This window comes from Winogradskyella bathintestinalis, from assembly GCF_030407435.1.
Taxonomy (GTDB): domain Bacteria; phylum Bacteroidota; class Bacteroidia; order Flavobacteriales; family Flavobacteriaceae; genus Winogradskyella; species Winogradskyella bathintestinalis.
In genome coordinates this window covers 57,672-288,357 of the sequence record NZ_JASDDK010000004.1, presented here as the reverse complement: position 1 = coordinate 288,357, position 230,686 = coordinate 57,672, and the positions used below count along the sequence as shown (strand labels likewise).

General features: G+C 33.2%; 181 protein-coding genes, 1 tRNA gene, 1 other RNA gene and 1 pseudogene (2 of these 184 only partly in view). 84 read left to right on the top strand and 100 right to left on the bottom strand.

What is annotated here, in order from left to right; translation table 11 throughout:
- The 7 genes from QMA06_RS12480 to QMA06_RS12450 all read left to right on the top strand — a co-directional run.
- A protein-coding gene (locus QMA06_RS12480; protein WP_290207198.1) for a SusC/RagA family TonB-linked outer membrane protein crosses the window boundary here: on the top strand, positions 1-1,919 show its 3' portion. It extends 1,213 nt beyond the left edge of the window; 1,919 of the gene's 3,132 nt are visible here — the last part of the coding sequence; its start codon lies beyond the left edge, outside the window; it ends in the stop codon at positions 1,917-1,919.
- A 19-nt stretch (positions 1,920-1,938) separates the two neighbouring features.
- Entirely contained in the window at positions 1,939-3,426 is a 1,488-nt protein-coding gene (locus QMA06_RS12475; protein WP_290207197.1) for a RagB/SusD family nutrient uptake outer membrane protein, read from the top strand.
- Positions 3,427-3,465: 39 nt separating this feature from the next.
- The gene (locus tag QMA06_RS12470; protein ID WP_290207196.1) at positions 3,466-6,252 is read left to right on the top strand and encodes a GH92 family glycosyl hydrolase; all 2,787 of its coding nucleotides are present in this window, start codon (positions 3,466-3,468) and stop codon (positions 6,250-6,252) included.
- Positions 6,253-6,294: 42 nt separating this feature from the next.
- The gene (locus tag QMA06_RS12465; RefSeq protein ID WP_290207195.1) at positions 6,295-9,753 is read left to right on the top strand and encodes a VCBS repeat-containing protein; all 3,459 of its coding nucleotides are present in this window, start codon (positions 6,295-6,297) and stop codon (positions 9,751-9,753) included.
- A 74-nt stretch (positions 9,754-9,827) separates the two neighbouring features.
- Positions 9,828-12,518 carry an ROK family protein gene (locus QMA06_RS12460; protein WP_290207194.1) on the top strand — a complete coding sequence of 897 codons (2,691 nt, stop codon included), beginning with the start codon at positions 9,828-9,830 and terminating at the stop codon, positions 12,516-12,518.
- 38 nt (positions 12,519-12,556) lie between these two features.
- Positions 12,557-13,900 (top strand): sugar porter family MFS transporter, encoded by a 1,344-nt coding sequence (locus tag QMA06_RS12455; RefSeq protein WP_290207193.1) that lies wholly within the window; start codon positions 12,557-12,559, stop codon positions 13,898-13,900.
- A gap of 11 nt (positions 13,901-13,911) precedes the next feature.
- A complete protein-coding gene (locus QMA06_RS12450; protein WP_290207192.1) occupies positions 13,912-14,916 on the top strand; it encodes a tetratricopeptide repeat protein in 1,005 nt (334 codons plus the stop codon).
- Positions 14,917-15,016: 100 nt separating this feature from the next.
- On the opposite strand, the gene QMA06_RS12445 is transcribed toward QMA06_RS12450, so the two are convergent.
- Both QMA06_RS12445 and QMA06_RS12440 read right to left on the bottom strand, forming a co-directional pair.
- Complete coding sequence (locus tag QMA06_RS12445) at positions 15,017-16,204, bottom strand: DUF4185 domain-containing protein (protein ID WP_290207191.1); 1,188 nt, start codon at positions 16,202-16,204, stop codon at positions 15,017-15,019.
- A 9-nt stretch (positions 16,205-16,213) separates the two neighbouring features.
- Positions 16,214-17,311, bottom strand: a complete 1,098-nt coding sequence (locus tag QMA06_RS12440; RefSeq protein WP_290207190.1) for a DUF5005 domain-containing protein — start codon at positions 17,309-17,311, stop codon at positions 16,214-16,216.
- A gap of 55 nt (positions 17,312-17,366) precedes the next feature.
- Here QMA06_RS12440 and QMA06_RS12435 point away from each other — a divergent pair, with 55 nt between their 5' ends.
- The 4 genes from QMA06_RS12435 (at position 17,367) to QMA06_RS12420 (ending at position 21,151) form a co-directional block, all read left to right on the top strand.
- Positions 17,367-18,431 (top strand): mannonate dehydratase, encoded by a 1,065-nt coding sequence (locus QMA06_RS12435; protein WP_290207189.1) that lies wholly within the window; start codon positions 17,367-17,369, stop codon positions 18,429-18,431.
- Positions 18,428-19,435, top strand: coding sequence for a DUF4432 family protein (locus tag QMA06_RS12430; protein WP_290207188.1), 1,008 nt, complete (start codon positions 18,428-18,430; stop codon positions 19,433-19,435). The genes QMA06_RS12435 and QMA06_RS12430 overlap by 4 nt, the downstream gene beginning before the upstream one ends.
- Before the next feature lie 3 nt (positions 19,436-19,438).
- Entirely contained in the window at positions 19,439-20,311 is an 873-nt protein-coding gene (locus tag QMA06_RS12425) for an SMP-30/gluconolactonase/LRE family protein (RefSeq protein WP_290207187.1), read from the top strand.
- A gap of 93 nt (positions 20,312-20,404) precedes the next feature.
- Positions 20,405-21,151, top strand: coding sequence for an SDR family oxidoreductase (locus QMA06_RS12420; protein WP_290207186.1), 747 nt, complete (start codon positions 20,405-20,407; stop codon positions 21,149-21,151).
- A 35-nt stretch (positions 21,152-21,186) separates the two neighbouring features.
- Here the strand turns inward: QMA06_RS12420 and QMA06_RS12415 are convergent, their stop codons facing one another.
- Genes QMA06_RS12415 through QMA06_RS12405 form a run of 3 tightly spaced genes read right to left on the bottom strand, consistent with a single transcriptional unit; the run spans position 21,187 to position 24,839 of the window.
- Positions 21,187-21,963 (bottom strand): SDR family NAD(P)-dependent oxidoreductase, encoded by a 777-nt coding sequence (locus tag QMA06_RS12415; protein WP_290207185.1) that lies wholly within the window; start codon positions 21,961-21,963, stop codon positions 21,187-21,189.
- A gap of 1 nt (position 21,964) precedes the next feature.
- Positions 21,965-22,810: a fumarylacetoacetate hydrolase family protein gene (locus QMA06_RS12410; RefSeq protein WP_290207184.1), complete on the bottom strand. Its 846-nt coding sequence runs from the start codon at positions 22,808-22,810 to the stop codon at positions 21,965-21,967.
- A gap of 55 nt (positions 22,811-22,865) precedes the next feature.
- On the bottom strand, positions 22,866-24,839 hold the full coding sequence (locus tag QMA06_RS12405; RefSeq protein WP_290207183.1) for a sialate O-acetylesterase: 1,974 nt from the start codon (positions 24,837-24,839) through the stop codon (positions 22,866-22,868).
- A gap of 201 nt (positions 24,840-25,040) precedes the next feature.
- Between QMA06_RS12405 and QMA06_RS12400 the strand changes: the two genes are divergently transcribed.
- Positions 25,041-26,369, top strand: coding sequence for a vanadium-dependent haloperoxidase (locus tag QMA06_RS12400; protein WP_290207182.1), 1,329 nt, complete (start codon positions 25,041-25,043; stop codon positions 26,367-26,369).
- Positions 26,370-26,591: 222 nt separating this feature from the next.
- Positions 26,592-28,787, top strand: a complete 2,196-nt coding sequence (locus QMA06_RS12395; protein ID WP_290207181.1) for a hypothetical protein — start codon at positions 26,592-26,594, stop codon at positions 28,785-28,787.
- A 197-nt stretch (positions 28,788-28,984) separates the two neighbouring features.
- Here the strand turns inward: QMA06_RS12395 and QMA06_RS12390 are convergent.
- A pseudogene (locus QMA06_RS12390) lies at positions 28,985-29,365 on the bottom strand (transposase); the annotation flags it as partial.
- Positions 29,366-29,639: 274 nt separating this feature from the next.
- Here QMA06_RS12390 and QMA06_RS12385 point away from each other — a divergent pair.
- The 18 genes from QMA06_RS12385 to QMA06_RS12300 all read left to right on the top strand — a co-directional run bounded on the left by QMA06_RS12385 (position 29,640) and on the right by QMA06_RS12300 (position 52,805).
- Positions 29,640-29,882 carry a helix-turn-helix domain-containing protein gene (locus QMA06_RS12385; RefSeq protein ID WP_290207180.1) on the top strand — a complete coding sequence of 81 codons (243 nt, stop codon included), beginning with the start codon at positions 29,640-29,642 and terminating at the stop codon, positions 29,880-29,882.
- Positions 29,854-30,171: a HipA N-terminal domain-containing protein gene (locus tag QMA06_RS12380; protein ID WP_290207179.1), complete on the top strand. Its 318-nt coding sequence runs from the start codon at positions 29,854-29,856 to the stop codon at positions 30,169-30,171. The genes QMA06_RS12385 and QMA06_RS12380 overlap by 29 nt, the downstream gene beginning before the upstream one ends.
- Positions 30,164-31,123, top strand: a complete 960-nt coding sequence (locus QMA06_RS12375; RefSeq protein ID WP_290207178.1) for a HipA domain-containing protein — start codon at positions 30,164-30,166, stop codon at positions 31,121-31,123. The genes QMA06_RS12380 and QMA06_RS12375 overlap by 8 nt, the downstream gene beginning before the upstream one ends.
- Positions 31,124-31,135: 12 nt before the next feature.
- Positions 31,136-32,134, top strand: coding sequence for a helix-turn-helix transcriptional regulator (locus QMA06_RS12370; RefSeq protein WP_290207177.1), 999 nt, complete (start codon positions 31,136-31,138; stop codon positions 32,132-32,134).
- Between the two features lie 60 nt (positions 32,135-32,194).
- Complete coding sequence (locus QMA06_RS12365; protein ID WP_290207176.1) at positions 32,195-34,648, top strand: N-6 DNA methylase; 2,454 nt, start codon at positions 32,195-32,197, stop codon at positions 34,646-34,648.
- Positions 34,641-35,798 (top strand): hypothetical protein, encoded by a 1,158-nt coding sequence (locus tag QMA06_RS12360; protein WP_290207174.1) that lies wholly within the window; start codon positions 34,641-34,643, stop codon positions 35,796-35,798. Before QMA06_RS12365 ends, QMA06_RS12360 begins: the two co-directional genes overlap by 8 nt.
- A gap of 4 nt (positions 35,799-35,802) precedes the next feature.
- Positions 35,803-37,323 carry a type I restriction-modification system subunit M gene (locus tag QMA06_RS12355; protein ID WP_290207173.1) on the top strand — a complete coding sequence of 507 codons (1,521 nt, stop codon included), beginning with the start codon at positions 35,803-35,805 and terminating at the stop codon, positions 37,321-37,323.
- The gene (locus tag QMA06_RS12350) at positions 37,323-38,576 is read left to right on the top strand and encodes a restriction endonuclease subunit S (RefSeq protein WP_290207172.1); all 1,254 of its coding nucleotides are present in this window, start codon (positions 37,323-37,325) and stop codon (positions 38,574-38,576) included. Before QMA06_RS12355 ends, QMA06_RS12350 begins: the two co-directional genes overlap by 1 nt.
- A 440-nt stretch (positions 38,577-39,016) precedes the next feature.
- Positions 39,017-40,552: a reverse transcriptase domain-containing protein gene (locus tag QMA06_RS12345; RefSeq protein WP_290207171.1), complete on the top strand. Its 1,536-nt coding sequence runs from the start codon at positions 39,017-39,019 to the stop codon at positions 40,550-40,552.
- The gene (locus QMA06_RS12340; protein ID WP_156125363.1) at positions 40,549-41,130 is read left to right on the top strand and encodes a GIY-YIG nuclease family protein; all 582 of its coding nucleotides are present in this window, start codon (positions 40,549-40,551) and stop codon (positions 41,128-41,130) included. The genes QMA06_RS12345 and QMA06_RS12340 overlap by 4 nt, the downstream gene beginning before the upstream one ends.
- 12 nt (positions 41,131-41,142) lie before the next feature.
- On the top strand, positions 41,143-44,628 hold the full coding sequence (locus QMA06_RS12335) for a DEAD/DEAH box helicase family protein (protein ID WP_290207170.1): 3,486 nt from the start codon (positions 41,143-41,145) through the stop codon (positions 44,626-44,628).
- Positions 44,629-44,715: 87 nt separating this feature from the next.
- A complete protein-coding gene (locus QMA06_RS12330; RefSeq protein ID WP_290207169.1) occupies positions 44,716-46,479 on the top strand; it encodes a hypothetical protein in 1,764 nt (587 codons plus the stop codon).
- Positions 46,480-46,824: 345 nt separating this feature from the next.
- Positions 46,825-47,055 carry a DUF2188 domain-containing protein gene (locus tag QMA06_RS12325; RefSeq protein ID WP_290207168.1) on the top strand — a complete coding sequence of 77 codons (231 nt, stop codon included), beginning with the start codon at positions 46,825-46,827 and terminating at the stop codon, positions 47,053-47,055.
- A 3-nt stretch (positions 47,056-47,058) separates the two neighbouring features.
- A complete protein-coding gene (locus tag QMA06_RS12320) occupies positions 47,059-48,342 on the top strand; it encodes a nucleotidyltransferase domain-containing protein (protein ID WP_290207167.1) in 1,284 nt (427 codons plus the stop codon).
- 31 nt (positions 48,343-48,373) lie between these two features.
- The gene (locus QMA06_RS12315) at positions 48,374-48,805 is read left to right on the top strand and encodes a hypothetical protein (protein ID WP_290207166.1); all 432 of its coding nucleotides are present in this window, start codon (positions 48,374-48,376) and stop codon (positions 48,803-48,805) included.
- Entirely contained in the window at positions 48,798-49,850 is a 1,053-nt protein-coding gene (locus QMA06_RS12310; protein ID WP_290207165.1) for a CBASS cGAMP-activated phospholipase, read from the top strand. Before QMA06_RS12315 ends, QMA06_RS12310 begins: the two co-directional genes overlap by 8 nt.
- Before the next feature lie 11 nt (positions 49,851-49,861).
- Positions 49,862-51,364 (top strand): nucleotidyltransferase domain-containing protein, encoded by a 1,503-nt coding sequence (locus tag QMA06_RS12305; RefSeq protein ID WP_290207164.1) that lies wholly within the window; start codon positions 49,862-49,864, stop codon positions 51,362-51,364.
- 1,030 nt (positions 51,365-52,394) lie between these two features.
- Positions 52,395-52,805 (top strand): BfmA/BtgA family mobilization protein, encoded by a 411-nt coding sequence (locus QMA06_RS12300; protein WP_290207163.1) that lies wholly within the window; start codon positions 52,395-52,397, stop codon positions 52,803-52,805.
- 467 nt (positions 52,806-53,272) lie between these two features.
- Here the strand turns inward: QMA06_RS12300 and QMA06_RS12295 are convergent, their stop codons facing one another.
- The 3 genes from QMA06_RS12295 to QMA06_RS12285 all read right to left on the bottom strand — a co-directional run bounded on the left by QMA06_RS12295 (position 53,273) and on the right by QMA06_RS12285 (position 56,097).
- Positions 53,273-54,511 carry a site-specific integrase gene (locus QMA06_RS12295; protein WP_290207162.1) on the bottom strand — a complete coding sequence of 413 codons (1,239 nt, stop codon included), beginning with the start codon at positions 54,509-54,511 and terminating at the stop codon, positions 53,273-53,275.
- Positions 54,512-54,770: 259 nt separating this feature from the next.
- Positions 54,771-55,166: a transfer-messenger RNA gene (ssrA, locus tag QMA06_RS12290) on the bottom strand.
- Between the two features lie 160 nt (positions 55,167-55,326).
- Positions 55,327-56,097, bottom strand: coding sequence for a DUF1206 domain-containing protein (locus QMA06_RS12285; protein ID WP_290207160.1), 771 nt, complete (start codon positions 56,095-56,097; stop codon positions 55,327-55,329).
- A 144-nt stretch (positions 56,098-56,241) separates the two neighbouring features.
- On the opposite strand from QMA06_RS12285, the gene QMA06_RS12280 reads away from it, so the two are divergent.
- Both QMA06_RS12280 and QMA06_RS12275 read left to right on the top strand, forming a co-directional pair.
- Positions 56,242-56,454, top strand: coding sequence for a hypervirulence associated TUDOR domain-containing protein (locus QMA06_RS12280; protein ID WP_290207159.1), 213 nt, complete (start codon positions 56,242-56,244; stop codon positions 56,452-56,454).
- Positions 56,455-56,541: 87 nt separating this feature from the next.
- The gene (locus QMA06_RS12275) at positions 56,542-57,744 is read left to right on the top strand and encodes an NAD(P)-dependent oxidoreductase (RefSeq protein WP_290207158.1); all 1,203 of its coding nucleotides are present in this window, start codon (positions 56,542-56,544) and stop codon (positions 57,742-57,744) included.
- Positions 57,745-57,815: 71 nt separating this feature from the next.
- On the opposite strand, the gene QMA06_RS12270 is transcribed toward QMA06_RS12275, so the two are convergent.
- From QMA06_RS12270 to QMA06_RS12260, 3 genes are all read right to left on the bottom strand, one after another.
- Positions 57,816-59,723, bottom strand: coding sequence for a TlpA disulfide reductase family protein (locus tag QMA06_RS12270; RefSeq protein ID WP_290207157.1), 1,908 nt, complete (start codon positions 59,721-59,723; stop codon positions 57,816-57,818).
- A 90-nt stretch (positions 59,724-59,813) separates the two neighbouring features.
- Positions 59,814-60,509 (bottom strand): hypothetical protein, encoded by a 696-nt coding sequence (locus tag QMA06_RS12265; RefSeq protein ID WP_290207156.1) that lies wholly within the window; start codon positions 60,507-60,509, stop codon positions 59,814-59,816.
- Between the two features lie 250 nt (positions 60,510-60,759).
- Positions 60,760-60,984 (bottom strand): transcriptional regulator, encoded by a 225-nt coding sequence (locus QMA06_RS12260; protein ID WP_290207155.1) that lies wholly within the window; start codon positions 60,982-60,984, stop codon positions 60,760-60,762.
- 783 nt (positions 60,985-61,767) lie between these two features.
- On the opposite strand from QMA06_RS12260, the gene QMA06_RS12250 reads away from it, so the two are divergent.
- Both QMA06_RS12250 and QMA06_RS12245 read left to right on the top strand, forming a co-directional pair.
- Positions 61,768-62,121, top strand: a complete 354-nt coding sequence (locus QMA06_RS12250; RefSeq protein ID WP_290207154.1) for a hypothetical protein — start codon at positions 61,768-61,770, stop codon at positions 62,119-62,121.
- A 4-nt stretch (positions 62,122-62,125) separates the two neighbouring features.
- Positions 62,126-62,494: a DUF1801 domain-containing protein gene (locus QMA06_RS12245; protein ID WP_290207153.1), complete on the top strand. Its 369-nt coding sequence runs from the start codon at positions 62,126-62,128 to the stop codon at positions 62,492-62,494.
- A 204-nt stretch (positions 62,495-62,698) separates the two neighbouring features.
- Here the strand turns inward: QMA06_RS12245 and crcB are convergent, their stop codons facing one another.
- Together crcB and QMA06_RS12235 are read right to left on the bottom strand one after the other, a co-directional pair.
- Entirely contained in the window at positions 62,699-63,064 is a 366-nt protein-coding gene (gene crcB / locus QMA06_RS12240) for a fluoride efflux transporter CrcB (RefSeq protein WP_290207152.1), read from the bottom strand.
- 242 nt (positions 63,065-63,306) lie between these two features.
- Positions 63,307-64,326 (bottom strand): SRPBCC family protein, encoded by a 1,020-nt coding sequence (locus QMA06_RS12235; RefSeq protein WP_290207151.1) that lies wholly within the window; start codon positions 64,324-64,326, stop codon positions 63,307-63,309.
- A gap of 92 nt (positions 64,327-64,418) precedes the next feature.
- Here QMA06_RS12235 and QMA06_RS12230 point away from each other — a divergent pair, with 92 nt between their 5' ends.
- Positions 64,419-66,458 carry a dipeptidyl-peptidase 3 family protein gene (locus QMA06_RS12230; protein ID WP_290207149.1) on the top strand — a complete coding sequence of 680 codons (2,040 nt, stop codon included), beginning with the start codon at positions 64,419-64,421 and terminating at the stop codon, positions 66,456-66,458.
- 251 nt (positions 66,459-66,709) lie between these two features.
- Here QMA06_RS12230 and QMA06_RS12225 read toward each other — a convergent pair whose 3' ends face one another.
- The 4 genes from QMA06_RS12225 to QMA06_RS12210 all read right to left on the bottom strand — a co-directional run bounded on the left by QMA06_RS12225 (position 66,710) and on the right by QMA06_RS12210 (position 69,545).
- Positions 66,710-67,615 (bottom strand): TIGR01777 family oxidoreductase, encoded by a 906-nt coding sequence (locus QMA06_RS12225; protein ID WP_290207148.1) that lies wholly within the window; start codon positions 67,613-67,615, stop codon positions 66,710-66,712.
- Positions 67,616-67,896: 281 nt separating this feature from the next.
- Positions 67,897-68,598, bottom strand: a complete 702-nt coding sequence (gene mnmD, locus QMA06_RS12220) for a tRNA (5-methylaminomethyl-2-thiouridine)(34)-methyltransferase MnmD (protein ID WP_290207147.1) — start codon at positions 68,596-68,598, stop codon at positions 67,897-67,899.
- Position 68,599: 1 nt separating this feature from the next.
- Positions 68,600-68,935 (bottom strand): hypothetical protein, encoded by a 336-nt coding sequence (locus QMA06_RS12215; protein WP_290207146.1) that lies wholly within the window; start codon positions 68,933-68,935, stop codon positions 68,600-68,602.
- Positions 68,936-69,035: 100 nt separating this feature from the next.
- Positions 69,036-69,545 carry a DUF4920 domain-containing protein gene (locus QMA06_RS12210; RefSeq protein ID WP_290207145.1) on the bottom strand — a complete coding sequence of 170 codons (510 nt, stop codon included), beginning with the start codon at positions 69,543-69,545 and terminating at the stop codon, positions 69,036-69,038.
- A 114-nt stretch (positions 69,546-69,659) separates the two neighbouring features.
- Here QMA06_RS12210 and QMA06_RS12205 point away from each other — a divergent pair, with 114 nt between their 5' ends.
- Positions 69,660-70,739: a branched-chain amino acid aminotransferase gene (locus QMA06_RS12205; RefSeq protein WP_290207144.1), complete on the top strand. Its 1,080-nt coding sequence runs from the start codon at positions 69,660-69,662 to the stop codon at positions 70,737-70,739.
- Between the two features lie 223 nt (positions 70,740-70,962).
- On the opposite strand, the gene QMA06_RS12200 is transcribed toward QMA06_RS12205, so the two are convergent.
- Complete coding sequence (locus QMA06_RS12200) at positions 70,963-71,349, bottom strand: nucleoside triphosphate pyrophosphohydrolase family protein (protein ID WP_290207143.1); 387 nt, start codon at positions 71,347-71,349, stop codon at positions 70,963-70,965.
- A gap of 543 nt (positions 71,350-71,892) precedes the next feature.
- On the opposite strand from QMA06_RS12200, the gene QMA06_RS12190 reads away from it, so the two are divergent.
- A complete protein-coding gene (locus QMA06_RS12190) occupies positions 71,893-73,218 on the top strand; it encodes a DUF5723 family protein (RefSeq protein ID WP_290207141.1) in 1,326 nt (441 codons plus the stop codon).
- A gap of 419 nt (positions 73,219-73,637) precedes the next feature.
- On the opposite strand, the gene QMA06_RS12185 is transcribed toward QMA06_RS12190, so the two are convergent.
- Entirely contained in the window at positions 73,638-74,291 is a 654-nt protein-coding gene (locus tag QMA06_RS12185) for a YceI family protein (protein ID WP_290207140.1), read from the bottom strand.
- A gap of 241 nt (positions 74,292-74,532) precedes the next feature.
- On the opposite strand from QMA06_RS12185, the gene QMA06_RS12180 reads away from it, so the two are divergent.
- The 12 genes from QMA06_RS12180 to QMA06_RS12125 all read left to right on the top strand — a co-directional run bounded on the left by QMA06_RS12180 (position 74,533) and on the right by QMA06_RS12125 (position 86,446).
- Positions 74,533-75,087 carry a nucleotide exchange factor GrpE gene (locus QMA06_RS12180; protein ID WP_290207139.1) on the top strand — a complete coding sequence of 185 codons (555 nt, stop codon included), beginning with the start codon at positions 74,533-74,535 and terminating at the stop codon, positions 75,085-75,087.
- 50 nt (positions 75,088-75,137) lie between these two features.
- A complete protein-coding gene (gene dnaJ, locus QMA06_RS12175) occupies positions 75,138-76,256 on the top strand; it encodes a molecular chaperone DnaJ (RefSeq protein WP_290207138.1) in 1,119 nt (372 codons plus the stop codon).
- 509 nt (positions 76,257-76,765) lie between these two features.
- The gene (locus tag QMA06_RS12170; RefSeq protein WP_290207137.1) at positions 76,766-77,692 is read left to right on the top strand and encodes an ABC transporter ATP-binding protein; all 927 of its coding nucleotides are present in this window, start codon (positions 76,766-76,768) and stop codon (positions 77,690-77,692) included.
- A 2-nt stretch (positions 77,693-77,694) separates the two neighbouring features.
- Complete coding sequence (locus QMA06_RS12165) at positions 77,695-79,008, top strand: ABC transporter permease (protein ID WP_290207136.1); 1,314 nt, start codon at positions 77,695-77,697, stop codon at positions 79,006-79,008.
- Positions 79,009-79,011: 3 nt separating this feature from the next.
- A complete protein-coding gene (locus QMA06_RS12160; protein WP_290207135.1) occupies positions 79,012-79,890 on the top strand; it encodes a mechanosensitive ion channel family protein in 879 nt (292 codons plus the stop codon).
- Between the two features lie 23 nt (positions 79,891-79,913).
- Complete coding sequence (locus QMA06_RS12155) at positions 79,914-80,798, top strand: DUF6268 family outer membrane beta-barrel protein (protein ID WP_290207134.1); 885 nt, start codon at positions 79,914-79,916, stop codon at positions 80,796-80,798.
- Between the two features lie 2 nt (positions 80,799-80,800).
- Positions 80,801-81,964, top strand: a complete 1,164-nt coding sequence (locus QMA06_RS12150; protein ID WP_290207133.1) for a sigma-54-dependent transcriptional regulator — start codon at positions 80,801-80,803, stop codon at positions 81,962-81,964.
- Between the two features lie 12 nt (positions 81,965-81,976).
- Complete coding sequence (locus QMA06_RS12145; protein WP_290207132.1) at positions 81,977-82,858, top strand: PPK2 family polyphosphate kinase; 882 nt, start codon at positions 81,977-81,979, stop codon at positions 82,856-82,858.
- The gene (locus QMA06_RS12140; protein WP_290207131.1) at positions 82,848-84,251 is read left to right on the top strand and encodes a M20/M25/M40 family metallo-hydrolase; all 1,404 of its coding nucleotides are present in this window, start codon (positions 82,848-82,850) and stop codon (positions 84,249-84,251) included. Before QMA06_RS12145 ends, QMA06_RS12140 begins: the two co-directional genes overlap by 11 nt.
- Positions 84,252-84,308: 57 nt before the next feature.
- Positions 84,309-84,875: a hypothetical protein gene (locus QMA06_RS12135; protein ID WP_290207130.1), complete on the top strand. Its 567-nt coding sequence runs from the start codon at positions 84,309-84,311 to the stop codon at positions 84,873-84,875.
- A 32-nt stretch (positions 84,876-84,907) separates the two neighbouring features.
- Positions 84,908-85,093, top strand: coding sequence for a peptidase associated/transthyretin-like domain-containing protein (locus QMA06_RS12130; RefSeq protein WP_290207129.1), 186 nt, complete (start codon positions 84,908-84,910; stop codon positions 85,091-85,093).
- A 117-nt stretch (positions 85,094-85,210) separates the two neighbouring features.
- Positions 85,211-86,446 carry a hypothetical protein gene (locus tag QMA06_RS12125; RefSeq protein WP_290207128.1) on the top strand — a complete coding sequence of 412 codons (1,236 nt, stop codon included), beginning with the start codon at positions 85,211-85,213 and terminating at the stop codon, positions 86,444-86,446.
- A gap of 202 nt (positions 86,447-86,648) precedes the next feature.
- On the opposite strand, the gene QMA06_RS12120 is transcribed toward QMA06_RS12125, so the two are convergent.
- A complete protein-coding gene (locus QMA06_RS12120; protein ID WP_290207127.1) occupies positions 86,649-87,686 on the bottom strand; it encodes an AI-2E family transporter in 1,038 nt (345 codons plus the stop codon).
- Positions 87,687-87,776: 90 nt separating this feature from the next.
- Complete coding sequence (gene lysA, locus QMA06_RS12115) at positions 87,777-89,024, bottom strand: diaminopimelate decarboxylase (RefSeq protein WP_290207239.1); 1,248 nt, start codon at positions 89,022-89,024, stop codon at positions 87,777-87,779.
- A 68-nt stretch (positions 89,025-89,092) separates the two neighbouring features.
- On the opposite strand from lysA, the gene QMA06_RS12110 reads away from it, so the two are divergent.
- Both QMA06_RS12110 and sucC read left to right on the top strand, forming a co-directional pair.
- On the top strand, positions 89,093-89,749 hold the full coding sequence (locus QMA06_RS12110) for a hypothetical protein (protein WP_290207126.1): 657 nt from the start codon (positions 89,093-89,095) through the stop codon (positions 89,747-89,749).
- 104 nt (positions 89,750-89,853) lie between these two features.
- Entirely contained in the window at positions 89,854-91,044 is a 1,191-nt protein-coding gene (gene sucC, locus QMA06_RS12105; protein WP_290207125.1) for an ADP-forming succinate--CoA ligase subunit beta, read from the top strand.
- Positions 91,045-91,321: 277 nt separating this feature from the next.
- Here the strand turns inward: sucC and QMA06_RS12100 are convergent, their stop codons facing one another.
- From QMA06_RS12100 to QMA06_RS12090, 3 genes are all read right to left on the bottom strand, one after another.
- Complete coding sequence (locus QMA06_RS12100) at positions 91,322-91,867, bottom strand: HNH endonuclease signature motif containing protein (protein WP_290207124.1); 546 nt, start codon at positions 91,865-91,867, stop codon at positions 91,322-91,324.
- Positions 91,868-92,791: 924 nt separating this feature from the next.
- A complete protein-coding gene (locus QMA06_RS12095) occupies positions 92,792-93,040 on the bottom strand; it encodes a DUF1456 family protein (protein ID WP_290207123.1) in 249 nt (82 codons plus the stop codon).
- A 16-nt stretch (positions 93,041-93,056) separates the two neighbouring features.
- Positions 93,057-93,866 (bottom strand): alpha/beta hydrolase, encoded by an 810-nt coding sequence (locus QMA06_RS12090; RefSeq protein WP_290207122.1) that lies wholly within the window; start codon positions 93,864-93,866, stop codon positions 93,057-93,059.
- Positions 93,867-94,008: 142 nt separating this feature from the next.
- Here QMA06_RS12090 and QMA06_RS12085 point away from each other — a divergent pair, with 142 nt between their 5' ends.
- Complete coding sequence (locus QMA06_RS12085; protein ID WP_290207121.1) at positions 94,009-94,410, top strand: TerB family tellurite resistance protein; 402 nt, start codon at positions 94,009-94,011, stop codon at positions 94,408-94,410.
- A 361-nt stretch (positions 94,411-94,771) separates the two neighbouring features.
- On the opposite strand, the gene uvrB is transcribed toward QMA06_RS12085, so the two are convergent.
- From uvrB to QMA06_RS11970, 23 genes are all read right to left on the bottom strand, one after another.
- Positions 94,772-96,775, bottom strand: a complete 2,004-nt coding sequence (uvrB, locus tag QMA06_RS12080; RefSeq protein WP_290207119.1) for an excinuclease ABC subunit UvrB — start codon at positions 96,773-96,775, stop codon at positions 94,772-94,774.
- A 240-nt stretch (positions 96,776-97,015) separates the two neighbouring features.
- A complete protein-coding gene (locus tag QMA06_RS12075; RefSeq protein WP_290207118.1) occupies positions 97,016-97,786 on the bottom strand; it encodes a T9SS type A sorting domain-containing protein in 771 nt (256 codons plus the stop codon).
- A 13-nt stretch (positions 97,787-97,799) separates the two neighbouring features.
- Positions 97,800-98,837 (bottom strand): hemagglutinin protein, encoded by a 1,038-nt coding sequence (locus QMA06_RS12070; protein ID WP_290207117.1) that lies wholly within the window; start codon positions 98,835-98,837, stop codon positions 97,800-97,802.
- A 4-nt stretch (positions 98,838-98,841) separates the two neighbouring features.
- A complete protein-coding gene (locus QMA06_RS12065) occupies positions 98,842-100,359 on the bottom strand; it encodes a tail fiber domain-containing protein (RefSeq protein WP_290207116.1) in 1,518 nt (505 codons plus the stop codon).
- 291 nt (positions 100,360-100,650) lie between these two features.
- On the bottom strand, positions 100,651-101,244 hold the full coding sequence (locus QMA06_RS12060) for a hypothetical protein (RefSeq protein WP_290207115.1): 594 nt from the start codon (positions 101,242-101,244) through the stop codon (positions 100,651-100,653).
- A gap of 97 nt (positions 101,245-101,341) precedes the next feature.
- Positions 101,342-102,808: a hypothetical protein gene (locus tag QMA06_RS12055; protein WP_290207114.1), complete on the bottom strand. Its 1,467-nt coding sequence runs from the start codon at positions 102,806-102,808 to the stop codon at positions 101,342-101,344.
- A gap of 12 nt (positions 102,809-102,820) precedes the next feature.
- A complete protein-coding gene (locus QMA06_RS12050) occupies positions 102,821-103,513 on the bottom strand; it encodes a hypothetical protein (protein WP_290207113.1) in 693 nt (230 codons plus the stop codon).
- A 67-nt stretch (positions 103,514-103,580) separates the two neighbouring features.
- The gene (locus tag QMA06_RS12045) at positions 103,581-104,144 is read right to left on the bottom strand and encodes a hypothetical protein (protein WP_290207112.1); all 564 of its coding nucleotides are present in this window, start codon (positions 104,142-104,144) and stop codon (positions 103,581-103,583) included.
- Between the two features lie 368 nt (positions 104,145-104,512).
- Positions 104,513-105,757: a hypothetical protein gene (locus QMA06_RS12040; RefSeq protein WP_290207111.1), complete on the bottom strand. Its 1,245-nt coding sequence runs from the start codon at positions 105,755-105,757 to the stop codon at positions 104,513-104,515.
- Positions 105,758-105,788: 31 nt separating this feature from the next.
- Positions 105,789-107,510 (bottom strand): OmpA family protein, encoded by a 1,722-nt coding sequence (locus QMA06_RS12035; RefSeq protein ID WP_290207110.1) that lies wholly within the window; start codon positions 107,508-107,510, stop codon positions 105,789-105,791.
- Positions 107,511-107,521: 11 nt separating this feature from the next.
- Positions 107,522-108,781 carry a hypothetical protein gene (locus QMA06_RS12030; RefSeq protein ID WP_290207109.1) on the bottom strand — a complete coding sequence of 420 codons (1,260 nt, stop codon included), beginning with the start codon at positions 108,779-108,781 and terminating at the stop codon, positions 107,522-107,524.
- Positions 108,782-108,839: 58 nt separating this feature from the next.
- Positions 108,840-109,463: a hypothetical protein gene (locus tag QMA06_RS12025; RefSeq protein WP_290207108.1), complete on the bottom strand. Its 624-nt coding sequence runs from the start codon at positions 109,461-109,463 to the stop codon at positions 108,840-108,842.
- A gap of 10 nt (positions 109,464-109,473) precedes the next feature.
- Positions 109,474-111,042: a tail fiber domain-containing protein gene (locus QMA06_RS12020; RefSeq protein WP_290207107.1), complete on the bottom strand. Its 1,569-nt coding sequence runs from the start codon at positions 111,040-111,042 to the stop codon at positions 109,474-109,476.
- Between the two features lie 11 nt (positions 111,043-111,053).
- Positions 111,054-112,832, bottom strand: a complete 1,779-nt coding sequence (locus tag QMA06_RS12015) for a tail fiber domain-containing protein (RefSeq protein WP_290207106.1) — start codon at positions 112,830-112,832, stop codon at positions 111,054-111,056.
- Positions 112,833-113,110: 278 nt separating this feature from the next.
- Positions 113,111-116,995: a response regulator gene (locus QMA06_RS12010; protein WP_290207105.1), complete on the bottom strand. Its 3,885-nt coding sequence runs from the start codon at positions 116,993-116,995 to the stop codon at positions 113,111-113,113.
- Between the two features lie 486 nt (positions 116,996-117,481).
- On the bottom strand, positions 117,482-119,821 hold the full coding sequence (locus tag QMA06_RS12005; protein ID WP_290207104.1) for a T9SS type B sorting domain-containing protein: 2,340 nt from the start codon (positions 119,819-119,821) through the stop codon (positions 117,482-117,484).
- A gap of 83 nt (positions 119,822-119,904) precedes the next feature.
- The gene (locus QMA06_RS12000) at positions 119,905-125,595 is read right to left on the bottom strand and encodes a T9SS type B sorting domain-containing protein (RefSeq protein ID WP_290207103.1); all 5,691 of its coding nucleotides are present in this window, start codon (positions 125,593-125,595) and stop codon (positions 119,905-119,907) included.
- Positions 125,596-125,741: 146 nt separating this feature from the next.
- Entirely contained in the window at positions 125,742-130,583 is a 4,842-nt protein-coding gene (locus QMA06_RS11995) for a T9SS type B sorting domain-containing protein (protein ID WP_290207102.1), read from the bottom strand.
- Positions 130,584-131,017: 434 nt separating this feature from the next.
- On the bottom strand, positions 131,018-132,799 hold the full coding sequence (locus QMA06_RS11990) for a T9SS type B sorting domain-containing protein (protein ID WP_290207101.1): 1,782 nt from the start codon (positions 132,797-132,799) through the stop codon (positions 131,018-131,020).
- Positions 132,800-132,840: 41 nt separating this feature from the next.
- A complete protein-coding gene (locus tag QMA06_RS11985; RefSeq protein WP_290207099.1) occupies positions 132,841-135,306 on the bottom strand; it encodes a T9SS type B sorting domain-containing protein in 2,466 nt (821 codons plus the stop codon).
- Positions 135,303-138,743 carry a T9SS type B sorting domain-containing protein gene (locus QMA06_RS11980; protein WP_290207098.1) on the bottom strand — a complete coding sequence of 1,147 codons (3,441 nt, stop codon included), beginning with the start codon at positions 138,741-138,743 and terminating at the stop codon, positions 135,303-135,305. The genes QMA06_RS11985 and QMA06_RS11980 overlap by 4 nt, the downstream gene beginning before the upstream one ends.
- A gap of 107 nt (positions 138,744-138,850) precedes the next feature.
- On the bottom strand, positions 138,851-139,678 hold the full coding sequence (locus QMA06_RS11975; protein ID WP_290207097.1) for an ABC transporter permease: 828 nt from the start codon (positions 139,676-139,678) through the stop codon (positions 138,851-138,853).
- 80 nt (positions 139,679-139,758) lie between these two features.
- Positions 139,759-140,661 carry an ABC transporter ATP-binding protein gene (locus tag QMA06_RS11970; RefSeq protein WP_290207096.1) on the bottom strand — a complete coding sequence of 301 codons (903 nt, stop codon included), beginning with the start codon at positions 140,659-140,661 and terminating at the stop codon, positions 139,759-139,761.
- Between the two features lie 215 nt (positions 140,662-140,876).
- Here QMA06_RS11970 and QMA06_RS11965 point away from each other — a divergent pair, with 215 nt between their 5' ends.
- Positions 140,877-141,938: a hypothetical protein gene (locus QMA06_RS11965; RefSeq protein ID WP_290207095.1), complete on the top strand. Its 1,062-nt coding sequence runs from the start codon at positions 140,877-140,879 to the stop codon at positions 141,936-141,938.
- Here the strand turns inward: QMA06_RS11965 and QMA06_RS11960 are convergent, their stop codons facing one another.
- The 3 genes from QMA06_RS11960 to QMA06_RS11950 form a co-directional block, all read right to left on the bottom strand.
- Positions 141,939-142,445 (bottom strand): IS1096 element passenger TnpR family protein, encoded by a 507-nt coding sequence (locus QMA06_RS11960; protein ID WP_290207094.1) that lies wholly within the window; start codon positions 142,443-142,445, stop codon positions 141,939-141,941.
- A gap of 115 nt (positions 142,446-142,560) precedes the next feature.
- Positions 142,561-143,583: a COX15/CtaA family protein gene (locus QMA06_RS11955; RefSeq protein ID WP_290207093.1), complete on the bottom strand. Its 1,023-nt coding sequence runs from the start codon at positions 143,581-143,583 to the stop codon at positions 142,561-142,563.
- Between the two features lie 71 nt (positions 143,584-143,654).
- Entirely contained in the window at positions 143,655-145,088 is a 1,434-nt protein-coding gene (locus QMA06_RS11950; RefSeq protein ID WP_290207092.1) for a CCA tRNA nucleotidyltransferase, read from the bottom strand.
- A 467-nt stretch (positions 145,089-145,555) separates the two neighbouring features.
- Between QMA06_RS11950 and QMA06_RS11945 the strand changes: the two genes are divergently transcribed.
- On the top strand, positions 145,556-146,311 hold the full coding sequence (locus QMA06_RS11945; RefSeq protein WP_290207091.1) for a lipopolysaccharide kinase InaA family protein: 756 nt from the start codon (positions 145,556-145,558) through the stop codon (positions 146,309-146,311).
- On the opposite strand, the gene QMA06_RS11940 is transcribed toward QMA06_RS11945, so the two are convergent.
- Positions 146,301-147,062 (bottom strand): glycosyltransferase family 2 protein, encoded by a 762-nt coding sequence (locus QMA06_RS11940; RefSeq protein ID WP_290207090.1) that lies wholly within the window; start codon positions 147,060-147,062, stop codon positions 146,301-146,303. The two genes, QMA06_RS11945 and QMA06_RS11940, sit on opposite strands and share 11 nt — an antisense overlap.
- Before the next feature lie 45 nt (positions 147,063-147,107).
- On the opposite strand from QMA06_RS11940, the gene QMA06_RS11935 reads away from it, so the two are divergent.
- Complete coding sequence (locus QMA06_RS11935) at positions 147,108-147,947, top strand: glycosyltransferase family 2 protein (RefSeq protein ID WP_290207089.1); 840 nt, start codon at positions 147,108-147,110, stop codon at positions 147,945-147,947.
- Positions 147,934-148,554, top strand: a complete 621-nt coding sequence (locus tag QMA06_RS11930; protein ID WP_290207088.1) for a YrbL family protein — start codon at positions 147,934-147,936, stop codon at positions 148,552-148,554. The genes QMA06_RS11935 and QMA06_RS11930 overlap by 14 nt, the downstream gene beginning before the upstream one ends.
- Before the next feature lie 86 nt (positions 148,555-148,640).
- Here the strand turns inward: QMA06_RS11930 and QMA06_RS11925 are convergent, their stop codons facing one another.
- From QMA06_RS11925 to QMA06_RS11910, 4 genes are all read right to left on the bottom strand, one after another.
- Positions 148,641-149,582, bottom strand: a complete 942-nt coding sequence (locus QMA06_RS11925) for a stealth family protein (protein WP_290207087.1) — start codon at positions 149,580-149,582, stop codon at positions 148,641-148,643.
- A 46-nt stretch (positions 149,583-149,628) separates the two neighbouring features.
- Positions 149,629-150,543, bottom strand: coding sequence for an ATP-grasp fold amidoligase family protein (locus QMA06_RS11920; protein ID WP_290207086.1), 915 nt, complete (start codon positions 150,541-150,543; stop codon positions 149,629-149,631).
- Between the two features lie 24 nt (positions 150,544-150,567).
- Complete coding sequence (locus QMA06_RS11915; protein WP_290207085.1) at positions 150,568-151,614, bottom strand: sugar-transfer associated ATP-grasp domain-containing protein; 1,047 nt, start codon at positions 151,612-151,614, stop codon at positions 150,568-150,570.
- Between the two features lie 101 nt (positions 151,615-151,715).
- Positions 151,716-152,531, bottom strand: coding sequence for a 2,3,4,5-tetrahydropyridine-2,6-dicarboxylate N-succinyltransferase (locus QMA06_RS11910; RefSeq protein ID WP_290207084.1), 816 nt, complete (start codon positions 152,529-152,531; stop codon positions 151,716-151,718).
- 348 nt (positions 152,532-152,879) lie between these two features.
- On the opposite strand from QMA06_RS11910, the gene ruvX reads away from it, so the two are divergent.
- From ruvX to mazG, 4 genes are all read left to right on the top strand, one after another.
- A complete protein-coding gene (gene ruvX, locus QMA06_RS11905) occupies positions 152,880-153,293 on the top strand; it encodes a Holliday junction resolvase RuvX (RefSeq protein WP_290207083.1) in 414 nt (137 codons plus the stop codon).
- 255 nt (positions 153,294-153,548) lie between these two features.
- Complete coding sequence (gene def / locus QMA06_RS11900; RefSeq protein ID WP_290207082.1) at positions 153,549-154,139, top strand: peptide deformylase; 591 nt, start codon at positions 153,549-153,551, stop codon at positions 154,137-154,139.
- A gap of 10 nt (positions 154,140-154,149) precedes the next feature.
- Positions 154,150-154,590 carry a DUF5606 family protein gene (locus QMA06_RS11895; RefSeq protein ID WP_290207081.1) on the top strand — a complete coding sequence of 147 codons (441 nt, stop codon included), beginning with the start codon at positions 154,150-154,152 and terminating at the stop codon, positions 154,588-154,590.
- A gap of 2 nt (positions 154,591-154,592) precedes the next feature.
- Positions 154,593-155,366, top strand: a complete 774-nt coding sequence (gene mazG / locus QMA06_RS11890; RefSeq protein WP_290207080.1) for a nucleoside triphosphate pyrophosphohydrolase — start codon at positions 154,593-154,595, stop codon at positions 155,364-155,366.
- A gap of 390 nt (positions 155,367-155,756) precedes the next feature.
- Here the strand turns inward: mazG and QMA06_RS11885 are convergent, their stop codons facing one another.
- From QMA06_RS11885 to QMA06_RS11825, 13 genes are all read right to left on the bottom strand, one after another.
- Positions 155,757-157,868: a DUF349 domain-containing protein gene (locus QMA06_RS11885; protein WP_290207079.1), complete on the bottom strand. Its 2,112-nt coding sequence runs from the start codon at positions 157,866-157,868 to the stop codon at positions 155,757-155,759.
- A gap of 131 nt (positions 157,869-157,999) precedes the next feature.
- Positions 158,000-158,773 (bottom strand): shikimate dehydrogenase family protein, encoded by a 774-nt coding sequence (locus tag QMA06_RS11880; RefSeq protein WP_290207078.1) that lies wholly within the window; start codon positions 158,771-158,773, stop codon positions 158,000-158,002.
- Positions 158,742-159,761: a DUF368 domain-containing protein gene (locus tag QMA06_RS11875; protein WP_290207077.1), complete on the bottom strand. Its 1,020-nt coding sequence runs from the start codon at positions 159,759-159,761 to the stop codon at positions 158,742-158,744. The genes QMA06_RS11880 and QMA06_RS11875 overlap by 32 nt, the downstream gene beginning before the upstream one ends.
- A complete protein-coding gene (locus tag QMA06_RS11870; protein WP_290207076.1) occupies positions 159,761-160,729 on the bottom strand; it encodes a DUF368 domain-containing protein in 969 nt (322 codons plus the stop codon). Before QMA06_RS11870 ends, QMA06_RS11875 begins: the two co-directional genes overlap by 1 nt.
- Before the next feature lie 75 nt (positions 160,730-160,804).
- Positions 160,805-162,214: a tetratricopeptide repeat protein gene (locus QMA06_RS11865; RefSeq protein WP_290207075.1), complete on the bottom strand. Its 1,410-nt coding sequence runs from the start codon at positions 162,212-162,214 to the stop codon at positions 160,805-160,807.
- 161 nt (positions 162,215-162,375) lie between these two features.
- Entirely contained in the window at positions 162,376-163,551 is a 1,176-nt protein-coding gene (locus tag QMA06_RS11860) for an aspartate aminotransferase family protein (RefSeq protein WP_290207074.1), read from the bottom strand.
- Positions 163,552-165,363, bottom strand: coding sequence for an OstA-like protein (locus QMA06_RS11855; protein ID WP_290207073.1), 1,812 nt, complete (start codon positions 165,361-165,363; stop codon positions 163,552-163,554).
- A gap of 86 nt (positions 165,364-165,449) precedes the next feature.
- On the bottom strand, positions 165,450-166,730 hold the full coding sequence (locus tag QMA06_RS11850; protein WP_290207072.1) for an adenylosuccinate synthase: 1,281 nt from the start codon (positions 166,728-166,730) through the stop codon (positions 165,450-165,452).
- A gap of 12 nt (positions 166,731-166,742) precedes the next feature.
- Complete coding sequence (locus tag QMA06_RS11845) at positions 166,743-167,195, bottom strand: Fur family transcriptional regulator (protein ID WP_178989181.1); 453 nt, start codon at positions 167,193-167,195, stop codon at positions 166,743-166,745.
- Positions 167,196-167,306: 111 nt separating this feature from the next.
- Positions 167,307-169,514 (bottom strand): RelA/SpoT family protein, encoded by a 2,208-nt coding sequence (locus tag QMA06_RS11840; RefSeq protein WP_290207071.1) that lies wholly within the window; start codon positions 169,512-169,514, stop codon positions 167,307-167,309.
- A gap of 150 nt (positions 169,515-169,664) precedes the next feature.
- Positions 169,665-170,048, bottom strand: coding sequence for a VOC family protein (locus QMA06_RS11835; RefSeq protein ID WP_290207070.1), 384 nt, complete (start codon positions 170,046-170,048; stop codon positions 169,665-169,667).
- 105 nt (positions 170,049-170,153) lie between these two features.
- Positions 170,154-171,386 carry a M48 family metallopeptidase gene (locus QMA06_RS11830; RefSeq protein ID WP_290207069.1) on the bottom strand — a complete coding sequence of 411 codons (1,233 nt, stop codon included), beginning with the start codon at positions 171,384-171,386 and terminating at the stop codon, positions 170,154-170,156.
- 97 nt (positions 171,387-171,483) lie between these two features.
- Complete coding sequence (locus QMA06_RS11825; RefSeq protein WP_290207068.1) at positions 171,484-172,281, bottom strand: TrmH family RNA methyltransferase; 798 nt, start codon at positions 172,279-172,281, stop codon at positions 171,484-171,486.
- A 47-nt stretch (positions 172,282-172,328) separates the two neighbouring features.
- On the opposite strand from QMA06_RS11825, the gene QMA06_RS11820 reads away from it, so the two are divergent.
- The gene (locus tag QMA06_RS11820) at positions 172,329-174,122 is read left to right on the top strand and encodes a T9SS type A sorting domain-containing protein (RefSeq protein ID WP_290207067.1); all 1,794 of its coding nucleotides are present in this window, start codon (positions 172,329-172,331) and stop codon (positions 174,120-174,122) included.
- A gap of 112 nt (positions 174,123-174,234) precedes the next feature.
- On the top strand, positions 174,235-175,059 hold the full coding sequence (locus tag QMA06_RS11815; protein WP_290207066.1) for a DUF6503 family protein: 825 nt from the start codon (positions 174,235-174,237) through the stop codon (positions 175,057-175,059).
- A 264-nt stretch (positions 175,060-175,323) separates the two neighbouring features.
- On the opposite strand, the gene QMA06_RS11810 is transcribed toward QMA06_RS11815, so the two are convergent.
- The 3 genes from QMA06_RS11810 to QMA06_RS11800 all read right to left on the bottom strand — a co-directional run bounded on the left by QMA06_RS11810 (position 175,324) and on the right by QMA06_RS11800 (position 180,909).
- Complete coding sequence (locus QMA06_RS11810) at positions 175,324-176,631, bottom strand: amidohydrolase family protein (RefSeq protein ID WP_290207065.1); 1,308 nt, start codon at positions 176,629-176,631, stop codon at positions 175,324-175,326.
- 81 nt (positions 176,632-176,712) lie between these two features.
- The gene (locus QMA06_RS11805; protein ID WP_290207064.1) at positions 176,713-179,676 is read right to left on the bottom strand and encodes an amidohydrolase family protein; all 2,964 of its coding nucleotides are present in this window, start codon (positions 179,674-179,676) and stop codon (positions 176,713-176,715) included.
- Between the two features lie 165 nt (positions 179,677-179,841).
- On the bottom strand, positions 179,842-180,909 hold the full coding sequence (locus tag QMA06_RS11800; protein ID WP_290207063.1) for a DUF3810 domain-containing protein: 1,068 nt from the start codon (positions 180,907-180,909) through the stop codon (positions 179,842-179,844).
- 288 nt (positions 180,910-181,197) lie between these two features.
- On the opposite strand from QMA06_RS11800, the gene QMA06_RS11795 reads away from it, so the two are divergent.
- Positions 181,198-182,661: an aminoacyl-histidine dipeptidase gene (locus QMA06_RS11795; RefSeq protein WP_290207061.1), complete on the top strand. Its 1,464-nt coding sequence runs from the start codon at positions 181,198-181,200 to the stop codon at positions 182,659-182,661.
- A gap of 160 nt (positions 182,662-182,821) precedes the next feature.
- Here the strand turns inward: QMA06_RS11795 and QMA06_RS11790 are convergent, their stop codons facing one another.
- From QMA06_RS11790 to QMA06_RS11780, 3 genes are read right to left on the bottom strand one after another with little or no spacing between them, the layout of a single operon-like run.
- Positions 182,822-184,042: a peptidylprolyl isomerase gene (locus QMA06_RS11790; RefSeq protein WP_290207060.1), complete on the bottom strand. Its 1,221-nt coding sequence runs from the start codon at positions 184,040-184,042 to the stop codon at positions 182,822-182,824.
- Positions 184,035-184,568 (bottom strand): gliding motility-associated peptidyl-prolyl isomerase GldI, encoded by a 534-nt coding sequence (gldI, locus tag QMA06_RS11785; RefSeq protein ID WP_290207059.1) that lies wholly within the window; start codon positions 184,566-184,568, stop codon positions 184,035-184,037. Before gldI ends, QMA06_RS11790 begins: the two co-directional genes overlap by 8 nt.
- A gap of 18 nt (positions 184,569-184,586) precedes the next feature.
- Positions 184,587-185,612, bottom strand: coding sequence for a DHH family phosphoesterase (locus QMA06_RS11780; RefSeq protein WP_290207058.1), 1,026 nt, complete (start codon positions 185,610-185,612; stop codon positions 184,587-184,589).
- 464 nt (positions 185,613-186,076) lie between these two features.
- On the opposite strand from QMA06_RS11780, the gene QMA06_RS11775 reads away from it, so the two are divergent.
- Entirely contained in the window at positions 186,077-186,496 is a 420-nt protein-coding gene (locus QMA06_RS11775) for a nucleoside-diphosphate kinase (protein WP_179008384.1), read from the top strand.
- On the opposite strand, the gene QMA06_RS11770 is transcribed toward QMA06_RS11775, so the two are convergent.
- Together QMA06_RS11770 and QMA06_RS16510 are read right to left on the bottom strand one after the other, a co-directional pair.
- Entirely contained in the window at positions 186,493-186,837 is a 345-nt protein-coding gene (locus QMA06_RS11770; RefSeq protein ID WP_290207057.1) for a hypothetical protein, read from the bottom strand. The genes QMA06_RS11775 and QMA06_RS11770 overlap by 4 nt on opposite strands.
- A 90-nt stretch (positions 186,838-186,927) precedes the next feature.
- Positions 186,928-187,152 carry a DUF3471 domain-containing protein gene (locus QMA06_RS16510; protein WP_407704312.1) on the bottom strand — a complete coding sequence of 75 codons (225 nt, stop codon included), beginning with the start codon at positions 187,150-187,152 and terminating at the stop codon, positions 186,928-186,930.
- A 196-nt stretch (positions 187,153-187,348) separates the two neighbouring features.
- On the opposite strand from QMA06_RS16510, the gene QMA06_RS11765 reads away from it, so the two are divergent.
- From QMA06_RS11765 to QMA06_RS11740, 6 genes are all read left to right on the top strand, one after another.
- Positions 187,349-188,020 (top strand): hypothetical protein, encoded by a 672-nt coding sequence (locus tag QMA06_RS11765; RefSeq protein ID WP_290207056.1) that lies wholly within the window; start codon positions 187,349-187,351, stop codon positions 188,018-188,020.
- Positions 188,021-188,026: 6 nt separating this feature from the next.
- A complete protein-coding gene (locus tag QMA06_RS11760; RefSeq protein ID WP_407704311.1) occupies positions 188,027-189,376 on the top strand; it encodes a histidine kinase in 1,350 nt (449 codons plus the stop codon).
- Positions 189,377-189,425: 49 nt separating this feature from the next.
- On the top strand, positions 189,426-189,746 hold the full coding sequence (locus QMA06_RS11755) for a 2TM domain-containing protein (RefSeq protein ID WP_290207055.1): 321 nt from the start codon (positions 189,426-189,428) through the stop codon (positions 189,744-189,746).
- 13 nt (positions 189,747-189,759) lie between these two features.
- Positions 189,760-190,098, top strand: a complete 339-nt coding sequence (locus tag QMA06_RS11750) for a 2TM domain-containing protein (RefSeq protein WP_290207054.1) — start codon at positions 189,760-189,762, stop codon at positions 190,096-190,098.
- Positions 190,099-190,267: 169 nt separating this feature from the next.
- Positions 190,268-190,585, top strand: a complete 318-nt coding sequence (locus tag QMA06_RS11745; RefSeq protein ID WP_290207053.1) for a 2TM domain-containing protein — start codon at positions 190,268-190,270, stop codon at positions 190,583-190,585.
- A gap of 140 nt (positions 190,586-190,725) precedes the next feature.
- Positions 190,726-191,481 (top strand): LytR/AlgR family response regulator transcription factor, encoded by a 756-nt coding sequence (locus QMA06_RS11740; RefSeq protein WP_290207052.1) that lies wholly within the window; start codon positions 190,726-190,728, stop codon positions 191,479-191,481.
- A gap of 134 nt (positions 191,482-191,615) precedes the next feature.
- On the opposite strand, the gene QMA06_RS11735 is transcribed toward QMA06_RS11740, so the two are convergent.
- On the bottom strand, positions 191,616-192,209 hold the full coding sequence (locus QMA06_RS11735; RefSeq protein ID WP_290207051.1) for an RNA polymerase sigma factor: 594 nt from the start codon (positions 192,207-192,209) through the stop codon (positions 191,616-191,618).
- A gap of 156 nt (positions 192,210-192,365) precedes the next feature.
- On the opposite strand from QMA06_RS11735, the gene QMA06_RS11730 reads away from it, so the two are divergent.
- The 8 genes from QMA06_RS11730 to QMA06_RS11695 all read left to right on the top strand — a co-directional run bounded on the left by QMA06_RS11730 (position 192,366) and on the right by QMA06_RS11695 (position 208,856).
- Positions 192,366-193,538, top strand: a complete 1,173-nt coding sequence (locus QMA06_RS11730) for a FecR family protein (protein WP_290207050.1) — start codon at positions 192,366-192,368, stop codon at positions 193,536-193,538.
- 168 nt (positions 193,539-193,706) lie between these two features.
- Entirely contained in the window at positions 193,707-197,228 is a 3,522-nt protein-coding gene (locus QMA06_RS11725; protein ID WP_290207049.1) for a SusC/RagA family TonB-linked outer membrane protein, read from the top strand.
- A 12-nt stretch (positions 197,229-197,240) separates the two neighbouring features.
- Positions 197,241-198,557 carry a RagB/SusD family nutrient uptake outer membrane protein gene (locus QMA06_RS11720; protein ID WP_290207048.1) on the top strand — a complete coding sequence of 439 codons (1,317 nt, stop codon included), beginning with the start codon at positions 197,241-197,243 and terminating at the stop codon, positions 198,555-198,557.
- Positions 198,558-198,876: 319 nt separating this feature from the next.
- A complete protein-coding gene (locus QMA06_RS11715; RefSeq protein ID WP_290207047.1) occupies positions 198,877-199,962 on the top strand; it encodes a TlpA disulfide reductase family protein in 1,086 nt (361 codons plus the stop codon).
- A 454-nt stretch (positions 199,963-200,416) separates the two neighbouring features.
- A complete protein-coding gene (locus QMA06_RS11710; RefSeq protein ID WP_290207046.1) occupies positions 200,417-203,221 on the top strand; it encodes a M16 family metallopeptidase in 2,805 nt (934 codons plus the stop codon).
- A gap of 409 nt (positions 203,222-203,630) precedes the next feature.
- Positions 203,631-205,613: a protein-disulfide reductase DsbD family protein gene (locus QMA06_RS11705; protein WP_290207045.1), complete on the top strand. Its 1,983-nt coding sequence runs from the start codon at positions 203,631-203,633 to the stop codon at positions 205,611-205,613.
- A 244-nt stretch (positions 205,614-205,857) separates the two neighbouring features.
- Complete coding sequence (locus tag QMA06_RS11700) at positions 205,858-207,366, top strand: aminotransferase class V-fold PLP-dependent enzyme (protein WP_290207044.1); 1,509 nt, start codon at positions 205,858-205,860, stop codon at positions 207,364-207,366.
- 1,130 nt (positions 207,367-208,496) lie between these two features.
- Positions 208,497-208,856 (top strand): hypothetical protein, encoded by a 360-nt coding sequence (locus QMA06_RS11695; protein WP_290207043.1) that lies wholly within the window; start codon positions 208,497-208,499, stop codon positions 208,854-208,856.
- Positions 208,857-208,932: 76 nt separating this feature from the next.
- Here the strand turns inward: QMA06_RS11695 and QMA06_RS11690 are convergent.
- Positions 208,933-209,006, bottom strand: a tRNA-Met gene (locus QMA06_RS11690).
- A 169-nt stretch (positions 209,007-209,175) separates the two neighbouring features.
- Between QMA06_RS11690 and QMA06_RS11685 the strand changes: the two genes are divergently transcribed.
- Positions 209,176-209,568 carry an START-like domain-containing protein gene (locus tag QMA06_RS11685; RefSeq protein ID WP_290207042.1) on the top strand — a complete coding sequence of 131 codons (393 nt, stop codon included), beginning with the start codon at positions 209,176-209,178 and terminating at the stop codon, positions 209,566-209,568.
- 170 nt (positions 209,569-209,738) lie between these two features.
- Positions 209,739-210,590, top strand: coding sequence for an aminotransferase class IV (locus QMA06_RS11680; RefSeq protein WP_290207237.1), 852 nt, complete (start codon positions 209,739-209,741; stop codon positions 210,588-210,590).
- A gap of 135 nt (positions 210,591-210,725) precedes the next feature.
- Here QMA06_RS11680 and QMA06_RS11675 read toward each other — a convergent pair whose 3' ends face one another.
- The 5 genes from QMA06_RS11675 to QMA06_RS11655 form a co-directional block, all read right to left on the bottom strand.
- Positions 210,726-211,280 (bottom strand): YqgE/AlgH family protein, encoded by a 555-nt coding sequence (locus QMA06_RS11675; protein ID WP_290207041.1) that lies wholly within the window; start codon positions 211,278-211,280, stop codon positions 210,726-210,728.
- 204 nt (positions 211,281-211,484) lie between these two features.
- Entirely contained in the window at positions 211,485-211,757 is a 273-nt protein-coding gene (locus QMA06_RS11670; RefSeq protein ID WP_290207040.1) for an HU family DNA-binding protein, read from the bottom strand.
- A 197-nt stretch (positions 211,758-211,954) separates the two neighbouring features.
- Positions 211,955-212,914 (bottom strand): methionyl-tRNA formyltransferase, encoded by a 960-nt coding sequence (fmt, locus tag QMA06_RS11665; protein ID WP_290207039.1) that lies wholly within the window; start codon positions 212,912-212,914, stop codon positions 211,955-211,957.
- Positions 212,911-214,806 (bottom strand): RecQ family ATP-dependent DNA helicase, encoded by a 1,896-nt coding sequence (locus QMA06_RS11660; RefSeq protein ID WP_290207038.1) that lies wholly within the window; start codon positions 214,804-214,806, stop codon positions 212,911-212,913. Before QMA06_RS11660 ends, fmt begins: the two co-directional genes overlap by 4 nt.
- Positions 214,807-214,970: 164 nt before the next feature.
- Complete coding sequence (locus QMA06_RS11655) at positions 214,971-215,510, bottom strand: ATP-binding protein (protein ID WP_290207037.1); 540 nt, start codon at positions 215,508-215,510, stop codon at positions 214,971-214,973.
- A 211-nt stretch (positions 215,511-215,721) separates the two neighbouring features.
- Here QMA06_RS11655 and QMA06_RS11650 point away from each other — a divergent pair, with 211 nt between their 5' ends.
- From QMA06_RS11650 to murA, 3 genes are all read left to right on the top strand, one after another.
- Positions 215,722-216,015, top strand: coding sequence for a DUF493 family protein (locus QMA06_RS11650; RefSeq protein ID WP_290207036.1), 294 nt, complete (start codon positions 215,722-215,724; stop codon positions 216,013-216,015).
- A 91-nt stretch (positions 216,016-216,106) separates the two neighbouring features.
- A complete protein-coding gene (locus QMA06_RS11645) occupies positions 216,107-216,766 on the top strand; it encodes a DUF4290 domain-containing protein (RefSeq protein WP_290207236.1) in 660 nt (219 codons plus the stop codon).
- A 5-nt stretch (positions 216,767-216,771) separates the two neighbouring features.
- Positions 216,772-218,088, top strand: a complete 1,317-nt coding sequence (gene murA, locus QMA06_RS11640) for a UDP-N-acetylglucosamine 1-carboxyvinyltransferase (protein WP_290207034.1) — start codon at positions 216,772-216,774, stop codon at positions 218,086-218,088.
- Between the two features lie 518 nt (positions 218,089-218,606).
- Here the strand turns inward: murA and QMA06_RS11635 are convergent.
- From QMA06_RS11635 to QMA06_RS11560, 16 genes are all read right to left on the bottom strand, one after another.
- The gene (locus tag QMA06_RS11635; protein ID WP_290207033.1) at positions 218,607-219,911 is read right to left on the bottom strand and encodes a cryptochrome/photolyase family protein; all 1,305 of its coding nucleotides are present in this window, start codon (positions 219,909-219,911) and stop codon (positions 218,607-218,609) included.
- 122 nt (positions 219,912-220,033) lie between these two features.
- Positions 220,034-220,501 (bottom strand): SRPBCC family protein, encoded by a 468-nt coding sequence (locus tag QMA06_RS11630; protein ID WP_290207032.1) that lies wholly within the window; start codon positions 220,499-220,501, stop codon positions 220,034-220,036.
- A 100-nt stretch (positions 220,502-220,601) separates the two neighbouring features.
- Positions 220,602-221,066 carry a TspO/MBR family protein gene (locus tag QMA06_RS11625; RefSeq protein ID WP_290207031.1) on the bottom strand — a complete coding sequence of 155 codons (465 nt, stop codon included), beginning with the start codon at positions 221,064-221,066 and terminating at the stop codon, positions 220,602-220,604.
- 7 nt (positions 221,067-221,073) lie between these two features.
- Entirely contained in the window at positions 221,074-221,238 is a 165-nt protein-coding gene (locus QMA06_RS11620; protein WP_290207030.1) for a Lacal_2735 family protein, read from the bottom strand.
- 6 nt (positions 221,239-221,244) lie between these two features.
- On the bottom strand, positions 221,245-221,733 hold the full coding sequence (locus tag QMA06_RS11615; RefSeq protein ID WP_290207029.1) for a glutathione peroxidase: 489 nt from the start codon (positions 221,731-221,733) through the stop codon (positions 221,245-221,247).
- Between the two features lie 30 nt (positions 221,734-221,763).
- Positions 221,764-222,450: an SDR family NAD(P)-dependent oxidoreductase gene (locus tag QMA06_RS11610; RefSeq protein WP_290207027.1), complete on the bottom strand. Its 687-nt coding sequence runs from the start codon at positions 222,448-222,450 to the stop codon at positions 221,764-221,766.
- A gap of 8 nt (positions 222,451-222,458) precedes the next feature.
- Complete coding sequence (locus QMA06_RS11605; RefSeq protein ID WP_290207026.1) at positions 222,459-222,689, bottom strand: hypothetical protein; 231 nt, start codon at positions 222,687-222,689, stop codon at positions 222,459-222,461.
- Positions 222,690-222,692: 3 nt separating this feature from the next.
- The gene (gene folE, locus QMA06_RS11600) at positions 222,693-223,382 is read right to left on the bottom strand and encodes a GTP cyclohydrolase I FolE (protein WP_290207025.1); all 690 of its coding nucleotides are present in this window, start codon (positions 223,380-223,382) and stop codon (positions 222,693-222,695) included.
- A gap of 139 nt (positions 223,383-223,521) precedes the next feature.
- Positions 223,522-223,794: a TIGR03643 family protein gene (locus QMA06_RS11595; RefSeq protein WP_290207024.1), complete on the bottom strand. Its 273-nt coding sequence runs from the start codon at positions 223,792-223,794 to the stop codon at positions 223,522-223,524.
- Positions 223,791-224,222, bottom strand: a complete 432-nt coding sequence (locus QMA06_RS11590; RefSeq protein WP_290207023.1) for a hypothetical protein — start codon at positions 224,220-224,222, stop codon at positions 223,791-223,793. Before QMA06_RS11590 ends, QMA06_RS11595 begins: the two co-directional genes overlap by 4 nt.
- A gap of 102 nt (positions 224,223-224,324) precedes the next feature.
- Positions 224,325-225,815: a cryptochrome/deoxyribodipyrimidine photo-lyase family protein gene (locus QMA06_RS11585; RefSeq protein WP_290207022.1), complete on the bottom strand. Its 1,491-nt coding sequence runs from the start codon at positions 225,813-225,815 to the stop codon at positions 224,325-224,327.
- A gap of 1 nt (position 225,816) precedes the next feature.
- On the bottom strand, positions 225,817-227,286 hold the full coding sequence (locus QMA06_RS11580) for a cryptochrome/photolyase family protein (protein WP_290207021.1): 1,470 nt from the start codon (positions 227,284-227,286) through the stop codon (positions 225,817-225,819).
- Between the two features lie 117 nt (positions 227,287-227,403).
- A complete protein-coding gene (locus QMA06_RS11575; RefSeq protein ID WP_290207020.1) occupies positions 227,404-228,711 on the bottom strand; it encodes a DASH family cryptochrome in 1,308 nt (435 codons plus the stop codon).
- The gene (locus tag QMA06_RS11570; RefSeq protein ID WP_290207019.1) at positions 228,681-228,830 is read right to left on the bottom strand and encodes a DUF2256 domain-containing protein; all 150 of its coding nucleotides are present in this window, start codon (positions 228,828-228,830) and stop codon (positions 228,681-228,683) included. The genes QMA06_RS11575 and QMA06_RS11570 overlap by 31 nt, the downstream gene beginning before the upstream one ends.
- Positions 228,827-230,245, bottom strand: a complete 1,419-nt coding sequence (locus tag QMA06_RS11565) for an SDR family oxidoreductase (protein WP_290207018.1) — start codon at positions 230,243-230,245, stop codon at positions 228,827-228,829. Before QMA06_RS11565 ends, QMA06_RS11570 begins: the two co-directional genes overlap by 4 nt.
- On the bottom strand, positions 230,245-230,686 hold the 3' portion of the coding sequence (locus QMA06_RS11560; RefSeq protein WP_290207017.1) for a flavin reductase family protein. The gene runs 197 nt beyond the window's last position; the window shows 442 of its 639 coding nt (coding positions 198-639); its start codon lies off the right edge, out of view; the stop codon is at positions 230,245-230,247. Before QMA06_RS11560 ends, QMA06_RS11565 begins: the two co-directional genes overlap by 1 nt.

Below are 230,686 nucleotides of genomic sequence, written 5' to 3'. Positions count from 1 at the left end.
CTATGCTTCCTGTTTTTGATTCGGAAGGTAATTACGTTAAAGGTAATTTTGAAGTTCAAGATGATGGTACGTTTATGAACTCTATTAACGGTTCTCCAGAAATGATTCAAGATTTTGCAAGTCCAGTCGCTTACCAAAATTTATTAAGCAGCAAAGGGAAAACCACTAGAGTTTTAGATAATCTAGCCATTAATTGGGAATTATTAAATAATTTAACTTTAAAAGTTTCGGGTGGTGTGGATATGGTACTTCATGAAGAGTATCTATTTAGAGTAGCTGAATTGGATTTTGGAAATTCTGCAAGTGCTTACGGAGCAAAATCTAAAAGGTTGTCCACAAATCTATTGGCAGAGACCACTTTGACTTATGAAAATACGTTTAATAATAAACATAGATTGAATGCTTTTATCGGTGCTTCGATTCAAGAGTTTACAATTGATGAAATTGGAATTTCTGCTCAAGATTTTTCTACTGAAAATTTTGGGTTTGACAACCTTTCACAATTTAGTTCCATTCCAGGGATTAGTGATGTGCTCGTTAAATCAAAATTGTTATCATACTTTGGAAGACTTAATTATATCTTAAGTGATAAGTATATTTTTACTGTAACAGGTAGAGTGGATGGTTCTTCAAAATTTGGTGATGGAAATAAATATGGGTTCTTCCCGTCTGGAGCATTTGCTTGGAATGTTTCTGATGAAGATTTTATGAAGAACTCTAATATGTACTTAAAGTTGAGATTAGGTTATGGTGTTATTGGAAACGAATCAATTCTTCCGTACTCTTCTCTAGCCTCATTTGGCACCAATTATCAGCCGTTCAATAATATTTTTGTTTCTGGTATCTACCCGACTTCTCCTGGGAATCCAGAATTAAAATGGGAACGGACAGAGCAATATAATGTTGGTTTAGATTTAAGGTTCTTCAATGATAGAGTAGGTATTACTGTAGATACATATATAAAGAACACTAAGGATTTATTGTTAAACTTAGAAATCCCTACACAAACAGGAGCGAGTCAACTTATTGTTAACGCAGGGGAAGTTAGAAATTCTGGAGTTGAATTCTCTTTAAATACGACTAATATAGAAAGTGATGACTTCACATGGGATACCAATATTACGGCTGCTTACAATAAAAATGAAATTACTAACCTAGCAGGTTTAGACAACATTCCGACTGGGAATAGTATTCTTGGCTTAACAGGATGGCAACGATTGGTTGAGGGTGGTGAAATTGGGGCCTTCTACGGTTATGTTTCTGATGGGATTATGCAATTGGATGATACACCAGCAAACACACCCTTGTTTGCTACAGATAACGGTACAATAACGCCTGGAGAACGTAAGTATATGGATCTGAATGGTGATGGTATGGTTGATGCTGATAACGATAGAACCTTTTTAGGAAATCCTGTGCCAGAGTACACTTTCGGAATAACAAATACATTTAGATATAAAGGTTTAGATCTTAATATTTTCTTTCAAGGAGTTGCAGGTAATGAAATTGCTAATTTCAATAGGTTAACGTTAGAGGATCTGAATGGACGGAATAATGTACTGAAAGAAGCCTTTGCAAATAGATGGACACCTCAAAATCCTAGCAATGAATATACGCGTGCTTATGCCGGAGTTAGAACAAACAGGTTTTCGGACGTATATATAGAAGATGGTTCTTATTTAAGATTGAAGTCTATTACGTTAGGGTATTCAATTTCGTCAAAATTTCTTTCGAAAATGGCTATAAATAGACTTCGTGTCTACGTGTCTGGTAAAAATTTATACACTTTTACAAAGTATAGCGGAGTAGATCCTGAAGTGAGTTGGGGAGGACAAAACAATGCATTAAGTGCTGGGGCTGATTTTGGAGGTTATCCAATTTCTAAAACCTATTTGATGGGTATTAACATAAACTTTTAATTCATAAAATATTTATATTATGAAACTATATAACTTAAAAAAACTAGCAATCATCGCGATTCTCGTTCCAATAACTTGGAGCTGTGAAAATGTTTTGGAAGAAGAAGCACCATTTTATACGGTAGGAACTTTCTATAAAACAGCTGAAGATGCACAACTGGCAATTAATGGTATTTATGGTCATTTAGGTGCCAATTTTGATAGTGCGTTGAATTCTAATGGTATTTATTTCGCGAACTATTGGACTGTTAATGCTATTGCTTCTGATGAAGGGGAATCTAGCTTTAATGTAGGCAACGGTTATAATCAAATATCGGATATGGTTCACGGTCCAGATAACGAAATTGCTCTACAAATGTGGTCTAATCTTTATTTAGGAATTAATGCAGCCAATTTAGCAATAGACAACATTCCCAGTATTGAAATGAATGAACAAAAGAAAAATGAATTATTAGGTGAAGCGCGTTTTATGAGAGGTCTCTTATATTTTGAATTGGTTCGTTTCTTTGGTGACGTACCATTACAACTTCATTCTTCTACAAGTTTTGAGTCAGGTTCATACCTGCCACGAGCTTCAATAGAGGATGTGTATTCGCAAATATTTGAGGATTTTACAATTGCGGAAAATAATTTACCATCCGCACAAACAGGTAATGATAACGGTCGACCTACTCTATGGTCTGCAAAAGCTTATATGGCAAAAGCTAAGTTACAAGAGGGTGTCGATATAAATACTGCGAAAGTTAAACTTGAGGAAGTTATGGGCTCTAATATTTTTTCTTTATGGGCAAATTACAGTGATGTATTTTTTATTCCAAATAATAATGGAAAAGAGGAATTGTTTGGTATAAGTTTCTTAGAAGGTACAGATATAAATACAACTCTATGGGAAGGAGGACACTTGGTCTTTAGGGTATTACCAAATATTTACGGTTCACGACCAAATGGTGGAGGTTTAGAACAACCAACGTTAGATCTTTATAATTCATTTGACGATAATGATAGTAGAAAAGCAGTAACTTTTATGACGGAAGATGTAATAAATGGTGAAGTTGTCGATTTTGAAGGACCTAAAGTGGTTAAATATTGGGATCGCATAAATGAACCAAATGTGAACAATACAGCAAACGATTTACAACTTTTACGGTATTCTGATGTTCTTTTAATGTATGCAGAAGTATTAAACGAAATAAATGGTGGTTCAACTACAGCTGCATTAAATGCAATTAATACGGTTCGTGAACGTGCTAGGACTGAAGAAGGTGCTTTACCAAATTTAACGGCAATGGATTACAGCTCCTTTAAAGAAGCCATTCTTTTAGAAAGAAGAAAAGAGTTTGTTTGGGAAGGTCAACGTTGGTTTGATTTGGTGCGTTTTGGTAAGCTTGTTGAAAAAGTAAATATAGCCAAGCCCGATGTTTCTGTTGGTGCAAAACATAATCTATTTCCTGTTCCGCAAAGAGAACGTGACATAAATACCAGTTTAAATCAAAATACTGGTTATTAGATCAGTTTAATCTCATTTTTATCATTTTAAAATAATAGCATGCTTTATTACATAAACAGAAATGCAATTAAAGTACTGTGTGTTTTATTATTAACATTCAGTACAAATTTTTTATTGGCAACACCGCATAATATTGCACCTAAAGCCAAGGTTACCGTATCAACGGCCGAAGCAAATTATCCGGCTTCTAATGTTATTGATGGTGTTATCCGTTTGGATGGTAATGGAGAATGGGCATGCGAAGGCTATAAACGAGCTTGGGGAGAAACAAGATTACCATGGATCCAATTAGATTGGGAGGCTTCACAAGCAATCAATAAAATTGTTTTATATGATCGTCCCAGTTATGATGAGCATACCGCTGGAGGAAAACTAAAATTTAGTGATGGAAGTGAAATTACTATTACTGCTATACCTAATAATGGCGCAGCAAAACTAGTTGAATTTCCTACTAAAAAGGTAACTTGGGTACGTTTTGTGGTTACTGATGGAGAAGGATTTAACCTTGGGCTTTCAGAAATAGAAGTGTTTCCTGCTTTGGAAAGTACAACAGATTTTGTCTCTAAAGTTAATCCATTTATAGAGTCTGCTAAAGGTCGCTATTTCTTTTTTACACCTGCAGCAAGACCAATGGGAATGATGGCAGCGGCACCTGTAACTAGAAATAAAAATCAATATGGAGGTGGTTATAACTATAATTCAACCGAAGTGCTCGGTTTTGGTAATGTTCATGGTTGGTGCTTATCTGGTATTCAAATTATGCCAACAACAGGGAATATAGACCCAACAAAAGGCGCTCAAGCCTGGAAATCTAATTTTAGTCATGATGACGAAATTGCAATGCCAGGATATCAACGTCTCTATCTAGAAGATCATAATGTTTGGACGGAACTTACGAGTACGAAAAGAACAACGATGTATCGATTTAAATATACATCAGATTCAGAAAAAGCAAATATTCTGACCAATTTAGGTGGCTATTTGGGTAATGCAACAATGATTAATGCTGATGTAAAAAAAGTGGGTAATACAGAGCTTGAAGGTTCTTTTGATTCTTCAGGGAGATTTTGGGGAGGTCCAGAGGATGTTAAGATTTTCTTTGTTATCAAATTCGATAAACCATTTAAATCAATGGATGGCTGGAATGAAAAAGAGAATTTGAGAGACATCAAATCTTTAAAAGGTACTCCAAAAATGACACGTCGCGATTCGATTGTATTTCCTGGTGTGACACAAAGTTATTGGGATGCTCCTACTACAGGTGTTTCTGCAAATTATTCAGTAAAAGCTGGTGATCAAATACAAATGAAAATAGCAATTTCATATACTTCGGTAGAAAATGCTAGAGAAAATATGGAAACTGAAGCTCCACATTGGAATTTCGACACGTACAAAAACGAATCATTTGATATTTGGAATAATACACTTTCAAAAATTGAAGTTAAGGGAGGTACTGAAAATCAACAAACCAAATTTTACACAGACCTTTGGCATATCCTTTTAGGAAGACATATTCTTAACGATGTTAATGGTGAGTACCCAGATTATACCCAAGGTGAACGCTATGCTAACTTTACGAAAGCAAAACTTAAAGTGCGTAAGTTACCTATGGATAAAGATGGTAATGCAAAATTTAACATGTATAATTTTGATGCTTTATGGTTAACACAGTGGAATCTAAATATTATTTGGGGACTTGCTTGGCCAGAAATTATGGATGACTTTTCTGCATCGCTAGTTCAGTATGCTGAAAATGGTGGACTTCTACCACGTGGTGCTATTGCTGGTGGTTATTCATATATTATGACTGGTACTCCTGCAAGTAATCTTATAGCGAGTACGATGTTAAAGAATTTAATGACTAAAGTAGATAAAGAAAAGGCGTATCAACTCACCAAACAAAATCATATGCCAGGTGGAATGATGGGAGATAATCCTGAAGAAGTACAATTTTATATTGATAATGGCTACTGTCCAGGTAATGCAGGTAAAACTTTAGAATGGGCTTTTCAAGATTGGTCATTAGCGCAAATGGCAAAGAAACTGAATAAGTCTGAAGATTATAATACGTTTTTGAAGCGTTCTAAAACTTGGACATTATTATTTAATAAGGAATTAAACTTAGTGTTACCAAAGGATGCCAATGGAGAATGGATGCACCACGACCCTTTAAATGGTAGTGGTTGGATAGAATCTAATTCTTGGCAAGGAACTTGGCAGGTTTCTCATGATATTGCAACGCTTTCAAAAGAAATGGGTGGTAATGATAAGCTTTCTGAAATGCTCAATTTTGCATTTCAACAAGCTGAACCAGAAGATTTTGTTTTTGGATATAGTAGTGGATATGTCAGCTATGCTAATCAACCAGGTTGTTCTAATGCACATGTATTCAACCATGTTGGGAAACCTTGGCTAACACAATATTGGGTTAGAAAAGTAAATGAACAGGCTTATGGTGGTGTAACTCCAGATGAAGGTTATGGAGGTCATGATGAAGATCAAGGACAAATGAGTGGAGTGAGTGCCCTAATGTCTATAGGATTATTTAGTTTAACAGGTAATAATGATATAGAACCACGATATGAATTAACAAGTCCTGTGTTTGATGAAGTTAAAATAAAACTAAATAATAACTATTATCAAGGTAAAGAATTTATCATTACTACGAAGAATAATTCTGCTGAGAACATGTACATTCAAAGTGCAACTTTAAATTCAAAATCATTAGATACATATTGGTTTTTACATAAGGATTATCAAAAAGGAGGAGAACTAGAAATTGTTTTGGGGCCTAAGCCTAACAAAGATTGGGGAAAAGAGAAATAACGGAATTGAAGATTTGTTTTAGGAGTAAAAATTAAATGCCTCATGGTAAGATATTCTATCTATATTATTTTAGCTATGCTTTTGTTCACTTGTAGCGAAAAAGAGACAGATAGGCCTTTCTCTATATTGACCTCTAGTACAACTGGAATTGACTTTTCTAATGATTTGCCATTAGATGGCGAGCTTAATATTCTAAATTATATATATTCTTTTAATGGAGGTGGCGTTGCTTCAGGTGATATAAATAATGATGGTTTAGTAGATCTTTATTTTACAGGAAATCAAGTTTCAAATGATTTATTTCTAAACAAAGGCAATTTCGAATTTGAAAACATTACACAATCCTCTAAAACAGCATCAGCAGATTGGTCTTCTGGTGTAACCATGATAGACATTAATGCAGACGGATGGTTAGATATTTATGTCTGTCGCACTGGGCATCCAACGGCAGAGAAAAGGAAGAACCTCTTATTTATAAATCAAAAAGATAATACTTTTAAAGAGATGGCTCAAGAGTATAATTTGGCCGATAACTCTTATTCTACACAAGCGGCTTTTTTTGATTATGATATGGATGGTGATTTAGATATGTATTTATTAAATCACATGCATGAAATGACGGGTCTAAATAACCCTAGAAAAAGAAAACTCAACAGTGAGTCTGAAAGCACCGATAAGCTTTATAGAAATAATGGTATTGGAAGTAATGGCCATCCTGTTTTTGAAGATGTATCCAAAGAGGCGGGAATTACAATTGAAGGGTTTGGCTTAGGAATAGGTATTAGTGATGTTAACCAAGATGGATTTCCAGATATCTATGTGTCAAACGATTTTATTACTAATGATGTTTTATATATCAATCAAGGAGATGGCACTTTTAAGAATGATATTTCTAAAATGATTAAGCATCAAAGTCATAATGGGATGGGAAATGATATTGCGGATATTAACAATGATGGCTTTACCGATATCTTGGTTATGGATATGTTACCTTCAACTAATGAGAAGAGAAAGAGCATGCTTTCTAAACCTAATTTTGATTTGTTTGAGTATAGTAAATACTTTGGTTTTGAACCACAATACATGCGTAATACACTACAGTTAAATAATGGTAATAATGATGGAGGAAATCATTTTAGTGAAATAGGGCAGTTAGCGGGTGTCAGTAGTACAGATTGGAGCTGGGCCGGACTTATGGCAGATTTTGATTTGGATGGTTATAAAGATATTTATGTGTCTAATGGCTATTTAAAGGACATGACAGATCTCGATTTTATTGTTTATAGAAAACGACATACCATGTTTACGTCCAAAGAAAAATCGGATAGTATTTACCTTTCTAGTATTAAAAGGCTTCCTGAAATTAAACAACAAAACTATTTCTATAAGAACAATGGAGATTTAACTTTTAAAGACGTTTCTTCAAGTTGGTTACAAGAATCTCTAACTTTTTCGAATGGTGTAACCTATGCTGATTTAGATAATGATGGTGATCTCGATATTGTGACAAATAATATCAATGAAAAAGCATCAGTATTAAAGAATAATGCAATAAATAAAACTAAAGAAAACACATACTTATCAATCAATTTTAAAGGTGATAAGCTAAACCCAAATGGATTAGGAACTAAAGTTTGGATCTACAAAAACAATATGGTTCAATATGCAGAAAATTATACCTCTAGAGGATTTCAATCTGCAGTGTCACCTTCATTAAATTTTGGGTTTAAAACTAAAACTAATGCTGATAGCTTAAAAGTGATATGGCCAGATGGACATTTGAAAATATACAAGGATGTGACTTTAGGAACAACCCAAATCCTAAGCTATTCTGATGCTAAAGCAGAACCTTTAATTAGTAATATTAAAGACCAACAATTCAAAGAAGTTTCCAACAGTCTTAACATAAAATATCTACATGAAGACCTTATGTTTATCGATTTTAAACGCGAGCCATTAATACCACAAAATTATGCTTTTAATGGACCTGCAATAGCCGTAGGAGATGTGGATGGAGACCAACGTGATGATTTTTTCATAAGTGGTTCTTACAATTTTACGGGTAAGCTTTATAAACAGAACTCAACCGGTACATTTGATACGATTCCTTTTCTAATAGATGAAAATCATGAAGACCTTGGTGCTCTATTTTTTGATGCTGATAACGATGGAGATAATGATCTTTATGTGGTTAGTGGAGGGAGCGAATTGTTTGAAGAAGGTTACTATCAGGATAGGTTATATCTTAACGATGGGAAGGGAAATTTTACAAAATCTAATCAGCTTCCAGAAATCACTTCTAGTGGAAGTTGTGTAGTTGCCGCAGATTATGATAAAGATGGTGACTTAGATCTTTTTGTTGGTGGTAGAGTAGTGCCAGGAAATTATGGTGCATCACCAGAAAGTTATTTATTAAATAATACCAATGGAAGCTTTAAAAATATAACTAAGGCAATTTTAGGTACTGAAAAATTCGGGATGGTGACATCTGCCCTTTGGACGGATTACGATAATGATGGATGGCAAGATCTAATTGTTGTTGGGGAATGGATGCCAATCACAATTTATAAAAACAAGAAAGGAAAATTGACTCAAAAAATTGAGATTGAAAATACGAATGGATGGTGGAATAGCATCAACGGAGGTGATTTTGATAATGATGGAGATATAGATTATATTCTTGGAAATCTTGGTGAAAACTCTGTGTTTAAAGCTTCTGTTGATCGACCAGTCACTTTGGCTTTGGGTGATTTTGACAAAGACGGAAAAATAGATCCTATTATTAGTAGTTTTTCTAAAGATGAAGATGGTGTTTACAGAAGCTACCCGTTTGCATCACGAGACCTGTTGTCTGAACAGATGCTATATATTAATAATAAGTTTCGTACTTATAAACAATATGCAACGGCCACAATTAAAGATATTGCTTTAGAAACCCCTTATTCAACATTAAAAGTAACACAATTAAAGAGCAGTTATTTAGAGAATTTAGGTAATGGTGAGTTCAAATTGCATGCCTTACCTATACCTGCACAGTTTGCTCCAGTATTCGGAACTACTATAAAAGATGTGGACTTAGATGGCAATTTGGACGTAGTGCTAATTGGTAATTTTTATCATGCCGAAGTCGGTTATGGTCAATATGATGCATCTTTAGGATTATGCCTTAAAGGAAACGGTGATGGCACATTTATGCCTCAGAACTATTCTGAATCAGGTTTTTTGGTAAATGGAGATGCGCGAGCACTTGTTCAAATTAATTCTAAAAAAGGAGATTTGCTAATGGCATCCCAAAACAAGGGTAGCCTCAGAATCTTTAGCCAAAAAAATACGACAATTAAAAATATTAGAATACCAGATAAAACCACACATGCTTTTATTACAAATAGAGATGGTGAAAAACGTAAGGTAGAATTTTACTATGGTGAAGGCTATCTGTCCCAATCTTCAAGAACGATTAGTATTCCTGAGGATGCAAGCATTGAATTTATTAAAAACTAAAAAACAAACAGAATTGGATTATCATGAATTAAGCATATAAATCCAACCCAAACCGATAAGAAAATTATTTAGACATGAACAACAAGTTTGCCGTAGGAATTGATATTGGAGGTAGCCATTTGGCTATTGCCATTGTAGATGTACAAAAGAAAGAAATTGTAAAAGACACAAAGCTACATTTTGATATTGATAGTAAACAAGATGCTTTGCCAATTTTGGAGAGTATTGTAGCTGCCGTAAAAGAAACGCTTAATGCATTTAACCAACCTATTTTGGGTATAGGTGTTTCTATTCCTGGACCATTAGACTATGAAAATGGAATTTCAAAAATATTTAATTGCAATAAATACGACAGTCTTTTTGGTGCAGATATTAAAAATTATTTATACACTCATTTAACTGAATACATTGATAATCCATCAAAAATAGTTTTCATGAATGATGCTGCGTGTTTTACGCTAGGTGAAGCTTGGATTAATAATTGGACAACTAATAATGTTACAGCGGTTACACTTGGAACAGGTATTGGCTCTGGTTTTATGTCTGATGGTAAAATTGTAGTCAATGGAGATAATACACCTCCTAATGACGAGGTTTTTAATTTGCCCTTTAAGAATAAGCGAGCAGAAGATTGGTTAGGTAGTGAATGGTTTTTAAATGCCTATCAAGATACATTTAAGGATAGAATTGAAAATGTGAAAGTTATTGCAGATAAAGCTAATACGTCAAATGAAGCAAGGCAAATATTTCAAAGCTTTGGTACAAATCTTGGTGATTTTCTATCACCTATCTTAAGGGGTTTTAAAACAGAATATTTAATTTTAGGAGGAAGCATCGCTAAGAGTTATCCGTTATTTATAGAAACATTGAAGGATAGTATAAATAACACAATGCTTCACATTCATATATCAGAAGAAACTGAAGATTCTGCCATTTTAGGTGCGGTTCAAAAATTAAGTATTGACTATAATGAGCTTGTAACTAACAAAAGACTCTCAAGTCAATTTTTAATGCCAATTAATATTCAAGATGACGAAGTGGATAGCCAAGGTTATGAAATTTACCCATCATTTGAGATTAATGAAGGTGTTATAAATCAAGGTTTTAAAAGTTTAGCTAAGGAGTTGTCAACCTTAAAATCAGTGGTTATTGATGGTTATTTGGGTGTTTATTGGGATGAATTTATGCTAAGCCTTACATCTGAATTAAAATTATTAGGTGTTAACTCTATAGCATTTGCAGCATCTGCAGCATTTAAAGATTCGGAAGAAGTTGATGATATGATTGCTCCTTTTTTAGGAGGAGATGATCCAGTGTTTGGAAAAATGTTTACAGGAGAATTATCTGATTTCTATAATACTGATAAATTGAATAATATTAATGAAGATGATAATGTGTTAAGCATTATTTATGGTTCAGGAGCAAGTTTAAGTAATTGGGACAGTAAGATTGTTTATGTTGATATTCCAAAAAATGAAATTCAATACAGATCACGTTCAGGTGCTCTTTTAAACATAGGTGCTCAAGAAATAGTATCACCAAAGCCTCAGTATAAGCGTATGTTTTTTGTGGATTGGATTGCTTTGAATAAACATAAGGCAGATCTCATCAATAGAATAGACTACATTGTAGATGGGCAATTCTCGGATGATGTATCATGGACAACAGGAAACACATTGCGACATGGTTTAGATGAGATGTCTCAAAATGTTTTTAGACCGAGACCATGGTTTGCTTCAGGTGTTTGGGGAGGTCAATGGATTAAAGATAAAATTGATGGATTGCAGAAAGATATCATAAACTATGCTTGGTCATTTGAATTAATTGCACCTGAAAACGGCATCGTTTTATCTCATAACAAAACGCGTTTAGAGGTCTCATTTGATGTCTTGCAATATCATGATAATAATGCAATTTTAGGAGCAGCAGCTGAAACTTTCGGTTTTGATTTCCCTATTCGATTTAATTTTTTAGATACCTATGATGGTGATAACTTGTCTGTTCAATGTCACCCTACGCCAGAGTATGTTCGTGATAATTTTGGAGATAAGTTTACACAAGATGAAACCTATTATATTTTGGATGCAGAACCTGGCGCAGAAGTCTATTTAGGTTTTAAAGAAGGTGTTAAAAAGGAAGAATTTCATAATGCATTATTGGAAAGCCATGAAAAGGCCAAAAAAATGGATGTGGACAAATACGTTCAGAAATTTATAGCTAAAAAGCATGATCTTTTCTTAATTCCACGAGGAACTATTCATTGTTCGGGTATTGATAACATGGTTCTTGAAATAAGTACCACTAAATACCTTTATACTTTTAAAATGTATGATTGGATGCGCTTGGATCTTGACGGAAGCCCGAGACCTTTAAATATACAGCGTGGTATGGATAATGTCAATTTTGATTGTATAGGTGATAAGGTACAAGAAGAGTACATTTCAAAAGAAACGATTATTGATGAAGGTATTGGTTATAAGACGAAGAGATTGAGTATGCATTCCAAACATTTCTATGAATTGTTTCGATTTGAATTCAATGATGAAATAGAAATTAATACCAATAATCAATGTCATATTCTCAACTTGGTAGAGGGCTCTAAAATTAAAGTCATAACAGGTGAAAAGAGTATGATTATTCAATATGCAGAAACGTTTGTTATACCTGCAAAGACAAAACAATATAAGATGATTAATCTAGGTTCATCTGAGGCAAAAGTCATTCAGTCTAATGTGAAAAATGAATTCTGTTCTACGAGGTTATAAATAAATTCTATATCAAAAACTAACTAATACACTAAAAGATGGGGAAAAAGAAATATTTAATCATGGTGACACTTATTGGTGCACTTGGAGGTCTTTTATTTGGGTATGATACTGCTGTGATTTCTGGAGCCATCGGCTTTTTAGAAACCAAGTTTCAGCTCTCCCCAACAATGAAAGGTTGGGCTGTTTCATCTGCTATTTGGGGCTGTATCCTTGGTGTTGCATTAGCAGGCTATGTTGCAGATAAGATTGGTCGAAAAAAGACATTGCTTATTACTGCCTTTTTGTTTGCTATATCGGCTGTTGGTTCAGCACTTGCCGAGGACTTAACATTTTTTGTTACAGCAAGAATAATTGGAGGAATCGGAGTGGGTGCCGCATCCATGTTGTCTCCACTTTATATTTCTGAAATTGCACCAGCCCACAAACGAGGTATGTTAGTGTCATTATATCAATTAGCTATTGTATTGGGAATTAATATTGTCTTTTTCTTCAACTATAAAGTTGCTCAGTATAGTACAGAAGCTTGGAATGTTGAAACAGGATGGCGCTATATGGTTGGATCTGAAGTAATACCCGCTTTGTTGTTTTTTATTGCATTATTTTTTGTTCCAGAAAGTCCAAGATGGCTTTCAAAAGTGGGTAGAGATGTTGAAGCTTTAGATATATTAAGCCGTATAAATTCAGACGAAGTAGCACAGCAAGTACATAAAGATATTAAAAATGCTTTAGGACAAGAAAAAGGAACTTTAAAGGAATTATTTGAGCCAGGATTAAGAATAGCCATGGTTATTGGTGTTTTTTTAGCACTGTTTTCACAAATTACGGGTATCAATGCAATTATGTATTATGCTCCAGAAATATTGAAAAAAGCTGGATTTGGAGTGGACTCTGCTTTAATGCAAACTGTGATTATTGGCATTGTAAATACCATTTTTACATTTGTAGCCATAAAATATATTGATAAATTAGGAAGAAGAACACTCTTGCTTTGGGGAGTATCTGGTATGATTCTTTGTCTTTTTGGTATTGGACTTTTGTATCAATTTGATATGACATCTGGACCTTGGTTATTAGTTCTTATACTTGGTTTTGTTGGGTGTTTCGCTACGTCATTAGGACCTATTCCTTGGGTATTAATATCAGAAATATTTCCTACAAAAACGAGGGGAATTGCAATGTCATTATCCATTGTGGTTCTTTGGGTTGGTGTGATTTTGATATCACAATTCACACCTGTTTTATTGGAAATGGGAGAAACAATGACATTTTGGATTTTTATGGTAAATGCCATAATCCTTTTGATATTCACATATAAACTAATTCCTGAAACTAAAGGGAAAACTTTAGAAGAGATTGAGCAAAGCTGGAAAATACAATAAAACGATTCGTTATGAAAAAAATTATAATTACTTTATGTTGTGTAACTACTTTATTAACCTGTGAAACAAAGAAGGAATATACTTTAGATAAGGATGTTTTAGCGTCTTTTGGCGCCAAACATAGAGATGATCATCTTACACAGATTAAATACTTTAAAGAACAGGTAGCAAAAGATTCTACAGATGTTAACAGTTATGTTGGTATAGCTGAACGCAATATTATAATTTTTGCTTATGGTTTTATGTCTAGAGCACAAACTATTCCTGAAGCGCATTCAGCACTTAAAAAAGCATACGAGTTAGATTCATTACACTCTCGCGTGCAAGAGATTTCAGGCGTACTCAATTTTATGGATTCTAACTGGGAGGCTTCAGAAAAAGCATTCAAAAAATCGTTAGAAATAGATCCTTCAAATTTATCAGCAAGGCATTGGTACACACTTTATCTGATGGCTACAAAACGTATTGAAGAAGGTGTTGCACAATCTGACAAGGTTTACGAAATGGATGAAAAAGGTGATTTTTTAATTGGTCGCGCCTCTATTTTTTACTTTTTGGAAGAGTATGAAAAAATGAAACCATTAATGTATAAATCACTTGAAAAGGATTCGTTATCACCTTGGACTTTGGATTGGTTAGGAATGGCTTATAATGGGTTAGAAGAACATGATGAATCATTAGAAACCTATTTTAAAGCTTTTGAATTATCCGATGGAACTGTTGAAGTAGGTGGAGGATTAGGTCATGCTTTAGGGGAAGCTGGTGAATATAAGTTGGGTAAAGAAATGGCAGATTATTATGCTGAAGCAGCTAAAACGCATTATCTACCAGCTTGTCAACGTGCTTTTATTCATTTAGGAATTGGTGAAAATGATGAAGCCATGACATTATTGGAGCAAGCATATGAAGAAAAATCTTGGTTTTTACTTTTTATGCAAATAGAACATTGGTATGATCCAATTAGAAATACGGAGCGTTTTAAAGCATTGGAAAAGAAGATGAATTTTCCGAAATAATTAAAACTTTAATGTCTGTATAAATGAATCTATTTAGTTGTATTACTAAATAGATTCATTTATACAATAACTCAAAAAAAGACTTACTTTTCCTTACACTTTATTCATATTTTACTTTAATAAATCTTGGGTGATAAATGGTTGCATCCTTTTTAATGTCTTCCCAAAAATCAAAAGTAATCGTGTTATAACTAATTAGTAACTCACCAGGTTTTGATAAATGATAATGTGCTTTAGCATTATAAGGGAGTAAATTTTTATCTGCGTATTCAGGAGTTGTATAAACTTCATTAAGTTTTCCAAAGGGTCCAACAGGACTTTCTCCTACTTGAATTCCTATTTTATCCGAAATTCCCAATACTTGATATGTTAGTAAATAACGACCATCACCTGTAGGCGTTACACTTAGTTCGTTTGATACTCCATCTGATATTGAGACAATTTGTTGTTTATCCTTTACCCAAGACGAACCATTCCAGAAAGTATACAAATCAAAATTCTCAATATTTTTAGGTAATGTTCTTGCGGCAACTAAAGATTTAGAGCCTTCTATTATTCCATAAATATAAACATACCCATCAGGGTTTGGTGCATTAGCTGCTTTGGTGTTTACAAAAATACCAGAACCAAAAAAGGTTCGTTTTTGAGAGGCTTCATGAATAAATCCTAATGTGGTTGGTACTTGAATTTGTGTCTTAATCCCTTCCTTGGTTGGGTTCTCTATTTTTAATAAACTAATATTGGTCTGCTCAAAATCAAAAACATTCGGACCTGTTTTGTGAACGTGATAAGCAAAAATATATAAAGCATTATTTTTTTCTTGATTAATAAATCCATCCCCTAACCAATAATACTCCTTGTCTTTTGCGAGTGAATTATTTGGTATAAAGTAGGATTTTGGTATGCCGTTATTATCGGTATTAAATTCAAAATCAATTTTAGATTTTATGGGCTCATTTCCTGTCATCCATGCTGTAGTATTGTTTACCATAACATGTCCAGCTTTAGGCACACCATTTTCAACCTCTCCAATATAGGTATCACTAAAAATAAAAAGCGTCTTTTTGTCTTTTACGTTTTGGGTTTCCTTTCCATCTAATGGAATAGAGAAAATACCGTCAGCACCAAACCAACCCGACGTTCGTTCCATTAAAGATGTCCATTCTGGTGCCGCTTCTGCAGTAAAGGTTAGATCACTTTTAGGTTGCGGTGCCTTATTTTTTTCAGAATTTTTACATCCTAAAAATAAGGTGAACAGTGCAATAATAATATAATTTAGATTTTTCATAATAATTGTTTATTTAGTAGTATTCCATCCAGTAACATTTACAAAACGAGGTCTGTAGTTGTCTGCATTAGAGAATACATCTTCAAATTTTAAACTGTTAATATTGTAAGAAATAAGCAAATTGTCTTCTGTAGAAAATTGCTCATGTACAAAAGCGTTGTATGTAATAATATTTCCTTTGGTCTCAGGTGTGCAATACAGGGTTTGTTGATTAGCAAATGGCCCTAATAAATTTGGGCTTGAGTATAAAAATAATTCCGGATCTAAATTATAATTTTGAGTCATTAAAAAGTACTGATCTTTTCTTTTGAAAATGCTGAATTGTTCAGCTACGCTTTCAAATAAAGGTTTGCTATTGTTATAAGAATTGGTCCATTGGTCATCTTTGGAAAGGTATTCCCATGGTTGCGAAATATCCGTACCTTTTACTCTGGCGACATGTAAATATTTAGCATTCACTTCGCGCCTTGCACCATAGATATAAGTATACCCATTTTCTTGTAATAGAAAAGCACCATAATTTGTGCCGGTAAAAGGCAAACGTCTTTGGGTCGAAATAACTTTTAAATCAGGAAGTGACAGTGTTACCAAATCAATGGCTTTATATTCAAATCCAATACCAATGTCTTCATCTGGTTTTCCTAATGCAAACATTACGAGTTGTAAAGTATTATTATAAATCTGACCATGTCCTGGCCAATACCACCAATTATTTTCTTTAGGTTTTAAGAATGATTCCGGATTTTCAGTTGTGCCTCCGTATAGTGTTTCGAAACTGTTATTTTTCTGAATTACAAGGGTATTATTAATCATAGATTCTGTTGAATCCCGACTTTTATCATGATGTACTTTTCCTAAAAAAGTATCTCCAAATATCCATAGGTTTGTGGAGTCATTTAAGGCAATAGAATACGTGGCATCTCCTCCTGTCCAACCATCAGATTTTCTTGTAAAAAGTGAATCAAAATATTTATTCGGAATGCTTTCTATTTGTGGATCTTTACACTGGGATAAATTTTCAGTTTTCTCATTTTTTAAAGTCGAACTATTTTTACAGTTAAGTAGCGTGAACAATGAGAAAAGTAAAATAAAAAACGTATATTTCATGAGGGTTTTATAAGACTCTAAAATACGATTTATTATCAATCTAAACCAATAAAACATGCCCAAATTAGGACTTGGATTATACAAAAGTTTATTAAATAAAGACAACTTTAATTTTGCCAAACAAGCAGGTGCAACTCACCTAGTTGTTCAGTTAGTTGATTACATAAAAGGGGGTTCAAATCCTACACTTTCTGAAAACTATTTGAACGGTTGGGGAACTACAAAAAATCAAGGAAAATTGTGGGAATTAGATGAGCTAAAACGGCTAAAGTCTGAAATAGAATCGCATGGGCTTGCTTGGGAGGCTATCGAAAATTTTGACCCATCTCATTGGTTTGATATTTTATTAAACGGACCGAAACGAGATGCTCAAATGAGTGACCTTAAATATATGGTAGCAAATATTGGTAAAGCAGGAATTCCTCTTATCGGATATTACTTTAGTATTGCTGGAGTTTGGGGTTGGACAAATAAACCATATGGGCGCGGAAATGCTATGACTGTTGGGTTTAATGAAAAAGATATAAATATTCATGAACCCATTAAACAAGGAATGGTGTGGAACATGAATTATGATACTGATGTAGAAAAAACAGATATAAACCCTATTTCAAGAGAAGAAATGTGGGACCGATTTAGTTGGTTTCTAAATGAAATATTACCAGTTGCTGAAGAAAATGGTGTGCGTATGGTTGCACATCCTGATGATCCTCCAGTACCTGAAATGCGAAAATCTGCACGGTTATTTCATAGCATTTCTGAATATGAAAAATTACTAGAAGTTTCTAAAAGTCCTAGCAATGGTTTTGAATTTTGCATGGGTACACTACAAGAAATGAAAGAAGGAAATGTGTTAGAAACTTTAGATAAACATTCTAAGGCAGGAAATATTGGATACATTCATTTTAGAAACGTAAAAGGAAAAGTCCCTAATTACAGAGAAGTTTTTGTAGATGAAGGAGATTTGAATATGGCTGAAGCAATTCGGATCCTGAAAAAGAATAATTACAATGGTGTTTTAATCCCAGATCACAGTCCTGAAATGAGTTGCGGTGCGCCTTGGCATGCAAGTATGGCTTACGCTTTAGGCTATATGAAGGCTTTAATTGATACTGTATGAGTAAGATTTGTACCATAAATGATAAGGGTAATATCAATGGAATGACAACGATTTTCATGGAAAATGAATTTCTAAAAATCGGAATCTTAGCTGGTCGTGGAAGTGATATTTTTCAATTTGAATACAAACCTGTTGGTATTGATTTAATGCTGAGGTTGAATAAGGATATCATTAATCCTAATCAAGTTTTTTCACAAATCAGAAATACAGGGACTCAGTTTGAAGATTATTACTATGGTGGTTGGCAAGAGATTTTACCAAATAGCGCACCCATAAATTACCGAGGAGCAGAATTAGGACAACATGGTGAAGTATCGTTAATTCCTTGGGAGTATGAAATTTTGAATACTTCAGACGATGAAGTTAGTGTAAAACTTTGGACAAGACCACTTCGTTTTCCAATACTTATTGAAAAAATATTAACCCTGAAAAAAGGGAGTTCAGAATTGTTTATTGATGAAACATTGACCAACGAGTCTGAAACGTTTTTGCATCTTATGTGGGGACATCATATAGCATTTGGCTTGCCTTTTTTGTCAGAAGGAGCAACGATTGATACGAGTGCGACTAAGTTTTTTGCTGAAGAAGCAATGCCGGAAAATCGACTTTTTAAGCCAGGAGAAATTCAAGATTGGCCATTGGTAAAAGATCTTCAAAACAATAAAATTGATGCTCAAAATATTTTGAAATCTGATGCCCACAAATTTAGTGATTTGGCCTATTTAAGTCAATTTAAAGACGAGGCGTTTTATACTATAAAAACTGATTTAATGTCTTTTTCTATGAATTGGGATAAAGCGATATTTAAATCATTATGGTATTGGCAAGAGCGTTTTGCCGTGCAAGATTCTCCTTGGTGGGGGAAAACGTACGCTGTAGCATTAGAGCCTTGGACATCAAATTGGATTGCTAATCCTAGTCTAGATCTTATGGAATCGGACTGGTTAAAATTAAAACCGCGTCAAGTTATTAAAACATCATTAACTACAAATTGCTCACATTGAATTATGAATATAGCTAAACCTATTTTTGATATAAAACCAGAACATGGGGAAGGTCCTATTTGGGATCCCATTGAAAAGAAGTTTTATTGTGTTGATTTGCTTAGAGGATCTTACTATAAAGTAGATTGGGAAACGGGAGTTTCTGAAGAATTTTCTGTTGGTCAGGAACTAGGTGTGATGGCATTATGTGAGAATGGAAAAATTGTGGTCGGAGTACGAGATGGTTTTGGTTTTTTTGATGAGCCCTTAAAAAAACTTGAATTAATTGAGAATTCACCAGAAATAGAAGTGAAGGAAAGACGAATGAATGATGGTGCCATCGATCCCAAAGGACGATTTTTTGCAGGTACAATGGAGTATGATGGAGCTAATCCCACAGGTAAACTTTATTGTTTGCATCAAGATATGAGTTGGAATTGTTTAGAAGAAAATATATATATCACCAACGGTATGGGGTGGAGTCCAGATAAAAAAACATATTATATGATTGATACATTTCGAAATCTAATGTATGCCTATGATTATGACATTGAAACGGGTAACATATCCAATAGAAGGCTTCATATTCAATGGGAAAAAGATGAATATCCAGATGGAATGTGTGTGGATGCTGACGGTGGGTTTTGGGTGGCGATGTGGTTGGGTAGTAAAGTCAGTCATTTTGATGCTAACGGAATTTGGGTAAAAGATATTGAGGTGCCAGTATTGCATACCACAAGTTGTTGTTTTGCCGGAGATGATTTAAAAACCTTAGTAATTACAACATCAAATTTGAACCTATCAAAAGAAGAAAAAGAAATAAACCCATTGGCAGGTCGCTGTTTTGCATTTGAAACAGAAATAGCAGGACAAATTGAGCCAAGATTTAAAGCGTAAAGTATGAAACGAGCATGTTCAAGATTTTGTCACTCAAAGGAATGATTAATAGCGAACAGCATGTGACCATAGAAAAATATTAAATATAAACACATGAAAAACATAGTAATTACAGGAGCAGCAAAAGGAATAGGAAAAGCATGCGTTAATTATTTTCTAAACAATGGAGATAATGTTATTGCTTTAGATATAGATAAAACGGCCTTAAGTGAATTGAGTTTAGAGAATGCCCAGTTAAGTATGTTTAATTGTGATGTTTCAAATTCGAAAAACGTAAAAGAAACTATACAAAAAGCAATAGAAAGTGTTGGAGAGATAGATGTATTAATTAATAATGCAGGAATTCAAAGATATTCAACCATTACAGAAACGACTGAAGAGGAATGGGATTTGGTTATGAATGTCAATCTCAAAAGTGCTTTTTTGTGTGCAAAATATACAATTCCATCGATGCTAAAAAAAGGTAAAGGAGTTGTGGTTAATGTGTCAAGTGTTCAGGCGTTTATTACACAGCAAAAAGTGGCTCCCTACACCACATCTAAAACAGCAATGTTGGGTTTAACCCGAAGCATTGCTGTAGATTATGCTCCTAACATAAGATGTGTGGCGGTTTGCCCAGGGACAGTCGATACTCCAATGCTTAGAAACGCTATTAAGGAGAGTGATAATCCAGAAAAAGTATACCAAGAGTGTATTGATATGCATTTAACTAAACGTATTTGTCCTCCGGAAGAAGTTGCGGCACTTATCGGATTTTTAGCAAGTGATAATGCCGGTTCTATAACAGGGCAATCCTTTAGAGTTGACGGTGGGTTAGGTATACATATCGGAGGTAATTAAGGCTACTCGTTTTAAATAAAACCTTTTTGATTTGCTTAGGTATTCAAGGTTAAAAATCCTCCATCAATAGAATAATAACTTCCAGTAATAAAAGCAGCTTCATCAGAACATAGATAAGCAATTAAATTAGCTATTTCGGTTGGTTTACCCATCCTGCCAATTGGCTGTGTTTTTGATAGTTTTTCAAATGTTTCAGCTTCTTGTCCAGGGTAGTTTTGAGATATGTAATTGTCTACAAAAGGGGTGTGAACCCTACCAGGACCAACAGCATTACAGCGTATGTTGTCATTGATGTAATCTTTGGCTATGGAAAAAGTTAATGAGTAAATTGCACCTTTAGTCATTGAATATGCAAAACGATCTGCAAGACCAACCAATGATGCTACCGAAGCCATATTTACTATAGCACCTCCACCAGATTTTTTCATCAAGGGTACTCCAAAATGCAGACAGCTATATACGCTTTTTATATTTACGTTGTATAAGCGATCCATATCTTCAGGTGATGTCGCTTCAACATTTCCAATATGTGCAATCCCGGCATTATTTACCAAGATATCTATGTGACCAGAGACTTTAAAAATCTCTTGAAAAATGATTCCAACGGCATCATGCTTAGTTAAATCGCAATAATGGAAAAAAGCTTTTCTTGATTGTGCATTTATATCTTCTGCAACACGATTACCACTTTCTTTGTCAATTTCTAAAATATGAACTACGGCACCTTGTTTTGATAAAATTTGACTAACACTTTCTCCTATACCTTTACCACCTCCGGTTATAACAGCTACTTTTCCCGTTAAGTCTATCATATTAAATAAATTGTTGTTTTTGAGTTCCAAGTTGATCAATAGATAGAATAACTTCATCACCTCTTTTTAAATAAATAGGTGGTTTAAAGCCTAGGCCAACACCACGAGGTGTTCCTGTAGAAATTAAATCTCCAGCTTCTAATTGCATGAATTGCGATAAATAATAAACAACATAATCAGGCTTAAAAACCATGAATTTTGTGTTTCCATTTTGCATTGATTTTCCATTAACAGACAATTGCATTCCTAAATTTAATACATCATCAATATCTTCTTTTAATACCAAATAAGGACCTACAGGGCTAAATCCTGGACACGACTTGCCTTTTACCCATTGTCCTCCGCGTTCTATTTGAAATTCGCGCTCAGAGACATCATGAACCAAGGTGTAGCCAGCTATATGGTTCTCTCCTTCGGTTTCATTCTTTAAGTGATAGCAATCTTTACTAATAACGATTCCAAGTTCTACTTCCCAATCTGTTTTAGTACTCTTCGGAGGTATTGCAATAGCATCGTTTGGGCCAGAAAGCGTATTTGTAGCTTTCATAAAAAGAATTGGTTCTTCAGGTAAAGGTAATCCTGCTTCAGCAGCATGATCGGAAAAGTTTAACCCAATACACATAATCATTCCTGGTCTCGCAATAGGACTTCCCATACGAGTTGAAATCTCAACTTCAGGAAGCTGATTACCAATCTCAGAATACAGCTTTTTTAATTTTGAAATGCCATTATTTTGAAAAAAATCATGGTTCCAATCCTCAAAATGACCCGAGCAGTCTAATCTTTTGCCATTAATCTCTATGCCTGGCCTTTCAAAACCTTTTTTTCCAAATCTGATAAGTTTCATGTGAATGCGTTTTATGTATTTTTAATTTTTTTTTAGAATATACTATTACAAGTTATTAAAATGAATGTGGATCATATTTATAAACTGCATCTGTTGTGCTTAATTTAAAATTGTCTGTTCTAAACGGCATAAGTGGTAAATTGTCAGTGTTTACTAAATCTAAAGGCCCAGGATTATCGGACCATGCATAGCGTACATACATGGGCTTTTTTACATTTTTAGAATACACTACGATGTTGTTTTCGTCGTTTAAGTAAGCTTTTGCCCATTCAAAATTTCCGTCCTCACCTGCTATAGCAAAGCCTCTTAAATAGCCATATTTGTCTAGAGATTTTAGTTGGCTTCCGTAAGTATTTAAAGTTATAATTATTTTGCCATCTTTAATTCTATTGCTTTTGTAAGTAGGGCTACGTTGTAATTTTCCATTATAATTATCATGTAGAGAAAGTAGCGCTAACCGTTTGCCCACCTCTTTTTTGTTGGTAGGATGAATGTCGTTAGCATTACCGATATCAATGGTAGTAATGATGTCTACATTTTTCATTTTTGAAGCCTTAGTTTGGCTTTCACGAAGTTCTGCCCATTTATTTTCAGATGGCTCGTCTACTTCTTGTCTATAATTAGCTAATTGTACTATGTAGAATGGCATAATTGGGTTTTTCCATTTATTGCGCCAGTCTGTAATCATGGTTTTTAGTAAGTGTTCATATTCAACTGCTCTATGCTCATTAGCTTCTCCTTGGTACCAAATTACACCTTTAATAGGTAGCGTATGTAATGGTGCAATACCACCATTGTAGAGCAGTGTTGGGTAAGAAAAAACACTACCATTAACTACTCTTGGAATTGGAAATTTTGAGGTGTCTATGGCGACTCCTTTTTTGTATTTCCACTCACCATTTCTAATTGGATTCCCCCAAAAAGCACTTGTGTACATGCCTCCTTTGCCTCCAATATCAAAAACGCGAATGGTTATTGTATTTCCTTTTTCTCTTAGAATTTCTTTCGGAATCACATAATTTCTAAAATTACTAACTCCAAAAGTTTCACCAATTTTATGTCCATTAACCCATGTAATATCATAATCATCTATTTGAGTGAGTGGCAAGTTAAAATCTTGATCTAGTTGTTCTTTAGGTACGTCAAAAGTCCGTCTAAACCAAAAACTTCCATCATGATTAGGATACCCAAAGTCTTCCCAAAAGGCAGGAATTGTAACTGTGTTCCAATCAGAATCGTCGTAATCATCTTTATACCACTTTTCATTCATCCCAATACCTTTCAAATAATACTCTTTATCCCAAGTTGTTCTATATAACTCAAGCTCTTTATTGATTGTGGCAAAATCCTTATTTGTTGAAGAGATGTCATTTGTGATTTCATCGAACTGAGGGAACTCTTTTAAAGCATCTAAACTCATCCATGTTTCTATAGTGGTTGCGCCTAAGTTGCTGCTGATTAATCCAATAGGTATATCTTGGTTTTCTACTAAATATCTACCATAGAACCATGCTACAGCACTAAAATTTTGAGCGTTTTCAATAGTGCCTTCTAGCCATAACATTTGGCTCACGTCATCTTGAGGTAAATAATCAAGACCTATACTAACAGCACCTAAACGTAACTTAGGATAATTCATTTTAGAACTATCCAACTCCTTATAATTAATCATGTTTAATGTATACTGCATATTAGACTGCCCAGCACATAACCATAAGTCACCGATAAGTATGTTTTCTAAAGTTTTAGTGTCTTTTCCTTTAAATGATAATGTATAAGGTCCTCCATAAGGTATTGGATCTATTATAACTGTAAAATTCCCTTTTGCATCTGATGTTACTTTGTGCGATTGATTTTTTATGGTAACATGTATAACTTCATTAGGTTGAGAATGTCCAGATATTGGAATGGCTTTATCTCTTGGTACAACCATATTTGATGTAAATATTTTGGGTAATTCAATTTGACCAAGCATTAGATTTGGCAACAAAAATACAATGAGTAGCAATAATTTTGAAAATAATTTCATTTTCTGGACTAATTTTCGGAATTGTGATTAATTCAAGTTTAAGATTCTCAAATAGTTGTATTTTGATATGTTTTATTGAGAATATAATATATTTCAGGCATAAGGTATGAAATATTTTCATATGTTCGTACATATGAAAATAAATTGTCAATTCAGAACATTATTTCCTATTTTTAATCAACTTTTTATTTACTATACGCTATGAAAACTCCTCAATATTTTAGTTTATTACTTGTCTTGTTTTTGTTTTTTAATTCTTGTCAAAAAGATGAATCTATTGTAGTTGAGTCGTTGGAAATGCATAATGTTATCGATAAAATAATTGATATTATGGTAGAGGATATTTTTTCTCCTCCAGTAGCAAGTAGAATAATGGCATACCCCAATATTGCTGCTTACGAAATCATTGCAATTCAAAATCCAAATTATACCTCTTTAAACGGTCAGGTTAGTGATTTAAAGCCTATTCCTGAGCCCATATCTCCTTTAGTTAATTATAAATTATCCGCATTAATAGCACATATAGAAGTGAGTAAGACTTTAGTATACTCTAAAGATCTATTAAATAAATATACTGACAGTCTTTACGATAATTGGTCGTCTATAAATGAAAAAGAATTTGTTGCTTCAAAAGAATATGGACAACGAGTTGCTTCACATATAAACAACTGGAAAGACACAGATGGTTATAAGGAAATTCGTAGTATGACAAATTATAAGGTTGATTATAATGACCCTTCACGTTGGCGAAAAACGCCACCTTCTTTCATAGAAGGTATAGAGCCTCATTGGAATAAATTACGTCCTTTTGTTTTAGATTCTGCTTCCCAATTTATGCCGATTCCACCACCAACATTTTCTATGGATGAAGGTTCAGTCTTCTTTAAACAAGTAAAAGAAATATATGATATAAGCAATGAAATTACGGCACGTGGAGATGATTCAGAAGAAATAAAAATAGCTCAATTTTGGGATTGTAACCCTTTTGTGACGGTAACTAGAGGACATTTAATGTTTTCTGTAAAAAAAATTAGTCCAGGAGCCCATTGGATGGGTATATGTATGATAGCATGTGTAAAAACGGGTGCGAACTTTGATAAAACTGTATTCTCATATGCAAAGACATCAATTGCAATAGCAGATGCATTTATAAGTTGTTGGGATGAAAAATATCGTTCTAATTTAATTCGTCCTGTATCGGTTATAAATCAATATATTGATGAAAGTTGGGTGCCAATTCTACAAACCCCTCCGTTTCCCGAATACACTAGTGGACACTCCGTTATCTCAGGTTCTGCATCTAAGGTTTTAGCATCCATATTTGGTAATGATTTTGAGTTTGATGATACTACAGAGTTAAAGTTTGGACTTCCAATTCGGCATTATGCGTCATTTCAAGAAGCAGCGGATGAAGCTGCTATGAGTAGAATGTATGGTGGGATTCATTACCGTGCAGCCGTCGAAGAAGGGATTAAACAAGGGAGCGATTTAGGTGCCTTTGTAGTGGACAATTTGAAAATGAAAGACTAATAATTAAATCTTCATTTTAAACTTAATTAGGACTGGTTTAATATATGTTCATACATGATTAGTGGTATTTAATTCTCTTTTTAAGCAATGTATAATTATTAAAATCTTATTTCTAAAGAGTTATTTTTAATAAATCAACATTTTTAATTATTTATTAGGAATCTGAGACTTTTTGTTATCTTTATAAATTAATAGTATGTATGTACATATAAAATTTTAAAGATGTCGATAATTAAGTGTTTCAAAAGCGTAATGATATTTGGCTTTATAATAAGTCTTTTTTCATGTCAAAATCAGCAAAGCCAGTATTTTAAAATTAGAGTTATTGATGCCGAAACAAAAAAAGGAGTTCCTATGGTTGGCTTAGTGCCATTAACTCAAGAACGATATTATACCGATAGTAATGGTTTAATTGCTTTTGATGAACCGGGATTAATGGGGAAAGATGTTTATTTTGAGGTAATGAGTGAAGGCTATGAGTATCCCCAAAATTTGGGTGATAAGCGAGCGGTGCAACTATTTACCAAAGCAGGAGACAGTGCGACAGTAGAAATACGAAGAACTAGTGTAGCCGAACGCTTATATAGAAGTACTGGTGTAGGAATCTATAGAGATAGTGAGTTGTTAGGGGAATCATCTCCTATTAATATCCCTATTATTAATGCCGATGTTATAGGACAAGATTCTAACTTAACTACCATATATAAGGGTCAAATATTTTGGATATGGGGAGATACTTTTCTACCTCCGACCTATAAAGGAAGTTTTTCTGTAAATGCTGCAACGAGCTTATTACCAGGAAAAGGAGGACTAGATCCAAATGAGGGTGTGAATTATAACTATTTTGTAAATGAACAAGGTCAAAGTAGACCTATGATTAATTTGGAAAGTCCTGGTTATGTGTGGTTCGATTGGATAATGAATTTTAAAGATGAAAAAGGTGAAGAGCAATTAATTGCAAAATACGCTAATGTTAATTACTATTTTGGAAATTATGAACGCGGAATTGCTGTCTTTAATGATGAAAAGCAAATTTTTGAAGATTATAAATCTATACCTGAGTGGTTGCCTGAAGGTCATACTTGCCATCATCCATTTGTAGGAAGTCATAATGGTCAAGACCTAATGTATTTAACGACTAATTTTAGCTATTTACGTGTACAACCAAAATTAGAATCGTTGGTAAATCCAAGAGTATATGAAGCATTTACGTGTTTGAAACAAGGAACAAAATTTGATGAGAAAAACCCACAATTCGATAGAGATGAGAATGGTAATTTAATATATGCCTGGAAGGTAGATACTGATCCAGTAAATTACGATCAACAAATGCAATTAATTAGTGACGGACTGATGCAGCCAGAAGAGGCTTGGGTTCAACTCACAGACATAAACACAGGTCAGCGCCTACCGATGGTTGGTCGTGGTTCTGTTTATTGGAATGATTACAGACAGAAATGGATTCTAATCACAGGCGCAATGGATACATGGTATTCTGAAGCTGATACGCCTATCGGACCATGGGTATATGCTAGAAAAGTAGCGAATCATAAAAGCTTTCTTTATAACCCAACGCAACAGTCAATATTTGATCAAAAAAATGGAGAAGACATTTTCTTTGAAGGGACATTTACTAAATTTTTAAGTTCAGAAGAGCGCGTGCCTCGTTATGATTACAATCAACTTACTTATAAATTATCATTAAGCAATGAAGATGTATTCTTGCCCGAAGCGGTTTATAAATATAATGATGGTTATGGATTTATAAAAGATATTGAAGCTAAAAATTCAATTACAGATGTTGGTTTTTATGCGTTGCCTAAAGACAGAAAGGTTGATGGAATGGTAGCTGTTTATCAGAATGAAAATAAACAATTAGCATTAAACGGTAAAGAGCCTCTATTTTATGGGTTTCCATTAGATAGAGATGAAAGTCTTAAATATACAGGAACCTGGGAAGTACAAATTATCTTTGCTCCGTTTGAAAATTCTTTTAATCTCAACTTAAAGAAAGAAGGTGGAACGTTTGTTGCCACTACTAATAAGGAAAAATTCAAAATCACTAATCCTAGAGTTGAGAATAATACCTTGTATCTAGCACTTAATCACCCAGAGGGTACGTATGAATTAGAGGCTACAGTATTGAATGGGATAGTAAATGGCACATGGACAAAAGGTGAACATAACGGCACTTGGGCAGCAAATGAACTTACTAAAAAGTGGTGGGGACAATACACAAATACTTTAGTGGATTTATATGAGTTTAAAAATACAACTACGAATGATGTGTATTATAGTACGAATACTATTCCAAAAATGGGCTATATTAAAGCAGATTTACCAATATGTAAAGTATGGAGGAATCCGAGTAATCAATTGTTGGCAGATTTTGAGACTAAAGATGTAGTATTCAATTAATGTGTTATTATTTATTATTGACCGAGTGTCAAGTATAAAAAGTAATATTACGCTATTTTAATAAATGCAAAAATAAAACCTTGTAAGTCATTATTTTATGTGGTTTTTAGTGGTGTCGGAGACAACGACCATATCTTCAATTTTATAGTGTTTATAAGGCTTTCAAAATGTATCAATTTTGATTAATCGCTTTTACATTAGTACTGATGTGTTACTGTTACTACTAATCTATCAAACAGCCTGTTACCAAAATACTGCAGTTTAATTTATAGCAGAATTCATCAAGATAATTTTGCAGATATTCACCAAAAATTTTATGATAGATTCCTAAGAGTGCTCTCTTGGCATTGCTAATGGCAATGTGCACCCATTTTAGTGTTATTTTCTTATTAGTCTTTACACTAACGTGCATCTCAACGTAATCCGAAATACCAATATAACTGGTGCTCTAGTCACTAAAAAGTCTGCACTTATCATCAGGATTACCTCAAACAAGCTCGTTAACCTGTTCTTTTTTATGTGTTTGTAACACTTTTATTTTTGAAATAACGGCAATGGCTTTCCTTCTTTCCTGTTTTTGGATTTTTAAATCTTGCTAAAATAGAAACGTAGAGGCTTTCTTGATTCTATGTGCAATTACATATAGAAATGCTATTTCAATCAATATTATATCTAATTACATATAATTAATTTTAACTTAGACTTTTAATCCAGAAGCTTTGGGGTCATTACTTTAATCACTATATATTTTTATACCTGTTAAGGTATAATTTATTCTACAAATAAAATAATATACCCAAAAAGGTATAGTTTTTAAATATTTTATTAACTTGCACCCATAAGGGTATATTAATGAAAGATTGGAATCGACATAATGCTATAGCTGATTTTGTTAGAACAAACAGAAAAGCAAGTAAAATGACACAGACAGAGTTATCAGACTTGACTGGCGTTGGACTTCGCTTTGTACGCGACCTTGAACAGGGAAAACCAAATTTAATGACCGATAAAGTGAATCAAGTATTACTCTTTTTTGGAAATACATTAACACCAACACCTATAAGCGATGAGACAAGGAGAAATTTGGGTGCATAATCGAAAAGCAGGAATGCTTATTGAAAATGACGAAGGTTATCTATTTCAATATGATAAAGCATATTTGGCATTGAAAAATGCTACACCTGTTTCATTAACATTTCCGTTACAGGAGGCACCCTTTACCTCAGATAATTTATTTCCATTTTTTGACGGACTAATTCCAGAAGGATGGTTGCTAGATATTGCAGAAAAAAACTGGAAACTTAACCCAAGAGATCGTATGGGATTATTACTAACCACCTGTCGTGATTGTATAGGTAACATAAGTATTATAGAAAATGAGTAGTTGCTTAGCCTGTCATAAACCATTAGCATCAGGAGACAATAAGTATCACCCAGCCTGTCTTGTTCGTTTTTGGGAAAGTGATACACCTGTATTTCAATTAGATTATGCCATATCACAGATAAATGAACTTGCTGAAGAAAACGTTGCACAGCGTATTATAGTAACAGGTGTGCAACCTAAATTATCAATGGGCTTTACAAAAACAGCCACTGAAGAACGTTTAACCATAGTTGGTGCTTTAAACGGAAGATATATTTTAAAACCACCTTATTCTGCTTATCCAAAAATGCCAGAACTAGAAGCTTTGTGTATGTTAATGACACAAGCTTGCGGTATTGAAACCGTTCCTTTTTTATTACTGCCTTTAAAAGGTGGAGAGTTGGCTTATATGACGAGACGCATAGATCGTAATGCGCAAGGTGAAAAGTTCGCTATGGAAGATGCGTGTCAATTTAATGAGCGACTAACAGAGCATAAGTACAGAGGATCTTACGAGCAAATTGCCAAAGGGATAATCGCCTACTCTAAAAACCCCATAAAGGATGTTGTTCATTTTTATGAACAAGTGATAGTATCTTTCTTAATAGGAAATAATGATATGCACTTAAAGAATTTTTCGCTAATAGCGAAAGAGTCTAATGCATACGAACTCACACCTGCTTATGATATGATTGCTGCACAATTATTATTGCCAAACGATCTAGAAGATTTAGCATTGAATCTAAATGGAAAGAAGCGAAAGTTAAAACGAAACGATTTTAATGAAGCCATGTTAAAAGCACACATACCAGAAAAAGCAATTGAAAATCTTTGGAATCGTATTGAAAAAGGGATGCAGGAATGGTCAGGATTGATTGATCACAGCTTTCTTTCAGAAGAACGAAAAGAGAGTTTTAAAGAATTGATAAATTATAAAACAGCTCAATTAACGATTGAAGTTGTCAAAAATTAATTTAGAATAAAAATGGCAAATAGCACACACGCACATTTGAGATATAATATTCTAGACCATTGCTTTCGTAATAAGTCTTATAGTTTTGAAGAATTATTAAACGTAGTAAATGAAGGAATTGAGGAGTTATTTCCTGGAGAAAGAATTTCAGAAAGAACATTAAGGGAAGACATCAAAGTTTTCAGAGATAAGAAAGACGGATTTGGCGCACCACTTAAAGAAGGAATGAGAACTTATAAGTACTCAGAAACTAATTTCTCTATTGCACAGCGACCTTTACAGAAATATGAACAATACTTAATTGATGCTGCACAACAACTGTTATCAAGATTTGAGAATCATCCAAAGTATAACAAACTGGCAGAAGCCTTAATTAAGTTTCAAGATGAAGAGGAACAAGAAAACGATGCTAAAAAAATCTTGTTTTACGATCATAATGAAGAATACAAAGGTATAAAACACCTAAAACCATTATATCTAGCTATTAAGAAAAAGCAAGCTTTGCAGATAGTTTATAAAGGCTTTAAAGATAAGGAATCATCAGTTTTTGAATTTCACCCACATATTTTAAAACAATACAATAGACGATGGTTTGTCTTTGGATATAATAAAACAGTTGAAAGGTGGCAACACAGTATTCCATTAGATGAAAGACTTATTAGTTTTGAAACACTTGAGGACGTCAATTATTCAGATTCAGACAAAGATTGGGAAATATTTTTCAGAACAATGGTTGGTGTAACTAGAATAAACGAAAATGTAGAGAGAGTAGTTGTGCGTTTCCATAATGGAAGGGAAAATTATTTTAAAACAAAACCATTTCAACCAGATTACGAAGAGTTTTTTGAAGAAGATAAACAGGATCAAGTTTGGTTTGAGACAATAATAAATAAAGAATTAGTACAACAGTTATTGTCCTATGGTCAAGAATTAGAGGTGCTAGAGCCAGAGCAATTAAAAATACAAATGAGAGAACATTCAAATACAATGCAACAGTTTTACAAAGAATAACTGTGCGGTTACTCTGCATAGTTTAGTTATTGATTTGCATTATTGAATTTAAAGAAGTTTATGAGAGAAGACAATTACAAAGAACATGAAGATGTGAAAATGATTACCAATCAACTTTGGAAATCAATAAGTATTCTACGTGGAGTTTTACCAGTTGAGCAACATCATATATACCTTTTTCTTTTGTCTGCTTATTATGATGGCATAATCGAAAGAGAAATTATAGAAAGAGAGGTTAATTATGAGGGTTTATTCTATGTCTTAGAAGATGACTATAGATACTCTGAACTCTTAAACATATATAGGCCAGTAATAAACAGTCTGCCAGAATGGACTTTAAAAGATATAATTGAGGGTCTTGTTATAATAAATAAAGATATCCCAGAATTTATATTCAACGCAGTTTTCGACAACCTACTGTTTAAGCTAGCAAGTAATCAAGGTAAATATTCTGGGGAATTTCTACTTCCTAACGAGGTTAGTAACTTAGTTATGGAATTAGTTGATATTCCAAATAGAGCTAAAGTCTTTAATCCATTTGCTGGATTAGCTTCATTCGCAACGCATCTTAATAATGCAGAAAGTTATTATGGCCAAGAAATAATTAATTCTACCTGGGCTTTAGGAAAGTTGAGACTACTTCGATTAGAAAAATCCAACAGTATTAATATAGATTATAGAGTTGAAGATTCGATAAAGAATTGGCCAGAATTCAACGATTTTGATTTAGTAATATCTAATCCACCATTTAATTACAAAATTGATTCTCATATAGCACATCAATTTGGTAGGAGAAGAATGAATGCTGAAACCTATGTAATAAATAAAGGTTTAGAATCTATAAATTTTGATGGTAAAGTCGCTTGTGTGATTTCTCAAGGATTACTTTTTAGAGGTGGTGAAGAGCAAAAATTTAGAGAATATTTAGTTGAAGAAGGATTAATAGAAACTATTGTTTCATTACCTGGTGGAATTTTAAAACATACTGGAATTCCTGTATGTATAATGATTTTAACACGAAAGAGAAATTCTAATCGAAATATTAAAATGATAGATGCTTCTTCTTTTGTAAAGAATGAAAATAAAAGCGAGAAACGTCTTGAAGTGGACAGATTACTTAATCACTTATATAAGTTTAGTCGTTCTAAGGCAATTACTGAAGTAAATATTGATCAGATAAGAGAAAATCATTACAACTTAAATATTAAAAGATATTTTGTAGAAGATTTTGATGGTATTCCACTTTTCGAAATAGTAAAGAATATTAGAGGACAACGAGTTGGTAAAGAAATGATAACAACCGGTAAATTTGTTCGTACTAGTAATCTTAAAGATAATGATGTTTCTTATCAATTAGAGTTAAATGAAATAAAGGAAAGAGAACTTCCTTCCCATTCCAGTAAGATAGATTTTGATTGTATTCTTGTTTCCACGAGATGGAAATCTCTAAAACCTACTTTATTTGAATTTAAAGGTGAGCCAATCTATATTGGAATAGACTTACTGGCTCTTAACATATATTCGAATAATTTTGAAGTTGACCCACATTATTTAATAAGTGAATTAAGATCTACTAAAGTTTTGAAACAACTAGCTGCATTTCAAAATCCAGGCGCAATCACATCATTAAATAGAGCTGACTTTTTTGAAATAAAAATTGATGTACCAACTATAGAAGAGCAACGCGCTAAAGTCAAGGGTATATTAGAATTATCTGAAAAATTCAAATTACTTCAAAAAGAAAGAAATGCTTTAGCTCATGGAAATCAAGTTGCTACTTTTGATGAGTTTGCTTCATTAAAACACTCATTGGGCACACCTAGACAAAACATTTTATCCAATGCAAAAAGTCTAATTCGCTTTTTTGAAAATAATAATTCCGAAGCTTTTAATGAAGTAAAAGATTTATACAATAAGCGTTACGATACAAACTTAGTGGATGATTTAATTCAAATAAAAGACGATGTTAATCATATTTCAATCATTCTTGAAAAAGGAGAAAATGGCTTAGTATTAGAAAATTATGAGCTCAAACCTATTTCTATACAGGAAATTAATAAAGCGCTAAGAAGCACTAGGAAAGCTAGAGGAAATTATAAGCCTCAATATGAAGAACCACCAAAAACTGAGATTTCCGGTAAAGCTATTAAAGCAAACATCACCTTGTTTAAGGTGTTGATTAATAATATTTTATCTAATGCTGATAAATATGCATTTAATTCAAACAATAGTACTAATCAATTGGTTATTGAATTAAAAGCGACCGAGGATGTTTTAGAATTTGAGATTAGAAATAATGGAATACCATTCCCAAATAATTTTAATAAAGATAAATTTACAGCAAAATTTTCTACTACCAGCGTGGATAACGGTTCTGGCTTAGGAGGCTATGACATTAACAGAATTGCTAAATATTTTAAAAATCCAGATTGGGAACTAATACTAAATAATGAGGATATATTTCCTGTAGTGTTTAGGTTTAGTTTTCCAATAATACCTATGATAAATGAGTAAGAAATATAATGTACTTTGGATAGACGACCAACACGAATCATTAGATGCGGTGCATAAAACAGCAACAGATTTTGATATAAAATTGTGGACATATAAATCAATGAACGGTGGCTGTGGCGAACTTGAAGCTAATCTTTCAAAGTATGATGCTGTTTTATTAGATGCTAAGTTTTTTGAAAATGAAACGGATGTACCAGGAACTGAAGACACTAAATGGGTTCACAAAACTAAAGACCGAATTAGAGATTTAGATAACACTTTAGCTTATTTTGTATTAACTGGACAAGCTAAAACTTATGCGTCACCAGAATTCAACAATGCCTTTCCTCACGTATTTAATAAAGGGGTTGATAAAGATGAAGATGAACTGTTTAAAATGCTTGTCGATGCATGTCAGAACAGAGAGTTAACGAAGCTAAAGCATAAGTATTTTAATCCTTTTGAAATGTGTACTGATACATACTTAGGAAAAAAACATTTCGATAGGTTACACAATTTGGTTTTGGATATTGAAAATCCAAGTCAAATTAAAATTGCTCAAGATTCTCTAACAGGAATAAGAAAAATTGTAGAAGCTATATTTACTAAGCTAAATGAGATTGGATGTATTCCAGATGACATTATTCAAGACAAAGGTTGGATTAATGGTTCCGGAATATTCTTATCAGGAAGACATAGGGATTATATCCATAAACAAGAAATCTTACATCCAGTCATTGCGTTTAATATATTTAAAATATTAAATGTTACTCAAGATGGATCTCATAATCAAGGTAGTAATTTAGGTGTAGATGCATACATGGCATCTAATACTAATACATTTCTATATCAAAGTACTATTTTACTGCTTCTTGATACTTTAGATTGGATTAAGCCATTTATAGATAATAACAAGGATAAAGCAATAAATTTAGCCAAATGGGATAACATACAAGTAACAGCAGTTTCAACTTCTATTAAAGGCGAAGTATTTAGAATAGCAGATAATGGATGGGGTACTTTTAAACAAGCTGGTAGTACAATAGAGATTAGTATTCCACCTGCAATGGTTACTTCTAATAATTTAGCACTAAATCAAAGTATAGAAATAACAACAGAACCAAGTCCAGACGGAGCAAAAACATTTATTAAAAACATTATAGTTTCATAAAAATATGATCACAGGAGAATTAAAATCACAAATAGACCAAATCTGGAATACCTTCTGGACAGGCGGAATATCCAACACCATAACCATCGTTGAACAGTTAACATACCTAATCTTCATAAAAGATTTAGATGAGACCGAAACGCGTAACGAGCGTATGGCAAAACGACTAAAAAAAGACTTTAGTCCCATTTTTGGTAAAGACCAGCAAGATTTCAGATGGAAGAATTTAAAAGAAATGGACGTTCAAGCGCGTCACAACATTTTTAATAATTCTGTAGATGGTATTTTTCCATTCATTCGCAGCCTAGGAAGCGAAAAAAGTTTGTTTAGCACCTATATGAAAGATGCCTCTTTTGGAATAAACAAAGCTGCAACTTTAGACCTAGTTATTGAAAAACTAGAGCGAGTTGATATGTCCAAACAAGACATAAAAGGAGATATTTACGAATACCTTTTATCCAAACTAGAAGGTGGTGGTACATCTGGCCAGTTTAGAACACCACGTCACATTATTAAGTTAATGACCGAAATGATGCAGCCAACTCTAGAAGACACCATTTGCGATCCATCAGTAGGTACAGCTGGTTTTCTAGTAGCTGCCAAAGAATATATAGACAAGCACTATAGTGTTACAGAACTAGACAAACATAAAGACCACATAAACAAGTACATGTTTAACGGTACCGAATTTGATGCCACCATGCTACGCATTGCTTCTATGAATCTATTTTTACACGGTGTTGAAGAACCTAATATTGTAGATGTAGATGCAGTAAGTAAAGACAATACTGTAAGTGACGCCTATACACTAGTATTAGCAAACCCACCATTTAAAGGAACTATAGATAAAGAAAGTATTGCACCAGGCTTGCGTAATGTAACCGATACTACAAAAACCGAATTACTATTTTTAGCTTTAATGCTGCGCCAACTTAAAAAAGGAGGTCGTGCAGCAGTAATAGTACCAGATGGTGTATTGTTTGGAGCAGGAAAAGCCTTTAAAAGTATTAGAAGTGAAATTGTAAAAAACCATAAGCTAGAAGCTGTAATATCCTTACCTAGTGGTGTGTTTAAACCGTATTCTGGAGTTAGTACAGCTATTATAGTTTTTACAAAAACCGATAATGGTGGTACAGACAATGTTTGGTTTTACGATATGCTAGCCGATGGTAAAAGTTTAGATGATAAACGTAATTTACTAGTAGAACCAGAAGTATTTGAAGCTTTTTCTTTTGATGGCGTGGTTACAGATGATGCAAAAGAATTACATGATAAATTTAACCTACCAGATATTTTAGCACGTTACCCAAAACGTAACCAAGATAAAAGAGCAAGAACAGAACAATCCTTTTTAGTACCATTTGAAGAAATCAAAGAAAACGATTGGGATTTGTCTATTAACCGCTATAAAGAAATTGTGTATGAAGAAGTGGAATATGATGCACCTAAAGTAATAATTGACAGGATAAACGAATTAGAGAACTCTAGAAAAGACTTGATGTCTAATTTAAAACAGGCATTTTAATGAAAGTAGATTTTAATCATATTCCTAAAGGTTGGAAAAAAGTAAAAATTGCTAAAAAACTATTCTTTCAAGAAGGACCAGGTGTTAGAAAATGGCAGTTTACAGATAAAGGAATTAAGCTTTTAAATGTAGGTAATATAAACAATGGTAAAGTAGATTTGGCAGCAACAGATAAACATTTGTCTGTTGAAGAAGCTACAGGGAAATATGCCCATTTTTTAGTAGACGAAGGCGATTTATTAATTGCATGTTCTGGTATTGTTGTTGATAATTTTCATAATAAAATTGCTTTTGCAAAAAAGGAGCATCTACCATTATGCTTGAATACAAGTACTATGCGTTTTAGACCTCTTGAAGACGATGTAGATTTAAATTATTTTAAATACTATTTACAAACCGTTCATTTTACATCTCAGTTACAAAAATTAATAACAGGTTCTGCTCAATTAAATTTTGGTCCAAGTCATATTAAAAAAATAGATTTTTTATTTCCACCCCTAAAAACCCAACAACACATTGCCAGTATCCTAGACGATGCAGCAGCCTTACGCGATAAAACCGCACAACTACTAAAAGAATACGATTTGTTAGCACAATCTATCTTTTTGGATATGTTTGGGGATGTTGTGAATAATCCAAAAAATTGGAAAACGAATACAATAGAACAATTGGTAGTCAATGAAAAAGGTTCTATAAAAAGAGGTCCTTTTGGTGGCGCTTTGAAAAAAGAAATATTTGTAGAACAAGGTTATTTAGTCTATGAGCAATACCATGCGTTAAATAATGATTTCAATTTTGAGAGATATTATATTGATGACAAAAATTTTAAAAGACTGAAAGGATTTGAAGTTAAACCAGGAGATATAATTATTAGTTGTTCAGGTGTGTATTTGGGTAAGCTTGCAATTATACCTAAAGATGCCAAGAAAGGCATTATCAATCAAGCCTTATTAAAAGTAAAATTAGATGAGAAAAAAATAAGAAAAGACTTCTTCGTCTTTCATTTTAGACAACAGAATTTTAGAGATAAATACTTTGGAGCTAATAGAGGAGCAGGAATTCCAAATTTCCCACCAATGGCAAGCTTTAAAAAGTTTCCATTCATTACACCACCTATTAATCTTCAAAATCAATTTGCAGAAAAAATATATTTAATCGAAAAACAGAAAGAGTTAGTGAAACAAGAACTACAAGAAAGCGAAGATTTATTTAATTGCTTGTTGCAAAAAGCGTTTAAAGGGGAGTTGGTGTAGTTGGTGTCATTGAGAAGACGTAAGGGAGCCTGTGCTGAGCGTAGTCGAAGTATGGCAATCTTAATAATAAAAACAATAATTATAATAAAATATAAAAAAAGAATATAAATTTAACAAAACTAGGGTCGAGTGGCCGAGAAGAACGTTTCGCACGATTATTATCGCTTGAGATATACGTCAAGTGAGTACTAAATACCAATGTCAAGAGAAAGTGGATTTATTTCTGCTACAATTGATAAAACAGCGAGCATTGCGCTTGTTAAGTTGTTTAGTTTAATGTTGTTCATGGGTTGATATGTTATGTTAATGACCTCTATCACAATATAAGCAATTATTATACCTGAAAAGTGTAGCGGTAACTGCCCATTGCGCGGTAAGTGCCGACAGAGCATGTTCAATCATAAGCCTGCTACTAGTGAATCTCGACCCTTATTTTTATAATGAAGAAAAAAGAAGAACATCCTTGGATAAAATTTAAAAAGTATCCGCATATAGGTTTTCCATTAGAGCGTAAAGACATCGCTAAATTGGAAGGCTATATTATGGATGACACCAAAATTGAAAAACACAGTTTTCTTCCTTTTTTACACCGCACTATCTTCCAAAGAAAATTTAGAGCAAACACAGATGGCTTTCTAAATAAAAGTAAAAAACGTACAAGAGTAAAAGCAATAAGACCAAAAGCAAGAGAAATATTTTTCGCAAGTCATTTTGATGCTCAAATTTATTCCTATTACAGTTACCTACTTTCCGAAAAATATAAAGAGTTACTTAAAACTAAAAGTTTCGATAAGTCTATTGTAGCCTATCGAAAGCTTGAAATTGAAGGAAAGAAGAACAAAAACAAATGCAATATAGATTTTGCTTTGGAAACCTTTCAATTTATAAAAGATAATCAGGACAAAGAGCTAACTGTTATTGTCGCTGATGTTACTAAATTCTTTGACAGCTTAGATCACAAAATTCTGAAACAAAAATGGGCAGAAGTTTGGGATGGCTCAACAACACTTCCTAAAGATCATTTTAGAGTTTACAAATCTTTAATCGATATGAGATATGTAAACGAGAATTTGCTGTTTAGAAATTATAAAGACCGCATTTGGGTAAAAACAAAAACGGAAAACAATCCTAATAAAACGAGAGTTAAACAAAAACCAATTAAACATAAGAAGTTTTTAAAAGATAACAACGCTATAGCATACTGTGAGAAACCTGAGTTTTTAAAAAACAGTTTGCATTTAATTTCAAAAACTACTGAAACAAAAGGGATACCCCAAGGAACAGCACTTAGTGCAACATTGGCTAATATTTATATGTTAGATTTTGATCAAGAAGTTCAAGATTTTATAGATAGCGATAGCGTAAAAGGATTTTATCAGCGTTATAGTGATGATTTAATCATTGTCGTGCCAAGAGAACATGAAGAGGAAGCTATTAGGCGAATACGATCTTTAGTCGAGGATAAAGCAAAATTAGAAATACAAGCTGATAAAACAAAGGTATATCATTTTCATCAAGCAGCAGGACAGTTTAAGGGAATTGAAGTTGATGAAAATACGGGTGAAGAAAAAAATAAAACACTAGAATATTTAGGGTTTGAGTATGATGGTCAGCGTGCTTTGATAAAAACTGCTGGCTATTCAAAATTTAATCGTTCTATGAAACGAGCTTTTAAAAGAGCAACCTCTTTAACTATAAATGCAGATACTACAGACGATAAAATTCATAAAAGTTCATTATTCAAGCGTTTTACTTACAAAGGTGCTAAAAGAAGACAGATTTATAATGGTAAGACCAAAACAACACGCTACGATTGGGGAAACTACCTAAGTTATGTAGAAAAGGCTAATGTGTCTTTCCAGGCGTTTAATGGAGGTGATAATATTAAAAAGCAATCAAGAAAAAGCTGGGAAAGATTTAATGAGTTGATGGGTAAAACAATCAAAAAAGTGGAAAGAGCCAAAATGGAAAAATGAATTACCGGAAAGAAACATATCCTAGTAACTTAAATTCTTTGTTAGATAAAGCAATGCTAATTGCAAGTGATAGTATTGAAAAGTTAAACTTCAATAATTGTCCAGGCATTAATGATTTGTATTATGAGTTACATAAAACTTGTGGTGTTCAACCGGAGTATTCTGTAGTACGCGACAAAAAAGTATATAATGCCATGGGATATGTTGCAAATATAAAATCAGGAAAGTCAAAATCTTTGAATGAATTTAAAGGCTTGTATGTTTTTGGAGAGGAGATAGATGGTAAAGTAACACCAGTATATGTTGGTATTAGTAGAACTGTATATAGAAGACTGAGACAGCACGGTTTTGGTAAATTGCATAATGAGTCAACCCTTGCTTATTTAATGGCAAAAAACGAAAATAAAGAACTTACTAGAGCAAGTTCTAGTAATAGTATTCTAGAGCCTAAAAAGGAGCTTTTGAGAAATTTTAAGGTGGCACTATATCCAGTATTAAATGACTATGAATTGTATTTTTATGAAGTAGTATTAGCAGGTATTTTAAAAACAAAATGGAATACTTTCCGAACACATTAGTATATTAGAAGTATGAATTCAAATTTCCAGTTTCTTAAAAACGAGTTTGCCACCTTTCACGATAGAGCAGTTAAGGCAGAACAGTTGGTTATTACAGACCCTCGTACATCACTAGTGTATAGTCGTATGGCGTTAGAAGAAGCTATAAATTGGATGTATGCGAATGACGAAGACCTTGAACAACAATATAACACAACCTTACATAACTTATTAGTACAGCCCGAATTTAAAGAACAATTCAATCATAAATTATATAATGAATTATTCATTATTAAGAATGCAGGAAACTTAGCAGCACACAACAAACCCGTAAATGATATAGATTCACACAAGGCTATAGAGGCACTCTTCTATTTTGGCAAGTGGTTTATCAAATCATATGCAAAAGAGCCAGTAAGTGAAATAGGAATTTTCGACTTTGATTATATTCCTAAAGAAGGTGGCAGTACACTTTCACGTAAACAAATAAAACAACTTCAAGAGCAACTTGATAAAGAACTAGACACGTATCAAGAGCAACTAAAAACCAAAGAAGCCGAAAGACAGCAACTAGCTGATGAAAATGAGCTATTTAAAAAGCAAATAGAAGCATTACAAGCACAAATAGAAGCGAATAAAGTTGAAGCTAATATTGAAGATGAAGTTAACCATCCACGTAACGAAGCGGAGACGCGTAAATATCTTATAGATGTTGCACTTCGTGAGGCAGGTTGGGATTTAAAGGGAATAAACGATAAAGAATATAAGGTTGAGTATATGCCCAAATCTACAAACATATCTGAGACAGGATATGTAGATTATGTACTATGGGATGACGATGGTTTACCATTAGCGCTAGTAGAAGCAAAACGAACCTTGGAAAGTGCGAGTAAAGGTGAAAATCAAGCACAACTGTATGCTGATAGTTTAGAAAAAATGCATGGTCGTCGACCAGTAATGTATTACAGTAATGGTTATGAAATTTTCTTGTGGGACGATCAGTTTTATAAACAATCACGTCGAGTTCACGGTTTTTACACAAAAGCAGAACTACAGACTGCAATGTTTCGTCGTACACATCGCATGGATATTCGCACTACACCTATAGATACAGAGATTTCAGGACGTTCGTATCAAATGCGTGCCATAAAAAGTATTGCAGAACATTTTGCAGGTAATGATAAAAGCGATGGTAAATTAATAGGAACTAATCGTGGTGCACTATTAGTATTAGCTACAGGAACAGGTAAAACAAGAACATCTATTGCATTTTCAAAATTAATGCTAGAATGTAATTGGGCAAAGCGTATTCTATTTTTAGCAGACAGAACCAGTTTAGTAGATCAGGCAAAACGAAACTTTGTAAAACATTTGCCAGAGCATACTAGTGTTAATCTATTAGAAGAAAAAGACAATCCAGACGCACGCTTTGCGTTTTCTACCTATCAAACAATGATGGGTTTAATAGATCGAAGTCGTGATGAAGAAGCGCGTTTTTATGGCGTTGGACATTTCGACTTAATTATAATTGATGAGGCACACCGTTCTATCTATAAAAAATACCAAGCCATATTTGAGTATTTCGATGCCTTATTCTTAGGGTTGACGGCAACACCAAAAAATAGTATAGATAAAAACACCTATCACATATTTGGTTTAGCAGATAAATCACCTACTGATGCATATACCTTTCAAGAAGCAGTAGATAATAAACATTTATCACCATATCACACTATTGAAATCCCTACTAAATTTCTTCGTGAAGGGATTAAATACGATGAGTTGTCTGATGAAGAAAAGGAAGAATTTGAAGAAGAAATATTAGATGGTGAAGAAGCAACAGGTAACGAGTGGATTTCCTCTTCAGAATTAAATTCTTGGTTATTTAATAAGCCTACTGCTATAGAAACCTTACGATATGTACTAGAACACGGTATTAAAAAACGAGGTGGTGACGAATTAGGTAAGACCATAATTTTTGCTAAAAACCAAAAGCACGCACAGTTTCTTAAAGATACCTTTATGGAGCTCGATAAAGAACAATTTGGTAATGATTATGTAAAAGTAATAACCCATAACGAGCCTAAAGCCAAAGAGTTTATAAATCGTTTTTGTGACGAAGAAAAGGAACGTTTACCTCAAATAGCGATTTCAGTAGATATGATGGATACAGGGATTGATGCACCTAGTTGTGTTAATCTAGTATTTTATAAGCCAGTAAAATCCTATTCTAAATTTTGGCAAATGATTGGTCGTGGTTCTAGATTACGTCCAGATTTGTTTGGAGCAGGTCAAGACAAAACGCATTTCTTGATTTTTGATTTATGTGGCAATTTTGAATTTTTTAATGAAAATCCAGAGGGTATTGAAACAAGCTCACAAAAGAGTTTGACAGAGATTTTATTTGGTTTGCGATTACGTCTTGCTGAATATTTAAAAAGCAATCAGTTTATAGACGATGATGCACTACAAAGTTTTAGAACGGAGTTGTTAGATGGTTTGCATAAAGATATTACAACACTAGATTTAGAGCGTTTTGATGTAAAAATGAAACTAGAAATTGTGCACGAATTTGGTAACGATAATCGTGAGATCTGGAACCATTTATCCAAACGTGATGTAAAGCATATAGAAGATGAATTAGCACCTTTAGTTAAACCACAAAAAGGAGATACAGACTTAGCGAGATATTATGATAAATTACTTTTCACGCTAATAACTAAAAGACTCGAAACACCAAATAGTGAAGAATATATCAATAGCTTTATGATACCTATTACAAAAGTAGTCGGGACATCAAAAAAGCTATTAAAGAAAACAACTATTCCAGCAGTAAAGTCCAAAGAAGCATTAATCAAATTACCTCTAGAAGAGGATTTTTGGAAAGTAGAAGGTATTGTACATCTTGAGAAACTAAGAAAAGGGGTTCGTGAGTTGGTTAAATATATTGATCCAGAGGATCAACGTTATGTAACAACAGATTTCGCAGACTATATCATTGAAGATAAAATAAAAACAAATAGATTTTCAGACACAGAAACACCTGAATATACATCACCCTTTCAAAACAACATACATCGTCTAGAACAATTAATTCGTGAGAATGAAAATCATATTACTGTAGCCAGAATTAGAAAAGGTGAAACAATAACTAAAAAAGAACTTCAAGTATTAGAGGACATACTATTCAAAGGTGGTATAGATAAAGAAGCTATTGAGAAAGAATTAGGATCACAGTTTAGTTTAGTGAAATTCATTATATCATTAATGGGCTTAAGTCCGGAGAAAGTAGATGCTGCTTTTGCAAAATTCACCAATGATTATCAATTAAACGCTGTACAAATACAGTTTCTTGATACTATTAAAAAATTCCTAACTACTAATGGTAAGATTGAACCTAGTAAACTATATGACGCACCATTTAAGAATTATCATAGCATGGGTATAGATGGCGTATTTACGGAACAACAAGCAGATATGATTTTCAAAATAGTAGAAAACTTTAATCAAGCCAATTAACTTATCACAGATTACTTTAATAAACTATGCAATTACTTCGCATAGTTAGATCGTAGTATTGCAGTATTAATCTTAAATACTGTTCGTATGACTGCATATCAAAACTTTTGGGACGCTGAGATAGAAACGCTTCTTCAGCAATTAGACGCACCACAATCTCTAGAAGAGAATATCGTGGACACCTTAAACAATTCGAGAAGAACCGGAATCTTCCCTAATCAAATTATTAATGCACTTCGTATTGGTTTGTCTTTAAAAGAAGGCAATCAGAATATGGCATTTGTAGCATCTATGCAAAGTGGTAAGTCTGGAACTGTATATTTTTTATGCAATTATGTATTACCTGCAATAGGTTTAATTAAAGAATACGAATCCATCTTATTTGTAACGAGTATGCGTGATACAGATTTATACAATCAGAATTGTCGTGTATTACAACGTGAATATTACGATTGTGTAACAGGAGATATGAAACCTTCGGTATTAAAAGTAATGAAAATGAGTGATTTCTTTAATCATCCAAATCCTCATAAAGTCGTAAACGAATTTGATGTGCAGCTAATTGTTCGTGACGAGGACCAATATGGTTCTGGTGTAGAATCTTCATTTGAGTTAGCCTTTTTTGCAGAACTTCGTTACCGAATGCCAGATATCAAATTACTTGCAGTAAGTGCTACACCTTATGATATTTTGGATGCACAATTTACAGGGGCAACAGATGTAGATGTAATAGTTGGTGTTCGTCCACCAGAATATTATGGTATTTCTGAAATGTTAGCTGATGATATTATTGAAGACATTCCAGAAGGGTTTAGACCAGTACAAGCGCAAGAGGTAGATGGAGAAGTACACTATACAGTGCATCCAAAGACCGAAGAATATGTGAACCATTTAAACTCTTTTGAGAATGGATTAGGAATCATTAGAGAATCCAATACTACTAGAGCGATTGAGCTAAGAAGATTACTCAAAGACCAGTATAAAAAGCAATGCACCACTATCGTAATCGGTTCTGATGTTGCATGTGATTTTAGTATTAATGAAGGTATTAAGGAGATTTCTGATTTGATTCTAAAAAGAGGACAACGCGTAGTACTTATAATTGTTCAAGCACTTACAGCTGGTAAAGATTTAGGTATAATTAAAGAAAAAGTACGTTTCGGTATTGAGCCAAGAGATAGACAGCTAGCAAACGGTGCGCAAGGTATTACAGGTCGTTTTTGTGGTTATCATAAAAATCGTGATTTTAAACTGATGGCCAGCAGAAGTCTATTAGAACATTATGCACAGTTTGAACAAGATTGGGAGATTTTTGCAGACGAAGACTGGCGTAACGATTTATTCAATAGTAATGTTAGAGGGTTGAGCACGCACACAAAGTTTGTAAAAACTCAGTCTGAAGGAGCATTTACACCTATTGAGCATATTGAAGCCCTTAGTTACAATGAGCTATTGAGTGAATCAGGAAGAGAAAGTTTATCATTTATTGATGATGATGCATATCACCGTTTACTAGATTATTTTGAGTCAACTTTTTACAATGTTTCTACAAAAGGGACACGTTTCAAGCAAAAAGGTGTTACTGTACGTATTGCTTCTGGTTACAATCAAGCTAGTAACCGCGTCTATCGCAATTGGAACTGTAATCTGAATGATGATTTTGGGAATATATTTTTTAAAAAGCATCCCTATAATTATGGTATTCTAATCAGCAATTATCCTATAGATGATGAGCGCAATACTTTAGGATTTACTGGTATTAAAATTCTTAAATCATGTAAGCAAGAATGGCGTCACCAAGAAACGAATGTGCAAAATAATTCTATGTACGGAAATAATGATGCAGCCTAATGTCAGTCGTGTCAGTAGTTTATAAATGCGTTCATCGATATAAAAATGTAGTTTAACTAAAAAGTGATGAGAATAAGAGATCCGTAATGACAGCTTGTCAATTTAAGAAAGTCTTAACAGTTTGGAACAATGGTTGCCAAATTTATAAGCATAAAAAAAGTCCCAACATTCGACCGGAAGGACTTTTTAGATTGAAAGTGAGTAGTATAATGTAAAGGATACTACCCTATATTTTGTGGCGCTAATATAGTGTCTTATAATTTATCTGCAAAATATACCGATTTCCTTTCGCGGTTTAGGTCTATCGTCTGTAAACGTTGACCATTTAATTAATTCAGAATACAAATGAAAAATTTTCATTTAGTACACGATGATGGTGTGTACAAACTTAAGAAAGAGAATGCGCAGCGAGCCTCTAAAGTGATTGACGCTAACAAGCCAGAGGCTATAAAGGCAGCAAAAGAATTTATTCAAAATCAAGGTGGAGGTAGCCTCAAAATTCACAATAATAATGGTGGTTTTCAAGAAGAGAGAACATATCCTAAATCAATGGACCCTAGAAAAAGTAAAGGATAAATTATGGAAAATCTATACAAAAACGAAATTAGCAAGATTTTAGAAGAATTAGGTAAAGAACTTGATATTTCTAGAACACAGTATGAAGAGGTGGTAAAAAGTTACGAAACGGTCGGTAGTTGGTTAGCCGATGACACTTCTTCCCTTAAAGAATTTAGTCCTAAAATTGTACCTCAAGGATCTTTTATGTTGGGAACATTGATTAAACCAATTTGTGAGGATGACGACATTGATGTTGACCTAGTATGTAGATTAAACAAAAAACCAGATTCGTGGAGTCAGAGGCATTTAAAACAGGCTATTGGAGACAGACTTAAAGAACATGGCACGTATGACTACATGTTAAAGGAGTATGATGATAGAGACTATTATGAAGAGGGTGGAAGAAGATGCTGGACATTGAAGTATGCTGATGCAGCTGGTTATCATATGGATATTTTACCATCTTTTGCAAATGATGGACTGACCATACTTTTAGAAAAGACTTTCAGTACAGGCAGTGATTTGGATACAGACAATTTGGCTATGCGAATCACTGACAGGGAAAAAGATGGTTATGACACAGATAAAGATGTAGAAAATTGGTTAAAAAGCAATCCTTTCGGGTATGCAAAATGGTTCTTTGAAAAGGCTTTGTTAAGCACCAAACGAATGTTTAGTTTAAATGAGTCGGTAGATCCGATCAGGATTTTTGAATCTGAAAAGTTACCGTTGCAAAGGGTAGTTCAGCTATTGAAAAGGCACAGAGATATTATGTTTTCGTCAGACAAATATGATAGTGAGAATAAACCTATTTCAATCATCATAACAACCTTGGCTAGTAGAGCATATGACAAAAGTGAAAACATCATTGATGCGTACACGAATATTGTTAGGAAAATGAGAGGTCTGATTGAAGAAAGAGAAAATCCAGAAACCGGTAAATTGGAAAAGTGGGTCGCAAACCCAGTTAATATGCCAAATGCAGATTATGTCGGTGAAAATTTTGCAGATAAGTGGAGCTATGTGAAACAAAAAGAGGACTATTTTTATTTATGGTTAGATAAACTTGAAGAAGACTTAAAAACTCTTCGAAATAGCCAGGGAATTGGTTTACAGTTTTTGAATGAGTCCATGACTGATATGTATGGAAAAACGGTAACCAACAAAACTTTTGCTAACTATGCTAAAATAAGTACTATTGAGAGACATGAAGGAACAAGAAAAATGGCTAACAAGACGGGGTTTCTGGGGGCTGTAGGCTCGAATGTGCCAGAACACAATTTTGAAGGGAATAATGGCGAGTAAATTCTTTAAAAGAAAGAACAAAATTTTTGGAATGCCTGCTTATCTGCAATTGCAGATCATCAAGCAGGCTTTTCCAAATACAACGGTCTTAAAAAAGAGCTGGAATAGTTTTGAAATTTTCATAAAATTGCAGCCTACCCCTTTAAGTGACACATATAAATTAAAAATTATTTACAGAAAAAATTTATATACCGAGATATACGTGATAGATAAAATTCTAAAACTAGCGCCAAATAGAAAAAAACTTCCACATGTATATGATTCGGATAAACAAAAATTATGCTTGTATTCACCATCAAAACGGGAATGGAAGCCAAATATGAGAATAGTAAACACAATCATTCCTTGGGCGAGTGAATGGTTGTATTATTACGAGCTTTGGTTGCCAGAAGGGCAATGGTATGGTGGTGGACATGATGAGTATCCAAATGAAAAATTAGATAAAGTTTTAAGAGATGAATAACGAAAAATTTAAAATACTATCCATTGATGGTGGAGGAATTAAAGGAGTCTTTCCTGCATACTATCTGTCATTGATAGAGCAAGAGTTGGCTAAAAGAAATGATGGAAAAACTAAAATTAAAGACCATTTTCATTTAATAACAGGCACATCAACAGGAGGAATTATTGCATTGGCTCTATCTCTTGGAATACCTGCACAGGAAATATATGATCTTTATATAGAAAATGCTGGTAATATATTTAGAAGGACAAAGTACTCTAAACTAGGTAAATTCTCTTCTTTCTTTAAGCAAATTTTCTGGGCTACCCATAAGAGAGAAGTATTAGAAGATTTGGTCAGAAATAAATTTAAAGAATATTTTCAAGGTGACGATGACCCGAGACTAAATGACTGTTTGACACACGTTGCCATTCCAATATATGATTTGATAAAGGGAAATCCAAGTGTTCTTAAATCCCCTTACCATCCAAATTTTAAAAGGGATTTGCATATTCCTGCCTATAAGGCTGCAATGGCAACATCAGCGGCTCCTACATATTTTGACCCATACTCTTCTGAATATTTAGATTTAGATGGTATGAACAGACCATTTAACAATAAAGTGGATGGTGGTATAATGGCGAATAATCCTACTTTAATTGGAGTGATTGAAGCATTGAAAGCATTTGGGAAAGATTTAGAAGATTTGGAGGTTTTATCTATAGGTACTGGTTACAAAAAATTCACTGAAGGAGATTCAGAAAGAAAAAAATGGGGTCTTTATTATTGGATGGTAAAAAACGGTAGAAAAAGATTAATTGATTTATTTATGCAAAGCCAGTCACAGTTAGTAGAAAATTATATTAGTCTCTTATACCAGGGTATTGACAAGACAGAAAGAGATAATCCTAATTTTGTATATGATCGAACTAACATAATTCTATGTGAAGATGATTATATTGATATGGATGAAAAACGACCTAAAAGGATAAAGAATTTTGCAGAATTAGCTATGGCAGAGTTTCATGAGAAGGGTAGTCACATATTAAAAACCCATTTTTATTAAAAACTAACTTTATGGAAGATCAAATTTTACATCAAATCTCACAATATTTAGATATATCACCTTCTGATTTTAAAAAAGCTCAAGAACGGTTTAATAGTTCGAAAGATTGGTTAATAGGCGGAACTTATGAATCTGGGTATAATCCAGATGTATATTTACAAGGTTCATTTAGGCTTGGCACCGTAGTGCGCCCATATAAGGATGATAAAGATGGAGAATTTGATATTGATCAAGTATGTGAACTTACCAAAGTTAATCCGCCAAAATATTCAAAAGTTTTAAAAAACGATATTGGCAATAGATTAAAAGAAAATAACGATTATAAAAGAATGCTCGATGAAGAAGGTAGAAGATGTTGGACTATTAAATATGCTTCGGAAGAGGGGCGTCCTGGTTTTCATATTGATATTTTGCCAGCATTGCCTTCTAATAGTGATGTAGCATACAAAATTGATATTACAAATCAAGAAAATAATATTTATACTTGGTCGACATGTAATCCTAAAGGCTACTACTATTGGTTTAAATCAATGAATGTTTTTTCAACAGAATTTATGCAATCTGCAAAAAGGGAGATATTTGAATCCAATAGAGAGTTGTTTTTAACTAGTGATGATGTACCTAAACAATTAGTCAGAACCTCATTACAACGTGCTATTCAAATAATGAAGCGTCATCGCGATGTCTATTTTTCAAAAAAAGACTATAGGCCAATTTCTATAATAATCACCACAATAACAGCTAAAGTAAATCAAAGCAATAAAATACTTAATACTATACAAGATTTTATTCATTACGTAAAAAAGCGACATAAATTTTTAGTCAGGTATGGGTATTTAGATGTTGATAATATATTGGATTATGAAAATAAGAAATGGCTCATTCCTAATCCTGCAGATATTGCGAAATTCGGAGAGGAACCTGACAATTTTGCTGATAAATGGAACAACGATGAAAATCTTTCTAATGCTTTTTTTGAATGGGTTTATCAATTAGACAGAGATTTAGAAGGATTCAAAAGGAGCAGATTATCCGATGATTTGAATTTGAAAATAAAAACTTTTGGTATTGGAGAAAAATACTCAAATATTGTGATTAAAAATATTCAACAAAGAAACATACAAACACCCAGTTATTTTTCTGGCACTGAAGAACATTTACTTGATTTAATACATTTAGGAATTGAAAAAAAAATAGATTGGGAAACTGTGAAGGATTTTGCACAATCATATTATGACACCGCACCTGATCAAAACCATAAGGATATAGCTGTGGTTAATTTTTATCAAATAGTTAGGCATAGAAATATTACTCTATCTGATAAAGCAGAAGCTCAAATTAAGGATGTTTTAAATAGAAATGGAGATTCGACAGCATTTATATTATGTTGTAATCTATTGTTGGGAAAGGCTAATCAACTAATGATAAGAAACGCTTTCAGGGAGTTTCCTTATGAAAATATTCTTGAATGGCCTATAATGAGGTTATATGAGAAACCATTATGGCTAAAATAAATTACTAATGACTTTTATATTGTGAAAATTGAATCTTATCTTAATTCTCAATATCTAATACAAAATCACCTACAGAAAATTAAATGTAATTATGCAATTCCTATTATAGTATAAAGAGATGCTCTGACTAATTTCGTTGGTCTTTAGTCGCAGGCTTATATAGTTTTAGTCATAAGTGATTTAAATCCATCTACAAAAAGGCTTCTTACTGCAGCATTTCCATTGCATGTGACAAATAAATTATTTCCCCACCTTCAGCACATACTAATTCCTTCATTCCGCAAAAACTACATTCGCTCAATAGTAAGAGCTTCCAGTTCCACGCAATACTAGTTATGTCCATTTCGCGCATGCCTATCGGACATACGCTACATTACCACAACCAGTATTTTTAGCCAACGCGCAAATAGAATTTCTATTGATGTTTTTAAAATAGCATCTCAATAGTTCTCATTAAGCCATTACTTTTCCAATAAAAGATATAAAATTAACACCTAACAAATGGCATAATCAGGCTCATGCTTCGCTCTTTTTATACATTCTTATAGATGTAAATTTTAGGTTATGATGTTGGAAAAGGTAACAGCGGTGGCGCTATGGGAAGTAAATGATGATTGGATAATGCTATGCTATTCATGTCTTGACTTTTCTTATTGTAGCATCCTGCTTAATAACTTTGAAGAAAAGGAAAACGCTCAAGATATAATAAGTAAATGCCATTATTGATATCTTAACTAAATGATGATTTAAGTTGAAATTATTGAAGAATTCTAATTTTCTGGTCTTAAAATTTTAAACACCGAAGTTTTATTTATAGATGAAATTTATATTGAATGGCAGTATGGATTTTTGAAGAAGCATCGAAAAAAATGTATAGCAAGAGGGTAACACGCTGCGCGATGTTACATTTAATTAATTGCCTGATATTTAAGTGTTTGTAATTTATTAAAATTGAGAAAACTATAATTTTTGCGACAAATCCTCTTGAAATCCTTGTATTCAGGCAAAATTTTGCGACAAACTTAAAATTATGGACACATTTTCATCAATTAGAATAAAGACAGAAGTCGTTAAGGATTTTAGGAAATTTTCTAAAACTGTGGCATCCACACATTCGGAAGCATTGGAAGTAATGATGACATTTTTTATTGAAAATAGAATTTCACCACATCAAGATTGTGGTCCTAGCTTCCAGAAATTAGAAAAAAATATTCTGAAAAGAATCAATGCACTTATTGCCATTATAAAGGATATAGAAAAGAACCAAACCAAACCGACAATGGCGATGTTGCAAGCACTTTTCGAAAACGTTGAGCCAAAGCAGAAATTAATGGTTGAGAAAAGTTTTGAGCAATTAGAGAAAGAAAGATTGAATAAAGAATTTATGGCGCGACTCAAAGAAAAAAGTGAATATGACAATAAAAAAGATGGTAAAGATTAAAATAATTGAAAGCAAGCCTAAATTAAATCAATTAGCATCAAATGCTATGAAGTCATATGGGCACTGTAAAATTTTCAATTTTAAGCCCTTTAAAATCGATTTTTAAGGTAAGGGTAAAGGTAGTTTCTCGGAAGGTAGGAATAATTGATTAGCGCTTTTGAAAAGCACCTTAATTTTGATTCTAAATCACATTTCTAAACAAGATAAATAATTTAGGGTTTTTTAAATAATTGAAATAATTTTTATTTTTTAGGTAGCTTAGTTTATATATGTTTTCTATTGTTTAATAATGTTTGTATTATAGACCAGTACTTGTTCACTACATGACCAGAGCTTGTTCAGTACATGATCAGAGCTTGTACCGATTTTGGTCATGTTCCAATCTTATATCAAGATAAATCAATTGATATCAAAATTAATTAGCGCTAAAAACACTATAAATTTTAGATTTAAAATTGATTGTATTATTACTTTTCTTTCCGGGCTTTTCTTTGAGTTTTCAGTTTTTCTTCAAGAATTTTCATATCATCGCTAACTTTACGATCTACTATTTTTGCATAATGTTGTGTAGTTCTTAATGATTTATGACCAAGCATTTTACTTACAGTTTCAATAGGTACACCATTGGTTAAAGTCACAGTAGTTGCAAAAGTATGTCGTGCTAAATGCGTAGTTAATGGTTTTGTTATTCCGCATAGCATCGCTATTTCTTTTAAATATGCATTAGATTTCTGATTGCTAAACACAGGAATTAATCGCTCACTTTTTATAACTTTCGGGTCATAAGCGTAGCGTTCTAAAATTTCTTTCGCAATGGGTAACAACGGAATACTGCTTCGGGTATTCGTTTTGGTCCGTTTGATATTTATCCATTGTTTGCCATCAATTCCGATACTGATATCTGATTTAGAAAGTTTCTCAACATCCGAATAGGCGAGACCTGTGTAACAAGAAAATACAAACATGTCTCTTACGACTTTCAGTCGGTCGAAATGTAATTCTTTTGTATATAACGTATCTATTTCCTCAGCAGTCAGATATTCGCGCTCTACAGCTTCAAATCTTACCTTGTAGTTGTAAAATGGATCTTTATCCATCCATTGATTTGCTAAAGCAATTCTAATTATCTTTTTGAAGTTATTGATATATTTTAAAGCTGAGTTATGATTACATTTCCTTACTGTTTTTAAAAAGAACTCAAACTTTGTGATAAACAGGTAATCAATATTCTTCAATTTGTAATCTTCAAGATTAAACTCTTCCTCAATATATTGTTTCACGTGGTCGTAACATGTCCAATACCGTTTGGCAGTACTGACTGAAATATCCTTACCGGCCAAAAGGTCAGTTCTCTCATTATGCTCTTTGAAAATTTCAAGTACAAATCTTGTCTTTTTACCACCACCTTTTAAAAGGTTCATCATTGAATTGACCGTGATTAATTCGTCGTTGTCAACCATTCTTTGATGTATTTTACGAAGTTTATGTTTCAGGTTATCAATATGATTGTTAATTTCAACTGCTTCACGGTTATTACCAAGTGCACGTTGTGATTTTTGACTCCATCTTTTTGGTTCGAGCCTTCTCGTAATACTATATTCGAGTCTTTTAAGATCAACAGTAAGGCGTAAGTAAATAGGTGCTAAACCTCTGTGGTTTGTCTTTGATTTTAGGAGGTGAAAATAAGTGTGAAAATCTGTTTTCATAATTTCTATGGTTTTAGGTCTCTTTGAGGTTACCTAAAATTAGGAATTATAAATGATATTTCAAAAATTTTAACAGATCCAAAATATTGAAAATCAGTAATTTAAAGGTGCTCTGGTGACCCCTTTATGAATAATTAAATAGGTCACCGTATTGGTCACCTTTTATACCATATTAGATGCAATTAAATGATGTCAAATAAAATGAAAAACCCTGTAAATCATACATTTACAGGGTTTTTGTTGCGGACTGTCGTCCAATAAGTGGAGTCGGAGAGAATCGAACTCTCGTCCAAACAAGTAACCAAAGGGCTTTCTACACGTTTATTCTTTTCTTGGGTTTTAGACTAAAAGCTGGTTAAAGACAACCCACTTTTAGCTTAGCTTCTTAATCTCGAAAGGGCATCAAAGCGCTACCCAATCTTAGTCAATTTTTACGATGCCTCAATTAGAAACGCCACTGACTAGGGCTTTTCGGAGACATTTAGCCTTCCTACCTAGTAGGAATGAGCACGAATCTTACTATAATTCAGATTATGCAGCTAAAGCGTAGTTATTCTCGCCGTTTAAAATTTGGTCTAGCCTTTTACGTGTCTCAATGCCATTACACGACGTGCTTACCATTTAATTAATCTCGCTGTCAAAACCAGTCGACCCCAAGTTTTTTCCACAAGAGTGGAAATTTCATAAATGATAATTATTTTTCGTCTATTTAAAAATCTTAAAATTTATAATAGAGTTTGCAAAGATATTAAATAGTTCTATATCTCTACGATAGTTACATTGCAAATTTTGTTTCAAACATTTAGATTTAGGTTTCACCTCACATTAGTGTCAGGATATTTAGATTTTATCAACATAAACACACCATAAAGTGCGACGCCAATTGCCACTATACCTAAAACAATAGATCCAAATTCATTTTGTAAAAAGCTAAAAGCATCAGCTCTGTTGATGTCTCCATTAGCACTTCCCATGCCAGCCTTAACAAATAAAAAAGACATAATGGCTGCAACAATTCCTCTCGCGGTAAACCCCATTTTTCCGGCTTTAATCACTAAACTTTGGGCGTCACTGTCAATACTCGAATGTTCAATATCTTCCTTAAACTTTCCGGAGTAAGCAACATAAAATTCATAAATAGCCTTACCTAATAATATAAGTGCAATTCCAAAGGCAATAATATTTCCATATTCTGAATTGAGAAATTTTGAACTCGAACCAGAATTACCAGAGGAGCTGCCAAAAGCCATTTTTATGGCTGAATATGCTAAAAAACCATAAATTAATCCACTCACTCCGTAAGCTATACGTTTAAAATATCCTTTAGTATCGTCATCGAGATTTTTAGGATTCGCGAATGCTTGATAAAGTCGGTAAAGCATATAACATAATAAGCCGAGACCTAGTGCTACAAGTAATACCTTGCCATAAGATTGCTCCGCCAAGAACTTGAGAATACCATCCTTTCCACTTTTACTGCCTCCTTGTCCAAAAGCAGCCAATGCCGTAAGAACGCCAATTAGAAGATAAACGATTCCTTTAGCTCCCATACCTAAACGGGATATTGTTTCTTTCTTTGAACTCATGAATTTAGATTTTTTGGTTAATAAAGAAATAATTAACAAAAAAAAATCAAAAATATTTGACGTAAACAATTCATTTTTTATCTTATTTGAAATGTATTAATTTAAAAAGTCACAAAAGAATTTAGTTAGATATATCGAATACTTATGATAAAAGAAGGAACATTAATAAAATGGAATTGGGGTAATGGAACAGCAACTGGAAAGGTGAAAGAAACCTATGCAAAGAAGGTGATCAAAAATATAAAGGGAAATGAAGTCACTAGAAATGGGAAAGCGGGTAATAAGGCGTTATATATTCAACAAGAAGACGGTGATTTCGTTTTAAAAAGTGAAAGTGAAGTAGAGCGGATAGATTAACCTACAAAATTTGTAAAGGTATTTAATTCGGCTTATTTTTGAGCATAACTTAGTTTCTCACTGTAGTGGGAATGAAAATCAATTTTCATGACATTCGCCATCATTAAAGAACGAAAAAATCCACCAGACAGACGTGTGGTATTTTCACCAGAACACTTAGCCGAAGCCCAATTAGCTTTTCCAAATGCGCGATTTATTGTAGAATCTTCTGAAATTAGAATATTCCCAGATGAGGCTTATAAAACTATGGGCTTTGAGGTTTTAGATGATGTCTCTGAGGCCGATGTTATGATCGGTGTAAAAGAAGTGCCAATTAATAACTTAATCCCAAATAAAAAATACTTTTATTTTTCGCATACTATAAAAAAGCAACCCTACAATAGGAAACTTCTTATAGCTATGCTTGAGAAAAATATAGAAATGTTCGACCATGAAACTATCGTAAGAAAAAGTGGTGCTCGTCTTATAGGATTTGGTCGGTATGCTGGCTTAGTTGGCGCATATAATGGGTTTAGAGCTTTAGGTTTAAGAGACGGTTTATTTAATTTACCAAAAGTTGAGACTTTAACAGATCTCAACCAAGTTAAGGCTGAATTGAATAAAATTACAATACCGAATTTAAAAATTCTTTTATCAGGAACAGGAAAAGTAGCTTATGGAGCAAAGGAAATTTTAGATCACTTAGAAATTAAACAAATTAGCGATGCTTTGTATTTAACGAGTCAGTTTACAGAACCAGTTTATGTTATGGCAGATGTAATGGAATATGCCAAACGAAAAGATGGTAAAGTAGGGGATAAGCATAAATTTTATAAAGATCCGTCGGGTTACGAAAGTAATTTTATGCCTTATGCTAAAGAAACCGATTACTTTATAGCTGGTCATTTTTATGGCAATAATGCACCTTACTTATTTACTAGGGAAAACGCCAAACATCCTGAATTTCGAATTAATTTAGTGGCTGATATTTCCTGTGATATTGATGGCCCTGTGGCAAGTACCATTAGGCCTTCGACTATTGAAGAGCCTTTTTATGGCTATAATCCGAGAACAGAAAAAGAAGTCGCGTTTGATGCGGAAAATGCAATAACAGTTATGGCAGTGGATAATTTACCCTGCGAATTGCCTAAAGATGCAAGTGAAGGTTTCGGCGAGACATTTTTAGAACACGTTTTGCCCGCATTTTTCAACAACGATGAAAATGAGGTTTTAAAGCGTGCCAAAATCACTGAACATGGTAAATTGACTAAGCGTTTCAGTTATTTGCAGGATTATGTAGATGGAAAATAGAAATATGAATAAAATAAAGAAAGCCCAAGTTAATTTTTAGCTTGGGCTTTTTGGTTTTAAACTTCTAGGAATTATGATTTCAATATATCAATCATAATATCCATTTCGGAAATCAGCTTATCAATTGAGCCACTATACCCTACGGATTTAAAATTTATTTTACCATTCGGGCCAATAATAACTTTTGTTGGGATACCGTCAACTTCGTATTTTTTTGCCACTTCGAAATCTCTAGAATCTTTAATCTCATTGTCATAAACGACATGGAAATCGTAGTTGTTTTTAGCGATAAAATCTTCAACCAGTTGTTCTCTGTTTTCACCACTTTCAAAAGTATCGACAAACAGTAATTCTACGTTTTCATCATCCTTATATTTAGTCACCACTTTTTGCATGCCTGGAAAAGAGGCTTTACAAGGGCCACACCAAGTAGCCCAAAAATCTAATATTACAACTTTGCCTTTAAGATCGGCCAAGGTAATATCCTGGCCTTCCGTATTTTTTAAAGTGAACTGTGGGGCTTCTTCATCGATTAATTTCGCCTTAATTTCTTCTACGCTTTTGTTATAGCCTTCTTTTTTCAAATCCTCTAATTTCATTTCCACATCGTTAGAATTTGGATTCATTTTTAGATAGGCTGTTTTAAATGCAGATTTTATATCGTCATTACCATTGCCTAATTTTAAAATTTTTTCAGCTTTATCAATAACGGATTCGTATTGGTCATCTGCCATTAAATAACTAATGTATCTGGCATTAGCTTCAGCATCGCTAGACTCAGGATCGTGTGCTTTTTCTTGATAAGTAATGGCCTCTTTTATATTTCCTTGTTTAAAAAGTATGAAAGCATATGTGTCTGCATACATTTTATAAGAGGATCTCAGATTTTTCTCGTATTGTTTTTGTGTGAAATATTCTGGTTTGTCGGTTGGTTCTTTTTGTAAGTCTGTAATTAAATCGAGTGAAGTTTTGGATAATTTTTCGGCTTTATCTAAACTTTCGCCTTTTTCTGCCATTGACCAAGCTAAATTATTTAGCATGGAAGCTCTATTTGTTTTATTATCTATATGAGATGCATATTTTTCAAAATTTTCCATGTTCCCATTATCAAAATGGTAGGTAGCAAGATTGGTAGCCATGTTACTTACCCAATTGCTCATTTTAGAATTAGCTTCGAGATATTTTTCAAAATGCGCTTCTTGCTTATCTATGTCACTCTCATCATAAAATGCTAAAACGGACTCATAACTGGCTGTTTTTCCTTTCGGAAATTTTTCAATAACCATGGTTTTAATAGAATCTGACTTTGATTTTTGACCAATGGTACTGTAGAACTCTATCATATTCACATAATCTTTTTCAAATTTATCTGTTTTCATGTTGATGTCCTCTAAGTAAGAATCAATAAGCTTTTTGCCTTCTACTTTATTATTTTCATACGCCAGTTGCAAGTATATTTTTTCCCAATCTTTTTTTAGATTAGGATCATTGTTTAAATCAGCTTTTAAAATGTCGGCGACCTCATTTTTATCTGCTTTGATGCCTTCATAATTCCCATTTCTAACTGAATATAGTGCAGCTGCCGCGTTACTGCCAGAAATTTGTGCTCCATCAGTATTATACAATGGTATAATATAGCCTTTTTCATTATTGGCCTCATAATCATCACCAGTTTTAAAGACAAAAGCTATGGCTTGTGCTGAATCAGGAATTTTTATGGATCCTGTATGTTCTCTCCCATTGGATTCTAAATCTATATCGGCAGGATAATTTTTAGTATTTACCAAATATTGATAAAACGCTTCGGTAACATTGTCGTTCTTATAAGTGATTTCTATAGTTTCACCAGGCTGAGGTTTCGCTTTAGAAATAGATAGCAATCCAATAGTTTTAGAGGTAGTTTTATCTACTTTGCCCTCGTTTTTACATGCCCAAAAAAGTGAAAAACTCAGGATGGTGTAAATAGCGATTTTTTTCATATTTAGTTTTTTAGATAAGTGTTTGAATTATAAATATACCAAAAATTGAGACGTAAAAGTTGGTTGTACCTCGTTATAAGTAAAATGCACTTAAATGGGTTGGTAAGAAACAACATTCATTACATTATCGTCTAGATCTACAAAATGATAATTGAGATTATCCTTTTTATCAAACTCGCCATCCATGTTAGTGTCTGCAATACTTTTAAAATATAATCGGTTCAGTTGCGGAATAATTTTCCAATCGACTAATTGAGTCAATTCTGGTGATATTTTTTTGAGATTTTCACCATTAATATTACTGATATATAAAGATTCAAAATCTTTTGAATTAATTTTTGCATCGTTGTTCGTATCTAAATCTCTTATTGTATAAACCAAATACTGCCGTCCAGTTTGTATTCTTATATTTTCTAAAAATCGGATAGATGTAATTTCTACAATTTTATCGGTTAAAGCTGTGATTTTTTCTGAATTAAGCTGTTGGAATTTAAGATTACTGAATTCACCAGTAATATTGAAATTATGATAGCGAGAGATATTATATGTTTTTTGATGGCTTTTTTTACTATAACTTGAATATTTTGAATTGTCAGTTATATATCCAATAGGATGGATGAGATAATCCGTACTGTCTATTAAAATGGGCAGATCGGCAATGGCAACTTTTGAACTGTCTCTTTGCACTTGTTTTTCGGCGCTACCGTCAAGTCCAATTTTTCTCGTGCTTTCATTGCAGGCCGTCATGGATAATGCTAATAATAGCATAAAAAATGTTGATTTCATAATTCTAATTTTTTTATAATTGATTTAAATTTTTAATCATCTAATAACCTACTATTAGGAATATACCGAAAACTAAAATAAATAACGAGGCATCATAATATTGAAATGGTGCTAAAATAATGTTCAGTATATCTAAAAATAATGGACAAAAATAGATTCTAGATTAGAAATAAAAAAAAATGATTAAATGATTAAAAAAAAAGAGTTTATTTTTCAATAATATACTTCAAAAAATTGAAGCAAATTTCTATTACGTTTTATTGATTAATTTTTCAAGAGCTTCAATACGCTTTTTAAATTCTGCTTTGCCAAGTTTAGTGGCACTATATCGCGTGTATGGTTTTCGACCAATAAACTGTTTTTCTACAGAAATGTAATTTGCTTTTTCCAGCGCTTTAGTATGACTTGCTAAATTTCCGTCCGTGGAGCCCAATAATTCTTTAAGAATTTTAAAATCGGCATATACATTTGCCATAGGAACAGACACGATGCCAAGTCGTATTCTTTGATCGAAGCGTTTATTTGTTCGTTATTATACTCAAATTTCAGTATTCCGTATTTACTAATTAGTTCAATGCGCTGGTTTTGGTATTTGGGATGCGATAGTTGCTCTGCGCCAATGCTGTATACTACAACTCTTATGCTCATTTAAAATTCATTACCTGTCATATTTAAAAAGTATCCATGTACCATAAATAATATGCATAATTCTAAAGCCAAGAGCCCAAAGCCAAAATCCAGAACCGAGGTAATAACTAGCAATCAAACCTAATATAATTTGAATAAACCATAAATATTTAATGTCTCCAATATTATATTTAGATGCACTAATTAAAGCTAAACCATGGAAAATTAGCATTAAACTACCCGTCTGTCCATATTTTCCTTGACTTAAAATAATAAGTATATAAAAACCTCCAGTGATAAAAGGAGTTAGAAAATTTAATAATAAGCGACCTGATGAGTTGTCCCAGATTTTCTCACCTGTCTCATTTGCTTTTCTTGTGGTGAGTAAAATCCCAGTCTATGCACCAATAATTGCGTATACACCTGCGAGAATTCCAGATAATCCGCTTAAAGAAGTAAATCGAGATGATTTATTCATAAGATTTTATTCTCATTAATACCATTTTAATAATCTTGTTGACTCATATTAAAGTACTTTGAAATATAAAGTGAAATAAAATATTCGATTTGAACAAATATATTTTAGCGATTTGATTAAATTTATAATTCAATTATAAAAGACTAAACAAATATGACTGAATTACTTTTAGCTGTAGCGAATATTTCTGGTGGCATTTTATTAGGATTAACAACCTTAGATAAATGGGATGGTGAACGTAACTTTTTTAATAATATTGCTGGCTTTTTGGCACCGTTTGATACCATTATAGGTCTTGCTCTTATTATTTTAGCCATATTAGAATTTTGGGATGGTCTCTTATTTAATATTGTAAGTATTTTAGGTGGTATTTTACTTTTAACTCATGTATTCGGAAAAGTACCTTCTATAGAAACTAGCCTTAGAAAGTTATCCGACAAATTGATGCCCTTTAAAGCTATAATTGGTATCGGTCTTATTGTAATTGGTATAATGGGATTATTTTAAATTTTTGAATCCAGCTGAAGCACATATCCTAAAACAACCAGAACCTTACAAGTCTATTTACTTGCATCTGCAAATGTTAATTGAGCACACTTTGCCAGAGGCAGATTTATTATACAAATGGCGCATGCCATGTTATTATATAAACAAACGGCCTTTGTGTTATATTAATCAGAGCAAAAATTACGTTGATGTTGGTTTTTGGCACTCTGCACATTTATCTAAAAAATGGGATATATATTTAGTTTCCGAAAAACGTAAAGTAGTAAAATCACTACGTTATGAATTCGTCGATGATATTAATGATTCTATTTTTATTTCAATACTAAAAGAAGTAGAGGGATTAGAAGAAAAAGGGTTTTATAAAAAAGAATAGTTTTTAGGTTTTTCAGAAGGGTGCAGCGATTTTGGTACTAAAGTGAATTACCCTTTAAGAAGTTAATTGGTTTATTATAAGGGTTAACCAAGTCCGATAGTTTATGGAATCGCGAGTTATTAGATAAAGATAATTCTATTTTGTATCACTTCTTGGAATTATTGTATTCCGCCTATTGCAAATTGACATTTAATTCTTTTGAATTTATTTTACCAAAAACATTCCTAAAAAAACAGCCAAAAATCCAATCACAAAACTAGCTACGGTATAGACGGCAAAACTCATAAAATCACCCGATTTCAAAAACACATGGTTTTCATAAGCGAAGGTAGAAAATGTGGTAAACCCACCACAAAACCCAGTTGCTAAAAGTAAGGTTTGACTTTGAGATAAAGTTTCGTTTTTAGCTGCCAAGCCCAATATAACCCCGATTAATAAGCTGCCGATAATATTTGCAGCAAATGTGCCATAAGGAATGCCTGTTTCAGAATTGTTGAGCCATTTTCCGATGATAAAACGAAGTACACTCCCGAACCCCCCGCCTAAAAATACAAGTAATAATTGTTTCAACGTTATTGTTTATTAGTTAGTATTAGATAGTTGTTATTACTTAGTACGATGAGTATAATCATACGTTTTTAATCGTAAAAATTAAATTGTTGATTTTTTTGAAGTAATAGTTATAATCTTATAACGAATCTGTGAGCATCTTTGGTTAAATTTCTTTATATTCTTATAAAGAAACAATGATCAACCATTACCCGTCACACGTTTATGTAAACTTCATTTTAAAAATATTATGAATTAAAAACTTATTCAATCTCTACATAAATCTCAGTAACCCAATTTGCAGGATTTGGTTCGTTCATAGGGTCCGTTAAATACGTTTCGAGCCTTGCTCCACCTTCAACCATTACTAAATTATGATCAGCAATATAATTCATCGTTGTTTCCCAGGCTTCCTTCAAATTAGAATAATCTCCTTTTAAAACAGATTTTACGGCTTTAAATGATTCAAGTTTACCAGTTAATATATTTTCGTCATTAGAAATAATTTTTGAGTTGGTGGGTACACAACAAGAAAATATAACCGCATTATTTTCTTCATCCCATTTGTGATATAAAATAAACGGAGGTCCTGCCATGGTTACATTGTGAGTCATAGCATAAGCTCCTACTTTAGGGAGCATTGTAGTCATATTTTTTTCAAAATCACTAAACTTACTAGATGTTGTATTGTAAAGGTAATAGCCACCACTATGTTGGGTAATGCCTTCATGTTTAATACTATATTTCTTCATGTCATTTTGTATCACACTGTCTAGCATAGACAATCCATTTTCAAAATGAGGTCCAATTTGTTTTTCCATACCACCCATAAAGGCCGAAATCATTTTAAAATCGAAGGGTAAATCCTTGCCAGAAATTGTCCAAGTTACATCGGTGGTTCCATCCTCATTTGATTTAAACTGCCAATTAACATCAGATTTTGGGTAAGTGCCAAACTGCATTTCTTGTGTAATAGAAGCGTTCGGTTTGGTATCAATGGTTTTAATAGTACCTACACCATCATCATCTTTCCAAGAGTATGACCCGCCAATACCTTTAGTTTGTTCTGCTAATGTCACTATCATTTCCGGTTTTTCTTTAATCCAAGAATTCCAGTCCTCCCAATTTTTAAAGTCAATAACATTATTATATATTACTTGTTGCGGTGCATTTATGGTTTTAGATCGTGTAACTTGAAACGAATTTGGTTGCACTGCAATATAAATTGAAAACCCTATTACAAGGATAAGTAGTAGTAATAAGACGTATTTTATAATTTTCATTTTTAGGGATTAAATGTTATTCAATATCAAAGATAGTCATTTTATGATATGTGATATATATATTACATTTGTGTACAACTAAAACTAATAAAATGAATTTGAAATCAATATTAAAAACTTGTCTACTTGCCTTACTAATTGTGGCATGTAAAAATGAAGTAAAAGAAGAACCGACTGAAACCGCACAAGCTGTTGAAACAGAATTCAGTTATAACGTAGAAGAGTTTGCGGACATCAAAATTCTGCGTTATCAAATACCAGGGTGGGAAAATTTAAGTTTAAACGAACAAAAATTAGTGTATTATTTAACAGAAGCTGGTTTGGCCGGTCGTGATATTATGTGGGATCAGAACTACAGACACAACCTTAAAATTAGGAGAGCTTTAGAAAATATATATACGACATATAACGGTGACAAATCAGCTAAATCTTGGAAAAATTTTGAAACCTATTTAAAACGTATATGGTTTAGTAATGGAATTCATCATCATTATTCTAACGACAAAATAAAGCCTGAATTTACCAAAGATGAATTGTATAATTTATTATCTGCCACAAAAACTGAATTGGCAGATGAAGCCTTTGAAATCATCTTTAATGACAAGGATTCTAAAAAAGTAAATCAAGCTAAAGGTGTCGATAACGTGTTAGCTTCCGCAGTTAATTTTTATGGACCAGATGTTACTACAGACGATGTTATTAGCTTTTACAAGAAGAAAAAATCTCCGAACTCTAAAAAACCGTTGTCATATGGATTAAATTCAAAATTGGTTAAAGAAAACGGAGAACTGAAAGAGCGTGTATATTATGTAAATGGCTTATACGGTTCTGCAATAGAAAAAATTATAGAATGGTTAGCTAAAGCTAAAGACGTGGCAGAAAATGAAGATCAAGCTGCTGCATTGGGCCTACTTATAGACTATTATAAAACAGGTGACTTGCAGATTTGGGACGATTATAATGTGGCTTGGACAGCGGCGACAAAAGGTAATATTGATTATATTAACGGCTTTATTGAAGTCTACAATGATCCACTAGGTTACCGAGGGTCTTATGAAACTATAGTACAGATTAATGATTTTGATATGTCTAAAAAAATGGCTGTACTTTCTGATAATGCGCAGTGGTTTGAGGATAATTCACCATTATTAAAAGAGCATAAAAAAGAAAATGTTGTTGGCGTAACTTATAAAGTGGTTAACGTTGCAGGGGAAGCTGGTGATGCATCACCAAGTACTCCAATTGGTGTTAATTTACCAAACGCAAATTGGATTAGAGCGGCCGTTGGTAGTAAATCCGTATCCTTAGGGAATATAATCAATGCTTACAATAATGCCGGTGGTTCTGGACGATTAAAAGAATTTGCGCACGATGAAGAAGAGATTAAATTAGAAGAAGAATATGGACAATTAGCAGATAAATTACACACGGCATTACACGAAGTAATTGGTCATGCTTCCGGACAACTAAATCCTGGTGTTGGTGAAACAAAAGAAACACTTAAAACCTATGCTTCTACATTAGAAGAAGGACGTGCAGATTTAGTCGGTTTATATTATCTGTATGATTCTAAATTACAGGAATTAGGTTTGGTAGAGGATTGGAAAAAAGTTGGAAAGGCAGCTTATGACGGATACATTAGAAATGGTTTAATGACGCAATTAATTCGTTTAGATTTAGGCAATGATGTTGAAGAAGCTCATATGAGAAATAGACAATGGGTGTCGGCTTGGGTATATGAACAAGGAAAAGCAGATAACGTTATTGAAAAAGTGACTAGAGATGGGAAGACCTATTTTAATATTAATGATTACGATAAACTACATGAGCTTTTCGGACAATTACTAAGAGAAACACAACGTATTAAATCTGAAGGAGATTATGCAGCTGTTGAGGCTTTGGTAGAAGATTATGGGGTGAAAGTAGATCAAGAAATTCATTCTGAAATTTTAAAACGTAATGAGCAGTTCCCTTCACCTCCTTATAGTGGTTTTGTAAATCCTGTGCTGGTAAAAGAAACTAATGATGCTGGGGAAATAACCGCGATAAAAGTTACGCAACCAGATGCATTTGCAGATCAAATGTTAAGATATAGTAAGAACTATAATCACCTTTCAGACGAGAATTTATAAGCTGATCGTAATATAATTAAAAAGCACCTGCAGTAATGTAGGTGCTTTTTTTGTGAAATAGCATTAATGATTTTATAAACGCACTATAAACACAACGTTTTAACAAACTTAACATTTAACATCATTGGAATCCTCTAGATTGTGCCTAAAGAGTAAGATGTAAAAGTTTAAAAGGGAGATAATTATTTGTAGTTTATCTATTGAAAATAAGGTATTTATGAGCTAAATACGCTGGTGGAGCATAAGAAACATTATTCTAGCAAGTTTTCTAAGGCAGGTTTCAAATTCACGAATTCAAAATTAAAACCTTCCGTTTCTATTTTTTGAGAACTAACGCGTTGGCTTTCATACAACAAAATATGCATATCGCCCAGAATCAATTTCATAACGAATTTTGGAATATTTGGTAAAATCAACGGACGGTTTAGAATATTAGCGGCAGCTTTTGTCAATTCATTATTACTTACAGGGTTCGGTGCAACGCCGTTGTAAATCCCTTCAAAATTATGTTGAACGGCATAGACAAATAAAGAAGCCAAGTCATCTACATGAATCCAGCTTTGCCATTGTTTACCACTGCCAAAGGCTGCGCCAACACCTAATTTTATGGGTTTAACGATTTCGGGTAATGCACCTCCGTCATTAGCCAATACTAATCCAATTCTAATTTTTGCAACTTTACAACCCAACACCTTAAAACGATCTACAGCAGTTTCCCACTCGTGTACCACTTTACCTAAAAATGTTTCTGAAATCTCAGTATTATCCTCCTCATAATAATTGATTAAACTGGTAGGGTAAATCCCAATAGCACTGGCAGAAACCACCTGATCAATCTCATAATTATGTGTTCTAATAGTATCTTGCAGGAGTTGAGCAGTTTTAGTTCGACTTTCTAAAATTACTTTTTTGTAATCCTCCGTCCAACGTTCGGAAATTGAAGCCCCAACCATATTGATAATAGCCGACACATTCTTAAAACAATTATGGTCGATATCATTGGTATCCGGATTCCAATAAAAACCTTTGTAATTTGGTTCTGTTTTTAATTTAGATTTCGACGTTGTCAAATAATGTACGTTAATTCCTTTATTATGACATTGTTCTACAATCTTCTGTCCTATTAATCCTGTTGCTCCTGTAATTAAAACGGTCATTTATACTTTTTACTTAAAGATACGAAAGGAACAAGGTCAATGAAAGAAGTTTAATGTCGATTTAACGTTTAGCCGTTAATGAAAATAACTGATACTGAGGATTTGTTTGGTAATCTCGGATTCATTTTATGGAAGAATAATTATTGAATCAATTTAATACTTACAGTGACTTCAGCCACTTCTTTTTAATAATCGAGAATTTATAAAATAAAACTACTCTCAAAATGGCTTATACTACAGCGGCGGTGCACGGCATTGAACTTATTACGATGACTAAAATGTTACGCTCGTAATTTAAGCGCTCGTAGCATTTCTCGTTTGCCGGGAGGTCCAGGTAGTCGTTCAACTGTAAAGCCCACAGCCTGCATGGCACGTCTTACGCTACCTTTTGCAGAATACGTTACCAAAACCCCATTAACTTTTAAAGCATTGAACATAATTAAAAACATATTTTCATCCCACAAATCAGGTTGGACGCGAGCCCCGAAGGCATCGAAATAAATGATATCGAATTTATTTTGAGCCGTAATATCTTTAAAAAAATTTTGCTGTTTTTCTAATTTGAAGTTCGATGTAATGTCTATGCCTTCTTCCCATGGTGACTCATGCAATTTTTCAAAACTAGTTTTATGGTTGGTTGAAATAAGTTCTACATAATTGAGTTGATCTATTTCTTTTAATTTAACAGGGTAGGCTTCAACCCCAGTATAAGCAATAATTAACTTTAATTTTTCGGCTGCAATTAAGGTAAGAAATGCGTTTAGACCTGTGCCAAAACCAATTTCTAAAATAGAAATAGGTCGAGACTCTGAGATGGTCTCACCAGACGCTATAACAAAATCAGAAAAATAAGATAAACCATGCTTTAAAAAAACGTGGTTAGCCTCTTGCAGGGCACCATGAATGGAATGATACTGTTCATTCCATTCTTCTATTTGTATGGTCTTAGAACCATCTGATGTCGTAATAATATTTCGCTTCAAATTACTGAATCAATAGTTTTTTAATTTTAGGTATTGGCCCTGTGCATTCCGTTTTGTGACAGCTTAAACAATTGCCAATCGCGGTATTGTATAGCGTCTTTAAGTCTTTGTTCTGCAAGGTATCCATAACGGCTTCTTGAGATGTAATAAAAACATTTACAAAACTTCGCCAATTTTGACTTCTGTATTTACCTTCAGTCATTTCCGCCGAATGTAATTTTAATAAATCTAAAGGTAATCTTGTTGGTGTTTCTCCAGCAATTATTTGTGCTTTTAATTGTTTATTGAATGCGTATAGAGCATTCATAAAATTAGCCATTTCAGAAGGTTGGTACATGTCATATACCACAGTTTTTTTTGACTTATTCTCTACTTTTTTTTCTTCATTTTTGCAGCTAGATAATAGTAAAATAGAAAAAAGAAAAGTGAAAAGAAATTTATTGTTTAAGTAAAACACCATCAGCTTCAAAATGATATTGAAATTTCGGTTCAGTGATAGAAGCAATTTCTTCTTCAGATTTACCTGCATCCTCTGCATAATGTCTAAGTTCATCAACCGAAGTTTCAGAAACATAGGCTTTACCGTTGATGGCAACATCACCTTCAGCATTTAACGGCATAAAAAAACCATAATCCTTAAATTTTACCATTATATCATTTTCACCATCAGCATCTAGTGTCATCCAACAGCCCTTTTTAGAGCAAACTTCGATAATTTCTCCTTTCATTTTAGAAGTAATTGTATCGCCAACTTTAAGATTTTTGTAATGCTCCACCATGCGTTCACCAGTTAATGCATCCGCATCATTGATTTCTTTACCAAAAGAAGCGTAGGCCACGTCTTGTTTTTCAATTTCTGCTTGGTTTTGAACATCCGTAGCTTCAGGATCATTTTTACAAGATAAAATAGCCATTGAAACAGTTATTAAGAGTACGATTTTTCTCATTACATTTAGTTTTGAATTGATTGTTTTTGAATTACAAATTTATGAAATTTAAGCCAATATTACTTTTTTTTAACGGTATCGATTATGTATTTTTGTTACCAAACCGCAATAATTATGGCAATTTATAAAGAAAAAATCAGTGTTGAGGAATCCAAGACATCGAAAATTGAGCAAGTCGATTTTAGTAAGTTAGATTTTGGACGTGTGTTTACGGATCACATGTTTGTTTGTGACTATAAAAGTGGCAAGTGGCAAACTCCTAAAATTACACCATATCAAGCGATGACCATTGAGCCTTCGGCTCGTGTATTTCATTATGGACAGGCGGTTTTTGAAGGTATGAAAGCTTATAAAACCGATGAAGGTAGAGTTTTTCTATTTAGGCCAAAGCAAAATTTTGAAAGAATCAACAAGTCCGCGGAACGTATGGCCATACCAGCATTTCCTGAGAACTATTTTTTTGAGGGATTAGAAACATTATTAAATTTAGATAATGATTGGATTATGCCAGGTATAGGCAATTCTTTGTATATACGTCCGTTTGTCATTGCCACAGAACCAGCAATTTCGGCATCTCCTGCAAATACATATCGATTCATGATTTTATGCTCTCCGGCACAGTCTTATTACAATACACCTGTACGAGTTTTGGTGGCCGAGCAATATAGTCGTTCTGCAAATGGTGGTGTAGGTGCAGCAAAAGCAGCGGGTAATTATGCAGCACAATTTTATCCGACTAGTTTAGCTCAAAAAGAAGGCTTTCAGCAAATAATTTGGACCGATGCCGATACGCATAGTTTTATGGAAGAAGCTGGTACAATGAATGTGTTTTTTAGAGTGAACGATACGTTGCTTACGGCTCCTGTTAGTGATCGAATTTTAGATGGAATTACGAGAAAAAGTATTATTCAATTAGCGGAAGATTTAGGAATAACATGTGAAGTTAGACAAGTTAAGGTTGAAGAAATTAAAAATGCGGCAAGAGATGGAAGTCTCAAAGAAATTTTTGGAGCAGGTACTGCCGCTGTGATCAGTGAGATTTCTGCTTTTCAACATAAGGATGAATTGTTCGAAATAGCAGATATCGATTCCGATAATTCGTATGCCAAATTATTTAAAAAAACCTTAATGAATATTCAATATAATATTTCGGAGGATGTTCATGGGTGGAGATATGAGGTTAAGCCTAAATAACAACTGAGATCGAAATACATTGTTTTTCCAATAAGATTTTAGATTTTGAGATGAGGTTTACCTTCACAACTACGATTGTGTTTGATTAATTAGATTGTATAATTGTTTTTCAATTTCACAAGGCATCTTTATAAAACATGAAATATTATGCCTATTTTTTGAAAAGCATCTCACTCACTTTTCTTATCCCTTTAAGAATCTTTTTCACTCAAATTAGTGTCCATTATCGCTCTAAAATCTCTTTTATGCTAGGCTTAAAATAATTAGGACCCTTTAAAACTTTGCCATCTTCTCGATAGATAGGTTCTCCGTCGTTACCTAATTTACTCATATTACTACGTTGAATTTCTTCAAACACTTCTTCAATTTTATGTTGCATACCATGTTCTATAATAGTGCCGCAAAGTATGTAAAGCATATCACCCAAAGCATCAGCAACTTCAGTTAGATCATTATCATTTGCCGCTTCTAAATATTCTTCATTTTCCTCGCGCATCAGTTTGTAGCGCAGCATATTTTTTTCTATTCCTAAATCCGCTTTAGGTGTTTCTCGATGTCCGATTTTAAAAGCGGTATGAAATGCTTTTACCGCATTAATTTTGTCTTGCATAATTGTGTTTTAAATCCTTATTTTTGCATAAAAATAAGAAGATGTTTACGACTGGTCAATTGATTTTTGGAATATTATTTTTTATTGCCTTTGTAATAATTATCGGTTATCAATACCGTAAAGATCTTCATCTTCATAAACGTTATTATAAAGGTACCGTTTGGGTGCTCATTGCCTTCATTGGGTTTATCGGCATGATAGCTGCAATTAAATATATTTTCATGTAATACGTTCAGGTCTGTTCATCTTGAAACTTACTAAAAAATGAATGGACGCTTTCTTATATTAAGCGCTCACAATTATTTTCTCGTCTTTTAAATTTGATTTTTTTTATCTAATCGATTCATAGGTTAAAATCTGAGATCAATAAATGTATTTTTGAAATCAATTTTAAAATATATCTGTCTTATTAACAGTCTATTCGGGTATTTTATCAGTCCTAATTAATTTTAATCTTAGAAACGTGTATTACAACTAGAAAAACAATAGGATTTAACGATAATTTATAAATTCGACATTGCTATTAATCAACTTTATATTATTATGAAATTAAAAAAACTACTTACTCTAAATGTCTTTCTTTTAATCTTTATTGCCTCTTTTTCCCAAAGTTATGTGGGGCATTCAATTGATAATTATTCTGGCATTCAAGGAGCGGTCTACAATCCTTCTTCTATTGTCGGTTCTAATGTGAGAGCTGATATTAATTTATTTTCTGCCAGTGTATTTGGCGGCAGCGATTATTTTGGTATTAATGTTAGCGATATCATAAAATCTGATGGCGGATTTGATTTTGAAGAAGATGCGGAGAAATCACCAAGCGACGCAAATAATTTTTTCTTTAATGCAGATGTCATCGGACCTTCCTTTATGTTTAATCTTAGTAAAAGAAGTAGTATTGGGATTGTTAGTAGAATCAGAGCTAATTTGAATATTAATAATATTAATGGAGAACTGTACGAAGCCATTGTCGATGATTTTGATACCGGCGAGAACTTCAATTTTGATTCTGAAGATCTAAATGGTACTATACATGCTTGGGCAGAAATTGGATTGGCGTATGGGCGTATATTAATGGACAAACCCAACCACGTTTTAAAAGCTGGAGCCACGCTAAAGTATTTACAAGGTGCGGGAAGCGTATTTATGAGTAGTCCTGGATTGGGAGGTCAATACACAGCATCTTCAGAAACATTAACTACAGAAGGGGAATTAAACTACGGCTCTAGTAGAGATTTTGAAGACAATGAAATAGATTTCGAAGAACTAACATCTGGTTTTGGCTTAGATGTTGGTTTTACCTATCAATGGCACCCAAACCGAGACAATGATACTTTACCTAGCTATAAAGATTCCTATAAATTGAAAGTTGGAGTGTCTGTAACAGATATTGGTTCTATAAATTATAGTGACACTGAATTTTCAACTTATAACTTAGATGCGACTGTAAGTACCTCTAATTTTGAAGAAGATACAGAAGATTTTTTAGAGGATAACTATGTAGGAATAGAAACTGACAAGGCTACCAAAGTAAAATTACCAACCGCACTTCATTTATTAATTGATTATCGCATAAGTAAAAAGTTTTATGTTAGTGCACAGGCAGATTTGTCTTTAGTGAAAGATGGCGCAGACTTTAGTAACGCTGTATTAAATACCGTATTGGTGGCACCTAGATTAGAAACTAAATGGTTTAGTTTTTATGCACCACTGAGTTTTAGACAATATGGTGAAGTTTCTTTTGGGGGAGGTTTAAGATTAGGACCACTGACAGTAGGTTCGGGTTCAGTAATTACAAATTTGTTGTCAGATAATTCTAAAACAACTGATGTCTATGTCGGACTAAAAATTCCTTTGTATAGAAAATAAGACCTTTTAGACGTATATAATATCGTTAAAAGCTCTTTTTAACAAAAGTTAATTCTAATGGTATTAGAAATGAATCAATGGTGGCTATATCTGTAATTTACGATGAATTAAATGCATTAGTCATAATTTAAATAGAGTTGGTCACTATTAATTGTAGGGAATTAAAAAAGCCAGCTTTTATGAAGAATCCCCTATATTGGGGATTTTTTATTTACCATGTATTTTACAGCGTTATATATAAATAAGCTGCTTAAAACTAAACCTTCAATGTCTTCAACCAACACTGCTAAAACGAAAACACACAGATATAAGCTTTCGAACGTTATGCAGAATAATTACATCCCTAATATTATATAGATATTACAAAAAAAAGAGCAGCCATTTTTATGACTGCTCTTCTAATAATAGTTTAGATTTCCTTATGCTTTATTAGCCACTAAAGAAATAGTTAATTCAATATTGTCATTGATAAATTTATCACCTAAATCGTCAAAGAAAGATTTAGAACCATACTTCACATTCCATTTAGAACGGTCAATAGTAAAGGTTTCACTGGTTAACGTCATCGTATCTTCATTAATTTCGGTGTTAACCGGAATACTAATGTTATTCGTCTCCTCTTTTATTGTTAAATTACCAGAAAGCATAGCATTGCCATCAACGTTTTCTATTCCAGTAACTTCGAAAGTCGCTGTAGGATGTGCTTCTACATCAAAAAAGTCAGCACTCGTTAAGTGTCCAGTTAATTTTGCATTATTTTCATCATCTTCAGGAATATCCTTAACCACTATACTATTCATATCAATGGTGAAATTTCCACTTTCAATAGTACCATCATTAACGTCTAACTTTCCATCTTTAATAGCAATGGTACCATCATGTGTACCGGTTGGCTTAAAACCTTTCCAGTTTATGGTAGACTTTTCTGTGTCAACATTATAAGTCATTGCGGTCTCATTTGCCATAGCAGCATCTTGAGCATCTTTAGTTTCAGCCTCTTTAGCTTTTTCTCCACAACTAGAAAAAGTAATAAAAGCGGTTAATGCAAAAATTTTAAAAATTGATTTTTTCATCTTTGGTCTTTTTAGTGTTCTTGGTTATTAAGAGCACAAATATAGAAAATAGAAAGACGCAAAATTGATAAAAAAATGTTAATGACATTTTGACATTTTAATAATAATGGCAGTACTTTTGCAAATCTAAAATCAATTCTCATTTAAGAGAATCTAGCAAAATGAAATTTTTTGGTTTAGACGAAAAGATCTTAAATTAGAAATAGTATAAAATATAAGATTTTAAAATATAGAACTCAAGATGAGTAAAAAAGATAAGAATACTAAAGTAGAAGATCCTCAGTTTGAAGATCAAACAACTGCCACAGAGGAGTCAGAATTAGAAGAAACAAAAGAAATAAGGACTCCAGAAGAGCAATTACAAGATCAATTGGTCGCAGAGAAAGATAAATTTATGCGATTGTTCGCAGAGTTCGAAAATTATAAAAAACGAACTACTAAAGAACGTATTGAGTTGTTTAAAACAGCGAGTCAAGATGTAATGGTGTCAATGTTGCCTGTTCTTGATGATTTTGAACGTGCCTTGTCACATATTGAAGATGATAAAGAAGCCGAAGAATTAAGAAAAGGTGTTTTATTAATTTACAATAAGTTAGTAAATACATTAGAACAAAAAGGTTTGTCTAAAATTGAAGTTAAGCAAGGTGACACTTTCAATGCGGATGAACACGAGGCAATAACTCAAATTCCAGCGCCTAGTGAGGATTTAAAAGGTAAAATTATTGATGTTGTTGAACGTGGCTATAAACTGGGCGAAAGAGTCATTCGTTTTCCTAAAGTAGTTATAGGCCAATAATATATTGAAGTGTGAGGTTGACTCATGTAAACTGAAGAATAAATTAGTTGATGAAAGAAGATTATTACGACATATTAGAAATAGACAAAAGTGCATCGGTAACGGAAATAAAAAAAGCGTATCGTAAAAAGGCTCTAAAGTATCACCCAGATAAAAACCCAGGTGATAAGGAGGCGGAAGATAAGTTTAAAAAAGCAGCAGAAGCTTATGAAGTTTTAAGTAATGCTGATAAAAAAGCACGTTACGACCAATTTGGTCATCAGGCCTTTGATGGTAATGGTGGTTTTGGTGGCGGAAATATGAACATGGACGATATTTTTAGTCAGTTCGGTGATATTTTTGGTGGTGCTTTTGGTGGCGGAGGCGGATTTGGCGGCTTCGGTGGCGGAGGTAGACAGCGTGTAGTTAAAGGTAGTAATTTGCGTATTCGTGTTACCTTAACTTTAGAAGATGTGGCTAATGGAGTAGAGAAGAAGATTAAAGTAAAACGAAAAGTTCAGGCGCCAGGGACTACTTATAAAACGTGTGGTACCTGTAATGGAGCCGGACAAGTTACAAGGGTTACCAATACTATTTTAGGAAGAATGCAAACGGCTGCTGCTTGCCAAACATGTGGTGGTAGTGGACAGGTTATTGATAAAAAACCGTCGGATGCAGATGCTCAAGGTTTAAAAGTGTCGGAAGAAACTGTAACGGTTAAAATTCCTGCTGGTGTTGTAGATGGTATGCAACTTAAGGTTACGGGTAAAGGTAATGATGCTCCAGGTAATGGAATTGCAGGAGATTTATTAGTTGCTATCCAAGAGGAAGATCATCCTACGTTAAAACGAGAAGGAGATAATCTGCATTACGATATGTATGTAAGTCTATCAGATGCTGTCTTAGGAAACTCTAAAGAAATTGATACCGTAACTGGTAAAGTGAGAATTAAAATTGAGCCAGGGGTTCAGTCTGGTAAAATATTAAGACTTCGTGGTAAGGGTATTCCTAGTATCAATGGATACGGTAAAGGAGATCTATTAGTTCATGTTAATGTATGGACCCCAAAGACCTTAAATAAAAAGCAAAAAGCATTTTTTGAAAGCATGAAAGATGACGAGCATTTTGAACCAAAACCAGAAAGTTCGGATAAATCTTTTTTTGAAAAAGTAAAAGATATGTTTTCATAAAGGCTATCATTTTAATAAAAAATACTATATTTGAATTATCGCTAATCTAATTAGCGGTAATTTTTCTTTTTCATAGCAATTTTTTCCCATCCTTGTTTAACCATAAGGGTGGGTTTTGTTTTTATAACCCATCATGTATTAAAAAGATCTATTATTATAGACTACCCTTACTTCTGTTACTTCCTCTTTCCAAAAGTAGCTAATTTGTGCGACCATATTGTCTTTTGAATAAAACGTATAATTATATCAAATCTTCGTTATGGCAATTTATGCCGCAAGCATATGTCAAACGAGTTAAGAAAATATGTAATAATTATACAAATAGTAGGGCATTTTAATACAAAATCTAGAACATTTAATATCTTTACGTATAAATGCCCAATAAACATTAAAATTATTTTCTAAAGTAAAAAATTATGCTGGATATAATGAATTATGCTTTCCAATAATTCATGTGATAAAAGTTAATTTTAAATGTATCTAACTACACCTTAAAAATTTAAATATATATGTCTGATTTATTAGTTGCTAATTCCGTTTCTAAAAACTTCGGAAAATTTAAAGCACTAAATCAAGTGTCTATTGCTGTGCCAAAAGGCAGCATATTTGGTTTACTTGGTCCTAATGGAGCAGGAAAAACCACGTTAATTCGTATTATTAATCAAATTACGATGCCAGATCAAGGTACAGTGCATTTAGATGGTCAGCCCTTAAAGCCAGAGCATATCCGGGATATAGGTTATCTGCCAGAAGAACGCGGATTGTATAAATCCATGAAGGTAGGTGAACAATGCCTTTATTTAGCTCAACTAAAAGGATTGAGTAAATCTGAAGCACGGACAAGACTAAAATATTGGTTCGAAAAGTTGGAGATTGGAGATTGGTGGAATAAAAAAATCCAAGAATTAAGCAAAGGACAAGCGCAAAAAATACAATTTATTGTCACAGTTCTCCACCAACCAAAATTATTGATTTTTGATGAGCCGTTTTCTGGTTTCGACCCTATTAATGCCAATTTAATTAAAGATGAAATTTTACAGTTACGAGAGGAAGGAGCGACCGTAATTTTTTCGACACACCGTATGGAATCTGTTGAAGAATTATGTGACCATATAGCCCTAATTCATAAATCGAATAAAGTATTAGATGGAAAACTAAATGATATAAAACGTCAATATAAAACAAATACATTTGAAGTAGGTTTAAAGTCTTTACATAGAGAAAAGGTGCTATCAGAAATTCAAAATACGTTTCAAGTGCTGCCGGCCACCTTTAAAAATCTGAATGATGATATAAAATTAAATATTAAACTAGACGACCAAAATTCACCTAATGATTTACTCTCATTTTTAACGGCAAAAGCAGAGGTGCATCACTTTGTTGAAGTGATACCTTCGGCTAGCGATATTTTTATTCAAACTGTAAAAAATAATTAAAAATGAATCATTTACCTTTAATCATAAAACGTGAATACCTTACAAAAGTGAAGAATAAATCATTTATTGTAATGACGTTTTTAAGTCCTTTGATTATGATCGCTTTGGTTGCAGTGGTCGCTTATTTGTCGCAATTAAATAACGATAAGCAGCGTACAATTTCAATTTTGGACGAATCGGGATATCTTTCTGACGTATTTCAGAATACAGACAATACGACCTATACCAATTTAAGTGGTTTAAATTTCAACGATGCTATCGCTTTAGTTAAAGAAAAAGACGATTATGGCTTGCTTTACATTGCACGAGTTGACTCTATGGATATGTCTTCTGCTAACGTAAAGTTTTATTCAGAAGAATCGCCGTCGCTAGGTATAATATCTGGTTTAGAAGAAAGAATAGAAAAGCGTTTAAGGGATTTGAAACTTCAAAAAGATGGAGTTACTATGGCACAGATTGAAGCCTCAAAAACAAATATTGACATTGCACAAGAGAGTTTTGAAGGTGAAAAAAGTTCTAAAATAGATAATATTATTAAACTGGCATTTGGTGGTGCAGCTGGTTATTTATTATTTATGTTTATTATTATTTATGGCAATATGATTATGCGGAGTGTGATTGAGGAAAAAACAAGCCGAATAATTGAAGTCATTATATCGTCTGTAAAACCAATCCAACTAATGATGGGGAAGATTATTGGAACATCATTAGCCGGTATTACACAGTTTGCCATTTGGGTAATACTAGGAAGTGTATTAATGATTATTGTGTCGTCTATTTTCGGAATTGATTTAGCACAAATTAATTCTCCACAACAAGAAATGATGGATCAAGCTATGCAAGCAGATGGTGCTCAAGCTATGGCAGAAAATGTAATTATAGCAATTGGTAATTTACCATTGACTAATCTAATCATTGCGTTTATGTTCTTCTTTATTGGAGGCTATTTATTATACAGTTCCTTATATGCCGCTATTGGTGCTGCGGTAGATAATGAAACGGATACACAGCAATTTATGCTGCCAATTCTTATGCCTTTAATTTTAGCAGTATATGTGGGGGTCTTCACAGTAATTGAAGATCCACATGGCACGGTTTCAACGGTGTTTTCTTTTATTCCATTAACTTCTCCAGTAGTCATGTTAATGCGTATTCCTTTTGGTGTGCCAATTTGGCAACAAGGTTTATCTTTAGTACTGCTCATCGGAACTTTTATTTTAGCCGTATGGTTTGCCGCTAAGATATATCGCGTTGGAATTTTAATGTATGGAAAAAAACCAACGTATAAGGAACTATTTAAATGGTTGAAATATTAATTGATGGTGCAAAAATTAGAAAATATTGAACAGACCATCACCGAAAGTGGAATGTGGGAGGTTACTAAGAATTTCCTAGGATTACATCTAAATTTGGGAAGGGATATTAGTATTTCTATACTCGATTTTTTAATTATTATAACGGCCATATTTTTAACAACAATTGTATTACGAATTGTACTAAAAATTATTACGCGAAATTTACCAGAAGAGGACAAAGGGAAATTCGGTGTTTTCTATGGTTATTTTAGATGGCTTATTTATGCTATCATATTATTGATAACATTACATAATGTCGGGATTAATGTAACCGCTGTTTTTGCAGCATCTGCTGCACTTTTAATTGGTATCGGTCTAGCATTACAGACTTTATTTCAGGATATTATATCTGGGGTATTTATTTTAATAGATCAATCGGTGCATGTTGGTGATATTATAGAAATAGATGGTAAAGTGGGCAGAGTGGAAGAAATTAAGTTACGAACCACCAGGGCTGTAACTATAGACAATAAAGTATTAGTAATTCCTAATCATCTCTATTTGGAAAATAGTTTATACAATTGGACTCAAAATGGAACCACCACCCGTGAGAATGTCGCCGTAGGTGTTGCTTACGGAAGTGATGTGCAATTGGTGAAAAAATTATTGTTACAAGCCGCTAGAACACATGAAGCTGTGATATCAGAACCAGAACCGACGGTCGTTTTTACAGATTTTGGAGACAGTTCTTTAAACTTTAAAATTGTTTTTACGTTAGCAGATAGTTTTAAGGCACAATTTCCGAAGAGTGATATTCGTTTTGAAATCGATAGATTATTCAGGGAACATAATGTGAGTATTCCTTTTCCTCAACGCGATATTCATATCATTGAAAAAAAATAAACTTTATAAAACAAAATCATTAGATGATTATAGACAAGATAAAATCAATAACAACGGTAAGTTTACTACTGATGGTACTGACGTTACACGCACAGTCATCCGATTTATTCAGAATTGAATATTTAAACATACCGAATAAAAATAGTAGTAACAGTATTAATCGTTTTAGAACCTTTTTGCAACTGCCGTTAGAATTTAAGAAAAATAATTATATCGTTGTTGGCGGTGAATATCGCTATATCGATTTAGGTTTAGATAATGTTTCTTTTCCAACAGACGATCTTAAAAGTGTGCAACGTGTAGAGGCTTCATTAGGTTATTTGTACAGAAGTACTGGCAGTTGGATATATGCTGCAAAACTTGGTGCAAGATTGCAATCTAATTTTGAAACTAAGCTTACGTCAGACGACTATATATATGTTGGTAACCTTTACACAATAAGAGATAGAACAAAGAATAGAGAAGATGGTGGTAAACCAGATCGTTTAATTATTGGTTTAGAATATACCACCACACCAGGACGAAATTATCCGTTACCAATTCTTAATTATTATAGAGAATTTCACCCCGATTGGACCTATACTTTAGGTGTGCCTAAAACCAATATTCGTTATAAATTTAATGACGTCAGTCACGTGCAAGCCTTTTTAACTTTAGATAATTTCTTTGCGAATATTCAAGGAAATAAAGAGATAAATGGAAAAATAGCGGAAAATATTTCTATGACAACCATTTTAGGAGGCTTAGGCTATGAGCATTATATAACGGATCACATAATGTATTATGGCTATGTAGCTTATACAATTTCTAATGATTATCGATTAAGAGACAATGAACGTGAAGATATATATACTATTGATGATAAAGGAACTTTCTATTTTAGAACAGGAATAAAATTTAAAATATAATTATGCCAAAAATATTAATAATTGAAGATGAAGCTGCCATACGTCGTGTATTGATTAAAATACTCTCCGAAGAAAATGAGACTTATCAAGTAGAAGAAGCTCAAGACGGCTTGGTTGGCATTGAAAAAATTAAAAAGGAAGATTACGACTTGGTGCTTTGCGACATTAAAATGCCAAAAATGGATGGTATTGAAGTGCTCGAAGCTGTGAAAAAGGTTAAACCAGAAACACCAGTAGTAATGATATCTGGTCATGGTGATTTAGATACTGCCGTAAATACCATGCGTTTGGGAGCCTTTGATTATATTTCAAAACCACCAGATCTAAATCGATTATTAAATACGGTCCGCATTGCTTTAGACCGCAAAGAACTCGTGGTAGAAAACAAAATGCTTAAGAAAAAAGTAAGCAAAAACTACGAAATGGTAGGTGAAAGTGATGGGGTTTCACGTATTAAGGACATGATTGATAAAGTTGCACCCACAGACGCTCGCGTTTTAATTACAGGTCCTAACGGAACAGGTAAAGAACTTGTAGCACATTGGTTGCATCAAAAAAGTGAACGCTCAAAAGGTCCAATGATTGAGGTTAATTGTGCAGCAATACCTTCAGAGTTAATTGAAAGTGAATTATTCGGTCATGTTAAAGGAGCATTTACGTCTGCGGCAAAAGATAGAGCAGGTAAATTTGAAGCTGCAAATGGAGGTACCATCTTTTTAGATGAAATTGGTGATATGAGTTTGTCTGCACAGGCGAAAGTATTACGGGCATTACAAGAAAGCAGAATTCAACGTGTCGGTAGTGATAAAGACATAAAGGTTAATGTTAGAGTTGTCGCTGCAACGAACAAAAACTTGAAGAAAGAAATAGAAGAGGGTAAATTCAGAGAAGATTTATATCACCGATTAGCAGTTATATTAATCGAAGTACCAGCGTTAAATGACAGACGAAATGATATACCGCTTTTAATCAATTATTTTGCTGAAAAAATATCCAAAGAACAAGGCACTGCAAAAAAATCATTTTCTGATAAAGCAGTTAAATTACTCCAAAATTACGATTGGACAGGTAATATCCGTGAGTTGCGCAATGTGGTAGAACGATTAATAATTTTAGGAGAAAAAGAGGTTAGTGAAAGTGATGTCAAAGCTTTTGCTTCTAAATAAATTTTATAAATTATGAAAGACATTCACATAGACGATTTTAAAATTTCAGAACAAATTAAAATTGAAAACTTACAAACTTCATTTGATTTAAATGAAAACGAAAAAAAGATTGAAAAAGAATTAAGAAACGTTAGCGAAGATTTAGCAGACATCCAAAACACTATGTATGCTCACGGAAAATATGCCGTTTTATTTTGCATTCAAGGTATGGATACCGCAGGTAAGGATAGTTTAATTCGTGAGGTCTTTAAAGAGTTTAATGTAAGAGGAATTGTCGCACATAGTTTTAAAAAACCAACAGACTTAGAATTAAAGCACGATTATCTTTGGCGGCACATAAAGGCGTTACCTGCACGAGGGAAATTTGGCATCTTTAATAGAACACATTACGAAAATGTTTTGGTTACCAGAGTACATCCAGAATATTTGATGTATGAAAATATGCCTAGTATTAAAACACTAGATGATGTGCAACCTTCTTTTTGGACCAGAAGGTTCGAAGAGATCAATAATTTTGAAAAACGAATAGCCGACAATGGCACCATAATTTTTAAGTTTTTTCTTAATATTTCTAAAGAAGAACAAAAAAATAGATTACTGAGACGACTTAATAAACCGAGTAAAAACTGGAAATTCTCACCAGACGATTTAGACGAAAGAGAACATTGGGATACCTATCAAAGTTGTTATGAAGATGCTATTAATAAAACATCAAAACCACACGCACCTTGGTACAATATCCCTGCTGATGATAAACCAACCGCACGCTATATCGTCGCGAAAATTCTTTATGATACGTTAAAAGAATATCAAGATATTAAAGAACCAGAATTACCCGCACATCAAAAAGCGAATATCGATTCTTATAAAGCCCAATTAAAAAATGAAAACTAAATTATTAACTATAATTCTATGTTGTTTCGTAGCAATTACTAACGCACAAGAGGACGAAGCCGTCTTAAAAACAGTGTTTTCCACATCTTTAACTAATGGAAAAAGTTACGCTTGGTTAGACCATATATCAAATAAAATAGGAGGACGATTATCGGGTTCCGAAAACGCCGAATTGGCCGTTCAATATACCAAGAAAGAGCTTGAAAAATTAGGCTTAGATAAAGTATGGTTACAACCTGTTATGGTTCCAAAATGGGAAAGAGGCGAAAAAGAGAAAGCTTATTTTGAAACGTCAGGGTTTGTGAAAGAAGTCAATATTTGTGCTTTAGGCGGGTCTATAGCTACACCAGATGATGGTATATCTGGAAAAGTTATAGAAGTAAAAGGATTGGAAGCGTTAGAGACATTAGGTAAAGAAAATATTGAAGGAAAAATAGTGTTTTTCAATAGGCCTATGCAAGCCGATTTAATTAGTACTTTTAATGCGTATGGCGGTTGTGTAGATCAACGTTATTCCGGGGCGATGGAAGCAGCTAAGTATGGTGCTGTAGGAGTTATAGTACGCTCTATGAATTTGCGCCAAGACGATCTACCGCACACAGGCAGTATGAGTTATGGAGACTTACCTGTGGAGCAGCGCATTCCTTCGGCGGCTATAAGTACAAATGATGCCGATAAATTAAGTAAAGCTTTAAAATCAAATCAGGCGCTTCAATTTTATTTTAAACAAAATTGTCAGCAATTTGAAGACGTCCAATCTTATAATGTAATTGGTGAAATTACAGGTAGTAAATTTCCTAATGAATATATTTTAGTAGGAGGTCATTTAGATTCTTGGGATTTAGGAGATGGTGCGCACGATGATGGAGCCGGAGTAGTACAATCTATGGATGTTTTAAGACTTTTGAAAGAAAGCGGTATTCAGCCCAAACGAAGTATCAGGGTAGTTTTATTTATGAATGAAGAAAATGGTTTACGAGGCGCAACAGAATATGCTAAAGTAGCTAAAGAAAAAAATGAAAATCACATTTTTGCATTAGAGAGTGATGCCGGAGGTTTCACTCCTAGAGGGTTTTCTTTTGCGACGAATGACACTAACTTTAAACAAATATTAAGTTGGAAAATGTTATTTAAGCCATATTTAATTCATTATTTTGAATTAGGCGGCAGCGGAGCAGACGTTGGTCCATTAAAATCTGAGACTAATGTGTTAGCCGGTTTACGTCCAGATTCGCAACGTTATTTTGATCATCATCATGCGGCAAACGATACTTTTGAGCACGTTAATAAGCGCGAATTGGAATTAGGTGCAGCTACTATGACAGCTCTAGTATATCTGTTTGATAAATATGGAATTAATCAAATTCAGAATAATAAAGAACTAAAGGATTAATAAAATATCAACCATTGGCGTTGCCCTAATAATGATGATATACTTTTACTAATTAACATGAAGCACATTGTACTTGTTTTTATATTTCTCATATGGCAACTGTCGTTTACCCAAACGGTAGAAAAGCTACCATATTCTGAAATGCCAGAATACCCAAAAGAGATTACGGCGAGTACAATAGCTGCGAGAATGGTGGATGCTCTGGGTTTTCGGTTTTATTGGGCTTCGGACAGTTTAATTGAAAAGGATCTAAATTTTAAAGCAAATGCTGACGGAAGAACGTCGTTTGAGACGATTCAGCATATTTACGATTTATCTCAAATTATCGTCAATGCAACTTTGAATCGCTCTAATTCAAGTAATGACAACGACTTAAATTATTTAGAACTGCGCTCCAAAACATTACATAACCTTAAATCTGCAGCAGATATTTTAAGAAACAGTGATGACGTTTCACAGTTTAAAATTAAATTTGGTGAACGTGAATTCCCATTCTGGAATCAAATCAATGGACCGATAACCGATGCGATTTGGCATTGCGGACAATTATCCATTTATCGACGTACAACTGGAAATCCTATAAACCCGAAAGTGAATTTCTTTACAGGTAAACTTCGCGAGTAGGAATCTAATTCACGGCTCATAAAATTCAAAAGATGCGTGCTTTTCACTTGTTTACTTTATTGGTTTTATTTGGTTGTTTTACGTCTACTGCACAAGCGCAACAAGATCTATTATTTAGAGTTATCGATAAAGCATCGCAACAAGCCGTTCCGTATGCCACCATTCAGTTTGCTAATAATAAACAGGGTACTGTTTCTAATGTTCTCGGCGATTTCTAGATACCTATTCGATATAAGAATGAAAACGATATTCTTATAATAAGCTGTATTGGTTACAGTACAAAACGGTTAAAACTTGAAACGTTAACGTCTAAGCCATATCATACAATTTATCTCGTGCCCAAAACTGAATCGCTTAATGAAGTCGTTATAAACGCCAAAGAGAAAAAGAAACTATCGGCTTGGCAAATCGTAAAGAAAGCCATAACGCTTATTGAAGATAATCACCCCATCAAACCGTTTTCATACATTGGTTATTATAGAGATTATCAATTTGTAGATGAAGAATATGTCAACTTAAATGAAGGCATAGTAGAAGTTTTTGATCAAGGGTTTCGAACGCATAAAATTAGCGATCCACTAAATAACACAGCATTATATAGTTATAAATTAAATCCGAATTATATTCAAGATACTTTGTTAAGCAATGCCGTCTACAACACTTCTAAACAGATTAGAGCGGGGAAAATGGGAAGCAGTATTAATAATGAACTAACGTTATTAGATATTCATAATCCAATTAGAAATTTTAATACTGGTAGTTTTTCATTTGTATATATTTTGGAAAAAGACTTTGTTAAAAATCATAAATTTTATAACCAAGGAATCGTCTTTTTAGATGACGAAGAACTATATAAGATTCAGTTTTCATCGAAACAAAATCTAGCAGGTAATAATTACACAGCCAATGGAACTATTTATGTCGCCAAAGACGATTTTTCAATACATCGGTTTAATTACAAATTATTTTCTAACAGACCGAGGAAATTAGTTTTCAATATTAACATAGAATATAAAAGACAAGCGAATAATAAAATGTATTTAAACTACATTACATTTAATAATAACTTTTTTATTACAGAAAATGACGCCTTAAAGATTGAAAGTTCATTTTACGATAAAAACCGCGGTTCATTTATTATTAAGTTCAATAGAGCTATAGCTAAAGAATCCTTAGAAAAAAGTAACAATGTTAAATTAGCGTTTAATGATAAAAATTTATCCATTCACAGACTAAATCTCACATCACCGAAAACGGTTGAAGTAAAGTTTAAAAATCAAATTTCGGATTTTTTGAATAATCAAAACGCTGTCGATCGAGCTTTCTTTGATCTGAAACTCAAAAATTTTGAGGATATTCTAGGGTTTACAATGGGAAAATCAAAAATTGAAGGTTATCAATTTAGAGAACTTTTCGTGCAACGTGTATTTGTAGATCGTAAATCACCGGGTAATTTAAATTATTTAAATAAAGGCAAGTCACTTAGACACGCACCATTAAATGCTGTAGATATAAACGATTATTGGTTAAACTCGCCATTAAAACAAATTAAAGAAAGCAAGTTCGATTAGAGAATTTGGTGTTTATAAAAGTATAATTACACCTAAAATTAGTGTACCGTTTCTACATAACTTAGCCAGCATTTGGTTTTATATGTTATAGGTATATAATAAAGTGAACCAATCAGTATACAAAAAAATTCATCACGTAATGAATGTTTGAAATTTTAGAACCTGAAATAAGGTTGTAGCTTATCTTATTTCAGACTTAGTTCTAAAGTCGGTCTTCGGCCTGACTTTCTACAGATTTACCATACTCATCTCTATAAATTTTGACTAAAGCCATAAAAATACTAACTAGTAATGGTCCAAAAATTAAACCTATAAAGCCAAACAACGGCACGCCAACAATTACACCTATAAGCGTGACTAATGGATGTACATTATCTAATTTCTTTAAGACGTAAAGTCGAATAAGATTATCGGTAGAGCCAACAACTACAAAACCATAAATTAAGATTCCCCACGCTTGAAATGATTGACCAGTAGATAAGGTGAGAATAAATACAGGTAGAATACCAACGAGCGTACCCACGAAGGGTATCATTGAACCAATAGTAACAATTACAAACCAAAAGAAGGGTTCTTGAATTCCGAATATAAGAAAGCCAATTAATGCTATAATGCCTTGAGCCAAAGCAACTAAAGGGATGCCAATAGCATTAGATTTTACCATGGCTTGTATTTCAAGACCTATTTCGTTGAGATTATTTGTATTCATCGGAATGTAATTGCGTAAAGATTCTCGCAATTTTTTTCGATTGGTTAACATAAAATAAAGCATAAAATACATTAAACCGAGCGCTATGAATAAGTTAAACGTATCTCCGGCCATGCTTTGTAAACTTTCAGAAAGCCATGAGGTTATGGATTGTGTATCTATTTGAGAATTTATATCAATTCCAGATTTACTTTCTAATCTACCGGTTTGTTCTTTAAAAGCATCAATCACCTTCTCACTGTTATTAGCGACATCAGAAATTTTATTACCTAACATAATTCCAAAGCCAGCGAGTGGAATTAGAACGACTATAAACGAAACGACCATTAACATAATGGCAGCTAACGCAGGTTTCCACTTATGCCGTTTTACCAATCGTTTCATCAACTTTCTTAACAAAATATAAAAGGTAATGGCACCCAAAACCCCACTCAAATAAGGCAGTAATTCTCGAAAAATTAAGGTACCAGTAAGTAAGATTAATAGTAAAACAAAAATCTGACGTATTATCTTAGGTGCAATTTGTTTCATTAAGGCTAGTATTATATTACTCAAAGGTAATTGTAAACCTTATGGAAACATACTCTAAATCAGCAAAAGATTAACGCAGTTAAATTAATTTTACAAAGAAATTTCAATTTGATTTTTTAAAATATCATCAAATGTTTCTCGTTTTCTAATGAGCTGCGGTTTGCCCTTATAAAGCAATACTTCTGCAGGTCGGTAACGGGAATTGTAGTTGCTTGCCATAGAGTAACAATAGGCACCCGCATTTTTAAAGCAAAGAATATCTCCCTCGTTTATTTCAGAAATCCTTCTATTATTGGCAAAAGTATCAGTTTCACAAATATAACCGACAACCGAATAAAAACGTGCACGACCTTTGGGATTAGAAATATTTAAAATGTCGTGCTGAGAACCATATAACATTGGTCTTATTAAATGATTAAAGCCCGAATCAATTTGGGCAAAAACGGTTGAGGTCGTCTGTTTTACAACATTAACTTTGGCTAAAAATACGCCAGCTTCACTCACTAAAAATTTACCGGGTTCAAATGCTAAGGTTAAATCCTTTCCATAGGATTTACAAAATTCATTGAAACGCTGCGATAATTTTTCACCCAGTTCTTCGATGTTGGTTTCAATATCTCCCTTTTTATAGGGAACTTTAAAGCCTGAACCAAAATCAATAAACTCAAGATTATTAAAGTGTTTCGCCGTTTCAAATAAAATTTCACTAGCATATAAAAAGACATCAATATCTAAAATATCACTTCCAGTATGCATGTGAATACCGTTGATATTCATTTTAGTGTTTTCAATAATTCGAAGTAAAAGCGGAATTTGATGTATTGATATTCCGAATTTACTATCTATATGACCCACGGAAATATTAGTATTTCCACCAGCCATCACATGTGGATTTATACGAATACACACCGGAACTTTAGGATGTTTGGTTCCAAATTGTTCTAAAATAGAAAGATTGTCTATATTTATTTGAACTCCAAGTTTTGCCGCCTCTTCAATCTCTTCTAACGAAACTCCATTTGGTGTATAAATAATATCTTCAGGTTTAAAACCCGCTTTTAATCCTAACCTTAATTCTTGAATAGAAACCGTATCAATACCAGAACCTAATTTGTTAAATAATTTTAAAACAGAAATATTAGATAGTGCTTTAACCGCGTAATTGAGTTTCAGGTGTTTTACCTTACTGAATGCTTTTGTTAAACGTTTGTACTGTGACTCTATTTTTTCAGCATCGTAAACATAAACAGGACTTCCAAAATCCTGCGCTATTTCTAATAAGGTGTTTTCCTTCATTTTGTATGTGGTATTAAAGTTATGTGGCGAAAGTAAATGTATTCCTTTTTATAATCATAAAAATATTAAAATATTCTTATTTTTATACAAAATGTTAAATAATTTACAAAATGAAAACTATTGCATCTTGCGTTCAGGAAATTATAGTGGCAAGCCCCTTTTTAGAAGATGGTTTATCTAGAGGGATTATTAATTTTTCTGCGCTAGCTAAAGATTTAAATGCTCCAATTTCAAAAATGCTACGAAAACCTGTAAAGGATGGTGCGATTATGATGGCTTTACGCCGTTATCAACAACCTCTTAACTTGGAAAATTCGAAAAAGTTGAAGCATACATTTAATGAAATCGGGGATATTACAGTGCGTTCAAATTTAAGTGATTTTACATTTCAGAATTCTAAAACACTGATTCATAGCCATTCAAAAATTTTAGAACAAATAAGTGAAAATCATCAGATATTTTATGCTTTTACGCGAGGTATGTTTGAAAGTAATATTATAATTTCAACCTCAGAGAAAATCAATATTCTTAACGCTTTCGAAAATGAAACACAAATTGGGTTTCAAGAAAAATTATCTGCCATTAGCATTTATTTACCAAAAGGGAATTCTAAAATCGTAGGATTGTACTATCAAATTTTTAAACGGTTAGCTTGGGAAAACATTACTTTATATGAAGTGGTTTCCACAACCAATGAGTTTACGATAGTTGTAGAGGATCCTTTGGTAGACAAAGCATTTTCTGCCATAAAGCGATTAATTGATTGAACTTGAAGCTTACCTATTATAACGAATTAAATCAATTTTAAAAATTATTGGTAGAAACTATTAGTATGCTTACTTTTGTCTGACCAATAAATTTCTTATCAAAAATGAATTTACACGAATATCAAGGAAAAGAATTATTAAGCAGTTTTGGAGTACGTATACAACGTGGTATTGTTGCTCAAAGTGCTAAAGAAGCTGTCGACGCAGCGAAGCAATTAACAGCTGAAACTGCTACAGGTTGGCATGTTATAAAAGCACAGGTTCATGCAGGTGGACGTGGAAAAGGTGGCGGAGTAAAATTGGCCAAAAACCTAAAAGAAGTTGAAGATATCGCAGGTCAAATCATAGGAATGGATTTGGTAACACCTCAAACTTCAGCCGAAGGAAAACGTGTGCACCAAGTTTTAGTTGCAGAAGATGTTTATTATCCTGGCGAAAATGAGCCAAATGAATATTACATGTCTGTATTATTAAATCGTGCTACGGGTAGAAATATGATTGTGTATTCTACAGAAGGAGGTATGGATATTGAAACGGTTGCAGAAGAGACTCCACATTTAATACATAACGAAGAAATTGATCCGGCTACAGGGATTTTACCTTTTCAAGCAAGACGTATAGCCTTTAACTTAGGTTTATCTGGAACTGCTTTTAAAGAAATGACCAAATTTGTTACCGCTTTATATACAGCTTATGATAAATCGGATGCGTCTTTATTTGAAATCAACCCCGTGTTAAAAACGAGTGATGATAAAATAATGGCGGTAGATGCCAAAGTAACTTTAGATGCTAATGCGTTATATAGACATAGAGATTTAGCACAATTACGTGATTTACGTGAAGAAAACCAGATTGAAGTTGAAGCAGGTGCTTTAGGTTTAAACTACGTGGACTTAGACGGAAACGTAGGTTGTATGGTAAATGGTGCTGGTTTAGCAATGGCAACTATGGATTTAATTAAGCAAGCAGGTGGTGAACCAGCTAACTTTTTAGATGTTGGTGGAACTGCTGATGCTGCTAGAGTAGAAGCGGCTTTTAAAATTATATTAAAAGATCCTGCAGTAAAAGCTATCTTAATAAATATTTTTGGTGGAATTGTGCGTTGTGATAGAGTAGCACAAGGTGTTATTGATGCTTATAAAAATATGGGTAACATTTCTGTACCAATCATTGTACGTTTACAAGGTACCAACGCAGACATCGCTAAAGAATTAATTGACAATTCTGGATTGGATGTTATGAGTGCTACTGAATTCCAAGAAGCAGCTGATAAAGTGCAACAGGTTTTAGGATAAACATTGATTATTGTTTAAAGTTTTTATGCTGAATTCATTTTAGTATATAACTTAACAAATATTATAACATAAAAAGAGCAACATTAATTTGTTGCTCTTTTTAGTTTTAATTAGTACATATTTGAAATAAACCTTTGGCCAAATAATTATAATAATATAGTCCGCTGTGTGCTTAAGCATATAGTTTAGTCAATTTAAAATAACCGAATCGAAAATCTAGCAAGTCCAGTGGCTACCAGAGTTAGTGAGTTGTTTAGGACTAACCATTATCTAGCCCTTATTCAGTAACAGAACTCCAGTTTTCTCCTGTTTTAATTCTTTTAATTTGGGTTTCAGATACTCCAAAACGTTTGGCGATCATATTAATTCGAGTTCTATTATTTTTTAATTGACGTTTAATAATTTTTACTTTTCCTGCATTCAACTTACCAATATTTTTACTTCGTTTTTTAACAACTTCTTCCCAATCAGGATGGCGGAATTGATGAAGTTCCTTTTCTCTTTTGGTTGCCCACTTTAGATTTTCAATGCGATTGTCTGTTTTGTCATAATTTAGATGAATAACACAAACTCCATTATTTTTTTCCAGAAAATGTTCTGCAATAAGTCTGTGTACATATCTACTTGTTTGTTTTCCATTCTTTTTTTGCTTTAAAGGCAAATTTTGATATCCGTTTATAAACGTTTCTTTTACAAGAAATTCTTCGTCAGTTTTACAGTTTAAAATTCTACCGTAGTTAGAAATTTTAAATTTCTCTTCCTCTGAAATTTTGTCGTCAAATTCAATCTCTTTCCATTCTTCTTTCCAATAATTTCGTATCATTTTCTGCTTTTTTCTCTTTTATTTTTAAATGGTGGATAACGTATTTGTGTATGATTGCGTTACCTGTTTTTCGCACTAAGTTAACAAATAATTCGCAGATAGAAAATATGCAAGCCCCATGCCTAGGGTTGAGGACGTTAGTCTATATCTTAAAAATTAATTATTAACGGTTTTATATTTAGCGTTTGTTCCGCTGTTTAATTATTTTCTAAAACTTGAATTATGGTATTCTGAAATTTTTCTGATTGATCGGGATGTATGTGATGCCTAGAATTTTCAAATACGAACAAGACTTTTCCTAGCGTATTTATTTGTTAAATTTTACGTTAGGATAGTCAATTTCGTAAAGTGATACATTTATTGCGTTATACAAAGAATTTCCAATTTGAGTTAAGGCTTTAAATGGAATAGATTTCTCCCGTTTTATTTAATTCTATTATTAAATTTTCTTGCATATACGTCGTAAAAGTCAAATGGGATTTATTTTAATTCGTTTTGAATTAAAGTTTAATGTGTCCTTTTCTCAAAATTTAGATTTATCAAAATTACTCTTTACGTATGCTTTATCTAAATTTTCTGCTTTTAAATAAAATGTGCGATAGTGATTAATATTAATATGAAGTTATAACATCTTCATAATCAGCAATTATAATGTGAACATTTTTGTACCAATAAATTGCATCCTTAGACATTAAGTAGTCTTATATCAACTTTATATATCTAATAAAATATTTCACCTATAATAATTAAGAAACCTATGGTAATTAATTAGACTATAGTTTTTGTTTAATTATGCACAACTTATGAATTACGCTACTTATTTTAAATGATCCTAGTAAAAACAGATCAAACTAAATTAAATTTTTTGGTTGACTAAGATTAATTATAATTCCCAATTTATCACTGAATATTTAAAACTAATGCTTACTCTTTTTTCTTTTTCTCTCCTTTTTTTGGCATCGGCCCACGTAAATGAATAATCAATCCATTGAGGAAATTTCTAAGAATTTGGTCGCCACATGCCATAAATTTAGGGTGGTCTTCATTTCTAAACATGGCGTTCAGCTCACTTTTAGAAATTCGGAAATCTACTAATTCTAATATCTTTACTATATCGTCGTCTCTTAGCTTATGCGCTACTCTTAGTTTTTTAAAAATGTCGTTGTTCGTCATAGTTCGTTATTTGTATTTAATTGTTGATTATAAGATATTGATAGCCTTCTCCAAATTGCTGAGCCCAAAATTCCTCATTGTGTTGTCCACCTCCAATGCTATGGAATTCAAATTGAGTGGTTTTAACTCCTTTAGATTTCAATAAGCTGATCATTTCTTCTAATTTCGGAAGCATAGTTTCCCCTTCATCTGTACCTGCTACGAAATAAAACTTTGAGGATTCTGGTATGTCCGTAGTATTTACTAAATCAAAAATTTCAGGGTTTATCCAAAAGGCTGGTGAGAATACCCCAGCGTTTCCAAAGGTTTTGGGGTATTTGATCGTAGCATAAAATGAAATTAAACCACCTAACGACGACCCCATAATAGTTGTGTTTTTAGCTTCAGATTTTGTTCTGTATGCCACATCGACGTGTGGTTTTAAAGTGTGCTTTATAAAGGACACATATGCTTCACCCTGTCCGCCACCATGTTTTTTGTGCTCATATGGAGTAAGCTCATCAATACGTTTTTCGTTGCCGTGTTCTATGCCAATGATAATACTTTTGTTAACCAATAAGGAGTCCATGTATTCATCGATTTCCCATTCGCCAGCATAAGCCGTAGCAATATCAAATAAGTTCTGCGCATCGTGCATGTATAAGACAGGATACGATTTTTTAGAATTTTTATAATCTGAAGGTAAATAAACCCAAATAGTTTTTAATGCATTAAGTTGCGGGCTTGCGATCTCAAATTTCGTAACCTGTTTAGATGCAGTGCTTTGAGCGCCTACTTTATTTATAATAAATGCTAGAATTAGCATGTATAAATACCTGAATTTCATGCTTTAACAAGTTTCTAATATTGATAAACGTTGAAAAAAATCGACAAATTACGTGTAATTTTTCGACAAGATACATTATATCAACGACAATAAAATAATACAAGTCTTTAACTTTACATTATTAAATAATAGCTTCTCAATTATGATAAACCGTGCTGAAAAATTGAGCTTACTTTCTGAGATGATTGCATTCGCTCAAACAGATGAAAATATAAAATCTATTGAATATAATTTTTTATTCAGTATTGCAAAACAATTAGATATCTCCAAAGAAGATTTTCAATATCTTTTTGAACACCCCGTTACCTATGTACATTTAAAATCGCATAGCGAACGAATAGTCCAATTTCATAGACTTGTGCTTTTGATGAATCTAGATCATAAAGTATCTTCCAAACAATTGGTAAAAATACATAATTTCGGTTTGCGTATGGGGTTAAGTCATGAATCTATAAATAGAGTTTTGGATTTGATGGATAGTTTTCCTAATAAGATTGTTCCACCTGATTTTTTAATTGATATTTTTAAGGTGCAGTATAATTAATGTTCACTGTTCAGAGTTGATCGTCTTCGACGGGTTATTGTTGAAAAAAAATAAGTTATTGGGTTATTGAGTAATTGAAGACATGTCTCTAATTGCTGTGTGAATCCTCGGTGCAATATTCATGAATCTCTGCTCAATTTTTTTTATGTAATTTTCCGCGTCAGTCTCTTACATTCCGTTCACTTCAAACGTCCTCAGCTTACAGTTTTGAAATTTAGTTTTTGATATATAATCTCCTTACGCCTCTGCGCAAGATTTCCCTACATCCGTCCACCATCTTCCGTCAATTTTATACTTTTCACCAACAACCAACAACCAACAACCAACAACCAACAACCAACAACCAACAACCAACCAAGCTTTAAACCTTCAGCTTTTCCAACTTACTCTGATAAGCTGTGATTTCATCTCTAAAACGAGCCGCTTCTAAAAAATCTAAGGCTTTCGCTGCTTGTTCCATCAGTTTTCGACGTTCCCGTATTTTCTTTTCAAGTTCGCCTTTATTTAAATATTCACTTTCTGGTTCGGCCGCGATTTTCGCATCTAATTCTGTTCGGTATGTACTTACCGAATTTTTTGCTAATACGCTATCTAAACTTTTCTTTAAAGCCTGTGGAGTAATATTATGTTTAGTGTTATAAGCAATTTGCTTTTCACGTCGGTATTCAGTTTCGTCAATAGTTTGCTGCATACTTTTTGTAATCTTATCAGCATACATAATTGCTTTGCCGTTAAGGTTTCTTGCAGCTCTACCAACGGTTTGGGTTAAGGATCTGTTAGAGCGTAAAAATCCTTCTTTATCCGCATCTAAAATGGCGACTAAAGAAACTTCAGGTAAATCTAATCCTTCACGCAATAAATTCACACCAACCAACACATCAAAAATTCCTTTTCTTAAATCTTGCATAATTTCTACACGTTCTAGAGTGTCAACATCACTATGGATGTAACGACAACGGATAGAAATACGGGTGAGGTATTTTACCAACTCTTCAGCCATTCTTTTGGTTAACGTAGTTACCAAAGTACGCTCGTCTTTTTCAACACGCGTTTGTATTTCTTCTATTAAATCATCAATCTGGTTTAAACTTGGACGCACTTCAATAACCGGATCTAATAAACCCGTTGGCCGAATAACTTGCTCTACGTAAACTCCATCCGTTTTTTGCATTTCGTAATCTGCAGGTGTAGCTGAAACGTAGATAACCTGATTTTGAAGCGCTTCAAATTCTTCAAACTTTAAAGGTCTATTGTCCATAGCTGCGGGAAGTCTAAAACCGTAATCTACTAAATTCACTTTTCTGCTACGATCGCCTCCATACATTGCATGCACCTGAGATATAGTCACGTGGCTTTCATCGACCACCATTAAATAGTCATCGGGAAAATAATCTAACAAACAGAAGGGCCGTGTGCCTGGCAATCTACCATCTAAATAGCGAGAATAGTTTTCAATACCAGAGCAATAACCTAATTCGCGAATCATTTCTAAATCGAATTCCGTACGTTCTTTTAATCGTTTCGCTTCGAGGTGTTTTCCGATGTCTTTAAAATAATCATGTTGTTTTACCAAATCATCTTGGATATCTCTTATAGCCCCATTTAGCACATCAGGCGAAGTTACAAACATATTTGCGGGGTAGATATTCAATCTGTCATAACGTTCTACAATTTCGTTTGTGCGAGCATCAAAAGCTTCAATTTCTTCAATTTCATCGCCAAAAAAATGTATTCTGAAGGCATGGTCGGCATAACCAGGAAATACATCTACCGTGTCCCCTTTAATTCTGAAGTTTCCGTTTTTAAATTCAGCTTCAGTTCTCGCATATAAACTTTGTACCAATTGATGCAATAATTTAGTTCTCGATATAACTTGATCACGCTCAATAGAAATTACATTTTTTTGAAATTCTACAGGGTTCCCAATACCGTATAAACAAGACACGGAAGCCACAACAATTACATCGCGGCGACCAGAGAGTAGGGAAGAGGTGGTGCTCAATCTCATCTTCTCAATTTCCTCATTTATGGATAGATCCTTTTCTATATAAACCCCTGAAACCGGTATGTATGCTTCGGGCTGGTAATAATCGTAATAGGATACAAAATACTCCACCGCATTGTCTGGAAAGAACTGTTTAAATTCTGAATAGAGTTGTGCTGCTAACGTTTTGTTATGTGCTAACACCAATGTTGGTCGCTGTACATTTTCAATTACATTAGCTACGGTAAAGGTTTTTCCAGACCCTGTAACGCCTAACAAGGTTTGGTATTTTTCTTTGTTTTCTATACCTGTTGCTAATTGTTTAATAGCACTTGGCTGGTCTCCTGTGGGTTTGAATTCTGATTCAATTTTAAATCGCATAAAGCAAAGTTACGAATAAGAATTAAGCTCTTAAATGTTTTTTATTTCAGTAATTAATAGTTACTCGGCAGTAAATTTCATTTAAAGAATACTAGGGTCTCAAATAGGTGTTTTTTTAACACAGTTAGACTCTATTTTATGAATTGAGCCTAATCTAAATAAACTATATTGTTATTTAGATTAAGCTCAAAACAGATTGGTATTGTACGAAGTCTTTTTATAAAGATACTGTATTAATTGTTATTCAACCACGATTTTTTTTGTTAGAATTTGGTCACCACTCCTAATTTTAAATAGATAAATTCCAGAATTTAATTCGGATATATTAAGTTCATTCCTATGTCTGAAGACATTCACTTGCTTTCCTAACACGTCGTAAATTTCAACACTATCTATGGGGTTTTTAGACATAATATATACTTTGTCTGTTGCTGGGTTTGGAAAGATCGATACATCTAACATTTCGTTGAAAGTAGTATTGAGTGTTGTATTACCGGTGTATTCGTTCACGGCCCCAGCAAGCGAAATAACATAAAAAGAGGAGAGTGCATTAATTCCTAACATACCTTCACCAGAGGAGTCGGGATCGGTATCATTTTCAAATAATCGTGCCTCAGAGTTTCCGTCAGATGGCGTAAAGGTCATCCAGAGCACTGCTACATCGGCCTCTAAAACTCCCACATAGTTAGCACCACCTGTGGAATTAAATACGTAAAAATCATTTTCAGAAGCAGCTGCAGGACTTCGGATAACACCTGCAGGATTAAAATTGGAAACACTTTCGCTAGTATGTGCCAATGTTCTTGTTCCTGATACTCCATCTGTGGGGAAAACGATCGTTACAGAAGCAGTGCCAGCAACGGTTGGTGGAGTTTCTGCTGTGGTATCTCTTGTTACATATAGTTCGTAGAAAGAACTCTCTGAATTCCAATTTAAACTGAAAGTCACACTTTGAGCAAATAAAGATGTCGTGCAAATTGCTATTGCGAAAATTGTAATTATTGTTTTCATAATTTATTGGTTTTTAGTTGTTTAATATGTCTAAGGTTTGTTCTAATCTTTGAAAATCGCGATTAAGTTGAGCCGCACTTCTTAGGACCGAAGGTGATGGTAATTGCTCCTCGAAGAAATTGTACTGTGAGCTAAAACTGGTATTCAATGGAAATAGAATAATTGATAGTAATATTTGATTGTTTTCGTTTGAAAAAGATACATTACCATCAAGAAAAATATCAGATTGAAGATAGCCATCAACAAAATCATAGCTTGAACTAAAACTTGTATTTGTCGGAAACAACACAATATCTACTAACACACGGTTCACGTCTCCTGAAAAATTAATCAGACCATCGCCATTGGCATCACCAGCCCATAGTGCCATCTTGCCAGATGTGAGTTCTGCTCTTGCTTGCGAACCATACGTATTTGTAGTAATATTAGTAAAATCAACCACCACAGGATCTGATGAACGTGACATTGGTATTGGTGTATTAGTCATAGTACCCAAATGGTTTTTATGATTTACAACCACATAATAATTATCGGCTGCTACATTAAGATTTATGTAAGATGTTCCGTTAGTGTCTACGACATCTCCATCGCGTTGTAATAAAGCAGATTGTGAAAATATTACAGAAGTATTATTTGTTTTATTTCGAAGTTCTATCCACACCCAATCTACTATAGCATTATTACCAGTAACATTAAATACCGAAGCATTACAAGTGGCCCCATCTGTATATGGACTTGTGGTTGGTATAAAACCAGACGCACGTAAATTGTCGTTCATTAATCCTGCGTTTGTTGGATTGAGAATAGGCCCTTGTAAAAAGAGTTTTGGATGAATACGGATTTTAAGATCTGCATTTATAAAACCTTCAGATACTAAAATACCTCCAGCATTTAATTCTTGTACGTTGACTTCTCCTATTGTATAGAGCATTTGGATTCCCCCAGCAGTTACTGATGCTCCACCAGAATCGATACTGAATTTTTCTATGGATTGAGCATTACTCCAATTGGCAAAACTCATTATAACTAGAATCATTAAAAGTGTTCTCATAATATTAATTTTTATTAAGTTGTCTCTGAACCAAAGCCTTGAGTTCATCTATTTGTTTTTGTTGGTTTTCTATTCTGGTTTGCTGTTCTTGGATGGCTTTTATAGCAATCACGCCAAAAGCCGAATAATTTACACCGTAGGTATCGTCAACTTCAGAATAATACACTACTTCCGGAAACAACTGTTGCACTTCCTGCGCGATCACCCCAATTGACTTTTTCTTTGTCGTATCTGCTCTATAGGTATACGATTTGGTATCCAAGGCAAGTACCTTATCGAGTACTGGATTTAGTTCATTAATATTTTCTTTTAATCGAATATCCGATCCTTGTACATAGGCTCCAGTTGTAGCGCTAATTAAGCCTTTTAAGGTAGATCCATAGTGAAATCGCAATCCAAACCCATGGGTTATATCCCAGTCCTGATTCGCTGTTCCATCATTGAATGCTAATCCAAGCCCTACGGATTGACCAGCTTGATAGACGTGCAATCGCGATGAAGGGGTACCATTAACGCCTAGTTTCCCATTACCTAAAAGAGTCATTTTATTACCTGCGCCATCAGCATTTCTGAAATAGAAGTTGACTCTGGCTGTAGTAGTACTAGTACTAGGTAGCGCAGCAATTTGCCAATCGCTATTAGCAACTGATGTATTCTCGAAACCTATTCTTGCATAATCGTTTCCTTCTTCCTCTAAAAGAAGATGCATTTTATTAATGGTGCTATTCTTCTGAATGTGCATCCATGCTTCTGTTGTATTAATCTGTCCAATTTTAAATTCTCCATCTTGCTCGAACATAAAGTGTCTTGTAAACGTATTACTCGCACTGGGTTTTGAAGCCAACTGCAATCTGGATCCCGAACCAGAAGTGGAAAATTGCCACTGGTTTCCATTATTGGGAAATCCCAATACCATCTCGCCCAAATTTGTTTGAACAAAGAGGTCTCCGCCCACATGCAAACGGGCAAAATCTTCAGGATCTGTTACGCCTATACCCACTCTTCCTGAATAATACGCTTCAGTACCATTCAGCGACCAAACTCCGTCATCGGTTCCGGGAACCCAATTTGCACCATTAAATTTTAAGACCTCACCATTTGAAGGTGTTCCGGTCACATTGGTGAGATCGTCAAGCTCCATATCGGAAGCTTTTTCAGCAGAAATCGAATAAGGAACCGCATTGAACGGCGTGGTTCCAAGATCTGTTAGTCCGCCACCTATATTTACCTGAACGTTAAGAAGATGATCATCTGCAGCCCAATCGATTGTATCGAACGTACCCATTATAGGCGTTCCTTCACCTATGTTTACAATAACAATTCCGTTTTCATCAGTGGTGGGTACGTGACTTTCGGTATAAACAGTAGTAGCGTTTTCTAATACGGAAAATTGCACCTGAATGAGTTCATTCGCTACAATGTTTCCGCCTTCATCTTTAATAACAGCTTTATAGTTAATGCCGTTTTGGGTAAATCCTAAAAAGGTTAGGAATAATGCGAGTAATGTAATTTTTGTTTTCATAATACATAAATATTTTGGTTATCCATTTATAATTTAAAATCCAAATAATTAATAATAGGGTGTTTATGTATAGTTATTAGAGGGAAAATTAGTTTCTGATTTTGCATTAAAAACTTTTATAAAATTACTATTCATACTTTATTTGGTATATTACTATTGTAACAAATGATATAACGTATGTAACATGACTTACTATTACTGGTTATTTATTCCTATTGCAGCTAAATTTTAATAGTAATAAGTTTAATAGAATTAATATTATTATTCCTGAACAGATATAAATTAGGGTTGTCATTTTTTATGCGTTGTCACCAAATAATTAGCTAAATCCTTTACTTTATTCGTCAGTGCCTCATGTTGTTCCTCAGTTCTGCCTTGCACAGAAGCTTTAGTTTGATAGGTGATCACAAAGAAGCTGTCGTAGTTTTGGTTTAATATACGCACTGTGCCTCGTCGTGGCTGAAGTGTGATATAACAATCGCCAGCATCTGCCAATACAATATCTCTGCCCATAAGTACGCCACTTGGTAGCTCTGCTTTATCTTTCAAGAGGTTTGCAATTTCTTTTTTGCTCTGTCCTTTGCTGCTCGGAACTGACATAAAGCGAAAGGTTGTCCCTGTATTATCGTGACCTTCACCAAATCCGTTGATTTTAAAAAGACATTCGTTTGGCGATTTACTTGTTTGTGCACTAATATTAGGTTCTGGTATTTGTAGCACTTTGGCGAGATCAGATACAGAAACATCACAGGTATAGGTATCAAACAAACTACTATAATCTGCACTGGAAGTGTTGGATATTTTAACCTCTTTTTTTTTGTCTTTTTGAACGGTTTGATTTGTACTTGTTGTGTCTTTATTGGTTTCTGATTTACAGGCTACCAACAGTATGATAGCGATGAGTATGATTTGTTTTTTCATTGTATTATATTTTTTTTACTATTATTTATGACACATGATATGGTCACTTTTTTAAAGTACTTTAATCTTCAATATATGTTACGTATACTTTATAAACTACCATCTCATCCCATTCTGAAGGTTGGGATTGTGCTAAAATTCGATATTGACAAGTTGATGCAACGGTTTCATCTACATCAAAAGAAATGGTCGTAAAATCGGAACTATTCCAATTAATTAATCCATAACCACCTATAATTGTATCTGATATAAATTGACCAGAATCTCCACAATGTTTTACAAGACTAAACGTTAAATCTAGCTCTGAGCTAAAATCCTTAAATACACAAGTTATATTTAATATTCTCGAATTAATTGGTAAAACAAGAGGTGCTTCAATTACATCGGTATCTGAGCCATATATAAAATTATTACCATACCAAGAAGAATTGTCTATACCTCTGCCAATAAACTGTGATGAAGGTATAACAATAGTCTTTTCTCTTTTTTTCTCTCCTAAGGTTATCCATCCAATTTCATCAATATAACCTTCAAAAGCATTAGTGGTTTCATTAAAACGGATTGTACCAGGTGTAGGTGCTGTAAAATCGTTGGCTACTTTTAGCTTACCGCTAACATCCAAAGTCTGCGTCGGTGTTTCTGATTCATAGCCAATACCTACTTTTCCATTTTTAAGAACGGTAAGGGCATTGCTTCTACTTTCAGTGCTTATAGTTGCAGTGCCATTGCCAATTTCAAAAAGCGGATCTGTATCTACCCATGCGTTAGGATTTCCTCCTCCAACATTATAGGTGCCAATTGCCGTAGAAGCGTAAGATTCGGCATTTGTTCTATTTCCTAAAGCAGTAGAATAATAACCAGCAGCAATTGTGTTGAGACCAAAAGCTACTGAGCGATTACCAATATTCTGATCATCCCATTCGTTATCTAAGGCTCTACCCGCTCTAAAAGAACCTTTACCGACATTAAAGAACATACGGGAATCTCCCAATGAAGTGCCGGAATCGTCAAGTTGCATACTTCCAAACACAAAATCATCAGTTGTGTTTTCTGAAAATGTAATACCATTATCACTTTTAAATGTTTGGTTTCTTACATTTTCCGCTAAAAGGGCATAAGGCACAGCATTAAATGGAGTGTCATCAAAATAAACGAAAGAGCTGTCTAACTCTAAATCAATACCAACTCTTAAAACGTAGTCATCTTCTCCCCAGTTTATAGTAGTAAAATCTTGGAACTGCCCAGGTGAACCTTGACCAATAGTAAGAACAACTAGGCCATTTGCATCTGTAGTTGTTAAATGATCTTCGTTATATTCTAAACCACCACCAGATTTAAATATAAAAAAACGAACTTCAATTTCTTGGTTGGCAACTACATTTCCTAAATCATCTTTAATAAGCGCTTTATAATTAATGCCTTGTTGGGCAAAACTTGATATTGAGACTAAAATCGCAATTAGTAATGCGACTGAAACTTTACTCCGCTTAATATAATTGTTTCTGTAGTTATTGATTTTTGATTTCATTGTAATGCATTTTTAATGTTTTATTTTCTCTGATATTAATTGACTCATTTCTTCAGACTCAAATAAGGTTTTAAATTCCCGCTTAAATATGGACTGTAAGTCTTTGATATATTTTTTTTCAAGGTCTGTTTTATCATGCCTTTCAAACTTCCCACTTATGGTAATGCCTTTTAATTGGAATACCATTTTGCTATCCACCTTCTTTGGCGTGAGTAAAAGACTTATGTATTTATCTCCTGTCCAGTTCACTATATGCGGTGTAGAATCTGATAATCTGTGATAACTGGTGTAAGCATTTAGTCTACTTCTTATAACAATAGTATCTTGATCTTTAAATGAAATGGTAAAGAATAGCTGCTGATATTTATTTGTTTTAAATAACACATCTGAGTTTGTAGCGGTTTGAAAATTATACTTCCAAAACACAGGTCCTCCATAATGTCCTTTATATAATTCCTTTTTAGCTTCCATCGGTAGACTATCTTCAGCTATTTGAAAGCTGTCCTTTACATCGAGAATTTTGTTTAACTCGTCGATATTACAAAAAGCTTTATCACCTTTTAATTCCAATTTAAAATTAGGGGCAAGCGTTGTGTTTAAAAGATTTTTTAGTTGTTCTGCTTCGTCTTGCTGTAGCTTTTGACCCATTACCAACTGACCCAAGCAAACTATTGCTATACTAATGATGTGATACTTGTAATTCATGTCCGGTATTTATTTTTCATTGCACAAAAAAATAAAAGGGACTATTATAACCCCTTTATATTTTGAACTAGATGAGTTTTGAGTCTTTAGAAATTGCAAGAGTTACTCCCATCGTATAACCCCCTTTTTGCATGGTGCCAACGATCAAAATACTATCTTCTTGGTAAATTATTGAGACATTAGTAAGTTTATGAGAGACTTCGGTAGATCCCGTTTTCCAGTTCACCTTTATATTGTTTTTGTCAATCTTTCCTTGGCCTCCATTATCCGGGTGTACATAAATCCTGAATTCATTGTTAGAATTATTATCATTTCGGGTGGCTTTGGCATTGACTTGTATATAGTCATTAGCAGATTTTGATATGATCAGTTCATTCCGAAATGAAACGTCTACCGTATGCGCCACATTAGCTTCTTCTGCATTGGGTGTCTTGATTACCGTAAACGATCCCGTCATAAAATAGGCTCGTTTATTAGCTTCAACATCGGCCTTGATGCTTGCAAGGCTCATATCTGCAAAAAAATAAGACCGTAAATTTTTATCGTTGTGAATTATTGAGTTGTTGAAGTTTTTTGCATGAATTGACGTAGTCATACACAATATTGTAATAATGCTTAAAATAGTTTTCATAATTTCTTAATTTTAATGGTTATTGTTTGTTTTGATGTGGCACGACCAATATTTCTACGTGCCTATTCTTAATTCTAATTTTTTCTGAATCATTTTCCTGTCAAAGGTTTATTCTTCCTAGTTTTGCTCCTTCTTTTTAAATTTTATTCTGGGAATTAATTGTTTCAAGGTTTTAGATACACTTTTGGTACGTGCTAAACACGGCGTTACCTACTTATATACAGTTCTGCCTGCTTTTAGAATACTGTGACTATTAAAATTATATTTTTCAATAATTTTGAATGTTCATGGTTTCTATGTAATTAGGCTAAGAGTTCAATAAAAACTTGAGGAGAATTTTTAAGATTATATGGAGCTGATCTTTTAAATTAACTTCTATTGGTATGTAGTACAATATTGCCTCCTTCAAATGTAATACTTGTAACACTTGCCAAATCAATATTAGCACTGTCGGCCAAAGTTCTAATCTGCCTTGCTATTTCAGCACGTTGGTCGTTAAAAGCATTTCTGAATTCACTTTCCATAATAGGTATAACTGTCTTTTTAACAATACCTTCAAAAAGTTCACCGAAAACAGCACCGTCCACGTCACCTAAATAGCTAACATCTACTACCTCAAGGGTTAAACTCCCATTAAAAGGAACAACATTAAGCTGCACGTTCCATCGGTTATCGTCTAGTTGATAATCTGGGGCTGCATTATCTTCCCTAAACTTGGCACAATTGGAACACATTCCCTTGAGTTCTGCACCATCTTCCTCAAAAATCAAAACCAAATTGAGTTGATCACCATTAAAGCTTGAAATGGCACTATTGAGATTCATATTGTTCATGTAGTATTTTTTGTCTCTCACACCTCTTGTATATTCAGGAATATTAAAATTGAATCGATTTCCTCCAAGTTCAACAAAAGACTCATTTTCAACAAACCAACTAATATCTCCGGCAGTGTCGCGGTACCTACTTCCATAATTATTGAGTTTTATTTCCATATTGCCTAAATAGGCGTTGACGAATCCTGTAAAAAGAGTTTTAGAAATTGTGAACCCTTTAGAAGCCACAGGGGCTTTTGCAATAGCAAGAGTTACTCCAATTGTGTAACCCCCTTTTTGAGTTGTACCAACGATTAGAATACTATCCTCTTGATATATTATAGAGACATTAGTTAGTTTATTTGCGACTTCAGTAGAGCCCGTTTTCCAATTCACCTTTATATTACTTTTGTCAATCTTCCCTTGCCCTCCGTTATCCTGATTCACATAAATCCTGAATTCATTGTTAGAATTATTATCATTTCGTTTGGCTTGTGCATTGACTTGGATATAATCATTACCAGATTTTGAAATGATCAGTTCATTTCGAAATGAAACATCTACTGTATGCGCCACATCGCCTTGTTTTGCATTGGGTGCTTTGATTGCCGTAAAAGAACCTGTCATAAAATAGGAGCGATCATTGGCTTCAACATCGGCTTTGATGCTTGATATGCTCATATCTGCAAAAAAATAAGACCGTAAATTTTTACCCTTGTCAATTTTTGGGTTGTTGGAATCGTTTGCCTGAATAGAAAAAGTCATGCATATTACTGTAATGATGCTTAAAATTGTTTTCATAATTTCTTGATTTTTATTGTTAATATTTACTTTAATTCGGCACGACCAAAATTTCCACACGCCTGTTTTTACTTCTGTTTATATCTGAATCATTATCAACTAAAGGTTTAGATTCTCCATAGCCTTTTTCTTGCCATTTAAATTGTGAGCTGGGTATTAATTGTTTCAAGGCTTTGGATACACTTTTGGCACGTGCCAGAGACAAGGCGTGATTGGTAGCCTCACTTCCAACATCATCCGTATGGCCTTCCACGATGACCTTTCCTTTTTTGAGTACGATAATACTATTTACCAATGCTTTAAGGGCGTCCATACCTTTTGGCTTTAATTCACTTTTACCAGAATCAAATAAAACCTGACTATCTAAATTTAAGCGCATGGCTGAACCTATTGCCGCAACGGCATCAATATCAGCACCAGGAATTCCACTTTTCCCCTCTAGGTCTTTGAAACGCACGTAATAAAAGAGTTCATTCGGTTTTACGAATGGTGCAATATCTACTTCGGCGACGCCACCATCGATCTTTCCTATTTTTACCCAAGATTTTCCGTCCTTGGATATTTCTAGGTCTGTAGGTTCTATTTCCCCAACCTCAAACAGATATAAATCCGGACCGTTCACATCTACCAATGCATTATCTATAAAACGTATGGTCAATGTGCCACCAAGACCTAGGCTATAATCTCCCGTAGCATCGTCATAAGTAATGATAACATCGGGTTCACCGAGTACATTTTTGACATTTTGAGTCAACAACTTAGGATGGTTGACGTTCACAACCTCATCTGCAAAAGATAATGGACCCAAAGGCAAATACACTGTTGTTTTACGGTGACCTACATAACTTACACCTACTTCATCACCGTAAAACAAATCGGGATTTAGTTTTTTGAATTTCTGTTTTGCAGCCTCCGATTTTCGCAAAATATCCTTATGGAAAATGACAACAGATTTTTTCCGATTTTCAATAGCACGCTGAAATCTTGGACTTGCCTTTAATTTACCTGAAGCAATGTCTTTTTCGGTTTCCTCTAATTCTGCTAGAAATTCCTTTGACTCTTTTTCACTATGCATGTGCATGGACTTATTTCTATAGGCCGTGATTTTTTTGTTTTCTTCGATACTTACCGGGATTTCATTTTTCCGTTCTATATCTCCCATCACATAACCTGCTTCGGTAAGATCCAATTGAGACATCATATTGGTACCTGCCAATGAATCGATTTTTTTTAGTTTTGCCATGGTCGCTTCTGGTCCAGATTCTGCCTGTACTATTAAAATGGCTTCTTCTAAAGACACACCCGTTGGTGTTTTTTGTGAGGTCAATTGTTCTTTTGAAATCTTTCCTTTTTGCACAGGCTCATAAGCAATAGTATTTCCCTGTTCCTTCATTGCTCGTTCTGCAAGCACCTTTAGACTGTCTGGATTGTTAATCAGTTTTTCCAATGATTCACGAGAGACACCACTTTGCACTAACATATCGATTAACATTTCGGTATCGAGTTGGAAATTAACTTCATCATTGCTTTCTGAACTTTCAATTAAGCTTTTGCCTATATTGAAAAGGTCATTTAATTCTGAACTAGTATTTGTTTTTAAAGTTTTATCCGTATCATTTATTGAGGTTTCAGATTCTGAAGTCGTATTAGAATAAGAACTCACATCTGCATCAGCATCTTTAGAGTCACCTGATTTATTTCCACAGGAATATGTTGCAAAAGCAATTAGAATAAGAAGAATTGTTTTTTTCATGGTAATTATATTTAGCGATGGTATCTCATCTCAACAAAATTGTAGAACATCACCCCAAACCTATCATACCAATCTTCCATACCATGTGCTTGCTCGCAAGCATCTAGAGCCATTAAACTTTGATGGAAGCTTTCTAACATTTCAACACGTTTTAAATCATAAGCTTTATTAACCTCCTCAATACTTCTCATAATCCCTCTTCTTTGGGATTGCCAGACGATGCCTACTACTCCATGATAACCAGAAGTGTTATCTCCTAAGGCTACAGCTGCATCTGTATAAGCAGTGGAACAGTTGTAAATGGTTTGAAGTTTTTCTAAATTATAGCGACATCTGTTAAATTCGGCACGAGCAGATCTAAAACAATCGGCACAGGCGTCTTCTTCATCATCGCAAAAGGATGGTATCCTCGGCTGTCCAGGAGGAGTACCAGAACCCAAACAAGAACCTAAATTTCTATACGCATTGGCAAAGTCTTCCAAAACCTTCTCAGTTTCAAATGCTTTGTTGATGGTATTTATTTGTGAATCAATATGTCCATTAATAGTTGCGTTCACAGCATTTCTTTCCCGTCTATGAAATACTTCTGTTTCTACATTTGATTGCCTAGCACGCTCAATACCGACAGTTTGGCTATAACCTACAGATGATATTCCACATACAAACGGTAAGAGAACCAATAGCATGGTTTTCTTTCTACCCATTAGTTTTCCCGCTAGTAATCCTACCACTAACAAAAGCACACCGATGATAATAAAAATCCACAAGTTGCTTTCGGCTGTTTGGACTGTGTCCGTTTTTTCCACCGGCGTTTCTAAACCCATATTTTTTTCTGTGGCCTTAACAAAGGGTGAACCCAAATAATTTTTGACCTCTGGACTTGCATTGACAACAATAGTATATGGAATGTCAATAGCTTCATCTGATGACACTGTGAATCCAATATCTTGATGGCTTCGAACCTTAAAGTTGATATAACCGTCTTTTGAAGTAGCTGTTTTTTGCGTTTCTTCTACATTGCTCCAAGTGTTGAAAACAACATCTGCACTTAAGTTCGTTTTGGCATCATTAGCAAAAATAAAAATGTCCACAAATTGAAAAACGTCGTGTCCCTCTACGTAATGATAATTTATAGAGTCCTTCATTAACGTTGTACTACCTTCTATATACTTTGCGCCTTTATATTTAGGGTGTGCAGTAAGTTCTAATTTAGTCGGTTTAATTTTAGGGTCGAGGGTAAAAGGTTGTGCTGATAAAAAGTTAGCACACAAAATTAAAAGACCGATTGTTATATAAGTTTTGTTTGATTTCATAAGTATTATGTTTTAATTATTTGGAACCAAAAGCTTTGTCTAGGTCTGAATATCCTACACCTGTAAAGTTTATGCCTTCTACTGTTATTAATTTATCATCAGTGTTTGCTATTGCATTTTTTTCAAAACGGGCATCTAAATCTGAAACCCCTGCATTACCCGATGCTTTAGTTGGGTTTGATAAATCTATAGTACCAGAAATTTTAGCATTTGGATGAATACTATTCGTGTCAGGGTGATATATATACATTGCTGTCATAGTTTTACCATCGTTTTTGGGCACTTTTAAATGAATATTAACTTTTTCTAATTTTTTGGTGTCTGCATCGTAAAAAAGCTGTACTGTTTCTGACCCTCTATCAAGTTTCTTTATAAACGTAATTATTGCCGTACGTTTTTTTGTTTTTGCATGTGTATCAACAATACCAGAAGCTTTGGTGTAAGCCCAATCTTTGCCGTTTATTTTACAGAGAAAGGTACCGTTGCTTGTATTTTTGCTTTTAGTGGCTGTTTCTTTTTTTACAACTTCCGCGGTTGCTGTTTCATTTTTTTCATTTTGTTCTAATGAATTTGTTTCATTACTTTCCTTACATGATGTTAGAGCGATAATGAGGACTATCAATAATGTATATGGTTTCATAATTTTGATTTTATTGGTTATTTGCTTCTATTTTTTCGACGCGTGAGATAAGGTTGCTAACTGTAGCTATTAAAGATGAATTGTCCGCAGACATAGTTTCAATTTGTGAATTCTGCCCATCAATAATAGCTTGTTGTTCTTGCAGTGCTTTTATTAATACTGGAATCAACTCTGTATAAGACAAGGCCAGTAAATCTGAATCTTTAACATAATGGGTAATACTCGGAAAAACATCCTTAACTTCCTGTGAGATAAGACCCAAGTTGCGTTTGGTATCGGTTTGGTCTTTCATGAGATAACTTACTGGGTTGAGTTGCATGACCTTATTGAGTGTGCCATTTTCTAAAGCTGTGATATCTTTTTTTACACGCCTGTCTGAGGCTTGTACATACGCGCCACTATTTGAATTCCATGAACCTTTAAAAATTCCATCTTTATAAAGGTTGAGATATGTTGCTGTATAGAATTGCCAAGAGTGATTAGTATCAGAATTACGAATACTTAATGCATTTCTTAGATTTGATATTGGTGCACCGTTACTATGAGTTACTTCTAATAGGCTTTCAGGGTTATCTCCTCCAACACTTGTGTTTCCGTTTTTTAATATAGTTAAGGCGTTATTCGTGGTACTGGGACTTTGTCCATTTCCAATCACAAAAAGACGATCGTTCTCATTCCAGTTTGAAGTATTACTAGGCACATAACTTGTATTGTATGAGCCTATAGCTGTTTCGGCATAGGATTGGGCAGTTGTCTTAATTCCTATTGCTGTTGAATTTGTTCCAGAAGCATTCGTATTATCACCTATAGCTGTCGAAGAACTTCCAGAAGCCAAAGTGTAACTTCCTAATGCTATTGAGCCTGCTCCAGAAGCGCTTGCACCTGATCCTATTGCTATTGAATTAGTGTCTGAAGCATTCGCAAAATTTCCAATAGCCACGGAATTATACTCCGAAGCCTTTGTATTATATCCTATTGCTGTAGAATAAAGACCTGTTGCACCTCTTTCTTCTATTGCATCTCTGTCTGAATAACTTAAGTCTATGGCACCATTGCCTATAGAACCATAATTCGATGGATTTCTCCCAACCAATCGCCAACCTGTAATACCACTCTCTGTAATTTTTTCCAGTCCGGATACGTTATTTGCTATTTCTGCAACATTGGCAATATACGCAGCGTGTGCATACGATGCGTAAGGTACTTTTTTAAATGGTTCAGGATCTAAGGACACGTAAGTACCATCATTCTCAATATCAATATCGACTTGTAATAGGTAAAGATCAACTCCCCAATCCAAACCGAAAAACACACCATTTTCTATTGTACCTTCTCCAATAACAACGACTATAATACCATTAGAGGTGGTCATTGTATTATGTATTTCTTGATACACAATATTAGCTGGCACAGTACGATCAAGTATACTAAACCGAACGCTAATAGGTTGTTCACTAACAACGTTACCGTCGCTATCCTTTATAACGGCCTTATAATTAATGCCGACTCCTATAGCTTGTGCATAGCTAGAAATTGAAATAAATAGTACGATGATTAATATGATTATATTTTTTTTCATGATTTCATGTTTTAATTGCTTGATTTTGATTCCATTATATTTAATCGAGCTACTAATGCCTCAATAGATTTATCTTGAATAATATCTTTTGCACTTTGAGCTTCAATAATCTCTTGCTGCTCTTGCAATGCTTTTATCAATACGGGAATTAACTCGGTGTAAGACAACGTGATTAAGTCTGCTTCTTCAACATAATTTGTGATACTTGGAAAGATGTCTTGTACTTCTTGGGAAATTAATCCTAAATTACGCTTAGTATCGTTTTGGTCTTTCATTAAATAACTTACAGGATTGAGTTGCATGACTTTCTCGAGAGTGCCATTTTCTAATGCCGTGATGTCTTTTTTCGTTTTTCTATCTGAAATTGAGGAATAAACACCCGTTGTTTCATGAAAATAGCCACGATAACTACTGTTTCTATATAATGCCAAACTCCCATTAGGTCGCGTTTGGAGTCGCCATGTTGAAGTAGGGTCTGATGCATTTTGAATACTTAAAGAGCCACCTATACGGATTAAATTGGTATCGAACTCACCATAAATAAGGGGGTTATCTGATGCTTCATTGTTTATAAATAATTTATTGTTATTATTTGCTAGTACTGAAGCACCCGAAAAGTTTCCAATAAAAATATTATTGCTTCCTGATGTATGATTTAAACCTGAATTGCTACCTATGGCAATATTGTAATTTCCTGATATATTGTTATATAGAGCATTTCTACCAATAACTGTATTGTTACTTCCTGTTGTATTATCATAAAGTGCCTGATATCCAGTAGCTGTATTTTCATACCCAATATCATTAGACCATAAAGCACTGAAACCAATTGCGGTATTAGAATCACCATTATTATTAGCACGCAATGCCGAATGTCCGACTGCCGTATTATTATTCCCGTCATAATTTGAGTACAACGCGTCTACTCCTATCCCTGTATTATGATAACCGTCCCAATTCAAATACAAAGCATTGAAGCCATTGGCTGTATTATTGCTTGATTTATTTTGATGTAGAGCGCCAGTTCCAATTGCTGTGTTATTAAATCCTTCTATATTACCATATAAGGCTTTTTCTCCAATAGCAATATTATTAATGCCAGTGGTGTTAAAACCTAGAGCATCATAGCCAATCGCCGTATTAACAGACCCAGCGGTATTATCTAACATTGCAAAGGATCCGATTGCTGTATTTCTAGAACCTGTGCTGTTCTTGCTTAATGCACTTGCACCCACAGCTGTATTGTTAGAGCCAGTGGAATTGAGTGATAGCGCATTCAAACCAATACCTGTATTGCGATTGATGGTACTATCATCATTTAAGCCTGCATTTACACCTATAAATAATGAAGAGCCATCAGCATCTGATTTTGCATCTTCCAATTCATCAATTTTGGTTGCTGCGTTGGCAGCATTTAAAGCATAAGGTACAGTCATAAACTGAGTGGTACTCAAGTCTGCGTAATTAGTCCCTCCTACAATATCGATTTGTAGATTAAGCCAATGCTCATTGCCACTCCAATCAATATCACTAAATGTATCTGTAGTAGAACCCGTACCAATGTTTAAAATTATAATTCCATTAGCATCTGTAGTTGTTGAATGTGCCTCTGTATAAACTGCACTACCATCTGCAGCAGCTTCACGAATTTGAAATTGTACTCCAATAGGTTGGTCGGCTAGGATATTTCCTAAATCATCTTTAATTAGCGCTTTGTAGTTAATACCCTGTTGCGCAAAACTTGAAATTGAGATAAAAAGAATAGTGAAAGATGTAAATAATGTCTTCATAATCTTATTTTTTAAATGTGGTTTTTTTAATGACTTTGTTTTTATACATAATTTTTAGAACATACTTACCAGGCCGTAAATAGTTAACATTGAGATGGATTGTTTTTGTAGGGATGTAATCGATCTCGCCTTGATAGGATGTACGTTTTTTTTTCATACACTTCAAAGCTAAATAGAAGATTGCCAGAATACTATGAGGTATGTAACAAGAATTATGACTAATGTAACATCCTAGTATTAATGCGGAATACGAGAGGTATTAGAAAATGACTTAAATATTATTTTCGTTTTGCAAACTCAGTTGGTGTGCAATTGTATGTTTCCTTGAAACATTTAGTGAAATAAGAATGGTCATTAAAACCAACCGAGTAACCAACTTGTGAGATATTAATATCAGAATTTTTTAATAATCGTGAAGCCAACTTGAGACGCTGAGAACGAATAAACTCCGATGCGGTAAGCCCCGTTAATGCTTTTAGTTTTCTATGGAGTTGCATACGACTCATACCTACAGCTTCGGAAAATTCAGTGACATTGAACGCAGGGTCTACTATACTATTATCTAATGCCTCTTGGACTTTTTCGAGAAATATCTCATCTAAATTAGTGATGGCAATATCTTTTGGCAATAGTGCCAACTCTTGGCTGTATCGTAATTGTAATTTGCGTCTAGACTCAATAAGCTTTTCAACTTTAAGAATTAAAAGTTGTTTATCAAATGGTTTGGTGATGTAATCATCTGCTCCTATATTAATGCCTATAAATTTACTTTCTAATTCCGTTTTTGCCGTAAGTAAGATAATAGGAATGTGGGCAGAGCGTTCATCATTTTTGAGGTTTTCTGTAAGTGTGACCCCATCCTTTTCTGGCATCATTATATCTGAGATTATGAGATCTGGAATATGTTCTAAAGCTAGCTGTACACCGATCTTACCATTTGGTGCTGTAAGAATGTTATAATTTTTTTTAAAGGTTTGTTTTAATAAATGCCGTAAATCAGCATTGTCTTCAACAATTAATAAAATTGGTAAATCACTATCTTTATATTCTTCACTATCCTCGATTATGGGATTAAGAAAATTTGGTACTTTATTAATAACCTCTGTTTGTGTATTTACGATTACTGCATTATTTTTAAAACTATTCTTATCTATGGAGAGGTTAAGGTTAAAGGAAGTTACTTTGTTTGGTATACTGTTAGCTTCAATTTTACCTTTATGAAATACAACCAATTCTTTAACTAAAGCCAAACCTATTCCCGAACCTTGATTTTGTTCATTAGTTTGGTAAAAACGTTCGAAAATATTATCTAATTCAAAAGCGGTTAATCCTTTTCCTGAATTGGTAATTTTAAACAACAACTGATTATTTTCAATATAAGCTCTACAGAAGATGGTTCCATTAATTGGGGTGTATTTAAAAGCGTTAGAAAGCAGATTGATTATTATTTTTTCTACTGCATCTTTGTCGAACCATACGTTTTTTTCACTTAGATCAATATCAAACGTATAAGTAATGTTTTTTTGTCCTGCTAAATAGGAAAATGATTCACCTATCGCAGAAATGAGCTGGAGTACATTACCTTGTTGAATTTGTAATTTTAAATGACCTTCATCAATCTTAGACAAATCCAATAATTGATCGACCAGTTCTAAAAGGCGTTCAGAATTTTGTTTGGCCACGATAAACTTTTGGCGTTTATTTTCTGAGATAGAATCATCTGATAAAGTATCGTCTATAGGGCTCGATATCAAGGTTAACGGGGTGCGAAATTCATGTGATATATTGGTGAAGAAATTAGATTTTAATTGATTAAGTTCCTTAGCCAAGTTCAATTTATTTACGGCTAATTTCTGATGATATGTTAAGTATAAGAATGTAGTTAGAATAGCTATAATTATTGTTATATAAATGATGTAAGCCAATGTTGTGGCATACCAGGGTGAAGATATTATAAGCGATAAATATGCTATTGGTGTTTCAGATTCGGATTTATAAGACGCTTTAACCTTAAATTGGTATTTTCCGGGTTTTAAATTGGTATAGGTTACCGTATTGTTTTTAGCCTTACGCCAATCACTATGTCCATTTTCTAATAGATAATAGTAATTTATTTTTTCTGGAAATCGAAAATCTTGTAAGGCAAAGTCTATGTTTAAGTCAGATTGTTTATGATTTAAATAAATGGATTGGTCATTCAAAATTGAACTGTGACTTTGAAAAGGATGTTCTCCTAAAATTTTAATTTGTGTTATGACCGGAGCTTTATTAATAGTTGGATTTATAATATTTTTTGGATTAATTATCTGAATACCCTGTTCAGTTCCAAAATAAAGTTCTTTTCCATTAAATGCGCTCGACGTAAATAGACAAGCATCGGAGATTAAACCATCTGATTCTCTTAAATTTATTAGCTTTTTATTTTTCGTATTATAAACTATTATACCACTGCTTAAAGTACTAATCCAAAGAGATTTGTCGTCATCTGTTTGAATTGCCATGACTTTTTTATCAAAATAAGTATTCTCAATTTTTAAAGCTTCAAAGTTATCGCTTGCGAGTATGTATTTATTAATGCCAAAATCTGATCCTATCCATATATCTCCAGTATTGTCTTCATGTATTTCATATAAAACATTAGAATTTAACGTATTTACATTTCCTTTTTTATGTGTGTATTGTCTATATTTAAAATCACTTTTACCTGTACTAATTTCAGATATGTTAGGTACTATGAATAATCCATTCCCAACTGTTAATACCCAAAGATTATCGCTTTTGTCTATATGTAATTGAATAGCTTTTAACTCTTTAGAATTCGTATTAGTGAATTCGAAAAAATTTTTTACAGTACCCTTGTCATTTATTACATATAAACCATGCCAAGAGCTAACCCAAATAAATCCATTCTTGTCTTGCACTAATCCGTATAACTTTAATAATCCTTCTCCGTTTTTATTTAAATTAAATGACTTAATGTTTTTAAACTTATCTACAAAGTACAATGTCCCATACATATCACCAGCCCAAATTCCTTTTTCTGTTTTTAATACTGAAAAAATAGGCTTCTCTTTAATTATGGTTTCGTAATTATCTTTTATTTTAGAGAAATAATGTAGCCCATTTATGCCACCTATATATAGTGTTTTGCCGTCATCAATAATGCGTCTTGCATGTAAGTTTATATTGTTAGAAAAAACGTTACCAGCTTTATTTTCTTTATACACTCCATTTCTAGTCGCAATCCACGTTATGTCTTGACTATCTAAATATATAGAATTAACATTGTTCAGAAATGCTGAGTTTTTCAAATTATAACTTAATTTTTCAATGCTATTTTTAGTAAAATCATACTTATAAATATGTTTTTTTCCAATAAGTATAATTTTATCATTTTGCACATTTGATATTAAGATTATAAAGTCTTGAATATTTATCTGCTCTGGAGCTTTATGAAGTTTTTTGCTATAAATTTTTCCTTCATTTCTATATATCAGCGTGTTATTAGTTGTTACAGCCAATCTGCTGAGCGCAATATTTTTAACTACGACATCGAGACTTTTATTTTTATTATTATACTGATAAATAGTATCGTTAAGCACAACAATCTCAGTTCCGTTGTTAGTTTCATTCAAAAATACTTTTTCGAATTTTTCTCTTATTCTTACAAAGTTATTAGCGTTATGTGATTTTCTAAAAAGTCCGTCATCACCAACCACCCAAATATTATTTTTAGTGGTAGAAAAAGTTGAAAAAACGATAGAATTTTGAATGTCTTTAGCCGTATTATATCTTATTTTCTCAAACGTATTTTTACGTTGGTCAAACTTTACTAATCCTTCTCCTTGAGTACCTAACCAAAATATGCCATTCTTATCTTGAATTATTTTTCGTACCCAATTCGCAGGAATTGAGTTATCATCATAAGGATTAAATCTATACGTTAAAAACTCATATCCATTGTATTTGTATAGACCATTTTGCGTAGCAAACCACATAAAACCTTCGTTATCTTGAATTACGGAGGAGACCCATTGATTTGATAATTCTTGTTTTAAATACGTAAAATTGATGGATTCATTATTATCAATAAAAGTGACATCTGTTTGAGCTATAGAAACAAAACTTACTAGAATGAAAAGTATGGTGTTATATAATTTCATAAAGCAATAAAGCTGTCAAATTAACCTATTAAATAGCTAATCTATTTAAACTTAAATATAAGCAATATTTTGAAAGACAGGTGGTTAGCTGTGATGTTATATTTTAGTGAATATAACCTTAGATATATGATGGCCCTATTTATTTATTTATGTGTTTATTGTTCATCTTTTGTTTAAAATTAGACCATAAAACTTTTTTTAAATTGTATGACTATAATAGACAACTTCTTTTAGAAAATTATAAAATGAGATTGGTTGATAAATTCAACAACAGATCTAATTTTGGATGTTAAGACAGCACTTTTAATCAGGAAGTTTGAAGTTGATTTTAAATACTATTGTTGTTAGTGTTTTAGCAATGTACTTTCTAGTAAAGGCTGAATCTCCTGTAGGTCAGGCTTATATGCTCTAATTTACAAAGTGTTAGCGTGAATTTTTGCAAAAGTTAGTGCAATACTCGCTTTCTTATCGATTTAACTGAAGCGATTACCGCTTTAAAGCAAAATGACCCGTATAGGTTTCTCCATCAATAAATTTGGCCACAAACCAATAATCGTCACTAGGGAGTTGGTTCCCATTTAGGCGTCCATCCCAACCATCGTAAGAAGTAAGTTGTTGCGTAATGAGTTTGCCATAACGATTAAAAATTTTAATAGACTCAATTTGATTAAATTGTTCTTCATTGCCAATAACTTGCCAAGTGGGATTGTCTCCATCTCCATTGGGAGTAAAGAACTTTGGAAAGCCTAAAACCGAGATGGTTTCTTCAACCGTTCCACAACCGTTTAAATCTCTAATATATACGGTATGAAATCCTTGAGAAATATTTGTAAAAACAAAATTATCTTGATAAAATCCATTGCTATCATCTAGCGCTATTTCATAGTCTCCTTCACCAGAAATGGAAATAGTTACCGTGTTATTTGGCGCAATACCTTCTACATTAATACTTTCGATTGTTGCTGTTTCCGACGGTAAGACGGTGATAATTCTACTCGATGAACACCCATTTGGATCTGTAACATTTACAGTGTATGTCCCAGTTTCTGTAGCATCATAGAACAATGTGGTCACGTCTGTAGTTGTGCCATTGTATAGCCATTCGTAATAATAATTATTTGGTAAATCATCAAGGACACCACCATAGAGCGTTAAGGGATCGAGCGCATTTAAGCAGTTAGTAATAGTCTCATCGCCTTCTAATAAGGGAGTGTATAACACATTGAGATTTACTGTAGAAATACTAAAACACTGGTTGTTACTACTTACTTTTACATAAATAGTTTGCGAGTTAGTTATGGAATTTATAAACGTATTAGGTAATGCATTAGTTTCATTAAAAGCATCTATTTCTGTCTCGTAATAACTTACAATGGCATCATCGGGAATTTGATCTAAAATAGTAGTGTCAACTTCAGATAAATCGAAAGCAGCAAAACCATCAGTGATGTCCCCATCGCAACCATCTAAATCTGGAATGTTAAGGGTGTTGTTTGAGGTTTGTAATTCTAATTCTACAATATCTACGCAGTTGGCTTGGTTTACTATTTGTGCATAAATAGTTTGAAATGGAATAGTATTTTGAAACGCATCTGGATTTGAAATGGGATTATCATCGGCAATATCTGCCTGTGACACGTAAAATTGATTTACATATACATCTTGGTTTCCTGTGGTTATAGCACTTGTGGCATCAAATAAATTATAAGTTGTCAGGCCATCTTGGTTTAAGTCGCATTCTACCAACACAGAATCAGATCCTATTGGTAAAGGTGCATATTCAATAATGGCTTCACCATAGGCAATACAACCATCTGCTAAACTCACTTCTACTGAGTACGTCCCAGCTTCAGTAACGGTGTAGCTTCCGCAGGTACCACAACCTGGTGCTCCTTGTACTAAAACTCCATCCTTATACCAATCGTAGGTATTTTGACCGTCTTGGTACGCAAATAGTTCAATGGTCTCACCTTCGCATAAAGCATTATTTGTAGCTAATAGTAAATCGGGACCTATATCTGAAGACAATTCAAAACTACCAGCTTCTAAAAATACAGCTGAATCATAACGGTAATTATAGTGATCAGCAATTACTAATTTTACGTGATATGTTTCATTAGGAATCACATTTGCTATAGCCGTTAATATAGCCGTTTGTCCGTTAAAATTTATGGGAGCGTTTGCACCATTAAAACTTCCAAAATATGTTTCATTTTCAGGTGGACAGCTACCTGAAATTCCAGGCGTTACGGTGGTCACTTTTACGGGTGTATTAGTATTTGGTACTATAGCGATATTTTCAAAAGGAGTTTGCTCATCATCGGGACGAATTAAAAAACCAAACAAATCCGAGTAATTACAAGTATTAGAATTACCATCTTGATATTCTTCTGAAGCAAAAATATATCTAAAACTTATTTGTGGTGCAACTGATACAAAATCGAATTCTAAAATAGTGGCATTAATTGTGTTCGATTCGTTTAGAGCATTTTCTAAATCAGCATCACGATTCCAATCAGGCGCATCGTCGTCACTTAAACTTGTATTTGGTCCAGCGACATTGCTTAACTTCCCCGTACTTAGTACAATACCACTTTCAAACGGAAAAGTTGTTCCTGAAGCATCAAAATAACCATAGCTTTGGTCTGTATCAGAAAAATCTCCACCAACGACATTGGTTACAGAAACGTTGCTAATACAATCGCTGTCTATTAGAATGTCTTCAATAAGTTGTTGTGGACTAAAGTTTTGGCTGTCTACTGAAATATTTTGAGCATAATTCAACAGAGAAAATATAAGGGCAATAGTGAGAAAGGGTCTCTTCATTTTTATTCTTAGGGGTTGCAAAGATAAACTACTAAAGGAAACTTAAAATGGAATAAGATGTTAAATAAGATGATACGTTTTTATTATCGACGTAGTGCAAAATGACCTTTGACTTCAAAAGCAATATCACCTTGTTGTATATCTGCTAAGAACCAATAATCGGTGGCAGGTAAATTGTAACCGTTATAAGTACCGTCCCAACCTTGAGAAGTTGAGTCTAGTTGTGCTATGAGTTTACCGTAACGGTTAAATATATAAACAATACTACCGGGTAAAGTTTCAATACCTACAATATGCCAAGTTTCGTTTGTTGTATCTCCATTCGGTGTAAAGAATGGTGGTGCATCTATAACCAATACTTCTTTAGTAACTTCTGCACAACCATTACGATCAATTATGGTTACGGTATGGTAGCCTAATGGTACATTATCAAAAACGTTTGATTCTTGAGGTTCCCCATCATTCAAAATAAAGAGATAATTACCAATTCCGGAAATGGAAATTGTAATGTTGTTTGGATCTGAAAAATCAACGGTTTCAACAATATCTATAGTAGCGGATTCAGATGCTGTAACATTAAAAGTACGCGTTGTGGTACAGCCAAATTCTGAAGTGACCGTCACAGAATAGGTGCCTATTTCTGTAATTTCAATTTCTGAACTCATTTGGTTAGTGGACCATAAGTAAGTATCGGTTGTATTAAAAGTGTCTGCAGAAACGAGTAGCGGTAAATTTTCAACACAGACCACTTGATCTGGAATGTCAACAAAAGGTTTGCGATATACTAATAATGAGAAATCAACGAGACTAAAACAACCTGTGATATTATTTGTGATTCGAGCAGTAATAACCTCGGTGTTAAATCCACTATATAAATCACTATTTAATTCATTAATTCCTGCATTAGCATCAGTAGAATTATTGAAATAAGTAACCGTATAATTACTAGAACTTTGATTACCTAAAATTGAAGAATTCTGTTGGGTAAGGTCGAAATCAACATACCCATCAAAATCATTATCACAGCTCGTAAGATTTTCTGGTTGATTGGCTATCGGTAATGGATTTACACGAAGTTCAAAAGGAAATATAAAATAACAATGTGTGGTGCTATATTCTATTCGCGCATAAATAATATCACTTGTGCTTGAATAATTATAATTAGGGTCTAAACTATTTTCGGCAGCAATAGCATCAGCTTCAGATGTAAAATAATTAATTAATACATTAAAGTTAGTATCAACAATATAGTCTTTTAGTGTTGAAAGATTATAACTATTAGATGCGTTGTTGCAAATATCAAAAGTTTCAAAAGCATTTGTTGCTGGTGGTAGATTTACATTTAAGTCTAGCGGCACAAAAGTGAAGCAATCGGCAACCGTATTAAACACCTTTATATAAATAGTCTGCGGATTATTAACGTTGGAAAAATTCTCGGGATTTGAAATTGGATTATTATCAGTTTGTAAGTCCTCAAACGTTTCAAAATAGGTGATGCTATTATTAGGATTTGCTGTTACGAACAAATCAGTTTCAACAGTAGTTAAATTGAAAGTAGTAATACCATCATAATCTACATCGCATTCTAAAAGTGGTGCAGGAATATTAGGGTGTGGATTAACAATTAAGGTAAAATTTGTAACACTAAAACACCCTGTTTCCCTATTTTCAATTCTCACCGAAATCAACTGCTGATCAGACCCTAAATATTCAGAGATAATCGGGTTTGTATCAGTCATAGCTTCAGCTTGACTAGCATGATAAGTTACTTCAAAATTGTTTGGGTTTTGCGACCCTAAAACAGTGTCGGTTTGCGATTCTAAATTAAAAGAAGCCATGCCATCGTTAGAATTGTCATCACAAACTTCCATATTATTTGGCGGGTTTGCAATAGGTAACGGTTTAACTAAAAGTATAAAATCATATATAAAATAACAGTTGGTTAATGGATCTTCTATACGCACAAAAATAGTATCGGACACACTCTGATAAGTATAATTGAGAGGTAATGGATTTATAAAAGTTTCAGCATCATTAAAAGATTCAAAATAAGAAAGCGTTGCTTGTGTTTCTGAATTTATTAAGGTGGATTCTATTTCAGCTAAATTAAAACTCGACGTTGGGTCCTTACAAATTTCATAAACCTCAAAATCGTTAAAGGCAGGAGGAAGATTTACAATTAAATCTAACGGTACAATGACAAAACAATCACTAACGGTATTATTTACTTTGACATATACTGTTTGAGGGTTTGAAATATTCGTATAATTTTCTGCATTAGGGATAGCATTATTGTCAGCTTCTAAATCTTCAACGGTTTCAAAATAGTTGACTTCAATATTATTTTGTCTTACATCTAAAATGTCATCTTCGGAAATGGAAAGATCCCAGGTTAAAACCCCGTCGTAATTATCGTCACATTGTTCTAATGGGATTGAAGGATTAACTAAAGGTGCAGATATAATATTTATGGCAAACTCAGAAATTCCCTTGCAGTAGTTGCCGTTATCTATGCGTGCAAATAGTTGTTGCGGATTTGTAGTGTTGGTATAATTTAAAGGTACCGGATTTATATTGTTGTTGGCTTCGAATTCCGTTGAGTGAAATGAAACGTCTAATGTTTCTGGGCTACCTACTGTTATTTGGGCTATTATATCATTTAAATTTACGGTTTCAATACCGTCATTACTAATATCATCGCAGATAAAAATACTTTCTGGCGCATTGAAAATAGGAACGGAACCGACTTCCAAGTCAAACATAGAAGTGCCATAGCAGCTAGGATCTGTAAAATTTTCTATTCTCACATGGATCGTTTGAGGACTGGTAGAATTTTGATATGCCGAATATTTATCGATAGAATTAATCCCCGCAAGCGCATCAGCTTGGGTTTCATAATATAGAACTTGTTTATTTAACTGTCCATTTAATATTTCTTCATCTTTTAAATAGAAATAGAAGTCCGCGACACCGCTAATATTGGCTTCGCAATTTTCAAAGTTTGTAATAGGAATAAATTCTGGCAAGGTATTAACGTAAACATAAAAACCAGAAAGACTAAAGCAACCTGTGGCTTGGTTTTCTACACGTGTATAAATATAAGCTGTGGCTGTAGTGAAATTTTCTGGAGTGGTAATTTCGTTTGTACCTTCAATGGCGAAATTATAATCATTATGAAACGTAATATTATAACCGGCGGTAGAGCTTGTTATTTCAGGTATTTTAGATTCTAGATTTACGGTGGATATGCCATCGTCGTCATCGTCGCACACAATGATTGCTTCTGCAACCATGACTTCTGGTGCACTCACAATATTCACCTCGAGGGTAGATATATCATAACATTCTGTTTGAGCATTGGTAACTCTAGTGTAAAATAATTGCGGATTAGCAGTGTTGTAATAAAATTCTGGTAGTATATTTTCATTATTTATAGCATCGTCTTCTGTTAAAAAATATTTTATATTAACAGCGGGTACACCTTGCCCAGCAATGCTATTAAAATTATCTAGGATTAACGTAGTAAATCCATCATTGTCTTCATCGCAATAATCTGTAGTTTGAGGTGTTAAAGCTACGGCTGGGGCAATTACCAAGGTCACATCTATTTGGTCAGTACAGTCGTCTATAAGAACATTGGTATATAAAGTGGTACCGTTGTCCGTTACGTTATAAAGCAGCGCCTTGTTTAATGCGTTTTGATCGTTGTCTCTGTCGTTTTCAGATTCAAAAAATATGATTTCAAATTCATCGTATCCATTTTGAAGATGCGACTCAATAGCATATAAATCAAAATCTTCAATACCGTCATTAGAAGGGTCGTCGCAGACTATAAAAGGGTTATCTGAAAGTCCTGTTAAAATAATATTGGTATGTAATTCTAAATTCGTAATGGTAAAACATCCTGTTGTAGGATCCTCGACGCGAATATAGATGCTTTGAAAATTTGGTGTTGCATTAATATAGTTATTCGGATTTTCAATTGCATTTATATTAGCGATGGCCTCATCGTTGGTAGGGTGAAAGCTAACCTCCATCCCTGTAAGTTCTTGTAAAACATCATCTACGACTTCTGTTAGATCGAAAGTTTCAAAACCGTCGTCATCTTGTTCGCAAGCATTGATCCATTGATTATCTGTATTAATTGTAGGACTTTGTTGAAGTTCAATAGAAATAGTTGTAGTAGAATAACAGCCGGTAGTTCCATCGTACACTCTAATATATAAAGTTTCTGAAGTGTTGGTATTCTCATAAGGTGAGAAAATAGGGTTAATACCTAGATCGGCTTCAGGTTGAGAGTAGTGATAAGAAATATATAAATTGTTGTTGCCATCAATAATTTGATCACTAGCAGAACTTAGATCTACCAAAGTATTACTATTGGCTGAAGCATTTTGACAAACAACAATAGGGTCTGGTTCCACATATTCTGGTTTTTCGTTCACTATTAAATTGAAGCTAGAAAATGCTAGACAACCATTAGTAACGTCTTCTATTCTAACAAAAACAGCTTGTGGAGTAGTAGTGTTCGATATTGAGCCAACAATAGGATTAGAATTGTCTTGTGCCGATTCAGCCGTGTAATGATAACTAATATTATAATTAGAAGGAGGTACCGAAGCTAATACCTCTGCATTTTTAATGGTAAGGTTGAATAATTCTACACCGTCGTCATTATCATCACAAAAAATAAAATCCGAAATTTGTGTTGCAGTCTGCTCAGTATCTAATATAATGTCTACGGTATCTTCAATTACACACGACGTTTCATTAAGCTGAATGGTCACTTCAACTTTGTATGTTCCTGAAGAAACGGCCTGTAAAACGGGGTCATTTTCTCCAGATAAGAGTACCTCATCTTGAAACCATTGATAAGTGGCTTGGGTATTTTGAATATCGCCATTTAAAGTTACAGAATCTCCACAGGTTGTAATATTTGGTCCTAAATCTACGTTGGCATTAAAACTATTACCTTCAATGAAAACGGCAGAATCAAAATTTTGGTCGTCTTGGTCTGCTATAATAAGTTTAATTTGATATTCTACATTGGGTTGAATTGCTGCCGTGGCAGAAAGTACGATTGTACGACCATTGTAATTGGTATCTCCGACATTGTAGCCTTCAAAGAACACTTCGTTCTCTGCTGCACAAAAACCTTCTATTTGGTTATGTATAGTATTTGTATTGACGGGTGTAGACGTGCCAGGAATCAGAGCGATATTAGTATAAGGGCTTGTGGTGCCCGCTTCACGGATTAAAAACGCAAATCCGTCAGAATAAAAACAAGGAAACTCTTGCTGGTATTCTTCTGAAGCAAGAATATAATTAAACTGTATTTGATTAGCTACAGATATAAAGTTAAATTGAATAGAAGTTGCATTTAGGGTTTCATCAATCCCTAAGGCGTTTTCTAAATCGATATCGGTTCCCCAAGATTCATCTCCCTCGTTTAGAGGGCTTGTATTCACTACGTTTCCGGCTGAATTTACATTACCTGTAGTTAATAAAATACCATTTTCAAAAGGAAAACTGGAATTATTACGTTCAAAATACCCAAAACTGTTTAGTCCATTTAAATCTCCATTAATATTTGAAGAAATATTAGAAATTTCAACACAATTTTGACCTAAGTTTTGTTGAATAAGTTGCTCTAAAGAGAACGAATCGTCCGTGGTAATTTGTTGTGTATACGCACAAAAAAAACCTGTAAAGATTATAACGAGGGATAGAATATATGGTAATCTCACTATTTGGGTTTCACTAATTAACGTCAATGAAATACGTTATATTATTTTTAATGCAATTTAAGAGCGCAAAAAGTAATAAAAAATCCCCAGTAGTGGGGATTTTTAAGTTAAGTTACCAGTTTATGTGGATGAATGACAATTCCTTGAAATTGAGTTTCTTGTATGCAATTTTGTTATCGCTTTAGTGTAAAATGCCCTTTAACTTGAAATGCTATAGATCCACGCTGTACATCGGCGACGTACCAGTAATCACTGGTAGGCATTCGTTCTCCGTTATATTTACCATTCCAACCAGAAGACTGAGCACTTAATTTTGTAAGCAATTTTCCATAACGATCAAAAACATGAATAATAGTGCCAGGCAAAGTTTCTATGCCAACAATATGCCAAGTATCATTAGTGCCGTCATTATTTGGTGTAAAGAATTTAGGAATATCAACGACTAATACTTCTTTGGTTTCATTAGCACAACCATTTAAATCTATAATAGTAACAATGTGATAACCCATAGCTACATTCTCAAAAACATTAGATTCTTGTGGTTCCATGTCGTCGAGTTGATAAAGATAATTTCCGATACCGCTGATGGTTACAGTGATATTGTTAGGGTCTGAAAAATCGATAACCTCGGTAGTTTCTATGGTTGCAGCTTCAGATTCAGAGACTTCAAAATAATTAGTGGTTTCGCAACCAAATTCAGAGGTGACTTTAACCCAGTAACTACCGACTTCTGTGATATCTATTTCAGGAGTTGTTTCTCCGGTAGACCACTCATAAAAATCTGTGATATTATTCGTGTTTGCAGATACCAATAACGGCATATTATCTAAACAAATCACCTGATTTTCAATATTTACAAGGGGAAGAGGATTTACAATTACCGAAAATTGACCAGTACTATAACAACCTGTACTATTGGTTTCTATACGCGTATAAATTATTTCACCATCATACGCCATATAATTAGTTTCTAATCGCGAATTATTTTCTTGGGCTTCCAATTCTGAATTGTGATAAGTCACCGTAAACAAATTAGCGTTCTGAGATCCTAAAACAGTGGCATTTTGTTGTGATAAATCAAATTCTAATATGCCATCAAAATTATCATCGCAGTTTATTAAATCTGCTGCCTGATGGGCAATTGGTAATGGTTCAACTTTTAAATTAAATTGATAGTAAGTGGAGCAATGTGTAGTGCTGTATTCAGTTCTAACAAATAGTGTATCAAAATCACTTTGGTAGATATAATTCGTATCTAAGGCATTCGTATTAGCAACGGCATCTGCTTCGTTATCAAAATAACTGAAAATTACATTGTAATTAACATCGGTTACGGTAGGATTAATTTCTGTTAAATCGATACTATTCGTTTCGTTAGCACAAACTGTATATTGTTCAAAATCATTGATATGCGGAGGTTGATTTACAATCAGTTCTATTGGGAGCGATAGATAACAATTAGAGATGATATTAGTTACTTTAAAATAAACCGTTTGTGGATTAGTTAAATTCGTGTAACGATCTGGATTAGTGATTTGGTTTACATTGGCTTCGGCATCGTCAAAATTCTCATAATAGGCAAATACAAGATCCTCTTGTCTTACATCTAGTATATGATTTTCTGCGCCTGTTAAATCAAACTGAAGATAACCATCCGCGTTATCGTCACACTCTACCATAGGATCCACAGCTGCTACGGCAGGAGTACTAATAATATTAACTACAAAAGATGTTATAGATTGACAAATAGTGCCATTATCAATTTGAACAAAAATTTGTTGTGGATTTACGGTGTTTGCGAATTGTAAAGGAATTTCATTGGTGCTATTTATAGCATCTTCTTCAGAAGTGAAGAATTTTACAGACTGTATATCAGAAATTCCATTAGACACTTCTTCGATTTTAGTTGTAAAATCGTGCATTACCGAGCCATCTACAATGCTATCATCACAAACAAACAAATCGGTTGGTTCATTATATACTGGATTTGTGCCTACTTCAATCCTAAAAGATGATGTTGTAAAACACGTTTCATCAGTGATATTATCAACTCTTACATGAATTTGTTGCGGATTACTAATGTTTTCATAGATGCTTGTTTTGTCTATAGGATTTACTTTAGCAATGGCATCAGTTGCATTTAGGTAATAAGAAACCTCTTTGCCAGTTTGTCCACTTAGCGCTTCTAAATCTTTGTTTACAAAAATAAATTCGCCAATACCATCTGAGTTATCCTCACAGAAATTAAGTTCGTTTACGTAATTCGATAGATCTCCGACGAAAGGAAAAGTATTTACAATAATATCTAATTCTTCAATAGAATAACATCCCGTAATTGTATTTTCTACACGCATATACACAATTTGTGTTTGTGCGTTATAATTTGAAAGCGTTTCAATAGCGTTTTCGTTTAACTGAGCTTCTTGTAAACTTGTATGAAACGTAACGGATCTATTTGGTGTCGCTAAAATAGAATGTGGAACACTATTATTTAAATTTATGGTTGAAAAGCCATCTCTATCTGCATCACAAATAATAATATCGGTTGGTTTCTCACTTTCTGGCGCAGGTAACACGGTCACTTCAAAAGAATTATAATCATAACAACCTGTTTGTGAAGAGGTAATTCTTGGGAATAAGGTAAATGGATTGGTTAAATTTGTATACGAATTAGGTAAAGCATTTGTGTTATCAATGGCATCTTGCTCCGTTAAAAAGTAAGTGACATTGTAACCGTCTTCACCATTAGTGACGTCTAGATTTAGAGATGATAAATCGGTAGTCGTAAAACCGTCTTGATCCGTATCGCAAACACTTAAACTGATTACCGATTCAAACTGAACGATAGGGAATAAAACTAAATCGAAATCTGAAACTTCGTAACACGTAAGACTTTGCAACCCAATATAGATGGTCTGAGGATTGCTCTGTGATTGATAGGCTATATCTGTATTTATGGGATTTACTTGATTATCTCTGTCTTCTTCAGTCTCGTAAAATACCACTTCAACATCTAATAAATCGTTAATAATGCCCACAGCAATATTTTCGAAATCGAAACTTTCTGTATTATCATCGTCTACATCACATACGGAGACGTTTCTAATATTTGTAGCAGTTAATAATAAATTAGTATGAAGTTCAATAGGCACCGTAGATGCACAACCTGAAGTGCCGTTTTCTGCTCTTAAATACACAAGCTGTTCTTGGTTGGTAATATTGGCATAATTCGTTTCATCTGCAATAGGATTGGCACCAGAAAGAGCGTCTTCGGGCGATATATGAAAAGATACGTTCACACCTGATAATCCTTCTAAAACTTCAGGAATAATAGAGGTTAAATCGAAATTAGCAAAACCATCAAGATCTGTATCACATGCATCTATATAATGATCCTCCATATTAATTATAGGACTATCGATTACAGAAACATCTAAAGTTGTGGTACTAATACAACCCGTATCCGGATTTTGTACACTCACAAATAACTGTTCGTTAACATTAGTATTAGTGTATGGCATTGTATAAGCGTTAACACCAGCAGCAGCATCACTTGCAGAGCTATGATAAGTAACCACCAAATTTGTTTGACCTAATGCAATTTCTTGGTCTTTATAAAAATTTAAATCCATTGCTGTAATGCCGTCAGCAGTTTGGTCGTCACAAACCTCTAAAGGGGTTGGATCTGTAATTATTGGTAGGTTATTTACTATTAAATTAAAGCTAGAAAACGCTAAGCAACCATTAATGGTATCTTCAATTCTTACATGAATAAGTTGTGGGTTTCCCGTGTTTTGAATCGGAGTAGTAATGGCATTACTATTATCAATAGCATCAGTGTTAGTATAATGATAAGAAATAGTGTAACTCGATGGAGGAACAGAGGCCAATACTTCAGAATCTTTCGTGGATAAATCAAATATCTCAAGTCCGTCACCACTTAAATCGTCACAAAGTTGAAAATCTGTTAGCGGATCTGAAGTTTGCGTAGAACTTAAGGTTACATTAATATCATCTTCAATTATACAAGAGCTTCCTGCTAGCGGTAGTGAAATTTCAACACGATAATTTCCAGTTTGCAAAGCCGTTAAACTCGCTTGGTTTTCAGACGACATTAACGTGTCGTTGAAATACCACGTATATGTCGCGTTCGTATTAGAGATATTTCCATCTAATACAGTGCTAGTGGCACAAGTTGAAAAATCGTCTCCTAAATCTACAGAAGCATCAAAACTATTACCTTCTATGAATACAGCAGAATCATAATTTTGATCGGTCTGATCTGCTATAACCAATTTTATTTGATATTGTACGTTGGGTTGAATTGTAGCCGTAGCTGAAAGTACGGTGGTTCGTCCATTGTAGTTCGTATCTCCTACATTATACCCTTCAAAAAATTCATCGTTAGAAGCAGGACAAAAACCAACAATATCGTCGTGAACTGTATTGGTATTTACAGGTATAGTTGTGCCTGGTATCAATGCAATATTGGTGTAAGGATCAGAAGAACCTGCTTCTTTTATTAAAAAAGCAAATCCATCGGAATACTCACAAGGGAAGTTTCCAAAATATTCTTCGGAGGCTAAAATATAATTAAACTGTATTTGATTTGAAATTGAAATAAATTCGAACTCAATAGAAGTTGCATTCACGGTTCCAGAAATGCCTAAAGCTGTTTCGAGATCACTATCGGTAAGCCAAGTGGCATCTCCTTCATTTAAGATGTCGTTATTTTGACCATTTCCAGCCGAGTTAGCATTACCTGTGGTTAATACAATTCCGTCTGCGAAAGGAAAGTTTGATGATGCACGCTCAAAATAACCAAAACTACCTATACCAATAGATGTGCCGTTTGAGGGTGACGAAATATTTGAGACTTCTACACAACCTTGGATTAATGTGTTTTGAATTAAGTCTTGAGTTGAAACTGAATTATCTATGGTAACTTGTTGAGCAAAAGAAATACTACAAATTAAGCCTATAAATAAGTAGAGGGAGCGGTTGAAATTAATCATTAGTTTCGGTTAAGTTTAAAATGTTAAGGCAGAAAGGGTTGGGTCGACCTCTATCTACATGATAATTATGGTCGAAATGTAAAGTTAATAAAGATGAAATACAAAAAAATACGACAAAAAGCACAAAATGTTAACATTTAAATGCGTTTTATTACTTTTATTTTTAAAAAAGACCTCAAAAGAGGCCTTTCTTCCCAAATTGAATTCAAATATTTCTAAACCAAGATGTTAGAAATTGCTTAACCTGAAACTCAATATCATAAATATATTGTAGAAATTTTATTCTTTTAAATTCGTGATTTTAGTTCTCTCTAATTTTGAGGGTTCCAGACAGAAAACTTTTACAAAGTGTTTTTGTAATTAATTATAAAATTAAAGGATGTACGTAAGAACTGCAAAAAAATAAGATGAACGGACTAAAACTTTAACGTTTTCTAATAATTAACATAGACCCAACTCATAAAAGGGGTATAATTTGGATCGTTTAAGTTTAAAACATAAAAATAAGTCCCTACGGGTACCATTGATCCTTTATTATTGAGTCCTTGATTTATTTCTCCGAACCATGGTTTAGCATTATTACCAATAAAAATGAGCTCACCATACCGGTTATAGATTTGTAACTCGTGCGCTGTAAAAATATCGTATAGGCCTTGTATATTAAACCAATCGTTATAGGTGTCTCCATTTGGTGAAAACCCTTGTGGAATTTTTGGTGGACAGTTCTCAATAATGAGATCCAATTGAAAAATTTCGTAACATGGTTGAGTCTTCAATCGCACATAAACAGTTTCTGGGTTTGAAAGATTAGTATAGTCGGAAGGTATTAATATTGGACTAGATTCTAAATCTAAATCGTCTAACGACCGATAGAAAGCTACATCTTCTTCATTATAATTGAGCGTATTAATTGCTTCAAATAGATTAAAAGTCGCGCTATCATAACCTTCATTACAACTTACAAGATTTGGAAGCAGTGTTGTTTCAGGAATTACAAGTAACTCAATATCTATAAAAGTGCTATTGTTGTTCTCGTTAGACTCCGTAATTACACCGTTTTGGGTACCATCATCATCTGCAATAGCTGTAATAGTTACATTAGGATTTGTTCCTTCAGGAAGATGAAGAATTATAGCGTAACTTTCGCTTTCATTTATGGCTATAGTATTAATGGTTTCGCTTGCGCCAATAAAAACACCATTACTATAAAAAGCTATTGGTGTATGAGCAGGTAAAATATCTGTGCTATTAAAATTATTTACGGAATAAAAAATTTCTATACTATTATCTCCACAGTACACGCTATTATTTTCTATGCTAATCGTGGCATCTGGTAACTGACTGTTTAGAACCGTAATGATGTTGTTAATCATTACGAAATCTTGACCCGATGTTAGTGCTATGGTCGCTGAAGTGTCTCCTATACTTATATTATCTTGAATATTATATACATCGATATCCATATTATATAAATTATTGGCTCCAGTAAATGAGTTGGTTCCATTAAAAGCGTTGTTAGCAGGATTCAGGGGATAATTACTAATTACATTTCCGTTTATAGTTAACTGCTCATTTACAGCTATAGACCGATCTCCCTCCCAAGCCACAAACCCAATTTTAGCAGCTTCATTATCTAAAACATTTAAGTTATCTAAAGTTATGCTAAGAAAATCTGGGACACTTTGTAGACCATCGTAAACATTCAATTGATTTAGCGATAAACTATCCTCTTGATAAATAATAGTCATTGCCCAGCCTCCAAAATTAGTTCCGGTAGGGCAATATGGAGAAATAATAGTGTTTAGATCTAAATCCGAAACGGTATAAGTGGTATTACCTTGCTCCGTAATTATATCTGTAACATCTGCAAAAGCAGCAAAAAATACACGAACGCTATCTAAAGCATCGCTAAAGTTGCGTTCGGCAGATACAGGTATTCCGTTTAAGCTAATATCTAAATCCCCATTGCCCGAACCGGCCCAATATAAATAGGCTGCAATTATATTTTGATTGATATTCAGATTTAAATCTGCTGAAGAGGATGTTAGAATGGTACAAGGACCAGAAATACCGTTTTCTAACGTATTGAGGGTATTACCAATGGCGGTATAATCGTATCTTCCGTTAAATTGCTGAAATAAGGCTATATCTTGAGCCGCCAAAGGGAATGATAAACTTAAAAGTGCTAAGCAAAGTATGTAATATGTGCTTTTCACAAAATGAATGCATTGGTTTGGTCTAAAATACAATATTTAAATTATCGTTTTAATGTAAAATGACTGGTGAAAGTTCTTCCATCTTCTAATTTTACTTTAAACCAATAATCGCTTGAAGGCATTTTTTCACCTTTGTATGTTCCATCCCAGCCAGAACTTAAGGGATCGAGTTCCGTTAAGAGTTTCCCGTAACGATCAAAAATAAAAATTGAGGTATTTGATTGAAACTGTGCTGATATTCCTTTTACTTGCCAATAATCATTAACGGTATCATTGTTTGGTGTAAAGAATTTAGGAAAACCAATTACGGAAACTAGACTTTCTACAATACCACAATTATTTTTATCGCGAATGTATACGGTATATAATCCTGCTGGAACATTCGTAAATATATTACTATCTTGAAATGGGCCGTTAATGTGCCCTAAGGCATACTCGTAGTGACCTTCTCCTTCTACAAAAACAGAAATCGTATTATTTTGTAAAGCATCAACAACTTTTATATCAGTAACTGTTGCAATATTTGAAGGAAGGACGGTAATGGTTCTGTCTTTAAAACAACCGTTTGTATTAATTACTTTTACGTTATAAGTTCCTGGGGCATCAATTTCAATTTCCGAGGTATTTTCGCCTGTAGACCATTCATAATAATAGTTGCTAGGGGAGTCCCCAATAATTCCTCCATCTAACGTGATTGTTTCCGGAAAAAGATTTAAACAATACAAGGTTTCAAATTCAGTTTCAATATTTGGTAATTCGAATACTTTGAGTGTAATTTCGCTAATACCATAACAATTGTTGGCATTTTCAACGCGTCCATATATTGTTTGGTTATAAGCTAGAGTATTAGTAAAGATAGTAGGAAGTGGATTAGTTTCTACCAAAGCATCAGTATAGGTTTCGTAATAAATTAAGTCTAAATTAGCAGGAGATCCTACTAAAATAGAAGAATTGGCATCTGTAAGATTGAATTCCATAAAACCATCTTCTATTCCGTCTATATCACATAATTCTATACTTGTATTGTTAGAAAACGTTGTACTTACTTCTAGTGATATTTCGCTAAAATTAATACATCCCGAAGTTGGGTTAGTAACTCTCGTATAAATGATTTGAGGGTTTAAAAAATTATCAAAGGCATTACCATCAATAGCATTATTTTGGTTTTCGGCATCTGTTAAAGATAAAAAGTATTCTACGGAAGTATTAGAATCACCATTAGTAATAGCTTCTAAAGACTCATTAATATTAAAGGTGGTAAAGCCCTCAGGAATGCCATCTTCATCACATTGTAATATTGTAATATCATTAGCGACTGGTTTGGACTCCACAATGAGATTAAATGAGGTGAACCCAATACATCCTGTATCAATATCTTTAATCCTCACAAATATTTCAGTTGGAGTAGCCGATGTGTTTCTATAATTAAGAGCAAGTGGGTTAGTAAAGGTTTCTGAATCCGCCTGACTGGTATGATAACTAATAGCATAATTTGCATCAGATATTCCGTTTATAATTTCTTGAGTTTTTAGATTAAAATCGAAAGTAGAGATACCGTTTTGATCGTCACCATCTAAATCATCATCACAAACGTTATAATCAATTGGTGTATTAAAATCAATGAGTGTGCTTACATTAATGTCAAAATCATTAATGATGTAGCAACCTGTAGTTGTATTTTCAATTCTAATATAAATGTTTTGATTGCTCGTTGTATTATTAAAGATATTTCCTAACGCATCTACATTGATGTTGGCATCACTTTCTGTGGTATGATATGTTACGTCTACATCAGTTGCTCCATTTTTAATTTCTTGGGTTAGAGATGTAAGATTAAATTCGGTAATATTATCATTAAAAGGAGCTAATCCATCACAAATATCGATACTTGGTAAACGGGTGGACTCAATATTTTCTAATAAAGGATTAGACGGTGCTTCAGGAAATTCAGCAGTACCTGTCCATTCTAATCGAAACGGACTATTTCCAACGGGTCTGTCTATTACAATATAGTAATTTTCCCCAGCCAAAACATTAAGGAGACTTACAAAACTATCTCCATTAGCCCCTGGTCCTTCAGAAACGTCAGTGGATGTAGCATTTAAACCAGTTAAGTTATTCCCTTGATTGGCCGCAGCCGGATTTGTAGTAGAGCAGCGCACCGCCTGACCAATGTTTCCTGGACTTACATTTGGACCAAAAATAAAAAAGTCATAATCTTCGTTAATGCTAGAGCTGGTAGGTGTCAAGGTAAAGGCTAAGGTACCGGCTACGGCTATATTAACTTCTAGCCAAATGCTATTATTTTCAGAGCTAGAACAAGTATTTGTGCTATTCAATTCTTGAATTCCAATGCCGCTAACATCTAAACTAAAATCTGAATTACCACACACCGTAACCGCAAATTGAGCATCATTTGGTTGTTGCGAAAAAGCTAAAAGATGAAAAACGGAAAAGAAGATAGTCGCACTTGTAATTTTAAAAATTAGATTTTGGGGGATGATCATCGTTTTAATGTAAAGTGATTTGTAAAAGTTCTTCCATCGTCTAAAATTACTTTAAACCAATAATCACTGGTCGGCATTTTATTACCATTGTAATTGCCATCCCAGCCAGAACTCAACGGATCGAGTTCAATCAGTAGTTTGCCATAACGATCGAAGATATAAATAGACGAATTTACCTGAAATTGTTCATTTATGCCATAAACTTGCCAATAATCGTTGACCGCATCATTATTAGGTGTAAAAAATTTAGGAAATCCAATCACGGAGATCAAATCTTCAACAATTCCACAATTGTTCTTATCTCTTACGTACACGGTATGTAAACCTGGTGGCACATTGGTAAATGTATTGCTGTTTTGGTAAGAACCATTATAATCGTTCAGAGCATATTCATAATCTCCTTCACTATTTGAATCCACAAAAATAGAAATTGTGTTATTTTCTGAAGCATCAACAACGTTTATAGATGATATTGTCGCAATGTTTGATGGTAATACTGTAATCACTATATTTTTAAAACAGCCATTAGTATTACTCACTTCTACATTATAAGTTCCAGGTGAACTAATTTCAATTTGAGAGGTGTTTTCTCCTGTGGACCATTCATAATAATAATTACTAGGGGAATCTTCTAAAACACCAGCATTTAAAATGATGGTTTCAAAAGAATTTAAACAATAGAAAGTTTCAAATTCAGTTTCAATTTGAGGCAACTCAAAGACCGTTAATTTTATTTCACTGATACCATAACACGCATTTGCATTTTTCACTCTGCCAAAAATAGTTTGATTGTAGGGTATCGTATTTCTAAAGATTGTATCTATTTGATTTGTTTCTAGTAACGCATCACTATACGTCTCATAATAAACCAAATCTAATCCTATAGGTGAACCTGCTAAAACAGCCGCATTTGCTTCAGTTAAGTTAAATGTCATTAAACCATCTTCAGTACCATCTGCATCGCATATTTTGAGATTAGCATTGTTGGTATAGGTGGTGCTGACTTCTAATGATATTTCACTAAAATTTATGCACTCAGAATTTGTATTTGTTACTCTTGCGTAAATTATTTGTGGGTTAAGAAAATTGTTGAAAATACCTCCATCTATTGCATCTTCTTGATTTTGAGCATCGGTGAGCGACAAATAGAATGTAACCATGTTATTTTCAATATTGTCCGTAATATCTTCGACATGATTATTAAGATTAAATGATGTAAAACCTTCAGGAATACCATCTTCATCGCATTGTATTATGGAAAGATTACGGGCTACAGGAATGGGGTTTACAATGACATTAAAACTACTTGTATTAAAACATGCTGTATTCGTAGTGTTTTCAATTCTCACAAAAATAGTTTCGTTAAAAGCTTCCGAGTTTGCATAATTCAATGGAAGCGGGTTTAATTTATTATTTGCATCATTTAATGTTTTATGAAATGTGATGGCGGTATTATTTTCGTTTTGATTACCGCTAAGGGCAGGCTTAAGATTTTCCAAATCTATAATAGCGTAGCCATCTGATTCATCACCGAAAGTATCACAAAATTCAACAGGGTCTATAGTTGTGAGTTGCGGTAAAGTAGATACGTTAAGTTGAAATGAGTTAACCGCGAAACAATTTGGGTTTTGAGTATGGTCTACACGAGCAAAAATAGTCTGAGGATTACTGATGTTATTATACGGAAATATAATTTCATTCTCGCCAAGTTCGGCATCGGTATCTGTTTCAAAATACCTAACATTATAAGTTAATGGATCTTGAGATAATAATACTTCTGAATTTTTAGATGTAAAATCGAAACTGGTAATACCATCATCGTCGCCATCGTCACAAACAATAACATTACTAAGTGAATTGGCTACAGGAATTTCGAAAACACCAACCACAGCATTTCCTTCTATAGGGCAATCCCCATTATTAGGTTCAATATAGACTTCATAAAATCCTGGATTATCAACTAATAGTTGAGCTGAGGATTCTGCTAATTGCATTCCATTAAACAGCCACACGTAATCTGCACCGGGAATATTTGTAGCTTCTAATGTATAATTGTCGCCTGTACAAAGTTTAAGTTCCGTGGTGCTAATACCGTTTTTTATAATATCAATTTCAGAATTAAACAGAGATTGAATAAATGGAGGCAAACCAAGTCGGCTAACGTTTTGATTGGAACCATTAATATCTAAAAATATGCCCTGTGGATTATAATTTGCAGCTATTCCATCTGCTTCAGGATTTGTTATAACTCCAAGATATTTTGAAATACTTTGATTTCCGAAGTAGCTTAATTGTGCTCTATAAATACGTCTATCAATTCCTAATTGTAAAGCACCGGCACTAATTGTATTTGATGAGTGAATTACCTGAGCTGAATTAGGGATATCCGTAGTTTCTAAATCCCATTGTATCACATGGCTAGTTTCAAAACCGGCATCACCTTCACTTAAGGTAGCATATACTTTTCGGTTTTCAGCAGAGAATTCTACACCGTATGGACTAGCATTATTTTGTGGGCCGTACAGTTCTAAATGGTTAGATACGATACCTGTTTCATTATTAAAATTAAATAAATCAACACTGCCAGCGGCATTTGCTCCAGCAGTTACAGCATAGCCGTAGTTGGCAGCAATTAATTTAGACGCGTCCGGGGACGCTTTTAAATAGCCTAGAGCATTACGTCTATATCCTGAAATTGGTATGTTAGGACCGACCGTAGAAATAACAGGAGTTTCGTTAACTCCATTTTCATCAATTTTAAAAGCATAAAATTTGTCTCCAAAATGTGTGATAATCCAGAAAGAAGAACAATCTTCTGCTCGTACAGCTGTAATTTTTTCGGAACATTTATATTTACTTTCTATAGGTATAGAAGGATCATAAGTTACTAAATGTTTGTTCTTTACAACGGTATCAACATCACCCAAACCACCATTTAAAGTCATGTCAATTAAAGAGTAATTGAAACCATTATTGTAGCCGTCATCTTGGGTAGGCACTGTTCCGCCGCCTTCATAGTTGCCAGTAAACTGATTAGGATACGTACTTGCATTATTGTGATGTGGCTCATCTACGGTAAAAAGATAATATTTGTTAGGATCATTTGGTTTGGGTACTATAAGCCCTGAAGATGTGCTTGAAGGGTCGCCTAAAAGACCGGTTCCACCAAAATAATCACCATTCGACATTATTTGATGATTGCTATTCCATACCGTTTGGCCATCAGAATAAAATAATAAGTTTCCGTCTGTATCAGATATGGAAGTGCAGCCCTCTAACGTATTTATTTGACCATTACTTAAAGGTGTCACAGTACCAGATTGCGCATTAAATTGCAGTCCAGCATTCTGTCCAAAATACCAATAAGAGGCTTCATTTTGAGCGTGCGTAAACGCATTGGTAAGCAACAAAAAAATAATACAAATAATTTTTTTCATAATAGCAAAGCCTTGAATTGCATATACCGTTCACCAATATAATAACTAGAAATTAAAAACATCTAATTTTAACAGTGAATGGTATTATAACAATAACGTCAAAGCTATTATAAATCTCTCTTTTTTAACAATCGATAGGACAAAAAGATGAAAATTGCAGTCCAGCCCATAACGATAGCGATTTCGTACCAATGTACTGCGTAATCGTACATCATGTCTGACTTATCCGGGAATTTGGTCATTGCAATACGCTGCATCGGCTGATTAATTAAATTATACATCGACTCTAACGGCATAAAACTTTTTACCTTAAAGGCCGAATCGACAGTTCCAAAAATGTAATAAGCTCCCCAAAATACCAACCAATCTACAATATATAGTATAAATAAAAACCCGAGGGCGAATGCAGATCGCTTTAATAACATACCAGCGAATAAACATAAACTGAAAAAACCTACCAATTTTACAAAATACGCGAGCAAAAATTCTACTTCTCTAAAAACTATATTCGCTTCGGTGTAACTTGAGTAATACATACCAATAATAAATGTTGCTAAACCAATAAGAATGGTCGCACAAAAAGAGAAAAACACAATGGTATAGAATTTAGAAAGGATAAATTCTTTTTTACTTAATCCATCAATAAGATTTTGTTTTAAAGTTTTATTACTGTATTCATTACCAATCATACTCACTACAACAATTGCAAAAAAGAATTTAAATTGAGATGCGAAAAACGTGGTGATATGCCAAATTATTGGAAAGTTGAAAATACCTAATTCACCAAGTTCTAATGTGAATAACCCAAAGAAAGGAATTTTAATTGACGATAGAATTATAACCGTAAAAGGCAAAATAAAGGAAATAATTATTAGGACTCTACTGGCTCTGTTAAGCCAAAGTTTTTGCAATTCGAGTTGTATAAGACGTAACATATTTTGATTGGTTTTTGAATGCGTTGGTTAGTAGTTTAAACGAGTATTATTTTTCGTTGAACACTAAATGACTGATGAGATTAGTTTTCTTGATTATCTGTAAGCTGCAGAAATTGCTCCTCTAAACTTTCTTTTCGTTTTACTAAATGCGACAGAAAAATGTCTTTTTCAAACATTAACTTGTTAAAATCTGAAGCAGACATAGGCTCGTTTAAGAATGCGGTTATTAATTCTCCTTCAACTTTCACCTTGCCTATATTGTTGTGTAATTCTAATGCCGACAATAATTCTTGATGCTTTTTGGCTTTTAATTCAAAAAAACCATGACTATTAATCATTTCATCTACACGACCAGAATATAATTTTTCACCTTTTCGTAATACCACGACGTGAGAACATACTTTTTCTACTTCATCTAAAAGATGTGAAGCTAAAAGAATAGTGGTGCCATTAGCGGCAATATCTTTAATGATTTGACGTATTTGATGAATTCCTTGAGGGTCTAAACCATTAGTTGGTTCATCTAGAATTAGAATTTCAGGATCGTTAAGTAAAGCAGAAGCAATTGCTAAGCGTTGTTTCATTCCTAAAGAATAGGTTCTGAATTTATGCGTTTTTCTATCTAATAAACCTACGATGGCAAGCTTTTCATCGATTTTAGTTTTGTCAACACCTTTTATTCTACACACCAGCTTTAGATTTTGTTCTGCGGTCATGTACGGATAAAAATTTGGGCGTTCTATAATTGCGCCAACTTGCTTTAAAGCATTGTGTGTGGTGATATTGCCATCGAACCAATGGAAATCGCCTTGGGTTTTGTTCACTACATTTAAAACGATACCTAATGTAGTGGATTTTCCGCTGCCGTTAGGTCCCAGAATACCATACACATTACCTTTATTGATGGTGAAACTTAAATCTTTTACGGCCGTTAAATAGCCGAATTTCTTTGTGAGATTATTGATTGTAAGAATTGGTTCCAAAGTGATTGGTTTTTGTGATGCTAAAAACGTATAACATCATTTGGTTATACCGATAAGACGACTGATGTTTTTGTTTGTTACACGATTTTTTGGTTTTACATTAAATTTCCGGTAACATAGTGCGGTAAAATAAAAGTCAAAATCGTTATAATTTAATTAAACCAAATTAGCAAGTAACTTTTTTTTATTTATTTAAAAACGCTTAAATTTAGCACATGAGTGACGACTTAAAAATATCAAAACGAAAACCAACCTATCCTGTTTCTAATAAATTAGACACCTATCTATCAGAATATAGACGTAATATAGACTTGCCTATTTTCTATTCTGATTTATTACGCTTTCAAGGCTCTATTGTGGTGTATGATAAAAATGATAATGATACATTATGGGTGCGTGTGTATTACAACGATTACGAACGCGAAGAAATAGACCGTAGCTTAAAGTTGGTGTACTCTCATTTACTTTCTGATGGTGGAGAGAGTATCATAAAATTTTTAAATGTTGATGCCATAGATTTTTGCACCTTTGGAAATTCTAAACCTTTTAGAATTAAAGTCAGAAATATCCTAAATGACAATTACACCTATTTTTATGTGAAGACGGCAGATGCCTCTCGTGTTTATGGATTAGAACTAGAACAAATGTTATCGCCGTACCAAATAAATTTTTTAGTTTGTAAGGATACGTTGATAGAGGAGCATATTGCAGGGATTCCGGGTGATGAATTTATAAAAAACATGCTGCCCGATTGTAATCCTTCTGAAAAAGCCCAAATTGCCAAGGAGTTTGTGAAATTTAATGAACGATGTTTAATAAGACTTTTAGGTGATATGAGATCTTATAATTACGTAATCGTTCCAACACACGATTTTGATCATGTTGTTTTTAAAATAAGAGCGATAGATTTTGATCAACAATCTTATGAGGGAAATTTGAAAATTTATAGACCACAATTTTTCAAGGAAAATTATAATATGGTTAAAATGGTTCAAGAAAAAATTCAGGCCGAATCAATTTATCAGTATAAAATAGAGGAACGTTCTATTGTTGCTAAACGAATGATTAGTTATCATACACGTTTAAATGCGTTATTGGATTGTATGGAAGCGGATGAAATTTCAATTCCGAAACATATTGAAATGCTAAAAGAAGATATTTACAACCATACGCTAGACTTGAATTTCAGAAATAGTAATAACATGGGAGAAATCCTAAAAAATGCGCTCGACTTTGTAAAGCGCAATTATGAAGATGTTAGCTTAAAGCGTTTTTAACTAATTCCAATTTTCGTCAAAATTTAGATTGTCATAATCGCTAGGATCTAAATCGTCATAATCATCATCATCTTCTTCCGCCTCAAATGTTTTTTCTGGAGCTTGATCAGGAATTTGACCATGAACATACATCAGATTAGGATAGTCTGTACCCTCAGCTTCTTCAACAATTTCACCAAGTTCTACATAAAAAGTCCACATGTTCATAAAATCATACAAGTAAATCAAACGCGTAGAAGCTTCATGAACCATATCTTTTATAATAGTGGTCCCCATCATTTTCACCTCATTCCCGGCTTCACTCATGTCCATCATGGCAATTTCTTCGCCTTGATTCCATTGCTCATCACTGATGTAAAATGAAGCCATTTCCATACCATCGAACCCAAAAGATTGGGTAATTGTATTATGAAGATCTTCCATGGTGTCACTTTCGCGGATTTCTATATCGCGAAACACATCATCTTCGGTATCGTTATCTAGTATAACTCTAAATCTGTAAATCATGCTGCAAAGATAGGGATTCTTAATTCCAAATCCCAAAAACTAAATTCCAAAAAATTAAAAACTAATAGTAAACTTGATGTACTTATTCAGGATAAATACTTTTCATGATTTTACATTATTTACTAAAGCGATGTAATGTAAAAGTCATTAGGCTCAATAAAATAAAAGCTCCTACTTGGTGCAAAACTCCTAACCAAACCGGCACGGCATAAATAAGCGTAAAAACACCTAATAAAAATTGCACACCAACCATAATGAACAATCCATTTATTCCTTTGGTTTGCCATGAGGTTAATGGAATTCGTTTCGCTTTATACCATATAGCCAAAATAAAGATTACAACAATATAAGCTAGAGTTCTATGCACAAATTGAACACCACTTTTACCTTCAATAAAGTTGAGGTATGTGGGGTTTTGTTCAATATAAACGGTTTCGTGTATTAATTTACCTTCGTTCATTAATGGCCAATGATTATGAATCCAACCAGCATCTAGGCCAGCAACAAAAGCTCCATAAATAATTTGAAGTATGAGAACGGCTAAACCGATTCTAATGAAATTCCGTAACTTTTTATCAATCACCTTTTTATTCGGAAAGATTAAATCTAATGCCACCCAAAAGGTGTAGGCGAAAGTTAAAAATGCGGTCGTTAAATGAGCTGCCAGTCTGTAATGACTTACATTCGGTTGATCTACTAAACCACTTTTCACCATATACCAACCCAGAAATCCTTGAAAGCCACCCAACAAAAGGAGTATAATCGATTTTTTAATCGTGGATTTTGAAAGACGTTTTTTAATTAAAAAATAGATAAACGGAATAATAAAAACTAAACCTATAAAACGACCAATAACGCGATGGATCCATTCCCAAAAATAAATGTCTTTAAATTCTTCTAAATTAAAATGATTATGAAGTTTTTGATATTCGGGATATTGTTTGTAAAGCTCAAACGCTTCATTCCATTCTACTTCGTTCATTGGTGGAATAGTACCAGAAATCAACTTATAGTTTGAAATCGATAATCCAGAATGGGTCAATCTAGTGATTCCGCCAACAACCACCATTATGAAAATTAAGATACAACCAGTTAATAACCAGTAAATGACTGCTTTATTATTTTTGTTTCGTTCCAAAGTCTAAAGGTTTTTAACGTTTATTTTTATGATGAAAGTTATTTATATTCTATCGATTTCCATCTATACTACTATGAGTCTTTGCTGTTATTAGAATTAATAGATAGCCCTAGTTCCTTGCCTTTTATTAACATCAACTCAAAAGCAGCCTCATGTTCATTTGGAATGTCTCCTTCTAAAATTGCTTCTTTAATCGCTTCTTTAATCCGTCCAATCTCTCTAGAAGGTTTTAAGTTAAAGGTTTCCATAATTTCTTCTCCGGATACTGGAGGTTGAAAATTTCGTACTTGATCGCGTTCTTCAACTTCCACAATTTTATCTCGTACTTTTTGAAAATTATTATGGTATTTCTTGAATTTTTTTGGATTTTTTGTGGTGATATCTGCTTCACAAAGCGTCATTAAATCTTCAACATAATCTCCAGCATCAAACACCAAACGTCTTACGGCAGAATCCGTTACTTCAGATGCTAAAACAATAGGTCGAGAGCTCATAAATACCATTTTCTGAACAAATTTCATCTTATCATTCAGTGGCATTTTTAATCGTTTGAATAATTTATAAACCATTTTAGAACCGACAAACTCGTGGGCATGAAATGTCCAACCAATTTTCTTATGAAATTTCTTTGTTGGTGCTTTCCCAATATCGTGCAACAAGGCAGCCCAACGTAACCAAAGATTGTCTGTTGTTTTAGCAATATTATCTACTACCTCTAGCGTATGGTAAAAATTATCTTTATGGCGTTGCCCTTCAATTTCATCAATCCCTTTTAAAGCGGTCAATTCTGGAAGAATATAGTCTAATAGTCCTGTTTTTTCTAAAAGCATAAACCCAATAGAAGGTGTTTTACTTTCCAAAATTTTATTCAACTCAACAACAATACGTTCTTTGGTAATAATTTTAATACGTTCTTTATTGTCAGCAATCGCCTTGAGTGAAGTGTCTTCAATTTTAAAATTAAGTTGTGTTGCGAACCTAATGGCGCGCATCATGCGCAATGGATCATCACTGTAAGTAATATTAGGATCTAAAGGAGTACGAATGATGCCTTGGTCTAAATCATTAAGTCCATTAAAAGGATCTAATAATTCACCAAAATTGTTTTCATTTAAGCTTAATGCAAGAGCATTGATAGTGAAATCTCGACGGTTTTGGTCGTCTTCTAAAGAACCATTTTCAACAATTGGATTTCTACTATTTTCGTTATAGCTTTCCTTGCGAGCTCCAACAAATTCAATTTCAATATCATCATAACGTAACATGGCTGTTCCGTATGTTTTAAAAATTTGAACTTTTGGCTGATTGGGTAAGTTTTTAGCAACTTGTTTTGCGAGCTCAATCCCACTTCCTACGGCAACTACGTCAATGTCTTTTGCATCACCACGTTCTAATAAATAATCGCGAACAAAACCACCGATGACGTAACTTTCTACGTCTAATTCTTCTGCAGACTGGGTAATGTAATTAAATATATCGTGTTTTAAGGCTTGTTTATGGTACATAGGATATTTGAAATAACAGATGCTTTTTGATGATAAAAAAAGTTTCTGTTTTTTTGCTGTGCAAAGATACGACAGATGGCCAACCTATTAAAATGAATAAGTAGCTTTTTGCTTTTATAATATTAGTTGAAAATTTCTGCCAGAGTAAAAGTGCTATCTCCCATACAATAGGTTTATCAGAGGGATTTTATATGTGTTTTTTTGATTTTTATTTAGATTGTGTTTAGCCATAAACGTAAGGACTTCTGTACCAATTGTAGCTCTACAAATTCATTGACATTATTATCCATACTCTTATATGTCTAAATTTTATATGAAGTAATACTTGCACTTAAGTTTCAACCAAGCATTGATTGACGTAAAATATTTAAATGTTGTAGATTTGTTTCAACTAAAAGAACGTTACTGAATTAAACATTCTGAAATAATATAAATTTAAAGATTTCTAGATATTCAAATTGATCTAAGTGAAGCAAACAAAAAATATACATAAGAACTTTAAGGTACATGAATCATTTTTAGATGACATCATTGTTAATTTCGATTCTAAAGGCACAGATTATGGTGACCAAAAAAGAAATTCATTGAAAACATTTGAATTACAAGGTAAAACGCTTAATGTTAAATCTTTTAGAGTTCCAAATGTTATAAATAAAATAGCTTATAATTATTTTAGAAAGAGTAAAGCTCAACGGTCTTTTGAGTATGCTAAAAAACTTCAGGATTTAAATATTGGAACACCACAACCCATTGCTTATTATGAGTATAATCACCTGGGATTGTTTGATAAGAGCTATTATATTTCTGAGCAATTAGAATGCGATCTAACTTATCGTGAATTAATTAATGATTTCAATTACCCAGATTACGACACCATCTTACGCGCTTTTACTCGATTTACGTATAATTTACACGAAAAAGGAGTGCAATTTTTAGATCATTCGCCAGGCAATACCTTGATAAAAAAAATAGGCGATAAGTATGAGTTTTATTTGGTAGACTTAAATAGAATGAAATTTGGTACGATGGATTTTGAAACTCGAATGAAAAATTTTTCCAGATTATCTAAACATAAGCATATGGTTGAGATAATGAGTGACGAATATGCGAAATGCTGTGATAAAACTTATGATGAAGTGTTTGGCTTAATGTGGAAAGAAGTTAAATCTTTTAGAGAATCTGTACAACGGAAAAAAAATTTAAAAAGACGTTTTAAGATTTAGCTTTTCTCAATTCACGCAACTTAGAATACTTCAAAAAAGTAATATTCGCTGTTTGCACAGAAATGATATAACCATTAAAGCCATCTAAAAATCCCAATCTTAAGACGTAAGTTTTAAAAAAAGCCCAAGAGGGATTCCAAATAATTTTCCAAATGGGTGCCTTTTTTCCTAATTTATAATACGCTTTTGCTGCAATAGTCGAAAAATATTCTGTTTTCTGATTAAATTCTGAATACGTTTGATAGGTTTTATGAAGTATATCTCCTTTTAAGTGTCCAATTTTAGAACCAACCTCATTCATTTGAACATTATCGTGTGGATTAATACCTTTCCATTGTGCTTTTCGTCTGTCAAAGACGCGTAATTTTTTATTAGGATACCAATCGGAATGTTTAATCCATTGGCCACAAAAGTTATTAAAGCGATTAGCATAATAACCATCGAATTTCCAATTCGATTTTAGGTTAATTATAGATTCTTGAAGTGTTTTAGATAAGGCTTCATCTCCATCTAAAGATACAATATGGTCATAGTTTGCTTGTGATAATGCAAAATTCTTTTGTTCTATATAACCTAAAAATTCTTGCTCAATAAATGTAACGTTATAAGATTTACAGATGGCTTTTGTGTTATCGGTAGAAAAGGAATCTATAACAATTATTTCATCCACAACCGAAATAAGTGATTTAACACACGCTTCTATATTTGCGGCTTCATTGAATGTAATTATAACTCCAGATAGTTTAACCATAAATTGAAAAGATAAATATGCGCAAAAATAACTATTTTTACGGCAATGAATTCTATTGATACCTCAGTAATAATAAGTACTTATAATAGCCCAGAATGGTTAGAAAAAGTACTATGGAGCTATAATGAACAAATTTATAAAAATTTTGAAGTGGTTATAGCAGATGATGGCTCCGATACTACCACCAAAGATTTAATTGAAAAGGTTAAATTAAAAGTGGATTATGCTATACAACATATTTGGCATGCGGATAATGGTTTTCAAAAAACTATAATTCTCAATAAAGCCACTGTTGCTAGTAAAGGAAATTATTTAGTGTATACAGACGGCGATTGTATTGCCAGAGAAGACTTTTTAAGCGTTCATATAAATAATAGAAAACAAGGTTATTTCTTGTCTGGAGGTTATTTTAAATTGCCGTTATCTATAAGTAAAGAGATAACTGAAGAGGATATAAAGTCACAAAATTGTTTTAATATCGAATGGTTAAAATCTCATGGATTAAAATCCTCATTTAAAAATAACAAAATCACAGCAAAAGGGTTTAAGAAAAATGCGTTAAATACTTTAACACCAACTACAGCAACGTGGAATGGTCATAATTCTTCTGGATGGAAAGACGATATAATCGCTGCCAACGGTTATGATGAACGTATGCAGTATGGTGGTGAAGATCGTGAGCTGGGTGAACGTTTGTTTAATGCCGGCATAAAAGCTAAACAGATTAGATATAGTGCAATTTGTTTGCATTTAGATCATGAAAGAGGCTACGTAAAGCCTGAAATGATTGAAAAAAACAAGCAAATTAGAGCATTTACAAAACAAAATAATATTATAAAAACACCCTATGGTATAGAATCCTTAAATAAAAATGCTACAAATTAAAGACAAAAATTACATTTCTGAAGGATTAGCTCGTAAGGTTTATTTTCATCCCGATAATAATGACCTATGTGTTAAAATTGGTAAACCTGAAATTGATACTCACCATCTTTATAAAGAAATTAATTACCTCGAGAAAATAAAATCTAAAGATAGGTCCAAATTTGCCTATCCATTTTTTGCAGAGTATTTAGGAGAAATTGAGACCAATTTAGGTACAGGCTTTATTTATGAATTAGTTAAGGACGAATTATCTCAGAATATTTCACTTACATTGAGACATTATTTAGAAATGAATAAATCATCAATTTCCGATACTCAAATAGAGGAGGGTTTGCAACGCTTAAAAGAGCAAATGATTAGCCATAAAATATTTGTAGGAGATTTAAGAGCGAGAAATATTTGTGTAAAATTATTAAAAAATAATGCTATAGAGTTGGTCGTTATTGATGGCATAGGGCATCGAGATTTCTTTCCATTTGCCGATTGGTTTCATTATTTTGCTAAAAAGAAAGTTGAACGGCGTTTTGTAAAAGCAAATTTACATTCGTTAAGTGCTCAGCGTAATTTAATAAAACGATTAAGAGCTTCTGGTGAAACTATTGTTTAATGGCAAACTTTACAAGTCGTCTATATTAATTAATTCTCCTATACTTTTTTATTGATTTAAGATAAATCCAAAAAGTATCACAAAGTTTAGGACATTTTATTCTCTAGCCAGTTTATTATATAATTTAGAATGTTTGGTGGACTACGATCTAAGTTTTGTAAGCCTAGAAATAATTTACGTTTCCCGGCGATATTTAGCTTGTATTTATACCACAAAAGTGGTTTGTTGTAAGATCTAAAATACATGAGCTGCAAATCCTCTTTAAAATAGCAAGTTTTGTTTTTTATTTCTATATGGTTAGCCAAGCCTTGAGGAGTAAATTGGTTTTTGTTTCTAAATTTATGCTTAATATTTTCTATAAGGACGTCTTCATTAACTTTGAAATACTTTTCAAAAGTCGACTTACGTAGTGGGTGAGGGGTGTGTCTAAAATTATAATATTTATTAAAACCTATAAGTTTCGCTGCTTTTTGTTGAATTTTTTTATGGCCAAACCTGGGTTTTTTAAATTTTTTATAAAATATGTTTTCATCAAATTCTAACCATTTACCTCTTAAAATTGGAAGTCCGTTTTTAAAAAAATCACTTGGTTTTGTATCATTAATCAAAAAGAAATCATCATTAAAATAAATAAAATGTTCAGCTAAATTTGGGATTCGATATAAGCAAGATTCAATTGGTCTGCAATTAAATGTAGGTAAATATTCTTCGAGCCCTTTGAATATAATTTTATGATCTACTATTGAAACTTTATTATAACTGTCTTGTTGTTTATTCTTTAAGAAATCGGGTGTTTGATTATCTGTAATTATATGAATATTATCAACATAAGGAGCGAATTTTAAAATGGAATCAATGGTAAATTTAATTTCATTAACCTGGTTGAAACGCGTTTTAAATTTTTCAGAATTAATCTTTGTCTTATCTTTTAAGTAAGGTAACATTTTGGCTTGATGGTTTTCATCATTACCATCTACCCAAAGAATTACGGCATCAATAGTATGTAGCTCAGCATTTTTAGTTGTCATAGTTTAAGTATGAAAATGATCCATCAGTTTAATAATGTTACGGACATCAATCTGTTTTAGTTATTGCTTGTTGTCCACTTTCTAATTTAGGAATTGAAATGTAATCTCCAATAATTTTATTGTATTTCTCTGGAATAAAATCTTTTCTGCCATCAGACGGATAGAACGTCATTTCACCAAATATAGTTTTACCCTTTATTGAATAAAAATCAACACGAACAAATGGAAATTTTGCAGATAAAATTTCAGCAAATTTTATCATTTCATTTAAATTCCGAGGTTTCTTAATATCTGATGAGATACTCTTCTCAAGAGACACATACCTAAATGGTAATAGTTTAAAATCGAAATCGTAAAAACCTCTCTTATGATTATCTGCCCTATCTAAATGCACTTCTAAAAATTTAGCGGTGCCATTAAAGCAATAGAACTTATAATCAATGAGTGAATTTTTATCATCGTCCTTTAAAAATTTTTCAACAATTAATCTCGGAGGTACATCTTTATACGCCCACTCCTGACCAATGCGGTAATATTGGTTTTTACCCAACCATTTATAAAATAATTTAATCGCTTTTTTCTTATTGAGTTTAGTTTTGTCTGTTACTATTAAATTATGACTACTTGTATGTGTGGCTTTAACAACAAATTTATTAGGTAAATTCTCAAAGGGAATAGCTTCGGGTTTATCGTATACCCCGTAGATTTGATTAAGATACTGCGCTCCTATTTTTTCCTCAACATAAGCTCTTACCGCATATTTGTCTACTAATTGAGTTAGAACTTTTGGATGATAATACACCTTCATCCATTGTAATTTTTCATTAAATTCAATTGGGTTTTTTAAATTTAATTTTTTACCAGTATAATATTCATAAGATATAGGTGTATAAATTTTTGGCGGTAAAGAACGCATTTTCCTTAAGTGCCTTAAAAAGAATCGACGTATTATACTTGGCATTATTAGACTGTTTTAAAGTTAAAATTAAAATCCTTGTTTTTGTTTCCAAAGATTATCCCAATTCAAATCTTTAAAACATGGCCCTGTAATAGCTTCGCTAAATTTTATGCCGTTATTAATGCCATTTACTTCAATAAATTGAACTTTCTCTGAAGCATCAACTGTTAAATCCCAACCCAAACAACCCATAAATGGAATAACACTATGCATTGCTACAGCTTTTTCTACACACTCTTTATAATAGGGAATAATCTGTTGATGAAACAAAATATTACTGTCTGGGTGCTTGTCTATCTCAGACCATTTTATATAACCTGTAGAATGTAATTCTCCAGAGTTAATGTCGATAGGAATACTTACTGCAGAGTTGGCCTTAATATGTGTGTCTTTGGTACGGCCAAATCTAATATATGATGCTCTTGGAGATATTTTTCCTTGGGCATCAGATACTGTTGTAATTCTAATTGTAGCAACGGAATTGTTTGCAAATTGATCAAAAAATGGGTGTTGTTGAATATACTTTTGAAATACACCATTAGCATATTCGTTTGAAAAATATATCGAAGCATCGAAATTATCTCTATCAAGAATAAAAACCCCTTGACCCCGTTTTGAATTTTCTAGTTTAAAAACTATTCTATTATTCTTATCAAATAGGAAATTCTTAATTTCATTTATATCGATAACCTTACTGTCTGGACCACAAAATTTCCCATTTATAAAATAAGCGATGTCTAACGAGTCAATTTGAGGCAGCAAAAATGGAATTATAAAATTTCGGTCTCCAACTTTTCCATAATCTCCATTTAATTTTGGAACAACTTCTTTGGCATAATAGTTATCAGGTATCCATCCTTCCAGAAAGCGATTCTGCATGGCGCAATAAACATATAGCCATGGCGCATAAGCTTTATTTCCTAAGACTTCAATTGCATACTCATTTGATAATTTTTGAAATTTAGTGTTAACTTTGCCTTTATAACTTTCAATTTTTTTGAGCGCTTTTAAGGCACGACTATTTGATCTTTTCAGTTTAAAACGCCAATATATGTCATACTTAAGTTGCTCCATATTTGATTAAAATTGTTATTGCTGGTAAAGTAATAAAATTGATTAATTTAACGAAATGAACATTATTTAAATTATAACATTCTGGGTTGGCATTTCTAAAATTATACCGCCACATCATACTCCCTAAGCGCATCATTTAATGAGGTCTTCTTATTCGTACTTTCCTTACGTCTACCAATAATCAAAGCACAAGGCACTTGAAATTCGCCAGCAGCAAATTTTTTAGTGTAACTTCCAGGAATGACCACGGAACGCGCAGGCACTACACCTTTAGTTTCCACAGGTTCGTCACCGGTAACATCAATGATCTTTGTACTCATGGTTAAGACTACATTGGCTCCTAAAACAGCTTCTTTTTCTACACGTACACCTTCAACCACAATACATCTAGAACCAATAAAGGCACCATCTTCTATAATTACGGGAGCAGCTTGTAAAGGTTCTAATACACCGCCTATACCAACTCCACCAGATAGGTGAACATTTTTACCAATCTGCGCACAGCTACCAACCGTTGCCCATGTATCTACCATAGTGCCTTCATCTACATAAGCCCCGATATTTACATAACTAGGCATCAGAATAGTGCCAGACGAAATAAAGGCTCCATGTCTTGCCACAGCATGGGGAACAACTCGGATCCCTTTTGATGCATAACCGGTTTTCAAAGGAATTTTATCGTGATATTCAAAAATACCCACTTCAAAAGTTTCCATTTTCTGAATTGGGAAGTATAAAACAACTGCTTTTTTTACCCATTCATTTACTTGCCATCCATCGTCTGTTGGTTCAGCTACGCGCAAGGTGCCAGCATCAATCAAATCCACAACGGCCTTAATGGCATCAATGGTTACTTTATTAGTTAAAAGAGAACGGTCCTCCCAAGCATTTTCTATTACAGATTGTAGTTGTTTCATATTAAAATAAGTGTAAATTAATTTCAAAGATAAGTCCATAAATAACCATCAAAAAATATTTTAAAATTTATTTGATATAAATGTGACCCATTCTAATAATAGGCGTCTAATTAATAAGTGGAAGCTATTGCGTTCTATAGACTATTGGAACGATGACATGGTATAATTTTTCAATGTTTGTATTAGAACATTTAATAAATAGGCGGTTTAAAACAAGTGACTTTTAAATAAGATTGGTTGAGTGATTTATAGACGTACATTAAATCATTTTTAGGTTAGTTAAGATTGATTACCTAAAAACGCTTCTATTTAAGAGGCGTTTTTTTTTATTACAGTATCTTTGCATTTATGGGAAGAATACTAGCCATTGATTACGGAACAAAACGAACAGGAATAGCCGTTACTGACGAAATGCAAATTATTGCATCTGGTTTAACAACCGTAGATACCAAAGAATTACTGCAGTTTTTAAAAAGTTATGTAACTAAAGAAAACGTTGAAAAAATAGTGGTTGGCTTACCAAAACAAATGAATAATACCGCTTCGGAAAGTGAAGTGTATATTCAAAAATTTTTGGTGAAGTTATCGAAAACTATTCCTGAAATAACAGTAGAACGAATAGATGAACGTTTTACGTCTAAAATGGCATTTCAAACCATGATAGATAGTGGTTTAAAAAAGAAGCAAAGACAAAACAAAGCACTAATAGATGAAATAAGTGCAACCCTTATTTTACAGAGTTATCTATCTAGTGCACGTTAGGTGTGCATCTGAGGCACTAGAGTAGGACGTAGAAAAAAGGACGAGAATTCTTTAAAGTAATAGACGTTCAACTAATGTACTTAGTTTCATTTTTTAACACTTAAGAAAACCACCCTTTCTTCTATTATGACAAATTTAAATTTCTAGAACTGAATTCTGAACACTACGCCTGCCAACTAAATAATAAATTTGTGCTTAGAATTTGGATTTTTATTTTTGAAAATTGGTACTTTTGCACCCGAAAATAAACGAATTATGATTTTACCAATCGTTGCTTATGGTGATGCTGTTTTAAAGAGAAAAGCAAAAGCCATTGATAAAGATTATCCTAAACTAGATGAACTTATAAACAATATGTACGAAACCATGTATGGTGCGTACGGTGTTGGTTTAGCGGCACCTCAGATCGGTTTAGCGATTCGGATGTTTATGGTAGATACAAGTCCATTTGCTGAAGATGAAGCCCTTTCTGAAACAGAACGAAAACAGCTTCAAAATTTTAAAAAAACATTTATTAATGCTGAAATTCTAGAAGAAGCGGGTGATGAATGGGCTTTTAATGAAGGTTGTTTAAGTATTCCAGATGTTAGAGAGGATGTTTTTAGACAGCCAAAAATTAAAATTCAATATCAAGATGAAAATTTTGAGACTCATGTTGACGAATATGATGGTTTAATTGCCAGAGTTATTCAGCATGAATATGATCATATTGAGGGTGTGTTGTTTACAGATAAATTGTCATCATTTAAAAAACGTTTAATTAAAGGGCGATTAACTAACATTTCAAAAGGTAAAATTAAAATTGATTACAGAATGCGTTTTCCTCTAATGAGCAAAAAACGTTAAAAAAATATTTATGAGCTTAGACAAAATTTTATCCATTTCCGGAAAACCAGGACTATACAAAATTGTTACACAGACCAGAACAGGTGCCATTGTGCAATCGTTAATCGATAACAAGCGTATCACAGTTGGTGCGCATAGTAATATTAGTATTCTTAGTGAAATTGCTATTTACACCCTGACTGAAGAAGTACCATTAAGAGAGGTGCTGAAAAAAATAAAGGAGAAAGAAGGTGGGGAATTAACGTCCATAAGTCATAAAGATGGTAAAGATACGTTAGAAGAGTTTTTCTTTGAAGTGTTGCCAGATTATGATGAAGATCGTGTATATCCCTCAGATATTAAGAAAGTCGTACAATGGTACAATTTGCTTCAAAAAAATGATTTATTAGGGGCACTTGAAGAAGCAAAGGAAGACAATGAAACTTCTAAAGGGACTTCTGAAGAAGAATAAAAATGTCCAATAAAACCGCCCAATTAAAAGCCTTTGAACGTTTGTTAACAATCATGGACGAATTGCGTGAGCAATGTCCATGGGATAAAAAACAGACGATGGAATCACTTCGTCACCTTACTATCGAGGAAGTCTACGAGCTTGGTGATGCCATTCTCGATAATGATTTGGAAGAGATCAAAAAGGAATTGGGTGATGTTTTGCTTCATATTGTGTTCTATTCTAAAATTGGAAGCGAAACAAATGACTTCGATATTGCGGATGTTTGTCATAGTATTTGTGATAAACTGATAGCTCGTCATCCACATATTTACGGTGATGTAAAAGTTGAAAATGAAGAAGACGTTAAGCGCAATTGGGAACAGCTCAAACTAAAGGAAGGTAAAAAAAGTGTACTTGAAGGTGTGCCGAAAAGCTTACCATCGATGGTAAAGGCGAGCCGCATTCAAGATAAAGTGGCTGGTGTTGGTTTTGATTGGGAAAAGCCTGAACAAGTTTTTGAAAAAGTAGAGGAGGAGTTAGCTGAATTAAAAGTTGAAATCGCCAACGGTGACCAAGATGCCATTGAAAGCGAGTTTGGTGATGTGCTATTCTCAATGATAAACTACGCACGTTTCCTGAAAGTAAATCCTGAAAACGCTTTAGAGCGAACCAATAAGAAATTCATAAAACGCTTTCAATATCTTGAAGGAAAAGCTAAAGAATTAGACAAACCTCTAAAAGACATGACACTTACAGAAATGGATGTGTTTTGGGAAGAGGCGAAGTTGTTATGAATTCCTGCGAAAGTAAAAATCTAAATACAGGATTGACTTATTCTGTACTATTTTTCTGTTTTAGTTCAAAATTTAATATCTAAGTTATATAGCTCACAGCCAGTTATTTAAGTTCAATTTTGTAAGTGATGTAACTTATTTAAGCATAAATTTTAAATATTTTTTAAAAAATTGCATCTTAAAACATCCAAAACAAATTTCTGTGCGTAAATACTGTATATAAAAGCAAACGCGCTTTTATAATCTTAGTAGGAGATCTTAATTATTATTTTAAGCGGTTATAATTAAGGTTAATTTAGTTTAGTTAGGGCAAAACCCATCTGTTTAGACAGATGGGTTTTGAAATTTTAGAAGTTAATGGTTTTAAATTATGTGTGTCACACGCATATATTAACTGTACATTCCACGAACCTTAGACAACTTTTTCTTCCAGGTATCTAATTCTTTCTTGTGGTTGGCAATGTTTTTATGAACGTCTTTTACCAACGGATTATCTGATTTTACATTAGAGAAAAACTGAAGATTATTTTCTAATTGATTAATGTCAGATTTAATCTCACTCATGCGTTTTTTAATAAAGTTATATTCATTATCAAGCAATCTTGTATCATCAGGATTGGCGAGATTTTCAAGTTTGCTGTCAAACTTAATCATCTCTAATTTAGATTTGTCCATCTTCAGTTTGTCAAACGCATCATCTATTGCTTTATAGAATTTGCCATCGATATAGCGTTTGTTTTGTGGAACATGTCCTATCTCTTTCCACTCAGAAATTCTTGATTTTAAGGTTTCGATATTGGCTTTAGGATCGTCTGAAAGTTCCAAGGTTTTTAATGCCTCAAGAAGTTTTACTTTTTTATCGAAAGCATCATAAAGATGTCGATCTTGTGCTTTTCGTTCGGCATGCATTCTGTCAAAATAGTGATTGCAGGCTTTTTTAAACTGTTTCCAGATTTTATCGCTATCACGTCTTGGTACATGACCGATTTTTTTCCAATCATTTTGGATTTTCTTCATCATAGGTGTGACTTTTTTAAAGTCTTCACTATCCTTATGGTCCTCCGCAATCTGTATTAATTCCTTTTTCTTTTTAAGATTATCGTATTGATCTTTCTTTAACTCTTTGTAGAATTTATTTTTACCGCGATTAAACGTTCTTACAGCCTCCTTAAACTTTGTCCAAGTGGCTTCATTAACTTTAATAGGTACTTTTCCGGCTTTGAAAAAAGCATCTCTTAAAGCTTCAATCTCTTTTATTTTTTTCTGCCATGCACTGTGAGAGTTGGCTTGGTCATTTGCAATATTCACAATTTTAGCAATAATCTCCTCTTTGCGTTCAAGATTTTTTTCGTGAGCTTTATCCATATCCGCATAATAAGCTTGGCGCTTATCGTGAATGGCCTTGGTAGCGTTACTAAATCGTTCCCAAATAGCTTCTCTGTGTTCCTTACCAACAGGGCCCAGTTCTTCTTTCCACAATTTGTGTAGAACCTGTAACTCTCTAAATGAACGGTTGGTGTTTTCATCTTGTGCTAGTTCTTCCGCACGCTCTATAATTTTTAATTTTTGATCATAGTTATGCTTAAAATCCATGTCTCTCAAATCATTATTGAGATGTAAAAAGTCGTAAAACCGTTCTACATGGTGATGATATGTATTCCACGCATTATTATATTTGTCTCTCGGAATCGGGCCGGCATTCCGCCATTTATCTTGAAGTTCTTTAAAGGTTTTATACGTAGTGCCCATATTTTCTTCTACACTAAGCAATCCTTTAATATCTTCGATAATTTGTAATCTGTTATCAAGATTCGATTTTAGATTTTGTTCACGTTCCTTATAATAAGCACCTATAGATTGTTTATAGTCTTTGTAGAGAGCATTGAACAATTTTTTGGTGTCATTGGTATAATAAAAATCAATTTCATTACCACCTTCTTCAACAAATTCTTCCTTTTTTTCGTCGAGAAGTTCACTGAATTTTGCATTGAATTCAGATTTAATCTCATTGACATTTTTAGAAATAGTCTGAATTTTGTGATGTTTTAATAAACGATTTAATTCCGTCGCCAATTCTTGCATAGACATAGCATGGTAGTCTTTTTCCTCTACCTCATGCCGTTCCGCATTCGATTCGTCTTCAGCATCCTCAGCGTTGGAAGCTTCTATTTCATCAACAAGATCGTCTTTTGGAGTTTGAGTTGCAGCGGAGATTTCAGCCTCAGCTTCAGTAACCGTATTAGCATCTGAGTCGTTGTTTTCAGTTTCTACCTTTGCAGCAGTGTTTGAAACTTCTTCAGACGCTTGGTTTGTTGCACTTTTAGTGTCTGCAACTACTTCAGTTTTGCCCGTGATTTTTTCGGGATGCTCCTCAGTTTTTTCTGAAGGTTCAGAATCAGATACAATTTCAACGTTTTCGGTTGTTTTTGGTGTTGGAGTGGTTTCTATCGATTCTACTTCTTTTTTTCCATCTGCATCTTGCAGGTTATCATTCTCAGACATAAGTCAATTATTTTTATAGGTGGTTAAAGATATGAATACCTAATCAACTTTAAGAATAATCAGATAAATTCATTTCTATTTCCTATATATTTATGTTTTAGATCCACATGGAATCGAATTTTAATGGAAAATTAGACATTCAATTCATCATTAAACCATATTTCCCAAGATTTTTGGGCTTGTAACTTTAGCATTTCTAAACCGTTAATGGTGATGGCGCCTTTTTTATATCCATAATTGAGAAATTTAGTTTGCTCAGGATTATAAATAAGATCGTATAAAATATGCTTATTTGTTATGCCACCATAAGGGATGTCAGGGCATACTTCAATATTCGGAAATGTGCCAATAGGTGTACAATTTATAAGTATAGTATAATCGGAAATAAGTTGTTCTGTTAAATCTGAATATGTAAATGAAACACCTTTTTTAAGGGAACGTGAAACAAAATTATATTGGATGTCTAATTTTTTTAGCGCGTAGGCAATGGCTTTGGATGCTCCACCTGTTCCAAGAATTAAAGCTTTGGTATGATGCGATTTCAAATGCGGTTCTAATGAGTTTTTAAACCCGTAAAAATCAGTATTATAGCCTACTATTTGTTTGTTTTTTGTAAATCTAATAGTATTAACAGCACCAATTTCTTCAGCTTCCTTATTTAATTTATCAAGCAATGGTATTACTTTTTCCTTGTAAGGAATAGTGACATTAAGACCTTTTAAGTTCGAGGTGTTTTCAATTATTTCTTTGAGCTTATCGATAGATTGTAAATCAAAATTCACATAAGAATAGGGTAAATTTTCATTATCAAATTTCTCTGCAAAATAACCCCTAGAAAAGGAATAAGAAATATCTCGTCCTACGAGTCCGAATTTAAGTTTTAATCTGTCTTGTGCGTTGTCCATACCATTCTAATCCTAAAACTATGAGGATTCCAAAGGCAATATAAACAATTGCTATGTAAGTTTGGGTGTCGAAATCGGGTAAAAATCTTTTGTAATTAGCAATGATTTGTTTTCCAGTAGAATCTAAAATCATTGAACCTTGATCATTTGTTTTATAAATGGTTTCTTTCCAGGGCCAAACCACTCCTAATGAACCAATAATAAAACCCATTATGGTAGCTAATGTAATATTTTTGTAATGTTTTAGAATATATGTTAGCATATGAGAGAATGTCACCAAACCAGTAACTGAACCTATTGTAAATACAGCTAACACTTTTAAAAGTCGCATGCGGGCTTCATTACGGATGAAACTAAAATTACCGCTAAATACATCGAACATTGTATCGTAAAGCGCATTAACGGAATCTACTAGTAGCAGGACATAATTACCCAAAAGTATAAGAATAAATGAGCCTGAAAATCCTGGTAATGTCATACCAGAAACACTGATAATACCACAAAAGAAAACGAAAAGAAGATGGTCATTTTCTGTAGCAGGATCTAGGAAACTAATACTAATTCCTATTATTGTACCAAGTGTTAAAGCTATTACGGTAGATTTCTCCCATTCTTTAAAATCTCTACTGATATAAAAAATCGAACCGAGTATCATACCAAAGAATGTACTCCATACATAAAGTTCATAATGTACAATGAGGTAATCCAATATTTTAGAAACACTGAAATAACTCACCATCATACCCAAGAATAGTAGGCTTAAAAATTTACCGTTAATATAACGATAGAAGCTTCGAATTCGTCCATTAAACAGTAACTTAAAAGCTGTTTTGTTAACGCGCTGTAAGGAATAAATGAATTCTTCATAAAATCCTGCTACAAATGCAACTACGCCACCAGAAACACCCGGGACTTTATTGGCTGCTCCCATAGCTAAACCTTTAATGACCAAAAAGATGCGATCGATAAGGGTTCTGGTGCTCTGCATTACACCTTGTTTTTTTCTTTACCTAAACTTTCTAGTATAAGAATAACCGCAAAACCAATGACAATAAATACCAAAGCCATTAAAAGTTCATTGTCTCCAGCGAATGATGAAGGCAGAATACTTTTATCCAATAAAGTAACGACTTCACCTTCAGAATTAATACGTGTTTTTAATACTTCTTTCCATGGCCAAATTTTGTTTAATGATCCTATCATAAAACCAGTTAAAATAGCCAAGGTGAGGTTTTTATGATGTTTGAACATCCAATTTAAAGCTTTAGAAAACACCTTTAAGCCAACCACCGCACCAATTGCAAGTAGAACGAATTTAAAAAAAGCATCTTTAAAGAGTTCCATATTCCCCGTAAGTAAACCATCTCTTAAATTATTTATGGTATCAATAGCTGTTTGATAGGCGCCTAAAATTAATAGGATAAACGCACCAGAAACACCCGGTAATATCATGGCTATTATGGCAATAAAACCACAGAATAATAAATAAAACGGACTATCTGGCGAGGCAAAAGGCTCAGCAAGGGTAATGTAGAATGATAAGATTGATGTGATAATAATAGCGATCACCAATTTTGCAGACCAACCTTTAATTTGCTTAGCGATATAAAGAATACTGGCCAAGACAAGCCCAAAAAAGAAAGACCACAACAAAATAGGTTCATGGTGCAATAACCATTTAATCAATTTTGCTAACGACAAAATACTAATCGCAATTCCAGAAAACAGAGCCAGTAAAAAATTGCCATTAATAGAGTTCCATGCTTGTTTAAAACCTTCTTGTTTCCAAACCTTAAACACGCCTAAATTTACTTTGTCAATACTTTCAATAAGTTCTTGATAAATTCCGGATATGAAGGCTATAGTTCCTCCTGAAACGCCAGGAACCACATCTGCTGCTCCCATAGCAACACCTTTGAATAATATAACTATGTAGTCTAAAAATCGTCTTTGCATTTTCAAAAAAAATAAGAATCGCTAAGGTATGATATTTTTAAAAGAGTTCTAAGCTAATTTGTAGATAGAACTGGCCTATCCGTTTGAGGTTTTTTTAGCGTCTGAAATTATTGCTCTAACCAATGGTCTATCGGTGAGTTGTGGAAATAATTCTGAAATGATAAAACTATAATCAATATTAATACAGGTGGCATTCTTTAGATGAAAACGACCTTCTTCAGATTGGTGAACCGTAAAATAAAGTCCTGCTAAACGGTATTCAATTTCAGCGTTTTCTGGATAGAACTCGGTGGTTTGCAGAAGATTAAAAATGGCAGCTTCATATTCTCCTAACGCGGTTAAAATATCTGATCTATCCAGCCAAGTATCCAATTCGTAATTGCCTAACTCTAATGCGCGTTTGTACCCTCTTTCAGCTTCTTCAAGAAATTTTAAACGTTTATTTATAGTGGCGTATAATTTCCAATAGACCACATTATCACCATCAATAGTAACTGCTTTATTAACATAATATAGTGCTTTTTGATAGTTGAGACGCTTCATATAAAATTTACAAATAGCTATCCATCCGCGGTCTAATAACGGATCTTCATCAATTGTTTTTTTGAAAAATTGAATCGCCAAATCATCTTGTCCGAGTTTAGAATAGCAATGACCCATTCTTAAAAGCGCAAAGGAAGTTGGGTCGTCTAATGCGAGCGTAATTTTATAGTTTTCAATGGCTTCTTCATGCTTTTTTAGCTTTTCTAAAACCTTGCCTTTTTCTATATATGCACCAACAAAAGTATCATCTGAAATGATTGCAAAATCGAATGCTGCATTCGCTTTGGCATATTCTTTTATAGCAAAGTATTGTCGGCCTAATTGATGCCATGCCACCTCACAATAAGGATTACTATTTAGAAATGTATTTAGATAGTCTATAGCCTCATTATTTTTGTCTAAAAAATCGTAGCAATATACGATGTTATGAAGTGCGGAATAATCGGTAGTATCACTTTCTAAACACTTTTTGAAATAAATAATGGCATTATCAAACTTGTCTAGAAATAAATACTCCATACCGATTAATGCATACAAATCGGCATCATCTTCTGGCGAATTAGACATGTCTATAGCAATAAGTAGGGTGTCAATAGCTTTTTGATGTTCGTCTTGTTTAGACAATACATTTGCTTTTTGAATAAAAATTTCTTCGTTTGTAGGTTCTAAATTATGAAGACTATCGAGAAGGTCATCGGCTTCCGAAAATTTATTTTCAATAACTAATATTTCAACTTGAAACAATCTTAAATTAATCGAAGTTGGATGCTGCTCTAAACCCAACTTTATCGCACGTTTTGATAGCGCAATTTTTCCGTTTTCTAGATAGTGATGAATGATATTTTCAAATTCGCTCGAGTCAAAAAACAATATATCATTGGTCTTTAACATCGATTCAAATCGAGTAAGAGGGAAATTTTCGTCTTCGTGACTGTATTGCATATTAGGATTAATAATTCACAAGAATAAAAATACAGTTATACTTTACGCTACACGGATTTTTAGACTAATGTTTTTAACAAAATAGTTAACATTATAATTGTTGTTTAACTAAAACGGTTTAAGTGCTTGGTGTATAGCGTTTTTATACGATATTTTTAGGTCTATATTTTGTCGAGTATGGAAGTTATAATGCTACATCCTTCAATTATTTCAGCGTTCGAAATAGTTAAGGGAGGAGTAATACGGATGGCTTTAGGTTCAAAAAGTAACCAAAATAGGATTAATCCTTGGTTTTGTGCTTTCATAATTACTTGATTTGTAATCTCGGTATTGTCAAAAAAAGCAGCTAGCATCAATCCGCGACCTCTTATTTCCTTGATGTGCTTATGCTGAAGGTGTTGCCGAATTAATTGTTCCTTTTCTAATGTTTCAGCCATAAGTCTAGACTCCGTAATTTCCTTTAAAGTTGCCAGTGCTGCTGCTGCAATAACGGGATTTCCACCAAAGGTTGTAATATGTCCTAATTTTGGATTGTCGCTTAAAGTGGCCATCATATCTTTAGAAGCTGTAAATGCTCCTATTGGTAAACCTCCTCCTAAACCTTTGCCCGTAACTACGATATCTGGGAGACAATTATAATGTTCAAACCCAAATAATTTTCCGGTTCTGCCGATACCTGGTTGAATTTCATCAAGAATAAAAACCGCTCCAACCTCATTACATCGCTTTTGTACTTTAGTTAAATAGTTGTTGGTAGGTTCAATAAAACCAGCACCTCCCTGAATGGTTTCTAAAATTACAGCGGCAGTGTTTTGTGTAATTTGTTGTAAATCGTTTTCAGAATTAAATGCAATATGTTTTATATCTGGAAGCAATGGCAAAAATGGTTGTTTGCGTTCGTCATAATCCATTAAGCTTAACGAGCCTAAAGTATTTCCATGATAAGCATTTTTTGCGGCAATGATTTCTGAACGTCCAGTAAAGCGCCTTGCTAATTTTAAGCTTCCTTCAATAGCTTCTGTTCCGGAATTTACCAAATAAGTAGATTCCAATGGTTTCGGTAAATGTTGAGCGATCAATTTTGATAACTCTACAGGCGGTTTTTGAATATATTCTCCATAAACCATGACATGTAGATATTTGTCTAGCTGTTCCTTTACGGCGTTGATAACTTTTGGATGTGCATGACCTAAACTGCAAGCCGAAACTCCTGCCACGAAATCGAGATAAGCTTTACCGTTGGTGTCGAAAATATACGAACCTTTAGCGTGGCTAATTTCCATTGCTAAAGGATGCGGTGTGGTCTGTGCTTGGTATTTAAAAAAGTCGGGTTTCAATTATTGACCTTTATTTTTAGTTCTCTGTTTTAAATTTTTAACCTGTAAAGAGTCTGTTTTTTTTAATGGAGAATTCAACGGCGCAACAATTGATTTCTTAGGTAGATTACGAGCTGCTTTATTTGGTTGATTAGGCGCTGCCTTTCCAGCTTCCTCAACACGTTCTGTAATGGCATCGTCTATAAATTCTTCCGGCGGAACGTAATCTTCTAAACCTTTAATTATTGGTAAGTCTAAAGGTGGATCGTCTTTAAACAAATCTTCTACAGACAATGGCCGTTCTTCGCCTCGCCAATCAAAACCTCTAAATCGTTTCGCACTATTTGGGAATTCTTCTTCAGGAAAAATATTACCATCAATTTGATTGATAAATCTTACTTCATCCACGACTTGTTCAATTATCTTAACGCTGATACTTCCAGATTTTGATTTTTGAATACCAATCAATTCATTGTTATCATTTCGTAAATATCGAATAGTTTCAGCATTTTTAATGACATCTACGTTGTAAATTTCATTATCTCTAAATAAGCCGATTAACCGTTGACCTTTTATTTGATTGTAGCCATCTTCGCTCAAGGTGTCCTTGCTAACTAAAAAGGCATTTTCAAAAACTTTTAAGGAATCGAGTTGCTCAGTTTTAACGTTGGAAATTAAATGAATAGTATCTCCCGTCATTTGATTGCCGATATTCCAAAGCACTGGTTTTCGTTTTATGGCAAATGCATCATCTGAACTAAATCTACTCAGGTTAATCATTTGTGTTAAACCTTCCTTATGATCTACATGAATAGAATCAGATTTACCAGCTAAATCACTTTTATACAACCTGGCATTATTGTAAGCGCGTGTTATACGATGTTCTGGTTTTCCTGTAACCATCAACGTATCTGCATGCATATAAACGGAATCATTTTCTTGAACCGTAATCGCTAAGGCGCGTTTGGTGATATACATAGAATCTTTGGCGCGCCATACTTCAGCATAATGCCCCTTAACAATGCTATTATTTAAAGTGTCGGTAACGGTAATATGGTTGGTTGCAGAAGCAAAATTTTTGTTACGATCAAAGTATAGACTATCGCCTTCAACTGTTCGATTTTCGTAATCGATTTTAGCATTCCGCTGAAAATGGCCTACGTTATTATTAGTGTCATAAAAACCACGTTCAGAATAAATTTTACTCGTTTCACCGGTTATGGTAGATGGGCCAAAAAGATAAGCATGTCCATTCTCGGTAAAGAAATCGAGACGATTTGTGTTTAAAGTATAATCGGGATTAACAAGTACAACATCTTGTACAAATTGGTATTTACTGGCGTTCATATAATAACGCCCAATTTGACTCGTAATGGTGCCCGAAGAATCTCTAACAACCGTTCCTTGAGAATTGTAATAAGTTTGTTGCTTTATCCGATCAAAATATAACGTATCAGTTTTTAATGTGGATTGCGGTTCGGTTAAAACTACATCTCCTCGAGCAATTGCCAATTGCGTTTTGCCACTATATTCTAAATATTTAGCAACCATATTAATGGTGTCTCCTTGCTTCATGTTTACATTGCTAAACGCTTCTATAAAATCTTGATCTTCATAATAAATTGCTTTATCACAAAAAAGATCAGCTCCTTTATGTACAAAATGAACTTGCTTAGACTTATCTCTAAGAAACACCAAAGCACCTTCTTTAATATCTGGATCCGTGGAGGTATTACCAGAATATTTGACGGTTATGGTTTGTTTTTCTTGTGCATAACTGAGAGCTGCAATAGAAAAACATAAAAAAAATAGTAACTGCTTAAAACGTTTCAAAACATATGTTTTTTACAAAATAACACTTATTAAATTTGCTTTATAATATGTTAACGTATTTTTTAACAGAATAAAAACGTTAAAAATTAAACGGTTTTTCGCACAATGGTCTGTTTTCTATCAGGACCTACAGAAACAATTGTTATAGGAATATTTAATTCATCCTCTAAGAACTCAACATACGCATTTAGATTGTCTGGTAGCTGTGATGCTTCGGTCATGCCTGTTAAATCTGCCGCCCAACCATTTAACTCCGTGTAAATAGGGGTTACGTTTTCTTCTTCTATATTATAAGGCAAATGTGTAATGGTTTCGCCCTTATAATTGTATGCTGTACAAACTTTTAGAGTTTTAAATCCAGAAAGTACATCTCCTTTCATCATGATTAATTGTGTGACACCATTGACTTGACATGCATAGCGCAACGCCACTAAATCTAACCAACCACAACGTCTAGCTCGACCAGTGGTAGCACCAAATTCGTTTCCGACTTTAGCCATGGTTTCCCCGTCTTTATCAAATAATTCTGTTGGAAATGGGCCCGAACCAACACGCGTAGTGTATGCTTTAAAAATTCCGAAAACCTCACCAATTTGGTTGGGAGCGACCCCTAAACCAGTACAAGCTCCGGCAGCGGTTGTATTTGAAGATGTTACAAATGGATACGTACCAAAATCGATATCTAACAAAGAACCTTGTGCTCCTTCTGCTAAAATAGATTTTCCAGATTGTTGTGCTTGGTGCACATATTCTTCCGAATCAATAAATTTTAAACTTTTTAAAGTTTCTATAGCGTTAAAGAAATCGGTTTCTAGTTCTTTTAAATCGTATTGAATATCTACGTTATAGAAAGCAATCATCGCTTCGTGCTTATCTGCTAAAGCTCTGTATTTGTCTTTCCAATCTGCTAATTCGATATCACCAACTCTAATACCATTTCTACCAGTTTTGTCCATATAAGTTGGACCAATACCTTTTAAAGTAGAACCTATTTTTGCTTTTCCTTTTGAAGCTTCACTCGCAGCATCTAATAAACGATGTGTTGGTAAAATAATATGTGCTTTTCTAGAAATGCAAAGGGATTTCTTATAATCTACATTTTGCGCTTCTAATTTATCGAGTTCTTTTTTGAAAATCACAGGATCTATAACCACTCCATTACCTACCAGATTCACTTTACCTTCGTGAAAAATTCCTGAAGGAATGGTATGTAAAACATGTTTTTTGCCGTTGAAAACCAAGGTGTGTCCTGCATTTGGACCTCCTTGAAAACGTGCAATAATATCGTAGTTAGAGGTAAATACATCGACAATTTTTCCTTTGCCTTCATCTCCCCATTGTAATCCAAGTAGTAAATCTACTGCCATTTTAAAATTGAGTTAGTCGTCTTTTTTACGATTACCGTAAAAATATAGTGAATGATTAGTTATCTGAATGTCAAAAACCTCTTCAATGGTTTTTTTGATGGATTGAATGCGAGGATCACAAAACTCTATAACCTCTCCGGTGTCTGTAAGAATAACATGATCGTGGTTTTTATCGAAATACGATTTTTCGTAATGTGCCTGGCTTTGACCAAATTGGTGTTTGCGTACTAAAGCACATTCTAAGAGTAATTCTATAGTGTTATAAAGTGTAGCTCTACTTACGCGATAGTTTTTATTTTTCATTTTGATATATAAAGATTCAATATCAAAATGTTCTTCACTATCATAAATTTCTTGAAGTATAGCGTATCGTTCAGGGGTTTTCCTGTGGCCTTTATCTTCGAGGAATTGTGTAAAAACACGCTTTACAATTTCCTGATTACTTTCTTCTGTGGTTGCATTCATAATTAAGGAGCAAATTTAAACAATTTTTATAGGATATGAATTATAAAAACCAGGATTAACATGAAAGAAATGAACACACCTTTAATAACTTTTAAAAAGACTTAGAATAAATTAAACTCTGGTAACTTTATCAATACCATTAATTTTTTTGAGTTTGTCTATTACTTTTTTTAACATGGTTTGATTTTTTACTTCTACCGTTATTTTACCTGTAAAGACACCATCGTCACTCGAGAAACTAAGGCTTTTCATGTTAACATGCATGTTTTCTGAAATTAGCTTTGTTATATGGTTTACCAGACCCATATCATCAATACCAGAGAGTGTAATTTGTGAAGTAAATACTTGTTGAGACGAATCAATCCATTTGGCTTGTAAAATTCGATACGCATAATTAGATTGCAAACTTACGGCATTCGGACAATTTTTTTTATGAATTTTTATGCCATCATTTATGGTTAGAAAACCAAAAACTTTATCTCCAGGAATTGGATTACAACAGTTGGCTAAAGTATAATTGAGTGTTTCCTCTTCTTTACCAAAAACCAGCATATCATATTTTGAAGTAATTTCTTCTTTATGAATATCCTTATGCACCGTCGGTTTATAGATTTTACTTTTAACGTAGCTCATAAATGCATTGCTACGAGAAGAGGCAAATGCTTTTAATTTGGTATTGTCAATTGTACCAATGCCTACACGGTAAAACAAATCTAACGACGTACTCAATTTAAAATAACTGACCAATTCATTAATTGAATTTTCGTTGAGTGTAATTTTAAGTTGTTTTAATTTACGTCTTAAAATTTCTTTGCCTTCTTCGGCAATAATTTTGGTGTCTTCATTTAGAGCCGATTTAATTTTACTTCGAGCTCTAGCTGTAGTAGCATAATCTAGCCAGTTAGCATTTGGTTTTGCATTTTCTGAAGTCATGATTTCTACACGATCTCCACTTTTTAATTCATTACTTAAGGGAACCAATTTACCATTCACTTTTGCGCCACGTGTTTTCATACCAACTTCGGTATGTATACTAAAGGCAAAATCTAAAGGGGTCGCACCTTTCGGTAATGATTTTAAATCACCCTTGGGTGAAAAAACAAAAATTTCTTTAGAATATAAATTGAGTTTAAATTGTTCTACAAAATCGACCGCATCCGCTTCATGGTTTTCTAAAGCTTCTTGTAAACGGTTAATCCATAAGTCGAGATTATCTTCTTTGTCATCAGCATTTTTGTATTTATAATGAGCTGCATAACCTTTTTCTGCAATCTCGTTCATACGTTCACTTCGAATTTGAACCTCTACCCAACGGCTTTTTGGCCCAACTACAGTAATGTGTAGCGCCTCGTAACCTGTAGATTTTGGAGATGAAATCCAGTCTCGAAGACGAATAGGATTTGGTGTAAAGTGATCGGTTACAATAGAATATATTTTCCAAGCCAAGAATTTCTCGTTAGCTATATCTGACTTATAAATAATTCTAACCGCAAATTTATCATAGACTTCGTCGAAGGAAACTCCTTGTTTTACCATTTTTCTACGAATACTAAAAATAGATTTTGGTCGTCCTTTAATTTCGTAGTTTAAACCTTCTTTAGTTAAAGAATCGTCAATAACTTTTGAGAATGCTTTAATGTAAGCATCTTGATTTTCCTTGCTGTCTTTTAATTTTTCGAGAATATCACTATATACTTCGGGTTCTGTATATTTTAATCCTAAATCTTCAAGTTCAGTCTTAATATTATAAAGTCCGATTCTATGTGCTAAAGGGGCATAAATATATAGAGTTTCAGACGCAATTTTCACTTGCTTGTCTGCTCGCATAGAATCCATAGTCTGCATGTTGTGCAAACGATCTGCGATTTTTATAATAATAACCCGAACATCATCATTTAAAGTGAGCAGCATTTTTCTGAAATTCTCAGCTTGAAGTGACACATCCATTTCTGAATCAAGTGAAGAAATTTTGGTAAGACCATCAACAATTCGGGCAATGGTTTCACCAAAAAGCCGTTCCATATCTCCAATGGTATATTCTGGGTTGTCCTCAACCACATCGTGTAACAAAGCAGCTGCAATAGATGTGGCATCCATGCCTATTTCTTGAGCCACAATTTTAGCTACGGCAATAGGATGGAAAATATAAGCCTCACCAGATTTTCGACGTTGATCTTTATGCGCATCTAAAGCCACCTCAAATGCATGGCGGATTAGTTTCTTGTCCTCAGCGGTTAAAGTCTGATAGCTTACTTTCAATAATTCCTTGTAAGCTTTAGCAATGGTTTTGTTTTCTATTTCGATGGCTTCCTCAGTCATAGAACTAAAGTAGTGAAATGGTTTTTAATGGGCAATGTAATTTTAGAGCTAATTTGAAAAATTTTAGGAATATCGTAGAAATATAGGTATTGTTGGTTGAGGCAGGCGTTCCAAGTTTCCCAGAGTGGTATGTAAAGCAAATATTACTTATTAATAATCATCATTTATTTCAATCCAATAACCGTTTGGATCTTGAAAATAAACTTGATTAATGCCGTCTTTTCGAATGTAATCTTGGTTTGGTGTATTGAGCCAATCAGAATAGTTAATATTGTGAGCTTTTAGAGACTCTACAAACGCGCTTAATTCTGAGGTTGCTAAAGCGAAATGCACAGCTTTATTAACTTTTATTTCTGAATTTGGTCGTGGGATTAAATGTAGTTGTTTGCCATCTCCAAATGATAGCCATCTCGTTTTAGAGTCTGAAGCCGTATTTTCTAATTCTTTAAATTGAAGTATCTTTTGATAAAATTCAATAGATTCGGTGACATCCTTTACGGAAAGTGCAATGTGATTAAATGAAAAATTAGGCATTGAGTAGAGTTTATTTTTATTTGAAATTTTTAAAATTCTCTTCTAAACAAAATTATAATTTTAAAAATAATTAATGGGGTTAAAATTGCCTAAAGCCCAGGTTGATTATTTCCCTAAATTCCGAACCCGTTCCAACAGCGTAGGATGCGAGTAATGCATAAATACATAGGCTTTATGTGGCGTTAAATTACTCAGACTATTTTTGGTCAATTTCTTAAGTGATGAAATTAACGGTTTAGCTTTGTACGTGTTTTTGGCATAATCATCCGCTTGGTATTCAAAAACTCTTGAAAAATGATTCATTATTAAACCTGTAAGTTCTGAAATAGGAGAATAGAGTAAACCAAAAGCAATCAGCCCAACATGGAAACTTGGGATTTCCACACCAATAGCGTTTGATAATAGTGGATTAGAAACAAAAATGGATAAGATAAAAAGGGTTAACCCTGTGAGTAGAATAGAAGACACTAAATTAAAAATGATATGTTTCTTTTTATAATGGCCAACTTCGTGCGCTAAAACGGCAACAATTTCGTCGTCGTCTAAATCATTGATTAATGTATCGTACAGTGTTACTCGTTTTTCACTACCAAATCCAGAGAAATAAGCGTTGGCTTTAGTACTACGTTTAGAACCATCTATAACGAATATTTTTTCAAGATTAAAACCTACGGATTCCGCATAAGATGAAATTTCATTTCGCAGGTTGCCATCTTCTAATGGGGTTTGTTTATTAAATAATGGTACAATGAGTTTAGCGTAAAACATATTCATAAAAACGGTAAAAACTGTAATTATTCCCCATGTATACAACCAAAATTGATTGCCAGTAATTTGATAAAACCAAACAATAATAGCAATAATACTACCTCCAAGAATGACCATTAATAGTAATCCTTTTAATTTATCTAAAATAAAAGTTTTCTTAGTCGTTTTATTAAATCCAAATTTTTCTTCAATTACAAAGGTTTTATAATAGCCAAAAGGGGTTGTTATAATATCGCTAGCAATCATAATAATTCCGAAAAAAATCAAAGCAATAATTATGGGGTTTTCCGAGTAACTTCTAGCAATGTTATCTACAAATTCAAAACCGTCAAAAAATAAAAAAGATAGTGTTAATGCAAATGAAAATAAGGAAGTCCAAATCCCAAACTTATAATTAACCATCTTATAAGCTTGAGATTTTTTATATTCTGCTTCATCGTAAACGTCGCTTAATGTTTCAGGAATTGGGTCGTTATAATGCTTGGCATTTATAGCATCGAGAATTTTATCTTTAAGGAAGTTGATAATAATAATTGCAACTATGATGTAGAAAAGAATTTGTGCTGTCATAAGAAATAAAATACTAATAGTTAATTTCTAAATTCCTTATCTTAACTGTGCCGAATTGGAATTTTAAGTTGTGTTATTAAGAGGTTTATGGAATTTATTAAAGAAAATTGCGCTGCCTTTTAGCTTCAAAAATAAGAATTCCTGCAGCAACGGAAACATTCATAGAATCAATTTCACCTTGCATAGGGATACTTATATTTTTTGTAGCAGCTTCTCGCCATTGTTCACTCAATCCGGTGGCTTCTGTACCCACAACAATTGCCGTTGGTAAGATGTAATTTTGCGTGTAATAGGGTTCGGATTCCTGTAAAATAGCAGAGAATATATTAAAATTGTATTTCTTAAGGAAGACAATGGCCTCTTCACTGGTTGTCATGGCAATTTCAGTCGTAAAAACGCAACCAACGCTAGAACGAATTATATTTGGATTGTATAAATCCGATTTCGGATTCGCAATAATTATAGCATCAACGTTAGCTGCATCTGCAGTACGCAATAATGCACCAATATTTCCTGGTTTTTCAGGAGCTTCTGCAACTAAAATTAATGGATTTTTAGACGTGAGTTTTAAATTTTCAAGCGTGTGAATTTTGGAGTTCACAACGGCTATCACTCCTTCAGTGGTATCTCTATGCGCTAATTTCTGAAACACGTCTTTAGAGATTTCAATAATGTCTATGTTATAAGAACTCATGGCTTCGGCTTCACTTTCAGAAAACAAATCTGGATAAAATAATAAACTTTCAATGGTGTATCCGCCTTTAATCGCCAGAGATAATTCACGTTTACCTTCAATTAAGAATTGTCCAGACTTTTTACGCTGTCTCGATTTTTCTTTGAGCAATACGAGTTGCTTTATAAAGGTATTTTGAACACTAGAAATTGATTTACGCATTATTATATTAATTAATATATATTTGAGAGCTACAAATTTAACCTATTATGAAACAAAAACTACATATCCTATTTCTATTCTTAATTATCAGTATATCATCATTTGCTCAAGTCGCTAACCAACCAAGCGATTTAATAGTATGTGATGGTGATAATGATGGTTTAGAAATGTTTGATTTATCGGTTCTAGATTTTGAAGTTATCGGTAGCCAAAATCCAACAGGTTTTGTTATAACATATCACGAAACTTTAAGTGATGCTAATAATCAAGTGAATGCACTTCCAATTCCATATAGTAATATTGTACCATGGGTGCAGACAATATATGTGAGATTAGAAGATAGTTTCACTGGAATATTCGATGTCGTATCTGTAAATTTAATCATTAATCCAGTGCCTTATGCTGTGCAACCAACGTCACTAAATTTATGTGACGAAGTAGGGGATATTTATGATGAGATTACGGTATTCGATTTAACTGTTAAAGATATGGAGATTACAAACGGTAATACAGATTGGTCAGTAACTTATTATGAAACTTATGACGAGGCACAAGCACAGACCAATGGGATTACCAACCCAACAGCGTATTCGAATAGAAGTATAAATGGACAGGGTGCAAATCCACAAACTTTATTTGTTGTGGTCACCGATATTAATACGGGGTGTGTAGATTTTGTTACACTGACACTACGTGTGTTACCAAACCCGTCCGGAATAATGGGAAGTCTAAATGCTATAGAATTATGCGATGAGCAAAGTAATGGAACCGCCACTTTTGATTTAACCTATAATGAAGGCAGTATAAATCCCTCAGGTGAACCTTATGAAATAAGTTATTTTTTAAATGAAGTTGATGCTTATAATAATTCAACTCCTATTATAAATCCAAATAATTTTACAAACACCAACAATCCTCAAACTATTTTTGTTAGAGTTGAGACGCTAGCAGGCTGCTTTGCAGTTCTAGATTTCGATATTATTGTCAACTCATTACCTGAAATATATTTGGAGAGTAGTTATAGTTTTTGCGAAGGTGAATCTATAATTATAGATACAGATTTAGCTACGTCCAATTTTAATTATTCATGGACTTTTAATGGCGCTTCATTACCCAATGAAACGCAGTCATCTTTAATGGTGACACAATCAGGGAATTACACGGTGTATGTTTCTGATTTTAATATGGGATGCACTAATGTTTATGCTTTTGAGGTTTTGGAAGTTAGTTGTACAGACACCGATAGTGATGGCGTAATTGACAGCGAGGAAGATCTGAATAATAATGGTAATTTAGAGGACGATGATACGGATAATGATGGTATACCAAATTTTTTAGACGACGATGATGATGGAGACAATGTAGATACGAATGTAGAAATTAATATTGCTGTTGGTAGAAGTTCAATGCATCAATTCGTAGATACTGACAATGATCTTATTGAAAACTATTTGGACGACGACGATGATGGAGACAATGTGTTAACCGTTGATGAAGATTATAATAACAATGATGACCCAACAGATGATGATACTAACAACAATACCATCCCAGATTATCTTGAAAGCGCGGTTGCCTTAGGTTTTAATGAGTTTTCTAAGGTTACATTCAGTTTGTTTCCTAATCCAGCTAATAATGAAGTAACGATTCAATTAGCAAATTCTAACATTCCATCTGTAAAAGTTAATATTTACAATTTACAGGGTAAATCAATTTTGAGCGATTTTATGTTAAGCGAAAATAATCCGACTTTGAACATTTCACACTTAGATAGAGGATTATATTTTGTAGAAATTGTAACGAAAAGTGTTTCTAGTGTACAAAAGCTGATTGTGAATTAAGCTGCACCAAAATGTATAGAAGCAAGATTTCAAGAGGGCTTTAAGATTATTTATGTAATGATTTGTCTTACTATTCGTCAAACAGAATTAACAGCAACTAATTAAAATAACCATGAAAAAATTTTTACAACTATTAATTATAGCAATTACAATTTCCGCCTGTAAGAACGACCCTAAGTCTCCGATTTCGCCTAGTGAAAAAAATGACAGTACCACAATTATGGATACTGACAAGAAAGAAATTATTACCACTAGTATTTATCCAGAATCGATATCAAAAGTTTTTGAGGCTCATGGCGGAATTGATCAATGGCATAAAATGAATTCACTGTCTTTTACAATGGAAAAACCGAATGGGAAGGAAGTTACTACCACGAATTTAAAAACCAGAGCAGAATTAATAAATACACCTACTTATACTCAGGGATTTGACGGAAAAACACTTTGGGTAAAAGAAAAGGATAATATCGATTATCAAGGAAAACCTAAGTTTTATAAAGGATTGATGATGTATTTTTATGCTATGCCCTTTATTGTTGGAGATGATGGTATAAACTACAAAGAGACTGAGCCATTAGTTTTTGAAGACAAAACCTATCCGGGTATATTAATTTCATTCGAAGCAGGAATTGGAGAATCTCCGAATGATACATATGTAATTTATTATGACTCCGAAACTCGAAGAATGGAATGGTTAGCTTATACCGTAACTTATGGAAAAGAGCAAGAAAGTCAGGATTACCGATTTATCAGATACAACAATTGGCAAACGGTGAATGGTTTATTAATTCCTAAAAGTATTGATTGGTATGAACACGATAACAAGATTCCTACAGAAAAACGCAATACGGTTGAATTTACAGATGTTATTCTGTCGGAGACGATATTAGAGCAATCTCAATTTTTAAGACCTGAAGATGCTAAGGAAATAGATTAATCCTATAATTGTCCTCTGATCATTTAAAAAAATGACAGGTCTAGTTAACTAAAAAAAAGCGAGCCAATTGGCTCGCTTTTTTTTGAAAAATCATTAAATAATGCATTAGTTTTTATAGATGATATTACTTAATAATTTAGATTAACATTTTAAATAACATACCCACCTACTGTTTGCGTAATGGGATTCTAGAAATTAAATTTGCCATTAATGTCCGTTTTCAAAAAGTGTAATCGCACATAATAATAGGTCTTTTTTTTACCACTAATTCTGCTGCTTATATTTCTTAGAATACCGTTTCCAAAGTTCCGTTTGATGGGTTTCTAAACTTAAATTTCTGCCATCAATAAAAGCATGAGTTAAAATATTTGTCCTCATATCTAGGGCATCACCTTCACTAATAAATAGTGTTGCGCTTTTACCAGCTTCAAGCGTTCCATATTGCTCATCAATACCTAATATTTTTGCAGGATTCTGCGTAATTAATTGTAAAGCTTGTTCCTTAGTTAATCCATAAGCTGCTGTTGTACCTGCGTAGAAAGGTAGGTTACGAGAATTCATGCGTTCCATTTGTCCACTAGGTTCTAAAGCAACCAAAATACCAGCATCTACTAATTTTTTAGCTTGTTTAAATGTGTAATCATAATCATCATCTTCTGATTCGGGTCTTGAATGTACACGTCTTAATAAAACCGAAATATTATTCTGTTTTAAAAAATCTGTAAGATTGCCTGCCTCATAAGCACCAACAATAGTTATGTTTGAAATATTTTGTGACTTTGCAAAATTAACAGCATCCGTTATGCCTTTCTCATCATCAACGTTAATATATAAATGTTTATTCCCGCTGAATAATCCCGACATGGCTTCATATGGCAAATGCCCCTCTGTTTTATCACCATTATTAAAGCTTTTAGCCTCTGTAAAATAATCATTTAATTCTTTTACTTGATTCGCATAATCCTTATTTGGTTTTAAACCTGGATCTTCACCTAGCCACCAACGGCCTCTACTAAAACTATTAGGCCAGTTGATATGAATACCATTATCCATTTTAATTGCTGCGTCTTCCCAGTTCCAAGCGTCGTATTGAACGACTGACGAAGTGCCAGAAATACGTCCTCCTCTTGGTACTACTTGCCCAAGCAACACACCGTTTGGTCGCATAGATTCTATAACTTTAGATTCTGTGTTATAGGCAATTATACTTCTAATATGAGGGTTATATGTGCCAAGTTCAGACAGATCATCGGAAGCTTTTACAGCGTCAACTTCAACTAAGCCCAATGTGCCATTGGCAACTACAAAACCAGGATAAACATGTTGACCCTTAGCGTCAATAATATCCATAGCTTGTCTGGTTAGTGGAGTAGTGCTTTCTGGGCCGATAGTGGTAATTTTACCCTCACTAACCACAATAATACTGTTTTCAATTACCGTACCGTTACCGATGTGGGCAGTTGCACCTACAATAGCAAAATCTTTAGTTTGCTGCGGTGCTGGGGTTTGTTGTGCAACACTCAGCCCACTACTAAGTAAAAACCCTAATATATATAATATGTTAATTTTCATTATAAATTTTATTTTAGATACCTGCTTGTTATAAAAAAATCTTGCAGGTTTATTATATTTTATACTTACTGAAACTTAAAATTAATCCAGTGTGTCACAATGGAATAACTTATCTTCTTTTTTCTTTACTGGTTGAGTTTTTAAACCTTTGTTTTTATCTTGTAGCATTAAATTAATCAGTTCACTTTTCTCTTTTTTAAGAGCCTCTCGCAGTTGCTTGTCTTTTTCAATATCAAAATAAGTAACCCCTTCAATGATCGTTTTTTCTGCTTTAGCATAAATAGAAAGCGGGTGATCAGACCACAAGACAACGTCGGCATCTTTTCCAACTTTAAGACTTCCTACTCGTTGATCTATGTGCAATAATTTAGCAGGATTCAAAGTCACAAATTTCCAAGCTTCTTCTTCACTAACATCACCATATTTAACTGATTTTGCAGCCTCTTGGTTTAGACGACGAGACATTTCAGCATCATCACTATTAATAGCAACAGTTACTCCAGCATTATGCATAATTGCTGCATTATATGGAATCGCATCATTTACTTCGTATTTGTACGCCCACCAATCACTAAATGTAGATCCACCAACTCCATGGGCTTTCATTTTATCAGCTACTTTATAACCTTCAAGAATATGCGTAAATGTATTAATATTGAAGTCGAATTGATCGGCTACTTTCATCAACATATTAATTTCACTCTGCACATAAGAGTGGCAAGAAATGAAGCGCTCTTTATTTAAAATTTCGGCTAAAACTTCCATTTCAATATCTTTTCGATAAGGTTGGCCACTTTTCTTTAATTCATCATAGGCTTTAGCTCTTGAAAAATAATCTACAAAAACCTGTTCAACACCCATTCGAGATTGTGGGAAACGCGAGTTAGTTCTGCTTCGAGATTGTTTAACGTTTTCACCCAATGCAAATTTTATAAATTTAGGAGAATTATCATAAATCAAATCTTCAGCGGCTTCTCCCCATTTTAGTTTAATTATTGCCGAACGTCCTCCAATAGGATTTGCAGAGCCATGTAAAATTTGAATCGATGTTACACCACCAGCTAAATTACGATAGACTTCTATGGATTCATCATCGATTACGTCTTCAATAGTGACTTCTGCAGAAGAATTTTGACCACCTTCATTTATAGATGAAGCGGCAATATGAGAATGTTCATCAATAATACCAGCCGTTATATGTTTTCCTGTGGCATCGATGATAGTCGCTTTACTGCTCGATAGATTTTTTCCAATTTTCGAAATTTTTCCATCTTTAATTAAAATATCGGTGTTTTCTAAAATACCGTCACTTTCATTGGTCCATATGGTAGCATTTTTAAACAATAACGTTTCTGATTGTGGTTGTTGAGTAAATCCGTAAGCAATATTAGGATAGGTTATAGGACTCATATAAGGAGCGTCAGAATTATTACTCGCAATCTTTTTGTCTTCTTTTTTGTCTGGAGTTTCGTTGGTCAGTTTTTGCGCATAGAAAGCGAGTTCATTTCCGTTAGGCAAAATAGCTTTTCCATGTAAGGCATTATTGTTTACAGAATTAGCTACAATTCTTACGAACTCCTTTTTTGTACTATCAGCTGTTTTAAAAGTAAGATTAAGCCAATCATCGGAGTAACTTATTTTAGTACCTAAACTCTTGTCGTTACTTGTAAGTTTTGTTTCCGGTTTACTTAAACTTTCTGAAATTGAAAGGCTGTAGTCATCACCAGCAAGTTTAAAATTATAGTTGCCATCAATATCTTTTTTAGACCGATCCGAAATGACGTGTGGCGTACCTTGTACCCAATTTTCATGAAGTTTAGTTTCCTTCTCAAAAATGTCGCCGTCTGTAATTAGAAAATTGGCATAACTTCCCGTTTTTAAAGTGCCTAAAACATCAGATTTCCCTAATAATGCCGCAGGTATAGTGGTTAGAGCTTCTAATGCTTTTTGCTTAGATAGTCCCATTTCTATAGCTTTCATTAAGTTGCTGGCAAAAGATTTTTTATTTTTTAGACCATGTGTTGTTAATGAAAATTCAATGCCATTTTCTGCCAATAATCTTGGATTGTGTGGCTGTTGGTTCCAAGAACGCATATCACTTAAAGACAATGTATTTGCTAAATGAGGATTTTCCACATCGTAAGCTACTTGAAAATCAATTGGAAGTATTACGGTTGCGTTAGTCGCTTTTATTTCATTAATACGTTCATACTCATCACCACCTCCAACAATGGTGTATTGAATATTGAATCCGTCACCAACCTTATCCGCTCTCATAAGGTTTAATCGACTACCGGCTTCAAAAATTTGCAATAAATTCTTGTTTTTATTTAATGCTTCTAATGATAAGTCTTTAGTTTCAATATTGCCAGACTCGTACCATTTGGCATCATGATACATCTGTCTTAATAAAGCCATGCTCCCCATTATTGAAGATGGATAATTCTGTCTCGAGGTTACACTTTTACTAAATGAAAAATGTTGTGATGTTTTCCCATCGATAACCCTTAAAGAGTTATCGGCATTATTGTTCAATGCAATTAATGCTCCTGTACCTCTTACAACACCGTCTGGAAAATGGGTGTTCACCATACCAAAACCTAAATTATGCAATTCAGAAGCTGACTTTTTATCATACTTAAAATTTGCCATCACATCTTGTTCTGGCATAACGTGGTCATTCCAATAGTATCCACTTCGACTTGGCCCATATTGAGGACCATTTCCACTTCTTTTAGGTTTATCCACACCAAATGTGGTATATAAATCAATGAAAGAAGGGTAAATTGTTTTTCCTGAAAGATCGATTTCTGTAGTATTCTTCGGAATGTTTACCGATTTACCAACACTTACTATTTTTCCTTCTTTAATAAGAAGCGTAGCATTGTTTATCGTTTCGATTGGAGATACATGAATGGTTGCATTTGTAAATGCAGTATAATTTGTATTGTTTGCAATAACGCCAGCATTACTGGGAAAATAGTCTTGTGCAAAAAGCGAAAAACTGCACATAAATATGAGCAGCCGAAAATAAATTTTTATCATAAATTGAGTGGGTTGGATTTAAGCTTTTAAAGATAGGAATTAAAGATAAAAAAAAGATTTTATATGAATATTTTAACTTTTGAGAACTGATTGAGATGCGTTATAAAAATCTTAAACGAAACTTCTTTAGAAAAACATTGCTAAGAACTTCCACAGACTCAATTATTAAAGCTCTTTGTGCTCGTAATAATTCACTAATAGCGCTACGACATAACTATAACTTTTCATACCATCTGCTTGGTTGTTAGCTTTTAAGAAGTTATCAAAGGTTTTTTCAAAATACGGCTCAATAGGATTCTCATAAGATCTCCAAAAATCTTGAATTTCTTGGTAGTTCTTTAAAATGCCTTTATTTACTGTAGGAAGTATGCGGTTATAACTTTCGGGGTCTCTATAATAGATTTCAGCCAAACAATACCGAAGCGCAAACGTATATCCTGAATATTTAAAATAAATATCATCATTATGAATGGCAGCTAAACTGCCAATAAAATTTGCTTCATTTTCTGCAGCATAACCTAATTGATGTGCCGCTTCGTGGCATGAAGTTGTTGGGAATTTGTAAGTTGAAATTAACCCATTAACTTGAGCTTCATTAGTAAATGGGTTTAAATAACCTGAAAATCCCATATAAGTTAATGGCAAACTATAAATAGATTTTTTAATGCTTTTAGGATGGTATTTTAAATGCGGATATTCTTCTGATAAGGTCTGATAACCGTCTTTAACTTTATCGAATATCTCGGACGATGAATATGGCAATCTCACTTTTATAGTATCATTTTTTGATAATTGATATTGTAAGCTATTCGATTTTTCAATTAGCCGTTCTGTGAAAGAAATCAATTGTTCAGTGGTATAATCGGCTTTAAGATGAAGTGATTTGTAAAGCGGTTGTCTATAATAATTAAAGGCCCAAAGAATATGAAATGCGAAATAGACAATGGATAAAGTTGCACCAATATCTAAGATCCAATTGATAGTATCATTAATAATTCGTTTACGGCTTATAATTAACCATCTTATAATATAGATACCGGCTAAAGTATATAAGATGTCACCAACTGAAAATGGCAGCCAACCTAAAATATAATGCGATAACTTAGACAAAAACACGTAAAGTCCGTTACTATAGAATTGTTCTACAAACTCGGGATAGTGCTTTAATTGCGACATTAAAAGCAGCTGAATTCCGAAGAAAATAACAAGGATTAGTTTAATGTTTTTACGCATAATCCAAAAGTAGGGAAAAGAGTGAAACAAAATTTCAAATTATATAAACTAAATTTTTAATACGTATTGTGAAATTTCAATTTACAATCTCTAATTTAAAATTTATCTAAGCTTTTTAGATAATAATATTCATGTTGAAAATGGATGGCATTAATAGTGTCAATCCTTTAAGAGGTAATAAGATTCCAATTAAATAGCCAACTTAGAGTTCTTCTTATTTTGTAAGTTTGCAAAGACTAATTAAAATGAAGTATTAACTTAAAAGATACCCCTTTTGTGGGAAAAAATATGAGTTCAGAAATAAGAGCCTTAGAGCCAAAACAATTATGGAATAAATTTGCAGATTTAAATGCGGTGCCACGACCTTCTAAAAGGGAAGAACGCGTTATACAATTTATGAAAGATTTCGGCAAGAATCTCGGGTTAGAGACTATTGAAGACGAAGTTGGAAACGTCATTATTCGTAAACCTGCGACTAAAGGTATGGAAGACCGAAAGCCAGTAGTAATGCAAAGCCATTTAGATATGGTGCATCAAAAAAATAATGATACTGTGTTTAATTTTGACGAGCAAGGTATTGATATGCATGTGGTTGGTGATTGGGTAAAAGCAAAGGGTACTACACTAGGTGCGGATAATGGGTTGGGAGTAGCCACAATCATGGCAATTTTAGAAAGTGAGACCATTGCTCATCCTGCGTTAGAGGGGTTATTCACCATTGATGAAGAAACTGGCATGACTGGTGCCAAAGGGTTGAAAGGTGGATTGTTAAAAGGAGATATACTTCTAAACTTAGATACCGAAGAAGATGACGAAATCGGAGTTGGTTGTGCAGGTGGAGTAGATGTTACTGCAACACGAGATTATAATGAAGAAGAAACACCAGAATTTAAATTAGGTTATACGATTACTATTAAAGGTTTACAAGGTGGCCATTCCGGTATGCAAATCCATGAAGGCTTAGGAAATGCTAATAAATTAATGAACCGTTTATTATTTGATGGTTTTGAAAATTTCGGATTGCGTATTTCTGAGATTGATGGTGGGAGTTTACGAAATGCTATTCCCAGAGAAAGTAATGCCATCGTTGCCATCGATGCTGTTCATGAAGCGGCATTTGAAGCTGAAATGAATGCCAATGCCGAAGCACTTAAAACAGAGTTTAAAACCATGGAACCCGATTTGGAAATCGTAGTTTCTAAAACGGATCTACCTGCCAAAATTATGGATCTAGGAGTACAAGAAGGTTTAACTAGAGCTTTGTATGCGGCGCATAATGGGGTGTATAGAATGAGTCCTGATATTGAAGGTTTGGTAGAAACATCTAATAATATTGCTAGAGTTATTGTTAAAGATGGTCATATAAAAATAGGTTGTTTAACACGAAGTTCAGTGGAAAGTACTAAGCAAGATTTAGCCAATACTTTACGTGCTACTTTTGAATTAACGGGATGTGAAGTTGAACTTTCTGGAGATTATCCGGGTTGGGCACCGAATATGGATTCTGATATTTTGAAAGTCATGGTGCCAATTTATGAGCGTTTAAATAATGGCGAAAAGCCAAATGTGGCCGCTTGCCACGCCGGACTTGAATGTGGTATCTTAGGAACGCACTATCCGAAAATGGATATGATTAGTTTTGGACCAAATATAAAAGGTGCGCACTCACCAGATGAGCGTGCTCAGATTTCCTCTGCTCAGAAGTATTGGGAATTTGTAATAGAGATATTAAAGCATATTCCAAAAGCTTAATGGAATATTTTTACAAAGATTACGAACCTTTGTAGATATAGCTATATAAAAGGGCTAGATAATCTTTTGAAAATTATCTGAGTCAAATCAAAATAAAAGCAGCTGTTTTAGGATTAACCATAAAACAGCTGCTTTTTTATTTATCTAATTAAAGATTGTATTATTTCTTAATACTTACCAATTCAATATCAAAAACTAAGTTAGCATTTGCAGGAATTACAGGTGGATTTCCTCTTTCTCCATAACCTAAATAGTATGGAATATAAACTCTAGCTTTATCTCCAATTTTCATGTTAAGCATGGCTTCTTTAAATCCAGCTATTAAAGTGGCCGTTTCATTGTATTGCATATCGAAAGGTTTATATCGACCGGCTTGGTCTTGTCTTTCATCATATTTACCATTCTTTTCAGCGACGGCTTTCCAGGTAGTCCAGAAAAGATCACCATTTTCTAAATATCCAGCGCAATCAATATTCACACGATCTGTTGAATTTGGTTTTACACCATTTCCTTCATGGGTAAAAATCATCGCCATTCCGGTTGGTGATTCAATTTTACGACCTTTTAATTGATCATTCTTTTTTAAGAATTCATTTTTGGCGACCTCAGCTTTCGCTTTCGCTTCCTTTTGAGCTTCTTCAGCTTTTGCGTCAGCTTCAGCTTTTGCAGCAGCAGCACGTTCTTTAATTTTTGGCAATTCTTCAGTGAAAACTTTAGGTGCATCGAATTTTTTTGCAGTACTACCTATTCTTATAATATTCACCCTATTAATGGTTACATCTTCAAGTGGCTTGTTAGAACCAGGTTGAACCTTAACATTAGAAATTGTATCTAATACTGCTAAACCTTTTACTAACTCTCCAAAAACAGCATGGCACGCAACTCTTGGATTACTACAATCTCTCAGTGTTCCACTTTCATCATAAGCATCTAACCAAGGTGTGGCTTTTTCAGTGATAAAAAACTGACTTCCATTGGCATTAGCGCCAGGGTTTGCCATTGATAGCATACCAGGTTTACTATGCTTTAAATCGGAAACAAGTTCGTCTTCAAATTTGTAGCCAGGATCACCACTACCTGTTCCTGTAGGGTCACCAGCTTGAATCATAAAGTTGTTCATAACTCGATGAAAAGTTATTCCATCGTAATAAGGTTTACTCGCATACTCTTCTTTAACTAAGGGATGTTCTCCTTCTGCTAAAGCTACAAAATTAGCGACTGTAACTGGTGCTTTGTCATAAAACAGTTTTGCGACCATAGTGTCTTTTGATGTTACAATTTCGGCATAGAGCCCATCATCTAAATCAGGGTAACGTTCTTGGCAAGAAATAGTTGCTAATACTAATAGTACAACGAATGCTGTAAGTGCTTTTTTAATCATTTTTTTGAGTTATAGTGTTTAAAGTTACTTCACAAATTAAAGGAACGTTGGTTCCTATTTTATGTTCATCTCCATAGTAACCAAAAGCTTTTTGGGATGGAAATATAAATGTTGCCGTTTCTGTTGGTTTTAAAAGTTTTAAGCCTTCACGCAAACCCGTAAACAATTCTTCTTTGTCCATAATATAGGTTTTGTTAATGTTGGCATAAATTTCTTCGCCTTCAATATTAGAGACATCGAAAGTAAAATCGACCACATCTCCGAATTGTGCTCTAATCGTATCTTTTTCAATTTTAGTATTGTAGTAATACCAAAACCCACTTTCTGAAGCTATATAGTTCTTGTCGGGATTTCCTTTTATTATATTTTGAATTTGCTCGTGCTCGTGTTCATTGAGCTTTTTGTTGCGTTCTGCAGATGCTTTTAAAAATGAACCAGATTGAACTGATTCTGGTAATCGAGCCTCCGGAGATTTACAGCTAAAACACACTAACGAAAAGAAGAGTATTACGAGTAGGTTTTTCATACTTAAATAATTTATTGCCTATTTTGGGTTAGACAATTCTTGTTTATACCGTGGTAATATACTAATAAAATTATTGATAGTTGTGGTCAAATTTTCTTCGCTACGACCACCAGCGGCGTTTGTATGTCCTCCACCATTAAAATGCGCTCTCGAAAATTCATTTACCGAAAATTCGCCTTTGCTTCGTAACGAAATTTTAATAATATTATCTTGTTTGCTTTCAATAAATATCGCTGCAAATATAATACCTTCTAACGATAATCCATAGTTTACAAACCCTTCGGTATCTCCTTTCTTAAATTTAAATTCATCTAATTCTTCTTGAGATAAAGTGGTGTACGCCGTTCTCAATTCTGGAATGACCTTTAAATTTTGTAATGCCCTGCCCAACAATTGTAAACGACTATAACTATTGGTGTCGTATATATTATTGTGAATTTGCGAATTATCTGCACCTCTTTCAATTAAACTACCGATAACCTGATGTGTTTTCGTTGTGGTTGCTGGAAAACGAAACGAGCCAGTATCTGTCATAATCCCCACATACAAACACGATGCAATGGTGGCGTCAATTTGATCTTCATCTCCAAGCATACAGATAAAATTGTATACCATTTCGCAAGTAGAAGACATGCTGATATCAGAGTACATATAAGTGGCATAATCATCGGGTTGCTGGTGATGATCGATCATGATTTTTAGGGCACTAGAATCTTCCAAGACTGCCGCCATTTCATGACCTGCTCTGTGATAGGCATTAAAATCTAACGTAAAAATGAGGTCGGCTTTTTCAATAAGCGTACTACTTTCATCTACTTGTGTTTCAAATTTTAGAACGTTATCATCACCTGGTAGCCATTTTAAAAAATCGGGATAATCATTGGGTGCAATTACTGTGGCATTGTGATTATATTGTTTTAAATAATGATATAAACCTAACGTAGACCCCATGGCATCACCATCAGGATTTCTATGTGGCACAATAATGATGTTTTTGGGTGTACTTAAAAGTGTTTTTATTTCTGAAATCTGCGTTCTATTCATATTAATGCGTATCCAATACGTTTAAGTTTGGATTTTTTTTGGAATTTTAACACTTTTAATCTTGCAAAGAAGTGATTTATGTAAGTGGCGAATATACGTTTTTTAGAGATTTTGCCATGTAGATTTAATATGAAATTAATAGTATAGTGTTAAACATTTCATTATTACTTATACATTTTCATCCTATTTATCTAAACGGTAAATCTTTGAAAATGGTTAGTTTTTGCGATTGATTTATATAAGTTTTGTAGGGCAGTACCTATGATGTACTGTGGTATGCTTTCTGTTTTAAAAAAAGGTTTTAAGAAATCTATAAAAGAAATAAGGATGCTTTTTATTCGCTTTGATAATTTCATAATTTTGCATTACAAATCGATACTTAAAGCATAACATTTATTTAATAAAAACTGCATTTGTTAAATTAAAGAAATGCATTATTTTTGCACCTCATAAAAAAAAAGAATATGGCAACTAACAGAACATTTACAATGTTAAAGCCAGATGCTGTTGAAAAAGGACACATTGGCGCAATATTAGAAAAAATTTCAGCTTCAGGATTTAGAATCGTAGCGATGAAATTAACACAAATGACCAAAGCAGATGCTGAGGAATTTTATGCAATACATAACGAGCGTCCATTTTTCGGGGAATTGGTTGAGTATATGACTCGTGGGCCAATCGTAGCAGCTGTATTAGAAAAAGATAATGCTGTTGAAGATTTTAGAACTTTAATCGGTGCGACGAACCCTGCCGATGCAGCAGAAGGAACCATCCGTAAAATGTTTGCTGATTCTATTAGTGAAAATGCTGTTCATGGTAGTGATAGCGATGACAATGCCGCTATTGAGAGTGCATTTCATTTTGCTGGAAGAGATATGTTTTAAGAAAAACAATCTATCATATTAAAAAGACCATCTGTGAAGGATGGTCTTTTTTTGTATACTAATTTTTCTAATAAACGCTCATAACCCCACTTTCGGTAGAGATTGTTTCTAGTTTTATCGTCAATTTTAGGTTTAGCCACAAACGTACCATTAAGCTGAATAAACTTAATCTCACTTATACTATTATCGTCAACTTCAATAAATTCTATTTTATAACCTTCTGAAGGTTTAAAAATGAATTTGTAAGTTGTCGTAAATAATAAAGCATATTCAGATTGGTCTGCTATAATAACATATAAGACATGGTCATCTTTGATGTAAGCTTTGATTTCATGCGCCATTAAACCGAACTTACTCACATATTGTTCTAAAGTTTTACTAATCCTTCGAATTCTACACGTTCATAATCAATATCTCCTGAGATATTGGTACTAAAACTTATCTTTAAAATTACCTATAGCAGTAGTGTCAATTTTGCCATTTTTAACATTATTGAATTCAAATAAATCATAATGAAAATGGTTTAAATACTGTTTTTTTTCATTGAATCTTGAAAATAAGGAATCGTTTCCTATGCTAATTTTAAATTTACCATAACCTTTATACTCGTAGATGCCTGTGAATTCGACATAATTTCGTAATGAAGAACATAACAATTTCTACACCTGTAAAACGCTTTAAAATGTATCAGAAATTATAATTTACAATTCGTCATTAAAATTAAACAGTTCAGTAATTACAATTTAAGAAGGCCATAACTGTATCCGATATTTGTATTCAACAATGCTCATCAATATTGAATTTCTTTATAAAATCAATTACAATAAATCGATAATTTTAAATTACACGACCATGAAATCAAAGAATAGAACGCTCAAAAAAGACGATGTAAAAAGGATAATTATTAATACATTTCTCATCGTTATATTTATGTTGACAGGTATAGCTCAAGCACAGACCAATTTTGAAAAAGGAATGGTAAAAGCTTTTGAACTTTGGCAAAACGATAATACGGATGAAGCAGAAAATATGTTTGAACGCATTGCCAACGCCGAACAAAAAGAGTGGTTACCCAACTATTACATTGCACAAATAAATAGCTTAAAAAGTTGGACCGAAAAAGACGAAACTATACTAAGAGCTCAGCTTAATAAGGCTCAAAAACATTTAGATATTGCAATGCTTAAAAGTGAGAACAATGTAGAATTGTTAGTGATGCAAGCACAAATTTTAACCAATTGGGTGGCTTTTGATGGTATGACTTATGGTATGAAGTATGGCGCCAAAATAGCTGAATTGTATGAAACCGCAACAGCGATAGATCCTAAAAATCCCAGAGCGGCACTTTGTAAAGCAGAATGGGGCATGGGGAGCGCTAAATATTTTGGTCAAGATACGGCACCATTTTGTAAAGGCATTAAATCCTCCATAGAACTTTTTAATACCTTTAAGCCAGAAAGTGATTTACACCCAAATTGGGGAAAAGAACGTGCGAAACAAATAGCAAAAGATTGTAAAGCTTAATTAATTATGAAAATATTAAAGAAAATAATTCTAACATTCGCTATAGGATGCGTGGTATTTGTCATAGGGAATCTTCTGTCTAATGGCTTTAAATATGATTCCTTTAATGATTTTATAATCCAATTTGGATTCTACCAACTGTACGCCTTTGTTTTAGGATATTCCAATATGGCGTTTTTCGATTATATGGAACGAAGAATATGGGGTAAGAGAGCTTACATTAAACGTGTGTTTATTGGGATTCTAGGAAGTACTATTATAACATTAATAGGTCTATTTTTTCTACGAGTAGGAACATCTATGTTTTATTATGGTATTAGCTTTGATGCGTTTATGCAGAAGGAAACTTGGAAAGCGTATTCTTTTGGACTTTGGATTACCTTGACCATCGTTACTGTTTTTCACTTTGTTTATTTCTATAATAGATATCAGAAAAATAAGATTAAAGAACAGAAAGTTATCGCAGGTACAGCAAGTGCAAAATTTGATGCCTTAAAGAACCAGTTAGATCCCCATTTTTTGTTTAATAGTTTAAATGTATTAACCAGCCTAATTGAAGAAAATCCAGAAAATGCACAGAAATTCACAACCTCTTTATCTAAAGTATATCGATACGTTTTAGAACAAAAAAGTAAAGAACTGGTAACGGTCGACGAAGAGTTGAATTTTGCTAGAACCTATATGTCGCTTTTAAAAATGCGATTTGAGGATAGCATAATTTTTGAAATACCCGATAAGGCTTCAAACCCTGAAAGTAAAGTTGTACCATTATCATTACAGTTATTATTAGAAAATGCTGTGAAACATAATATGGTGACCACTACTAAGCCACTTCATGTAAAAATATACGAGGATCGAGATCACTTAGTGGTGATGAATAACCTACAACCAAAACAAATTGTAAAAAAGAGTAGTGGTGTTGGATTAGAAAATATTAAACAACGTTATCAATTACTTTCAAACAAAACAGTTCAAATTAATCAACGAGAAAAGGATTTTGCTGTTGCAATTCCTATGCTCACAAAACAAGTATCAATTATGAGAACCTCACAAAAATCACAGGCACGTCTTAACGATGACTATGTTAGAGCTCGTAAGCGCGTCGAAGAACTTAAGGGATTTTATTACAGTTTAATTTCTTATTGCATAGTTATACCGTTTCTAATTTTTATTTGGTATCAATTCTCTCGTTATACTATACAATGGTTCTGGTTTCCAATGATTGGTTGGGGGTTAAGTCTGGTAGCGCAAGGTTACAAAGTGTTTGTGGATAATAGTGCTTTTGGAGCTGGTTGGGAGAAACGGAAAATTGAAGAGTATATGAATAAAGAAGATCAATCTAATCGTTGGAATTAACTCAACCCAAATCTTAATAGAAATCGCAATAAAAATTACCACTTTAAAAATGGAAACACGAGATTCAAATTTAAAATTCTTAAAAGCGAAAAATAAGGTTGAAAAATTGAAACGTTTTTATATCCACTCCGTGGTTTACATAGTAATTAACTGCGTTATTACTATGGTTAAACTCATGACCAATCTTAATAATGACGAAACATTTCGAGAAGCTCTTTTCGATTTTTCAATTATAATTTCTTGGTTAGTTTGGGGAATTGCACTCGCATTACATGGGTTTTTAGTATTCATTTTGCCATTAATTATTGGTGAAGATTGGGAGGAACAAAAAATAGAGCAGTACATGAATGAGGAACTGCAAAACGACTAAAACATATAATCTGATGGAAAAATATAAGATAGAACCATATAATGAAAATGAAGGTTCAAGAAATTTTAAAAAAGAAGAAGCTTATTTAAGGGCGAAGAAAAAAGTAGATGCTATTGTCGGGTTTTACTGGCATTTAGCGGTGTATATCATTGTGAATTTATTCCTAATAATACTTATTGGTGTTAATGCTGGTTTCAACGGATTTGGAACTTATGCAACGGCGCTATTTTGGGGAATAGGATTAATGTTTCATTTCTTAGGCGTTTTTGGTCCAACATTTCTATTTGGAAAAAACTGGGAAAACAAGAAAATTGAAAAGTATATGGAAAAAGATCGCGAACATTGGGAATAATTAGTGCTTGGGGTTAAGATCTTAAAATAGTGTATTCAGTTTTAGAGCGCCTTCATTTTTAATTAATTACTATAATTAGAGGGTGATACAATGAAATACTACCCATTGATCGGAATAAAAAAAGAGTTTGGAAAAGACACAAATTTGAAAAATAAAAATTATCATGACAATGACGAGCGGAGAAAATCAACGTTTAGAAAGGGCTAAAAAAAGAGTAAAAAGACTTAAGCTTTTTTATATTCATTTAGCTGGATATATAGTTTTTGTAGCTCTTCTCTTGTACAATTTATATATTGTTGCAGGACCTTATAAAAATAATATTATAAGCCTAAATCTTAGTATTATAGTGGTTTGGACAGTTTTAATTTTTGTACATGGGTTGCATATTTTTAAGGGAAAACGAATTTTTAAAAAAAGCTGGGAGGACAGAAAAGTTGAGCGCTTTTTAAAAGAGAAAAAAGAAGAAGAAACTACATTTTGGGAATAATATCAATATATGCTTTATACAAATTGATATTTTCCCAATAACATCGTTAAGTGTATGATGCTTTTTTCAAATTACACGCTAGAATCGGGGTTATAAAAACATTAATCAAATTAAATAATTGAAATAAGTATATAGAAACTATGAACGTAATCATAATTGAAGATGAAAAACCCTCAGCGAGACGACTCCAACGTATGCTTAAAACTTTGAATGTAAATGCAGAAATATTATTGCATTCAGTAGAGGAATCCATAGATTGGTTTAAAAATAATAAGCATCCAGATTTAATATTTCTAGATATTCAATTGAGTGATGGTTTATCTTTTGAAATTTTTGAGGCAAATGAAATAAAATCTGCAGTAATTTTTACCACCGCTTATGATGAGTATGCCTTACAAGCCTTTAAATTAAATAGTATTGATTATTTGTTAAAACCAATTGATGATGAGGATTTAAAAATCGCTCTAGAAAAATATAAAGGCCGAGCACCGCAAACACAATCCGTCACTTTAGATTTTAATGATATTAAAAACCTCCTTGTTAATCCTATTGAACGTGACTATAAAAAACGATTTTCGGTAAAAGTCGGTCAGCATTTAAAACTCATTAATATAGATGATATAGAATGCATTTATAGTGAAAATAAAGGCACTTATGCTTACACTAATGAAGGGCGAAATTATCTATTAGATACTACATTAGATCAGTTAGAAGATGAATTAGAACCCGATATGTTTTTTAGAATTAGTAGAAAATTTTACGTTAATATTAATGCTATAAAAGATATGGTAAGTTATACGAACTCCAGACTTCAAATAAAACTAAACCGTTTTAATGAGCAGCAAATTATTGTGGCCAGAGAACGGGTTAAAGATTTTAAAAATTGGCTTGAGTAATATGGCGAAACTTGAAACTATGTACAAATTTCCATCATTTTGAAATGTTGTTCTTATTTTAATTTTCGAAGTAATAATAACTGAAAAAAAAAGTTGTTTCGGAATTAGAAGTTGATGTAGATATTTGAATTATATTAAATTTCCACAATGATTTTTGGCTTATTCGGTTTTATTTTCGAAAGTAGTTTTTTGCTTAATAGCAAAATGAAAAATAATTTTTCGTTCTGAAATAATTTCTTTTTTAATACTGAAAAAGCACGTGTGATATGTTTTTCTACAGTTTTTACCGAAATATCTAGATATTCGGCTATTTCAACATTGGTCAATCCTTCATTTTTACTTAGAAGAAAAACATTTCTACACTTTTTGGGTAGATTATCTATTTCTGCTTTAATAAAATTAATTTGTTTTACAATAATGTCATCGTTATCAGTTTCGTTTATTTCCGAAAGCGCTTTTATATGTTCTTTTTCGAAGATTTTAAATTTATTATTTTTTCTGTAGTGGTTAATAAAATTATTATAAACGGATTTATATAAAAAATTTTTTAATGAAGAAATCTCTTCGATATATTCTCTTCGTTCCCATAAATTTAAAAATACATTTTGTACAATATCTTTAGCCTCATCATAATCTTTACATAAGTTATAGCTATAAATACATAATCTATTATGAAACAACTCCATCAAATGAGCGAATGCCATTTCGTCCCCTTTTTTAAGTTTCATTTTAAGCTCTTCGAAATTATCTTTACTATCACCCAATCTTTGAGAATTTTATTTATAAAATTGTTAAAGTGATGGCAATATAAAAAAAAATGTTTTTAAAAGTGGGGGTAATTAAATTCTCAGTTGTCTTAATTATACAATCAGGTTTTATTTGTAATGAAAAGCGATAAGGTAAAAAGAATAATTGTCAGGTATTTATCTAATACAGCAACAAAGGAGGATTTAAATAAATTGTCGTTGTGGCTAAGCAATGACTCTAATAAAAAGGAATTTCAAGATTTCGTTAAAACCCATTATTTAGTAGCGCATAGTTTTGATAATTTTGATACTAACAATGAAATTGACAAAGTTCTTTCTATAATAAGTTCGAAAGGCTCAAGGAAAGGCTGGACTAAAAAATATTTTCGATATTCTTATGCTGTGGCTTTCTTAATTCTAGCGTTAATGGTCTCAGTGCCATTTGTCTTTAATTTTAATGGATCTGAAGTCAATGACTTTCCTATTGTGTATGAAGAAACAAGCGTTCCAGATAATAACGATGCCATATTAACTACTGGAGATGGCACAGAGGTTATCCTTGGAAATGGGGTGAAGTACAGTAATATCGGAGTTAAGGGAGACGAAGAAAAGATTGTATATAATTCAGAATCCGACGCTGATAATTACAAGGAAGACGTATTTAATTATCTAACGATTCCTAGAGGTGGACAGTATTATATTGAAATGTCAGACGATACTAAAATTTGGCTGAATTCTGAAAGTAAAATAAAGTTTCCCGTAGTTTTTAAAAAAGGACAACCGCGAATAGTTGAGCTTCTATATGGTGAAGCTTACTTTGAAGTATCACCTAGCTCAGAAAATAATGGTTCAGAATTTATTGTAAAAAATGCCATTCAAGAAGTCACTGTTTTAGGTACTATTTTTAATATAAAGGCATATAAGGACGATAGATCTATTTATACGACCCTTGTCGAGGGAAGGGTGAATGTTACAAGTGCATCAGATTTTTACGAGATGGAACCTAAAGAACAAGTACGTACAAATGTGAACTTAGGCGCGATGACAATACGTAAAGTGAATGTTGATAACGAAGTGTCCTGGAAATGGGGAGTTTATAATTTTAAAGGCCAGTCTTTAAAAGAAATTATGAAGGTAATATCTCGCTGGTATGATATTGATGTTATTTTCTTAAATAAAGAGCTTGAAGATCAGAAATTTGTTGGCAAAATTAATAGGAACTTTAAATTAGAAGATATTTTATCAACAATGAAAAGTACTGAAATTATTAACACATTTGAATTGACCGATAGCACCGTAAAACTGAGATAAAATTAACTTTAAAACATTAAAAATATGCTAAGAACCCATTTATAACACCCCATAATTTTAGAATCAAAAAAAGAGGAGAATAGTTTAGATTTTGGACGACCCGAGCTATAATCCCCTTCTGTAAGAATTAATTAATTAAAAAATAACTAACTAATAAAATGCAAATTTATGAAAATTAGATTGACCAAAAGGTTCTTCTCGCCAAGAAAAGCCGTTTTAATTGTAATTATGAAAACATTTTTGTTATTAGTATCCACAGCAATGTTTAGCTTTACTTCGAATGACCTATTTTCTCAGAGTACAAAAATTGTAATTAATCAAGACAAAATTGTTACTGTCGATGAGGTGTTTGAAATCATTAAAGCTCAAACAAATGATTATATGTTTATCTATCGTGAAGATTTATTTCGAGATTTACCTTCCATAAAATTAAAAAAAGGTGTTATAGGATTAAATAGGTTATTAAATAAAACGTTGTCAGGATCTAAATTAGATATAATAGTTACCAAAAATAATACGATTCTTCTTAAAGCTAAAAAAAGCAAATATAAACAGCAAGAACAAGAGGTAAAGGGAAGAGTCAAAGATGTTGAGGGATTGCCACTTCCAGGAGTAACAGTACACGTCAAAGGAACATCTATTGGAGTCATCACAAATATAGATGGTTATTATAAAATTAGCGTTCCTCATCCTGAAAACGTATTAGTATTTTCTTCATTAGGTTATACACTTCAAGAAATAACAGTTAACGAGCAAGATGTTATTAATGTTACCATGGAAGAAAAAACCTCGGCATTAGAAGAGGTGGTTTTAACGGGGTATCAGAAATTAAATAAAGAAAGGTCAACAGGTTCTTTTGTTAAACTAAACCAAAGAGAACTAGATAACAGAATAACCTCAAATGTTTTAGATAAAATTGTATCTATCACACCGGGGTTATTACAAGGTTCAGACGGTCAACTATCAATTCGTGGAACTTCTACCTTTTATGGCAGTAAAGACCCTTTAATTGTAGTAGATGGCTTCCCTTTAGGCACAAATTCATATAGAACGGTTAATCCTGAGGATGTTGAGTCGGTAACGGTGCTAAAAGATGCAGCCGCCTCTTCTATTTGGGGGGTGAGAGCAGCTAATGGCGTTATAGTAATTACAACTAAATCTAATAAAGAATCGAAGACCAAAATAAGTTTTTCAAGCTTTCTAAGCACTCAGAATCAAATGGATTATAACTCGATGCCTTTAGCGAGTGTTCAAAATATTGTTGATTATGAGTATAATGGATACAAAAATGGTAACCTGTTCTTATCGGACAATATTTATAATAATTATTCCGATGTTGCCTTTATATATTTAGATGAGGTAGCAGGAAACATAACATCAACAGAAGCTAGATCAAGGCTTAATCAATTAGGTTCTTACAATATTATTGATGAAAATGCCGAACATTTTTTACGTTCAAGGGTAGAGCAGCAGTATAATTTATCAATATCTGGCGGTAGTAAATTAATGGATTACTATTTTTCTACTTTTTATAATAAAACATTATATAATCTTCAAGAAAGTAACGCGGATCGTTTAAATTTAAATTCAAAAAACACATTTAAAATCTCAGATAAATTTAATGTGTTATTAAATACAAATCTAACATTTAGCAATAGCAGTAATCAGGGTGGAGATGCAAGAGGTCTTAGAGCGTATCAGCGCTTAACGGACGAGAACGGGGCTTATATTCCTGTAAACACATCAGTGTCTCAAAGGGTTAAAGATCAGGTTATTGGTCTTGGGTTTTTAGATTGGAATTACAATCCTATTCAAGACAGAGAATTTATTGATAACAATTCTAAACGTTTTGATGGGCGTTTTCAAATCGGTGCTGAATGGAATATTATTAAAGGACTTGAATGGAATTCTTCATTTCAATATGAATATAGTCATTTTGTCGATGTTAACTATAATAAAGAGGGAAGTTATAGGTCTCGTGATATTTACAATCAATATACATCTACGTTTAGAACACTAGACCCAGTTACTGGAAATGAATTTATAACTGGTATAAACCAGCATCACTTTCCAAAAGGAGGAATTTATAAAGAAGGAAATACAACCTATAAAAATTACAATGTAAGGAATCAACTTAATATTGATGTAAATCCTTTTAACGATAGTCATGAAATAAATGCTATTGTAGGTAGTGAAATACAAGAATTTGTTGTAGAAGGGTCCAATACTGGAGATATATATGGGTTTTCTGACGACACCTATTTTGGAACACCAATTAACTTTAATCGGGTGGAGGACTTTAAGGGGATTCAGAGAAATAATCCATCTGGTATACCAACAAAGACATTTGAAAAGGATCGCTTTGTCTCATTTTTTGCAAATGCAGGCTATAATTATTTAAATAAATATTCCTTTACAGCGAGTGCGCGTATCGATCAAACCAACTTATTTGGACAAGATCCTAAATACAAATACAAACCGTTGTGGTCTGTAGGTGGCGCTTGGGTTATTTCGAAAGAAAATTTCTTCCAATCAAATTTTGTGGACTTTTTAAAGGTAAGAGCTACTTATGGATTTAATGGAAATATTGATAAAGGAACTAGTCCTTTTCTTAGAATTGAGGTATTGCCTCCAGATTTTAATGTACCTTTTCCTAAAGCTATTATAGTATCTCCCGCAAACCCATTATTACGTTGGGAACAAACAGAAATCACCAATATAGGATTAGATTTTGGCCTATTTAAAAGCAGAGTTTCGGGTAGTTTAGAATTTTATTGGAAAAGCAGTACTGATCTGTTAATGGAAAAAGATTTAGATCCGTCCTTAGGTTTTGATAGAGCGTTTGTAAATGCAGGTGCCATGAAAAATAAAGGTGTTGATATAGATTTAAAAGTAAAAGTTCTAGATGGTGAGAATTTAAAATTTAATACCAATTTTAATCTAGGTTTTAATAAAAATGAGGTAGTAAAATTTGAATCTGGTACTTATACTGCGCGTCAGTTAATCAATAGAGATGCTTTAGTTGTTGGTGAAGACCTAAATTCAATCTACTCATACCAATGGCAAGGTTTAACCAATACTGGACAAATGCAGGTATTGGATATGAATGGGAATGTGGTTGAGATTAACGAAAATACCGATATCAATGAAGTATTAGAAAACGATAGTGACGTTGTAGTAAACTCAGGGACCAGGATACCTAAATTTTACGGTGGAGCACAGTTTTTTGTTGACTATAAAGGCTTTAATCTTTCGGCGTACTTTTCTTATAAGTTTGGCCATTCATTTTACCGACCAACCGTTTCTTATGGGACTAATGTAGCAGCCTTTAATACCAGATTTGTACATGAAGACTTAAATGATAGATGGCAAAATCCTGGTGACGAAAATATTACGGATGTTCTTGCAAGTCCAACAACCAATAACGATTCTAATAGAATGTCAATTTATTTAAACTCTAATCATCTTGTTGAAGATGCCAGTTTTGTGAATTTAGATCAAATATCAGTAGGATATCAATTACCCGAAAGATTCACGCAACCAATAGGTATTGAGGGTATGTCATTTAATTTTCAAGTGACTAATATTGGAAATGTATGGACAGCTAATAAATTTAATATAGATCCAGAGAATTCGTTTGCTCCAAACAGAGAGCCAAACTACACACTTGGATTAAGGTTTAATTTCTAAAAAACAAAAACAATGAAAAGAATAATATACATAGTTATCTTTCTAGTTAGCTTTACCTCTTGTAATGATTATCTAGATGTAGAACCTAAGGGACAAATTATAGCAAATTCTCTTGAAGATTATGAGTTTTTATTATCTTCTACATCCTTTTATAATGTAACTGGTTTTCCATTTATTTTATCAGATGATTTTTTTAGCACAACAATTCCGTTAGCCGCACCTGATAATTACGCTGCCTTTCTTTGGGAAGATTATTTTTACAACTCAACGGAGGATGATATAAATTGGAATCTTGAATATGAAAAAATATTCTTAGCCAATACAATTGTTGAAGGTGTTAATGAATTGGGAGCGAATACTTTATTGGGTAAACAGATTAAAGCAGAAGCTTTATTTCACCGTTCTTACACGTTATTTAGTTTAGTAAATACCTATGCAAAACATTATAACGCCGCCACCGCTGCCACCGATCCTGGGGTACCTATATTTTTAGAAACAAATTTAGAGACCGATAGTTACACCAGAAGCTCTGTGAAAGACGTATATGATTTAATTATCTCAGATATGGAAGCGATTGTAGATGATTTACCAGACTCACAAGATAATAAAGTGCGTCCTGATATAGCCAGTGGTTATGGCTTTTTATCTAGGGTCTATTTGTATAAAGGAGAATTTGAGAAAGCAAAAAATGCGGCTAATGTGGCATTATCTTATAATGATAGGTTTCATGACTTAAGAGAAGAACCATTTGCAAGTACTTTTCAAGATTATAAAGAAGGGTATATTAACAAAACGATTTCTTGGGGATTTGTATTAATGAAAATAAGTCCAGAAACGAAAGAAGAGGTCTATAGCGACCCAACAGATTTACGTTTCTCTCAAAATTTCTATGATTTTGGACCTACTAGTCTAATTTTTAGAGGATATGTTGCCTCATTTCATGGACCTAGTACCCCCGAAATGTATTTAATAAAAGCTGAGGTTGATGCTAGGACTAATAATATAGAAGGCGCCTTAGAAAATATAAATACAGTTAGAGAATATCGATTTATGGAAGCCGATTATGCACCGATAACTCAAGGAGAAGTAACAGATGTTTTCGATTTATTAATATCTGAAAGACGCAAAGAATTAATGTTTAAAGGTCATAGATGGTTTGATGTGAAGCGATGGAATGCGGAAGGTTTAACTAATATTTCTTTTGAAAGAAAAGATGTAGAAGGAAATATTGTAGCCACCTTACCAGCAAATGATGATAATTGGGTAATTGCAATTCCAAGAAAAGTCATATCGGATTACAATCCTAGTCTAGAACAAAATCCGAGATAATATTATTATAAATAGAGGCATTCTTCAAATTACTGCGCAATAGAATGCTTCTATTTTCTTAGAACACATTAGAAAGCCTTGGCTTTTAAATTGCAATCAATATCTATAATTATTTAAGCATAATTCAACATATGCTTGTCTACCATTTTTTGTACAGTTCAAAATATAAAGACATAGTTAAATATGCTCTTTGTTTAGCTCTTAAACAATTGTGTAATTATAAGGTTGTCTAGAAATTGAAGGGTATAAAAATTCAATGAGAGTTATTAAAAATTAAATAACTCAAACACTATAATATAAACGTTTACAATAAATACTTATGAAACTCAAGAATATATTAACAATTAGCATCGTAACGCTTTTAATGGCTTGTGAAAAGAAAACGGACCAAGTAGAGGGGGGATATCTTTTAAATGTTACAATGAAAGATTATTCAGAACCTTACATTTATTGGGATATGGGAGAAGGATTAGATTCTATGCGCGTTGACAACGGTAAATTTAGTATATCAAATACATTAGAAAGTCCTCAACAAGTAAACTTTAGGGCAAAAGAGAACATAGACCAATCATTTATTATTTATTTAGAAAATTCAATTATAGATGCATCTGTAGACTTTAGTAAAGATCGTTTTAATGATCCTGATTTTATTGAAGTAAGAGGTTCTGAAGCACATGAAATTAAACGAAAAATTGATTGGGATGTGATGAAATATTCAGATCAGAAATACAAAGGAGCTAGTGATATGGCTTTAGCAAAATATAAAACTGAAACTTTTTATTTTTTATTAAAAGCAAACCCTAAATATATTAATGATGCCGGCTTTGAACAGGCGTATTATTATTTTGCTTTTTACCTACCAACGGCGCATTTTCCATATGAAGAAGCAAAACAGTTATTAGATATTTTTAAAGATAAATATGGAGATACGGAAAGATTCAAAGCAATGCAAAGGAAAATAGATGTAGCTCTTAAGCGCAAAATAGGTACTCCTTTTATTAATTATACTATAAACAACACGGAAGGTGAAGAGGTAAAACTTAGTGATTCTTATGGTAGTCGCTTCACGCTCATTGATGTCTGGGCAAGTTGGTGTGGACCTTGTAGAAAAGAAAATCCAAATTATAAAAAAATATTAAAAAAATATAAGGATAGAGGGTTTCAAATAATTGCGGTTTCGTTGGATAATGATAAACAACGATGGGTTGATGCTATAAAGGAAGATAGAACTTATGAATTTGTTCATGTTTCAGAGTTAAATGGGAGGAAAGACCTATTATCTAAAACCTACGGTATTAATGGTATTCCAGATAGTTTTTTACTGGACAAAGATGGTATAATAATTGAAAATTCACTTCGAGGTGAGGGCCTAACAGAAACATTAGAGTATTTATATGCTAATTGATATAGATTATATTTAAATTTTATAGAATTACAATCACTAATAGTGAAATCCTTTCAAAAAGTTTTCGATTATAAGTGCTATTTGGGGTTTTGCATCTGAAACAAAATTATAATTCTTCTGTACTGTTTTTTAAAATAACAAATTACAGCAGAAAGTGTTTTTTTTTCTGTTAGCCATGGAGCGTTTACAGTTCAAAGTTTAAACAGTAAAAACTAATTAATAAATAATGGTATAATTAATTGAGTTAGTCTGTAAAAGTCGTTTGCCTATCAGGTAAACGGCTTTTTAATTAAATAAACTCTTAACACCTAGTTTGTTTAATTATAGAATTGAAAAGATCTAAAATAATTTGTGATTTTTTTAACATTCTATATCTAGGGTAGGCTTTTCAAATCACGTCATAATAGATAAACGAGATAGTTCTAAATTATATTTTAACAAATAATAAATAATGATGAAAAAGTTTACAATCTTATTCGGTTTACTATGTTGCTTCAGTTTGATGGCACAGAATATAAATCTTAGCGATCCATTACCTGATAACCACAAAATCAAAAAAGGTGTGCTTTCCAATGGCATGACTTATTACATATACCATACAGATGTAACAAAAAACGTTGCCAGTTACTATATCATCCAGAATGTAGGGTCCGTTTTAGAAGATGATGACCAGCAAGGTCTAGCCCATTTTTTAGAGCATATGGCGTTTAATGGTACCGAAAATTTTACTGGAAAAGGTATTTTAAACACATTACAAACCCAAGGATTGGTATTTGGTAGAGATATTAATGCTTATACAGATTTTGATGAGACAGTATATAATGTAAATAATGTACCAACAACGCCAGAAATGATTAATACAGGGTTGATGATTCTAAAAGATTGGTCCAATTATTTGTTATTGACCGATGAGGAAATCGATGCCGAACGTGGCGTCATTAGAGAAGAGTGGAGAACACGCCAAAATGGTAGCATGCGAATTTTTCAACAATCGTTATCAACTACATATAATAACTCTAAATATGCCGAGCGTCTTCCTATTGGACAAATGGATATTGTTGATAATTTTGAATATAAGGCATTACGCGACTTTTATCATGATTGGTACAGAACGGATCTTCAAGCTATTGCTATTATAGGTGATATTGATGTTGACGCTATTGAAAAAAAGATTAAAACCATGTTCTCTGAAATTCCCGCAGTTGAAAACCCAATAGAACGTTTTGTGGTTCAAATTGATGATAACCAAGAGATGCTATACCATATGGCTATGGATGAAGAAGTGTCTACCGCAAGTATTTCTTTTGCCATTACACATCCTAAACACTTAAGAGATCAAACCATAGGGGATTTACAAGAATCGCTTTTAATCGAAATGACAACTTCTATGCTTACTGATAGACTAAGCGAAATTAGTCAAAAACCAATAGCACCATTTTTAAATGCAAGAATGGGATATGGTGAGTTAACTAGAGCGAAAAATCAATTATTTATCTCAATTAGTCCAAAACCAGAACAACAACAAGAAGCTTTTAAATCTGTGATGGAAGAAGTAAATAGAGCTATGAAATTTGGTTTTACACAAGCCGAATTGGAGCGTACAAAAAAGCAATATGCTAACTATTATGAGAATCAGATCAGTCGAGAAGACGACAGGTCTCATGGTGCCATTATCAATACCATCAAAAGTAATTATTTGGATAATGAAACCATAACGGACATTGCCAAAGAATATGAAATTATAAAAGAATTATTCGCAAGTTTAACAACCGATGATCTTCATCATACTATTAAAAAACTGTACACGCAAAAGAACCGAATTCTTTCGGTAACTGGTGTGAAAGGAGAAAACAATCTAACCAAAAAACAAGCTGAAAGCATATTGCATAGTACTGAAAAGGATTCCTCATTAACAGCGTATGAGGACAATTTTGCAGGCAAAACTTTAATGACTGGTGTTAATGTCAAAAAAGGAAAAATTGTATCGGAAAAAAGAGTTGATGACATTGATGCTACCATATTCAAATTGAGTAATGGAGCAACAGTTTATTATAAATTTGCAGATAAGAACAAAGATGATGTGCAATTGATTGCTACAAGTTATGGGGGGAAATCATTATTAACGGATTCAGAATTACCATCATCAGCGCTGTTGAGAGATTTAGTACAACTTTCTGGACTGGGAGATTATTCAGCGACCGAATTACCAAAAATATTGGCGGGTAAAACAGCTCAAACCCAAGTACGAATATCTGACCTTAGTGAAATGATTACGGGTAATGCTGTGTCTAAAGATGTAGAGACACTATTACAAATGCTTTATTTAAGGTTTGAAAAACCCCGACTAGATGAAGATGCTTATAAAGTATTGCAGAACAATATTACTAGTTTTTTAACAAGAAGAAGTAAAGATATCAATGCTAAAATGCAAGATAGTGTTACCACTACACTTTATGGAAATAACAATCCTAAGCATATAATATTCAATCAAGCGATGATTGATAAAGTTGATTTTACTATAATGGAGAATATTTATAAATCGCGATTTAGTAATGCAGCAGATTTTAATTTTTTCATTGTTGGAGATGTTGAAAAAGAGGTTCTAAAACCGCTGTTAGAAAAGTATGTTGCCAGTATTTCTTCAACAAATATCAAAGAGAATTGGAAAGATAATTCAGATTCGTGGATAAATCCAGCCATAGATAAAAACATTTCGCTACGAATGGAAGACCCAAAAGCTACGGTCAGAATTGGTTATAGAAATAAAGTAGAATACACGCTTAAAAATGAGCTACTCGTTGGAACATTAGCATCCATTTTACAATTACGTTACACTGAAACGTTAAGAGAGCAAGAGGGTGGTACTTATGGCGCAAGTGCGAGAGCATCACTATCTAAAAGACCTATTGAAGAAGCTAACCTACAAATAAGTTTTGACTGCGATCCTAATAAAGTTGAGCAATTAGTTGTCATCGTGCACAATGAAATTGAGAAAGTTGCAAAAGGTGAGATTCAACAATCGGATCTAGACAAAACGCTTACAAATTATATCAAAGCAAGAAAAGAACAAAAGGACTATAATCGCTATGACATGAGTTGGGTAACTAATTACGTTTTAGAAGGTTATGATATGAATGATCCTAAAAATTATGAGGATATCGTGAACGCAATAACTGCTGAGGATATTCAAAATTTTACCAACGAATTGTTAGAGGACGCAAATACCTTTGAAATTATCTTTGAACCCTTAAATCAGTAGTAGAAATTTCTTTATAAAACGACATGAAAAAATATATTGTTGTATCCATTTTTATATCTGCCTTATAGATACACAGATTTTAGAGTCTGTAAAATGGCGAACTTCGGTAATAAACATTCCGGTTACCGCATTTAACACAATCTCCATCGCGAAAATTAATCCGGGATGGAAAGTTATACTGTAGAGGAATAAATTTTTAAAATGAAAATCACCTATTTTAAGTATGAAACTTAATTTAAGCAATACGTTTAACTCAAAAGCAATGTTTGAAGATCATTGCTGAAGTAGAATTTAGAGTATAGAATTAGAAGTGTTATCTGCCAACGACTTTCGAAGGCTTGGTGTTTAAACTGAAATAGTTGCAATTAATATTATTTTTTAATAGAAGACTTAAATTATTAATTTAGATATGAAACAATTACTTGTTGGTGTTTTTCTTACCTTGTTAACTTTCAATACTGCATTAGGTCAAGTATTTGACCCTGTTAAATGGTCTTTTAATAAAGAACGAATTTCAGATACAGAGTATGATTTAATTATGAATGCGGATATTGATGCCGGCTGGCATTTGTATTCTCAACAGGTCCCAGATGACGGTCCTATACCAACTATTTTTAAATTTACGCCATCCAAAGATTATGAATTGGTAGGGGAAACCTTAGAAGGAGAGGGGCATATTGTTGATGATCCTGTATTTAATATGACGATTAAATTTTTTGAAGATCAAGCAGAATTTAGACAACGCATTAAAATACTGAATAACAATATTTCCATCATCGAAGCTCAGATAGAATTTATGGTCTGTAATGATGAGAAATGTTTACCGCCCACTTATATTGACGTTGATTTTAATTTTTTAAATTCAGAGGTATTTGGTGATAAGGATAATAATTCGGGTTTAGGTTTTTCAAAAATTACTCCGAATAACACCTACCATCCAAAAGACGAAGACGAAGCTAATAAAGGGCTTTGGACTATTTTTATTTTGGCTTTTATCTCGGGCTTTGCAGCGTTATTAACGCCTTGTGTGTTTCCAATGATTCCGATGACTGTTAGTTTTTTTACTAAGCAAAGTAAAACCAGGGCAACCGGAATTAGAAATGCAATCATCTATGGATTAGCCATCATTGTTATTTATGTGCTGTTAGGTACTGGCGTAACTGCAATATTTGGTGCAGATGTCCTTAATGCTTTAGCGACTAATGTATGGTTTAATATAATTTTCTTTTTATTATTAGTGGTATTTGCATTGTCTTTTTTAGGTGCTTTTGAAATCATGTTACCGAATTCTTGGGCAAATAAAGTTGATAGTCAAGCAGACCGTGGTGGTCTTGTCGGCATATTTTTTATGGCCTTGGCTTTGGCGATTGTCTCTTTTTCGTGTACAGGGCCAATTGTGGGAACATTACTTGTTGAAGCAGCTTCTAAAGGTGGCATTGCGCCGATTGTGGGTATGTTTGGGTTTTCCTTAGCCATAGCTTTACCATTTGGGTTGTTTGCAGCATTTCCGGGATGGTTAAATTCTTTACCAAAATCTGGTGGATGGTTGAACACTGTAAAAGTAGTCTTAGGATTTTTGGAACTGGCATTAGCATTCAAATTTTTATCGCAAGCCGATCTAGTTTTGCAACTACACATTCTAGAAAGGGAGGTATTCTTAGCTATTTGGATTGCCATTTTCGGAAGCTTGGCACTGTATCTTTTTGGTAAAATCAAATTACCGCACGATTCTCCATTACCCTACATTTCTGTCGGTAGATTGAGTTTAGGGTTATTAGTATTATCATTTACCATCTATATGATACCTGGACTTTGGGGTGCACCACTAAATCTAATAAGTGCATTTCCACCGCCATTAGAATATAGCGAATCACCCTATGGTGTTGGCTATTCTAAAGTAACTAGTGGCTCAGTTTCAAATCATGAAAAATTACCTAATGGTGCACATTTATTGGCGCCTCATGATATTATGGCATTTAATGATTATAACAAAGGATTAGCCTATGCTAAAAAAGTGAACAAGCCAGTGATGATTGATTTTACAGGGTGGGCATGTGTGAATTGCCGAAAAATGGAACAAAATGTATGGCCAAAGGACAAAATTTTAAATATCTTAAAAAATGATGTTATACTTATTTCCTTATATGTAGACGACAAAAGAAAATTAGAAAAATCGGAGGTAGTAGAATCCCAATTGAGACCAGGGAAAAAATTAAAATATATTGGACAGAAATGGAGTGAAATGCAGACCATAAAATATAAAGCAAATACACAACCATTTTATGTGCTCATGGGCCATGATGAAGAAAATCTCGTTAAACCTGTAGGCTACACTCCAGATGCCGAAGCGTATTATGAATGGTTAAAAGATGGACTTCAAAAATTCAATTAGTTCTAAAATAGTTTCTCATAAAATGCTATTCTGCTATCATAACAGTGGATACAAACCAATAAATATTGTTATTAATTGAGAATTAGGTTTAATAGATACCTATTTAAGTAGTAATCTCACTAATAGACACATAGTGTTTGCTAGTTTTTTATTTAAGTATTAAAATCTTATTTATAGATATATCCAGCGCCTAATAATTTGGCAGCTATGCACATAATCTCTCTGAGATAAACTATTACAAAATATGGACGATAGTAATAAAAATAATTTCAACCAAGAACAAACACGGCATCTTGAAACTCATTTTAAGACTTTCAGAGATAACGTCGTTGGTAGCGATCAAACGTTTACCTCTCCCTATGGAAAACAAAAGATATTATATGCAGATTGGACCGCAAGTGGGCGTTTATATAGACCTATAGAAACAAAATTGCTTGAAGAGATAGGGCCGTTTGTGGCGAATACGCATACCGAAACTTCAATAACAGGTAGTGTGATGACCCATGCATATTCAGAAGCTCGGAATATTATTAAAAAACATGTCAATGCTTCTAGCGATGATATACTAATCACTGTGGGAACTGGAATGACTGGAGCTATTAATAAGTTTCAACGAATTTTGGGGATTAAACTCAACGAAAACTTAAAAGCTTATACCAAGATACCTAATCACAAAAGACCAATTGTCTTTGTATCTCATATGGAGCATCACTCTAATCAAACCTCTTGGATAGAGACCATTGCCAAAGTGGTAGTCATTCCATCTAATAATGACGGGTTGCCATGTTTGGGGAGTCTTGAGAATTTAGTTCGACAGTATAAAGATTTTTCTATTAAAATTGCGGCAATTACAGGGTGTTCAAACGTTACAGGAATTAGAACTAACTATTACAACATAGCGAAACTAATGCATCAGAACAATGGTTTATGTTTTGTTGATTTTGCTTGTTCCGCACCATATGTTAATATGGATATGCATCCAAATGATGAAGAGGCCTATTTAGATGCCATAACATTTTCACCACATAAATTTTTGGGAGGTCCAGGAACATCAGGAGTGCTGATTTTTAATAAAAAGTTGTATAAAAATTTAGTGCCAGATAATCCTGGAGGAGGTACTGTAAGTTATACCAATCCTTGGGGCGATCATGATTATATCGATGATATTGAAACTCGTGAAGATGGTGGGACTCCAGGCTTTTTACAAACCATTAAAATAGCGCTTTCAATTCAGTTAAAAGAAGAAATGGGGGTCCAGAATATTTTGGAAAGGGAGCATGAATTGAATGCTATTATTTTTAAACGCTTGTCTAAAATTAAAAACCTAAAAATTCTAGCTCCGAAGCAAATTGATAGATTAGGTATTATTTCATTTTATATTGAAGACGCGCATTATAATTTGATTGTTAAATTATTAAATGACCGCTTTGGTGTTCAAACTAGAGGAGGCTGTTCTTGTGCAGGGACATACGGACATTATTTATTGAATGTAAACCAAACAACTTCAAAAGCCATTGAACAAAAAATATTAGCGGGTTGTCTAATAGAAAGACCGGGTTGGGTACGAATGTCAATTCATCCTATTATGGAAAATAGCGAAGTGGAATTTATCTGTAATGCTATAAAAGAAGTATCACAGAACTTCAAATCTTGGGGAGAAGATTATACATACAATACTGAAAAAAATGAATTCATTCATAAGAGTGAAATTTCTATTGAATCAGAAATAATTAAAGGTTGGTTTTGTTCTTAATTTTATAAATTGATTTATTACAGCAGTTTTATTAATACGGCAAGAATAACCTATATTGTTTACGTGTATTATTTTATATATCATTTTAATATTGTGATAATAAGTTAATCAGGTTATTTTTTTTAAGTTTAATACATCAAAAGATTCTCTAGCGTTTGTAGATGTTTGGGAAGATTTTGTTCAAATTAATATGTATTAGAAAACCACTTGATGTAGTTCGCAACTCAGTCATTAAACATGAAAATGTGAAATGAATATTAAGGCATATTAACCTATTCGTAATTACGGCTTTGCGTAAGGATTAGTTTAATAATGGATTTAAGTTTGAGAACTACTAAATTAAAGCCAACTAAAATAAAAAATTCAAAACGGTAGTCATTCTTACCCTTATAATTTCTTCAGTTAGTTGTACTTCAACAATAAACTTAAAATTTTTGCAAAATTAACTATTGTCATAATGAGTATAATTATAACTGAGCATACTTACTAATTTACAAATCGTCATTTTTGATTAAAATAGATCAGAGAAAGCGTTTCGGAGATATATTTCAACCCATAGTAATCACTTAAATTTGGGACCTAAACTGAGCACCAACTTTAGCAGTTAATGCTTTGAGTTTTGTATTAAAAAGTAGGTGTTTAGGTATACCTGTTGGAAGACCAAAATACCGTAAAAGTTATTATCAAAATTAAAAAGTATTATTAATACTAACTTCGAAAAATACTATCTATTTCACTTTTAGATTTAAAGCCTTTTCATATATTTAAGGTCCCGATGCCCTTTTAGAAGCCATGCGTTTTGAAGTCCTTAGACTATAACACAATAGACTTAGACCAAAAACAATTTAAAGCTTAAATATAGAGCTACACCGATTATAGCAGAGCACCTTTACACGATGATTTTTTTAAATGCTTAGACAACAATCCAAGCATATTAAAAGCAACAGAAATAGGTGAGCGCACCTTGGATAAAGTGAAAGAGTTTGTGCAGGTATTTCATGAATGGTATCACAGAATAGAATAATAAACAGATGAGGTTGTCGTTTTACTGTCGGTTAGAACGAAGCATTTATGTTTAAAATAATGTATCGACTAAAGTTTTAATATAGATAAAAGATGATAGATAATATATGACTATAAATCAACTACCAGGAACCTACAACATTAGCGGAAGCAACCAAGACGAAAACGGCATTGCTTATAACGGCACTTTAAAATTAACTTTAGACGAGAACCATAGAATAAAAGCAGAATGGCTTATTAATGCTAATCAAAAGCAATTGGGAACAGGTTTTTTTAAAGATAATATCTTAGTCATTAATTTTAATTACAAAGGAACTGATGAACGGACATACAAAGGGGTGGCAGTTTATAAATGTATCACAGAAGATATATTAGATGGCTTTTGGTCAGAGAAACACGGTAATCCTTTGTATCTTGGAGAAGAACGTTGCTATAGAGTAGGCATTCAGAATGCGATAATCAATTAGGGTATTTAAGTATTGAATTTCACATCACAATAACTCATAAAAAAAACCCAGAACATCTGTTCTGGGTTTTACTGTGTAGCGAGAACGAGAATTGAACTCGTGACCTCCGGGTTATGAATCCGACGCTCTAACCGACTGAGCTACCTCGCCATTTTCAATTTATCAGCTTTTTAAAGCTAAAAGCTCGACGTAATTGCGGCTGCAAATATAAAAACAAATTCTACGACACCAAACAATAAAAACTAAAAAAAATAATTTTAATTTAATGCTTAATACATAACTATAATTGTATATATTGAGCAAATAATACGACGCATATATGGACGATAAAGAAAAATTTGAAATGGAGTTTGTAATCCAAGCTTCCCCAGCTCTAATATACACTTATATTTCTACACCTTCAGGGTTATCTGAATGGTTTGCAGATAACGTTAATTCACGTGGTGAATTTTTTACATTTATTTGGGATGGCTCCGAAGAGCAAGCCAAATTATTAAGTAAAAAATCAGGAGAACGTGTTAAGTTCCGCTGGTTGAGTGATGATGAAGAAGGTTCCCCTAATTATTTTGAAATACGCATACAAGTAGATGAAATTACAAAAGATGTTTCTCTAATGATTACAGATTTTGCAGAAGAAGATGAAATTGAAGAAGGAAAAATGCTGTGGACAAATCAAATAGCAAGTCTTAAACAAGTTTTAGGATCTCGATAGGCTGTAAAACTTAATTCTAATATATCTTTGTCTCGATTTAATTTTAAAATTAAATCGAGATTTTTTATTTAATTCTAAGCCATAATTTTAGTAATTATATTATTTATTGCTTTAATTTTTTTTTTTTTTTTAAGTTGGTTCCGTAAATGGGAACTAAAGAAGTGTTCTTTATGATAAATTTTAACGGTACATTATTGCCACAGTCAGATTCTAAACTCACAATTGAAAACAGAGGTTACAAATATGGGGACGCACTTTTTGAGACCTTGAAAGTAGTTAATGGAAAAATTTTCTTTTGGGAGGATCACTATTTTAGATTAATGTCTTCTATGCGAATTCTTAGAATGGAGATCCCTATGAACTTTACTATGGAATTTTTAGAGTCTGAAATACTAAAAACCTTAGAATCTAATGATTTATTACATGCGTCAGCGCGTGTCCGATTAAATGTGGATAGAGGTGAAGGAGGAAAGTATCTACCGTCAGATACAACACAAGTGAATTTTAATATCAAAGCAGAACCACATCACCATCCATTTTATACTATTGACGCTAATGCCAATTGCATAGTAGATTTATATAAAGATTACTTTGTAGCTCCAGGATTACTATCAGGATTAAAATCTAATAATAAAGCGATTCAAGTTATTGGAAGTATTTATGCTAAAGAAAATGATTTTGATAATTGTTTGGTTTTAAATACAAATAAAAGCGTTATTGAAGCTTTAAATGGGAATCTGTTTTTGGTAAAAGGCGATCAAATAAAAACACCACCGTTAGAAGATGGTTGTTTAAAAGGGGTAATGCGCAAACAAATATTAGAACTTTTATCTAAGGACGTAAATGTTAATGTAGAAGAAGCATCCATAAGTCCTTTCGAGCTACAGAAGGCAGACGAACTGTTTATCACCAATGTAATTAAGGGAATAGTACCAATTACAAAGTATCGTAAAAAGACGTATGGAAGTGATTTTGCTCAGAGTCTCGTAAGTAAGTTAAATGCTAAATTGAGATTACTTTAATTAGAAATCTATAGAAGAATTATTCGTACTTGTTATAAGTAAGATGATGCAGTCTCGATTAAAAAAGAATAAAACATAAATCGAGCCATTGGATAGCTGTGCATCGCCTATGCCGATTTATAGCATATTATAAAATCAATTATAACTAGGATTCTCAGGTGCATTAGACCAAATGCTGTAATCACCACCTAGCTCGAGCATTTTCTCACGCCAAAATGTTATACACGATTTGGAAATAATGTCTTTGGAATAGATATTTTCAGAAACCAACCATGCATTAGATTTAAGCTCACTGTCCAATTGTTGTTCTTCCCAACCAGAATAGCCTAAAAAGAAACGAATATCTTCAGTAGAAATTTTTGCTTCATTAATGAGATTTAGTACAATTTTAAAATCACCTCCCCAAAATATGCCATTAGAAATCTCTATACTGTTAGGAATTAATTCAGGTGACTTATGTATAAAGTAGAGATTGTCTTGCTCTACGGGTCCACCATTATAAACTGGGAATTCAGACTCTGTACCTTCAATAAGATCTTTAAGATTATAATCTAAAGGTTTGTTTAAAATAAAACCAACCGAACCCAAATCGTTATGATCTGCTAAAAGAATTACAGCACGATTAAAAGAAATATCACCGATAATGGATGGTTCAGCAATTAATAAATTGCCTTTTTCGGGTTTGTTCATTTAAAATATTCAGTTTTTTAGTTTACTAAATCTATGTTTTTTTCGTTAAAAAAACAACTTTAACGCCTTAAATATGTAATATTGTTCAAGAATTGGTAATTTTTCTGACGTGAGTAATTTATTAAGGTATTGAAATAACTTTAAAATTAGAGCAAAAAAAACCCGCTCAAGGAGCAGGTTCTATATTAAAAACAATAAAATGTCTTAGTTTATAGCGCTACTTAAGTCAGAACCTGCCTTAAATTTTACTACATTTTTAGCTTTAATTTTTATAGTTTTTCCAGTCTGTGGATTTCTTCCGTCTCTTGCAGCTCTTCTAGAAACTGACCAAGAACCAAAACCTACTAAAGAAACTCTATTACCTTTTTGTAAAGATCCTTCGATGTCAACTAATAAAGAGTCTAATGCTTTTTTAGCAGCTGCTTTTGTAATTCCAGCATTCTCTGCCATTCCATTGATTAAATCTGTTTTGTTCATAAGTATTTAATTTTAATTGTTAAAAAATCGGTTTTAAAAGAAAGGTTTTTTAAAATCCTTACACAAAATTATTAGGAATATTAAGCTACGCAAGTAATAGCAAGGGAAATACGGCTTATTGTTAATAACTTTGAACATTTGTTAATAAAGACAATGTATTTCATCGGATTTTTTGTAAAACCAATGATAATAAGGGTTTACAGCAGTTTTGCCGACTCGGAAAAATTAAAGCCATTTAAAAGTGATTTTACATTCATCTTACGCTTTCCGGGCAACTGAATTTCGTGTATTTTAATATAACCACCTTGACATGCGACTTTTAACTCATTTTTAGTTGAAATTAATTTTCCTGCCTCATAATTATGATGGTCTTCTAACTTTTCTACACCATAAATTTTTACTGATAAATTTGTTTCTTCGTTATTATCTAAATAACACCAAGCTGCTGGAAACGGATTTAAGCCTCTAATTTTATTGTAAATAGTTGCCAAAGGCTGTGACCAATCAATTTTACAATTATCGCGATTAAGTTTGTAAGCCGTTTTTAAATCTTCAGTATGTGGTTGAGTAGTGGTAGCGATAGAGTCGTTCTCTATCTGCTCTACCGTCTTAATTACTAAATCGCTTCCAATGTGCATTAAATCATCGTGTAGATCTCCAACTGTAGTAGAATTACCAATTGTGGTCTCTTTGCTTTGAATGATAGCTCCGGTATCAATTTTTTCATCTATAAAGAAAGTAGTCACACCGGTTTTACTTTCTCCATTAATTATTGCCCAATGGATCGGTGCAGCACCTCTATATTGTGGTAATAATGAAGCATGGAGATTAAATGTGCCATACTCTGGCATTTGCCACACTACTTTTGGCAACATTCTAAAGGCTACTATTATTTGTAAATTGGCCTTCAATGCGCGCAGTTCGTTTAAAAAAGATTCTGCTTTTAAATTTGTTGGTTGTAACACCTTTAAATTATGTTCTAAAGAAAATTCTTTTACAGCAGAAGCTCTTAATTTTTGGCCTCGTCCTGCAGGTCGGTCTGGCGCAGTAATAACCCCTACAACCTTATAATTATTTTCTATTAATGCTTTTAATGTAGCAACAGCAAAATCTGGTGTGCCCATAAAAACAATACGTAAGTCACGATTATTCGTCATTTAATGGTATAAGTATTAGCAGGTGTTAATGTGATTTTATTAATTTCTATTAATTCTGAAAGACTATTAATAAGCACTTTTTCAGAACATTTAATTTTTTGCAATAATTGACGCGAAGATAAAGTTTCCCTTTCTAATGCCTTTATAATTTGAAGTGAAACAGTCTCGCCCAACGTTTTATCTGTATTGATAGCGTTGGCCATACAAACAGAACATATTCCACAGGTTTTATTGCTCTTCTCACCAAAATATGACAAAAGTTGCTGACTTCTACAAATAGTATCGTTCTGAATATAATTTAAAACAGACTGAATTTGTTGATGTTTCAGCGTGTGTTGTTGTTCAATTGTTTTAGCAATGGGATTAATGGTAATATCATCTTCACGAGGTTTTAAAAAGGTGATTTCAGAATCTGTATTTGCCATTTGTAAACTAATCACTTCATCTTTTTCTAAAAGTTGCAATTGCTCGATTACGAGGTGTTCAGTAAGGTTAGCCTTTTTTATAATTAAACTGAGGTTCACTTTGGTTTCATAATCAAATATACCTCCATAGGTTCTTAATAGAACTTTGACCAAGATATTTAGATTCTTATGCGTTTCTAAATATTTAAATAAAACGTCATTGGTGGTTATAAACTGAATTTTAGTTCTAAAATTGAAATGTTGAGTTAATGTAATAATTGCATTCCGGTCTAACAGTAATAGTGCATTATAAGTTATACTTGCACTCAGTTTATATAAATTACAAAAGGTTTTAAAATCGAATTGATGTAAGGTGTTTTCACCTTCACCATAGGACACTTGGAAATAGTTGCACAACTTGTTATAAACCGTTTTTACAAAAGCTACAGAGGGTAGAGTGCTTAAAAATTGACTTCTAAGATGGTCTTCATCGATATGTTGTTTTAATATCGTAGCATAAGCCAAATGGCCATCTCTTCCAGCTCTTCCGGCTTCTTGATAATAACTTTCTAAACTTTCGGGTAAGTTAAAATGAATAACCGTTTTTACATTAGCCTTATCTATTCCCATTCCAAAAGCTGTGGTGGCCACCATAATTTCTATTTGCCCATTGGTCCATTGGTATAAGCGCTCTTGCTTTTCCTTATTAGTAATGCCTCCGTGATAAAATGTTGAGGTAAAACCTTTGGCATTTAAATAATTGTGGATGTCGATAGTTGCTCTTCTATTTCTAACATATATAATAGAGGACCCCAAATGTTTTTTCAACAAATGATTAAGTTGAAACAGTTTGTCATCGGTATGAATAACTTGGTATGCAATATTTGGTCTGGCGAAGGACGCTTTAAAGATGTTAGGGTTTACAAAATCGAGATTCTCAACAATATCGTTGATTACATTATGTTTAGCTGTGGCAGTTAAGGCTATACAATTAACATGCGGATGCATTTGTCTTAAAATAACTATATTATTGTAAGCTGGTCTAAAATCATTTCCCCATTGACTTATGCAGTGAGCTTCATCAACAGCGATCAAATTAACTTTCATTTGCTGAATGCGTTCTTGCACTAAAGTTTGTTGCAAGCGTTCTGGTGAGAGGTATAAAAATTTATAATTACCATAAATACAATTGTCTAATTGTGTATCTAAATCTTTATAGGACATACCAGACGTTAGCGCAATCGCTTTAATACCTTTATCTTTCAACGTATTAACTTGGTCTTTCATTAAAGCAATTAACGGAGAAATCACAATACAGATTCCTTCTTGTATTAACGCAGGAATTTGAAAACAAACCGATTTTCCGCCTCCAGTTGGCAGCAATGCAAATGTATCTTCTTTATTTAAAACTGAAGTGATAATATCTTCTTGCAACGGTCTAAAAGAAGTGTGTTGCCAGTACCGTTCTAAAACTTCTATAGGATGCATAATAATTATTTAAATATCAAATATCGCCTATATTTGCTGTTATTCTACCAAAATAATCACGGAATATAACCATGAAGTATCAAAGAAATATTGTGGTATGGTTAGAGATTTAACCAATATTTAACCTCATTTTAAGGTCATATAATTTCGGTACTATAGCTTTATTACAAATTTAATGACTTTAAAATAAAATCTGCTCTAGTATCGACACTCCCAAAAGGCACATTAATAAGTTCATAACCAAATTGTTCATAGGTATTTACTAAATGATCGTGGATTTTTACCGCTTCTTCAAAATTCTCGTAACGTTCACTATCACTTGTAAAAATTTCTTTCCAAGGAGCTAAAATAAAGATGCTATCATATTTGTGGGTATCACAGGTTTCAATAAAATGGTCTGGATATATATCACCAATATATTCCATATAAGCTAAAACATCTGGAATCCCTCTATCTAAAAACACGACTTGTTGAGACTCTTTGGTCGCATCTTTAAATTGCTGCGTTCTGCCGTCTAATAGTTTTTCACTAAACAATAAAGGTTCAGTTAAAAATAATTGCTCAATTCCATCTTTCCGAGCTTGTAAGGTAATATGTCGAGAGATCTCATCATAACAAATATAACCACGTTTTTTTAACGCATTAATAATAGTGGTTTTTCCTGTTCCTGGTCCACCTGCGATAACGATTTTTTTTGGATTCAAGTTGGTAAAATTTTTAAAATAAAAATAGAGGATAAAAATAAGGGTTTAAAAATAGAATATTATAAACTATTGACAATTTTGAATTTCCATAATTAAATGCCGCGTCAAATAAAGTGATTTTTAATTGTATTCAGATAAGTGGCTTTATTTAAATTTTCTTGTTTTCATTTATTTGGTATAAACCGTATCTTTACATCTGAAAAATATTACTATGGATAGTTCGAAAAAAACAGAGGAATTTTACGAAAAATTAAAGACACAACTTTACGATACAGCATTGTGGCCAACAGAGTATTTGTATAAATTTATTGTACTTTCTGAAGGCTCAGGTGTTAAGGATATTGAGGATCTTTTTAATGACCTTGGAGCCGTTATTACGACTAATGCATCTAAAAATGGAAAATATACGAGTGTTTCCATAAACGTTAGACTTAAAAATCCTGAGCAAGTAATTGCTAAATATAAAGAAGTGGCAGAAAAAGTAGAGGGTGTAATTTCTCTATAATATTTCGGTTAAACTTCGTAATTTTTTGTACTTTGCAGCAAAACCTAAAAAGACTACGGGTTTACAATTATACACTACACATTTTACAATTTTGATTGACGATTTAGAATACAATACAGAGCGCGAGCATTTAATTATTCCAGAATACGGACGTCATCTTCAAAAGATGATTAATTACGCTAAGTCTCGTGAAACCAAAGAAGAACGCAATAAAGTAGCCAAAGCAATTATTTCTGTGATGGGTAATTTACAGCCACACCTAAGAGATGTGCCAGATTTTCAACACAAGTTATGGGATCAGTTGTTTATTATGGCCAATTTTGAAATCGATGTGGACGCACCTTATGGCGAACCATCGAAAGAAGAAATACAAGCACGACCAGAACCTTTAAAATATCCTCAAAATCATCCTAAATATCGTTTTTATGGAAATAATATTAAAACGATGATTGACGTGGCAGTAAGTTGGGAAGATGGTGAGTTAAAGGATGCTTTAACTTATACTATTGCCAATCATATGAAAAAATGTTTTTTAAATTGGAATAAAGATACCGTAGAAGACGAAGTAATATATAATCACTTATATGAATTGTCTGGTGGTAAAATCAATTTAAAAAATAAGGATGAAGATCTTACTGATTCTACTAGTTTGATGCGGACGAAGTCTAAATACGGTGGAAAAAGCAATTCAAACAAAAAGAGTAACAACTCTAACAAGAAAAAATATTCTAATAACAGAAAACGTTACTAAAACGTATGAGTACATTTATAATTGAAGGTGGTCACCAGCTAAAAGGGAAAATACAACCACAAGGAGCAAAAAATGAAGCTTTACAAATTTTATGCGCAGTACTCTTAACTGCCGATGAAATTCAAATAGATAACATTCCAGATATTATTGATGTAAATAAGTTAATTGCGCTATTAAAAAAGCTTGGTGTTAAAATCAATAAATTAGAAAAAGGCTCTTACACATTTAAAGCAGACGATCTTAATCTTGATTATTTAGAATCAGCTGAATTTAAAGAAGATGGTAAAGGGTTAAGAGGTAGTATTATGATCGTTGGGCCACTTTTGGCTCGTTTTGGTAAAGGCTATATTCCAAAACCAGGAGGAGATAAGATTGGACGTCGTCGATTAGATACACACTTTGAAGGTTTTATTAATCTCGGTGCAGAGTTTCGTTACAATAAGGAAGAATTGTTTTATGGTGTAGAAGCAAAAAAGTTAAAAGGCACTTATATGCTTTTAGATGAAGCTTCTGTAACGGGTACTGCTAATATTGTAATGGCAGCTGTGTTAGCTGAAGGGAAAACTACCATTTATAATGCTGCATGTGAACCATATTTGCAACAGTTGTGTAAAATGTTGAACCGCATGGGGGCGAAAATCACTGGTGTTGGTTCTAATCTTTTAACGATTGAAGGAGTAGATTCTCTTGGGGGAACAACACATAGAATGTTACCAGATATGATTGAAATTGGTAGCTGGATTGGCTTGGCTGCAATGACTAAAAGTGAGTTGACTATAACTAATGTAAGTTGGGATGACTTAGGTCAGATACCAAATGTTTTTAGAAAAATAGGAATTACAATTGAACGTCATGGAGATGATATTCATATTCCAGCTCATACGGATGGTTATGAAGTTCAAAATTTTATTGATGGTTCTATTTTAACTATTGCAGATGCACCATGGCCAGGATTTACTCCAGACTTGTTAAGTATAATTCTCACGGTTTTAACACAAGCAAGAGGTAGTGCAATTGTGCACCAAAAAATGTTTGAAAGTCGTTTGTTTTTTGTCGATAAATTAATCGATATGGGGGCCAAAATAATTTTATGCGATCCGCATAGAGCAACGGTTATTGGTCATGATTTTAAATCGACTTTAAAAGCTACAACAATGACTTCTCCCGATATTAGAGCAGGTGTTTCATTACTAATTGCTGCATTATCGGCTAAGGGAACTTCAACCATACATAATATTGAACAAATTGATCGCGGTTACGAAAATATCGCTGAACGTTTAAGAGCGATTGGTGCTAATATTAAGCGTGTGGATGGTAATTAATTGGTAAGCCAAAAAGCTTAAAGAAATTATAGATTTGAGTGTAAAGTATATGTGGAACGGTACATAGACTTTACACTTTTTTAATTGTATGTTTTCTTAAGCTGATTTGCTATCATTATTGAAATCTGATAAATGTGATTTTATCCCTTTACATATACGTTCTGTTTTCTTCAAATTTTTCTGAATAAGTGGCTATAATTACAGAATATTCATGTGTTCTAATGTGTTGATTATTATGGTTTTTTAAGGTGTTTTAGATGTTGAAATACATTATTCTCTTTTGATTTCTCAATTTTACTGGTTTTAAAATAGTAGTCTATAGTTGCGAATTTTTAAGAATATAAGTTAGGATATAAGCTATAAAATAAAAAAAAGCTCTGGAGACTACTCAGAGCTTTAAATTGGTTTAGTGAAATGGTTATTTCAGATAAGACATTGCAGTCTTAAATAAACAACGATCGAAAAATTTAATTATTGCGTGACGGTGTTAAAAAAATAAAAACTTTTTAATTATAACGTTAATTTAATGCGGATTTGTAGGTTTTTAAACAGCGTTCTCTCGCTTCTTTATGGTCTACCATGGGTTTAGAGTAGGTCAATTCTTGATAATTAGGCACCCATCTTCTTATATATTCATGATTTTTATCGAACTTATTTATCTGTGTCGTTGGGTTAAAAATTCTAAAATAAGGCGCAGCGTTTACACCACAACCCGCAACCCATTGCCAATTACCAACATTACTTGCCATTTCGTAATCGTGAAGTTTTTCTGCAAAATAGGCTTCTCCCCATCGCCAATCTATTAATAAATGTTTGCATAAAAAACTGCCAACAAGCATACGCACTCTATTGTGCATAAAACCAATTTCGTTGAGTTGCCGCATGCCTGCATCGACTAAGGGGTAACCAGTATTACCTTCACACCATTTTTTAAATTCTTTCTCATTATTACGCCATTCAATTCTGTCGTATTTAGATTTAAAAGCTTTGTCTATGGTATGCGGAAAGTGCCAAAGGATAGACATAAAGAATTCGCGCCAAATAAGCTCTTGCCAAAAAATTTCATTTTGTTCAGCAATGGCCTTTTTAATCATTTTTCGGATGCTTACTGTTCCGAATCGCAAATGAGGGCCTAATCTTGAGGTGGCATCTTGGGCTGGAAAATTTCGGGTTTCTTCATAATTTTGAATCATTGTTGGTGTAACATCATAAGAAGCTATCTCATGATTAGATTTTTCAAAACCAATGTCTGATAAACTTAAATTAGGTAATCTGCTATGCTCAATTAAATTATCTAGATAAGAATTGGTATAGTAAATATCTAAATCAATGGATTTAAATTTTTCTTTCCAAGTCCGCATATAAGGGGTGTAAACTAGGTAAGGATCTCCATCCTTTTTAACCACCTCATTTTTTTCAAATATAACTTGATCTTTGTAGGTTTTAAAGGCGATATTATGTTCTTCTAAAATTAACTTTATAGAATTATCTCGTTTTCTCGCATAAGGTTCGTAATCATGGTTTGTGAAAACTGCTTCTATGTTATAATTTTTTATTAATTGTTTAATAACAACTTCAGGTTTACCTTTAAATATAGCCAAACTACTATTATACTTATCCTGAAGATCTTGCCTCATTTTCTGAAGCGTATTATGGATAAATGTTACTCGTGCATCATCTTTCGGTAAATCTTCTAATATTTCAGTATCAAATATAAAAATTGGCATTACAGGAAAATTGCCTCTCAATGCTTCATAAAACCCAACATTATCATCTAATCTTAAATCTCGTCTAAACCAGAATATATTTATTTTTTCCGTCATGCTTAAGTAATATTTCTTTGCACAGTGTGGATGTGCAAATTTTATATAATTTCTGTTTTTTAATTATTTTTTATTTGTCAATTATTTATATAAGTATTTTGTTAATCAAATAACCATAGTATTTATTTTTCATAAGTGCCAAATAACTCTTCTAATTTTTGAGTTCTATAGTTAAAAATTTCCTCTAATTTAGGTTGAACAATAATAGGGTGGAAGAGTTGCCCTAAAACACCTAGAGGTAATTTGTAATCTATAATATCTTCCATTTCAATACCACCTTCAATCTTTTTTATAAAATGTTTATGATGCCATAATGCATAAGGTCCAAAACGTTGTTCATCTACAAAATATTCATGGTCTTTAACATGCGTGATTTCAGTCACCCATTTTGTTTTAATGCCTAAGATTGGTGTTACTATATATTGAATTATTTGTCCAGGATACATAGGTCTATCGCCACCAGAAAGGATATTAAAACCCATATAATCTGGAGTAATCACTTTTAGATTCGCAGGGCTGGATAAAAATTCCCAAGCTTGATCTACTGAAATTGGTAATTTCTGTTTTTTATGTAATGTATAGATTTTCATATCAATTATATATTATAGAATACAATAGGAACTAATAGTTGGGCGAAGATAAATAAGGTGAAAATACCAGTCCTAATACTGTTAATTTACTGTATTGAAATTAGTTGTTAAAAACGATATAAGCGTTTAACGATGTCGCTATACAAAGCCAAATTATATAAGGCAATAATAGGTATTTTAAATTTTGGATATAATCACTTCTGAACGTTATAAAAAGATAAATTATCACCAAGGTTAGTAATGTGATGTTAACTAATCCCCAGACTGTTAAATGCTGATTAAAAAACACGTAGTTCCAGCTGACGTTTAAAAGGACTGAAAACGAATATATTAGCATGACGAATTTTGATTTTCGAATTGAAAATAAATAAGTCAAATAAATTGAAAAACAAAACATGATAAGGGTCCAGGTCGCTCCAAAAACCCAGCCGGGCGGTGTCCAAGGTGCTTTGTTTAAATTAGAATACCATTCCCCGGTAACTACATCACCCATTAACCAACTTCCAAGTGCGAGTCCGCTAAAATTAATGATAAGAAAAAGTATAAAAAGGTGTATTTTTTTCAATGTACACTTATTTTAATTTATCAATTTTATTAGCAATTAATTGAGCTTCAGCATATTTTTTATCGCTTTCAGCTCTGTTCGTTGTCGATAGCTTATGCCAATCCGCCATCAACTTATCATACTGCTTTTGAAGTTTTTCGACCTCAGATAATTTTTTAAATAGTCCGAACATAGCGATTTAATTTAAATATTTTAATAGTCTAGAACTCATAGGGCTTGTAATAGGATAGTAGTAATTTAGAAATTGACCATTTTCATCTATTAAATATTTCTGAAAATTCCATTTTACAGTAGAATTCTGTTTGCCATTATTAGATTTTTTAGTCAACCAAGCATATAAAGGATGTTGATTTTCTCCTTTAACTTCAATTTTTTCCGTCATTACGAATGAAATACTAAAATTCACTTCACAGAACTCTTGTATTTCTTTGTGATTTCCAGGTTCTTGTTTTCCAAATTGATTGCATGGCACCCCAATTACTACAAGTGAGTGTTTATAGGTATCTTGTAATTTTTGTAAATCTCTATACTGAGGTGTGAAGCCACATTTAGAAGCTACGTTAACGAAGAGCATTTTTTTACCTTTGTATTGATGTAAATCTAAAACCTCTCCTTGAAGGCTTTTAATCTTTATATCGTACAAAGATTGCTTAGCAGTTGCTGTCATGATGATTTCGTATTAAATATTTAATAGTATTTACAATTTGAAACTAACAATACCGCAGTCCATTTCAAATATTTGTCCTGACATAGAAGCCGCTTTTTCTGATAATAAAAAGCCTGCCATATCTGCAACCTCTTCTGGTTGAAGATATTTTTTTAAGGGATGGCGTTCATTCATATTGTCAATCATCCGTTCATTACGCAATAATTTAGATGCCAACTCGGTATCTGTAACCGTTGGTGCAATCGCATTGATGCGAATGTTTGGTGCTAATTCTGCACCCAAAGATTTTGTTAGACCTTCAATGGCTGATTTTGAAGCCGCTACACTAGCATGAAAAGGCATGCCTAACTTTGCAGCAACTGTACTAAATAATACAATTGATGGTCTGCTACCTTTTTTTAAAGCTGGTAAATAGGTTTGTATCGCCTTAACAGCACCAATAACGTTAATTTCAAAATCATTTTTGAAATCGGCAACACTAAGTCTATTTATCGGTTTAAGATTAATACTTCCAGGGCAATACACTAAACCGTCGGCGTGGTCTATTTCTGGTAATGGATCAGTTAGTATATCACAATCATAATGTTTTAAATTAGGATGTGACTCTACTGGCGATGTCCGGCTGATGTTTACAATCTCATCATAAGAAGAAAGCAAAGATGAAATAATTGCTTTACCAATACCTTTGCTTCCTCCGATAATAATTAATCTCTTCATCGCGAGACTTAAGACGTTGCTGTTAATGGTCTACCTTTTAAGCGCTTTTCAATCTTCTGTTTAATCACGGTCAAACGCTTCATTAGATCCATAAGTTTTGAGTCTTTCTTTTCTTTATATAATTCGTTGACTTCTAATATTAAATCTTTAGCCTCTCTTGCTGCTAAGATTCTATCACTTGTTGTTTTAAATGAAAACTTTCTGTTTTCAAATTCTAAAGCTTTTTCTACTGTACTCATAGCTTACTTGTTTAAATAGTTTTGTAATTCTACGATTTTCGAAGCGGTATTAAACTCGCCTCCATAAAATGTTGTTATTGTTGTGGATGTATCGTCTTGTACACCTCTAGATGAAACACATAAATGCTTAGCATCTATAATAACTGCCACGTCTTCTGTTTCTAAAACCGTTTTAAGTTCATTTGCAATTTGATTTGTTAAACGCTCCTGAACTTGAGGACGTTTCGCAAAATATTGAACAATTCTATTTAATTTAGAAAGTCCAATTACTTTTCCAGATGACTTGTAGGCAATATGTGCTTTTCCAATTATGGGAACAAAATGATGCTCACAATTAGAGTAAAAGGTAATATTTTTTTCTACCAACATCTGATTATATTGGTATTTATTTTCAAATAGCGCCATTTTAGGCTTGTTTTTTGGGTCTAAACCTGAAAATATTTCTTCAATATACATTTTTGCCACACGGTCTGGTGTGCCTTGAAGTGAATCATCATTTAAATCTAAACCCATAACATCCATTATTTCTGAAAATAAAATAGATATACGTTTTTTCTTTTCTTCGTTAGACATGTCAAAAGCATTAGCTTTCATTGGTGTGTCTAAACTTGTAAATAAATGGTCGTCACCTATAGTTTCGTTGTCAAAACCATTAAGCTTTCCATTTGTTTTGGAAGTCGTTTCTGTATTCATCTGTTTTTTAAAATTTTAATCAAAGGTCAGATGGAATTCATCAAGTCTACATTATAATTATTAACTGAACTTGACTCATTTCATAGAATCTTTTTAATGTGCTGTCTTTAAGTACTCCAAACTTAAATCAAAGCACGTGTTAACGTTTTGATATAGAGTTATTTGTTATTGTTCTTTGTCTCGAGCATTTAAACCTGCCTTTGTCAAACGTTCTTTTTTTACTGTGTTTAGTAGCTCTGCCTTGCACTCGCGCTCTCCATAATCTGAAGCTACTTGGTTTTAATTCGCGCCGCATCAAATTAATAACGTCTTGTTCTTTTAATTTGAATTGAAACGTAATAGCCTCAAACGGTGTTCTGTCTTCCCATGCCATTTCAATAATTCGGTCAATGTCTTTTAATTTTAAACTCATAGTCCATAAGGCATTGCATGGTGTAAATCGTACTCTACTTTTTGATTCATTAATTTGTCAAAAAACTTCTTATTTTCTTTAAAAGTTTTGTTGGCCCTAAAGTGTAAAAATTTCCCTTGTGCGTGTATACTAGACCCATTTATTTTATATATAACTAAATGGTAGTAAGGTATAATCCACGTAAAAGTTTGTAAACCTTTATTAATTCTAATTAAAATACCTTTTGGTCTTAGTTCAATATTTCCGTAATTAATATCTGAGACCAAATTCATCATCGATTGCATATTTGGGCTAACTTCATCAATTATCATACGTTTAGAACCTACACCATTCATTTTCAATTTCTGTACCAAACTAAACGGTCTGCCAACTAAATCGGCAATGATTTGCTTGTGTTCAGAATTACGGTGTGTGGTATTTAGTATCATATATCTTCAAATATATAAAATGTTTAACTCTTTTATGTAAAGATTAAACAAAAATTAACAGATTATTATGACTATTAAATTTGTAGTGCAATTGAGTAAAAATCAATCACTTCTCAACATACGCTTTCTATCTTGTAAGGTATGTCGTTTTAAGATTCTAAAACTTTCACTAATAACCTCTGCGTCGTTTTTCATATTCCAAAGAATTTCACTGGCACGCTTCCGGTTTTTCTTTATATCTACTATAGGCATTGGGTAATCTTCACCAGGGCTAAAGTTGTAAAAGGCTTGTTCCATCTCAGTCATTAAGTAAGGTTCATGGATAAAAGGGGTGTCTAAGTATGCCAATTCTGGAACCCATTTTTTTATAAATTCAGCATCAGGATCGTATTTTAAACCGTTAAGTGTGGGGTTGTAAATTCTAAGATTATTAATGCCTGTTTCGCCGGCTTGCATCTGTAATTGAGGAAAATGGATACCAGGTTCGAAATCTAAAAATTGTTGCGATAAATGCGTGGTTGCAGACTGCCAAGGTTGCCACAATATATGTGTGAAAAAGGATGCCAACATGGCACGCATTCTAAAATTTACGTAACCTGTTTCAATTAAACAACGCATACTAGCATCTACTAACGGAAATCCGGTTTGGCCTTCTTTCCATGCGTTTTGATAACTTTCAGACAATGTTTTCTTTAATTTATGATACCCTTTGTTGACACTTGCATTTTCCATGGTGTGTTCCATTTCAAACTTTTGAATAAAATGGGCTTGCCATCGTAATCTTGAAATAAATGCACCAATATGTCGTTTATCTTGAGCTGTAGATTTTAATTGTTCTGCTTTCTGATATACTTGTCGAATAGATAAGTTTCCCCAAGCGATGTATGGCGAAATTCTGCTGCAACTTGTTCTTGAAGCTTCCGGTTTTGAAATATTAACCATGTAATCTTCATGTCTGCTTTCAAAAAATGAATTGGCATATTTCCAACCCATGGTTGTGCCTCCTTTTTGAAACTTTGTAGCTTCTGGTGTTGTTAAATCTGTTATAGAAAGTATGTTTTCTAAAGTTTCAATTTCTAAATGATGTAATAATCGATTGTCGCTAGGTTGAAAAACTTCCAAAGGATTATTCATGTAGGTTTCCCAATTGTCAAACCAATTGTCTCTATTAACCAAACCACGCTCAACACCATTGTTTTTAGATTCTTCCCAGTTCATTAAATTGTTTCGACAATAACGTGTAAATTCTTGGTCTCTATTATAGGTGACTAGCAATCCGGTTTCAACATGAGAAAAAACGGTATCAATTTTATAAAACTCTTGCAGTTGATTAAACGCACTCGTAATATCGCTAGTTACCGTTAATACTTTAGTATGATGTGTAGCGAGATTTTCATTTAAATCTCTTAATGACTCTTTAATAAAATTAAAATGACGTTCGTTATAATGCACATCATTCAATAACAAATGTTCAAAAACATATAAAATAAGAACACGTTTGCCTAATTTTAAAGCATTCGATAGTGCTTCATTATCCTGAAGTCTTAAATCGCGCTTCAACCAAACGACGTTTATATGTTCTTTTACTTTCATCTTAAAGTTGCTTTAAAAATTGTTCTGCGTTGTTAAAATGCTTTTCTAAAGTTTCTTTTTTCATTCTATCTAAATTGCCTAATAACATGCCTAGCCTTGGATTACCAGCAAAGAAATCGCGATGCTTATCCATAAACGTCCAGAATAAACCATCCCAAGTGTCTTGCCAATCGCCTTTAGAATAGTTGCTCATTTTCATGATGTAGTTACTGCTACTGATGTATGGTTTTGTAGACATTAAACCACCATCTGCAAACAAACTCATGCCATATACATTGGGTACCATAACCCAATCATATGCGTCTATAAATAGTTCCATAAACCATTGGTAAACGTCGTCTGGATGAAATTCGCAAAGCACCATAAAATTACCGAGTAGCATTAAGCGTTCAATATGATGTGCGTAGCCTGTTTTTAAAACTTTTTTAATAACATCATCAATGGGTTTAATTCCTGTGCTGCCATCATAGAACGAGGCTGGTATTTTCTTGTTGAAGTTCCAAAAGTTTTTTGTCCGTTCTTCAGTGCCTTTCACTTCATAAACACCTCTTATAAATTCGCGCCAACCTAATATTTGGCGTACAAAACCTTCTAGAGAATTTAACGGAACATCATAAGATTTGGCGTAATCGATAGCCTTTTCTATAACGTCCATAGGATTAAGCAAACCAATATTGATAAGAGGCGAGAGGATGCTATGATTTAGAAAGTGCTCTTCCTTGACGATGGCATCTTCATAAGGTCCAAACTCATGAAAGCGATGTTCAAAAAACTGATGCAGCCAATCTTCTGAAGCTTTAAAATCTATAGGATAAATGACAAAATCATTGAGTTCGCCATAATACTCGCTAAAATTAGCGTTGACATACGCTTCAGCTTCTTTGTGATACTCTGTTTTATCTGGAAAATGAATGGATGGTGGTGTTTTGTCTTTTGGATATTTCTTTCGGTTATCAGAATCATAGGTGAGTTTACCACCTTCTGGCTCACTATTAACCATTAAAATATTGCGTTGTTTACGTTGTTGTTTGTAAAAAGACGTTTGAAAGAATTTCTTTTTAGTGGGTTTAAAAAATGAGCTTAACTCTTCCTTAGTATTTATAAATAATGGATTTTCATACCATTCAATTTCTATAGCTTTTGAAGCCGAATTAATATGTTTCTGAAGCCAATTATCTGTTGGGTCAATGATATGAAGTTTTTCAACGCCATCTTCAATAAGCTTTGGTATGAGTTGTCTAACGTCAGATTGCTTTGTGCTCGCTTCAATATAGTTTACGGTTTTGCCTTGGGTTTCGAGATAGTCTGCATAAGCTTTCATGGAAGCTCTGTGAAACGCAATTTTTTGTTTGTGAAATTTGTACTGTTTAAAGAATAAGAATTCTTCAATCAAATAGATATTAGCATCCACTTTAAGAATTGGTGCATCCTTAAATAATTGATGTGGAAATATGAGTATGGCTTCTTTCAATTTAGTACTATTTGCTTTAAAATTATTTTTTTTACACCCCTGAAGTCCCCTCAAGGGGACATTTGTTCCAGAGTTTATTTAGAGGATTGTCCCCTTGAGGGGACTTTAGGGGTGTTCTCAAAACAAACTTGGTTGCAACCAAAGACTTCTAAATCTTTTATTCCCGTCATAACGTTCCGCTTGCAATTCAACATTAAATTTTCTATCTCTTGGGTCGTTGCCAACACCAGCAACGTACATCCAATTGCCATAGTTGCTGTGGACATCATAATCTATGAGTAAAGACTCAAAATAAGCAGCACCAATACGCCAATCTAATTCTAATGCTTTGGCAAAATAAGAGGCAACGTTTTGTCGTCCTCTATTACTCATCCAACCGGTTTCTTTAAGTTCAATCATATTAGCGTTCACAAATTCTGATGCTGTTTCTCCATTCATCCAGTTTTGAATATGCGTTTGATTTGAAGACCAATCGTAATCCTTTTTGAGTATGCCGTCTAATTTGAAGATTTGATTGCCATGTTTTAAGGACACATATTTAAAATAATCGCGCCAAATGAGTTCAAAAATGAGCCAATACGTCGATTGATTTTTGAAGTATTCCTTTTCAAATTTTTTCACTTGCCAATAAATGGTTCTGGCAGAAATACAACCATTTGCTAGCCAAGACGAAAATTTAGAACTGTAATCAACACCAACTAATCCGTTTCTCGTTTTTTTATAAAATCCTAATTTTTTAGTGTTGAAGAAATAATCCTCGAGGCGTTTATTAGCTTCGGTTTCGCCACCTTTAAAAGGAAAAGCCGAATGTGGATTGGTTTCAAAATGGTCAAAGTCTAAATCGTTAAGGGTTGGAATGTTAGTGTTGTTGGCAATACGATTGCTTTCAGGGTATATTTTTGGTTGTAATTCTGGACGAATTTCAACGTGTTTTTCAAGTTGTTTTCTAAAGTTGGTAAAGACTTGTGGTGTTTGTTCAATTTCAAAATTAAGGTCTTCCGGATGGAATAAAAACTGATTGTAAACTTTATGCCAGTTAATAGAGTCTAAGTTTGATTTAACGGCATTTTCAGTGTGTAATTCTTCTGACGTCCATTCTTTCTGAAGAAAAATAAAATTCACGTTATAGGTTTTGCAAAGCTCTGGAATTACTTCTTCTGGCTGTTGATGAAAAACCAATAAATCGATGTTTAATTTGTTGAGTTGCGCTCTTAAATCTTCGATAGATTCAATTAAAAATTTTGCTCTAAATTTCTCGGTTTTTTTAAACCCGGATTTGTTAATTGCAAAGTGATTGGGATTAAAAAAATACACAGCAATGAGTGGATTTCCGTTTTTTTGAGCTTCACATAAAACAGCATTATCAACGGTTCTTAAATCGTTTCTAAACCATATTAAATTGCTATTGTTTTGTGTTTTTTGCATTTGTTACTACAATATTTTAAGTGTTCCCAATCGCGTTCCCATTTTTTGCGCCATGTAAAAGGACGTTGACACACAGGACATGTTTTTGTTGGAAGATTTTCCTTTTTTACACCTTTCATTTTTTTACCAAAGCGTTAATCATGCCATTAAAAACAAAAGCATGAAACGGCAAAACGGCATACCAGTACAAGCGTCCCCAAATACCCTTTGGTCTAAATACAGCACGTTGCTGCAATTGGTCGTCTACAATTTTAAACTCTAACCAAGCTTCGCCAGGTAAACGCATTTCTGCGAAGAGTAAGAGTCGTTTTTCTTCTTTACTAGCATATAAAACGCGCCAAAAATCTAGTGCGTCGCCAGCTTCTAAATAGGTGTCGCTTGTTCGGCCACGTCTTAAACCAACACCTCCAAAAAGCTTATCCATGTAACCTCTAAGTTTCCACAAGCCATTGAAGCTGTACCAACCGTTTCTGCCACCAATAGCCCATATCTTATTTAGAGTAAATTCTTCGTCAGTCACTTTTCGTTGCTTTACGTCTTGAAAACATCCAAACGTTGGTAACTCAATATGTTTAGATAATTGGTCTTTAAATCGTCCGCTACTCACAGCATCTTTCCAACTGGATATTACAGCATTTTGTTCAATTTTCTGAAATGCTAAATCCACCGCAGTTTTATAATCTACAGGTTCAATACCAATTATGGTGTTGATGTCGCTTGGTTTTCCAATGACTTCAACTTTCATGCTATCGACCAATGCAGCTGCTAACTTAAACGACGTAGAGGTTACAAAATATAACCAATACGATGATAGTTTTGGTGTCAGCACAGGCAGTGTAACGATATAGCGTTTTAGACCTCTAACTTCAGCAAATTGAAGTAACATTTCTTTGTAAGTGAGTACTTCTGGTCCATAAATGTCATAAGCATTATTGTAGAGTTCGGTTTTTCCTAATCCGCCAGCTAAAAAGTTGAGCACATCACGCACGGCTAAAGGTTGTGTTTTAGTATTTAGCCATCTTGGTGTTATCATAAAAGGTAATTTTTCTACGATATCTCTTATGATTTCAAAAGAAGCGCTTCCGCTACCAACTATGATGCCTGCTCTAAATGTTGTGAGTGCATAAGTTTCAGATTTTAGAGTGTTTTCAACCTGTAATCTCGATTTTAAATGTTTAGACAAGGAAGCGTCATTTACAATGCCGCTTAAAAAAAGCACTTGTTTACAGTTGGTTGGTTCAACAAGTTTTTTGAAATTTTGAGCACATTGCTGTTCTAAATCTTCAAAATCATCAGAGCTTGTAGACATGGAATGAATTAAATAATACGCGGCATCTATGTCTTTTGGAATTTCAGCATCTTCAGGTTTTAAGAAATCTACTTTTATGAATGAACATAAAGGATGGTCTTCAATTTCATCTGGAATTCTATTTAAATCACGTACACAACATACAAGTTCATGGTCATCTTCAAGCAATTGAAGTGCTAGTCTTTTGGCTATATAGCCTGTTGTACCTGTGATTAATACGCGCATTATTTTAGAGATTTTGTGAATTCTGGTTTAGGTCTTTGGTACTCTAAACGTGTTTTCAATTCTGGAATAGCATAACCATCCAAACCGTTTATAGTTGCTACGTTTCCTTTAGAAAGGTTAACAAAACCATCATCATTTAACAAGGTATTTGTAATATATAGTTTTTCGATTTTACCAATAACTAAAATGGTGTCGTTTGCCGGAATTGGATGTTCTTCTACAAATTGCATAGCCATCTGTAGAGGCGCGCTTTTTACAAATGGTGCCCAAAATTCATCTTTATACGTTTCTTTTAATCGCGTCGCATCAAATTCCGATATGTTCGAATCGTATTTAGCCGAAGTATGATGTGCATCTTCTATAATTTCAGAATGAATGTGATTTATAGTGTATTTTCCTGTCGTTTTTAAGTTAGAGTAGGTGTTTCGCGCTACAGTTGTT

Bases quoted from the DNA above. Each gene is read 5' to 3' on its own strand.
- QMA06_RS12475 (WP_290207197.1), top strand. From the start codon at position 1,939: ATGAAACTATATAACTTAAAAAAACTAGCAATCATCGCGATTCTCGTT.
- QMA06_RS12470 (WP_290207196.1), top strand. From the start codon at position 3,466: ATGCTTTATTACATAAACAGAAATGCAATTAAAGTACTGTGTGTTTTA.
- QMA06_RS12465 (WP_290207195.1), top strand. From the start codon at position 6,295: ATGGTAAGATATTCTATCTATATTATTTTAGCTATGCTTTTGTTCACT.
- QMA06_RS12460 (WP_290207194.1), top strand. From the start codon at position 9,828: ATGAACAACAAGTTTGCCGTAGGAATTGATATTGGAGGTAGCCATTTG.
- QMA06_RS12455 (WP_290207193.1), top strand. From the start codon at position 12,557: ATGGGGAAAAAGAAATATTTAATCATGGTGACACTTATTGGTGCACTT.
- QMA06_RS12450 (WP_290207192.1), top strand. From the start codon at position 13,912: ATGAAAAAAATTATAATTACTTTATGTTGTGTAACTACTTTATTAACC.
- QMA06_RS12445 (WP_290207191.1), bottom strand. From the start codon at position 16,204: ATGAAAAATCTAAATTATATTATTATTGCACTGTTCACCTTATTTTTA.
- QMA06_RS12440 (WP_290207190.1), bottom strand. From the start codon at position 17,311: ATGAAATATACGTTTTTTATTTTACTTTTCTCATTGTTCACGCTACTT.
- QMA06_RS12435 (WP_290207189.1), top strand. From the start codon at position 17,367: ATGCCCAAATTAGGACTTGGATTATACAAAAGTTTATTAAATAAAGAC.
- QMA06_RS12430 (WP_290207188.1), top strand. From the start codon at position 18,428: ATGAGTAAGATTTGTACCATAAATGATAAGGGTAATATCAATGGAATG.
- QMA06_RS12425 (WP_290207187.1), top strand. From the start codon at position 19,439: ATGAATATAGCTAAACCTATTTTTGATATAAAACCAGAACATGGGGAA.
- QMA06_RS12420 (WP_290207186.1), top strand. From the start codon at position 20,405: ATGAAAAACATAGTAATTACAGGAGCAGCAAAAGGAATAGGAAAAGCA.
- QMA06_RS12415 (WP_290207185.1), bottom strand. From the start codon at position 21,963: ATGATAGACTTAACGGGAAAAGTAGCTGTTATAACCGGAGGTGGTAAA.
- QMA06_RS12410 (WP_290207184.1), bottom strand. From the start codon at position 22,810: ATGAAACTTATCAGATTTGGAAAAAAAGGTTTTGAAAGGCCAGGCATA.
- QMA06_RS12405 (WP_290207183.1), bottom strand. From the start codon at position 24,839: ATGAAATTATTTTCAAAATTATTGCTACTCATTGTATTTTTGTTGCCA.
- QMA06_RS12400 (WP_290207182.1), top strand. From the start codon at position 25,041: ATGAAAACTCCTCAATATTTTAGTTTATTACTTGTCTTGTTTTTGTTT.
- QMA06_RS12395 (WP_290207181.1), top strand. From the start codon at position 26,592: ATGTCGATAATTAAGTGTTTCAAAAGCGTAATGATATTTGGCTTTATA.
- QMA06_RS12385 (WP_290207180.1), top strand. From the start codon at position 29,640: ATGAAAGATTGGAATCGACATAATGCTATAGCTGATTTTGTTAGAACA.
- QMA06_RS12380 (WP_290207179.1), top strand. From the start codon at position 29,854: ATGAGACAAGGAGAAATTTGGGTGCATAATCGAAAAGCAGGAATGCTT.
- QMA06_RS12375 (WP_290207178.1), top strand. From the start codon at position 30,164: ATGAGTAGTTGCTTAGCCTGTCATAAACCATTAGCATCAGGAGACAAT.
- QMA06_RS12370 (WP_290207177.1), top strand. From the start codon at position 31,136: ATGGCAAATAGCACACACGCACATTTGAGATATAATATTCTAGACCAT.
- QMA06_RS12365 (WP_290207176.1), top strand. From the start codon at position 32,195: ATGAGAGAAGACAATTACAAAGAACATGAAGATGTGAAAATGATTACC.
- QMA06_RS12360 (WP_290207174.1), top strand. From the start codon at position 34,641: ATGAGTAAGAAATATAATGTACTTTGGATAGACGACCAACACGAATCA.
- QMA06_RS12355 (WP_290207173.1), top strand. From the start codon at position 35,803: ATGATCACAGGAGAATTAAAATCACAAATAGACCAAATCTGGAATACC.
- QMA06_RS12350 (WP_290207172.1), top strand. From the start codon at position 37,323: ATGAAAGTAGATTTTAATCATATTCCTAAAGGTTGGAAAAAAGTAAAA.
- QMA06_RS12345 (WP_290207171.1), top strand. From the start codon at position 39,017: ATGAAGAAAAAAGAAGAACATCCTTGGATAAAATTTAAAAAGTATCCG.
- QMA06_RS12340 (WP_156125363.1), top strand. From the start codon at position 40,549: ATGAATTACCGGAAAGAAACATATCCTAGTAACTTAAATTCTTTGTTA.
- QMA06_RS12335 (WP_290207170.1), top strand. From the start codon at position 41,143: ATGAATTCAAATTTCCAGTTTCTTAAAAACGAGTTTGCCACCTTTCAC.
- QMA06_RS12330 (WP_290207169.1), top strand. From the start codon at position 44,716: ATGACTGCATATCAAAACTTTTGGGACGCTGAGATAGAAACGCTTCTT.
- QMA06_RS12325 (WP_290207168.1), top strand. From the start codon at position 46,825: ATGAAAAATTTTCATTTAGTACACGATGATGGTGTGTACAAACTTAAG.
- QMA06_RS12320 (WP_290207167.1), top strand. From the start codon at position 47,059: ATGGAAAATCTATACAAAAACGAAATTAGCAAGATTTTAGAAGAATTA.
- QMA06_RS12315 (WP_290207166.1), top strand. From the start codon at position 48,374: ATGCCTGCTTATCTGCAATTGCAGATCATCAAGCAGGCTTTTCCAAAT.
- QMA06_RS12310 (WP_290207165.1), top strand. From the start codon at position 48,798: ATGAATAACGAAAAATTTAAAATACTATCCATTGATGGTGGAGGAATT.
- QMA06_RS12305 (WP_290207164.1), top strand. From the start codon at position 49,862: ATGGAAGATCAAATTTTACATCAAATCTCACAATATTTAGATATATCA.
- QMA06_RS12300 (WP_290207163.1), top strand. From the start codon at position 52,395: ATGGACACATTTTCATCAATTAGAATAAAGACAGAAGTCGTTAAGGAT.
- QMA06_RS12295 (WP_290207162.1), bottom strand. From the start codon at position 54,511: ATGAAAACAGATTTTCACACTTATTTTCACCTCCTAAAATCAAAGACA.
- QMA06_RS12285 (WP_290207160.1), bottom strand. From the start codon at position 56,097: ATGAGTTCAAAGAAAGAAACAATATCCCGTTTAGGTATGGGAGCTAAA.
- QMA06_RS12280 (WP_290207159.1), top strand. From the start codon at position 56,242: ATGATAAAAGAAGGAACATTAATAAAATGGAATTGGGGTAATGGAACA.
- QMA06_RS12275 (WP_290207158.1), top strand. From the start codon at position 56,542: ATGACATTCGCCATCATTAAAGAACGAAAAAATCCACCAGACAGACGT.
- QMA06_RS12270 (WP_290207157.1), bottom strand. From the start codon at position 59,723: ATGAAAAAAATCGCTATTTACACCATCCTGAGTTTTTCACTTTTTTGG.
- QMA06_RS12265 (WP_290207156.1), bottom strand. From the start codon at position 60,509: ATGAAATCAACATTTTTTATGCTATTATTAGCATTATCCATGACGGCC.
- QMA06_RS12260 (WP_290207155.1), bottom strand. From the start codon at position 60,984: ATGGCAAATGTATATGCCGATTTTAAAATTCTTAAAGAATTATTGGGC.
- QMA06_RS12250 (WP_290207154.1), top strand. From the start codon at position 61,768: ATGACTGAATTACTTTTAGCTGTAGCGAATATTTCTGGTGGCATTTTA.
- QMA06_RS12235 (WP_290207151.1), bottom strand. From the start codon at position 64,326: ATGAAAATTATAAAATACGTCTTATTACTACTACTTATCCTTGTAATA.
- QMA06_RS12230 (WP_290207149.1), top strand. From the start codon at position 64,419: ATGAATTTGAAATCAATATTAAAAACTTGTCTACTTGCCTTACTAATT.
- QMA06_RS12225 (WP_290207148.1), bottom strand. From the start codon at position 67,615: ATGACCGTTTTAATTACAGGAGCAACAGGATTAATAGGACAGAAGATT.
- QMA06_RS12215 (WP_290207146.1), bottom strand. From the start codon at position 68,935: ATGTACCAACCTTCTGAAATGGCTAATTTTATGAATGCTCTATACGCA.
- QMA06_RS12210 (WP_290207145.1), bottom strand. From the start codon at position 69,545: ATGAGAAAAATCGTACTCTTAATAACTGTTTCAATGGCTATTTTATCT.
- QMA06_RS12205 (WP_290207144.1), top strand. From the start codon at position 69,660: ATGGCAATTTATAAAGAAAAAATCAGTGTTGAGGAATCCAAGACATCG.
- QMA06_RS12200 (WP_290207143.1), bottom strand. From the start codon at position 71,349: ATGCAAGACAAAATTAATGCGGTAAAAGCATTTCATACCGCTTTTAAA.
- QMA06_RS12190 (WP_290207141.1), top strand. From the start codon at position 71,893: ATGAAATTAAAAAAACTACTTACTCTAAATGTCTTTCTTTTAATCTTT.
- QMA06_RS12185 (WP_290207140.1), bottom strand. From the start codon at position 74,291: ATGAAAAAATCAATTTTTAAAATTTTTGCATTAACCGCTTTTATTACT.
- QMA06_RS12180 (WP_290207139.1), top strand. From the start codon at position 74,533: ATGAGTAAAAAAGATAAGAATACTAAAGTAGAAGATCCTCAGTTTGAA.
- dnaJ (WP_290207138.1), top strand. From the start codon at position 75,138: ATGAAAGAAGATTATTACGACATATTAGAAATAGACAAAAGTGCATCG.
- QMA06_RS12170 (WP_290207137.1), top strand. From the start codon at position 76,766: ATGTCTGATTTATTAGTTGCTAATTCCGTTTCTAAAAACTTCGGAAAA.
- QMA06_RS12165 (WP_290207136.1), top strand. From the start codon at position 77,695: ATGAATCATTTACCTTTAATCATAAAACGTGAATACCTTACAAAAGTG.
- QMA06_RS12160 (WP_290207135.1), top strand. From the start codon at position 79,012: ATGGTGCAAAAATTAGAAAATATTGAACAGACCATCACCGAAAGTGGA.
- QMA06_RS12155 (WP_290207134.1), top strand. From the start codon at position 79,914: ATGATTATAGACAAGATAAAATCAATAACAACGGTAAGTTTACTACTG.
- QMA06_RS12150 (WP_290207133.1), top strand. From the start codon at position 80,801: ATGCCAAAAATATTAATAATTGAAGATGAAGCTGCCATACGTCGTGTA.
- QMA06_RS12145 (WP_290207132.1), top strand. From the start codon at position 81,977: ATGAAAGACATTCACATAGACGATTTTAAAATTTCAGAACAAATTAAA.
- QMA06_RS12140 (WP_290207131.1), top strand. From the start codon at position 82,848: ATGAAAACTAAATTATTAACTATAATTCTATGTTGTTTCGTAGCAATT.
- QMA06_RS12135 (WP_290207130.1), top strand. From the start codon at position 84,309: ATGAAGCACATTGTACTTGTTTTTATATTTCTCATATGGCAACTGTCG.
- QMA06_RS12130 (WP_290207129.1), top strand. From the start codon at position 84,908: ATGCGTGCTTTTCACTTGTTTACTTTATTGGTTTTATTTGGTTGTTTT.
- QMA06_RS12120 (WP_290207127.1), bottom strand. From the start codon at position 87,686: ATGAAACAAATTGCACCTAAGATAATACGTCAGATTTTTGTTTTACTA.
- QMA06_RS12110 (WP_290207126.1), top strand. From the start codon at position 89,093: ATGAAAACTATTGCATCTTGCGTTCAGGAAATTATAGTGGCAAGCCCC.
- sucC (WP_290207125.1), top strand. From the start codon at position 89,854: ATGAATTTACACGAATATCAAGGAAAAGAATTATTAAGCAGTTTTGGA.
- QMA06_RS12100 (WP_290207124.1), bottom strand. From the start codon at position 91,867: ATGATACGAAATTATTGGAAAGAAGAATGGAAAGAGATTGAATTTGAC.
- QMA06_RS12095 (WP_290207123.1), bottom strand. From the start codon at position 93,040: ATGACGAACAACGACATTTTTAAAAAACTAAGAGTAGCGCATAAGCTA.
- QMA06_RS12090 (WP_290207122.1), bottom strand. From the start codon at position 93,866: ATGAAATTCAGGTATTTATACATGCTAATTCTAGCATTTATTATAAAT.
- QMA06_RS12085 (WP_290207121.1), top strand. From the start codon at position 94,009: ATGATAAACCGTGCTGAAAAATTGAGCTTACTTTCTGAGATGATTGCA.
- uvrB (WP_290207119.1), bottom strand. From the start codon at position 96,775: ATGCGATTTAAAATTGAATCAGAATTCAAACCCACAGGAGACCAGCCA.
- QMA06_RS12075 (WP_290207118.1), bottom strand. From the start codon at position 97,786: ATGAAAACAATAATTACAATTTTCGCAATAGCAATTTGCACGACATCT.
- QMA06_RS12070 (WP_290207117.1), bottom strand. From the start codon at position 98,837: ATGAGAACACTTTTAATGATTCTAGTTATAATGAGTTTTGCCAATTGG.
- QMA06_RS12065 (WP_290207116.1), bottom strand. From the start codon at position 100,359: ATGAAAACAAAAATTACATTACTCGCATTATTCCTAACCTTTTTAGGA.
- QMA06_RS12055 (WP_290207114.1), bottom strand. From the start codon at position 102,808: ATGAAATCAAAAATCAATAACTACAGAAACAATTATATTAAGCGGAGT.
- QMA06_RS12050 (WP_290207113.1), bottom strand. From the start codon at position 103,513: ATGAATTACAAGTATCACATCATTAGTATAGCAATAGTTTGCTTGGGT.
- QMA06_RS12045 (WP_290207112.1), bottom strand. From the start codon at position 104,144: ATGAAAACTATTTTAAGCATTATTACAATATTGTGTATGACTACGTCA.
- QMA06_RS12040 (WP_290207111.1), bottom strand. From the start codon at position 105,757: ATGAAAACAATTTTAAGCATCATTACAGTAATATGCATGACTTTTTCT.
- QMA06_RS12035 (WP_290207110.1), bottom strand. From the start codon at position 107,510: ATGAAAAAAACAATTCTTCTTATTCTAATTGCTTTTGCAACATATTCC.
- QMA06_RS12025 (WP_290207108.1), bottom strand. From the start codon at position 109,463: ATGAAACCATATACATTATTGATAGTCCTCATTATCGCTCTAACATCA.
- QMA06_RS12020 (WP_290207107.1), bottom strand. From the start codon at position 111,042: ATGAAAAAAAATATAATCATATTAATCATCGTACTATTTATTTCAATT.
- QMA06_RS12015 (WP_290207106.1), bottom strand. From the start codon at position 112,832: ATGAAGACATTATTTACATCTTTCACTATTCTTTTTATCTCAATTTCA.
- QMA06_RS12010 (WP_290207105.1), bottom strand. From the start codon at position 116,995: ATGAAATTATATAACACCATACTTTTCATTCTAGTAAGTTTTGTTTCT.
- QMA06_RS12005 (WP_290207104.1), bottom strand. From the start codon at position 119,821: ATGAAGAGACCCTTTCTCACTATTGCCCTTATATTTTCTCTGTTGAAT.
- QMA06_RS11995 (WP_290207102.1), bottom strand. From the start codon at position 130,583: ATGATTAATTTCAACCGCTCCCTCTACTTATTTATAGGCTTAATTTGT.
- QMA06_RS11985 (WP_290207099.1), bottom strand. From the start codon at position 135,306: ATGATCATCCCCCAAAATCTAATTTTTAAAATTACAAGTGCGACTATC.
- QMA06_RS11980 (WP_290207098.1), bottom strand. From the start codon at position 138,743: ATGAAAAAAATTATTTGTATTATTTTTTTGTTGCTTACCAATGCGTTT.
- QMA06_RS11975 (WP_290207097.1), bottom strand. From the start codon at position 139,678: ATGTTACGTCTTATACAACTCGAATTGCAAAAACTTTGGCTTAACAGA.
- QMA06_RS11965 (WP_290207095.1), top strand. From the start codon at position 140,877: ATGAGTGACGACTTAAAAATATCAAAACGAAAACCAACCTATCCTGTT.
- QMA06_RS11960 (WP_290207094.1), bottom strand. From the start codon at position 142,445: ATGATTTACAGATTTAGAGTTATACTAGATAACGATACCGAAGATGAT.
- QMA06_RS11950 (WP_290207092.1), bottom strand. From the start codon at position 145,088: ATGTACCATAAACAAGCCTTAAAACACGATATATTTAATTACATTACC.
- QMA06_RS11940 (WP_290207090.1), bottom strand. From the start codon at position 147,062: ATGGTTAAACTATCTGGAGTTATAATTACATTCAATGAAGCCGCAAAT.
- QMA06_RS11935 (WP_290207089.1), top strand. From the start codon at position 147,108: ATGAATTCTATTGATACCTCAGTAATAATAAGTACTTATAATAGCCCA.
- QMA06_RS11930 (WP_290207088.1), top strand. From the start codon at position 147,934: ATGCTACAAATTAAAGACAAAAATTACATTTCTGAAGGATTAGCTCGT.
- QMA06_RS11925 (WP_290207087.1), bottom strand. From the start codon at position 149,582: ATGACAACTAAAAATGCTGAGCTACATACTATTGATGCCGTAATTCTT.
- QMA06_RS11920 (WP_290207086.1), bottom strand. From the start codon at position 150,543: ATGCCAAGTATAATACGTCGATTCTTTTTAAGGCACTTAAGGAAAATG.
- QMA06_RS11915 (WP_290207085.1), bottom strand. From the start codon at position 151,614: ATGGAGCAACTTAAGTATGACATATATTGGCGTTTTAAACTGAAAAGA.
- QMA06_RS11910 (WP_290207084.1), bottom strand. From the start codon at position 152,531: ATGAAACAACTACAATCTGTAATAGAAAATGCTTGGGAGGACCGTTCT.
- ruvX (WP_290207083.1), top strand. From the start codon at position 152,880: ATGGGAAGAATACTAGCCATTGATTACGGAACAAAACGAACAGGAATA.
- def (WP_290207082.1), top strand. From the start codon at position 153,549: ATGATTTTACCAATCGTTGCTTATGGTGATGCTGTTTTAAAGAGAAAA.
- QMA06_RS11895 (WP_290207081.1), top strand. From the start codon at position 154,150: ATGAGCTTAGACAAAATTTTATCCATTTCCGGAAAACCAGGACTATAC.
- mazG (WP_290207080.1), top strand. From the start codon at position 154,593: ATGTCCAATAAAACCGCCCAATTAAAAGCCTTTGAACGTTTGTTAACA.
- QMA06_RS11885 (WP_290207079.1), bottom strand. From the start codon at position 157,868: ATGTCTGAGAATGATAACCTGCAAGATGCAGATGGAAAAAAAGAAGTA.
- QMA06_RS11880 (WP_290207078.1), bottom strand. From the start codon at position 158,773: ATGGACAACGCACAAGACAGATTAAAACTTAAATTCGGACTCGTAGGA.
- QMA06_RS11875 (WP_290207077.1), bottom strand. From the start codon at position 159,761: ATGCAGAGCACCAGAACCCTTATCGATCGCATCTTTTTGGTCATTAAA.
- QMA06_RS11870 (WP_290207076.1), bottom strand. From the start codon at position 160,729: ATGCAAAGACGATTTTTAGACTACATAGTTATATTATTCAAAGGTGTT.
- QMA06_RS11865 (WP_290207075.1), bottom strand. From the start codon at position 162,214: ATGCAATACAGTCACGAAGACGAAAATTTCCCTCTTACTCGATTTGAA.
- QMA06_RS11850 (WP_290207072.1), bottom strand. From the start codon at position 166,730: ATGGCAGTAGATTTACTACTTGGATTACAATGGGGAGATGAAGGCAAA.
- QMA06_RS11845 (WP_178989181.1), bottom strand. From the start codon at position 167,195: ATGAATGCAACCACAGAAGAAAGTAATCAGGAAATTGTAAAGCGTGTT.
- QMA06_RS11840 (WP_290207071.1), bottom strand. From the start codon at position 169,514: ATGACTGAGGAAGCCATCGAAATAGAAAACAAAACCATTGCTAAAGCT.
- QMA06_RS11835 (WP_290207070.1), bottom strand. From the start codon at position 170,048: ATGCCTAATTTTTCATTTAATCACATTGCACTTTCCGTAAAGGATGTC.
- QMA06_RS11830 (WP_290207069.1), bottom strand. From the start codon at position 171,386: ATGACAGCACAAATTCTTTTCTACATCATAGTTGCAATTATTATTATC.
- QMA06_RS11825 (WP_290207068.1), bottom strand. From the start codon at position 172,281: ATGCGTAAATCAATTTCTAGTGTTCAAAATACCTTTATAAAGCAACTC.
- QMA06_RS11820 (WP_290207067.1), top strand. From the start codon at position 172,329: ATGAAACAAAAACTACATATCCTATTTCTATTCTTAATTATCAGTATA.
- QMA06_RS11815 (WP_290207066.1), top strand. From the start codon at position 174,235: ATGAAAAAATTTTTACAACTATTAATTATAGCAATTACAATTTCCGCC.
- QMA06_RS11810 (WP_290207065.1), bottom strand. From the start codon at position 176,631: ATGAAAATTAACATATTATATATATTAGGGTTTTTACTTAGTAGTGGG.
- QMA06_RS11805 (WP_290207064.1), bottom strand. From the start codon at position 179,676: ATGATAAAAATTTATTTTCGGCTGCTCATATTTATGTGCAGTTTTTCG.
- QMA06_RS11800 (WP_290207063.1), bottom strand. From the start codon at position 180,909: ATGCGTAAAAACATTAAACTAATCCTTGTTATTTTCTTCGGAATTCAG.
- QMA06_RS11795 (WP_290207061.1), top strand. From the start codon at position 181,198: ATGAGTTCAGAAATAAGAGCCTTAGAGCCAAAACAATTATGGAATAAA.
- QMA06_RS11790 (WP_290207060.1), bottom strand. From the start codon at position 184,042: ATGATTAAAAAAGCACTTACAGCATTCGTTGTACTATTAGTATTAGCA.
- gldI (WP_290207059.1), bottom strand. From the start codon at position 184,568: ATGAAAAACCTACTCGTAATACTCTTCTTTTCGTTAGTGTGTTTTAGC.
- QMA06_RS11780 (WP_290207058.1), bottom strand. From the start codon at position 185,612: ATGAATAGAACGCAGATTTCAGAAATAAAAACACTTTTAAGTACACCC.
- QMA06_RS11775 (WP_179008384.1), top strand. From the start codon at position 186,077: ATGGCAACTAACAGAACATTTACAATGTTAAAGCCAGATGCTGTTGAA.
- QMA06_RS11770 (WP_290207057.1), bottom strand. From the start codon at position 186,837: ATGGCGCATGAAATCAAAGCTTACATCAAAGATGACCATGTCTTATAT.
- QMA06_RS11765 (WP_290207056.1), top strand. From the start codon at position 187,349: ATGAAATCAAAGAATAGAACGCTCAAAAAAGACGATGTAAAAAGGATA.
- QMA06_RS11760 (WP_407704311.1), top strand. From the start codon at position 188,027: ATGAAAATATTAAAGAAAATAATTCTAACATTCGCTATAGGATGCGTG.
- QMA06_RS11755 (WP_290207055.1), top strand. From the start codon at position 189,426: ATGGAAACACGAGATTCAAATTTAAAATTCTTAAAAGCGAAAAATAAG.
- QMA06_RS11750 (WP_290207054.1), top strand. From the start codon at position 189,760: ATGGAAAAATATAAGATAGAACCATATAATGAAAATGAAGGTTCAAGA.
- QMA06_RS11745 (WP_290207053.1), top strand. From the start codon at position 190,268: ATGACGAGCGGAGAAAATCAACGTTTAGAAAGGGCTAAAAAAAGAGTA.
- QMA06_RS11740 (WP_290207052.1), top strand. From the start codon at position 190,726: ATGAACGTAATCATAATTGAAGATGAAAAACCCTCAGCGAGACGACTC.
- QMA06_RS11735 (WP_290207051.1), bottom strand. From the start codon at position 192,209: ATGAAACTTAAAAAAGGGGACGAAATGGCATTCGCTCATTTGATGGAG.
- QMA06_RS11730 (WP_290207050.1), top strand. From the start codon at position 192,366: ATGAAAAGCGATAAGGTAAAAAGAATAATTGTCAGGTATTTATCTAAT.
- QMA06_RS11725 (WP_290207049.1), top strand. From the start codon at position 193,707: ATGAAAATTAGATTGACCAAAAGGTTCTTCTCGCCAAGAAAAGCCGTT.
- QMA06_RS11720 (WP_290207048.1), top strand. From the start codon at position 197,241: ATGAAAAGAATAATATACATAGTTATCTTTCTAGTTAGCTTTACCTCT.
- QMA06_RS11715 (WP_290207047.1), top strand. From the start codon at position 198,877: ATGAAACTCAAGAATATATTAACAATTAGCATCGTAACGCTTTTAATG.
- QMA06_RS11710 (WP_290207046.1), top strand. From the start codon at position 200,417: ATGAAAAAGTTTACAATCTTATTCGGTTTACTATGTTGCTTCAGTTTG.
- QMA06_RS11705 (WP_290207045.1), top strand. From the start codon at position 203,631: ATGAAACAATTACTTGTTGGTGTTTTTCTTACCTTGTTAACTTTCAAT.
- QMA06_RS11700 (WP_290207044.1), top strand. From the start codon at position 205,858: ATGGACGATAGTAATAAAAATAATTTCAACCAAGAACAAACACGGCAT.
- QMA06_RS11695 (WP_290207043.1), top strand. From the start codon at position 208,497: ATGACTATAAATCAACTACCAGGAACCTACAACATTAGCGGAAGCAAC.
- QMA06_RS11685 (WP_290207042.1), top strand. From the start codon at position 209,176: ATGGACGATAAAGAAAAATTTGAAATGGAGTTTGTAATCCAAGCTTCC.
- QMA06_RS11680 (WP_290207237.1), top strand. From the start codon at position 209,739: ATGATAAATTTTAACGGTACATTATTGCCACAGTCAGATTCTAAACTC.
- QMA06_RS11675 (WP_290207041.1), bottom strand. From the start codon at position 211,280: ATGAACAAACCCGAAAAAGGCAATTTATTAATTGCTGAACCATCCATT.
- QMA06_RS11670 (WP_290207040.1), bottom strand. From the start codon at position 211,757: ATGAACAAAACAGATTTAATCAATGGAATGGCAGAGAATGCTGGAATT.
- fmt (WP_290207039.1), bottom strand. From the start codon at position 212,914: ATGACGAATAATCGTGACTTACGTATTGTTTTTATGGGCACACCAGAT.
- QMA06_RS11660 (WP_290207038.1), bottom strand. From the start codon at position 214,806: ATGCATCCTATAGAAGTTTTAGAACGGTACTGGCAACACACTTCTTTT.
- QMA06_RS11650 (WP_290207036.1), top strand. From the start codon at position 215,722: ATGGATAGTTCGAAAAAAACAGAGGAATTTTACGAAAAATTAAAGACA.
- murA (WP_290207034.1), top strand. From the start codon at position 216,772: ATGAGTACATTTATAATTGAAGGTGGTCACCAGCTAAAAGGGAAAATA.
- QMA06_RS11635 (WP_290207033.1), bottom strand. From the start codon at position 219,911: ATGACGGAAAAAATAAATATATTCTGGTTTAGACGAGATTTAAGATTA.
- QMA06_RS11630 (WP_290207032.1), bottom strand. From the start codon at position 220,501: ATGAAAATCTATACATTACATAAAAAACAGAAATTACCAATTTCAGTA.
- QMA06_RS11620 (WP_290207030.1), bottom strand. From the start codon at position 221,238: ATGTTCGGACTATTTAAAAAATTATCTGAGGTCGAAAAACTTCAAAAG.
- QMA06_RS11615 (WP_290207029.1), bottom strand. From the start codon at position 221,733: ATGACAGCAACTGCTAAGCAATCTTTGTACGATATAAAGATTAAAAGC.
- QMA06_RS11610 (WP_290207027.1), bottom strand. From the start codon at position 222,450: ATGAAGAGATTAATTATTATCGGAGGAAGCAAAGGTATTGGTAAAGCA.
- QMA06_RS11605 (WP_290207026.1), bottom strand. From the start codon at position 222,689: ATGAGTACAGTAGAAAAAGCTTTAGAATTTGAAAACAGAAAGTTTTCA.
- folE (WP_290207025.1), bottom strand. From the start codon at position 223,382: ATGAATACAGAAACGACTTCCAAAACAAATGGAAAGCTTAATGGTTTT.
- QMA06_RS11595 (WP_290207024.1), bottom strand. From the start codon at position 223,794: ATGAGTTTAAAATTAAAAGACATTGACCGAATTATTGAAATGGCATGG.
- QMA06_RS11590 (WP_290207023.1), bottom strand. From the start codon at position 224,222: ATGATACTAAATACCACACACCGTAATTCTGAACACAAGCAAATCATT.
- QMA06_RS11585 (WP_290207022.1), bottom strand. From the start codon at position 225,815: ATGAAAGTAAAAGAACATATAAACGTCGTTTGGTTGAAGCGCGATTTA.
- QMA06_RS11575 (WP_290207020.1), bottom strand. From the start codon at position 228,711: ATGCAAAAAACACAAAACAATAGCAATTTAATATGGTTTAGAAACGAT.
- QMA06_RS11570 (WP_290207019.1), bottom strand. From the start codon at position 228,830: ATGAAAGGTGTAAAAAAGGAAAATCTTCCAACAAAAACATGTCCTGTG.
- QMA06_RS11565 (WP_290207018.1), bottom strand. From the start codon at position 230,245: ATGCGCGTATTAATCACAGGTACAACAGGCTATATAGCCAAAAGACTA.